Here is a 178,244-nt window from a genome sequence, read left to right on the forward strand (position 1 = left end):
TAATTTCAAACTTAAGAAATAGATAATTAATCCATTCAACAAGTGAATTATTGTATTAATTCTAAAAAAATTTTGCGGATGATCAGGCCAATCTCCGACATTGAGTAAAAAACTCAACATGGCAACTGGTCGACCTAGAGGTCCTGAAGTTTCATTAGTGATATACTGAAATTCTGTTTGAAAATCATGTACCTGTTGCAAATTTCCTAATGGACGAAAGTCATCAAAATAAAAGGCTCCTGTAAACCCTTGACTATAAATCCAATACACCACCCCAGTTAAAACTAAAAAAATACTCAATATTAATTTATTATTTTGTAAGGCTTGCATATAGCAGATTCCTCAGAAGTGAATGCTGTCCAGTATATAATGCCAAAAAGTTACTGCAATTAAAAAAGAGTGCCGAAGCACTCTTTTTTTATGTTAATCAATAATTAGCTAACTGTACCGCCAACTGGGCAACCTACAGGCGCATATTTACTAGCAGCATTTGTAGTACAAGTCCAAGTACCAGAAGCTGTACGGTTCCACTGAACTTTGTTACCATCTAACGTAGAAGAAGCGCCACCATTTTGAGCATCAAATTGACCTTCAATAGCACCCGCTGTTGTTAATGCAGTTCCAGCATTTGTTGGTGCAGCTGTTTTAACAGCTACGTTCGCTGGAATTAATAATTTTTGAATGTTAGAACCAGTCCAGCCAATTTGACATGCGCCAGTCGCTGTTTGACCATTATTCAAACAGTCTTCATAAGCAGTTTTCAATGCACCCAATTCAGCTACGGCACGAGTTACTTGAGATTTAGCAATGTAGCTTTGATATGCAGGAATCGCAATCGCAGCCAAAATACCAATGATCGCAACAACGATCATCAATTCAATTAAAGTAAAACCCTTTTGAGCGTTCATCAACATTCTCCGAAAATCATGGAAGTTATTTTGTTTGTATAATTTACTTATACAATTTGTTCGTCCATTAATCATAGCACAGACTATGCCAACTTTTTAATAGCCTTGATTTTAAAAGATTTAATTTTTTGTTCTATTTTTAATCTTTAGAATTTGGCATTTTTATAGCACTTACAAAGCAAAAAGTGACATTTTTTGTCAATTAATACTTTATTTTTATATTTTTGATTAAATTTTAATCAAAAATATAAAAAATTATAACAAAATAGGTTCATCTGCTAATTCATTCAAATTTGTAACAGTAGATTGCTGAGCATAAAAATATTGCAAAATTTTCCCGATCTGCTCCACTCCAATTTGTATAGCTTTCAAATATTGCTCCTGTTGAATTAGCTCAATCATTTGATTACAAATCTGATCCCACACTTCTTGAGAAGCGGCTTGCTGTAAACCACGATCAAAAAGCAATTCAACCCGTCGCTCACATAAATTCAAGTATAAGAGCACACCACTATTCAATGCAGTATCCCAAACACCTAGCTCAGCAAATAGCTGACATGCTCGATTATAAGTCGTATACCGATAGGCCAAATGACTAGGCAACCTAGCTTCGATCACCACCTGAATCTCTCCGCTATGCCCTAGCTCTGCCTGCTGTACAGCATGGGTAATTTGCTCACGATCCTGCGTAGAAAAATACTCAGAACGCATTGAGACATAAAAAAGATGTTTCAACCAACGTCTAAGGCTTCTCGAGGCAGGCAAAGATCTCGCCGAGGTTACAATATGGGCTGTTCGCTTGAGTTGTATTACCATGAACCTGATGCTCCTCCACCGCCAAAACCACCGCCACCACCTCGGTAGCGTCCACCGCCTTGTGAGCCTGCACCACCAGTTGCCATAGACAATCCAAATTGAAAAATAAGCTGTGCCAGAGAAGTAATGAGTAGAAAAAACACAATTATTCCAGCTGCCAAGCTCATTAAAATCCCCACGCTCGCAACCCAACCTGCAATAATAGTTGCAACCGCAGCTAGCACTGCACTAATCCCATCACCAACAATCAATGATGCAACCACACCTACGATAAGAATCACCACAACATAAGACAGCATTTTTGCATAGGATTGCTGTTTAAGCAGTGCTTCTGCATGCTGTTGCTTTAACTGGTTAGCAGCTTGCTTCGCAAGTTCTGGGTCTTGATTCAGGATTTGAATAATGGCATCTAAACCGGCCTGAATACCTTTTGCATATTGTTGCTGTTTAAATAGTGGGGTTATTTGCTCACGGATAATTCGACTGAGCACAACATCGGGTAGAACACCTTCCAAGCCATAACCTGTCAGAATTTGTATACGATGATCGTTGATCGCAACCACCATCAACAAACCGTTGTCTTGCTGACTTCGCCCCAATTTCCACTGTTCAGCAACACGCATGGCATAATCAAAGATATCCTGCTGCCCCGTTGTTGGAACAATCAAAATGCCAATCTGCGCTTTCTGCTGCTGATATACCGTCAAAATCTTTTGGGTTAAGGCTTGCTGCTCAGTAGCTGTCAATACGTGAGCCTGATCAATTACAGGCTGATCCAGTACAGGTAAGGTAATCGTACTTGCTTCGGATATAGCAGAATCATCGGCCCAAAGGAGCTGGCTACTCCAACATATAAGCATCCATAAACACAATATTCGGCTGATCTGCAACATCGCGGCCACCTTCTCAATCAGAATGAAACTGTTGGTGCTTTGTCTACCCCTGTTTCAGCACTAAAGTTAGGGCGAGTTTTCATGCCGATCACTTTTGCTGTTAATGATTGTGGAAACTGACGTACATAGGTATTGTAATCCTGCACAGTTGAAATATAGCGTTTACGCGCGACTGCTATGCGATTTTCAGTTCCTTCGAGTTGCGCCTGCAAATCCAAAAATTGCTGATTGGCTTTTAAATCAGGATAGTTTTCTGAGACTGCAATTAAACGTGAGAGTGCTAAACCAAGTTGAGCTTGCGCCTGTTGGAATTTTTGAAAAGCGGCTGGGTCTTGTAAGGTTTGCGCATCGATTTTTAAACTTGCCACACTGGCGCGTGCTTGTGTGACTTGGACCAAAACATCTTTTTCATGTTTGGCATAGCCTTTCACCACATTGACCAGATTTGGCACAAGATCGGCACGGCGCTGATACTGATTTTCAACTTCTGACCATGCTGCATTGACCGCCTCATCTTTGGCCTGCAAGCTGTTATAGCCACAGCCTGAAACCAGTAGCGTGGTGGCGAGCAAGATCGTCAATGCCATTCGTTTGATTAAGCTCATATGTCATATCCGTATTATTGTTATTTAATATTTTCAATTTATTGTATGTGATTATTTTATCAACAGCCACTTTTTTATAGACACAAAAAACCCCAATCGAAATTGGGGTTTTGATGATATTCAGATTTGATGCTAATTAAACATCAAGATAATCTAGAATACCTTCTGCTGCCTGACGACCTTCCCAAATCGCGGTCACAACAAGGTCAGAACCACGCACCATGTCACCACCTGCAAAGATTTTCGGGTTTGAAGTCTGGAATTTGAATTCCTGCTGTTCAGCAGCAACCACACGACCTGAACCATCCATCGCAATGCTGACATCATCAAACCAGTCAGCTGGGCTTGGGCGGAAACCAAATGCCAACAGGACTGCATCTGCAGGTAGAATTTCTTCTGAACCTGGCACTGGTTCTGGGCTACGACGACCACGGCTATCAGGTTCACCCAATTGCGTTGTCACAACTTTAATGCCCGTTACTTTTCCATTTTCACCGACAACTTCAATTGGTTGACGGTTAAACAGGAAGTTTACGCCTTCTTCGCGCGCATTGTTCACTTCACGACGCGAACCTGGCATGTTCGCTTCATCACGACGGTATGCACAAGTAACTTCAGCTGCGCCTTGACGAATCGAAGTACGGTTACAGTCCATCGCGGTGTCACCACCACCCAGTACGATCACCTTCTTGCCTTCCATACTGATGTATTCAGCCGCATCTTTTTCCCAACCTTGACAACGATTCACATTGGCAATTAGGAAATCAAGTGCGTCATGCACACCTTCAAGGTCTTCACCAGGGAAACCACCTTTCATATAGGTGTAGGTTCCCATGCCCATGAAGATAGCATCGTACTCTTCAAGTAATTGAGCAATCGTGACATCTTTACCAATTTCGGTATTTAAACGGAAATCAATACCCATGCCGTGGAAAATTTCACGGCGACGTTTCATGACGTCTTTTTCCATTTTGAATTCTGGAATACCAAAAGTCAGCAAACCACCAATTTCAGGGCGCTTGTCAAATACAACAGGTTTTACACCATTGCGCACTAAAATGTCCGCACAGCCTAAACCTGCTGGTCCTGCACCAATAATGGCAACTTTTTTGTCAGTCCATTTCACGCTTGACATATCTGGACGCCAGCCCAAAGCAAAGGCGGTGTCATTGATATATTTTTCAGCATTACCAATGGTTACTGCACCAAAACCGTCATTGAGGGTACATGCCCCTTCACATAAACGATCCTGTGGACAAACACGACCACAAACCTCTGGCAAGGTATTGGTTTGGTGACACAATTCCGCCGCTTGAAAAATACGACCTTCAGAAATCAGCTTTAACCAGTTCGGAATATAGTTATGCACTGGGCATTTCCATTCACAGTACGGGTTCCCACAACCTAAACAACGGTGTGTTTGGTTTTGGGCAATTTCCGCAGTAAATGGCTTATAAATTTCCACAAACTCTGCTTTGCGGACAGTAATATCTTTTTTCTCTGGATCTTGGCGTGCTACATCCAGAAATTGAAAGTCATTATTTAGGCGCTCTGCCATTGTTCTCTCCGTGGGCAAGTGTGAATAACCTACTTGGTTAATCACACCGACCTATCAATCTTGAGTAGTGGAATTATTGAGGATCAGCTTTCATTTTTTTCAACAAAGTCTGGAAGTTGGCAGCTTTTGGTTTCACTAACCAGAACTTACGACTGTAGAAATCAAACTCATTGCGGATCTTATACGCCCAAGCACTACCTGTTTCAGCAATATGCTCATCCAGAATACGAAGCAAGAACTCTTGATGATCTTCCATCGATTCGGTTGAAATACGAGTCAAGTCAATCAACTCGTGGTTATAGTAGTCTACAAAGTCATTGTCAAGGTCAAGTACATAAGCAAAACCACCTGTCATACCTGCACCGAAGTTATGACCCACTTTACCCAGTACGGTTACGATACCACCTGTCATATATTCACAGCAGTGGTCGCCTGCACCTTCAATTACCGCAAACGCACCTGAGTTACGTACTGCGAAACGTTCACCTGCAGTACCTGCTGCAAACAATTTACCGCCCGTTGCACCATACAAACAAGTGTTACCAATGATTGCGGTATTTTGGGTCTGGAATGGTGAACCTTTTGGTGGGAAGATCGACACACGGCCGCCTGCCATACCTTTACCAACATAGTCGTTAGCATCACCTTCAAGTTTGATATGTAAGCCGCCTGCGTTCCAAACACCGAGAGACTGACCTGCTGTACCTGTCAAGTTCAAGATGACAGGATGTGCTTCCATACTTAAATCACCATAACGACGTGCGATTTCGCCAGATAAACGTGCACCAATCGAACGGTCACAGTTGCTGACTGTATAAGAGAACTCGCCGCCTAGACCAGACTCAATCGCAGGAAGCGTTTCAGTGATCATCTTCTCAGCCAATACACCTTTATCGAAAGGTTCATTACCCTGAACTTGGCAATACTGTGCTTTACCTTCAGCCGATGGATGTGAAGTCAACAATGCACTTAAATCAAGGTGTGCATGTTTATCTGTTTCACCTGGCAACACTTCAAGCAAGTCAACACGACCAATCAAGTCTTTCAGTGAAGCAACGCCAAGTGCTGCCAACCATTCACGCGTTTCTTCAGCAATAAATTTGAAGAAGTTGATGAGCATTTCTGGTTCGCCAATATAGTGCTCTTGACGTAAATGATCTTGTTGAGTTGCGACACCAGTTGCACAGTTGTTCAAGTGACAAATACGTAGATATTTACAACCTAAAGCGATCATTGGTGTTGAACCGAAACCGAAGCTCTCAGCACCCAAAATTGCTGCCTTGATAACATCAAGACCAGTTTTTAAACCACCATCAGTTTGTACGCGTACTTTGCCACGCAAGTCGTTTACACGAAGTGCTTGATGCGCTTCAGACAGACCCAATTCCCATGGAGAACCCGCATGGTGAATTGAAGACAATGGTGATGCTGCTGTACCACCGTCATAACCTGAAATGGTAATGAAATCAGCATAAGCTTTCGCAACACCTGCGGCAATCGTACCCACGCCCGGTTCAGATACCAGTTTCACTGATACCATCGCTTTTGGATTGACCTGTTTTAAGTCAAAGATGAGCTGTGACAAATCTTCAATTGAGTAAATGTCATGATGCGGTGGCGGAGAAATCAAGGTCACGCCTGGTACAGAGTAACGTAAACGCGCAATCAGACTGTTGACTTTACCACCTGGTAACTGACCACCTTCACCTGGTTTTGCACCTTGCGCCACTTTAATTTGCAACACTTCTGCTGAAGTTAAATATGCAGGTGTTACACCAAAACGACCAGACGCGATCTGTTTGATTTTCGAGTTACGAATCGTGCCGTAACGTGCAGGATCTTCACCGCCTTCACCCGAGTTCGAACGACCACCGATGGTGTTCATGGCAATCGCAATCGCTTCATGCGCTTCAGGAGACAATGCACCCAAAGACATCCCCGCTGAGTCGAAGCGTGGAAGAATTTCTTCAACCGATTCAACTTGGTCCAGTGTAATCGAGTTCGTGGTTTTTAACTTGAATAAGTCACGGATCGTTGTGACTGGGCGGTTATTTACCAGTTCTGCATATTCTTTAAAGTCTTCGTATTTACCTGAACGTACAGACTTATGTAAGGCATTGATCACGTCTGGGTTAAACGCGTGATATTCCTTACCAAATACGAATTTCAACATACCGCCTTGGTCAATTGGCTTGCGGTTTTTCCACGCCGAATCAGCCAGTTTTTTCTGGTCATTTTCAAGATCAACAAATGTTGCACCCTGAATACGGCTTGGTACACCTGTAAAGCACTGATCCACAACTTCTCGAGATAAACCAACTGCTTCAAACAATTGACCACCACGATAAGATGCAACGGTTGAAATCCCCATTTTAGAGAGAACTTTCAATAAGCCTTTTTCAATGCCTTTACGGAAGTTGGCTTGTGCGTGAATTGGGTCACCGAGCAACTCGCCTTTTGCAACCAAGTCATTGATCACATCATATGCCAAATATGGATAGATCGCTGTTGCACCGAAGCCCAAGATCACCGCAAACTGATGCGGGTCACGTGCAACTGCAGTTTCCAAAATCAAGTTCGCATCGGTACGCAAACCTGTTTTGCTTAAGTAATGATGAATCGCACCTGTTGCTAACACAGCATTGGCTGGTAAATAACCTTCACGGATTTTCTTATCCGAAATCACCAATAAAGTTTTACCGTTACGAACAGCCTGTGCCGCTTCTTCACAAATACGTGTAATCGCAGCTTGCAAACCTTCAGATTCAGGATAGTTCAGGTCGATATCAGCAATCTCGTAACCTTTACGACCTAAAGTACGCAACTGATGCATTTTTGAATTTGTAAGCACTGGGCTTGAGATGATCAAACGATCAGCATGTTCAGGGCTTTGTTCAAATACGTTTTGCTCACGTCCCATACAAGTTTCAAGCGACATCACAATCGATTCACGTAATGGGTCGATTGGCGGGTTAGTCACCTGAGCAAACTGCTGACGGAAGAAATCGGATACATGGCGCACTTGACGTGACAATACTGCCATTGGGGTATCATCCCCCATTGAACCGACAGCTTCCTGACCACTTTCTGCAATCGGACGCAATAACTGATCACGTTCTTCAAAAGTGACCATAAACATTTTTTGCGCCGCTTTCAGCTGGTCACCTGTTAAGCCTTTATTACTTAAATGCTCTTCAAGCTCTGGACTACCTTGTAAACGCACCGCATTTTCACGTAACCACTGACGGTATGGACGCATTTTTTTCAGGTGGTTGTTTACATCACTGGTTTCAAGCAATTTACCTGTAACAGTGTCGATCACCAAGATTTGACCAGGTCCTACACGACCTTTTGAAATCACATCTTCAGGTTCGTAGTCCCAAACCCCAATTTCTGATGCAAGAGTCATGTAACCATTTTTGGTAATCACCCAACGTGCTGGGCGTAGACCGTTACGGTCAAGCATACAAATCGCATGGCGACCATCCTGAATTACAAGACCTGCTGGGCCATCCCATGCTTCCATATGTTTTGAGTTAAACTCATAGAATGCACGTAAGTCTGCATCTAAAGTTTCAACGTTTTGCCATGCTGGTGGTACAAGCATACGCAATGCACGGAACAAGTCCATACCACCGCCAACCAGAATCTCAAGCATATTATCGAGGCTTGAAGAATCTGAGCCTGTCAAGTTCACTAGCGGATTAAGCTCTGTTAAACCTGGCAATAACGGGTTTTCAAATTTTGGAGTACGCGCCAAAGCCCAGTTACGGTTTGCAGTAATGGTATTAATTTCACCATTATGAGCTAAATAACGGAATGGTTGAGCCAATTGCCAACGCGGTAATGTGTTGGTTGAGAAGCGTTGATGGAATACGACAATATGAGATTCTAAACGCTCATCGGCAAGGTCTGTATAGAAGTCAGCAATTGCTGCTGGCATCATTAAACCTTTATAACTAATGACATTTGAACTTAATGTTGTTACATAAAATGAAGCATCATTATATAATTTTTCTTCTGCACGACGGCGTGCCATGAACAGTTTGCGGTTGAATTCAACTTCGCTCACACCCATTGGGCAGTTTACAATCACTTGTTCAAATACAGGCAAAGATTGTAATGCAATCTCACCAAGTACTTCGGTATTGGTTGGCACAACACGCCAAGCCAGTACTCGTAAGCCTTCATCATCCAGCTCTTTGGTGAGCACATTTTTTGAATGTTGCGCTAAAGCAGGGTCAATATTTAGAAAAACAGTACCTACAGCAAAAATTTCGCTTAAAGTTACATCACTGAGTTTCTTGGCTTCTTCGCGGAAAAAGGCTTTGGGCATGGCTAATAATAAGCCACATCCATCTCCGGTTTTACCATCGGCGGCAATCCCACCACGGTGCGTCATGCAACTTAAACTATGAATTGCAGTTTTCACAAGGTGATGACTGGCATCTCCCTGCATATGGGCAATAAGCCCAAATCCACAGTTATCCTTAAACTCATCAGGTTGATATAAACCTTGAGCGGGAGCTACAGTATTTGGCGATGGCATGTGCATAGCGTACCCTTCTTTTCAACATTGCTCGAATGAGCATTACATATTTCAAATTCCCTTGGCGGCTTAGGCCTCAGACCTCGCAGCAAGCGCGCAGACAGCTCTCAAGAATAGCCTTTTTTAGACTAATCTTGCATTACTTTTGTGACAAAAATATGCTTTTTCTGCGTGACACTTTGGTCGTGTCTGGACTGGAAGCTATTACGCCCACATTGAATCTCTTTGCTCCAAAATAAGGACAATTAACTCAACTCATGCACCATTTAAGCAAAAAATATGCCAAACAATACAATTAACATATAAAGTTCTTATATTTCATATAAATAAACTTAAAAAACATCACAAATCAGCTTTAACATTCTTAAAATTACGCACCATTTTTGTGCATTATTTGTATCTTGATTATTTTTTGCCTTATTTTAGAACTTTTTTCACACAGTTAGTTTTTTTTAAGTTGCACCAAAATATAGCATTTTGAATTTTTAACGTGGTACTGAAGCCTCTAAACCTGCTGACTGGGTCACACTCACCACATTCCCATCCCGATCATGACGGGTAATTGTCGTTTGCAAAGCATGGGAAACAGGCGCAACAACAGATGCCGACTTGGCTTTAGGCACAATCGCAGGTGGAGGTATCACTGCTGGCTCTAACTGGATGGAATAGAGCTTCTGATTTGACAGCTCTTCTGCTCCCATATCATTTACCCAGTCAGTATAATCTTTAAATTGCACTATTTTTGGGTGAATCGATTTAGGTAAACCTAAATTTAACGACTGTAACTGCTGCTCAGCATCAGCCTCTCCAGTATAGACACCATAAAGCAAAACATAGCGCTCGGGTTGATGCTCAGCAGCCAAACGCAAATAAGTAAATTTATTACGATCTGGTCGTTTGTCTAGAAAATCTAGAATGATTTCCTCTTTACTAGTTACAAAAAGTTCCAGACTATAATTGTTTAGATTTTCCTGAAGAAAATGTGTACCACGAAATTCAGCACTATGCTGACCAGAAGCAACTACACGTGTCGTTTGTTGCAATGGACGCACTTCATTGACCATCACGCCCAAATTTGGAATTGCAGATAATTTTTCAGCCTGAAACTGCGGCTGAACATCTTCTTCAACAGGTGTAGTAGAAGCTTGTTTTAATGGCTGTATATTGATTAAAAATAAACAAGCACCAGCAACCACCAAGCAGACTCCCCCACCGATCAATAAAATTCGACGTATTATGGTTGTATCTGCAGGGTGCTGTTCTAACATGCTTATGCCTTTTCCTGATTTGCCAAAATTGCCTGCTGCATTAACTCGACATCAAAGTCTTTAGTAATGATTGCCTGCCCCAATTGACGCATTAATACTAAACGCAACTGTCCATTCAAAACTTTTTTATCATGTGACATAAATGATAAAAATTCATCGAGTGGAATTGCAGGGCATTTTATCGGTAACTTGGCACGCTGAATAATATTTTTTGTGCGCGTAACATCTGCTTCAGAAAGCCAGCCTAAACGCCACGATAAATCCGCAGCCATGACCATCCCCGTTGCAACGGCCTCGCCATGCAACCAAACACCATAACCCAGATAAGATTCAATCGCATGACCAAATGTATGACCCAGATTAAGTAATGCACGCTCACCTTGCTCTTTTTCATCATTGGCAACAATACGTGCTTTATGGGTACAAGAGCGATAAACCGCTTCAGCAAGTAAAGTTTCATCTCCTTCAACAAGTGCATCAATATGCTGTTCAAGCCATATCAAAAATTCAACATCACCCAAAAGTGCATATTTAATCACTTCTGCCAAACCCGCAGATAATTCGCGTGGTGGTAATGTTTTGAGCTGCGCCATATCAGCAAGGACAACTTGTGGCTGCTTAAATGCCCCAATCATGTTCTTACCTAATGGATGATTAATCCCTGTTTTTCCACCAACACTTGAGTCCACCTGAGAAAGTAAGGTAGTTGGCACTTGTATAAAATACACACCACGTTGGAAACTGGCGGCTGCAAAACCCGCCATATCACCAATGACACCACCACCCAATGCAAGTACAGTACAATCGCGGTTAAAACCAGATGACAATAACGCATCAAAAATCAGATTAAGATGCTCAATATTTTTATACTGCTCGCCGTCTGGCAAAATACAATGTGCAACCGTTTTACCTAAATTGTGTAATGCTTGCTCATAATGCTGCAAATATAGAGGCGCAACCGTATCATTTGAGACAATCATGACTTGCTTACCCAAAACATAAGGTGCTAGTAACTGCTCAGGGTCAAGTTGACTACCAATATAGATCGGGTAACGACGATCACCCAATTCGACATATAACGTTTGCATATTAAAACCAGAAAATATTTAAATTGAATAATTTACAGCAATATCCTTCAGGATTTTTTGCGCCAGTTCCCGAGCGCCTCCCTGATGAGTATCAATCACATAGTGTGCAATTTCCCGATACAAAGGATCGCGCAAAGTCAGTAAATCTTGCAGGCGTTTTTCGGGGTTTTCGACTTGTAACAAAGGACGGTTTTTATCACGGTAGGTTCGTTGCAACTGTACTTCTACAGGTGCAAATAAATAAACCACAATGCCTCGTTGATGCAAGGCATTGCGATTTGGCAATTGAGTAACAACTCCACCGCCTGTTGCGAGCACCAAATTAGAACGTCTGGTCAATTCATCAATGACCAACTGTTCTCGCTGACGAAAACCCAGTTCACCTTCTTTTTCAAAAATCCAAGGAATCGAAGCACCTGTTTTTCGCTCAATTTCGTGATCACTATCGACAAACTCACGACCTAACAGTTCTGCAAGATGTCGACCAACAGTCGTCTTTCCAGCCCCCATGGGCCCTACCAAGTAAATATTTGGCAGGGTATTGAATGCTTTGTTTGGCAAGGAGCCACCTTCTCAATTACAGCAATAATTTTATATTAATGATTTCTAGAAACAGTGTCATCTACAATTCGTGGTGTAATAAAAATCAGTAACTCATTCTTGCTATCACTCGTGGTCTTCGTCTTAAATATATTACCTATCCAAGGCAAGTCACCCAAGAACGGAACTTTATTGACATCATTTTGATGAGTATCTTCATAAATACCACCAAGCACTACAGTTTCACCATTATTCACCAAGACATTGGTTTGCAAAGCATTGGTATCAATTACATAACCCGCACTTGTTAATGACCCTACTGTATCCTTGGTAATCTTCAACTTCATTTGAACATTACCATCTGGGGTAATACTTGGGGTGACATTTAACTCAAGATTAGCATCCTGAAAAGTTGTGGTGGTTCCAGAGTTGGAGCTGGTTGTTGAATATGGAATTTTCGTACCAGACTTAATAATCGCTTCCTGCTTATCACCTGTCATGACTTTTGGTGTTGAAATCACTTCACCCTGACCATCCGCCTGTAATGCAGAAAGCTCTAAAGTCAGTAAGCTATCAGCAGTATTAATTAAACCAAAAGCAATACTTGCAGGACTAGAACCTGTACTTGAACTAGATGCGCCCAAGTCTACGTTTAAGTTATTCGTAATTTTATCATTGGTACCTGCATATTTATTATTGTGCAGCGTATAAAGATTACTTGTATTACTGGCGACAGTAGTACTACCGTCGGAGAAGAAGCCCCATTTTACCCCAATTGACTTAGAGAAAGTTGTTGTTGCACGGACAATACGTGCTTCGATCATGACTTGCTTCACTGGTATGTCTATTTGTTTCACAAGACCTCTAAGTTGTTCAATCTTCTCAGCAGTATCATTAATAATCACAGTATTTGTGCGAGAATCTGTCACAATTGAACCACGACTGCTTAATAAAGAACGCATACCTGCACTTATAGTTTGGATATTTTCAGCTTTCACATAATTCAACTGCATGGTTTCAGTCTGTAATGGCTCAAGTTTAACAGACTGAGCATATGCCTTAGCGGCATCTTCTTCTGATTTAAGTAGCTCTGGAACAGGAGCAACCCAAATCACATTACCATTTCTACGTTTATCTAAGTTCTTGGATTTCATAATAATGTCGAGAGCCTGATCCCAAGGAACATCCTTAAGGCGTAAAGTAATATTACCCTGAACACTATCCGAAGCCACAATATTCACGCCAGTAAAATCAGCCAGTAACTGTAAAACTCGGCGCACTTCAATATCTTGGAAATCCAAAGAAATCTTTTTGCCAGTGTATGTATGACCTAGGTGAGGCTGGGCATTTACTGTTGTCGTTTCTTTTTTAGCGACACTAATAATTAAACGGTTATCGGTTTGATATGCCATATAATCAAAGCTACCATTTGCCTGAATATTAATGACCCCATTGCGCCCTTCATTAAAAGCATCTACAGAGGATACTGGCGTTGAAAAATCATTCACATTTAAGCGACGAGCCAATCCTGTCGGAATTTTATTACCAAGAAAACGCACAACAATTTTACTGCCTTGTTGTTTCACATCGACAGGCGTATTTGGATTCGACAAATCAATCACAACTTGCCCTTCACCTTTATTGCCTCGATGAAAGTCAACATTACTCACACCTTGAGAAGGTGGAATGATGGCTGGAGCAATATTTTCTAATTGTGGTGTAGAAGCATTATTAATTTTTAAAATAAAAGTATTACCTTCTACACGCGTGGTAAATGCACCTGCTTTTTTGAGATTAACAGTCAGGCGAGCACGCTGCGCATCTGCTACCAAATCTACAGAACTTGCCTCAGTCGTTGAAACAGGAATTGAACTTTGCTTGAGCGTTTGTGTTACTTTATCAAAGTCCAGAATCAAACGTGATGGCTGATCAACCTGATAAGCTTGTGGTTGTGGTGGCAAGCCATTAAACATGACACGAATTTCAGTACCCTGTCCAGGAATTTGCAAAGGCACAACATTCGTAATTGCAACAGCAGCATTTGCAATCTGAACCATTGCCATTGCTACAGTACCTAAAGCAAATTGATGAATAAATGGCTTCATTCGTTGCGTATCCCCAAATTTTTTTACAGATTTTTTCATATTATTATTCCCCAAATTATGCTGCAGGTCCGATGAGTACAAGACTACGTGGTCGTTCAATATAACCATCTCGACCATCTGAAACAATCTCAATCAAGTCAATCTGAGTTGGCGTAATTTTAGTAATACGCCCTTGATTGAGCCCCATGTAGCTTCCAACATGCACTTGTTCAACCTGTTTATCTGGAGTTTGAATCAACCCCAAAATTTGCCCATTCGCATTACGCATACTACCTTTAAACGTAATTGACTCTAATGCAAAACTTTCCAAAGGTTGTGGTTGACGTGAGAAATCTGGATAAACTCGCTTGCCCGCCATAATTTTCAACTCAGTATACAAAGACTGAGGTAAGAATGGGCTGCGTAAGTTTTGTGCTGCATACTCAAACTGTGGCACAGGTTCAAAAACTGGTGCAGGTTTAATCGGTGCTGGCGGTTCACTCCGAATTTTCGCCATTTCCTCATTGACAACATCAATACGAGAACTACAACCCACCACCAGAAAAACTGGCAACAAAGCAATAATAAAATACTTATTCATTATTTTGTCGCTCCTGCTTTAGCTGCTTTAGGTTCAGAAGCAGATGTCTGCTCTTCTACACCAAGATAACGATAGGTTTTAGCATGCAATGTATAATTGACAACTGGAATATCTGATTTTTTATTGTCATCCTGCCCCGCAACAATTGAAAAGTCATGTAGGGTCACAATACGCGGTAACGCAGCAATTGCACTGGCAAATTGACCGAATAAATGATAATCACCCGTTGCCTGAATTGAGATTGGTTGTTCCATAAAGAACTGTTGCTTGACTTCAGGTTCAAGAGAGATATTTTTAAATTTCAATCCTGCAGTGACACCAGTCACGTTAATATCTTCAACTAACCCGGGAATTTCAGATTCTTTAGGTAATTGCTGTAGTTGCTGATTAAAATCAGCCTGCATTTTTACCAGCTGTTTCTGATAAAGCTGCAAGTTACGTAATTTTGAATCTTTTTCTCTGTATTCATTCAGCAAATTCGCTTCTTGAGCCTGAGCTGTCGTAATAGCATCGATTTTAGAGCTGATCAGTACAAAGTATCCAACAATACAAACAATAAGGAAAATAAAAATCCAGCAGGTAATTTTAACTGAAACAGGCCATCCACCATAATTAGAGGCATCCAGAGAGTTAAACTGCTTTACAAAACGATCCAGTGTCATTTTGTTTTTTGCTGGCTTGACTGCATTTCCTGTTGATTCATCTAATTGTTCTTGACTCATTTCGCAGCCCCTTTCGTTGTTTGAGGTTCTGAAGCTATTTGATCTTCTGCTGCTTGTGCAATCTGACCCAAATCAGCAGTCACAACAAAGTTGCCATATCCAGCTTCAACGCGTGGCACGACTGAACTTTGTGTTGGGTTCGATTTATTGTCTGTCGCTGCATCAAATGACTTCATAAACACATTTCGAAACCATGCTGACCCACCTAGGTTTCGCATAAAATCAGCCACAACATTTGGGCTTTCAGCTTTACCTTCAATAGTAAAATGATCACCAACCCGTTCAAATTTGGTCAGATACATATTACTAGGCACTGTGCGTACTAACTGGTCAATTAAACGGACTGTTATTGGGCGCTGTGCTTGTAAATTCTGAATCAGTTTCATGCGCTCAACAATGGCTTGCGTTTGCTTTTGTAAACCGTCGAGTGATTTTAATTTTTGATCAAGCTGTTGATTACTTGAAGTAATCAGCTGGTTTGAACTTTCTTGATCACTTTGCTTTTGATCAAAATATACCCATGTTGCAAAAACTAAAAAGCCACCCAAGATCGCAACAAGAATGGAAATGAAAATAAAAGTTTTTTTGCGCTGTTCCCGTAGCTCATCACGCCAAGGTAGTAAGTTTATTTTTGACATTAATCAAAACTCCTTAACGCTAAGCCACAAGCAACCAGAAGAGAGGAAGCATCATCTTCAATTTTTTTAATATTAATTTTCGGAGAAAAACCCATTTGTAAAAATGGATTCGCTACAGTGACTCGATAACCCAAATGTTGTTGTAATATTTTTGCCAGACCAGGTAGATTTGCTGTACCACCTGCCAACAAAATATGATCAACATCATTAAACTGTGAAGATGAGAAAAATAACTGTAAAGAGCGTTGTGCCTGTTGAGAAATGCTGTCCATAAAAGGTAATAACACTTCGGCTTCAAAATCATCAGGTAAGTTACGTTCTTTTTTTGCCCGTCCTGCTTCTGCATAAGACAAGCCATAACGACTTTGAATTTCTTTGGTAAGTTGCTTGCCTCCAAACACATGTTCACGAGTATAAACATTTTTACCGTCATGAATGACAGACAAGGTGGTCATGGAGTGACCAATATCCAAAATAGCAATAACACGTGTACCAAGCGGTAAAGTATCGGCAAACATTCCCAATGCACGTTCCATTGCATAACTTTCAACATCTGCAACTTTTGCGGTTAAGCCTGCATAAATCAGGGCTTCATTGCGAGCTTCCACGTTTTCTGTACGCGTTGCGACAAGAAGTACATTGATACGATTTGCTTTGGACACAGGTTCTGGTAAAACTTCAAAATCCAAACTCACATCATCAAGTGGAAACGGGATGTACTGTTCAGCATCCATTCGAATTTGAATTTCTCGCTCATCATCACTCATATCCTCATCCATTTCGATGATTTTATGAATAACGCTTGAAGTAGGAATTGCAAAAGCGGCATTAACGGTCGATGGATTTGCTGCTTCGATCGCCTTCTCTAAAGCTTCGGCAACGGCTTCTGGATTAATAATATTTTTTTCAACAACGGCTCCTTCTGGTAAAGGTACAAGCGCGTAGCTTTCTACACAATAACGCCCATGCTTAACAGAAAGCTCCAGCATTTTTACAGAAGTCGAACTAATATCAACCCCTATTAACCCCTTTTTAGGTTTACGATATAACCTTAGCACGATGTTTATTCCTGTTATTTTTTATTTAGGATAGCATAATACCTTGTCGTGTAATGCATTTCGTCGCCATAATGACGCATATAATACCCTGAACAAGGTTCTTCTCGGCTATACTGGGCTTCAGCTATACTCAAGCTCCGATCGCCCATTTTCCATATTAAATATTACTTGTTATGAAAAATCTATCTTGTTCAGGTCGAATTCATCCAATTTTTCTGTTTTTACTGATCATTATTCTTCTTATTCCAATGGGCTTTTATGGCATGTATTTATACATTGCCCCTTCCTTACCCGAAATGAGCAGTCTAAAAAAAGCACCTCTTTTAAAACCTATTCAAATTTACACAGCAGACAATCAGCTGATTGCAGAATATGGTGGAAAATTATCTGTACCTGTTGAGTATAAGCAGATTCCCCCCCATTTTATTCAGGCTTTTCTGGCAGCAGAAGATTCTTCATTTTTTGAACATAGTGGCATTAGCTTTAAAGGCTTGGGGCGAGCGGTCAGTGAAAGCTTAACGGGTTCAGATACACAAACAGGTGGTTCGACCATTACCATGCAGGTGGCGAAAAATTATTATCTTTCACCTGAACGTACTTTAAAGCGTAAACTCACCGAGATTTTTCTGGCACGCAAGATTGAACAGAATCTAACTAAACCAGAAATTTTGACACTTTATGTCAATAAGATCTTTTTAGGGAAAAATGCTTACGGGATCGCTGCCGCAGCTAAAATTTACTATAACAAAAATATTAATCAGCTCAGCACTGCTCAAATGGCAATGATTGCAGGTCTGCCTAAAGCGCCTTCTAAATATAATCCAGTGGCCAATCCTGAGCGCGCACTTGAACGTCGTAACTGGATTTTAGGGCGTATGCGCCAACTCGGTTATATCAATCAGGCAGAGTATCAAAAATCAATTGAAGAACCTTTAAACTTGAATATGCCAGATCGCGGTGTGCTAACCCGCTTTCCATATATTGGCGAGATGGTTCGCGCCGAAATTGTCGCAAAATTCGGGGAAAAAGCCGTTGATTCTGGCTTTAAAATTTACACCACGATTGATAGCAAACGTCAGGCATATGCAGAACAGTCGGTACAAGAAGGCTTAGAAGCCTATGATCGCCGTCATGGCTGGCGCGGTGCTGAAGCACATGGCGTATCCTTAGCAAAATTCTTTACTTACGCTAACAATTACCCAGCCAAAGTCATTAAAGTCGACAGCAACAGTTTTGAAGCCGAATTAAAAGATGGTTCCATCGTAACAGTGCCTTGGTCAGGGATGTCATGGGCGCGTCCTTATCGCAATGCCAACAGTGTGGGTGCAGCACCAACCCATGCATCTCAAATTGTTAAACCCGATGATATTGTACGCTTACGTCCAAATGACAATAAAACAGTCTGGTCTTTGGTTCAAATTCCAAAAGCTCAAGGGCAATTAATTGCATTAAACCCGAATAATGGTGCCATCGAAGCTGTTGTAGGTGGTTATAGCTATGCCCAGTCAACATTTAACCGTGCAATCCAAGGTTGGCGTCAGCCAGGTTCAACTATTAAGCCATTTATTTATGCACTGGCATTAGAGCGGGGGATGACACCTTATACGATGGTAGATGATAGTCCAATTACGATTGGCAAATGGTCGCCGAAGAACTCTGATGGCCGCTATTTGGGCATGATTCCTTTACGTCGTGCTTTATATCTTTCTCGTAATACCGTCTCTGTTCGCTTATTACAAAGTGTTGGCGTGGATCGAGCTCGTCAGTTGTTAATGGATTTTGGATTACAGGAAAATCAAATTCCAAATAACTTTACCATTGCTCTGGGAACACCACAGGTTTTACCTATACAAATGGCAACAGGTTATGCCACTTTTGCCAATGGTGGTTTTCGGGTTGAGCCTTATTTTATTGAGCATATTGAAGATGCTTATGGCAAAACCATTTACAAAGCCAACCCAGAATATGCATGTATTTCCTGCATTAATGGCAATAATAACGATGATACAGCTGCCTCTGAACAAGCAGCCACGCCTGACGATGAAGCTTTTAAACAACAGCCTCAGGTACAAATCAAACAAACAGATGCCAGCAACAGTGAATTCCGCCAAGCACAGCGTATTATCAAATCCAGTTCAGCTTATGATATGGCCAATATTTTGCGCGATGTAATTCAGCATGGTACAGGGCGAGCAGCATTAAAAATTGGACGTGATGATTTGGGTGGTAAAACAGGAACCACAAATGATGCCAAAGATGCATGGTTTGCAGGCTTTAATAGCAAACTGGTAGCGATTGCATGGGTTGGGTTTGATCAGCCGACCACATTGGGACGCCTAGAATACGGTGGTGTTGCAGCGTTACCTGTCTGGATTAACTTCATGAGTCGCTCACTCGAAGGGACACCGCCTGCATGGGTCACTTTGGATAAAAATGCCAAAGCACCGATTTCTCATGGACAGCTTTCAGTTGAACGAACTGGTCGTAATGAAAACCGCATTGCACCACCCTTGGCTCGACCAATGTATCATCCTGCACCTGTGACCAAACCAGTCAGCAAAAAGCAGGATGTTGAAGATTTTTCAGATCTACCAGGTGAAGAAATCCTGATTCCATCAGAAAAATCACCACCCAAAATGAATAATGCACAACCTACTGCGGCAGCAAAAAAATCTAGCCCAGATTCCTTAGAACAACTGATTAATAAAGTGGACTAAGGAAAGAAAGCCGTCAAATGACGGCTTTCTTTTTAAAGAGGTAAAGTTGAAAACATGCAGTGACCTGCAAGCTATCTCGTTGCTCTAAAGCTTGGCGCTTTTCAAGTTTAGCTTTGTAGGCATATGGCGTCATTGCCAATAAATTAATGATGTCTTGCTGTTGTAAGTTGAGCTCAGCTTCAACTACAGGCGCGTCAATCAGTTCAAATTTTTCACTGAGCTGTGCCACAAATTTTTCAGGCTCATGCAAATTCACCTGTTCAAATAATGCAACTCGCAAATCATATAAATGCCGAGGTGCAGGCGTGACCACTAGACACAAGCCATCCTCTTTTAAGACACGTAAAATTTCCTGCTGTGGAATAGGGCTAAATAGGCTACTACACAAATCAATCGACTGATCTAAAACAGGTAAAACTGCACCTGTCCCGACGACCCAAGTCACGTCTTGATTAAGTTTGGCTGCACGCTGCACAGCGCTTTTGGCAATATCAACACCAACACATTGTTCCACATGGGCTTGCATGGCACTGGTGTAATAGCCTTCACCACAGCCAATATCCAGTAGTGTTTTCGGCTGATAACGCTGCAATACATGCTCAACAGCTTGACGTAAGGGTGCATAAAATCCTGCCGATAAAAAAGCTCGGCGTGCATCAACCGCTTCAGGCGTATCTCCTGGCTGTTTACTATGCTTATGCTGCACCACATGCAAATTGACATAGCCTTGTTTTGCCAAGTCAAAACTATGCCCCTGTGGACAGCGCCAAGTTCGTGCATCTAGCGTTAATGAATCTCGGCAGACAGGACACATCAGCAATTGCATGGTTTTCACTCCGATTTTCTGCAAAATAAAAAAGCTGACCGAAGCCAGCTTTTTTGCTATGGATTAGGGATTAACGCAATTTTAACGTCATTAAGCCTAAAACCACTAGAATAATCGTAATGATCCAGAAACGAATTACCACCTGAGTTTCTTTCCAGCCCTGCTTTTCATAGTGATGATGCAACGGTGCCATCAAGAAGACACGTTTGTTGCGCATCCGCAGAGAACCAATTTGCAGGAATACCGAAATGGCTTCCATGACAAAAACACCGCCCATAATCGCAAATACAATTTCCTGACGAACCATCACGGCAATTGTACCGAGCATTGCACCGAGTGCCAGCGCGCCCACATCGCCCATAAATACTTGAGCAGGATGCGCGTTGTACCAAAGGAAAGCCAGACCTGATCCAACCATGGCAGAACAGATCACAATCAGTTCAGATGAATATTTGATATAAGGAATATGCAAATAATTGGCAAAACGGGTATCCCCTGACAAATAGGCAAATACTCCCAGCCCAGCAGCAACCAATACCACAGGCATGATCGCCAGACCATCCAGACCATCAGTCAGGTTAACCGCATTGGATGCCCCATTAATCACCAAATAAGTAAAGGCAATAAAGGCAAGTCCAAGAGGAATCACTGAGAATGGAATGCTGAGATTTTTGAAAAATGGAATTAGCAAGTCCAGCATATTGTGTGTATACAATGGGTTATGCTGATTAATCGCGATCACATACAACGCAATCCCCGCACCTAAAGACGCGACCGATGTCCAGAAGAACTTCTTGCGTGCAGGCAAACCTGCATTGTCTTTATAACGGATTTTAATCCAGTCATCTGCCCAACCGACAGCCCCAAAAATCACCATGACACCAAGTACAATCCAGACATAAGGGTTGGACAAATCTGCCCAGAGCAAGGTACTAATCCCAATCGACATCAGAATTAAAACCCCACCCATGGTCGGTGTACCCATTTTCTTGGCATGGTTTTCAGGAGCAAACGAGCTGACTGCCTGACCATATTTTAAGGCGCGTAATTTTCGGATCATGACAGGACCCAAAAATAGCCCGATCAGCAAGGAAGTCAATACGCTGAGCAAAGCCCGTAGTGTCAAATAACGAACAACTTTGAAGGAACTGTCGAATCCTGCCAAATGTTCAAATAACCATAACAGCATTTAAAGCTTCTCCATCAAATCAGCCATCAACGTCTCCATATGGGTATAACGAGAACCTTTAAACAGGAAACTCATGGTCTGAGGTTGATGTTTTTCTACAAGATTAATTAAAAATTTCAGCGCTTGTGCCTGCGTTTCAAATGCATGGCAATGCTCTGCTGCTGCGCCTGCTACTGTTGCATTGGCGAATTCACCCACAGCAAGCACATAATCTAATGGCAACTGAGCCAAATCATGACCTAAGGCAAAGTGTTCATCACGACTACTGTCGCCCAGCTCACCGATATCCCCCATCACCATGACTTTAATACCCTGTTGCTGGGTCAAGACCTCAGCCGCAGCACGCATCGACGTTGGATTTGCATTATAAGTATCATCAATCAACACATATTGCTGATGTGAAATAAAATTCAAGCGGCCTTTCGCACCTTTTGCCTGCTGCAATCCCTGTACCACATCATCAAGAGAAATCCCGATTGCCAGTGCAAAAGCACATGCTGCCAGAGCATTCTGCACATTGTGTAATCCCGCAAAAGGCAATGCGATCTGTGCCGAACCTTGTGGCGTATGCAATACAAAACTGGCAGATTGTGGGTGCAATTGAATTTGCTCAGCAAAAACATCACCGCCTTCACCAAAACTTAAACGTTTTGCCGTTTGGACAGCCGCGTTAATTTGTGTAGTAAAGTCATCTGCTGCTGGAACAATTGATGTACCTTCAAGAGCAATATGGCGATAAATTTCTGATTTGGTTTGGCAGATTTTTTCACGCCCACCAAACTCACCCAAATGCGCAGTACCAATATTTAAAATGCCTGCTACCTGTGGCTGAACCAAGTTTGAGGTATAGTCAATCTCACCCACATGGCTCGCGCCCAGTTCCATTACGGCATACTGATGCTCAGGACGTAGCTCCAGTAACATCATCGGTACGCCCAAGTCATTATTGAGGTTACCACGAGTAATGAGAGTCGGAGCCAAGCGAGATAAAATACTGCCCAGCATTTCTTTGGTGGTGGTTTTACCACTGCTGCCTGTTAACGCCAGTACTTTCAGGTCTGGAAATTGTTGCCGGCGAAATTGCCCTAGATGCCCCAAAGCCAAGCGGGTATCAGCAACCACCAATTGGGCAATATCGAGCTGCTCAATCGGGTGTTCTACAATAACAACCTGACAGCCTTGCGCTGCAACATTTTGAACAAAATCGTGGGCATCAAAACGCTCACCTTTGAGTGCCAAAAAGGCATCACCCGCTTCGGCATGTCGTGAATCGGTCAAAATCCGCTTAATCACTTGCTCTGGCTGTTGATCTTGATACCAATAACCTTGTGTCGCCTGTTGAAGTTCAGCCGCTGTCCAAGGCATCAAGGGAACAGTGCTGGTGGTCGATGTATGCATGTGCGTTAATTTTCCAAAGCTGAATACGCGGTAAGCATTCCGTGCTGATGATCGATAGCCGCTTTTACTTCTACCACATCATCAAACCAATGACGAACGCCATCGATTTCCTGATAATTTTCATGTCCTTTACCTGCGATGACCACAATATCACCTGCCTGTGCCTGCTGCACAACAAATTTAATCGCTTCGCGGCGGTCATGAATTTCATGCACCTCATGCTGAGCAAAATTGATGCCTTGCTTCATATCGGCAAAAATTTGTTCAGGATTTTCGGTGCGTGGATTGTCTGTAGTCAACAGCACAGGATTGGCATGTTCCAATGCAGCTTGAACCATGAGTGGGCGCTTGCCACGATCACGGTCGCCGCCACAGCCAAACACTGCCCATAAGCGATGCTCAACATGACGTTGCAAGCTGGTCAAAACCTGAATCAGAGCATCTGGGGTATGCGCATAATCTACAACAAACAAGCGCTGCTGATCGCGCAAGACCTGCATACGACCTGGTGCGCCTTGCAATTGTGGGACAGTCGCGACCAATGCCGATAAATCAAACCCCGCCGCATAGGCTGCAATCAAACTTGCCAATAAGTTTTCAACATTGAACTGTCCAAGTAATGGACTGTTCACTGCAAACTGCCCGATCGGACTATGTAAAGTAAAACGCGCACCTTGCAAGCTAAAGCTCAAATCTGAGACATAAAAATCAGCAGCTTGCTGGATTGCATAGGTGAAAATTTTTGGTTGTGCTGGATTATGACGTGCAGCATTCAGCATCACGTCAGCATAAGCATCATCCAGATTAATCACAGCATATTTTAATGAGGTAAATGCAAATAACTGGGATTTTGCTTCAGCATACGCTTCTAGCGTTTTATGATAATCCAGATGATCACGACTTAAATTACTATATACCGCAATTTCAATCTCACAGCCATTTAAACGACCTTGCTCTAAACCATGTGAACTGGCTTCGAGCGAAGCAAAGCTTGCACCTTGCTCAGCGTAGCTATGCAATAAATCCTGTAAATAAAGCGCATCCACAGTGGTGTGAGTGGATGGCTCCAAGTTAGGTAAAATACCGTTACCTGTAGTTCCCATGACCGCACAGCGTTGATGTTGTGAGCTAATCAATTCAGCAATCAAACGTGAAATGGTGGTTTTACCATTGGTACCCGTGACCGCCAAAATATGCAAGGGTGCTGTTGCTGCTGTCGCTTGCAAATAGGCTTTTTGCCATATTCCCATGCGCTGACGCACATCTGGGCAAACCAGACAGTTCTCAAGTGGCAATGGCTGCTCGGCGATAATTCCAATCGCACCGTGCTGCAATGCTGCCTGAGCAAAGTGCAAGGTTTTTTCAGGCTGAGAGTAACTGGTCAGCGCAATAAAAATCTGCCCTGCTTCAACATGACGGCTGTCTAAACAAAACCCTTGAAAGGGCTGAGTCATCCAAGTTTGAATAGACTCAACAGGATAAATCTGCTGCAAAGTAATCGACATGAACTCACCAATTATTGAATTTTAGGGGCTTGTAAGGGTCTATCCAGTGGCACATCCAGTAAGCGCAAAAACTCTTGCATAATGCGTGAAAATACAGGTGCAGATACCGTACCACCATAATAAGTACCTTGTGGGTTTTCCACCACAACAACCATGGCAATACGTGGATTACTCACAGGGGCAAGCCCTGCAAACAAGGCACGGTATTCATTTTTTGAATAACCACGTCGGTCAGCATTGAGTTTATGTGCCGTTCCCGTTTTTCCTGCTACGCGATAACCTGGAACTTGTGCCTGTGTGGCTGTACCACCTGGCTGGGTGACCTGTTCCATCATCAGCACGACCTTATCGGCGATTTTTGGATCAAGCACTTGTTTACCTTGAACTGGTTTATTCAGTTTATACAAGGTTAAGGGTACTTCCACGCCGTGGTTGGCTAGCATGGCATAGCCTTGCACCAACTGTAATACCGTAGCATTCAGACCATAACCATACGCCATCGTACCAATTTCAGACATGTTCCAATATTTAGATGGCAAGATCAGTCCCGGACTTTCTCCTGGAAAATGTACTGCGGAACGTTGCCCAAAACCCACACGTTTAAAGAAGGTTGGAATGGTTGGCGTTGGTAAAGACAGTGCAATGGTTGCTGCACCGACGTTGGAAGATTTAATAATCACCCCTGCCAAAGTCAATGCACCATAGTTATGGGTGTCATGAATAATATGATTACCAATCCGCATGGAACCTGGCGAGGTATTAATAATCGTATTTTCTGTATATTTACCACTTTCCAATGCCGCAGAAATGGTAAATGGCTTCATGGTTGAACCCGGTTCAAACATGTCGACTGCACCACGGTTACGCATCGCATCTTTATTATTTAAACTGGTTTTATCATTTGGGTTGTACGATGGCCAACTGCTCATCGCCAAAATTTCACCCGTTTTGACATCGACCGCAATTGCAGTTGCTGAACGTGCATTATTGGCAATTCCCGCAGCAGTCAATTCACGGTACATGATGTATTGCAAGCGCGAGTCGATACTTAAGGTAAAGTTTTCTCCTGCCTGTACCGGTTTCACCACTTCTGGGTCTTTGACACGGTTACCGTACTTATCCCGAATGTTGATCTGCAAGCCGTTGACACCCGTCAATTTTTTATTCAGCTTCATTTCCAGACCTTCCACCCCTTTACCATCATTATTGGTCAAGCCAATAATTTGGGCATTTGGCTGAGGTTGCGGGTAAAAACGCTTGTAGGATTTTTCGGTATACACGCCCTGAAAATTATGTTCCAGAATAAAGTCTGCCTGTGGCGGCGGTACTTCAGTTTTTAACACCAAGTAACGTGAATGAGGATGTGCCTGCATTTGCTTCTTCAGCCAGTCAGCATCCACGCCCACAATATTTGCCAGTTCATCGAGATCGAAGTCTTTATCAGGCAGTTTTTGTTTTGGTTTGCGACGCTCGCCAGGTTTAAGCGGGGCAGTCATCTCATCATAGAGTTTTTTGTTTTCAAAATAATCACGTGGATCCATCACCACTTTCATGATCGGGGTGCTAATCGCTAACGGCACACCATTACGGTCACTAATAATGCCGCGCATCGGCCTAATGGTTTCATCACGTAAAATCAGCGCATTGGCTTTATTTTGCAGGAAGTCCTTATTAATAATTTGCACATAAAATGCACGAAATACCAATATTAAAAAACACAGTAAAACAATGCCCCAGAGCAAATAAAAGCGCCATTGATCAAAGGTAATTTCGCTCTTTTCAGTCACTGAAAGCTTGGTTTTACGTTTTAAATTCATTCGTTTTTCAGTCATTGAACTGACCTTACTTTTTTTGCGCGGTTGAAGGAAGAGAAATCACCACGGTATCCGAAGGTGGTGGTGAGTACATACGAAGCTGGGTCACGGCACGTGTCCCGATCTGGGCAGTTGCCCCAAAAGTTTGCTGTTCGATCAGCAATCGTCCCCATTCGGCATTTAAATCATCTTCTGCACGTAGCAAACTACTCAATTGACGATAATCATACCGATATTCGTATACTTCAAATACCACCATAACCGCACTGATAAAAATCAGGCAGACCAAAACCAAATAGGTCAGCCCTTTTTTCAATACAACTCGATCCTTGGCTGGTTTTTCTTCAACAACCTCTATATTCATGGTGTGCCTTTATTTGTCTAGTCGTTCAGCCACACGTAACCATGCACTACGTGAGCGTGGGTTACTTTTTACTTCTTGTTCACTGGCGCGAATGCGTGAGATTTTTTTCAGACGACGCGTATCAACTCGCTGTTGCGGCAAGCCCCAGCCATGATCTTCTGCCAGAGTAGACTCTTTTTGAATAAATTGCTTGATCAGACGGTCTTCTAACGAATGGAAACTGATCACCGCCAAACGCCCATGTACTGACAGCAAATCAACCGCTTGTGGTAGAAACTGTTCAATATCATCGAGTTCTTTATTAATCGCAATACGAATGGCTTGGAAAGTACGCGTAGCAGCATGCTTGTTTTTTTCCCATTTTGGATGGGCAACTTTGACAATCTCAGCAAGCTGTGCCGTTGTACGAATTTCCCCGGCCTGTTTAATGGCGCGGGCAATTCGGCGGCTATAACGCTCTTCGCCATATTTAAAAATAATATTGGCTAAGGCTTCTTCTTCAATTTGCATTAACCATTCACTGGCGGTCTGTCCCTTTGAATTGTCCATGCGCATGTCCAATGGGCCATCGTGCATAAAGCTAAAACCGCGCTCGGCTTGGTCAAGCTGAGGGGATGAAACACCTAAGTCTGCCATGATGCCATCGACTTCATGCAGACCCAATGCGTTCAGTTCTTGCTGAATATCGGCGAAACTGGCATGAATAATTTTAAAACGAGGGTCTTGTTGTTCTAGTTCAGCAGCCACAGCCAAAGCTTGCGGGTCTTTGTCGAAGGCATATACACGACTATTGGCATCGAGTTTTGATAATAATAAGCGGCTGTGTCCACCACGCCCAAAAGTTGCATCGACATAAATTCCTGTATGACGATCTGCTAACAACGCATCTATAGTTTCATGGAGTAATACAGAAATATGTGACATACGAACGGAAATCGAGAATTAAAAATGTAATTGCACATTATCTCCATGTTTCATGCAAGTTCCAAACGGCTTTTTGTACGGAAATATTATTTTGCGATAGTTATTTCCGTTTTTTGTTAAAAAAATCAGCAAATCAATGCGTCGCCCGAGCGACCTGAGGCAAATTGTTTAAGGTTTGGCATAAATCTGGTCAAAAACACCGCCATTGGCAAAATGGATTTTTTGCGCTTTTGCCCAGCCACCAAAGACTTGATCAATGGTGAATAATTTGATTTTCGGGAATTTATACGCGTATTTTTGTGCAACCTGGGCATTGCGCGGGCGGAAATTATATTTGGCTGCCAGTGCCTGCCCTTGTGGGGAATATAAAAAGTTTAAATAGCCTTTTGCCAATAAACGATTGCCGTCTTTATCAACTGTTTTATCGACAATTGCGACAGAAGGTTCAGCTAAAATTGAAACCGAAGGATAGATAATCTGATACTCACCTTTTCCTAAGGTATTCTGTGCCAGCAAAGCTTCATTTTCCCAAGTCAATAACACATCACCAATACCGCGCTCAGCAAATGTCGTCAGTGAACCACGCGCCCCAGAGTCAAGCACTTTAACATTGTGATACAGCTTAGAGACCAGTTCGCGAGCTTTGGCATCATTGCCACCCGGCTGCTTAAGTGCATAGCCCCATGCCGCCAAATAAATCCAGCGCGGCGCACCGCCAGTTTTGGGATTTGGCGTAATAATTTCCACACCAGGCTTGGTCAAATCTTTCCAATCATGAATCTGTTTTGGGTTGCCCTTATGCACCAAAAACACCACGGTTGACGTGTATGGCGCTGAATGCTGTGGAAATTGTTGCTGCCAGTCTTTACGGATATAGCCTGCGTTGGCAATTTCATCGATATCATTGGCAAGTGCCAACGTCACCACATCGGCTGGCAATCCCGAAGCAACTGCGCGAGCCTGCTTACCTGAACCCCCATGCGACTGTTTAAACTCAACTTTCTCCCCTGTGTGTTTTAGCCAATACTGGCCAAAAACTTGATTATATTCCTGATAGAACTCTCGGGTTGGGTCATAAGACACATTGAGGAAGGTTTTATCTGCATAAACCCATGAACTTGTTGCCATGAGCAGTGTCACTACACCTGCTTTAATCAGTTTGCGCATTTTTTATTCTCAAAATATTTTTAGATCACTATACTTATTATTAATAAATTTGAAATATCAAACATTTATAATGTTTTATTCTAAGCTTTCAGGTTTTCCTTCTATACTACTAGCATGTAACTATTGACTATTCATTCTGATGACCTAGATCGCTTTCATCATGGTTACCCCCTTTTTTATTTATCTCTCTTTGAGCAAAATTGAAATCTATTTCAATGAGGCACAAGAAAATAAAACGGGCTTACAAAAGAAGTCTATTTCTTTGTTAAAACAGCCATTATGTAGGATTCTAAGTATATCGTCATAAACCAGATGGGTATTTTGTAAAATAAATACGCTTTCTTTTATGTGAATGTACGTTATAGTAGCAACTAATAAAATAGTGGTAGCGTTATTTAAATACGCTGGGAATAACAAAAAAGCCGCTTTAATTTTTTGGAGTTTTATTTTATGGCATATTTTCATGGTGTAGTTTTAGGCTTGTGTCTAAGTTTAGGCGCAACAAGCAGCTATGCAAATGTCATTGAAAATAAAGACAAAGCAACAAGCAAAACCACTATTACACTGGGTAAAAATGCTCACCATGTTTCATTGATTGAAAAAGAACTCAGTAAGCAAAAACAAAATACCAAAGCCATTGATTCAGATCTGGATAGCATCAAAATCTTAAATGCCATTCATGTACAGCCAAGCCAAAGCTTCTTTGCTTACCAACATGAACGTTTTTCTCGAATTCTCCAAGCATTATTTCAAACGCGCGACTCTTAATTCTTAAGACTTCCCCGTCAAAATCAGCCTTGTGTTACGTTGCTTTTTCACGTTATACGGGGCTTTTTTCGTTATAATAGCCCACATTAGATTTTAAAATTGAATCCATTATGAAAGTCCGTACCCGTATTGCGCCCTCTCCTACAGGCTTCCCTCATGTAGGTACAGCTTATATTGCTTTATTTAACTTATGCTTCGCTAGACAACATGGCGGCGAGTTTATTTTACGTATTGAAGATACTGATCAACTGCGTTCAACACCTGAATCAGAAAAAATGATTTTGGATTCACTACGCTGGTTAGGTATCGAATGGTCAGAAGGTCCAGATGTCGGTGGTCCACACGCACCTTACCGTCAGTCTGAGCGTATGCATATCTATAAACAATATGCCTTAGAGTTAGTAGAAAAAGGACATGCTTTTTACTGTTTTGCCAGCGCAGAAGAATTAGATCAAATGCGTGCAGAACAACAAGCACGTGGTGAATCGCCAAAATACGATGGTCGTGGTTTAAAACTTTCACAAGAAGAAGTTCAACGCCGTCTTGCAGCAGGCGAACCGCATGTAATTCGTATGAAAGTTCCTGAAGAAGGGATTTGTAAAGTCAATGACTTACTGCGCGGTGAAGTGGATATTCCTTGGGCACAGGTTGACATGCAAATCTTGCTGAAAACCGATGGTCTGCCAACTTATCACTTGGCTAACGTGGTCGATGACCATCTCATGCAAATCACCCATGTATTCCGTGGTGAAGAATGGCTACCTTCTGCACCTAAACATCAGTTGCTTTACCAATACTTCGGTTGGGACATGCCACAGCTTTGTCACATGCCATTGTTGCGTAACCCAGACAAATCGAAATTATCGAAACGTAAGAACCCGACTTCAATCAACTACTATCGTGACATCGGTGTGTTGCCTGAAGCACTATTGAACTACTTGGGTCGTATGGGCTGGTCAATGCCTGATGAACGTGAAGTGTTCACCTTACAAGACATGATGGACAATTTTGACATTCACCGTGTGTCTTTGGGTGGTCCAGTGTTTGATGTAGACAAACTGAACTGGCTCAATGGTCAGTGGATTAAAGGTTTAAGCCCTGTACAACTGCTAGAGCGTATTTTGACTTGGCAAAATAACAGCAAAAAACTTGAAGAGATTGCAGCCGCGATTCAGCCGCGTATCAACTTGTTGTCAGAAGCCGTGAACTGGGCAGGTTTTTACTTCAACCACATGCCAAACATTACCGCAGAGATGTTTGAAAGCAAAAAACTGAGCCAAGAACAAGTGCGTCAAAGCTTACAGTTTGCAATCTGGCGTTTAGAAAAAACCTTCACATGGAACAATGACACCGTAAGCCAAATCCTGATGGACTTGGCAAACCAGATGGGCATTAAACTGCGTGACTTTATGCCAGCGTTCTTTATTGCGATTGCAGGTTCAACCAGCTCAACCCCTGTGATGCAAGCTATGGTCACCATTGGCCCTGACCTGACCTATGCACGCTTACGTCGTGCGCTTGAAATTGTCGGTGGCCCGAGCAAAAAAGAAGTTAAAGTTTGGGAAAAACTCAACGAAAGCATTCAATTGCCGAAAAATGAAGCAACTGAAACAGGCGAGTAATCTTTTTGCTTGACGTGTGAGTGGAATGCCCCTAATATTGCGCTCACACAGACTGGGGTCATAGCTCAGTTGGTAGAGCGCTACAATGGCATTGTAGAGGTCAGCGGTTCGATCCCGCTTGGCTCCACCAAACCTCATATGTGTTGCCTCGATAAGTCCCTATCGTCTAGAGGCCTAGGACATCGCCCTTTCACGGCGGTAACCGGGGTTCGAATCCCCGTAGGGACGCCACTTAATATCAGAATACTCTAGAAGTCCCTATCGTCTAGAGGCCTAGGACATCGCCCTTTCACGGCGGTAACCGGGGTTCGAATCCCCGTAGGGACGCCAAATTCTAAAAAACCACTGACATGATCAGTGGTTTTTTTTCGACTAAACTTTTTGCTTTGCCATGAAGTTCGCTAAAATAACCATAAATTCATTTGGGAGTGTCCATGCAATATCGTTGCCCACAATGCCAAAGTGCTAAAATTATGCCTGTTGCCCAAGGTAGCAATGCCGTCCGCCCAGAAATTCCAAAAAGTTTAGTTATTTTGGTCTTTTCGATTTTTCTACTACTCCTGCTTGTGATTGCCTGTATTGTGATGTCGGTTTTTGCCCATGGTGCAAGCCCAATCCTACAGATCGCTACAGGCGTGGTATTTTTGGTGACCGTGGGTTCAGGTCTGCAGTTTTGGCGCCAACTTCCAAACTTTAAATTATCAATGCAAGGGTTTCTCCAGTCACAAAAAGCATGGAAATGCCGTGACTGTAACCATGAGTGGCAATTGTAATTATCATGCCAAAACATTAATGCTGGTGTGAATGTTCATGAGTCAGGCATGGATTTTCTTCAATCTGTAAAGTCGCCTGCCGAATCCCATGGCGATGTACCAGCATTTCTGTTGCTTCATGATATAAGCGATTTCGCTCCGCCTGTGGCGCAAATAAATGTACCGCGAGATGAATATTCTTGGAGCTGATTGCCCAGACTTTCAGTTGATGAATACTTTCCACGCCATCAAGAGATAACAGATCTTGCCGCAACGCCTCAATATCAATTTCATCAGGCACACCTTCTAGCAAAATATTAATGCTTTGTTTGAGCAAGAGCCATGTACGTGGCAGCACCCACATCCCGATGAAGACCGCAACCAAGGTATCTACCCATACCCATTGTGTCAGATAAATCAGCACTGCCCCAAAAATTACTCCAACCGAACCCAGTGCATCACTCAACACTTCCAGATATGCACCTCTGACATTCAGGCTATCTTCAACACCTGACATTAAGATTTTCATGGCAATCAGGTTAATAATTAAACCCAGTATTGCCACGACTAACATACCCAGACTTTGGATTTCAGGCGGATGGCTAAAACGCACATAGGCTTCATATAAAATATAGACAGCAACTACAAACAGCATCAGTGTATTGAACAACGCTGCCAAAATTTCAAACCGTTGATACCCAAACGTGCGTTTATCATCGGCAGGTAGTTTGCCAATTTTAATGGCGATGAGTGCAACTGCCAGTGCCGCAGCATCGGTAAACATATGTGCTGCATCAGATAAGAGCGCCAAACTCTGAGTCAGAAAACCTGCCACAACCTCAACAATTAAAAAGCTACTGGTTAGCCCCAGTGCCAGCCAAAGTTTTTTGGAATTATTTTCACTGACTGCGGCATGATGATGCTCATGCCCATGATGGTGTCCACTCATACAGGGACTCCTGTTTTTATGGTTATAAAAACCACGTTAGACAAATTTTCAGCATTTGTCCAACGTGATTATTTTAAAATGACTAACTGGATTTTTCATTCAGCCAGCGATAAATCACAGGCAACAACAGCAAAGTCAGTGCTGTTGACGACAAAATCCCGCCAATCACCACAGTCGCTAAAGGTCGCTGCACTTCTGCACCCGTACCTGTAGCGAGTGCCATTGGAATAAAGCCCAAAGATGCAACACAGGCGGTCATTAAGACAGGTCTTAAACGCAAAACTGCCCCTTGCCAAGTGGCGCAATGCACATCATAGTTTTCACGCAATTCTTTGATAAAGCTCAGCATCACCAAACCATTGAGCACGGCGACACCTGAAAGTGCAATAAAGCCCACCCCTGCCGACATCGACAAGGGAATATCACGCAGCCACAGCGCAACTACACCACCCGACAAGGCAAACGGTACACTACTAAACACCAGCAAACTGTCTTTGACATTGGAAAACACCGCCATCAGCAAGGCAAAAATCATCAGCAAAGCCAAAGGAATAACGATTTGCATACGGGCTTTTGCCGAAGCCAGATTTTCAAATTGACCACCAAAACCAAGCCAGTAACCTGTTGGTAGTTGATGTTGCTGTAAAGTTTGCTGCATTTCCGCCACAAATGAACCCAAGTCACGCTCCCGCACATTGGCAGTCACTACGACACGGCGCTTGCCCTGCTCGCGGCTGACCTGACTCAAGCCCAAGACCTGCTCGACTTTGGCAATATCTTGCAGTTGAATCAGCCCACCGGTGGGCAATTGAATCGGCAAGTGAGCCAGTTGCTGTGCGCTACGCGATTCCTCAGGCAAACGCACCACAAAATCAAAACGTCGATCCCCCTGTAAAATCTGCCCGACATTTTGCCCACCCACACTGCTGGCAACTAAGTCCTGAACCGATTTGATTGACAAGCCATATTGCGCTGCCAACGCGGCATCTATCGCGACGTTAAGCACAGGCAACCCTGAAGTTTGCTCAACCTTGACTTCACTTGCCCCTGAAATACCTCGCAGTTTTTGGGCAATTTTTTCGGCTTCCTGCTTGAGCACGGTCATATCATCGCCAAAGATTTTCACCCCAACATCACTACGAATGCCTGAGATCAACTCATTAAAACGCAGTTCAATCGGTTGGGAAAACTCGCTGTTATTGCCTGCCAGTGTTGCAACAAATTTCAACATCCGCTCACGTAGTTGATCGGCCGTTTCTTGTGGATTGGGCCATTGTTCACGTGGTTTAAGTAAAATCACACCATCGGAAATATTGGGTGGCATGACATCAGTGGCAACTTCGGCTGTACCTGTCCGTGCAAAAATTGCTTTAATTTCAGGAAAATTTTGCAATAGTTGCTGCTCGGCTTGCTCTTGCATTTTCAGTGATTGCTCAATGCCTGTACTTGGCGCACGCATCAACTGCACCGCAAAATCACCCTCGCTCAAGGTCGGTGCAAATTCACTGCCGACTCGGGTGGCTAATACCCCTGTCAGTAATAACAGACTTAAAGCAGCGGTTAGCACCACAACACGATATTGATACGCACGGTCTAGGACATTTGCATAGCTTTGTTGCAGGGTCAGCATCCAGCGGCTTGGTTTTTCCTGTACTTTGCCTGTCACACATAACGCCACTGCCGCAGGCACAAAGGTCACCGACAAAATCATTGCCCCAACCAAGGCAATCACCACGGTAAACGCCATCGGGTGGAACATTTTGGCTTCCACACCCGACAAAGCAAAAATCGGCAAATACACCACCATAATAATGGCTTGCCCAAAAATCAGTGGACGACGGGCCTGCTTAGCCGCCAAAAACACCTCGCGAAAACGCTCGCTACGGGTTAACAATCTGCCTGTGCGGTGCGGTGCTTCTGCCAGACGCCGAATGCAGTTTTCTACAATCACCACCGCACCATCAATAATGATGCCAAAATCCAGCGCACCCAGACTCATCAGGTTGGCACTGATATTTTGTTTTGCCATGCCCGTCAGGGTAAACAGCATTGCCAGTGGAATAATACAGGCGGTAATCAGCGCAGCCCTGAAATTTCCCAAGAATATAAACAGAATCACGATAACCAGCACCGCACCTTCAATCAGGTTTTTCGCCACGGTTTTTATGGCTTTATCCACCAGTGACGTTCGGTCATACACCGTTTCAATCACCACACCTTTCGGCAGGCTTTTTTGAATCTCCTGCATTTTGGCATGCACCGCTTGGGCAACCGTGCGACTATTTTCACCCATCATCATCATGGCGATGCCGAGCACAGTTTCCTGACCATTGTAAGTTGCGCCACCTGTACGCAAGTCATGCCCAATCGAAACATGTGCTACATCTACCACGCGGATCGGCAAGCCATTTTTATTGGCGATACTGATATTTTCAATATCCTGCACCGATTTCAACACACCTGGGACACGCACAGTCAGCTGTTGTCCATTGTCCTCAATAAAACCTGCACCACGGTTTTCATTGTTATCTCGTAATGCAGTGTGCAAATCACTCAGCGGAATTTGTAGTTGTTGCAGGCGCTTTAAATCGGGGGCAACCACATAGGTTTTGTTATAGCCACCAATACTGTTGATTTCGGCGACACCTTGTACCCTCTGCAACTGCGGACGCACAATCCAGTCCTGAATCTCGCGCAAATCCATTGCGGTATAGGCTTGCCCATCTGGCTTTTTGGCATTCGGCTCAGCTTTGATCACCCACTGGTAAATCTCACCCAATCCCGTTGAAATAGGTGAAAGCTGTGGTTCAATGCCTTCGGGCAACTCGGCTTTAGCCTGCTGGAGTTGCTGGCTAATCAGTTGCCGCGCCCAGTAAATATCGGTGCCATCTTCAAAAATAATCGTGACTTGAGACAAACCATAGCGGGAAATCGAGCGGGTCTGCTGCAAATGCACCATGCCTGCCATCGCGGTTTCAATCGGATAGGTAATCCGCTGCTCGACTTCGAGTGCAGTAAATCCATTGGCTTGCGAGTTAATTTGTACCTGCACATTGGTAATGTCAGGCACAGCATCAATCGACAATTTTTGATAGCTATACACTCCAACGCCAATCCATGCACAAGTAAACAACATCACCCACAGGGCATTTTGAATGGCAAACTGAATGATTCGGTCAAACCAGCCTTCAGGCTGTGGCAGTTTAGTGTCCATGCTCAGCCTCGCCTTTTTCCATTTCCGACTTCAGTACAAAACTGCCTGCGGAAACATAACGCTGCTCGGCCTTTAACCCAGACAGGATTTCAACCCATTGACCATCACTCGAATATGCCCCCAACTGCACTTCAGCAGGCTGAAAATGGGTTTTGTCCTGTTCGGATTGAGCAAGGAATACCACATTTTTACCTTCAAGCTGTTGCACGGCAGTTTTTGCCACGCGCAATACTTGTTTCGGCTGTTTAGCATCAAACAAAACATTGACCATCAGATTTGGACGCAGTTCATTTGATGCTTCTAATACTTTGGCACGAACTTTTAAACGCCCTGAGGATTTATCCGCCTCAGTGCTTAAACTCTGAATCTGGGCTTGAAAAATCTTGCCTGTTTGTAAGGACTTAAACTGGATTTTTTGCTCAGGTTGCAGGTTTTGCGCTGAACTTGGCAACACAAATTCGAGCCATAATTGCCCCAGTTGATCAATGGTAAACAGTTGATCACTGAGCTGCACATTTTCCCCGACCACCAAGTCTTTGTTGCTAATCACACCTAAGATGGGTGCATACAACACATAGCGCCCGTGGCTATTGGCATTTACTCCATATGCACTCAAACGAGAACGTGCCGCCTGCACCGTAATTTGCGCTTGGCGGTAGGCACTATAAGCGCGCTGATAGTCTTGCTTGGCAGAAATCCCCTGCTGCCACAGTTGGCGTTCACGCTGATAATCCTGCTCGGCAAGCTGTAAATTCTGCTGTGCCATGCTCAGATTGGCTTGCTGATCGACCACATCGGGCACAAATAAGGTAGCTAAAGCCTGCCCACGTTTGACCTGCTGACCTAGTTCGACATTGACCTGTTCCACACGCCCGGCAAAACTTGGTGAGACATGCGCCTGCTGATCGGTATTGACTAACAAGGTGGCAGGATAACTAATACTTTGCTTGACCTCGCCATAGCTGACTTGGGCCAGTTGAATCCCTTGCTGCTGAATTTGTGCCGAACTAAACTCCACACCTTCTGACTCAGAAGCATGCCCTGTTTCTTTTTGTTCACTGTGCTCGGTTCCACCCTCAGTCTGAGCTGATTTTTGCTTGCTGAACAGCAATCCCACCGCCAACACTACAGTCAACAGCACGATTGCCACCACCCATAACCATTGGGATTTTTGCCTTGAATTTGACATTATTGTGCTCCTGCAAGATTCGCGGAAAAACGCTGTTGAATTTGGCTGATGGCATCTTCTGCACCCACCACGCTCGGCTCGATACCCAATGCCAAACTCTCGGCATCCAGTGCTTTTTGCCAGACATTTTTTAAGAGCTGTGTCTGTTGCAAACGCTGCTGCTGCAATTGCAGATTTGCCTGCTGCACATCGCTCATGGCGTATTTTCCTGCCTGAAACCCTTGCAAGGTTTTTTGTAAAATCACCTCTGACAATGGAATTTGTTGATCTTTGACCAAGCTGAGTTGCTGATTGATATTGCGTAGCTCCAACAGTGCCGTTTCAAGTAAGCGTTCGGTATTTTGCTGATAACGCTGCTGGCTATGATTGAGATAATCTACTTTGCTCTGCGCCATCTGCTGGGCATACTGTTGCCGATTAAAAATGGTCAGTGGAATCTCCACACCAACCCGTAACTGTTGTTCGGTATTGTTTTGATTTGCGGTTTGGCTACGCACCATGCCCACGACTAGCGTTGGATTCGGGCGTGCCTGTGCACGCAAATGCTGAATCTGAGCCTGTTGTTGCTGGCTTTGTAACTGCAAGCTACGCGCAAATAGATTGTTCTGCTGATGCTGTTGGATCGCAGCTTCTGCACTACTGAGTGGGTCTTCAAGCTGAAGATCAAGTGCATCACTGTTGGCTTCACCCCACCAGTGTGCCAGCTGGCGCTTGGCGATTTGAATAGCCTGTTGAGCTTGCTGATCGCGTTGTTGATTTTCAATATGCGCCATCAAGCCGCGATCTAAATCTAACTGGGAAATACTCCCCGCCCGATAACGCAGGCGGGTGGCATTGAGTAATGCCTGACTGCTTCGTAGCTGTGCCCGTGTCAGTTGCTGTTCTTGCTGCAGGACTGCCAACTGCACCCAGCGATATTTGAGTGCCAGTTGTAACTGTGCCCGATAAAGCTGCTGATCAAGCTGAACTTTGCTCAGCTCAAGTTTTGCCAAGTGCTGTGCCGCACGGCGCTCACCAAACAGATCCAGTTTTTGCGACAGATTGACTTCCAGTTCGCGATCCTGACTAGAAGCAAAACTGGTTTGCTGAACCGAAAGGCTTGGATTTCCCCACAAACGACTCTGTTGTTGCTGTGCATTGGCAATGCTTTCGCGTGCCTGCCACAGCCCTTGCTGTGCCTGATATTGCTCAACTTTTTTAAAAGTTTGCTGAAAACTTAGCGAATGATCTGCGGCATACACCATAGAAGTTGCCATACTGCATGCACCAAACAGCATGCTGCAACGCCATGCCTGTGCATGGAAGAAAGAAAAAGACATCGTTTTGCCCCGTAAAAAGAAATATTACGGTGGGCGATTTTTCGGCTACCCCACCAATAGCGGGGCAAAAACAGGCGGTGGATTGGCAGCGAACAAATCAGGGGACTGGTATAAATTATTCCAGTCATAATGCCGCAACATCGGCATAGAAGCATGATGTGGTGCAAGGGTATGTGCCTGCACGGCTGCCATTACAGGTGAAAAAGACGGTAAATGATCACTATGATCCTGAACATCGGGTGGATCATCTGCTGTGTTCAATACACTCGGATGCTGTGCTAGATGCTCAGATGTCAGTTGATGATGTCCAAAATGCGCTGAACTCGATTTTTGTATCGCTGGTCGGTTTTCATGGGTGCAAAATGCCGCTGCCACATTCCAAACACTTTGGAACGTGAACAAAGTTAGCAAGATGGTGATAAAAACACTGCAACGTTTCAACGCAGAAGCTCTCGAACAATTCCGAGCGAATATAACAGTTTTATGACATGTTATAGAATCACGTTTTAAGGTTTATATGAAAATGACAATACTTCGATCAAGTACAAACCGCTAAACGAATTCAATACATCAAGATAGAATCATTAAACCCATGCCATACATAACAGCGCGTAACGGCCTGCGAGCTATAGAATTATTGTTGAAAAATTAAATTTAAAAATGAAAACAGCGACCTATTATTATAATTATAGGAATTAAACGTAAAATTATGCTTTCCGAAAGACAGCTCCAATTCATCATTAAAACCATCTTTAAAACTACCTATAAAATCTAAAATATAACAAATAGTTAACTATGATTGGATAATAAACTCTTTTTCACTTTATTTTGTCTAAGCCACATTCTCACAATTTGCATGCTCGCTTTATGCAGTGGAACGGTATTAAAAATATCTCGCAGCATTTGGATATCTGCCATACCGCCTTGTAACCACCCCATTTTTTTCGCTTTATATGGGCTCATGACATCAGGCCAACGTACAACTTTAATTCGGGAACGATCTGCAAGCCATAAGTGGTTTAACCAGACCTCTAACCCAAAACGGGGAAGCGTTCCGATTTCATCCAGATATTGCATCACCTGATCACGCCTGAAGATACGCTCTCCTGAAATATAGTCCAATCCAATCACTTGCCACGGCAATGGGCTATTACCACGCAAACTCAAAGACACATCAGCCAAACCAGAGCAGACTGGTTCAGCCAATGCCGTAATGTCCGATGCGGTTAGTCCAACCAAGTCAGCATCCAGCAAAAGCACATGACTTCCCGATGCAGCTGAAATCCCCGCCGCAACCGCATTACTTTTTCCACTGTTACGCTCTAGACTAATGACCTTGACGCCAGATCGCTGTGCAACCTCAACCGTATTGTCTGTCGATCGATCATCCACAACAATAATTTCATCGACAAGCGCATGTCCACAGACTGCATCCAGTACTTTTCCAATACGAGGTGCTTCATTGTAGGCAGGAATAATACAACTTAATTTCATGAAGTTCTCTTCAGCCAAAAAATGCTGACAAAAACAATAATAACCAGCATCATCAAAGAGATCATTCCAATCCAGTGATCAACCCGATTAACAAAATTTCCACAGCTATAACCGATTGCAACAAAAAAAAGACTTTTAGGAATCGTAGATACGGCGCTATAAAAAACGAACGGAAGAAAACGCATTCTTGCAATTCCCGCCCCCAACAAAACTGCTATGCCAGCGGAATGTGTGAGCTTGCCAATAACAATAAGTTTTCCGCCCTCTACATCAAATTTACTGACCAATCCATCTAGTCTGGCTGGGTTCAATCCCAAACGCTGCATCCATTTCGGAGGTACACTTCCCTTTTTCACCATGCCACGACCGACCAGATAAAAACAGATATCACCAATCAGATCGGCCATGATCACGACCACAATCACAGTCAGCAGACTAAAATAATTTAGACGGGCCAGATAGGCTGCAATCACGGTAACAATTGGCCCTTCAATCACGGCTAAAGGCGTTAACAGCAACAAACCATGTGCTTTGATTAAAGTTTCCGTCATTGAGAGATCAAACAAGGATTAATGCTCCATCTCTTTATGTTCTTGCACATTGACAGAAGCCGAGCTACTCATTGCATTCCCGTGCCAAACAAAACTGCGACCCGCCCAACACCATAGCCATAACAATGGCAATAGCATGTCACGAATGATCATTGCCCATACATCTCTGGCACTATGTGGCCAACGCAGCAGCTTCGCCACCATCCACTCAGCGCCATACCACAAAATAAAGACAGCAGGAGGAAATATCCAAGGGATAATCTGTAAATATGCCAGATAAATCAGACTCGCCATGACTGGTACAGATCCTAAAAGTATTTCAGGAATAAATAGCCAGAAAAAACCAAGTCGACGAATACGCGCCCAACGTAACTGACGATCCCAGACCGCACGTAATGTTCGCTCACCAATTGGCTGAGCAAAAGGGCGTGGTGTTAAATGAACTTTCAAGCCCGCATCTCTAACCAGTTTCGTCGATGCAACATCTTCGGCTAATTCATGCCCTAATGCAGATAGTCCACCACGCTGATCAAGAACATCTCTGCGCCAAAACAAGGTTTTGCCTTGTGCAAATCCAAGGCCGATTGCATCGGATAAAAACTGCCATCGTGCCTGATGTGTATTCAACAATGCGGCTTCAACTGCACCCCACAAATTCATTGGTCGAATACCAATGGCTGGCGAACTCACGAGCCCTGTATCTTGCTCATCAAAACTCAAAATTAATGAACGCAGATAGTCTGGTGGAAGCAACAGATTACTGTCCGCCATCGCAATCCATTGAGCAGATGTACTTTGCCATGCCTTCTCAATGTTATTGAGTTTAGGGTTTTTAGTAATCAGATCATTTCCGATCAGAAGTTTGGCTGATCTTTCAGGGTGGCAGGCCATTAACCGATTGACATACGGAATTACTGGATCTTGTGCGGAAGCAACACAAAAAAGAATGTCATAATCTGGATAATCCTGTTTAAAGCAGGATAAGAGTAATTCTTCTGCAAAATTATCTAGACCACAAAGTGGTCGAATCAGTGTAATGTGTGGTGTTTTTTTAAGAATAGAAGAATGTATCGGAGAATTTAGTCGCCGAAAAGCAACAAAAAGAGAGCCAAGCTGCACAATCAATAATGTGCAGCTTGCTATCCCAGCAATAATTGCTAACAGTGCCATTTATCCACTGATTTTTTTGTATTTGGTACGCTTTTGTACCGCATCTTCGCCTAAACGTGCCAAGCGGTATGCTTCATACTCAGCATAGTTGCCTTCGTAGAATTCAGGTTGTTCATTTTCAAATGACAAAATGTGCGTTGCAATACGGTCAAGGAACCAACGGTCATGCGATACCACCATCACTGTACCTGGGAATACCAAAATGGCATCTTCAAGCGCACGTAAAGTTTCGATATCCAAGTCGTTCGATGGCTCATCCAGTAAGATCACGTTTGCGCCCATTTGCAGGATTTTCGCCAGTTGCAAACGGTTACGCTCACCACCTGACAATTCGCCTACACGTTTTTGCTGATCTTGACCTTTAAAGTTAAAGCGACCGATATAAGCACGTGATGCAATTTCATAATCGCCAATTCTTAAGATATCCAAACCGCCAGAAACTTCTTCCCAAACAGTTTTGTTGTTATCTAAGGTGTCACGAATCTGACCCACATACGCCACTTTAACCGACTCACCCAACGTTACCGTACCTGTATCTGGCTGTTGTTCACCAGTCATCATACGGAACAGTGTGGTTTTACCCGCACCGTTTGGCCCCACGATACCCACAATCGCCGTTGGTGGTACGGTGAAAGATAGGTTTTCATACAGTAAGCGACCATCAAACGATTTGCTGATACCTTCTACTTCTACAACCTTGTTGCCTAGGCGTGGACCAGGTGGAATATAGATTTCAGAGGTTTCGTTACGTTGTTGGAATTCACGTGAGTTAAGCTCTTCAAAACGCTCCATACGCGCTTTGTTTTTCTTTTGTTGACCTTTGGCATTTGAACGAACCCATTCAAGTTCTTTTTTCAATGCTTTAGCAAAAGACTCTTCTTGCTTATTCTCTTGTTCTAGACGCGCATTCTTTTGCTCTAACCAAGAAGAATAGTTACCTTGGTAAGGAATACCCATACCGCGGTCAAGCTCCAAAATCCACTCGGCAACGTTATCCAAGAAATAACGGTCATGCGTAATCGCCACAATAGTGCCCGCAAAGTCTTTCAAGAAACGCTCTAACCAAGACACAGACTCTGCATCCAAATGGTTCGTCGGTTCGTCTAGAAGCAACATGTCTGGCTTAGATAAAAGCAAACGACACAACGCAACACGACGACGCTCACCACCTGACAGTAAAGTCACGTCAGAATCCCAAGCTGGAAGGTTCAACGCAGCTGCGGCTTGATCCATTTGATTGCTGAGGTTATGTGCATCCCATGAATGGATAATCGCTTCTAATTTTTCTTGTTCTTTCGCTAACTTATCAAAGTCTGCATCTTCAGACGCATATTCAGCAAACACTTCGTCCAAACGCGCCAAAGCATCTAATGGTTCACGTAAACCATCTTCTACGTTGCCACGAACGTCTTTATTTGGATCGAGCGGTGGTTCTTGCTCTAAATAACCGATTTTGATACCTGGTTGCGCACGTGCTTCACCAGAAAAATCTTTGTCTACGCCCGCCATAATACGAAGCAAGGTCGATTTACCTGCACCGTTTAAACCAAGTACACCAATTTTTGCACCTGGGAAAAATGACAAAGAGATGTCTTTTAAGATTTCGCGCTTAGGCGGAATCATCTTAGACACTCGGTTCATCGTATAAATATATTGGGCCACTTAGGACTCCTCAATTGAAAAAGCAAAACATCGCAAACCGCGACAAAAATTGCTCGCATTATACGATGAATCAGTCAAAAACATAAGACTATCGCCTAGATCATGTCAGCAGTTTGTGACAATTCATTGTCAAAGACGGTACTATATATTTTTCATACAACCAGATACTGCATAAATTCAGATAAGTAATGCACAAAAGCATATACATACTGTAGTTAAAACATTTTAAACTCAACGAATATAAATACATAGGACAAGAAAACGACATGAGCCATAAAGACGAAACTCTTGCCATTCATGCAGGTTATAGCCCAGAAGCCACTACCAAAGCGGTTGCTGTTCCGATTTACCAAACGACATCCTATTCTTTTGACAACACCCAGCATGGCGCCGATTTATTTGATCTAAAAGTTCAGGGCAATATCTATACCCGCATAATGAACCCGACCACAGCCGTGTTGGAGCAGCGTATCGCAGCGTTAGAAGGTGGAATTGGGGCACTGGCGCTGGCATCGGGTATGGCAGCCATTACTTATGCGATTCAGACGATTGCTGAGGCGGGCGACAATATTGCATCGGTTTCGACTTTATATGGTGGCACCTATAACCTGTTCGCTCATACCCTACCTAAGCAAGGGATCGAAGTTCGTTTCTTTGATTATCAACAGCCTGATCAACTTGCTTCGCTCATTGATGAAAAAACCAAACTGGTGTTTGTCGAATCGATTGGCAACCCTTTGGGAAATATTATTGATCTGGAAAAAATCGCCGAAATTGCCCATGCACATGGCATTCCTGTCGTTGTCGATAACACTGTTGCCACGCCAGTATTGCAAAAATCTTTTGAATTTGGGGCAGATATTATTGTCCACTCACTGACAAAATATATTGGCGGACATGGCAACAGTATTGGCGGAATTATTGTCGACAGTGGTAAATTTCCGTGGGGACAATACCCTGAACGCTTTAAATCGTTAAACACCCCTGATCCAAGCTATCATGGCGTGAACTACGTCGAAGCCTTGGGCGAAGCAGCGTATATTGCCCGAGCGCGCGTTGTACCTCTACGTAATACAGGTGCAGCGATTAGCCCGTTCAATGCCTTTTTGATTTTACAAGGTCTGGAAACACTCTCCCTACGTATGGAGCGCCATACCGAAAATGCTCAGCGTATTGCCGAATACCTCCAGCAACACCCAAAAGTCAAATGGGTCAACTATGCAGGTCTGCCTGAGCATCCACAGTATGCGCTGGCACAAAAATATGTACAGGGTAAACCTTCTGCCATTTTATCTTTTGGGGTACAAGATGGCTTGGCAGGTGGTACGCGTTTTATTGATGCCTTACAACTGTTTACTCGTCTGGTGAATATTGGCGATGCCAAAAGTTTAGCCTGTCACCCAGCCACCACAACACATCGCCAGCTTAACCCCGATGAGCTAAAAGCGGCGGGGGTCAGTGTAGATATGGTACGGTTATCCATCGGAATTGAGCATATTGATGATTTGATTGCTGACCTTGAGCAAGCACTCAATGCTGTTTAAAAAATAGATTGTTTTGCCTATTTTTTAATGCCCTTGATCGAGTAAAAATATGCCGCCAATACAATTTATATTTTAATCATTAAATTGTTACAATAAATAGAGCAATTGCTCTATTTATTGTTTATAAATTCATACACTTACCCCTAGCTTTTCCTTCAATATTGGTTGTATGATTTTTTAGAGTTCTGTTTCTTTTAGACAGAGAAGCAACATTCCAGAAAATAATTAAATACCCATTTTTTAAAATCAAATCGAGGCAGGCTAAACACGTGGATAAAAAACTTGAAAAAATATTCCAAGGGAAAGTGCACGGCAAAATCGCATTAGTAACAGGAGCTTCAAGTGGCATTGGTATGACGGTCGCTAAAAAACTGGCTAGCGCAGGTGCACACGTACTCTTGGTCGCTCGTACTGAAGAAAAACTTTTAGAAGTCAAAACTGAAATTGAACAAAATGGTGGTCAAGCATCGGTGTACCCATGTGACCTGAATAACATGGAAGCAATTGATGCAGTCGCCAAACAAATTTTAACCGATGTCGACCATATTGATATTTTGATTAACAATGCAGGACGCTCCATTCGCCGTGCTGTACACGAATCAATAGATCGTTTTCATGATTTTGAACGCACCATGCAGCTTAACTACTTTGGTGCTGTACGTTTGGTATTAAATATCTTGCCCCACATGATTAAACGCAAACATGGGCAAATCATTAATATCAGTTCAATTGGTGTTCTTGCGAATGCCACACGTTTTTCAGCTTATGTTGCGTCAAAAGCTGCACTTGATGCTTTTAGCCGCTGTTTGTCTGCTGAAGTACACTCTCACAAGATTTCCATTACAACGGTGTATATGCCATTAGTACGCACCCCAATGATTGCACCCACCAAGATTTACAAATATGTACCGACCCTGTCACCTGAACAGGCAGCAGACCTAGTCGCGTATGCGATTGTGAAAAAACCGAAGAAAATTGCCACACACTTGGGTTATCTGTCTTCACTGACGTATGCGATTGCGCCTGAAATTAACGATAAAATCATGTCCATCGGCTTTAACCTATTCCCAAGTTCTAGCGCTTCTGTTGGTGAGCAGCAAAAACTAAACTGGGTACAACGCACTTATGCACGATTATTTCCAGGTGAACACTGGTAAACCGCTCTTTTACCAAGCCTGATCAATACAGGCTTGGTTTCAATTTTATGGTCAGTTCTACTGCTCTTCAACCAACATATACACCAAATCCAACTCAGGGCAAGCATAGCCCATCGCTGTCAATGCTGCGCTGATTTGCCCCCGATGATGTGTGCCATGATTAAACACATATACCAAGGTTGCTGCATACGGTAATGACTTTGGCTGCCCTGTCGATGTTTGATAATTTAAATTTCCTGCCAAATACTGTGGATCAAGTTCATTTAAAAATGTGATCCAATTCAATGTCTTTTCTTGTAATTTTTGAATTAAAACATGCCGATCATCCTCAACAATGGTATTGAGCTGCAGCGTTGGTGAATATCCTTTTGCAAAACGTGGAAACCACAATTCATGTTCACCCAGCAAAAGATGATTTAATGTTCCAAAAATACTTTGAAAAAATAAGCCACTGTCCCGATAAAAATCAGCATCCGTCACATCAGCTAAAGACTGGCTTAATTTTGTCGTTGCCCAAATATTATAACGCGCCAATAACTGCAAACTTTCTAAATTGATCATTGTTATTCCCTTATTTTTCCAATCTTTTTTAATTATAAGCCATAAAAAAAACCTCCCCGAAGGGAGGTTTCATCAGTTCAAATTATTTTGAACCTTTAATGCCTGCTTGTAGCAACAACGCACCTAAACCACCAATTTTTTGCTCTTGTGGTTTATGGTTTTGAGGTTTTTGACCACCTTGACGTTGTGAGCGTTCACCTTGAGGACGTGATTGTGGGCGTTTCGGTTTACGATCCGCCTGCTCCGCAGCGTTTTCACGACGTGGTTGACGTTGTGCTTTGGCTGGTGCTTGTGATCCTTCAGGACGCATACTCAAGTTCACACGATGGCGTTCTACATCGACCTGAATTACACGAACTTTAACGATTTGACCTGGTTTCACCACTTTATGCGGGTCAGAAACAAATTCATTAGCCAATTCAGAAATATGTACTAAACCATCATGATGCACACCGATATCTACAAACGCGCCAAAATTAGTCACGTTTGTCACAACGCCTTCAAGCTCCATGCCTTCTGTCAACTGCGCAACATCGGTAATATCTTCACGGAACTTGACTATGCGGAATTCTGGACGTGGATCACGACCTGGTTTTTCAAGTTCAGCCAAGACATCTTTAATCGTTGGTAAACCAAATTTATCATCAACAAACTGGTCAGCATCGACTTGACGAATAATTTCAGTATTGCCAATGATATCTTTCACTGTTGTTGCTTTCGCAGCCACAATTTTCTCAACCAAGCCATAACTTTCAGGGTGAACTGCAGAAGCATCTAACGGCTCAGAACCATCCTGAATACGTAAGAAACCCGCTGCCTGTTCAAAAGTACGCTCGCCCAAACGTGGTACTTTTTTCAATGCATGACGTGTATCAAAACGACCATTTTCTTTACGATATTCAACGATTTGTTGAGCGATTGCTTTGTTTAAACCGGCGATATAACCCAAAATTGCTGCTGATGCTGTATTCACATCTACACCAACCGCGTTCACACAGTCTTCAACCACAGCATCCAGAGTTTTTGCCAAACCAGTCTGGTTGACATCGTGCTGGTACTGACCCACACCAATCGATTTTGGATCGATTTTCACAAGTTCAGCGAGTGGATCTTGTAGACGGCGGGCAATTGACACTGCACCACGAATCGAAACATCAAGTTCAGGCAATTCTTGTGATGCAAGCTCACTTGCCGAATAGACGGATGCACCTGCTTCACTGACAGTAATACGGGTCAATTGAAGGTCAGTATTTTGCGCCATCATTTCAGCAACGACAGCTTCGGTTTCACGACTTGCTGTACCGTTACCAATTGCAATCAGTTCAACCTGATATTCACGGCAAAGACGCGCCAACTCAGCAATTGAACCTGCTTTATCTTCTTTTGGTGCAAATGGGTAAATTGTGCTGTGTGCAACCACATCGCCTGACTGGTTTACAACAGCCAATTTCACGCCTGTACGGATGCCAGGGTCAACACCCAAAGTACAACGTGCCCCCGCTGGTGCAGACAACAACAAATGGCGTAAGTTTTCAGCAAAGACATTCATCGCCTCAGCTTCAGCCGTCAAACGCTTTTCTGTCAGTAAAGAATGTTCGATTTGCGGACGAATTTTACCCAGCCAGAATAATTTCGCAGTTTGCTTTAAGAAATCTTGGCGCGCTTGTGGCTGGATTTGATCCAGATTGTATTCGGTTTCGATGCGTGCCAATGCTACATCATCTTCACCATCGACTTTTAAGCCCAAGACATTTTCCTGGCGACCACGTAACATGGCCAGCAAACGATGCGATGGAACTTTGTTGAGGTTTTCTGAAAATTCGAAGTAGTCGCGGAACTTTTTGCCAACTTCTTTTTTCTCATCAGAAGCCACTGCGCTTTTTAAAATGGCAGTTTTTGCAAATAACGCCTTCAATTCTGTGGTCAGCGCAATATTTTGTGCCCAGTCATCAATAATGATGTGCTGAATCGCATCGAGTTGGCTGTCGACATCTGGGTAATCGGCATGTTCAAAACCTGCGACTGCAGCCGTTGGCTCAATCTGTTCAGTCAAGATTTTCTCTGCCGCATCACCTAAACCTGCCTCTCTCGCTTTAAACGATTTGCTGGTACGTTTTGGGCGGTATGGTGCATAAATTTCTTCAAGCGCATTTTTGGTGTCTGCGGCATTGACGCGTGCCAACAAATCATCATTGAGCTTGTTTTGTTCTTGTAATGATTGAATTACTTTTTCACGACGCTCGTAGAGATCACGCAAATAACTCAAGCGCGTATCGAGCTGACGTAGTTGTGTATCGTCTAAGCCTTGGGTGACTTCTTTACGGTAGCGGGCAATAAACGGAACACTTGCACCTTCATCAATTAAGCGAATCGCAGCTTCTACTTGGTTCGGACGTACGGCAAGCTCGCTTGCCAACTGCTGAACGAGGTCAGTCATCGTGTTTGATCCCATAAGGAATAAGAACTATAAAAGCAGTGATTATAAAGACCATGCTCGTAAAATCTACAGAAATTATGCCGAAAAACTAAAATTATCATCATCATTCAGTTGTTTCTTGGTTTTTCCGTTCTTAATATGACTTAGATTTGAGGAAAAGAGCCGAATAAAATCAATTGAATAAAATTTAGGTAAAATAACTTAGGCGACTGTATATATTTGTTAATTTGAGCAAATTAATACATAGCCATAAGCATTATGAAAGCATTATACTCAAAGCATCGACTATTATATAAATGATAATCAAGGGAGCACTTCATGAGTTTAGTGGTACCTGCTGACAATAAAGATGTCGCACTTCACGACACTGATCGCGTTGAACGAATTTTGGTCGTAGATGATGACGTCCGTCTTCGTACTTTATTACAACGTTTTTTAGAAGATAAAGGCTTTGTCGTGAAAACTGCTCACGATGCCACTCAAATGGATCGCCTGTTACAACGTGAGTTGTTTTCGTTAATTGTTCTCGATTTCATGCTGCCTGTAGAAGATGGTTTAAGCATCTGCCGTCGTTTACGCCAGTCCAATATTGATACACCAATCATTATGCTGACTGCACGTGGTAGCGATTCTGACCGTATCTCTGGTCTAGATGCAGGTGCAGATGACTATTTACCAAAGCCATTTAACCCAAATGAATTGCTTGCACGTATCCGCGCTATTTTACGTCGCCAAGTGCGTGAAGTGCCTGGTGCACCAAGCCAGCATATGGAAGTGGTGAGTTTTGGCCCTTGGTCACTCGACTTGTCGACTCGCACCTTGACCCGTGAAGGTCAAGTGGTCACCTTAACCACAGGCGAGTTTGCTGTCCTTAAAGCACTGGTACAGCATCCGCGTGAACCGTTGACCCGTGACAAGCTCATGAACCTTGCTCGTGGTCGTGAATGGGGTGCTATGGAACGTTCAATTGATGTTCAAGTTTCCCGCTTGCGCCGTTTGGTTGAAGATAATCCGGCACGTGCCCGTTATATTCAAACCGTTTGGGGGGTAGGTTATGTATTTGTTCCAGATGGTGCTGAATAAGGGCGGTCTTACGTGACAGCTGAACCAAATAACCCGAAGAATAATATTGTTCTCGATTCTTCGGGTTACTATGCAAAACCACGAAGCCAATTTGAACGCTTTGTAGACAAATTAAAACCGCGTTCAGCTGCACTGCGCACCACAGTTCTTGTGACTTTTGTGGTGTGTTTTAGCCTGTTTATGTCGTTATGGTTCATTTGGCGCACCTTATACTTGCCTGAACTCCAACAACACGCAGGTTATCTGGCAATTGAATCGGAAATTATCCATAATCCCAATTTTAAAATTATAAATAACGGCAAAGAAATCTCTGTCGATACGTGGCTCAATCAACGTTTAGGTGTTGAGTTCATGACTGATGATAGCAAGCGCCCAGCGATTGTCGATAAACCGATCGCTGACTTTTTTACCGACAGCATTAAACAAAGTCTGGCAAGTGCGATTAATGCAGATCCCGAAGACGTTACGGTCTTTTTTAAATTCAAACCCACACCAAGTATTTGGGTACAAACCCCAAGCATGCATGGTGGATGGATTCGTGAACCTTTAAAAAATTATGCGAACTATAGTTTAGAGCTGATTTTAGCGTGGTTTCTTGGTGTACCCATTTTATCTGCCATTATTATTTTAACTTTGGTACGTCAGCTCAACCGCCCACTGAAACGTCTGCAAAATGCAGCCAACAGTTATAGTAAAACAGGTAAAGCCCCATTTTTAGCCACCAATCACGGCCCTTTAGAGATTCGGGAAGTTAACCAAGCGTTTAATCATATGATCTACACGCTTGAGCAAATCGAGAAAGACCGTCAGATTATGCTAGCAGGCATTTCGCATGACTTACGCACTCCCCTGACTCGTATTCGTCTGACTGCCGAAATGCTCCCTGATGAATTTTTGCGTGATGGATTGATTTATGACGTTGAAGATATGGATGCGATTTTAAATCAGTTCATTTCCTATATGCGAGATGGGTCAGATGAAGAACTTTCTGATACCGATATCAACACCTTGCTACAAGAGTTAGTCGTACAGTTTAAACCTCTGGATATTCGCTTTACACCAGAACCACTGCCCATCATTTTGGCGCGAAGCTTATCACTCAAACGTCTGATCGGGAATTTAATCAATAACTCCAAACGCTATGGTGCAGAACCGATTGAGCTTTCAGCCAGTGTTGATGCCGACAAAATCAAGATTTGCGTAGCAGATCATGGTGAAGGTATTCCCGCCGATCAGATCGAGGAATTGATGCAACCTTTTGTACGGGGTGATAGTGCCCGTACCATTCAGGGTAGCGGTCTAGGTCTGGCAATTGTGAAACGCATTGTTGATATTCATCAGGGTGAACTGATTTTGCGGAATCGTGTTGAAGGTGGGTTTGAAGCGATTATTTTGTTGCCTGTTGCTAAAGCTGAAAAATTATAAAAGATCAACCCCTCTTTTGAACATCTGGGAAAAAGCATTGCAAACCCGAAATAAAACGATCATTTATTCACCATCTTTTATTTAGACAAAGGTTTGATTTATTTTTAATAAAACAACTAATTTCAATGACTTAAAATTCATTTATTTACTTGATATTCATATTTATTTTAAAAATTAGACCTTAGCCTAACAAGCATGAAAATTACCTGACCAGAGGGTAGAATCCCCTCTGCATAACTTAAAAATCCATTTTTTTTGAGAGTAGAACATGTCATTAGATCGTATTCGCTTAGCTTCATTACATGACAAAGTCATTTCAGCCGAGCAAGCAGCAGAACTAATTCAGGATGGTATGACAGTAGGGATGAGCGGTTTTACTCGTGCTGGTGAAGCTAAAGCAGTACCTTTGGCTTTAGTGAAGCGCGCAAAAACAAATCCATTAAAAATTAGCCTGGTAACTGGGGCAAGTTTAGGAAACGACCTAGACAAACAGTTGACTGAAGCGGGTGTTCTAGCTCGTCGTATGCCATTCCAAGTAGACAATACGTTACGTAAAGCCATTAACAATGGTCAAGTCATGTTTATTGATCAGCATTTGTCTGAAACTGTTGAACAAATGCGCGGCAACCAAATTAAACGCCCTGAAATCGCAATCATTGAAGCTGTTGCCATTACTGAAACAGGCAGCATCATTCCAACAACTTCTGTCGGTAACTCTGCAAGCTTTGTAGAATATGCTGATAAGGTAATTGTTGAAATCAATACTTCTGTAAGTACTGATTTTGAAGGCGTACATGATATTTACATTCCAACACCACGCCCAAACCGCGAACCAATTCCTTTAACTTATTCTGAACAACGTATTGGTACAACTGGTATTGACGTTGACCCTGCAAAAATTGCAGCGATTGTCTTCAATGACACACCAGACTCTCCATCTAACGTAACCGACCCAGATGAAGAAACTCAGGCGATTGCAAACCACCTGATTGATTTCTTCGAAAAAGAAGTTGCTGAAGGTCGCTTGCCACATAATCTAGCACCATTACAAGCTGGGATTGGTTCAATTGCCAACGCAGTATTGACAGGTTTTAAACACTCAAGCTTTGAAAACTTGGTGATGTATTCTGAAGTATTACAAGACTGTACTTTTGAATTGATCGATGCTGGCAAAATGACCTTTGCTTCAGGTTGTTCAATGACCTTGTCTGAAAAATGCGGTAACCGCGTATTTGGCAACTTGGCGCATTACAAAGACAAATTCGTACTCCGTCCACAAGAAATTTCAAACATTCCTGAAATCGTGCGTCGTTTAGGCATTATCGGTATCAATACTGCCCTTGAATTCGATATTTACGGTAACGTGAACTCAACACATGTTTGCGGTACTCACATGATGAACGGTATTGGTGGTTCAGGTGACTTCGCTCGTAATGCCAACATTGCAATCTTTGTGACCAAATCAATTGCAAAAGGCGGTGCGATCTCTTCTGTAGTACCAATGGCATCTCACGTTGACCATGCTAACCATGACGTTGATATTCTAGTGACTGAACAAGGTCTTGCCGATCTTCGTGGTCTAGCTCCACGTGAACGTGCGCGTGCCATCATCGACAACTGTGCACACCCAGACTATAAAGCTGCTTTGAATGACTACTTTGATCGTGCTTGTGAAAAAGGTGGTCAAACTCCTCACGTTCTTGAAGAAGCACTTTCTTGGCACGTTAACTTCAAAACAACAGGTAAAATGCTGGCTGAGTAATTAAGCCCAGTATTGAATTTTCATGTTGATCGCCATGAAAATTCAACCATAAAAAAGCACGCCTGAACGCGTGCTTTTTTTCTATTTGGATATTTGATTCTGGAAGATCAACCTAGAATTTTAAGCTGTATTCCACACCAACAATGTCCTGATCCATACTCAAATTCGCCTGTCCCCCACCAAATGCTGGCGAAATTGAACCATGTACTGTTTTTTCCAGTGCACGAGTATAAGCAAGGCTCACATCTTGCTTAGGATCAATACTCCATGTTGCCCCCACACTCACATGTTGCTGTACCACACCTGGTGCCAAAATATTCAGAAAAGCTTGATTTTCTCGTACTGGCTGATCGTTATAGCTATATCCAGCGCGTAAAGCCAGTTTTGGCAATGCCTGATAAGTTGCCGAAATCTTATAAACATTAATATCTTTCCAGCCAAAACCTGGCCCGTTGGCTGTTCCAAAAGTATTCCCCGCCATCACCTGTGCAACATCGAGCTGATTACCCACCGATTTAACATCAGAGTAGTTAATGCGCTGATAATCGGCAGCAACCGATAGGGTTGGCGTCAACTGATAGTTCAGCCCAACACCATAATTTTCTGGCACATCAAAACTGCCATTGCCAGCAAATAGACCTTCATACTTTTTAAAACGACTGGCATGAATTTTTGAAGCATAGGTTGCACCTACAGTCAATCGATCATTAACTTTGGCTGACCAGCCAATACGTGCCCCAACACCTGTTGAATCATCATTACCACGGTCACTCATGGCATTTTTATCTTGGGAAAAACCACCGAAGACGTCGCCACCGATCCCTTTCGCCTGAAAACGTTGATACAAAATATTGGCTGCCAGTGCAATCGACTGATTATCGGCATATTTCCAAGAAATCGCTGGAGAAATAAATACCTGACTTAAACTCACCCCTGCACTACCCGTATTATTAAAAGAAGCATACGGGTTCTTTTTATAATTGGTGTCCATACCCCCATTACCATAGACAGCGATACCCGCAGTCAACTGATCATTAATAGGCTGACTGTAACCAAAACTCGGAATGACAAAATACTTGCGGCTGTTCCCATCATAATGACCATCTGCACCTGCACCATTCCCCACAATATCTGCCTTACGATCTGGCATAAACAAGGTCGCACTGGCATCGACACGTTGTCCTATCCAGCTAAGACCGGCCGGGTTGCTGGCAATGGTCAAACTGTCCTGAAAGTTAGCAATCGATGTACCAGAATTACCTTGTGACGTCATACTATAAGCATTCATGAAATAACCATTGGTTGCAAATGCATTGGTTACAAAGAAGGGAAGCGCTGCTACAAGCACAAGGAGTTGAGGCTTCAATTTCATGATGGGAGCATATAGAGTTGTTAAGACCAACATATTGTATTCATTTTAAATATCTGTTTTTATAATAAAAACTAAAATGCTTTCCATTATTTTTCATATAGAAAGTCGCGAACCTCTAGTCATAATCTAGGCTTCACATCTGATTAAATTAAAAATAAAACATTAAAAATCAATATATTTAAAAAACTAACAATACAAAAAAAGCAAAAGCCCCAATCCTGATTGAGGCTTTGATTTTCCAGCAAGGATACAAGATTAAATTTTCAACAGTATTTTAGAATTCGTATTCCATTTGCAAACGCAAGGTCGTGTTTGGTGTCGCATCGTTTGTTCCAGCCAGCAATGCAGTATTCCAGCTGATCGCTTGTTTAGTTCCTGTTTTAATTTTGCCAAACAATGCAGGACCAATCTTAAATTCTTGTTTCGAAGAAGAGCGCCAGTTATCCCACTGACCCACGTTACCAAAAGCCTGTACACCCCAGTCCAGTTTTTCAGTATTACCCAAACGCTTTACCTGCATCTGATAATGTAACTCAGTGTCAAAAACTTCACTGGCATGTACATGTCTCTGGAACAATACATTAAAGTTGAACTGATATTGGTTCCATAATGTCTGAAACATCGGACCATAAGTCAGTTCATAACCTTCTGCGCGATCTTGTGGACGCTCTACCTCAAGTAAAAAGCCAACATCGACTGGATACTTGCCCGTCTCAGTCAACTGAAAGCGGTTTTCCCACTCCCAAGCATCAAAATTGGTCGACTCACCGGCTGGTTTGGCATACTTGGCATACATTTCAGTAAACCACCATGGCGTTGGCGTAAAACCATAACCGATAGAATAAGCAGATTCCGAACTACCATCACGATTACGCTGTACACCTGTTTTAAAATCAATTTCGTGTTCGCCGTACTCAACCGTCGGGGTTCGCACATAGTCACTGGGGTCCGCATAAGCTGCTGTTGTTAAAAATAGGCTCAATAGTGCTCCTGCCTGAAAGACACCCTTGTTCAATAACATCTTTATTTCCTTTTCCCTTGAGATGACTACAGCCAGCTGTTTACGCTGCAGCAACAAATGCCTTCAGTTTTTAGTAGCAAACCAAATTATGGCGATTGAACTTAAATAAATACGATCTGCATCTGGGTTGACGTTGCCTGATAGCCCACGACACCATGTAGCAGCATGCCTAGCACAGAATTAGCACATTAGTTACAGCAAACAGGCGGTGTGACTTGATTTTGCCCAGACCAGCATAAATCAGCCAGCGTAAGCAGTTTTCCAGACCACTTCTAGATGCAGCAATAATCCCGATAAACAAGGTCGCTTCTAACGTCGCCCTGAAAATGATTAATTCTGTTGCAAATATGGCCAACCCTTTAATTAATTGGCAACAACCGCACCAGTGGCCGTTTCAGGATTAAATTCGCCAAAAAATTCATAGCGACCTGGTTTTAACGGGCCAATGTAAATGACCGCATTGGTTCCAGCTGGAATGCGTTTTTCACGGCTCAAGGAATGGCTTTCAAACTCTTCAGGCGTGGCATCCTGATTACTTACATTCAATTTAACCCGCTGATTCGCTGCAACTTTAATTTCTGCAGGTTCAAAACGGTGATTTTTAATCACCAAAGACTGCTCTGCATCAGCAGCATGTACTTGCACCATACTTGCTGCTGAAACAAGGACACCCAGAATCATTTGTTTTACAGAAAATTTCGTACGCATTGGCGATACCTTGAACAATTGGATATGAAACATACCAGGATGGTCGCAATAATAAATGATAATTAATACGAATCGCAAGTGAGAATTCTTCACCATTTTCGATATGGGCTAGCGAGTCTGAAATAAAAGAGGTATTAAGCAGTACTGATGAGTTATTGAATAAAATTTATCTTTGCGATTTAAATAATTAATTTTTAAAAAATTAAGCAGCAAAAATATAAGACTCACAGATTTTATTGTTATACATCCAGCGCCATAAGATAAATATCTTATGGCTTTTAAATCATTGCCAAATAAAAAACCCCAAACTTTAAGTTTGGGGTTTTTCGAATATGGTGGCGGGACCCAGGATCGAACTGGGGACACACGGATTTTCAATCCGTTGCTCTACCGACTGAGCTATCGCGCCAATGTGGGCGTATTAAACACTTTAATGCATCAAGCGTCAAGGGTTTAATTTAAAAAAAATGATATTTGCATATTTTTCCAGCACTATTTGAGTGTGCTTGGAATAAGAGGTAGTTTACCCAAATGCATCAGACAACGATGAATGGCTCCGCAACCTGGAATAAAATGCTCAACCTGCTTGTCCTGTTCCATCCGACAAACTTCAGCAACCAGTCGCTCGGCAACTCCGCGTCCACGGTTGGCAGGATGTACCACGATATACTGCAAGGTACGTTCGTCCCCACTCCCCGTACACCAAATTGCACCAATAATACGGCTATTAAATTCTGCAGTATAAAGTAAGGTATACTGAGCAAGATTGTGTTCAAGTTGATCAATTGCATCTTGCCCGTCGCTAAATTCAGGGCTGGTATCGTATAAACGCTCAAGTTGATTGCGTATATCTTCATCGGCAATCGAAGTATAGGCATGTACGGTAATAGGCATTGATTAACCCTCCTGAGCAAATTAATATGCTGTGTTCAGTATCACAGCTATTTTTATCGCAAAATTTGACGTTTTTGAGGAATGTGTCTATGACGCAACGTATCAGTGAAGTGGTCAGAAATACCAACGAAACCAAAATTCGAGTTCGGGTTAACCTCGATGGTACGGGTCAGGGCACATTAAATACTGGAATTCCCTTTTTAGACCATATGATTGATCAAATCAAGCGGCATGGTCTATTTGACATCGACATCCATTGCGATGGCGATCTGGAAATTGATGATCACCATACGGTTGAAGATTGTGGCATTACGCTCGGTCAGGCATTTGCTCAGGCACTTGGCAGCAAAAAAGGCATTCGCCGTTATGGACATTTCTATGCGCCGCTAGATGAATCCTTGTCACGAGTTGTGGTCGATATTTCGGGTCGTCCAGGATTGTTTATGGACATTCCATTTACCCGTGCGCGTATTGGCACCTTCGATGTCGATTTATTCTCGGAATTTTTCCAAGGTTTTGTCAATCACGCATTGATGACCCTGCACATTGACAATCTGAAAGGCAAAAACAGCCACCACCAGATTGAGAGCGTATTTAAAGCCTTTGCACGTGCATTACGTATGGCATGTGAAGTTGATCCGCGCGCTGCTGACAGCATTGCCTCAACCAAAGGGAGCCTGTAATGACCCGTATTGCTTTACTTGATTATGGCATGGGCAACCTGCACTCGGCGGCAAAAGCACTCGAGCATGTCGGGGCAACAGTTGATGTCACCAACGATCCAAAGCTGATTGCAAAAGCCGATAAAATCGTGTTTCCAGGTGTTGGGGCAATGCGTGACTGTATTCAAGGTATACGCGAAGCAGGCATTGATGAAGTGATTCGCAACGCAGCATTTAACAAACCTGTCTTGGCAATTTGTGTCGGCATGCAGGCTTTATTGGAAAGTTCTGAAGAAAATGGTGGCAGTGAAGCACTCGGTATTTTTGAAGGTGTAGTCAAACACTTTCCACATTTTGAAGGCTTAAAAGTACCACACATGGGCTGGAATCAAGTTCATCAGCTTGACCCAAGCCACCCAATGTGGAACAACATCGAACAAGATGCACGCTTCTACTTTGTACACAGTTACTATGTTGAACCCAAAGATCAAGCCGTGGTTGCTGCAACTTGTGATTATGGTATTGAATTCTGTACCGCGATTTTAAAAGACAATCTGTTTGCTACACAGTTCCACCCTGAAAAGAGCCATACAGCAGGTCTGCAATTACTGAAAAACTTTGTGGAATGGGATATTTAACCCTTTCATCAAGCAGATCAATCGACCTATAGTGTATAGGTCGATTTTTTTGTCATCCTACATGTCTATAGACAAAACTACACTGAGCCAACTTCCTGCTTTTCAGGGTTTAGATGCCCAGCAGATTATTGATGTTCATCAACCTGAACATTTTGAGCTGTTTGAGCAACAGACCCAGCATGTTCAAGCTGTTGGTTTTGATACAGAAAGCAAACCCACTTTTCAAAAAGGTGAAACTCAAACTGGGCCACATCTGATCCAGATCGCCACTGAACATTACGCATTTTTATTTTCATACCATCAGTTCCAGCATCCTGCCCTGCAACAGCTTCTTGCCAACCCTGATATTTTAAAAGTAGGTTTCGGCCTGAAAAATGATCGCAAACTGCTACACAAACATCAGTTACAGCTTGAGGGAATGTTTGATCTGTCACACCAGTTCAAATCCTTTGGGTATCGCAATCAGGTCGGGATTCAAACTGCGGTTGCACTGTTATTGCAGCAATATCTCCCAAAGTCGAAGCGCGTTAGATTATCCAACTGGAGCCAGCAGCCACTTTCGGCCATGCAACGTGCTTATGCTGTCAATGATGCCTATGCCAGCCTGAAAATCTATCTAGCGTTACAGCAAGAAAAGCTAAAATCCAAGTGATTAAAGATTAATGATTTAAAAATAGTTTGCTAAGATAAATCCCATTATTCTCTGATTGTAATTTTAATAAGGTGCATAGCATGCTCATCATCCCAGCAATTGACCTTAAAGATGGTAAATGTGTCCGCTTGAAACAAGGACGCATGGAAGACGATACCGTTTTCTCTGACGATCCAGTAGCAACCGCAACACATTGGGTCAATGAAGGTGCACGTCGTTTACACTTAGTCGACTTAAATGGTGCTTTTGCAGGTACACCGATTCATAAAGGCGTGGTTGAAGCGATTGCCAAAGCACATCCAGATTTACCAATCCAGATCGGTGGCGGGATTCGTTCTTTTGAAACCATCGAACATTATTTAGAAGCTGGGGTTTCTTTTGTGATTATTGGCACAAAAGCAGCGAAAGAGCCTGAATTTGTTGAAGAAGCCTGCAAGAAATTTGCTGGACATATCATTGTCGGTATCGATGCCAAAGAAGGCTATGTGGCAACCGATGGCTGGGCAAATGTGCTTGACCTTAAAGCAACTGATTTGGCAAAACGCTTTGCAGATGCGGGTGTATCTAGCATTGTTTATACTGACATTGCGCGTGATGGCATGATGCAAGGTGTCAATGTTGAACAAACTGTGGCTTTGGCAGACTACTGTGGTTTACCGATTATCGCCTCTGGTGGTGTAACTGACCTTGAAGATGTGCGTGCATTAAAAGGCAAAACAGGGATTTTAGGTGCAATTACAGGTCGTGCGATTTATGAAGGCACACTGAACCTGCGCGATGCCCAAATCCTGCTCGATGAAGATAAAATCTAATTCTTCACAAGCCCATAAAAAAGAGCTCATCAGAGCTCTTTTTTAGTCTGCATACATGGGTTGCTCATCATTCAGTGCAATCACGCCACGTATCACCCGATAGACAATCCAGATCCATGAAACGGTTGCGACCAGCCCCCAAAAGATAAACGCTGTCAGTAATGTACCAATAAAAACATTGGGTTGATCAAAACTAAAGAACAAATAGCCAAATGGCAGCACACCGACGACATTCCAAACCAGATACCACCAGACTGTGCGGATTTGCCAGGTAAAATGACTGGCATAAATCGTCCCCTGCATTGCATCACGCTTCACATAATTTACAATCAGCGCCACAACTGCCAAAACTCCAGCAGAGAACATCGCAAAGCCATATAACACATACAACAGCAAAGTCAGATTTCTTTTTGGCTGCAACTCAGCTTCAACGTACATTCCTTTCTCCCCGATCTAGTGCATGAACTTCGGCAACAGTGCAATCAATGCACATAACAGCATGATATTCAGCACAATCGTAGCAAAATAAATTTGACGGAAAGGTTGCTTTTGGGTTTTATGACGTAACTTTTGTTGTGCAAACCACGCCGCAGGCCATCCTCCGAGCAATGAAAGTAAGTGTAAGGTTTGCTCAGGCACACGGCGTTGGTTTTGCTGTGCGGCACTTTTATCTTGAGTATATTGCCAGTAGCACAAGGCATTGATCAGCAAGCTATACAGCAGCAACCAGCTTGGTAAAGCCCGAAGTCCGATCGCCACCAGCAAAAACAGAACATATACTCCGATAACTATCGCAATCGGGTGAAGTGATGAATGTGGTTTAGACACCAACTGACTGGTTTGACGGGTATTTTTTGTCTGACTTGCCTTGAGATAAACCACCTGCTTGGCACGAAAACGCCCACGCTCATCTACAATGACCACGTAATCAAGAGCGCAGCCAACGATCGGTCGAGGGCCACGCTGGGCAAAATCTTTAATATGCAAAAAGACTCGTGCTTTGCTTAAATCATCAGGTTGAATAAATCCGTAACCCTGATCATCGAACCATTCCACTAAGCGCCCTTGATCACGCATTTTTTATTTTTCTCCAGACACGAGACTTAAGCGCTGCTGTAGCATGGCACGCATTTCATTTGGGTTCTTGCAATGCACATCTTCACCGCCACGCCCCTGCTCGGCATTGAGACGTGCCACATTTAAACGTAGGAACCAGAAACGGCAGGCTGCCATGGCCAAATACACATTTAAGCAGGCTTGTTCATCGGCAGTCAGTGCACGAATCTGTTGATACGCATCTAAATAGGCTTGTAATTTATCCGCGTCCAACTCCACATTTGGGAACTGGCTACAAAAATCATTAATGGTAATCGCAACGTCAAACAGCAATTCATCAAAATTCAGTTCAAAGAAATCCAAGATTCCTTTTAATTCATCGCCTTCAAATAAGGTGTTGTCACGGAACAAGTCTGAATGTACCCAGCCTTTTGGACGTTGCGGATACTGTGCCTGATATTCGGCAAATACCGCATAGACATGTTCCATCAGTGCGGCATCTTCTGCGGACATATTGTTTTTTAGGCTTTGCCCAATCGCTGTCCAGTAGACATGATCACGGCTATGACTGCGCGTCAGTGGAAAATCTTGTAGTGCAACATGCAGCTTCGCCTGTGCTGTAGCAATTTCAGCGACTTGTGCCGTGGTTGTCGTTTCAGGATGTTCACCCCAAACCCGTGGTGCAACTTGTGCAGGTTTACCCACAATATAATGAATCGCACGATCATGATGAATCAGCGGTGCAGCGACAGGAACACCGTGTGCAGCCAACTGTTGCAGGACAGGAACCAGTTCCCCTGCACTTTGTTCTGTTTCATTTTCAAAGACGGTCAAAACAAACTGTTTCTGATCTTGGGTGACAATAAAATAGTTGGTGTTTTGAATACCCCCTTGAATCGGAATGAGTTCAACCACCTCCAATCCATAGGCCTCAGAAAACTGCTGAACTTCATCTAAACTCAAAGGAGTGTAAACCGACATAGAAAACCTGCGTGAAACAAAATAAGTTTGGTAGAATGTGCGCATAGTTTACCAAGATGTCACCCATCCTCGGGAACTTTCTTTCCATAGACCGATACATTTGGATGTCACAATGCTTGCAAAACGTATTATTCCGTGCCTTGACGTTGATAATGGCCGCGTAGTGAAAGGCGTACAATTTTTAGATATTCGTGATGCAGGTGATCCTGTTGAAGTTGCACGCCGTTATAACGAACAAGGTGCCGATGAAATCACCTTTCTCGACATTACTGCAACCCATCATGGACGTGACACCACGTATCGTACTGTAGAACGCATGGCAGAAAGTGTTTTTGTTCCTCTAACTGTTGGTGGTGGCGTACGTAAAGTTGAAGATATCCGCCTCCTCCTGAATGCAGGTGCAGATAAAGTCAGCATTAACTCTGCTGCGGTATTTAACCCTGAATTTGTTCAGGAAGCCTCACAGCGTTTTGGCGCACAATGTATTGTGGTTGCGATTGATGCCAAGAAAACGGGCGAGAATAAATGGGAAATTTTCACCCATGGTGGCCGTAAACCAACAGGGATTGATGCCATTGAATGGGCGGTTAAAATGGCAGACTATGGTGCAGGTGAATTACTGATTACCAGTATGGATGCCGATGGGACCAAGGCAGGTTATGACCTTGCTTTAATGCGTGCGATTAATGACCGCGTGACGATTCCAACCATTGCTTCTGGTGGTGTCGGCACCTTACAGCATTTGGCTGACGGGATTCTAAAAGGTGGCGCAGACGCAGTTTTGGCTGCCAGTATTTTCCACTTTGGTCAGCATACTATTCCAGAAGCCAAACAATTCTTGGCAGCACAAGGCATTGAAATGCGTTTGTAAGCTAATAATTTTTATTAAAGATTTTAAAAAGATGACTCTATGTCATCTTTTTATTTGACCAAAAATAAAAAAATGAATTTTATATTGATAAAATGTATATTTTTTGTAAAATAAAAATTCAAAATTAATAACAAGTTAAACTAACTAAAGGTTAACAATGAAAAAATTTACATTATCAGTCATCGCACTCTCTTGTTTTTCTGCTAGCGTTTCTAGCCATGCCGTGACTCTGGCTGAATCTGCTTACGTTTCAGCTAAATTTGGCGTAAGTTCAGTTTCTAACTACGATAATAAATCTTCTTTTACTTATAAGACCCTTGCAACCTCTAAAAGTGAAACCAGCTCTGTCAAATTAAGTGATGATAGCAAAACAGTTTTCACTGGCAACATTGCTTATGGTGTTAATTTTGCTCCCGCATATAACGTACCAGTACGTTTAGAAGTAGAATATGCCTATCACGATAAAGCTGCACTTCACTCGTCTGCGTCTGGTTCACCTGTTCTATCTGTAGGCAGCTTGAATATTGATAACATTAACTATAAGCATGACCTGACCTTACAAAGCTATATGCTCAACGGTTATTATGACTTTACAAACCATTCGCGTTTTACACCATACCTTTCAGCAGGTGTTGGTTTAGCACATACTAAATTAAAGACAGGTGCTGTGCTTACTAGTAGCACAGCAATTATTGAAGATGGTATCGGTTCAAACACAAAATCACATATCGCATTGGGCGTGGGAGCTGGGTTTGCGTATGAAATCAGCCCTAAACTTCATTTAGATCTAGGTTACCGCTATCTCAATGGTGGTAATGTTACCAACAGACTTCACTATATTAACAAAAGCACTTCTGACACTGTCGAAGTAGAAAATAAAGTAAAAATCGATGCTCATGACGTGACTCTAGGTCTACGTTACGCATTCTAAGATTTTAAAATTCAATAAAGAGGGCTTATGCCCTCTTTATTTTTTTCATATCAATCAATTGTTCATTTTTTGGCTTGACCTTTTACCCAAATCCAGTAAAATTCTCGCCACGTTGCCGACATAGCTCAGTTGGTAGAGCAACTGACTTGTAATCAGTAGGTCCACAGTTCGAATCCGTGTGTCGGCACCATCAAATTCTAAAATCCCCAAGTTTTTACTTGGGGCTTTTTTTATGCAATTAAAATCAGTTGTTAAATTGTGATTTGGCTGGAAGCATTTAAAATCCCACCTAATGGATCAAATCCAATCACGGCGATACTGCCTCAAAGATTTATGTTGGCACTTTGCATTATTTTTGCTTGAGAGCTAAATTTTATTGTGATTCAAATGAGAGTTGTAAAAGCTTTCCTTTTGCTCTTGGCTAGATCATCTTTTATTGCCATGGTATTTTCTGCACTATTTTTTTAATCGTTCACACGTATCCAGTAAAATGATGACTAAATAGCGTCATCATCACCCAGAATTAAGCCAAGGTTGCAGTAACCTGTACATAATCAATACGTTGTTCTTGAAATAATTGCTGGCACAATTTGGCTGTCATTTGAATTTTTAAAGCATTCAGATCATGCTGAAAACCATGTAACTGAAGTTCCTGTTGCACGTACTGAGCAAAACCACCCAATACAGGTTCAGACAAAATCTGTATTTGAATGTGCTCAAAGCCATGCTGTGTTAACACTTGTTCAAGTTCCGTTTGGTACATTAGATGTTGGAGTTGCACATCGGCAAGTTTTAACAGGTACTGATCACGCTGTTTACTCAGAAAACTGGCTTTTGACCAGTTGTCATTGAATAACAAATAATGAAAACCAATTCGCCCTTTGGGTTGTAAAAGTGCTGGAATCTGCGCAATGAATTTTTTTAAATCATAATGATACAGCGCATCCAGACAAACTATTGCATCAAATTTCTGCTCAAAACATTCAGCATTTAAATTCATAAAAGAGCGCTGATGCGCAGCATGCACACAGGCCAAAGCTTGTTGCTGAATTTTTTCAATACAGGCGGTTTGTATTTCCACCGCTTCAATATGCTGCACAGCATAATGCTGCGCCCAGTATTGCAGGCTTGCACCATGCCCACAACCTAAATCGAGCAGGCGATCTTGTGCTGTAAGTTGAATACTCTGTGCGAGATGCTCGGCAAGCTGTTCACATGCCTGCACATAAGTTTGGGCTTGTGCAGACCACAAGCCCAGATTACTCCACGCCAGCGTGGCAGAATCCCCCAACATTTGCGTATTAATCGCATATTTATGCTGGGGAAGTTTCTGGCGTAGACGTTGCAGAAATTGCAAATTAGTAACCCAATTCTGGGGCAACTTCTGGTTTTGGTTTTAATCCTACAAATGGAATTGGCGCACCTAGATTCTTGGCAATCTGCATCGCAGAAGTTACTGCAGACTCCAAGATTGGCAAGCCATCACATGACCATGAACCACAGAAGTAGACTTTACGATCTGACGCTTTTTGGCGGCGCTGTAATTCCTGACTAAGCTCTACAGTTTGAGAATTTACCACTGCGCGAGTAAGTTTCACTGTAGAAATGACTTTTTTCGGGTCGATCGGTGTCACAGGACGCCATGTCTGGAACACAGGGTTTTTACCCACCAAAGTCGGTTCAATCGCGTTCATCCAAACCGTAAATTGCTGACGGGTAAAATGTCGATCCATCATGTAGCTGAGTACTGCCCAGTCTTTACGACGTGGTGGCATCACAGTTGCATCAGTATGAATCACTAAATCGCCTTCTTCAAAACGGAACTGTTTTAAAAGCTGTAAATCTTCAGCAAACTGTTCTGGATTGAGGAAATCTTCAATTTTATTGGTTGGAGTTGCTACAATCACGCGGTCAAATAATTGCTGTGTACCTGCCTGATTTTCAACAAAGACTTTATCATCTTTGAACTCAACTTTCGTTACCGCAGCGCCGTTATGAATGGTAATGCCTTCAATCAGCTTAGCCACAAAAGCTGGCGTACCACCTTGCAAACGCAACAATTCAACACCACTGGTCAACTGGCTTAAAAACACCAGTAATGGTTTTGCTGGCCATTCGCCAATAGTTTTCGGGTTACAGGTACAAATGGTATACAGCACTGGCATCACTGCGCCATGCCAGAACACTTCTTCAATATCGTTTTTATTAATAAATTCAGTCAGGGTAATATTCTGATTTTTCGATTTAAAGAAACGGTGAATTGCAGTTTTAAGCTGGAGCATGCCTTTGACCAAACGCACACCGTATTGTTGTAAGCCTTTACGGTTATTGATGATCGGGAAATTCCCAATCGGTGCACGTGAAGTGGTCAGCCACGTTTCGGTTTTATCTTCAAACAACCAGCTACATGCCATATAGGTACGCACTGGAAAGGTTTTAATACCTAAGTAAGTTGCAAGACTTAAGGTATTTTTCCATAAATACGGATTCATGACACGCAGTGGCGCATCAATAATCCCACCATCAAACTCGACCGTATGACTGTCCATGCCTCGTCCGGGCAACGATTCAAATACGGTAATATTATGTCCTGCATCTTTGAGAATTCTTGCAGTAGCAAGCCCAGCCATGCCACTACCAATGACTGCAATATCCAATGTTTTATCCGTTTTTTAGCCCATTTTTTTCATTATGTGCGATGTTGCCAGCAAATACCTTGTTAAAAAATACCATAATTGGTTTTTTTACATTCTTTTACAGTCATTTTTTGCAAGAAATTTTGCCGTAAAAATTTTCAAATAATAAAGCAAAAATCAATGGCTTTTCGGGTTAAACCAGTTGACCCATGAGCTAGTCTGGCGCAATTCCACAGGCACAGCAGGAATCAGTTCACGACGTAAAATATCCTGCTGCCCGACCTGCTTGGCCAGACGGTATTTTTGACTGTGAATACATTCCCGATCCGTAAATTCGCAGCGATCTAACCTCGTTCCGCCACACGGTCCATTGGCTAAACCTTTAGGACAGGTTTCGGGGCAAATATACAGGGTTTCAGCCAAACGGCATTGCCCACAACTTTCACACCCCACGGCGGCATGTTTACTGACATATTCAACAGCCAAAATACTCTTGGCAGCCAATCCTTGTTGCCAAAACCCTAGTTGAAACACAAAACGCCCGATTTTTTGCGCCAGTGCACTGTCAAATAACCAGTCATGGGTAACTTGTAAAACCTGATATTTCAGGACTGAAGGTTGCTGCTGCGGATAGGCAGTCGATAAATCGGGCTGCATTTCATCACCACGCACAATCTTGCACAGATGATTCCACTCCATCAAACATTGCTCCAGTGTCCATGTCTGATACTGAGCTAACGCCTGTTCCAGCAAAGCCTGTTGCTCTGGGTTTTGACAGCCTGACACATGAATGCCTGCCAGCCCCCAGTGTCGGTAAATCCAGATTTGCAGTGCGGCACGTGCATAAACCCGTTGCTCTGCCCATGCGGCATTTTGTTGCTGCTCGGCTTTCAAGTGTTGCAATAAATGCGGGCTAATTTCAATGCCTGCCACCTGTTGCTTGACCATGAATTTGGCACGGCGATAGGTCAATGGCATCACACATGCCAACACAGGGCAAGGCTGGATACTTGCATCTACAAACTGTTTAAATTTCAAAATTTTATTTAGATCATAACCCAACTGGGTAATCACAAAATCTGTGCCTGCACGCTGCTTTTTTTCAAATTTGAGATACTGGGCTTGTTCTTCACTTTCAGTATATTTAAATGGGTTGAACGCTACACCACAAGACATATCAGGTGCATGCGCTTTCACCCACATTAACGCGCTGACTGACTCTAGATAACGTGTGCGTTGTCGTGGATCTTGCTTGCCAAAGTTGTGCTGTTTGAGCTTATCGCCTGTGAGTAATAGCAGATCACGCATATTTTGCTGTTTTGCTTGTTCGACAAACTGCTGTAAATCTTTAACATCACGCGTTTTACCCGAGAAGTGCAGCAGCTTGGCTTGATCAGTCCTGACACTCTGAGCCAAAGTGATAGGTGATGGATCATCATCGGCATGCACGCGATCCGCAAATGCCATGACACAGGGTAAGCCTGCCAAAGTCGATATCGGCGGTAATTCTGTACGCTTAGACACGATCTGTTCAAGAACCAGACAAAACTGTTGCTGTTGTAAATAATGCGAAAGTGCCGACATATGCGCAGAGAGAAAAATCTAAAGATCTAGTTTAACAAAGACCTCTAGACAAGAAAAATGCCAAACAGATTATATTGAAACTGATACAACCCGTTAACGAAAATCAATGCGAAATTCGCAGCCCAACCTGTCAGGAACTGAGCAAAATTACGCAACAATCCAATTAATTAAAAACAATTTTTTAATGCATATCATGTGCCATGATTGTTGCCTTCTTGGATTGAAAACAAAGTACATTACGAGCTAAACACGAATTGTTCGGATGGTAAAACTGTGCCACTTCGCGAATCCGCCCTACAATTGTAGTCTTTTGTAAAAATCTTATGCTGTTCCTTTCTGTATTTTTCTAAAGCTTTTGAATTTATAACCATTTCCATCATTTTTAACTATATCTGTTCCCCTATTTACCCCAATTGACAAGAAAATAATTTACTGTAATCTAATTAATAGACGACTGGTCTATTTTAAAATAGGTAACCCGATGACCCTCAGCAAAAAAGCAGAACAAACTCGACAGCATATTTTAGATACAGGCTTTGAGCTGGTGCTGCACAAAGGCTTTGTCGGTGTCGGTTTGCAGGAAATTTTAAAAACCAGTGGTGTTCCCAAAGGTTCGTTCTATCACTACTTTGCCTCTAAAGAAGTGTTCGGTTGTGAACTGCTGCAACACTATATCAGCAACTATGGGCAACGTTTGTCTAGCCTCTGGAGCCAGCCTGAAGTGTCAGCGCGCACACAGTTACTGAGCTATTTTCAGGCATGGATTCAAGACCCAGAACAATCCGACACAGGATGGGCTGAAAGCTGTCTGATTGTCAAACTTGCGGCTGAAGTGGCTGATTTATCGGAAGATATGCGCCAAATCATGCACCAAGGCGTGCAAGCTCTCTTAGCTCGTCTCAGTGAATTACTACAACGCGGTGTTAATGAAGGTTCGATGCAATTGTGCAGCAACCCTGCTGCCACTGCACAAGTACTGTACCAGATGTGGCTCGGTGCTGCCCTGCTCAGCAAACTCAGTCAAAACAAAGACCCAATGCACGATGCACTACGGGCAACAGAATTTATGCTTGGTCAAGCGAGCGCTTAAGGTATTTTGGAGAATATGATGAAAATTTTAATGGTACTGACTTCACATGACCGCTTAGGCAACACAGGTCATAAAACTGGTTTTTGGCTAGAGGAATTTACTGCGCCGTATTATGTGTTTAAAGATGCGGGAGCAGAAATCACATTAGCCTCACCTCAAGGTGGACAACCGCCACTTGATCCTAAAAGTAACGAACCTGATTTCCAGACGGATTCAACCCGTCGTTTTGAGCAAGATGCTGAAGCTCAGGCACTATTGGCAAACACCCATGCCCTTGCTGAGGTTGATGTCACTGGCTTTGATGCGGTGATGTATCCAGGGGGTCACGGCCCACTTTGGGATCTGACTGAAAATGCCGCTTCAATTGCGCTACTTGAATATTTTGACCGTGCAGGTAAACCAATGGGCTTGGTCTGCCATGCCCCTGCAGTACTCAAATATGTCAAAACCGCAGCAGGTGAATCTTTCGTCGCAGGTAAAAAGGTTACAGGCTTTTCCAACAGTGAAGAAGCTGCGGTTGGGCTGACTGACGTTGTGCCATTTTTAATTGAAGATGAATTTACAGCGCAAGGCGCACACTATCAAAAAGGTGCAGACTGGCAGTCTTTCATTATCACCGAAGGGCATTTGGTGACAGGGCAAAACCCTGCCAGCTCGGAAGCTGTTGCAGAACAGCTACTCGCTTTGCTGAACCCAGCGGCTTAAGCGCTTCAGATGGATATTACAACCTTACAGCAACGCTTGGCAGCCATGCGCCAAGCGCATGCTCAAGCTGCGCCTGCCAGTCTGGAACTACGCCATGACCGTTTGGAACGTGCCAAAAAATTACTGATTGAAAATCGTGAAGCACTGATTGCTGCGATTTCGTCAGATTTTGGGCATCGCAGTGCTTACCAAAGTTTGGTGTCAGACATTTTGGCTTCTGTTGCTGCGTTGAGTTATGCCCAAGAACAACTGGCTGAATGGACGAAACCTGAGATTGTCGCTGCACCGTATGCTGAGATGCGTACCGAGATCCATCAGCAACCGCTCGGTGTGGTAGGGATTATCAGTCCATGGAATTTCCCGCTAAATCTTGCCTTTAGTCCATTGGCAGGTGTATTTGCCGCAGGCAACCGCGCCTTAATCAAACCCTCTGAACTGATGCCAAAAACCTCTGCCCTGTTGGCAGAATTGGTTCCGCAATATTTCGATGCGCTGGAACTGGGTGTGGTCACAGGTGATGCTGAGATGGGTGCAGCATTTAGTGCCCTACCTTTTGATCATTTGGTGTTTACAGGGAGTAGCCAAGTTGGACGGCATGTAATGCGTGCTGCCGCAGAAAATCTTGTGCCTGTGACGTTGGAACTTGGCGGTAAGTCCCCTGTAGTAATTGCACCTGATGCCAAGCTTGAACAGGCGGTGCAACGCATTTTGACGGTGAAAACCTTCAATGCAGGGCAAATCTGTATTTCACCTGATTATGTGTTGTTGCCTGAACAGCAACAGCACGATTTTGTAGCGATTGCGCAGCAATTTATGGCAGAGAGCTTTAATCATTTCCAAGACAATCCTGATTACACTGCGATTATTAACCCGCGGCATTATCAGCGTTTATTGCATGTGTTAGAGGATGCCCAAGCCAAAGGCGCAACCTTAATTCCGCTGACTGCACATACGCAAGAAACAACACACGATGATACCACCCGTAAAATTGTGCCGACCTTGGTGTTGAATGTCAGCGATGACATGCTGGTGATGCAGGAAGAAATTTTTGGCCCAATCTTGCCAATCAAGACCTATCAGTACGAACAGCAAGCCATTGACTATATCAATGATCATCCGCGCCCACTGGCTGCCTATTACTTCGCGGAAGATGCCGCAGCACAGCAGCATTTTGCTGAGCGAACTACCTCGGGTGCGTTGGTGGTGAATGACGTAATGACCCATGTGGTGATTGAAACCTTGCCGTTTGGCGGTGTTGGTGCATCTGGCATTGGTGCATACCACGGCGTTCACGGTTTCAGACGCTTTAGTCATGCAAAACCGATTGTGGTGCAAAGCCCACAAGGCGAATCCAATTTACGTTTACGTGCCCCTTACGCCGCAGCGTATCAGCAATTACAAAATATGCTGAAACCAACTCAGGAGTAATATTCATGCAAGGTTTAATTCACGATCGCTTTGGCGAACCTGAAGACGTGCTACATCTGGCTGAGCAGCCTGTACCTGAGTTGCAGCCTGATCAGGTACGGATTCGTACCCTTCTCGCGCCGATTCATCACCATGATTTGTGGATGGTACGTGGACGCTATGGTTATAAGCCGAGCTTCCCTGCAATTGGTGGTAGTGAAGCTGTCGGAATTATTGATGCTGTGGGTGCAGAGGTTCAGCATTTGCAGGTGGGTCAACGGGTTGCGGTGGCTTCTGTACATGGTACGTGGGTAGAATATTTTATTGCCCCAAACCGTATGGTAATTCCACTGCCCGATGCAATTCCCGATGAAGTTGCAGCCCAGTTAATCGCTATGCCGCTCAGTGCCCTGATGTTACTGGAATTTTTACAGGTCAATGCAGGTGACTGGATCATTCAAAATACCGCCAATGGTACAGTCGGCAAAACGCTTGCGATGCTGGCACAGTCGCGTGGCGTGCATAGCATTAATCTTGTACGTCGTGATGAAGCTGTAGCTGAGTTACGGGCTTTGGGCATTCAGCATGTAGTTTCCACAGCACAAAGTGGCTGGCAACAGCAAGTCGAGCAGATTGTGGCGGGTGCGCCGATTCGTGCTACGGTGGATTCGATTGGCGGACAAGCCAGCGCAGATTTACTCAGTTTGCTCGGGGAAAATGGCACGCTAGTATCTTTTGGTACTCAGCTTGGCGAGCCAATGCAAATTGCTTCGGGTGATCTGATTTTTAAGCAAGCCACCGTGAAAGGTTTTTGGGGCAGTAAAGTCAGCCAAAACATGAGTGTGGCGGATAAAAAACGCCTGATTAGCGAACTCATCCAACGTCTTATTAGCCAAGAATTGAAACTGCCTGTTGAAGCGATTTTTCCTTTTGCCGAAATTGGGCAAGCAGTCAAACGCAGTCTAAGTGCTGGTAAAAAAGGGAAAGTCTTACTGCGTCCTTAATATTCAAAAATTCATTTATCCAAAATTTACTTAGATTAAATTGGATTCATGGAAGTGCCATTCGCAACTGTTCGAGGCAACCATACTTTGAAAAGATCGTGTTTTTGCGATTTATCAATAAAGTGTAGAAATTTGCCGAGTTTTGCGAATGGCAAATGTTTTTGGTTCTTTTGGCAAAACAAAAGAACGGATGAGCTTCAAGCATCTGATTTAAAAAATAAGATGCCATTTTGAAATATTTAAACTATCAGATTTTTAAAAACTATTTGAATCAATTTGTTAGATTCAAGCAGCAGAAATTCTTGTTCATTTAACCCTTATCCTGAACCAGACTATGCAAATACGCCACTGCCGCAGTACGGTTTTCCACTGCCAGTTTGGCAAAGACATGTTCCAGATGCTTATTCACAGTGCGTGGGCTGAGCGCCAAAATTTCCGCAATATCCTTATTGGTTTTTCCCAAAATCAGCCAGTGCATGACCTCTGCTTCGCGCTGGGTCAGTTGTGGGCAAAATTTCAAAATATCAGCCACACTTAAATTGGCTGTTGCCAGTTTAATCTGTACCAGATAGTTTTGATTGCTGCGCTCGGCTTGCCACGGCGTCAGCAACAAAAGCTGTAAATTCTGGGTAGGTGTCGCATAAGTACAGCTCATCAAGCGTTTCGGGTCTTTATCCTGCTTTAGTTCGCTAAACCAGTGCTTGAGTCCCTGCGCAAAGCCTGCTTGATCAGGCAAACATTCCTGTAAAATCAGCTCGGCTTTTTGGGTTTGCCACAGCATTTTCCCTTCCGCATCCAGTGCCAGAATTGCGGTTTCTGTGGCATCAATTACCTGTTTTTGCTGTTGCAACAACTTGGCATGGGTCAGATGTGTACGGACTCGCGCCAATACTTCTTCAATATTTAACGGCTTGGTGACATAGTCCACGCCCCCGACCTGAAAACCACGCACAATATGCTCGGTTTCCGAAAGCCCTGTCATAAAAATTACGGGAATGAGCTGAGTAATCGGACTGGCTTTAAGTTGCAGACAACTTTCAAAACCGTCCATATGCGGCATGTTGCCATCGAGTAAAATCATGTCGGGCTGACAGCGATGGGCAATTTCAATCGCACTTAAACCATCGGTGGTGACCAACACCCGATAGCCTGCCTGATCAAGACTTTCATGTAAAAGCCCCAAGTTTTCGGGCACATCATCCACAATTAAAATCACCGCATCATGATTATTCATCAATGCTAAAGTCCTGAAGCTGCTGTTTGGCCATTTTCAGGTCAAATTTTTGCACAGATTGTGCCAACTGCAACCATAATTTTTGCTGTTCGGGAAAATCCTGCTGATACTGCTGTAGTGCCTGCTGCACCCCGCGAATATAGCCCTGACCCAGCACCTCCTGTAAATGGTCTAAGGCTTGCGGCAAACTCTGTACCGAAGTCGCTGTTTGTATTTCAGCAGCTTTCACCGTGTCTAATGTTGTTGGAGGCTGAGTCGATTCTGTCTGATGTGGTAAATTGGACTGCTGGGCTTGCTGCTCGGCATTTAGCCACGTTAAATCCAGTTTGTCGCCAATTTTGCTGAGCAGTAAATTCAGATCAATTGGTTTCAAAAGAAAATCTTCTGTAAGTACAGCATCTTGCGGGTTAACGGCGCGTTCATTGGCATCGGCGGAAATAATCACGATCGGTACATTGGTAATGTAGTTTTGGCGCAGCAAACGTGCAGTTTCCCAGCCGCCCATCAACGGCATGGTCAAATCCATGAGAATCAGGTCGGGCTGAAACATCGGCACTTGGCGTAGGCAGTCAATCCCCGATTCGGCTTCTTGCAACTCAAAACCCAGTGGACGCAAAAAGTTGGCGACCAGACCACGATCCACCGCTTCATTGTCCACCACCAAAATCCGTTTGCGCTCACCGACATAACCGACGATCTGATTACTCTGCAGGTTTCGAATTGGATGCACCAAATCTTTGGAGGGCAAATACAGTTTGATATGAAAGCTCGTGCCCCGATTCAGTTCACTACTCACCGTGAGCTGCCCGCCGAGCAAATCCACCAGTAATTTAACAATCGGTAGCCCTAGACCTGTCCCTAAAAAACCACCCTGCACCACATTGCGTCCGCGCTCAAACGGGTTAAAAATCCGCTGTAAATCTTCTTCGGCAATGCCGCAGCCTGTGTCCTGAACCGTAAAATACGCGGTCTGAAAACGGTAATCGACTTGCAAACGGATTTGACCTTTACGGGTAAATTTCAGTGCATTGCCCAAGACATTGATCAGTACCTGTTCCAGACGGTTTTTGTCGCTGCGTACATATTGCGGTAAATGCTCGCTGATTTCACAGACAAATTTGAGATGCTTTTGCTCAATCTGTGGCTGAAACATTTGCACAATTTGCTGAATAAAATCAGGAAAGTGGATATCCACCATATTTAGGGAAATCTTGCCTGTTTCAATACGTGCCAGATCCAGCAAACCATCAATCAATGACGTCAGATGCTGCCCGCTACGGCTGATGACCCCAAGTGCCTTTTCCCCTTGTTCCGAGAAATGTTCCTGCTTTTGCAGCAACTGGCTATAACCCAAAATACTGTTGAGCGGTGTACGCAGTTCATGGCTAATCCCAATCACATAACGGCTTTTGGCTTCATTGGCTTTTTCCGCCTGAATCCGCGCATCCTGCAAATGCTGTGAGGTCACTTCATGCGCGGCAATTTCTTCCAGTAACAGGCTATTTTGCTGCTCACTTTCCTGCTCGGCATTACAACGGCTTTCATCATTCAACACCAGCCACCATGCCGCCACACTGATCAATAGAAACAAGATGCAGTAAATTTTCACAAATAGCGCAAACAGTTGTTGCTGCCCGACTGCATGGATGGCATCTAAACTGCTTTTTTCCTGCAAATACACCAAGCTCAGACACACCGCGAGTGCCAGTGCCAAACTCAGCATCACCAGTAAATACAGGCTCAGGCGCGTATTGAGACGTTGCGCCCATGTGCTTGGCAAATAGCGGGTCAGCAAGGTTTTCCATTGCTCTGACCAACGTGCATGTGGTTTACAACGGTCATGGCAACGGGCTTCCAGTGAACAGCACAAGGAACAAATTTCTGCACTGTAGGCAGGGCAACTCGCCATATCCGCCACTTCATACTCGCGCTGACACACCACACAAGTCGCTACTGAAGTCATGGCTAAGGGTTCAGGCTGGCGGGCAAGGTAATATTTACCTTTAGTCAGATAGGCAATCATCGGCACGCTCAGCATCGCAGTACCCAGTGCAATAAAACTGGCCAAGCCTTTTGCCAGTTCCCCAAAAAATCCCAAATAACTCAGCATCGACAGCAAAGATGCCAGCAGTAATGCACCAACTCCAACAGGGTTAATGTCATACAGATAGGCACGGCGGAACTCGATGCCTTTCGGGCTTAAACCCAAGGGTTTACAGATGATTAGGTCTGCGACCACCGCGCCCATCCACGCCAACGCAATATTGCTGTACAGCCCCAAAATCTGCTCAACCGCATGGCTGATGCCCATTTCCATCAACATGATCGCAATCAGGATATTGAAAATCAGCCAGACAATCCGCCCAGGGTGGCTATGGGTTAAACGCGCAAAGAAATTCGACCATGCCAGTGAGCCTGCATAGGCATTGGTCATGTTGATCTTGATTTGTGCCATACACACCAGTAGCACCGTCAGCCAGAGCGCAACGTCTGCCGAGGAAATGCCTTGCTGAAAAGCGAACCAGTACAGATAGGTCGGATTGCTCAGTTCAGTGTGCGGCACAGCATAGCGATAGGCCAACACCATCAACAACATGCCCATCAGGATTTTGACAAAACCAAAAATAATCCATGAGGGGCCACCCAAAAATACCGCCAGCAACCATGAGCGCGGATGCTGCTCACGCGGCGGTAAAAAGCGTAAATAGTCCGCCTGCTCGCCAATCTGAATCACAAACACAAACAACAAAGTACAGGCAGCGCCAAAATACGTCAGATTAAATGCGGTCGAATGCGAGGTAACGCCAACAAACTGCATGCTTTGCTCAAGCAGTTGCGGCTGTTTCCACCATACAAAGACCCACGGCAACAGCAGCAAGATCAGCCAGATCGGTTGGGTAATCGCTTGAACTTTATTGATAAAACCCACACCTTTCACCACCAAAGGCAAAATGATCAGCACTGAAATCAGATAGCCGACACTCTGCGGAATATGCAGTGCCAGCTCCAATGCCATTGCCATAATCGCCGCTTCAAACGCCAGTAAAATAAAAGTAAAACTGGCATAAATCACCGAAGTAATGGTCGAACCGATATAGCCAAAACCTGCACCACGCGTGAGTAAATCCACATCCACATTGTACTTGGCGGCATAGTAACTGATCGGCCAACTGGTCAGAAAAATCAGGCTACACACCACAATGGCTGCCATCAACGCATTGCTAAAACCATATTGCCACAGCATGGTTGCGCCAATCGCTTCCATCGCCAGAAAGCTCACCGTCGACATGGCGGTATTGGTCACCATCCACGGCGACCATTTTCGCACCGAGCGCGGTGCGTAGCGCAAGGCAAAATCTTCAATACTCTCATCAGCCACCCAAATGTTGTACTCACGGCGTGTTGGAATTACCCGTTGTGGTGCAGAAGGTGGTGTGGATGATTTTGGCATGCAGCAAATTCCAACAAAATGTGGACAATAAATCTCTCATTGCACTTTGCCAAAATTTGCCGATTTTGACCATGCTTTTATCCTGCGTACAGATACGCAATATAACGTATTTTCGATTTTGTCCCTGCACGCCACACTGAATGCATCTCAAGAATTCACCATCAGCATCGGGGAGGATGGCAATTATGAGCGTATCTCAACATTCAGATATCGACAGCCTGCAAGGCAGCAGTAACCATCAAAAAGCGGTCAACGAAACTCTAGAAGACTATACCTTACGTTATGCACCACACAGTTTTCGGCGCTGGAGCCCAAAAGTGGTGGCGATTACCGCACTGGGCGGCATTGCCTACCTTGCGGATTTCTCGATTGGCGCAAGTATTGGCATGTCCTACGGCACCACCAACGCAGTATTTTCGATTTTATTTGCCGCAATCATCATTTTCCTGACAGGGATTCCACTCGCCTACTACGCCGCACGTTATAACATCGACCTTGATCTGATTACGCGTGGTGCAGGTTTTGGCTACTTTGGTTCGGTGCTGACCAGTATTATTTTTGCCAGTTTTACCTTCATTTTCTTTGCCCTTGAAGGTTCGATCATGGCGCAGGGCTTGCTGCTCGGTCTGGGTGTTCCGCTGTGGGCAGGTTATCTGATCTCGACCTTTATGGTGATTCCACTGGTGATTTATGGCATGAAAGCCTTGAGTAAATTACAAGTCTGGACTACGCCTGTGTGGCTAATTTTGATGGTTGGCCCTGTCGCCTACCTCATCAACAAAGAGCCGAATCTGGTCGGTCAGTTTGCTCAATTTACGGGTCATGACGGCTTTGCACCGATGGATATGGCAGCGATTATGCTCGGTGCAGGCGTGTGTTTATCACTGATCATGCAAATTGGTGAACAAATTGACTACCTGCGCTTTATGCCAGCCAAAACCAAAGCCAACAGCAAACAATGGTGGGCGGCGGTGATTTCCGCAGGGCCAGGTTGGGTGATTTTGGGTGCGATCAAACAAGTCATCGGTGCATTTTTAGGATTTTATTTACTCACCAAAGTTCCAGGGGTCAACACAACTGAACCTGTACAACAGTTCAATGCTGCTTTCCATGACATGCTTCCGGGTTGGTTAGCGCTGGCTTTGGCGGTGATTTTGGTGGTGATTTCGCAAATCAAGATTAACGTGACCAATGCATACTCAGGCTCTTTGGCGTGGACCAGCGCTTACACTCGTATCAGCAAACATTATCCGGGTCGTATCATCTTTGTCTTGGTGAATCTGGCGATTGCGCTGGCGCTGATGGAAGGCAACATGTTTGCAGTCTTGGGCAAAATCTTGGGCTTCTATTCCAACTTTGCCATCGCTTGGGTGGTGGTGGTTGCAACCGATATTGCCATCAACAAATATGTGTTAAAGCTTTCACCAAAAGAACCTGAATACCGCCGTGACATGCTGTACAACATCAACCCAGTCGGTATGGTGGCTTTCCTTGCCGCAGCAGGTCTATCCATTGCAGCGTTCTTTGGAATGTTCGGCAGTTCCCTTGCAGCCTACTCGCCTCTGATTGCGCTCGTGGTTGCCTTTGTACTGACTCCAGTCATGGGCTTGGTCACTGGTGGAAAATACTATATCAAACAAGATCATGACGGGATTAAAGAGCCACGTTATGATGCAGAAGGCACACCTGTGGCAACCGTATATAGCTGTGTGGTCTGTGATGAAGCTTATGAACGCCCAGATGTGCTGTTCTCACACAAACATAGCGGCACCATCTGCTCACTATGTAAAACTCTAGACAAATAATAATAAAGCATTCCAAGAATACATTTTACCCCCAGCGATGTCCCCAAACATCGCTGTTTTTTTATGTGGCATCAAACAGTTGCAATAGCTCATCTTCACTAAATGCCGCATTGATCTGGCTGTTTTTCGACAAAATCGACTGTGCCAGTTGTGCCTTGTTTTTTTGCATTAGCAAGATTTTTTCTTCAATACTCTGATTCATAATCAGTTTATACACAAACACGGGTTTGTCCTGCCCGATGCGCCATGCACGATCCGACGCCTGTTCTTCTGCGGCAGGGTTCCACCACGGATCATAATGGATCACAGTATCGGCAGCGGTCAGGTTCAAGCCCACTCCGCCTGCTTTGAGACTGATCAGGAAAATCGGCACTTCACCTGACTGAAAACGCTGAATGACTTCATCACGTTTTTGCGTCTGCCCTGTCAGTTTGGCAAACTCGATACCCTGTTTTTGCAAGGCATCACCAATCAGGCTGAGCATGCTGGTAAACTGCGAGAAAATCAGGATCTTGCGCCCTTCCTGCAACATATCAGGCAAGGTCTCCATGAGATAATCCAGTTTGGCAGAATGAATCTTATGACTGTTCATGCCTTCCAGATTCAGTAAACGCGGATGACAACATACCTGACGCAATTTCAGCAAGGCATCCAGAATCTGGATATGGCTGCGTTTTAGCCCACGCTCTGCCAGTAACCGCCGCACATTGCTCTGCATTGCAGTACGCAGCGCCTCATAGAGCTTAAGCTGCGCATCATTCATGTCGATATTGACTTCAATGGTGGTTTTCTTCGGCAGCTCTTTCGCGACTTCAGTTTTTAAACGGCGCAAAATAAATGGGCGGGTGCGTAAAATCAGCCGTTCCTGTAAATCAACACGCTGTTGACGCTCAATCGGGTAACGATACTTGCGATTAAAGTAATCTTGCGTCCCTAAAAATCCGGGCATTAGAAAATGAAACAATGACCACAGCTCACCCAAATGGTTTTCCAGCGGTGTACCTGTTAGGCACAACCGATACTGCGATTGCAGTTGCCGTGCCGCTTGTGAGACTTTGGCATTCGGATTTTTAATGTAATGTGCTTCATCGAGCACCACAGTATGAAATTTTTGATTTTTTAACAGATGAATATCACGTGCCAACAGTGGATACGTGCTAATGATCACATCATATTCGGGCAAATGCTGGAAATGCACATGACGGTTATGCCCATGCAACACCAATACTTTGAGTTGTGGTGTGAATTTTTGTGCCTCTTTAAACCAGTTCGAGGTCAGCGAAGTCGGGCAAATAATCAGCACAGGGGTTTTGTTTAATTTTCCTGCTTGCTGCTGCAATAAAATATGTGCCAGCGTTTGCGCAGTTTTACCCAAACCCATATCATCTGCCAGAATCCCGCCATGGCGAGTTTCGGTCAAGAACTGAAGCCAGCCCAAACCTTGCTGTTGATAACTGCGTAGTTCTCCACAGAAACCTTCGGGCGTAGCCAGCGCTTGCTGTTCACCTTGCTGCAAGCGTTGCACAAACTGTTTTAAACGATCTGCATGATACAAATTCAGATTCAAATCATTCGCTTGTGACAATAACGCCACATCATAAACATCGAGCTGAAAATCATCTTCCTGATTAAACAACTGGTTTAAATGAATCAGAATCGGCTTGATGTCTTTCAAATAAATCAGCAAGCTCGGTGCATGACTAATCGGCAGCACAAAATAATGATCTTCATCAAACTCATGCAAACGTTGTATATCGAGTAATTTGGGGTGTAACTGAATCAGGCGTGCCAGCAATTCGGCCAAGTTGTGTTTATGACCGCGCTGATCCTGAATGGTCATGCCAATGTTAAACCATTCATAGCGCTCATCGGCTTGGGTCAGCGCAACATCGACATGCTGTGCCAATTGCAGATTAAATAAACTCTGTGCGCTATGTTCGACTTTCCAATCCAGAGCTTCAATCAAATTGACAGGCAACAGCGCTGAGATCAATTCATGCGCATCAATACAGAGCAAATTCGCCATATCGACATACGGCAATTTGAGCTGAGGCAACTGTTCCAGCCATGCGATATTCGGCAGGAGATCCCAGAGCTTGCGCAACAGGCGCTGTTCCTGTTTTAAATCGCGCATTTGCCGAACAGGCTTCTGCTGATACTGCCCTACAAAACTATTTTCTGCATAATTTGCAGGAACGCGCCCTGCAGGATAATCAAAAAATACGCTGGCACATGCCAAATCGTTTTTCGAGAAAATCTGATCCAGATGAGCTTGATCACCAAAGCGCAGCACGGCTGTTGGATTACCCTGCATTTCAGGTAAATTCTGCTCGAATGGGTACGCAGATACTGTTTGATCGACTAGATAACGCTGTAAAGTCTGCTCCATCTGCCCCAACAAATGGCTAGGAATGATCGGCATATTCAGCAAATCATCAATAATGTCATAACGATAAGCGGCTTCTACTCGACCAATGCTATTTTGGCGCAGATCAATATAGGTTAAAGGCTGTGTCGCCAAAATCCAGATATGTGGCACATGCTTTAATTCATTCTTGCTACCCAGTGCATAAATATCGGCAATCAACTGCTCAGATTGCCCATCGGGCTGGGTTTCCCAAGTAAAATCCAATTGATACAGTGTATCTGACCAACGCAAGGGAGCATGTTTATAGTCTTCAGCATACAGCCAGCCATACTGTGTGGCCTGTTGTAACAGATTGGCTGGCAGACCTTTAAAATTTAAAGTATGGGAAGGTAACTGATTATTTTTTTGGGTATTTTGTGCAGTATATATCTCTTGAAACAACACACGTTCCTGCATGGTCGTATCAACATGAGCATTCAGGATATTGGCATAATTGGTATATTGTTTGGCTTCGCGAATTTCACCTTGTTTATTACGGCGCACCTTGTAGAGCTGCAGGCTCATTAAACCCGTTTGTGGTTGACGCTCAACAATATAAATAAAATAGTTTTCTTCCAGAACCGACGTCATCTCTGGATGCACTTGCAAATGGTTCAGGGTTGACTCAAAACGCTGTGACCATGCCGAACTGGCACTTTCAATCTGAGGAGGTGCAATCAAATGATGCTGTACGGCGTACTGAACAAGCGCTGCCCCATGTTTACAGTGATCACCCACAGGGCAACTACAACGGCTTTGTAAGACCTGCTGTCGAGCAGCATCGAGAGTGACGCGAGTATGATAGGCAAACTGCCCCTTTACCTGTGCCTGAATCAGCCAACGGTTGGCCGACTGGGGTTGAACCGAAAGTTGTTCAGCATCTATCTCATTGATATAACCGCGACTACGCTCAATGGTCGCGCTATCAAAAGTTGAAAGTAGTTGAACAATCTTCATATTTCCCAAACATCATGACACTAAAAGAAAACGCAGGAAGCTATAGTAACGATATTGGCTTTAAAAGTGCATGCTTTTTTTGGCGAATAAAAAAATCTCTTACCGATTTGGGTAAGAGATTTTGATTTTTGACTTGGCTATACAGTAACTTAAAACGGTAAATCATCATCTAAGTCAGTCGGTGCTGGTGCCGCAGCTGGTTTTGGCTTAGCTGCTTGGTTGTTATTAAAACCACCTTGGGCATTGTTATTGCCTGCGCCATAGTTGTTGAAACCGCCGCCTTGGCTACCACCTTGCTGATTAAAGCCAGTATTTTGACCATAACCACCACTGTAGTTGTTATTACTATTAGCACCGCCTTGCTGATTATTATTGTTAAAACGCGGTTGACCATAACCTGAGTTATCGCCTGCGCCTTGTTCTGACTGACCACGGGTTGAATCCAGCATTTGCATCTGATCACCACGGATTTCAGTGCTGTAGCGCTCCTGACCGTTTTGATCTGTCCATTGGCGAGTACGCAGTGAGCCTTCAATATAGACTTTTGAACCTTTACGTAAATATTGCTGAGCAATTTCACCTAAACGGTTATGCAATACAATACGATGCCATTCGGTTTGCTCTTTTCGCTCACCTGTACTTTTGTCTACCCAAGAATCACTCGTTGCAATTGAGAACTGAGTTAACGACCCACCATTTGGAAAAGTCTTGGTTTCAGGATCTCGACCCAATGTACCGACCAAAATAACTTTATTGACACCACGCATTCGCTACTATCTTCCTATATGTTTCTACGTTTTACTTTATAAGAGTTATCTTCAAATGACTAGCTCTTTCCCCAACAAGTGCGTTAAATGTTGTCGCGCAGTTTCATCTAGCTGCTTCTTATCCAGTTTTACATAGGCGACCTGCTCATCCAGCATGACCACCACTTCTTCAATACCATGAATTGCCAACAACTGGCTAGTCCATTCATCTGTTTGTTTACCCTCAGGCAAACGTAAAATGACTGAAGATAAATAACGTGGTTGCTGCAAACCAAAACTCACCAATGCCCAGATCATGGCAATCGCGGCAAGAATGCTCCAACCTGTTGAGGTATTATGTAACATTAATAATTGGCCGCCAAGTGTACCACCAAAAAATGCTCCCAAGAACTGGGCACTGGCATTTACTCCCATGGCGGTGGCTTTGGACTGAATCGGTGCAGCTTTAGACAACCAAGACGGTAACAATGCTTCCATGACATTAAATGCCACAAAGAAAATCCCTAAACCCAGTAGCAAGCTATATTTGGACTGATAACCAAAAACCAGTACCAGTAAACCCACAACGACACCAACAATTGCACCTAAAAAGATGCTACGCATTTTGCGGTATTTCTCAGCAAGAATAATACTTGGGAAAGCACAAATCACACCGATCAGCAATAATGGCAAATACACCAAACCATGTTTTGCCAAAGGAATTTCAGCATACTGGATCAGTTGCGATGGCACATAAATAAACATCGCAGTGAGCAACAAATGTAGCGAAAAAATCGAAAAATGCAGGCGGTTCAGGTCAGGCATTTTCAATACATGCTTAAGCTGCTTCAGATAACCATGCTGAAAATTACGATGATGACGTGTGGTTTTAGGCACCAATAGCAGCATAACTATGGCAGCAAGTCCCATAATGGTGGTCACCCAAAACAGCCCTGAAATTCCCACCAAGTGCGTCAGCCACGGCCCAAGACTAAAGGCCACCACAAATGATAGCCCAATACTCATACCCATAGCCGCCATGGCTTTGGTACGGTTTTCTTCACGGGTAACATCGGCAAGCAATGCCATCACCACTGCGGAAACCGCACCTGCCCCTGCAATCGCACGTCCTAAAATCACACCATAAATGGTATGTGACATCGCCGCAACTGCGCCACCCAAAGCAAACAATAACAAGCCGATGACCACCAAAGGTTTACGACTAAAACGATCTGCCCACAAGCTAAACGGAATTTGTAAAATCGCTTGAGATAGCCCGTAAACACCTACGGCAAACCCAAGCAATGCAGGCGTTGCATATTGATATGTCTGCCCAGCCACTGCAAACACAGGAATAATCATGAACAATCCCAACATGCGTAATGCAAAAATACTGCTTAAGGCAAAAGTGGAACGGCGTTCTAAAGCATTCATCATATCAATCTGTAATCTCTTGGGGAAAACAAGCAAAGCATTAAAAATAAAAATGGGGTACAACAGCATTGTACCCCATCATTTTATACATTTTCCTGAAATTTGCCTTAATCAATCAGCTGGCGTTTACTATATTGAATTGAGGCAATCACCGCCCAAACAATAAATGCTACACCAATCAGTCCTGTGACCACTTCAGGCACATGCACCCCTGTACCACTGGCCAACATAATCACGGCCAAAGCACCAATCGCATAATGCGCACCATGTTCCAAATAAACATAGGCTTCTAAAGTGCCTTTTTCGACCAGATAAATCGTCATGGAACGCACAAACATTGCACCAATTGCCAACCCGAGCATAATGATGATGACATCAGAAGTAATCGCAAATGCCCCGATCACCCCATCAAAACTAAAAGATGCATCCAGCACTTCCAGATACAAGAAGCCACCTAAACCTGCTTTGATCACGCCATTGGCAGCATTGCCTGAACTGCTGGCTTCTTCATCGACTTCAGGCTCACCCCCTAGTAAATGCCCAAGCACCTGCACACCGATATAAACCACAATGCCCCAAACCCCCGATAAAGTCACAGCTAAACGCTCGCTCTCGCTTACATTGTGTGCCATCACCAATAAGGCAATCAGCGTTAAAAATACTGACATGGCAGGGACATTGGCTAAGTTTGTCAGGCGTTTTTCAAGCCATTTGAACCAGTGCGTATCTTTTTCTGCATCAAGGAAGAAATTGAAAAACACCAGTGCCAAGAATGCACCACCAAATGCTGCAATTTCCGCATGATGTTCAATCAAACGCATCGAGTAATTTTTCGGATCATTGAGCGCCATACTGACCACATCCATCATGTTCATGTTAGCCGTCACTGCGACAATCACAATCGGGAACACCAGACGCATACCGAACACCGCAATAATCATCCCGAGTGTAAGGAAAATCATTTTCCAGAAATGATCCCAACTCCGCAGTACCGATGCATTGACCACGGCGTTATCGAAAGATAAAGACACTTCCATAATCGCCAAAATGGCAGTTACCGAAAGCGCCTGTAGCATGGTCGAAACCCCAGCTTCAGGGCCATGCGTGAAGCCCCAGTACGCTGCAATTCCCAAACAGATGATGCTGAAAATAAATGAGAAACGAAAATGTTTCATGAACTGACCTGACCTGACCTATAAAAAATAAAAAGTACATGCTGTTTGCGCACGTATCAGAAAATATTAATCAATATTATACGCGCTTCTGTTTTTTTACCTATTTAAAAAAAACACGCTATATTGCAGTTTTCGCATCATCGTGGAGTGACCATGCGTTTTTCAGAGCAGCTCTGGCAGAACAACCTTGCCTTATACCAAAAAATTGTCCAGCATCCATTTAACCAAGAGTTGGCGCAGGGCACGCTCAAATCGGAAGCTTTTCAACATTATATTATTCAGGACTCACATTACTTACTGGCATATGGGCGCATTCTTGCGGTCGCAGCAGCCAAAGCCTTTGACGCCGATGACATCATGCAGTTTTCGGAAGGCGCAAAAATTGCGATTATTGTGGAGCGTAGTTTACATGCTGGCTTTATGCAGCAGTTTGGGATTAGCCCTGAACAGTTTGCCAATACACCATTGAGTTTGGCTTGCCACCATTACACCTCTTTTTTACTGGCAACAGCATGGTCAGAAAGCTATCCTGTGGTACTGGCCGCCTTACTGCCTTGTTTCTGGATTTATGCCGAAGTGGGATTGGCAATTGTTGAAAACTCGGCTGCCAACAACCCCTATCAGGCATGGATTGACACTTATGCAGGCGAAGAGTTCCATGCTGCGGTACGTAATGTGATTGCCACGATTGATAAAGTTGCTGCGCGCTGTGATGCCGACACACTTGCCAAAATGCAGCAGGTCTACCGTCGTGGTGCTGAGCTCGAATGGCTATTTTGGGACAGTGCCTATCATCAACAACACTGGCCTGGACTCGATCCTGTCTAATCGTATAGCGCCATATTCTGGCGCTTTTTTAAGCTGTCATATATCTGTAATTGCATATATATGGATATTCATATATAAAGATGCTTATCTGCCATATACTGAAGTTTTTGATATGTCGACCAGCATCAAGATTTACCACAACCCTGCTTGTGGAACATCGCGTAACACGCTCGCCCTGATTAAAAATACAGGCATAGAACCTGAAATCATTGAATATCTTAAAAATCCACCAAGCAAAGAACAGCTAATTCAACTGATTCACGATGCAGGCTTAAGCGTGCGTGAAGCCTTGCGTCAAAATGTCGAACCGTACATAACTTTGCAACTTGAACAGAGTCACTGGTCAGATGATGCCTTGCTGTATTTCATGTTGCAGTACCCAATTTTAATTAACCGCCCCTTTGTTGTAACTGAAAAAGGTACACGCCTGTGCCGCCCGTCTGAAGTGGTACTGGAGATTTTACCTTTACCGCAGCTTGGTGCTTTTTATAAAGAAGATGGCGAACAGATTATTGATGAACATGGGCAATGTGTCTCAGGTTAAAAATATGGATCAAGTACAATTTTTTAAATGCCTTGCCGATGAAACCCGCCTCAATCTGGTGTTATTGGTCACACAACACCAAGAGTTATGTGTCTGTGACCTGACTGAAAAATTACAACTCAGCCAGCCAAAAATTTCACGGCATCTGGCGCTGCTACGTAATCAGGGAATTTTACAAGACCGCCGTAAGGGGCAATGGGTGTATTACCGTCTGCATGAGCAATTGCCTACATGGTGTCGTGAGATTTTAGCGTTGTTGCAGCAAAACAATGCCTTCCCCGCAGCCACTTCAACCGCAGTGCATTGCTGTGATTAATTTCTTACATGATGTTTGCTATGACTCAATCTCGTTTATCATTTCTTGATCGCAATCTGACTCTGTGGATTTTTCTAGCTATGGGGCTAGGGATTGCCATTTCACAGTTTTTCCCACAAGCCTCTACCGCCCTCAATCATTTAAGTGTCGGTTCAGTCAATCTGCCAATTGCAGTTGGCTTAATTTTAATGATGTATCCACCACTGGCAAAAGTAGACTATGCTGCCCTGCCTGAAATTTTTAAGGACAAGAAAACCCTTGCCCTGTCTTTAATTCAGAACTGGCTGATCGCCCCGATTCTAATGTTTGCTTTGGCCGTGATTTTTCTGCATGACTCGCCGAGCTATATGACAGGGCTGATTCTGATTGGGTTGGCACGCTGTATTGCCATGGTACTGGTCTGGAATGGTTTGGCCTGTGGCGACAACCAATATGTTGCAGCACTGGTCGCATTTAACAGTCTGTTTCAAATCCTGTTTTTTAGTACTTATGCGTGGTTCTTTCTCAGCTTTTTACCGCCGTATTTTGGTCTAAAAGGGCAAGTGATTGATGTCAGCTTTCTCGACATTAGCCAAGCGGTGCTGACTTATTTGGGCATTCCATTTTTCGCAGGTTTTCTAACCCGTAGCATTCTGGTCAAAGCTAAAGGTTTAAGCTGGTATCAAAACCAGTTTCTACCGAAAATCAGCCCGATTAGTCTAGTGGCATTGCTGTTGACTATTGTTGCCATGTTTAGCCTCAAAGGTGGAGAAGTGCTGAGCTTGCCAAGCGATGTACTGCGGATTGCCATTCCGTTAACCATTTATTTTATCGTGATGTTTTTCCTTAGTTTTGCCATGAGTAAATGGCTCGGCAACAACTATGCACGCAGCACGGCAATTTCATTTACCGCGGCAGGCAATAACTTTGAACTAGCACTTGCAGTGGCAGTGGCAACTTTTGGTCTTGCATCACCTGTCGCTTTTACCACGGTGATTGGCCCACTGGTGGAAGTACCTGTCCTGATCTCGCTGGTCAGTGTCAGCTTTTGGATTCGTAAAAAATTCTTTGGACATGAATTGAGCTAGATTCAATCCAAGGCAGTCGCATAGAGGCCACAGCGACTGCCTTGCCCCTTCTTGTTCTGATCCATCTGTTGTTCATGCCTGCAAGGATTTTTGAAACTGGTAGGCTGGATAATACATGCGTTTTATAAACATATTAATAAACGCAGTTTGCAATATAAAATAATGATTTTATAGCATTTTTTTAAACTACACCTATGCTGAACACAGTATTGTTCTGCTGTATACTGCTCCGATTTTTATGGGCTGACATTAGCATTACCGACTGCCAAGCGAATGGCTGAACCGTATGCAATGGCTCAGTCTTGACATCACTTTTTGCAGATTGCTGCTGGCATTTTTATAGAATGATCAGGGCAGCCGACATGACATGCAATAGATTTTATGGGACGCTGTTTAGCGTGATCCTGCTGCATGAACAGGTTGCAATAAACTTTATTGTCGGCGCAGGGATTGTATTTCAGGACATTTCAATCATGAACTTTTTTCTCGGCGAGGCAGCACATGAATTCACAACTTTTTGCCGCAGGCTGCATGTTGCTCTCAATGGCATCTTATCAGGTCAGCGCTAGTTTTGCCAAACAACTATTTGAACATCTCAGTCCATTAAGTGTGACCTTATTTCGGCTGTGTTTTGCCTCGATAATTGTGATTGTGGTGTTTCGTTCATGGCGTATTTTGCCGAAATTCAAAACACTCAAATGGCGTGATCTGTTGTGCTATAGCATCTCATTGGGGCTCATGAACCTGTTATTTTATAGCTCACTCAGCCATCTACCTTTGGGTCTTGCAGTAGGTTTAGAGTTTATTGGCCCTTTGGGTTTGGCACTGTGTTCCATTCAGAGTCGTCGTGACTTGATTTGGGTATTTTGCTCGATCTTAGGCATTATTCTGATTATTCCGTGGGGTGGGCACAGTGCGGACTTTTCATATCTAGGCATGTGCCTTGCGATTGGTGCGGGACTGTTTTGGGCAGCGTATATTTATTTTGGACACAAAGTGGTTCGGCAAAATATCGGCATCCATATGCTCAGTATTGCCATTAGTTTTTCAGCAATCATGTTATTGCCTATTGAACTGTGGCAACACCCCGATGAACTGTTCGCTGTGCAGTATTGGTGGCTTGGTTTAGTGATTGCAATTTTAGCGACAGCAATCCCTTATGCCCTTGATTTGGTGGCACTAAAACATTTGGCACGACTGCGTTATAGTATTTTGACCAGTTTATCGCCTGTTGTCGCAGCATTAACAGGTTATGTTTTACTGTCCGAACAACTCAGCCTTTTTCAATGGATTGCGTTATTGTTGATTGTTACGGCATCGATTGGGATTGCGGTGACAGGTCGTCAACACAGCGAGCTTTAAGCCCACAAATACCAACCATACAGTAAAATACCTGCCGCAATTGTCCATGCCAGTGTTGCCAGACTTAAACAGCTCAGCACTGACATTTGGGTGGCAAGTAGATACACCATGATCAAATACACGGCATACGGAATCAGCGACCATAAACCAAATAAAGCCGTACGGCGCAGCGCATCTGCCCCCTGTTGCTGAAAAACAATCACATGCGCAATCAGAGCAAAGGTCGGAAATAATGGCACCAGACCTGCAATATAAAACGCCTTGCTTTTCGACAGTATTGAAATAAGCAACACGACCAGTGCACCCAAGGTACATTTAAATACTAACGCCCACATCGTCCTTTCACCGCTTAATGTTCTTCGCATGCATTTTACAAAGAATTGAGTGATTGCCCATGTTTTATTGCAATCCGTGCTTGCTTTTGCAGCAACAATCAACCAGCATATAAATAATAATCATTATCAATTATTATTTGAGATGAGCTTATGCCACAAGATACCCAAGGTACAGAAGCGCTACGAGCCATGGTGACTCTGAGACAGTGCTGGTTTGATCATGAAGAAGTCTATCTGCATCAAGGCTACTTGCATTGCGGTTCTGCTGTGACTGATCTAATTTATTTTACCAGTCGCCCTATTCAGGATTTCATGCTGAGTTTTATTGGAAAATATAACTGTCATCCTGCCAATGGTTTTGATTTTCTTGATTTAAATGACTTTTCAGGTAGCTATGAACATTTCTTGTCTGTGCTTGAAAAACAGGTGATTCATTATGCCTTTCAGCAACATGGGCGGCGTACGCTACGTTTTGAGCAAATCGACTCGATTTTTGAGCGCGAATTACCCCCTGCATGCGCTTAATCACATTTTCCTCCATGGCACAGGTTCTCCTGTGCTTTTTTTATAAATGAAGTCTCTATTTAGGCAAAATGCAGCACCAATAAAGCCAGCAGCGCAGGTACAGCCTGAATATAAATAATCTTTTTGCTCGCCGTTAAACCACCATAAACCCCTGCCACAAAAACACAGCCTAAAAAGAACGTGGCAATCGCGCGGGAAAAATCGGGGTTACTCACCAGCAACGACCAAAACAATCCCGCAGCAAGAAAACCATTATATAGCCCCTGATTTTGTGCCAGAACCTTGGTGAGCTGTGCTTTTTCCAGACTATGACCAAAGGCTTTTAAACCTTGAGGCTTGTCCCATAAAAACATTTCCAAAACCAAAATATACACATGCAATACGCCAATCAGCGCAATCAATATTTTTGCAATCAACATTTTATTTTCCTTCTTCATTTACCCGACATGATCTGTCGCCTAAAATCGTTTTGTTACAGCTTGAACAATTTTAAATCGTTATCATATAGCAGTTTCTACTTGCTTATTACCGAGAGATCTTATGAGTCACAGTCATATCCGTATTCGAGGCGCACGTACCCATAACCTGAAAAATGTGTCCCTTGATATTCCACGCGATAAATTTGTGGTCATTACAGGGCTTTCGGGATCAGGTAAATCGTCACTGGCATTTGACACCTTATACGCTGAAGGACAACGCCGTTATGTCGAATCGCTGTCAGCCTACGCGCGCCAGTTCTTATCGCAAATGGAAAAGCCCGAAGTCGATTCCATTGAAGGCTTAAGTCCTGCAATTGCCATTGAGCAGAAATCGACTAGTCACAACCCACGTTCAACTGTGGGAACCATTACTGAAATTTACGACTATTTACGCCTACTCTATGCTCGTGTCGGAACACCGTACTGCCCTGAACATGACCTACCGATGGTGGCACAAACCGTGTCGGAAATGGTCGATGCGGTAAAAGCTTTAGAAGAAGGCACAGCGCTGATGCTACTTGCACCAGTAGTGCGAGAGCGCAAAGGTGAATACAGTACCCTGTTTGAACAACTGCAAAGTCAGGGCTTTGTGCGTGCCCGTGTCGACGGTGAAGTCATTGACATCGACAGCCCGCCTGAGCTGGATAAAAAGAAAAAACACACCATTGAAGTGGTGATCGACCGCTTTAAAGTGCGTGATGATCTGGGCAACCGTCTGGCAGAATCCTTTGAAACCGCACTACGTTTAGGTGGTGATCTGGCAATTTTGACCTGGATGAAAGGCGAACAGCCTGACCGCGTGTTTTCAGCGCGCCACTCCTGCCCTAAGTGTGACCGTGCCGTGGCAGAACTTGAACCACGCATGTTCTCCTTCAACAATCCATTTGGCGCTTGCCCAGTGTGTGATGGTTTGGGAACACGTAGTCATTTTAGTGCCGAAAAACTGATTCCCAATCCGCACCTGTCGATTTATCAAGGGGCAATCCGCGGTTGGGATCGTCAACGCCCTTATTATTACAGCATGCTAGAAAAAGTTGCTGCACATTATGGCTTTGACTTGAATTGCCCGTGGCAAGATCTCGATAAAGATACCCAAAAGAAATTCCTGAATGGTACAGGCAAAGAGAAAATCGACCTGAGTTATATCGACGAACGTGGGCGAAAACACAGTCGTGTCATGGCATTTGAGGGCATACTGCCACATCTGGAACGCCGCTACCGCGAAACTGAAAGCAACTATATTCGCGATGACTTGGCACAGTACTTATCCAATGCAGCCTGTGATGCCTGCGGCGGTTCACGCCTGAACGAAATTTCACGCCACGTCAAAGTCAAAGACCACAGTATTGAACAAATCACGAGCATGTCGATTGGAGATGCGGCAGATTATTATCAACACTTAAGCCTTGAAGGGGCAAAAGGCGAAATTGCCGATAAAATCTTTAAAGAAATTCGTGAGCGTCTACAATTTTTAGTCAGTGTCGGACTGAATTACCTCAGCCTGTCGCGTTCGGCTGAAACCCTGTCTGGGGGTGAAGCACAGCGTATCCGTCTGGCATCGCAAATCGGTGCAGGTTTGATGGGCGTGATGTACGTGCTGGATGAACCTTCGATTGGTCTGCATCAACGTGACAATGACCGCCTGCTGCAAACCCTGATTCGCCTGCGTGACTTGGGCAACACAGTACTGGTGGTTGAACATGACGAAGATGCGATTCGTGCCGCCGACCATATTATTGATATTGGCCCTGGCGCTGGAGTACATGGCGGGGAAATTATTGCCGAAGGTACGGCTAAGCAACTGGCAAAAAATAAAAACTCGCTGACTGGGCAATACTTGGCAGGCAAACTAAAAATTGCGGTGCCTGAACAGCGTGTTACCCCACCGAATCCTGAAAATACCATTCAGCTTTGCGGCGCATCTGGACACAACCTGAGAAATGTCACATTAAATCTGCCATTGGGTGTCATGACCTGTATCACAGGCGTTTCGGGTTCAGGCAAATCAACCTTAATTAACCGCACATTACTGCCGCTTGCGGCAACCGAACTCAACGGCGCAACCACATTGACGGCGGAAAAATACCAGTCAATTGATGGCTTGCAGCATCTGGATAAAGTGGTCGATATCGACCAAAGCCCGATTGGACGTACCCCACGCTCAAACCCTGCAACCTATACAGGCGTATTTACCCCGATTCGCGAGCTATTTGCCCAAACCCCAGAAGCCAAAGCCCGTGGTTATAGTGCTGGACGCTTCTCCTTCAACGTCAAAGGCGGACGCTGTGAAGCCTGTGAAGGCGATGGCATGATTAAAGTCGCGATGCACTTTTTACCTGACATGTATGTGCCTTGCGATGCCTGCAATGGCAAGCGCTACAATCGTGAAACACTGGAAGTCGGTTATAAAGGCAAGAACATTTCCGATGTACTCAACATGACAGTTGAAGATGCAGCAGAATTTTTTAATGCTATTCCTGTGATTCATCGTCGGTTAGATACCCTGATGCAGGTTGGCTTGGGCTATATCCGTTTGGGTCAGGCGGCAACCACTCTGTCTGGCGGTGAAGCACAGCGGGTGAAACTGGCCCGCGAACTGGCAAAACGCGATACGGGCAAAACCCTATATATTCTGGATGAGCCGACCACAGGTCTGCATTTTCATGACATTGCCAAGCTGCTCGATATCCTGCACGAGCTACGCAACAAAGGAAATACCATTGTGGTGATTGAACACAATCTGGATGTGATTAAAACCGCTGACTGGATTGTGGATTTAGGGCCTGAAGGAGGTTCTGGCGGTGGTGAAATCGTTGCCGAAGGTACACCCGAACAAGTGGCAGACGTTGCAATTTCCCATACAGGGCGGTTTTTAAAACCCTTGTTAGCATAATTTTGCCTAAATAAAGAAGGAACAGTTGACGTCTTTCATCAGTCTATTTTATGCCCCTTACGCTGGGAGAAAACTAAAATGGGGGAAACAATGAATCGCGTCTATTACTGTTCCTTCCTTTTTTTATTAAGCATTTCTCATCATACAATCACATTGATTGCCTAAATCATTCACAGCATCGTCTCGACAACCTCAAGGTTTTTACCTAGAAAATTGCTGATTCAATATCGTATGCAGTAAATAAACAACATCTATTTACTTAAATAGTGAAGTGTATTTATTTACAATTTTAAATTGATAGTTTGTATAAATTATAGTTAGCAATTTAATTTAAATTACCAATCCTTTACTGGTTATTTAAAACAAGTTATATAATTAAAAAATATCGTTTATTTAAAATTTAATAACCTTAAAATTTGTTAATAACAGTCGTTTTTTATTTTAATTTATCCCCTAAAAAGTAATTTTTTTGTGATTTATTTCATTTAGATGAAGAAAACTACAATTTTTAAACATTGTAATGCAGTCAAATTGATTGACTTAATATTTTGTAACAATAGAATAGTAGATATGTCTATTAGAAAGTTGAGAAATTAACATGAAAAAAATCGGTTTAGCTGCTGCGGTTCTATTTGCCATGACTACTGGTGCGCATGCATATCAATTTGAAGTAAAAGGTCAGTCTGAATACGTAGATACTACTGCCAATGATAAGAACTACACTGGTGACCTGCAAGGCACTTACTACTTTAAAAATGTAGATGCTTCTAAAGGTCCTTTAGCTGAAGCTGCATTTTTGAACAAAGCATCAAATGTATCAGTTGGTTACAGCTACGAGCAATATAACCAAAAAAATAGCATCAATTACCATGTTGGTACTTATGGTGTAAAAGGTGAAGGATACTTCAGTACTCCTTATACTGCTTCAATTCCATTATATGCAAATGCATCTTATAATCATACTGATGTAGATGGTAAAAATGCCATTTCTCGTGATGACAAAGGTGACCGTTATGCCTTAGAAGTCGGTGCAATGCCAACGAACAACTTCTTGCTTGCTGTAGGTTACACACGCACCAACCCATTGGCGCTTGATACCTTTGATATCATGAACTATGGTATTGCGAAATCTGTTGGCGAATCTACTTTTAGCAGTAATAAAGATTACGCTACAGCACGTGTAAAATATGTTGGCGCAATTGATGGTACAAACATGTCAATCGGTTTTGAAGGTAAAGCTATCTTCAACCACGAAGCTGCTTATGGTTTAAAAACTGACTTATACTTAACTCCAGCACTTAGCGTTGGTGTTTCATTTGCGGATACCTCTAGATTTAACTATTACCCTGGCTTCAGTTATGACCATGTTTGGGGTGCTGACGTAAATTACTTCGTGACTCCAGCAATTTCAGTTGGTGCAACTTATGTAAAAGCAAATGCTAAAAATGGCAACAACTTAGATACTGACACTGTTGGTTTAAATGCAAGTGTACGTTTCTAATTTAGATATTTAATCTAAAACTAAAAGGGTTCATCTGAGCCCTTTTTTGTTGCCTATACGTCCAATGCAATATTACGTTTACGCTGTCTTAAAAACTGTATTTTTTCACAACTTAAAAAAATCTTTTACACTTGTCATGTAAATCTTGAAATGAGTTCCCTATTAAATTGCTTAACATAGCAAGCAAAACAAAATTTTGAATAGGTCAACCTATGCGATTACATAATCTTGGGGTGATTATTGGATGTTGCATCACACTGATCGCCTGCTCCCAAACCAGCCCTATTTTTAAAGGCCAAGATCACTGGATTGGAACTTGGCAAAGTCCACATAGTGAACTCAAGATTCAGCGTGATGGTCAATTGCAATATCATGAAAGCCAATATCAACAGCAACGTACAGCACATAGCCAATCTGAAAGTACTGAACAATCTGAAATGACGGCACCAATTACTGTACTCAATGCTCAATACATTCAAGCCGGTACTCCTGAATTTGGTAATCGGTTTAAAATCGATAAAGCACCCTATTTGCTAAAAGGGCATTGGCATGCTGTTATTGATGGTAAAGACTTTATCAAAAAATAAACTATAACTCGCGCAAAAATGGTACAGCTTGGTTACTGACATTCCATGTAGGGGCTGCTAGCATCTAGCTATCCTTTGCTGCCCTTACTTCCACATGGAACTCATCAATTTCATTTTACATATCGATCAACATCTTCTTGAATTTATAAAACAATACGGTGTCTGGATTTATGCCATCTTGTTTTTGATTATTTTTGTCGAAACAGGTCTGGTGGTTATGCCTTTTCTACCAGGTGACAGCATGTTATTTGCAGCAGGTGCTCTAGCCGCCTCTACAGGGCAAATGAACCCATGGCTGTTAATCGGCTTGCTGTTTATCGCTGCCGTGCTGGGTGATACCTTAAACTATCACATCGGGCGCTATATTGGTCCGCGTATATTTGAAATGGAATCACGCTTTATTAAAAAAGATCACTTACTTAAAACTCATGTATTTTTTGAAAAATACGGCGGAAAAACTATTATTATTGCGCGCTTTATGCCGTTTATTCGCACCTTCGCACCTTTTGTTGCTGGTGCAGGTCGTATGAACTACAAACACTTTTTAGCTTTTAATGCGATTGGCGGATTGGCTTGGGTGGGTTCATTTATTACGCTCGGTTATTTTTTTGGAACACATCCTTTTGTCAAAGATAACTTTAGCCACCTGATGCTCGGTATTATTGTATTTAGCTTACTTCCTGCCATTATTGAGTTTGTGCGGGCAAAAATTCGCACCAACAGAGCCAGCTAAACTAAAAAAATAAAAAAAGGTCGAAGCATCGACCTTTTTTTATTCTCATGATCTTTTCACTGTCAAGATTCGGCAATTTTTAAAATGCGCAGCTTGTACAATGGCATCCTGCTGTCCCATTAATTGGGCGATTTCACTACGTTTAGTATTAGATGACTGTCCCAAATTGACCGAAAAGGTCGGGCCAAAACCCCAGCCGCTTCGTCCCCAGCCACCACCAACACCGACCCCGACACCCGTGCGTTTTTCTGGCTCTACGCCTTGTTCAAGATAGTGCTGAATACGGTCATATTCACTTTGTAATTGTGTGCAGTTCAGTGCCTGATACTGGGTAGGCGACACGTAACTGGGTTTGACTGTTGTGGCGCAACCTGTCAATACCATACCAATCACTAGACTTGCTGCTATCGCCCATTTGTTCATATCTCACCTCAGGAAAGTTGTTCTATTTCTGCAAACAAAGCCGAATATGCCTGACTGAGTTTGTGTTCGGGTGCAAGGTAAATCAAAGGTTTATTCTTGTGATGTGATTCTTTCATCAGGATCGAAGGCGGCAACATGTTATTCAAGACAGGTAAACCCTGATCTTTAAGTTGCTGTACCACTTCTCGCGGCAATTTTGCCTGAGCCTGAAACTGATTCACCACAATCCCTTCAATTTCCAGTCGTTGGTTATGATCATCTTGCGTTTCTAAGATATTTTCAATAAGTGTTTGTAAGGCACGTTGTGAAAATACGTCACAATCAAAGGGAATCAGCACACGGTCAGCAGCAATCAACGCCGACAGGGTAAAGAAATTAAAGGCCGGTGGCGTATCAATATAAATACGGTCATATTTTCCAGACAGCTCGGCAATGGCATCGCGCAGTTTATAAATCTTATGTTTGCTTTCCAGACTGTGTTCCAGTGCGCCAAGGCTTGGACTAGCCACCAAAATATCCAGATGGTTAAAAGGTGACTGATGGGTATAGCTTTCCAGACCTTGTGACCGTGATTTGAGCAGCACCCCCAGAGTATTACCGATCAGGCTTTTATTGGAGCTTCCCAAAACTTCCTGATAAAAATTTTCAATATTCGGTTCCAATGCCTGCTGGCGACCATTAAATGTGGCGGCATCTCCAAGCAGATACTGGCTGGCATTGGACTGCGGATCAAGGTCAATCACCAGTGTTTTTAAACCATGATGGGCACTCAGACTGGCAAGATTCACTGCAATGCTAGATTTCCCAACTCCACCTTTCTGATTGAAAATGACACGTGTCAGCATAGTTTTGTCCTAATTATTTTAATGGTCTGATGCCCTAGTCTATCCTAGAGCTTTTTGCCCGTGATGAAAGCTGTCCAACAATTATGAAAATACGGGTTTGATCTTCACCAACAGTAAAATTGCAAACAAGGCAATCCAAGCAATCACGATACCTGCACGGCGCTGTACCAGCAAAATCCCTTCTTTACAACGAAATGCCTTGATTAATGAAGAAAAAATAACAACAAATAGCGCGGCTTTAGCATAAAACCAAGGTTGCACCTGAAAATGTTTCATCCATAACAATGCCCCTCCCGTCAACAACATCAGCGTAAAAGTTGAATGTTGCAATGCAATCACCAAACGCGGTGTTTTGGCGGCAAGCTGCTCATCCTGCATACGAAATAGGTGTCTGCTGCTCAGCGCGAGCATCAACAGTAACAATACAACGCCTACACCATGCAGGATTTTTAATAAGAGCAACGTATTCATGCAGTATCCTTAAGCTTTAGGTGCATGGGCACATTCTGGGCTGGCAGGTGCTTGACCTTCCCATTCACTTGGCAGATAGGCATGAATGGCTAAAGCATGGATTGCACTAGGCACCAGTAATTCTGCGGCAAGTGTATAAATTTTTTGATGACGCTGAACCAGACGCAAGCCTGCAAATGCCTCACTGACAATCACCACCTTAAAATGTGATTCTTTTCCAGGATAATACCCTCCATGTCCTGCTGATTCATTAATCACTTCTAAATGGCTAGGCTGTAGCTGTTGTAACCGCTCAATTAATTGTTGCTCTAAACTCATGAGAAACTGTCCTGTTACATAAAAAGATCATGTCTTGAGTATAGCAATTTTTGATAAATTCACAGGGTTTTCTAGTTGATGAAAGCATTTAGATTGCGATCAGCATTTAAAATCTTTCAGATTTTGCTTTTATTTTATGCAATTAATTCAATAAACCTAGAAAATGAGTTGATTCTAAATCTACTTAATGTAATATATGCCTCACGCGGGAATAGCTCAGTTGGTAGAGCATAACCTTGCCAAGGTTGGGGTCGCGAGTTCGAGTCTCGTTTCCCGCTCCAAATTCAAAAGGCACTTATCAAAAGATAAGTGCCTTTTTCTTTGCGTAATTTACTCTCAGGAGAAAACTCCATAAAGATGGAGTACATCTCTCACAACATCATCCCCAAATCAAAATAAGACTGCTGTTCGGGTTTCAGCCTCTCTATCATTTTTTAAAGTTTTTGCTTTTCATATTTTCGCGACACATTTCCCCAATCCTTTTCATATTTTCATATAGATCTTCAACTTAAATTTTTGGTTTAAAAAACATAAAACTATGATCTTTCTATCTCTGGCTTCAAGCTGATTCAAAATCAAATACCAGCCATTAAAAAAGCCTGAGTTGATCACAACTCAGGCTTGGCTTCAAATATGACAATTTATAGATAATTCACCACATGTGGTACGATGTCATGCAAGGTACGCCCGTTGCAGGTTTCGCCTAATGCAGACATTTTCCATGTGCCATCATGACGGTAGACCTTGGCAATAATCAATGCCGTATAGTTGCCTTTGGCTGACAGATTATAGTGTGCAATTTGCTGATTGCTGTTTTGATCGACAAAACGCATTTTCCACTTTTTCAAAAGTCTGACCACGAAAACTACTGATGGTAAAGACAATCGAAGTGACGTTCGATGGAACTTGACTTAAGTCAACATAAACCACTTCATCATCGCCATCGCCATCGCCTGCACCTGTCAGATTATCACCCGAATGCACAATGCTGCCATCACGGCTACGCAACTGCCCAAAATAGACATTGTCGACTTGGCGTTTGTTGGCATCAAAGGTGATTGCCGATACGTCCAAATCAATGCTGTTATTGCCACCACCAAACATGCCAAATAAACCACCACTTTTGGCAACGTCCCAGCCTGCGCCTAAAAAGATTTTTGACAGGCTTGAACCATCTTGTTTTGCGAGTGAAATTTTCTGACCTTTAACTAAGCTAATGCTCATGTTTTTTCCTATTTTATGATCGTTGGCCTAAATTGAGTACTGACGCCAACCAAGCAATGTAACTGTTGCGATTTCGCGAACAAATAATGACTTTACCATAGCCTTGAAACTTTAAGACCATGCCTTCGCCACTGGTGACACTATTTAACAAATTGCCCAACATGCCGCGATTACGCGAGCTTGGCATACCAATGTTATAGCTTAATGATGAATCCCATGCGACCACATGACCATTATCAATAATGGTCTCACCGTTTTGCGGATTGACCTCAACTTCCATCAGCGTACCGCAACCTGAAATACACAGTTGCCCCTGCCCTGAGGTTTCCATTACTACAAAACCACCATTGTCACCAAACAGACTGCCACCCAAATTGGTCTGGACTTTGGCTTTGACATTGACCTGTTCAGTCGATGCCACAAATGCGCCATCGGACAGCACATATTGCTGCTGGCCAATATTTAAAATCTGCATGTCGCCATCAAGGTTGGGGGAGAGTAAACACTCGCCAGCCCCAAAAGAGGCTTTGATTTCTTGCTGGAACAGCGATTCACCTGTAGTGAATTTACGCATCACTGACTGGAACAAACCTCCACGCAGGTTACCGCCAAGCTCCAGATTCGATTCCATCATGACCATGGCATCGGATTCACAATAAATTTTTTCACCCTGACGCAGTGATACATGTAAAAAAGGTTCAGGTGTTCCAACCAAATTAAATTCAGCCATGTTGTGATCCTCTTAATTTAAAATCTGTTTTGTTTTGGCCTGTTCAAGCCACTGTGGGAATTCTTGTAGCATCAGATCATACAACTCACTTTCTGAGAGGCTGTGTAAATGGTCGATGGCAAAAAAATTACAGTTATCAAGCACACGACCATTTAAGTTATCGAGCTGCTCTAAAATTCCATAACCACGCCCACCGATCCCGATAAATTGCCAGAAGATCGGCTGGTTAGAGTTCTCACGCAGCAGACGCTTAATCTGCGTCGCACTGCCAATACCACCGTCAGAAATAAAGATGATATAAACAGGCAAGTTATCTGGCTGTTCTTTGAGAAAATACTGCACCACATCCTGCATCACCGCAGGTTCATTGTTAATGCACGCTCCTGCCTGCCATTTCTTATAACCACCCTGTTCGCAGTTAATAAAATCAGGCAGGTTATGCAATGACACATCACTTAAACGCAGTGGCCGCTCGGCAAATGCCCAGCATTCAAAATTGGCATCATCATCAAAGTTGACGGCAAGTGGCATCACCCGATCCAGCACTTGCTGTACATCACCACGGCGATATTGTCCCAGCATGGAACCCGAATAATCCAACACCAATGCCACGCGTGCCCGCACGCCAATAAGCTGATTTTTTTCCAGACTGATCAGGGATTTTTTGGTTAAATCCAGCAAATGCGGAGCATCTGCCTGCACCTTGTCTAAAATAATTTTTTTACGCAAATCTACAGCCGAGATACCCGATACAACTGGCACTACGGGTGTGCTGACCTTAGCACCAAAATGCTCGACCAGCGTGTCCAAGCCACCACTAAAACCCTGCCCTATAGCAGCCAAATGCCATGCATCATTTTTAAAATACACCTCTAGCAGCATCAGGGCTTTTTCCTGCTTAAAGCTGCTGCCCAGCAGGCGGTAACTGGCAACCACTTCAGATTTGCTATTGATCAGCTCGACCACACCACTTTGAATATCGCACATACTGAGTTGTTGATTTTCAAGCGTGGCACAAAACACCAGATGTGCCACCTTGTTGGAGTTGGTTTTAGCAAGATTAATCTGGAATTCATGAATCATTCCATTCACGCTATAGCAGACCTCATTTTTTGGTGAATGAGGTTGGTTATAAAACACCATATAATCGTCATGAATAAGCCGACCCTGCTGATCGAGCATAAAGCAGGAAACATCAAGAGGATGCGGAGTATTGAATTGAACGCGTAACCGAAATTGCTGTTGTTCGAATAAATTTTTCAGCGGGAGCTTTTGCCCTGAAATGAGTTCCATGTGAATAGATTCTTGTCGATTAGCACTTGAAAAACAGCTGATTTGCAAACAATTTTTCAAGTGCTAAAAGATTACTCTTTTAGCACTTTGACAATTTATTTATACAGCGACGCCATAACTGGCAGCCAATGCGCCCAAGCCACCATTGAAACCTTGACCAACGGCTTTGAATTTCCATTCACCGTTATGACGGTACAATTCACCAAAAATCATCGCAGTTTCAGTGCTGCCATCTTCTGACAAGTCAAAACGCGCCACTTCTTCGTTGGCATTGTCTTTGTTCAATACACGGATATATGCTTTGTCGACCTGACCAAAGTTCTGGCTGTTTTGCTGACCTTCGTGAATGTTGACTGCAAAAATCACTTTTGCCACGTCCGCTGGAACTTTGGCTAAATTGACTGATACAGTTTCATCATCACCGTCGCCTTCACCTGTACGATTATCACCGTTGTGAACGACTGAACCACAATCTGACTGTTTTTGGTTAAAGAAAATAAAGTCGGTATCACGACGAACTTTACCATTTTCACTGACTAAAAATGCTACAGCGTCAAGATCAAATGCCTTACCATCGGTCACACGTGGGTTCCAACCTAAGCCAAGATCGACAAGGTTCATACTCGGTGCAGTTTTAGATAAGTTGATGTTGCCGCCTTTAGACAAGTTAATTGCCATGATTTAAATTTCCTTCTGCTGTATCAAATTAAATTAATGTTGTTTTTTACTATAAGAGATTGAAGATAGAACTGCCCAAACAATAAAGGCAATCCCAATAAGACCAGTGACCACTTCAGGTACATGTACACCCGTACCACTGGCGAGCATAATAAATGCGAGCGCACCAATTGCATAATGCGCACCATGCTCTAGAAATATATAGGCATCCAGTGTGCCTTTTTCAACCAAGAAGACGGTCATAGACCGTACAAACATCGCACCGATTGCCAAACCGAGCATAATAATTACCACATCGTTGGTAATTGCAAATGCCCCGATCACGCCATCAAAACTAAACGAAGCATCGAGAACTTCCAGATATAAAAAACCGCCGATGCCGCCTTTTGCTACGGTTGCAACAGTGTCACCTATCGATGTGCCTTGCTGATTATTTTCAGTTTCTTCGTCATCTGCATCGCTACTTTCGAGCAAGTGACCGATCACCTGCACGCCAATATAAACCACAATGCCCCAGATCCCTGACACCATCACAGCTAGTTTGGTTGCTTCTGGTACAAAGTGCGCCATGACCAACAGTGAAATCAGTGCCAAAAATACTGAAATCGCAGGAATACTGGCTAAATTGGCGAGCTTCGACTCTAACCAGTGAAACCAGTGCGAGTCTTTTTCATCATCAAACAAAAAGTTTAAGAATACGAGTAGCAAGAACATGCCACCAAAAGCTGAAATTTCAGGATGATGTGCCAAGAGTTTTTCAGAGTAACTTTTCGGGTCATTCAGTGCCAGTTGGGCAACATCAACAATGCTCATATCTGCCGTAACCCCCACAATTAATAGTGGGAATAACAAACGCATACCAAATACGGCAACAATAATCCCGGCGGTTAAAAACAAGGTACGCCAGAATTGGTTCCATGTTTTGAGTACCGAAGCATTTACTACAGCATTGTCAAACGACAGTGAAACTTCCATCACGGCTAAAATCCCCGTGATCGCAAGGGCTTTGAGCATGGTCATCAGCCCCGCGTCTGCCCCGTGGGTAAAGCCCCAGTAGGCAGACAACGCAAGACAGACGATGCTGAAAATGATCGAAAAACGAAAATGTTTCATCGAACCTGCTCAGTTAGATATTGATGCCATATTGATGGCACATCATGCGCAGACCACCCGCATAACCCTGCCCTACTGCGCGGAATTTCCATTCACCGTTGTGGCGATACAATTCACCAAACACCATCGCAGTTTCAGTCGAATAGTCTTCATTTAAATCAAAACGTACGATTTCATGTTGTGAAGCATTATTTACGATGCGGATAAAGGCATTTTGCACCTGACCAAAGTTTTGGTGACGCGCTTCAGCATCATGAATGGTTACGGTAAAAATGATTTTTTGTACATCGGCAGGTAAACGCGTCAAATCAATTTTCAGGCTTTCATCATCGCCATCGCCTGCACCTGTACGGTTGTCGCCCGTATGTTCAACTGAACCTTCTGGTGAACGCGGCTGGTTATAAAAAATAAAATCGTGTTCACCACGAACTTTGTCGTTCGCGCCCAATAAAAATGCAGATGCATCCAAGTCAAAATCGACGCCATCAGTTGCACGCGCATCCCAGCCTAAACCCACTAAAACTTGGGTTAATGACGGATCAGTCTTGCTAAGTGAAAGATTGCCGCCTTTATTTAATGTAATTGCCATTTTATTGTTTCCTCTTATTTCAACTATTTACGCCCGACTGTCCATCTAAAACCAAAACTATAATGTTCATCGAGCTTTTGTTGGTCATCAAAATATTGCACTTGGCGGTTGGCCTGAATTTGCCCACCCACATTTTTTAATTCCACAATTGCACAGGTACTGAGGTAACCGCCTTCATTGACAGGCACTTCAATCGGTGGCTGATTGGGAAGCTGCATATTTACAATAGCATCGGTTGCTGCCCAGTTTGCTGCACCTTCGTAAATATATGTATAAATAACAATACGTTTAATCTGATCCCAATGTTCGCCATTGATCCATAGATTTTCACCGTTTAAGGATGAGCCTGTGCGGTCATCGCCTTGCAACTCGGCATAAGGCGATTTTTCATAACTGCCAAAACGATTGCCAAGCGCCTGAACAATATGAATCGCGCCGTTTTGCATCTCGATCATGGCACCCAAGTCCAGATCAACCGACTGCGATGCACTGAGCTTGCGAAAGAAACTCTTGCCACGATCGCCACCTGAACGGTTCCAGTTCAAATTGACCTGAATCTTGCCAAATGAACCATTGTATTTGGTGAGGTTAATCGATGAATTGGGCTTATCTAAACGAATCTTGGACAGGTTAATCGAACTGGGTGGTGGCGTCGGTTGTGCTGTAGGCGTAGTCGAGCTGACAGGCTGACCAAAAATATTTGCATTGTTACTTGTAGTTGGTGGTGCAACGCTCGGACTCGGCTGTGGTTGCGGTGGGGCTGCAGATGGCTCAGCCACTTCCACACCAAAGTTTTCCGCCAAAGGTTTTAAGCCACCGTTAAAGCCCTGATCGACAAAACGGTATTTCCAGCGACCATTGTGGTTATAGACTTCCGCCAAAATCAGCGCCTTTTCGGTTTTGCTCTGAGTATTAATCTCTGATGTTGCAACTACATGACCATCGCTGAGTAAATCGATACTGAGTTGCTGCAAGTCTCGAATATGCGCAGGCTCAGTCAATGTGGCACAAATCGCAATTTTGCCAATCGCGCTATCAAGCTGTGCGGTATTGATTCGTATTCGGGTTAAATGGTCAGGTTGACTCGCCGACTCAAATAACTGAATACTTTGGTTTGGCGTATGGGTTTGCCCATAGAAAATCATGTCGGTATCACCACGGACTTTTTGCGTGGTCTGTGCCAGTAAATACGCGGTAATATCTAAATCTATGGCTTGGGGAACACGCGCTCGAATCACGAGTTCGACTGACGGAGTAGGTAAAACCGTATTTGCACCTGCGATAAGTTGCATCACACACCTTTTGTTATGTTCTCAGTTTGATGTCTAAATAAAATAAGGTCTTTTGCATTTTTAATGCGAAATCTTTATATAAAAACAACACTTTATATAGACTTTAATTATAAATAGCGATTTTATTTATATCACAGATCAGTCTTCCCCCCAACGAATCTTGCATAAAAAAACAAACCCTCAAAGGATTGAAACTTTGAGGGTGTTTGGGGAGATATCTCTTAAATTCATCAAATACAGCGTTCGGGTTGAAATTGCCTTACATGAAACTTGGCTGTGCGATGTTTTTATTCCTTATGATGTTTTATGAAAGCAGTCTGTTTTTTTGGTTTAAGCAACTGCCTACGCTCACGAAGCAAGGCAGTTACAATTTTTATGGTTTAGTCTGACTCTGGCTCAATACGACGCCCGCGTTCTAACACCCAAGTCCGTTCTGGGTCGCGGTTACTGCGGTATTTGTAGGCAATAAATAATCCGATAAACCAAATCGGTGAAGCAAACAATGAAATGCGGGTATCATGATCGAGACATAAAATCGCCACCACAAACACCATAAACGCGATGCCTGCCCAGCTCATAAAAATCCCCGCAGGCATTTTATAGGCCGATTGCTCATGTAAATCAGGACGTTGTTTGCGGTAAGCCAAATATGATAACAAAATCATACCGAAGGCAAACACAGTTAAAATCGAGGTAAATGCGGTCACAATATTAAATGCCGACATGACATTTGGCGTGATAAATAAAATCGTGGTGCCTGCCACCACACAACCCATCGAACACAAAATCGCTTGAACAGGGACTTTACCTTTGGACAATCGGGTAAAGCGCTGTGGTGCATCCTGCTCAACCGCCAAACCATACAGCATACGGCTGGTGGCAAAGATTCCGCTGTTTGCCGAAGACATGGCAGAGGTCAGTACCACAAAGTTCACCACGGCAGCAGCAGCAGTTAGTCCCACCAGTTTAAACAGCGCGACAAAAGGGCTTTGGTTCGGGTCAACATGCTGCCATGACATCACCGAAATAATCACCAGCAAAGCGCCAATGTAAAACAACAGAATACGCCAAGGAATCGAGTTAATGGCTTTTGGCAATGATTTTTCAGGGTTTTTAGTTTCTGCGGCAGTTGTCCCGACCAGTTCGATGCCCAAAAAGGCAAACACTGCCATTTGAAAACCGCTTAGAAAACCCGTAATGCCATGCGGGAGAAACGAGGCTGGATCGGTAATATGCTTAAAGGATGCTTTGACACCATTTGGCGATACAAAACCGATGCTGACCAGACTAATACCCAAAATCAAAAAGGCAATAATCGCCACAATCTTGATCATGGAAAACCAGAACTCGGTTTCACCAAACATTTTTACGGTCAGCAAATTCAGCGTGGTTAAAATGCTAATAGTGGCCAAGGCAGGCAACCACACAGGCAAGTCGGGATACCAGAACTGCATATAACCGCCTATGGCAATAATATCGGCAATCGCGGTCACCACCCAACCCAGCCAGTATGACCAGCCCAGAAAAAAGCCTGCCCATGGCCCTAGATACGCTGTGGCAAAATCCACAAACGATTTATAGCTGGTGTTGGAGAGTAACAATTCTCCCATGGCACGCATGACAAAAAAGAAGAAAAAACCAACGATCATATAGGTCAATAAAACCGATGTTCCCGAAGATGCAATGGTCTGACCTGACCCCATGAACAGTCCCGTACCAATCGCGCCACCAATGGCAATCAACTGGATATGCCGATTGCTTAATGCTCGGTCAAGTTGCGGTTCCTGCTCTATATGATGATGACCCAACAGATCACCATCCCCCATTAATGCGTGAGTCTCTTTATGTTCCCGATTCATCGCCACTCCTAGCCAGCATTGCGCTGTAATTAACTGTCAGTCCTTTTCATTTCTGCTGTGACGGAAGCTTTGGGTGCTAAGCGCCTGTGTCTTCTGTCAGCATCAGCCCTGCACGTAATCCTTTTTGTACGTTCGGGTTGGGAAATAAAATCCATTCTTGTGTGTGCTGCACCCGCGTTTCCTGCTGTTGCTGGGTACACAATAGCTCTCCCTGCTCGAACACGGTAAAATTCGGGGCATCATCACTGAGATACAGCTTGAAGTCGTCATGTTGCTTGAGCAGTGAATACTGCACCTGAAACTGACGCATCGCACTGTGTTTACCACGGGGTGGTAAAGCTTGCCCTGCCACCACACTGCGCAACATGGTGTCAGTTGCTTGGAACTGACTCAGGTCGTTGCAGCCAAAAGGCAAGGCTTTGCCCAGCTCCAGCGTACAGCTAGAGGCTTGGCAGGTTTCTGCGGTCAACTGGCTAAAGGTGCGTCCAAGGCTCTGGTGTCGTACCAGAGCATCTAAATCTGCTGCCTCCAGCGAGCTTAAAAATTCAAGATCGAAAGGTTCACTTTTATACGGCAGCAAACCAAAGGTTGGTAACAGTGATGCACGGATAGCGGTGTGCAAGTCATAGTGCAGACGAATCGCCTGTGGGTCACTGTGCTGCATAAATTGCTGCACCAGTTGCTCCAACCCTTTGGCACGTGCAGTTTCAGCGCTTTCTGTAAACTCACTGACCCCGCCCATAAACATGCGGTTCAGGTCAGCATTCAGATAACGCTGCCCCTGACGCATGGCATCTGGATTACCAAAAATGATCAGCAAGCGGACTTGTAATGCCAATTTCCTAGCAAACAGATCGCTACACAGTTGATTTAACAACTCAATCGGCGCAGTTTCATTGCCATGAATACCAGCCGAAAGCACCACCACTTTGTGATAGCCTTGCACTGGCGTCAGTTCCAGTACCCCTTCTGCCAACCAGTGCCAAGCAAAACCATGCTGCTGCCCCTGCTGTGGCTCAGGGAATTGACCACTGAGCGTCATTGCCAAGAAATCCTGCATCACTGACCACTCCTAAATCTGTTGGAACGGGTAGATCGAACCTAAATTCAGCAATACCGTTAGTTCATCCAGTGCCTGACGGCTTTCAATCAACAACTGTGGATCGACCAGATCCGCCTGGGTTAAACGGTCACGGTAATGACGATCAACCCATTGATTCAGTGCGCCAAATAGCTGCTCATTCATCAGCACTTTGGGATTCACCGCCTGTAATTCCTGCTCATTCAAGGCAACACGCAAACGTAAGCAGGCAGGCCCACCACCGTTTTGCATACTTTCACGTAGGTCAAATACTTTAATGTCATCAATCGGTGTACCCATTTGAATCATGTCATTCAGGTAGCCCCAAACTGCCGCATTTTTGCGAGATTCTTCAGGCACCACAATGCTCATGCCACCATCTGGGCGGGTCAAAATCTGACTGTTAAACAGATAAGTCGCTACGGCATCATCCACTGAAACACGTTGGGTCGGCACTTCAATCGCAATCAGTTCTTGCTCTAGCGTTGCCATTTTGCGGCGGATTTCATCCAGTGCCTGTACCTGATGTAAAAACGCCTGTTGATGGTGAAATAACACTTGCTGGTTGCTGACCGCGATTACGTCATTATGGAAAACGCCCTGATCAATCACGTCAGGATGCTGCTGAACAAAGACTGTGTGTGCAGCATCGAGCTGATGCAAACGCGCAATCGCTTCACTGGCTTCACGGGTCTGACGTGCTGGGTAACGTTTCGGCCCTGCTTCACCATTAAAATGCTGCTGTCCATAAACAAACACCTGCACACTGCGCTCAGCATAGCTGCCACCTAAACGGTTGTGGTTGGCTGCACCTTCATCGCCAAACAGCGCCACTTGAGGTAATGCCGCATGATGCGCGAAATGTTGCTCATCACGGAAAATCGCCTGCAAGACCTGCGAAGTGGTATCCGCTTCAATCGAACGGTGAAACTTATTGTTGAGGTTGGCTGCGGTAAAATGCACCCGACCATCGGCACTGTCGGCAGACGGCGAAACGGTTGCTGCATTGGCTGTCCACATACAGGATGCTGAGCTTAATGATGAAAGCAGTTGCGGTGCGTACTGCATCGCTTGCGCAAGTACGCTGGCATCATCACCACGAAAACCGAGCTTACGCAACATCGGTACATGTGGACGCTCATGCGGCACCAACACACCTTGCTTCAAGCCCAAATCACTCAGGGCTTTCATTTTTTCTAAACCTTGCTTGGCCGCAAGTTTCGGGTTGGACACCAGATTGCGGTGTTTGGTCGAGGCTTCATTGCCAAATGACAAACCTGCATAGTGGTGAGTGGGGCCAACTAAACCATCAAAATTGACTTCATAACCTAACATTTTCTTCTCCAATTTCCGTGGCTTATTGCAACACCAACCCTGGTGTTAATTTTTCAGGCAGGCTCAGGCTGTCAGTTTCCAGCGACGCCATTGGCCATGCGCAGTAATCCGCTGCATAAAAAGCACTTGGACGATGGTTGCCCGATGCACCGACACCGCCAAACGGTGCAGCACTGGATGCACCTGTTAATGGTTTGTTCCAGTTGACAATCCCTGCGCGGGCTTCAATCAACAGCTCGTCAAACAATGCGCGTTGCGTTGCAATCAAACCCACTGCCAAGCCAAAACGGGTTTTGTTCGCCAACTCTACAGCCTGTGCAAAATCGTCATAACGCTGAATACAGGTCAATGGGCCGAAATATTCTTCATCAGGCAGATTGGCAACGCCTGTCACCTCTAAAACACCTGCACTGAGTAAGCTGCTATCCGCTTGCAAACGGGTCATGGCGAGCAATGAAGTTGCCCCCAAATCCAGAAGGGTTTGCTGTGCCTTTAACATGCGCTCAGCCGCAGCCGATGAAATCACCCCACCCATAAATGGTTGTGGTTCAGCATCCCAAGCGCCGATCTGTAGCTTGCCTGCCACCTCAACCAGACGCTGAATGAACGCATCGCCTTGTGCGCCACGTTTCACCAAAATACGACGGGCACAGGTACAGCGTTGTCCCGCAGAAATAAAGGCGGATTGAATGGCGACATTGACCGCAGCATTAACATCTTCAAAATCTTCCACGATCAGCGCGTTGTTGCCACCCATTTCCAGTGCCAAGATTTTCTCAGGCGCGCCTGCCATCTGATGGTTCAACTGGTAGCCTGTGTTGGCACTACCTGTAAACAATAATCCATCAATTTCATGGTGTTGCGAAAGGTCTTCGCCTGTTTCACGACCACCTTGAACCAAGTTCAATACGCCACTCGGTAAGCCTGCCTGTTGCCACAACTTCACGGTTTCTTCGGCAGTCCACGGTGTAAGTTCGCTCGGTTTAAACACGATACTGTTGCCTGCAATCAGTGCAGGAACAATGTGCCCGTTGGGTAAATGCCCCGGGAAGTTATACGGGCCAAATACCGCAAGCACACCATGTGGACGGTGACGTAACGATGCCACACCATCTGCCATAGTCGTGCTGCTCTCACCTGTGCGCTGTTCATAGGCACGCAGTGAAATCGCGACTTTACCGATCATGGCTTGCACTTCAGTCAAAGTTTCCCAGTACGGTTTACTGGTTTCCTGACTAATCACTTCCGCCAACTGGTTTTTGTTTTGTTCTAGCAAACTGGCAAAGCGTTGTACCACTTCAACCCGCGCATCTAGGCTTTGACGCACCCAGTGTTTAAATGCGCTGCGGGCTGCCTGACAAGCGGCATCCACGTCGGCTGAATTTGCTGAATTTGATTTCCAAATCAATCTGTTAGTGACTGGGTTGGTTTTTTCTAGGGACGTACCTCGCCCTTGCAGCCATGTTCCTGCAATATATAAAGCTTGTTCTGACATGTTATTTTTCCAATGGATTAAGTGCCAAAATACGTACGGATTGTCCTTCAATCACTTCAAGCTGTTGTGCCTGCTCGGCGGTTAAATACAGCATTTCATCGTGCAACTGACCTTGAATCAGCAAGGCTCGATAGTCGTAGTACGCATCGTTTGCAACTAAATAATGGGAAGGAGATTTTTTGCTGTCGACGCTGCCAATTTTGACAGACACCAGACGACTATCCTTGACGGCACGCAAGTCATCCAGTTCGGCTTCAATGGTCGGTCCTGCATCAAAAATATCGACATAACCCTGATAACGCAGACCTTCTGCCTCCAGTACGTGGTAAGCAGGCAAGGTTTGTGGATGCACTTTGCCAATCACATTGCGTGCGCTCTCAGGCAGCAAGTCCACATACAGTGGATAACGTGGCATCAGTTCAGCAATAAAGACTTTTTGTCCGATACCACTTAAATAATCCGCAGTAGAGAAGTCCATATTAAAGAAGTGCTTACCGAGTTCATTCCAAAATGGTGAGCGTCCCTGCTCATCGGATACCCCACGCATTTCTGCGAGCAGGCGTTGCTGAAAAAACTGGCGAAATGCTGCAATAAACAAAAAACGGATTTTCGACAAGAATTTGCCATTGTTGCTATGCCGATAATCAGGATCAAGGAACAAGGTACACAGTTCGCTATAGCCAGTATGGTCATTGCTTAAAAACAGGGTTGGCAAAACTTTATAGACATTCAACGCCTTTGACGCATGCACCTGTGTACCGACATGGAAGTTGTACCATGGCTCGGTCAGACCGACCGCGACTTCCAAGGCACTGACCCCGACCACGCGTCCATTGGACTGGTCTTCCAGCACGAACAAATAACCCTGTTCATGTTTGCTGGCTTCACCATTTAAGGTGTTACGGGTACGTTCGATTCGTGCCGACAAAATATCTTTATTGGGAGGCAATGAGGTCAAGCCTGTGCCTGCCTTGGTGGCAAGCTGATAAATGTCGTCTAAATCGCGGTGCTCGGCATGGCGTACGATCATCATGGGGCAATATCCTTATTTTACGAGACGGGCAACAGCACGTTCAAAGCGTTGTAATCCTTCGATAATATCCGCTTCTGGGATAATCAGCGATGGGGTAAAACGTACCACGTCTGTGCCTGCCACCAGTGCCAATAATCCTTCTTCGGCAGCGAGGTTGGTGACTTGTTTAGCTTGACCTGCATATTCATCTTTGAGTACACAGCCGATCAACAGACCTTCGCCACGTACTTGGCTAAAGACTGGATATTTGGCATTAATCGCTTCAATGCCTGCCACAAACTGCTGATGACGCGCTTTCACGCCGTCGAGCACTTCAGGGCTGTTAATAAAATCAAATACAGCATTGGCTACAGCGCAAGCCAATGGATTGCCACCGTAAGTGGTGCCGTGTGAACCTACAGTGAGCACTTTCGCCAAAGCATTGGTGGTCAACATCGCCCCGATTGGGAAACCGCCACCCAAGGCTTTGGCTGTGGTCAAGACATCAGGTACAACATCGGTATTCATATAGGCATACAATGCGCCTGTACGACCGACGCCAGTTTGCACTTCATCAAAAATTAGCAAGGCATTGTGACGATCACACAGTTCACGTAAGCCTTTTAAAAATTCAGCATCGGCAGGCAACACACCGCCTTCACCCTGAATCGGCTCGACAATGACTGCACAGGTTTTGTAATTAATCACCGCAGCCGCCGCAGTCAAATCATTATAAGCAACGTGCTGAATACCTTCTGGTAATGGTGCAAAATCTTGTGAATACTTCGGCTGACCGCCCGCAGTCACGGTAAATAAGGTACGACCATGAAAGGCATTGTTAAACGCCACAATCTGGTTTTTGCCTTCAACACCACTGTCATTGCCATATTTGCGTGCCAGTTTCAGTGCAGCTTCATTGGCTTCCGCGCCTGAGTTGGCAAAAAAGACTTTTTCGGCAAAAGTTGAATCGGTGAGTTGTTTGGCTAAGCGTAAAACAGGCTCGTTAGTGTAACCGTTGCCAATATGCCAGAGCTTTTGAGCTTGTTCAGTTAACGCCTGAATCGCAATAGGATGGGCATGCCCCAATGCATTGACCGCGATTCCCCCAGCAAAATCAATATATTCCTTACCTTGCTGATCCCAGACACGAGAACCTTCGCCACGAACCAAAATAAAATTGGCAGGGGCAAACACAGGCACCATCCATTGGTTGAAGTCATTTCGGGTAATCGTCATTGGCTGATTCATATTAACCTCTAATTTATTGAAAAATAGCCAATTTCATTTTATGCACCAAGCAAGCCACGGCAGCATTGTGTCGCGTTTGTTCTATGCGAAGCTAAACCACTTAGCTCCTGTTCATAGAGGTCTGAAAGCAAGTCTGCCTGCTATCAGATGATGCATAGGGGGAAATTTTCACCCCTATTCAAACTGAGTCCATTTCCAGTTTGCGCCTCTTGGGCACAATCTGCATTCAATTATTTTCCTGGGTAAATCCCGCGTTCTTTACGTGCCATCAAAATGCGTTCACATGCCAAAATATAGGCTGAAGTACGCAAGTTGCAGTGCTTTTCTTGTGCCTTGTTCCAGACATCGGCAACTGCATTACACATGATGGTGTCCAGACGCTGGTTAATTTCGGTTTCGCTCCAGAAGAAGCTCGACATGTCCTGTACCCACTCGAAGTAACTCACCGTGACACCGCCTGCGTTACAAATCACGTCAGGTACTACAATCACTCCACGACGATGCAAAATATCATCCGCTTCTGGGTAGGTTGGACCATTTGCGCCTTCAAGGACTAAACGCGCCTGTAATTTTTCTGCACGTTCTGCGGTAATTTGCCCTTCCAGTGCCGCAGGAATCAGGATTTCTGCCTGAACATCCCAAAATGCCTCTGCTTCAATTTCTGTCGCACCAGCAAAACCTGCCACACCACCATGCTGCTGCACATGTTGTTGCAAGGCATGTGTGTCTAAACCTGTTTCATTGAAAATCGTGCCTGTGTGGTCTTGCACACACACCACTTTTGCGCCTGTTTCAGCAAACAAAATCGCGGCTTCACTGCCGACATTGCCAAAACCTTGTACTGCAACACGGCTGTCTGCAACCGACAAACCAATTTTCTGGGCAATCTGACAACCTGTGACAAACACACCGCGTCCTGTGGCTTTAACACGCCCCAATGAACCGCCCAAATGCACAGGTTTGCCTGTGACCACACCTGTCACTGTATGACCTTGTTCAATCGAATAAGTGTCCATGACCCATGCCATCACCCGTGGATTGGTACCAACATCGGGCGCAGGAATGTCTTTTTGCGGACCAATAATATGACTGATTTCACTGGTATAACGGCGAGTCAAACGTTCAAGCTCGACATCTGACAACTGGCGTGGATCAACCCGAATACCGCCTTTGGCACCGCCAAATGGTAGATTCAGTACTGCAGTTTTGATGGTCATCCATGCTGACAAGGCCATGACTTCATTCAAATCGACATTGGGATGAAAGCGAATCCCACCCTTGCCTGGCCCACGTGACAAGTTATGCTGTACCCGATAGCCTTCAAAATGGCGAATGGAACCGTCATCCATGACCACAGGCACATCCACAATCAGCGCACGTTTTGGATTTTTTAAGGTATCAATATATTGGGTGAGGTCGCCAAGAAATGGCTTGACCCGTTCAATCTGTGCCAGATAGGTCATCCATGCACTATTATTTTGCTGCGCGTAAGAGAGATGAGTCTCTACGGCAAAATCCTGTTTGTTGTGGTTTGCTTCAGCCTTGAGCTGTTCTGAAATCATATTTCCCACGTGTATTTACTCGCTACCGTTGCTTTAAGTTCTACAAAGAGCGCATCAAAATGACTCTCTCTACATCCTGTATATGTATAAACTTGTATATACAAGTTGAAATATAAATCAGTTTTTTTTAAAAAAATAGAGAGGGGAATAAAAATTTTTAAAAAATTTAATAAGACATTATTTTATAATAATATTTTTAATGATCATTTTCATCACACTGTCATTTTGATAGCAAAAATCGTCAGTTTTTTACGCACTAGACGAAAGCATTTTGTAATTTTTAGGCGCATTTTTCAGTGCCTATTCTATCTGACTTGTACAATTTCATGAGTTTTCAAGACAACTTAGTAGCGCATGGTCGGGGTAAATTTGCCTTTCAGATAATAACGGCTACCTGGGTAAATCAGGCGTGCACTCGACACAATATGCTCCCCTGTCCAGGTACGGCGCTTGAGCAATAAGCACGGTTCAGTCTTGCTGATTTCCAGCCATTTGCATTCTTTGGTATTGGCTAAAATCGCTTCCACAATGTGTTCGCCTTGACTAATCGGCACACGTTTCACCAGATAATCATTCGGAGTGATTTGGGTAAAATCCTGCTGAATATAATTGGGAATCAGCGCGGCATTGACCAAACGGTCTTCCAACTGCACAGGAATGTCATTTTCAAAATGAACCAGAATCGAATGATAGAGTTTCTGCCCAATCGCGACCTGCATTTGCAGGCATTGTTCCTTGTTAGCACGAATCTGTTCCAGCAAAATAATCTCAGAACGATGGCGATGGTTACGGCTTTCGATCTCTTTGGCGATGTTGTCGATCTGGAACAATGCCGCTTCACTTTGTCGCTCTGCCACAAATGACCCCACGCCCTGAATACGGGTCAAAAAGCGCTGTTCGGTCAGTTCACGCAAGGCACGGTTGATGGTCATGCGGCTACAGCCAAGTAACTTGACCAGCTCCATTTCTGAAGGAATTTTATAGTTGGCTGGCCAAATTCCATCTTGGATTTTTTTAGTAATCAGTTGCTTGACTTGTTCATACAGCGGCAACGGGCTGTCGTGCAATGGCGATAACTCTGCTTGCTGCTGTGGGTGAGAAACACGGTTAGTCATGATCAACTCGAACAAAATCAATAAACAATAAAATGCGCAGGCACAAGCCAACAAAACGAATTCATTCACCCAAGATTGGGCAAAAGTTTTACTAAAAATTAAGTTTACTCAATACCTTTTTAAGATATTGAAAATAAATGAATAGTGATAGCAGAGTCTTAAAGTTTTAACACATATTTCAGCATTAGCCTTCGGCTCGACCTACTTTTCTTTCGGGATGAGTGACTTCGCCACGCAAGGGCAACCCACTTGCGGAGCGATGCTCCTCACTGCAAAACTCGCTTAACATCATATTCTAATTAAAGATATTGCAAAAACAGTACCTTTAAAATGTTGGTCTGGCTCGAACAGTTGCAGATGACCTATTCATATCTCCAATTTTTGGAAAATATTCGTCAAACTTAAATTAAAATAGCATAAATCCTCAGCAGCATTGCCAATTTTAAATAGCGACTTCTGTGATTATTTCAGTTGCTGCATACCCGAAATGGTCGGCATGACCTCACGCATCAGGCTTAAAAATTGGCGTAACCGTGCAGGATAATAGCGCGCCCACGGATAGACCAGATACACAGGCAACGGTGCTGCTTGCCACTCAGGCAAGATATTCACCAGTGTTCCATCTGTCAGTGCATCAGCCGCCAGCCAACTGGAAATCACCGCCACACCCAAGCTCCGCAATGCCGCATTTTTCAGGACAAATAAGCTGTCGGTACTTAACCGTGGCTGAATCGGTACACTATGAATTTGCTGGGTCATCTGGTTTTTGAGGCGAATTTCATGTCGATAATAAGTACTGAGTTCGATCCAGGGAAAAGACTCCAAGTCCTCAATCTTTTCAATCTCAGGTGAACGTGCCAACAGTTCAGGGCTTGCCACCATAATCCGTGGCACTTCAGCCAGTAAAATGGCCACCGTGTTGGGGTCAGGTTCAAAACCAACATGGATCGCACAGTCGATATGATCGGCTAAAAAATCAGGTGCAGCATCACTGAGCCGCCATTCAATATTCAGTGCAGGATAACGCTTTAAAAAATCCAGAACAGGCAGCAACAATTGCTGTTGACCAAAGGCATGCGGAGCACGTACCCGCAGCAAACCGACAGGCTCATCCGCCACCTGTTTCAGCTCCTCTTCCAGATTCAGCCAGTCATCAATCAGGTTTTTGGCATGCTGATAACAGCGCTCGCCATCATCGGTGAGTTTGGTCGCATGCGTGGTACGGAGCAGCAATTTTGCCCCAAGCAGTTGCTCCAGCGTACTTAAACGCCGACTCACGGTTGCCTGCGAGACTTCAAGCTGACGTGCTGCTCCCGAGAGCGAACCCGTTTCAACAATCCGAATCAGGGTATGCAGTAGTTCCAGCCGATTTATACGTTCAAGAAATTTCATTTTGGTTATGGTTATACGTTTGACGTATAACTATTTTACCATGACCACCGCTACCACAATGCCGCCATTTGCCCCAAAATAGCTCTCTGTTCCTGCCCTGATCAAGAGATTGCCATTATGACTGCTGCTGCCCCCACCCCATCCGTTTCGTCCTTATTGGTGTTTATGCTGGCAACAGGTGCAGGTATTGCTGTAGCGTGCCTGTACTATGCTCAACCCATTTTGCCGTTATTTGCCAGTGACTTGCATATTGCAGTCGGTGATTTGGGGCTGATTCCGATGCTGACGCAAATCGGCTATGCCTTGGGGATTTTCTTCCTGATTCCACTGGGCGATCGTTATGACCGTCGTGTACTGATTCTGGTCAAAAGCCTATTGCTGATTGTGTCTTTGCTGGTACTCAGTTTGAGTCAGGGTCTCTACAGTGTGTTGCTGTTTAGTCTGGTGGTAGGCATTACCGCAACCATGGCACAGGACATCGTGCCTAGTGCTGCAATCCTTGCGCCTGCGGGACAACAGGGTAAATTTGTCGGCACCGTCATGACAGGGCTGTTACTTGGGATTTTACTGTCAAGAACCGTGAGTGGTGTGATTGCCGCCTACTGGGGCTGGCGTGCCATGTATCAACTGGCAGCGATTAGTGTATTTGTTGTGGCGATGGGTTTATGGCGCGTGCTGCCACGCTTTCAGCCGCATGCACAGCTCGGTTACTTTGCCTTGCTCGGTTCAATGCGCCACTTGTGGCAGCGCTACCCTGCTTTGCGTCATGCCGCACTGGCACAAGGTCTGCTTTCAGTGGCATTTAGTGCCTTTTGGTCAACCCTTGCCGTGATGCTGGCAGAGCATTATCACTTGGGCAGTGCAGCAGCAGGTGGTTTTGGGATTGCAGGTGCAGCGGGTGCTTTGGCTGCGCCGATTGCAGGGTCATTGTCTGACCGTTATGGCTCGCATCGGGTAACGCAACTGGGGGCTGTACTGGTAATGCTGTCGTTTGCGGCGATGTGGGTTTTACCAATGCTGTCGATGCATGCGCAACTGCTGTTGATTGCCATCGCTGCAATTGGCTTTGACTTAGGACTACAAGCCAGTTTGGTGGCACATCAAACCCTTGTGTATAGCCTAGAACCGACTGCACGCGGGCGTTTAAATGCCATGTTATTTACAGGCGTGTTTACGGGCATGGCGTCGGGTTCATGGCTGGGCAGCAAAGCCTATGCCATGGCAGGCTGGCAAGCGGTAGTGACCCTTGCGGCGATTATGGGGCTGATCAGTCTATGGATTCGCTGGGTTGAAGGTCGCCGTTTACAACAAATCAAACGCCTCTCCACTCAATCTTGATAATGCAAATGCCCTTTAGCCAGACAGAGTTGTGGGGCATTCAATTGCTGCAATTCTTCTACATGATGAGTGATGTACAGCATCGGAATCGCCAGTTCCTGCTGAATGGTATTTAAAAAACTCAGTAACTGCTGACGAAGTTGTAGATCTAAACCAGTGGTCGGTTCATCCAGTAACAATAAATCGGGCGATGACAGCAACGCCCGCGCAATGGCTACCCGCTGTGCTTCACCGCCTGAAAGCTGATGTGCCTTGCGCTTCAATAACGGCAGCAAACCCAGTAATTCCACAATATAACTACTGGCAAATTTCGATGCTTGCGATGGCTTCCAGCGCTGGGCATAGCCAATATTTTGCAAGACATTTAAATGCGGAAACAGGCAGGCTTGCTGAAAAATAAAGGCAATATTACGCCGATGCACAGGCACATTCAGTCCTTGCTGACTGTCAAATAAAGTCTGTTGATTGAGCTGAATTCTACCTTGCTGCGGTTGCAGCAATCCTGCAAGGCATTTGAAAAAACTGGATTTTCCTGAACCCGATGCCCCGACAATCCCCAACACAGGGGCTTGGCTGGCAAGGTCAACCTGCAAGGCAAAATCGGCTTGGCGATATTCAAACTGACAGTTCAGCATTTACATTCGCCCCAAACGTCGCTGATATTTTTGTAAAATCACATGATTGGCAATCAGTGCTGCAAATGCCAGTGCGACTGATAACATCACCAGACGTAGCGCCATCTGTTCACCATCGGGCTGTTGTAGCAGTGAATAAATCGCGATCGGCACGGTGCGGGTTTCATCGGGAATATTGCCGACAAAAGTAATGGTGGCACCAAACTCGCCCAGACTGCGGCTGAAACACAAAATGCTGCCAATGATTATGCCAGGAATTGCCATCGGTAAACTGACACTGTAAAACACCTGCCATGGGTTGGCGCCCAGACTCGCGGCAACATGCTCAAGACGCTGGTCGATCAGCTGAAATGACAGCTTGATCGGCTGTACCATCAGCGGAAAAGCCACCACCATGGAGGCTAGAACTGCCCCTTTCCAGTTAAATGCCAATTGAATCCCGAACTGCTGCAAGGTATGCCCGATCCAGCCCTGATTGCCAAACAGTACCAGCAAACCATAACCCAGCACCACAGGCGGCAGTACCATCGGCAATTGCAAACAGGCTTCGAGTAAAAATTTCAGCCGAAACTGCAAGCGCACCAGACTCCATGCCACAGCAATCGCAAAGGGCAAACATAGTAAGGTCGCCCAAAGCGCAACTTTGGCGGAGAGTGCCAAGGCACTCAGTTCTTCAGGCGATAACATGCAGTCATCCTATTAGCGGTTTATGCTAAAACCATAATGCTTAAAAATAGCCAAGGCTTGTACACTGTGGCTCATAAAACGATAAAACTGCTGTGCTTCAGGATTTTGCTCACCAACTTTGGTCAGTGCCACAGGATAAATCACCGCATCATGCGAGTTATCAGGCATTACCCCGATAATCTTGACTTTGTGGCTGACCAAGGCATCGGTTTTATACACAATTCCGACATCACATTCGCCGCGCTCCACAAAGGTCAGCGCAGCGCGTACATCATCTGTCCCGACAATCCGACCTTGCAGGCTGTTGAGCCAGTTGAGCTTGATCAGGCTTTGTTTGGCATATTTCCCGACAGGTACGGATTCCATTTGCCCTGTACATAACTTACCGCTAAAGGCTTGGGCAAAGGCAAAATGACTATTGGTCTGAACCTTTATATTCAGGTTTTTCGGGCTGATCAACACCACTTGATTGCGTAGCAATGGCTTGATGTATTTAGGCCTAACCTCCTGTTTTTGCAGCAAATAGCTCATCCAGTCCTGATCAGCAGAAAAGAAAATATCGCTCGGTGCACCCGCCACGATTTGCTTGGCAAGTGTTGAGGATGCCGCATACACAGGCACGACTTTAGTGCTCGGATGCTGCTGCTGATACAGTTTGGCAATCTCGGTCACCGCATTGGTCAGGCTGGCGGCAGCATAGACTTTCACCTCACCCGCATGTACCCACAGCGCAGTGAATGTTCCCGCCATAAAAAGACTGAGTTGAGAAATCAAGCGCATGTCTATCACCCTAATCCAGATAAATGCCGTTGAGTAATGTGCCTGCACTCAGCGACATATCAGCAGGAACTCGCAGCAAAAAATTACTCTCGAATAAGTTGCTGAGCATGTGCGACTGCTGTTTTTTCAGGGCTGTGACCTGTAATTGGCCTTGCTCGACCTGCGCCGACATTCTTAAAAAACGCTCGCGGCGATCAGACTTGAGCTCATGTTGCAATACTGCACTGACCCACGCGGGACTCACTGTTTGCCCGACTAAACCACGTAGCAAACTTATGACATAGACTTGCAATGCCACATACACTGCCGCAGGGTTGCCCGGTAATCCAAGCAAATAACAAGTGTGTTCAGCCGATTGAGCACAGGCAAAAAACATCGGTTTACCCGGCTTTTGTTTAATTTTCCAAAATACCTGCTGAAACCCCAAGTTCAGTGCTACAGGTCGCACAAAATCATAATCACCGACCGATACACCACCTGTGGTAATGATCAGATCAAAACTGGATTGCAAAGCTTGTAATAGCTCGGTCAGCGCAGTTTCCTGATCGGCAACCAAGAAAAATTCTGCTGCTAAACCGTGTTGCTGACACCATGCTTTAAGCATCGGGGTATTGGCATCGAAAATTTTGCCTTGCTGTAATTCATCAACATGGCTGGCAACTTCATCACCTGTGACCACCACCGCAATTTTGGCTTGGCGATAGACCAAAACCTGCTGCACACCCGTCATACACAGTGCCGCAATTGCACCAACACCCAGACGTTGTCCCTGAGTGGCAAGTACCTGACCGGCCTGTACTTCTTCGCCTGCATCGCGGATATCGGCATGTTCAGCCAAATCTTCAGTCAGTTGTATCTGTTGTTCCACGTGGAGCTGCACAATTTCCTGACGTGCCACCGTGGTGGTGCCTTCGGGGATCTTGCCCCCCGTAAAAATCCGTACCGCTTGCCCTGCTTCAAGCTGTAGTTCGCTGACTTGCCCTGCGCGAACTTCACCGATGACCTGAAAGCATTGCCCTGCATCAATCGGATGCTGCGGTGCAGCCAGTGCATAACCATCCACCGCGCTTTGCGAAAAAATCGGTAACGCTACAGGCGCATGTACATCCTGTGCCAAGACCCGTTGCAAGGCCTGTTCGACAGGCACAATCTCATGCTCAAGTGGCTGAATGGTTTCTGCAATCAGGGCCAAAGCCTGATCAATCGAAATCAGCCCATGTTCTGCGCCACAGCCACTCATTGATAACCTCCCGCATGCGGAATATTTTTTTGTACATCAAATAGATGTACCAATGCAGGTAAAATCGCGGTCAACGACTCGCTCGCGCCGCCACGACTGCCCGGCAGGGTAATCACCAGACTGTTGTCTATATAGCCTGCCACACCACGTGACAGGGCGGCATACGGAGTGCGTTTTTGCCCAAAGCTACGCGCGGCTTCCATCAAGCCCGGAATTTCACGTTGCAATAATGGCTGCAAGGTTTCAATGGTCAAATCTTTCGGGCCTAAGCCTGTGCCGCCGACTGTAACAATCAGTGGATAATGGTTTTTTTGTTGTTCGATGAGTGCCAGCAATGCCTCAGGATCATCGGCAATGACCTGATAGGCAATCTCGCTAAAATTGGCCTCTTCCAGCATCTGCATGACACTCTGCCCCGCTGTATCTGGCTTTTTGCCTGCGGCAACCGTGTCAGACAGTACAATCACCGAAGCGTTTAAGCTGTGTTTGAGCTGACGCACAAAATGCGATTTTCCGCCTTTTTTCTTGAGCAACCGACACTGATCCATCTGCAAATCTTCTGGCTCACAGTGCGGTTTCAGCATGTCATATAAGGTCAGTGCCGCAAGACTGGCTGCGGTCAGGGCTTCCATTTCCACTCCTGTTGGGCCAATGGTTTCCACGGTTGCCACAATAGTCACCGCCGCTTCATGCAGTTCAAATTCGACATCGGCACGGTAAATCGGCAGTGGATGGCACAGTGGAATCAGCTCATCGGTGCGCTTGGCGGCTAAAATTCCTGCAATGCGTGCGGTTTTCAGTGCATCGCCTTTTTCAGTATTGCCCTGCCGCAAGAGTTCAATACAATGCGGCGGCGCAGACAGCACCGCTTGGGCTTCTGCAATCCGGTAACTCTCGGCTTTCATGGCAACGTTTTTCATGACAATGTTTCTCAAATAGGAATAATTGGGTTAATGCTGGGAATGGGCGTGGTTATGTGTATGCGTATGATCTGAATGCCCATGCTCCTCGGCACTATAGTCTTTACGAATACAGCAGCCTGTTACGAACTGACTTGTGCCATCGCTATAAAATTCTTCTTTCCAGACAGGCACTTCATGCTTGACCCGCTCTACAGCTTCTTCACAGGCAGCAAACGCTTCACGGCGATGCTCGGCATAAGCCAGCGCAATAATCGCCGTACCACCAATACCGAGTTTGCCAACCCGATGTACCACGCGCACATACTGCACCGTATATTTGGCTTGTACTTCCTGCTCAATTTGCCGAATCATTTTTTCCGCTAAAGGCGCATAAGCGCTATAACACAGCGCATCAACCGCACGCCCTGCATGATGGTTGCGGACCACGCCAATAAAACTGCCAATCCCACCACACGCAGGAAAGTCTGCAATCGGGGCAAAACAGTCGAGACTTAAATCCTGATTCTGAATTCGGGCAAAATCCATATTTATCCTCCCGCCACAGGTGACAACAACACCAAGGTACAGCCTGTATCTAAGGCATCCTGGCGCGAAACAAGGCTATCGCCAATCGCACAGGCACATTGCTGAATTGCGGTTTGTGCCTGCGGATGCTGCTGACCGAGTTGTTCAAGCACTGCTGCAATATGCACAGGCGCATGAAACTCAAGCTGAAGCTCGCTCGGCAGCCAGCGCGTCACTGCACCAAAACCTTCAATCTGTACGGAAATTTTTTGCATGTTAGCCTCCAAGCATATGCATACTGATTTTTCGGGGGGCATGCGCTTGAGCATGAATGGCATGAAACCCAGCGGCTTTGTGCCAAATATACGATCCGATGCGTTGCTGTAACTGCTCACGCGCCACATCGGAATGATCTGCCAACGCCTCAATCTCAGACTTGAGCGCAATGCCTTGTGGCGCAAACAGACAGTTAAATAATTCGCCCTGAGCAGTCAGGCGGATACGGTCACACTGCCCACAAAAGGCGTGGCTAATGGTGGAAATAATCCCCACATCATAGCTTTGGTCTAAACGGTAAATGCGTGCAGGTGAATGATCCTGCGGTAAAGCCTCAATCTGATAATGCGCTGCAAGCTGTTGCAAAATCTGCTGCTCGGTTACCACTTGCTGACGTTGCCACTGCGCATCGCCATCCAATGGCATATATTCAATAAAACGTAACGGTAGTTGTTGCTGTTTGGCCCAAGCCACCAACGGCAGGATTTGTGAATCGTTGATGCCCTGCATCAGCACGGTGTTGATCTTGATGGATAGCTCTGCCTGCTGTGCCGCAGTAATGCCCGCCAAGACAGGCGCAAGCTCGCGCTTTGTGAGTTGCTGAAAAAGCTGTGGATCGAGACTGTCCAGACTGATATTCAGATCGTCCAGACCCGCCTGTTTGAGCGCTCGTGCATATTTGGGTAGATAGTGCCCATTACTGGTCATGGCAATACGTTTTAAGCCCAGTGCGCGCAGGGATTGTAACTGTTCTATAAAGTGCACCACGCCCTGACGCATCAGAGGCTCGCCGCCTGTAATACGCAGACTGTCGATGCCACGCTCGACCATAAACTGGCAAAAAGCATACAGGTCTTCAAAACTGAGTAAGCTGTGTTTATCCATCCATTCGGGATGTTCAGGCATGCAATACAGACACTTGAAATTACAGCGATCCGTCACTGAAATTCTCAGTTTACGTTTTTGGCGACCAAACTGGTCAATCCACGAACTGGTGGCAGGCTGCATCATGCACGGATCACTCCTAGCGTTTAAAAAAGGAAGATGGACAAATCGGGCAAAGCCCAACGCATCTTTTATGATCTGTATTGATGCAAGAAATATTCCAACATTGCACTAAATCAACACATTCAACTGTTTGTATTGTTGTAATTCGTCGAATGAATTAATACTGTGAAAAATCAGTGCATGTTTGCGGAACTTCACCGCCTGCGCCTGCATCAATTTAAAGCATCTTTTCAGGCTCAATTCGCCTTGCTCAATCTGGGCGCTCAAAGTTGGCAAACTGCTGCGTTTCAACAGACAAAACGGATACAGTGCCGCACCATTGATTTCCACATACGCCACCTCGGCTTCAGGGTGCTGCTGCAAACTTTGATGCAGTTTTCTGAGTACCGCTTTGGGCAGATAGGTCACATCGCAGGGCACAAACAGTACATAGTCTGCCGATACATGTCGCCATGCACTTTTCAGCCCCATGAGTGGCCCTAAAAAGCCCGATTCATCATCCTGAAAGCTGTGAATACTCGGCACTACATGCTGATAAATGCGATGGTCGCGGTTGCTGTTAATCCATTGCTGTTGTACCTTGCCGCGAAAATTCTGCGAGATTTTTAACAGTTGAATCTGCTTGTCAAAACACTGCAACAGCTTGTTTAAACCCTGCATGCGGCGGGCTTGTCCGCCTGCTAAAATCACCAGATCGGTCACGGGATAATGGGCATCAGTCATGGGCAAGCTCCTGTTGACAGGATTTAATTAAGCCTCGAATTTCAGGCAGACACGAACCACAATTGCCGCCTGCTTTTAAGCACGCAGTCACCTGTTTCTCATGGGTAATATTCTGGGTTTTAATCGTTTCAAGAATGCGGTTTTTACCGACTTTAAAACAACTACACACCAACGGCCCATCGCTGTTGCCAGCATTCATCGGTGCTGCGGCCAGCAAGGCCTTACGGTGCGTGGCGCTCAAACGCTCACGTTTAAACAGGCTGGCAATCCATGCCCGATCGGGCAAAAAGGCTTTGTCGGCAATGTACAAACACGCCACCAGACGGTTGTCTTTGAGCACCACGATATGACACAAATTCTGGCTCTGGTCTTTGAGATCCAGCCATTCCAGACTGTCATCATTAAAAGCCAGTAATGCCTTGATGTTACTGGTAATGTCATTAAAACTTTGGCGTCCTGCCAGTTCATACTGTGCCGCATACGGCGTAGTGACCTTGTTCCACCAGCTCACCGACTGAATCGACTCGCGCACCTGTGTGTGATATTCCTCACGAATAAAACACACGCCCTGCCAGCGACTATGAAATGGCTGCACCATCACAGGGGTATGTTTAAATTCAGGTTCACCCGAAATCGCATCGACTACAGGGTTGACTACCTTGCCAATCCGCGCATCGGAGGCGAACTGTTCTGTCCAGTGAATCGGTGCAAAAATCTGCCCACGGCGTACGCCTTGCGAGAACTGCGCCCGCAGCACGCACTTGCCCCAGCTTGAAAACACTTCCACCAGCCCCTGCTCGGCAATCCCGTATTTCAAAGCATCTTGCGGGTGAATTTCACAAAAGGCTTCGGCACGGTGACTCGCCAATGCAGGTGCCAAACCTGTGCGGGTCATGGTATGCCACTGGTCGCGAATCCGCCCTGTATTTAGAATCAGTGGATAATCACTGCTCGTTGGGTGGACAGGGGCAATAGGTGCGGTTGCAACAAATCTCGCTTTACCCGATGCAAAGCTAAACTGTCCCTGTTCAAACAGACGTTCACGCGCTTGAGGCTGTTGCCACACGGGCCATTGAATTGGTTGTAGTTGCTGATAATCTTCAGCGCTGAGTTCACTCAGTCCAGCCAAGTTAAAGTAGCGGAAGGTGCTGCACTGCTCACGTCCTATCAAGTCACTGTTTTGGTAAGCCGAAAGTTGAGCATGTTCAAGGAAAATCTCATGTGAAGACTGAAAATCGAAGCCTGAAAAGCCCATTTTCTGTGCCACTTGTGCCACTGCCCACCAGTCAGCTTTGGCTTGCGCAGGCGCAGGTAAAAATGCCCGCTGGCGTGAAATACGGCGCTCCGAGTTGGTGACTGTGCCATCTTTTTCACCCCAACCCAAAGCAGGCAATAAAATGTCGGCATATTGGGTCGTGTCAGTGTCTTGGCAAATATCCGACACCACCACAAATTCGCATTTTTCCAGGGCGCGTTTGACCTGATCGGCATTTGGCAGACTGACCACAGGGTTGGTCGCCATAATCCACAAGGCTTTGATCTTGCCCTGCTCCACTGCCTCAAACAAATCCACGGCTTTTAAGCCTGCCTTGGTGGCAATTTTCGGGCTTTGCCAGAACTGTTGTACCAGTTGCTGATGCTCAGGTGCATCCAGATCCAGATGTGCCGCCAGCATATTCGCTAGCCCGCCGACTTCACGTCCGCCCATGGCATTCGGCTGCCCTGTCATGGAAAATGGCGCTGCGCCTGTGCGCCCGATTTTCCCTGTCAGCAAATGACAGTTAATAATCGCATTGGCTTTGTTGACCCCTTGCGAGGACTGGTTCACGCCCATGGAGAACAGGCTCATGACCTGTGCAGTCTGTGCAAATTTTTCAAAAAATAGCTGTAACTTGTCCAGTTGGATGCCTGTACGCTGTGCCAGTTCGGCTAAACCTAACTCGCCCTGACTGGCTGCTAAAGCCACCTCCAGATTATCAGTATAGCGTTCGACAAAACTGTGGTCGGTATAACCATGTTGATGCAGATACTGCAATAAACCATTGAACAGGCTGACATCTTGCCCCGGTAAAATCGGCAGGTGTAAATCCGCCTGCTCACAGGTCGCGGTAAAGCGCGGGTCGATCACCACCACAAACAGATCACGCTCAGCTTTGGCTTGCATGATGCGCTGATACAACACCGGATGACACCATGCGGTGTTGGAACCGACCAGCACCACCATTTTGGTCTGCTCAAAATCAACATAGCTGGCAGGAACAAGGTCTTCGCCAAAACTGCGTTTGTGTGCTGCTACAGCAGAGGACATGCACAGGCGCGAGTTGGTGTCGATATTGGCAGTGCCCAAGTAGCCTTTGACGAATTTGTTGACCACATAATAATCTTCCGTCAAGAGTTGCCCTGAGACATAAAAGGCAACGCTGTCTGCACCATACTGCTCAATACTCTCTTGAAACCGCTCGGCAATCTGACTCAGGGCAGCATCCCAACTGCTACGGCGGCGTGCAGCGTGACGTCCCTGCATCGGCTCAAGCACACGGGTTTGCAAACCCAGTGTATCGGCCAAATGACTACCTTTAATACACAGGCGCCCAAAATTGGATGGATGCTGGGCATCTCCACGCACCGCCACCTGTTGCCCGTGTGCAGTCTGAGTCACATCGACCTGCACCCCGCAGCCCACACCACAATACGGGCAGGTGCTAAAAGTGGTCTGGGTGTCGCCGTGCTGAGGCTGTTCTACCATTGCAATGCTGTTCATACCGTATTCCACGCTGCCAAATCCAACTTCTATTAACCTGCTTGTTTTAATGCAAAATCTTTACCAAACAGCAGTTTATTCCTGAACGGATGAATCGGTGTCTGATCTGCAATCAGCTCGGCATACCACATGCCATCTTCAGTGTCGCCAAACAGCACTGCACCCACGACCTTGTTGTCCTGAATGATGATGCGTTTGTAAATCTGGCGTTTGTCATCGTGCAGCAGGATTTCTTCAAAAGCATCTTCAGGCGCAAAATTGCCTGCCGAGAACACATCACAACCACTGACTTTCAACTGGGTCGGCACAGGTTGCGCAGCAAAGGTCAGACTGCCATGTTCTGCCAGATGTGAAGCACAGATAAAGGCTTGTCCCCACAGCGGCTCCACCAGACCAAAGGTCTGCCCGCGGTGCTCAATACATTCCCCGACCGCATAAATGCTCGGGTCGAAAGTCTGCATGGTGTCATTCACCAGCACGCCACGGTTGCAGCGCAAGCCTGCCTGCTGTGCCAAGGCAATATTCGGGCGAATGCCCACGGCAAATACCACCAGATCGGCAGGAATAATCGTGCCGTCTTGCAGTTCCACTTGGGTAACTTGCCCCGCATCATTACCCACCAAACGCTGGGTAAAGGCTGAGGTGATCACCCGAATGCCTTTGGCTTCAATGCTGGCTTTGAGCATGGCACTGGCACAGGCATCTAACTGGCGATCCATAATATGCGTGGTTAAATGCAGCACGGTCACGTTCATGCCACGGCGTTTTAAGCCATAGGCCGCTTCAAGCCCCAGCAGACCACCGCCAATCACCACGGCATCGCGTTGGCTTTGGCTGCATTCAATCATCTGGTTAACATCGTAAATGTCGCGGAAAGTTAAGACACCTTCTAAATCTTTACCTTCCACAGGTGGAATAAACGGCTTCGAGCCTGTCGCCAAAATCAGGCGGTCATAAGCGACCATTTCACCTTTTTGTGTGGTAACGGTTTTATGGCTGCGGTCAATCTTGATAGCAGAATCATCGGCAATAAAACGGATATTTTTTTCGGCGTACCATGCAGGCGTATGCAGCATGATGTCTTCGATTTTTTTCTCGCCCGACAACACAGGTGAGAGCATGATGCGGTTATAGTTACCCCAAGGTTCTTCCCCGATCACGGTAATCTCGTAACGATCAGGTGCCATATCCAGCAAATCTTCCAGACAGCGCATGCCTGCCAGACCATTACCCACCAGCACCAAAGCCTGTTTCTCTTGTTGTTGTCCGTTACTGGTCAGATAGGTTTTCATCGGCTGGCTACACACCCAGACCCGACCGTCTTCCACCTTGCTTGGATAGACCAGCAAATGCTGTTCGCTGTCTTCAAGACAACGCCCTGTTGCCAGACTAAAATGCTGTTTATAAATCGGGGATGCCACCACACGCTCCCCCTGAATATCCCCCAAAATCCCGCGTGGCATAACATTGGCCTGACTAAACGGATCGCGCGCACTCAAGGCATATACTCGTGCTTCGTCACCGACACGAAATAACGCAATGGGCTGACTGGCAACCAGTGCCCCGATGCCTGTATTGGGGGTAATGTCGTCAAGGGCACAGATTTCAATCCAGTCCATCTCTTGCATTTGCTGATTGGTCATCGCTGTTCTCCTTAAACCTGTGCTTCAACCATCGCGATACGATCCTGATCGCGTTCTGCGGCTTTCAATGGGCGAATCTGCCCACGCTCTGGGGTAAACTGAATGTGCGGGTCGCGTTGTTCATCGGCATTGATGAAGGTTTTGAAACGTTTACGCACACTTGGATCTTCTACTGCTGTGCGCCATTCGTCCTGATAAGTCCCAATCACATGCGCCATGCGTTGTTCCAGTTCTGCTGCCAAGCAGAGTGAATCGTCCACAATCACCGCTTTCAAATAATCCAGACCGCCTTCAAGGTTGTCACGCCATACGCTGGTGCGTTGCAAACGGTCTGCGGTCTGGATGTAGAACATGAAGAAACGATCGATATAACGCACTAAAGTTTCGGTATCGAGATCGGCTGCCAGCAATTCGGCATGGCGAGGTTTCATGCCGCCATTGCCACAGACATACAGGTTCCAGCCTTTTTCAGTGGCAATCACGCCCACATCTTTGCCTTGTGCTTCGGCACATTCACGGGTACAGCCTGACACTGCCATTTTCAGTTTGTGTGGCGAGCGCAAACCCTTGTAGCGGTTTTCCAGTTGAATCGCCAAACCGACCGAATCATCTACGCCATAACGGCACCATGTACTGCCAACACAGGATTTCACCGTGCGTAAAGACTTGCCATAAGCATGCCCAGACTCAAAACCTGCGGCGATGAGTTCTTCCCAGATCAACGGCAATTCATGCAACTGTGCCCCAAACATATCCACGCGCTGACCGCCCGTGATTTTGGTATACAGGTTGTATTTTTTGGCAATCTGACCGACAGCAATCAAGCCGTCTGGCGTCACTTCCCCACCTGCCATCCGCGGCACAACCGAGTAAGAACCATCTTTCTGGATGTTGCCCAAGTAATAGTCGTTGCTGTCTTGCAAGCCTGCATGACTTGGCTTTAGCACAAAGTCATTCCAGCAAGATGCTAAAATATTGGCCGTGGTTGGTTTACAAATGTCGCAGCCCAGACCTTGCCCGAACTGCTGAATCAGCTCATCAAAGCTTTTGATTTCATGTACACGCACCAAGTGATACAACTCTTGGCGCGAGTAAGCAAAATGCTCGCAAAGATGGTTGTTGACCGTGACGCCTTGGCGTTGCAATTCGGCTTTGAGTACCTGTGTGACCAGTGGCGCACAGCCACCACATGCCGTTGCAGCTTTGGTACATTTTTTCAGTGCGCCAAGCGAAGTTGCACCATCACCAATGGCTTGGCACAGATCGGCTTTTGAGACGTTGTTACATGAACAAATGGTGGCGGTGTCTGGCAATAAATCTACCCCGCTGCCACCTGCTTTGACTGCCCCTTGACTAAAGCCTGGCATGATCAGGCTTTCAGGCTGCTCAGGTAGTGGCAAACCGTTGAGCATCATTTGCAGCAGTTCGCTGTACTCGGTGGCATCACCAACCAGCACCGCACCCAAAACCTTGCTTTTGGCTTGGTCAACCACCAGTTTTTTATAGATCAGTGCATCTTCATCGGCATAGAAATAGCTGACTGCATTTGGGGTCATGGCATGGGCATCACCCACCGATGCCACATCGACACCCATCAGTTTGAGCTTGGTGCTCATGTCTGCACCCGCAAAGATCGGGGTGTCTTGTTGTTGCAGATGCTTGGCGGCAATACGTGCCATGTCATAGCCGGGTGCAACCAGACCAAAGACTTTGTTATTCCACAGCGCACATTCACCAATTGCGTAAATGTGTTCGTCCGAAGTTTGGCAATAGTCGTTAATCACGATGCCGCCGCGCTCACCAACAGCCAAGTCGCTGCTGCGCGCCAGTTCATCGCGTGGGCGAATCCCTGCAGAGAACAACACGATGTCGGTTTCAAGCTGTGAACCATCGGCAAATTTCATCACATGGAAAGCATGTTCACCGTCTTCAATCGCTTGAGTGGTTTTTTGCGTATGCACCTGTACGCCCAGATTTTCGATTTTACGGCGCAGCACTTTGCCACCCAAATCATCGATTTGTACCGCCATCAAACGTGGGGCAAACTCCACCACATGAGTTTGCAGGTTCAGGTCACGCAGCGCTTTGGCTGCTTCCAGACCCAACAGACCACCACCAATCACCACGCCCGATTTGGCATTCAGGCTTGCAGCGCGAATGGCATCCAGGTCTTCAATGGTGCGGTACACAAAGCAGTTTTCGCGCTGGTTGCCCGGAATCGGTGGAACAAAGGCGTATGAACCTGTAGCTAAAACCAGTTTGTCATAAGCAATGACCTGTCCTGTTGCCGTGGTCACAGTCTGGTGATGACGATCAATGGCAATGGCTTTGGTATTCAAGTGTAAATCTATGCCATAGGCATCGGCAAAGTCTGCGCGGGCAAGAGATAAATCTTTGGCACTGCGTCCAGAAAAGTATTCGGTCAAATGTACGCGGTCGTAAGCTAAACGCGGTTCTTCGGCAATAATGGTGATTTCGAGGTCATCATTGTTATGTTCCAGCACACTTTCAATAAATTTGTGCCCAACCATTCCATGACCAATCATAACGAGTTTCATCATCGGCGTCCTTTAAAGTGATTTTGTCGGGTTGGATTAAACAGCTTCGTTACGTTCAAGCAGAGCTTGTTCAAACAGTTGTTTTTCGCGGGCTTTATGTTCAGGCGAGAAGCGGATGAACAACACCACACAACCAATCACCACCACCATGATGCCGAGACTAAACAGGCAAGTTTGCAGGTCTGGCATGCTCTTGAAGATAAAGCCTGCGGCAACAGCGCCGACGTTACCGCCTGCACCAATAATCCCTGCCACACCTCCTAAAGCTTTACGATCAATGAATGGCACAAGCGCATAAGTTGCTCCACAGGCCATGTGAGTGAATAAACCAAATAAAGTCATGCTCAGGATCGCCATCACAGGTGCATTCATTTGCGAGAACAGCATCAGGAACAGACCTTCACCCAAGATCATGAAAAACAGGATTTCGGTACGACCATCCAGACCCCGTTTTAGTGCCACTCTGTCTGAAATAATGCCGCCAAATGCACGGGCAAATAACGCCAGCAAACCAAAAATCCCTGCTGCCATGCCTGCTTCTTTTAAGCCAAAATTGAATTTTTGCACGTAGTACATGGTCACTACGTTATGCATGAAGATTTCAATACCAAAACATGCCGCGTAGCTGACAAATAGAATCCAGACGCGGTAGTTGCGAGACGCTTCCTGAATGATTGCCCAACCACCTTTTTTGGCATTTCCGACTTCAACACCTTGTTCACGTAGCGCTTTAAAATCGCCCATCGGACAGTCTTGAGTAAATTTCCAGTACAAAGCACCGACGATCAGCATCATTACCCCTGGAATCAGTAAGGCAATACGCCAGCCCATGCTTTGCTCAACGCCATACATCACAATTGCAGACAACAACAGTGGCATTAAGGCTTGGGTTGCGCCGCCACCTGCATTGCCCCAGCCTGCTGCGGCAGCATTGGCTGTTCCAACCACGTTCGGTGCAAACATAATGCTGGTGTGGTACTGGGTAATCACAAAACTTGCGCCAATCGCGCCAATCAGCAAACGGAAGAATAAAAACGATTCATAGCTGTTCGCGGTAGCTACCCCAAATACAGGTAAGCTGCCGAGAATGAGCAAGGTGGTGTAGGTTTTACGTGGGCCATATTTGTCGCACAGTGGGCCAACAATCAGGCGAACCAGAATGGTAATCGCCACTGCGGCAATATTAATGTTGGCAATCTGGTCTTTGGTGAGATGGAATTCGCCAGAAATCACGGGCATGAGGGGCGCGCAGGCAAACCAAGCAAAGAAACACACGAAAAATGCCAGCCAGCTCATGTGAAAAGCGCGCATGGCAGGTAGAGAAAAATTGAATAAACTGATTTTAGTGGCGGCTTTCGCCTCGAAATTTGTCGACATGACCAATCCTCGCGTACTGATACGTTAATTACGTCTCCACCGAATGCACCCCATGCAGTCAGCAGAATTCATCAGAACGGACATCGTTGGCCGTTATATTGGGTATAAAGGCGATCATCTTTGATCTATGCCCTAGATCTTAGCAAATCTCATGCCAACTCTTTAAACAGCTTATTTTTGAATAGATAAAGATCAATTTATGTTTTTATGATGGACTGCTTGTATGTGCTTTTTTTGCACACTTTATGCACTGCACCACAAAAACGCACTAAATCTAGGCGTAAGTGGTGAGGTTGCACAGCAGCATCGCACTGGCTCGCATTCTATTTATTATTTTGTTTTATTGGAGTTTTTCGTTATATCTTGCACTTTTAGGTAATCAAGGCTCGAAATTTTAGCGTTGTATTCGATGCCAAACGCATGGCAAGATCAAGCCGTATGGCACCGATTTTGCTTGGACATGATCAAATTGCCCACTACCCCGTCAAGCCAACCTTTGAGCTAGCCACTATGTCGACATCCAAACTCAAAATCGCCTTGATCGACGATGATGAATTTCGTGCAAGCTATTTGCAGCACTGCCTGACTGAACATGATTTTGAGGTAGTGGCATGCCTGCTGATTAAAGACATTCAGCCGCAAGATTTACAAGCATTGTATGCCGATGTGATTTTGCTCGACATGGATCACCCGCAGCGCGATATTATTGAAGCTTTTGTCAATCACTGTAATTTGCCGACAGTACTGTTTACCAAAAACAATAACCGTGACACGATTAAGCATGCCATTCAGGCAGGAGTTACGGCCTATATTGTCGATGGAGTCGACCCTGCACGTCTCGACACGGTGCTGGAAATTGCCATTGAACAATATAAAAAACATCAGCAACTTGAAAGTGACCTGAAAGAAACCAAGCTGCGTCTGGCTGATCGTAAAGACATTGAAAAAGCCAAAAACATGATGATGCAACTGCAACAGCTCACTGAAGAAGAAGCCTTTCGCCTGCTGCGTAAAAATGCCATGAATGCCCGAATTTCCATGGGTGATCTGGCCCGCCAACTGATTCAGGCGCAGCAACTGCTCAACCAGACTTTTAAGGATTAACGGCATGAAGATCGAAAAAACTCATCTGCACATCGGCTACATTCCTTTACTGGATGCGGTTGCCATACTTTGGGCCAAACACAAAGGTTTTTTTGAGCAGGTTGGACTCGAGGTCACACTGGTCAGGGAAGCTTCGTGGGCAAGTCTGCGTGACCGACTGGCATTTGGCATTTTAGATGCCGCGCACTGCCTATCAGCCATGTTGCCTGCGGCACAGGCAGGCACGGATCAGGTCGGAATTCCTTTTAAAACCTCGCTGGTTCTCAGTCAAAATGCAACATTCATCAGCCTGAGCCAGAAGCTGTGCTATGAACTGGGCATCAATGCTCAGGACTCTGCCAGCCAGACTGCCCATAAACTGGCCACGATTTTACCCGAACGTCAGATTCGTCTGGCGCAAGTGTTTGGGCACTCACTGCATCATTATTGTTTACGCGAATGGCTGGCGCTTGCCGACAGCCATCTCGCCAAGGAAATTAAATTACTAACCCTGCCACCGCCCTACATGGTCGAAGCAATCTCCACGGGTCTGATTGACGGTTTTTGTGTGGGTGAACCGTGGAATACCCAAGGTGAAATCTTGGGTAAAAGCCAGATTGTTGCATCTGGACTGGATATTGTGCCTGACGTTGCCGACAAGGTTCTGGCAGTGACCGAAGAATGGGCAAAACGCCACCCTGAAGCCTTGCTGGCGTTGGGTACAGCGTTACGGTTGGCGCAGCAAGACATTCAGCAACTGCAAAATTTTGCCGAGCTGTGGCAAATGCTGATTCATTATGAAATCATACAGTTCCCTTGCTCACCCGATACCCACGTCAAGCGTTATCATGCCATTGTGCATATTATTCAGAACTATGTGACCCATTCGGCAGCACCCAAACTCTCAGATTTTGTCTGGCTCACCAATCAGATGAACCAGTGGGATCAGTTGGGATTAAGTGAAGCCCAAATTCAGCGCATTAGTCAGGCATGTATCATTTAGGCTCAAGTCGATTGCTGTGCAGTGTCATGAATACACCCGCGCAGCAACGCTCGGCAGGCTTTTTTGTTGCTGTTCACGGCGGCGCTCACTCGGTTTGAGTAAACCATGTTTAAGTAGGCGTGCCCGAACAATATTACGGCTGATGCCCAATAACTTCGCGGTATGCATCTGATTTTTATGACAATAAGCATAGGCAGCTTGGGTAATCTCGGCTTCGAGCTGCTCATCCAGATTGTCCAGTCCCTGTTCAAACCAGTGCAATAAAACTTGCTGCAAGGTGGATGTGGTTGGCAAATGGCTGACCAATCCCGATGCTTGTGGGCAACCACTCAGTTGCAAATCTTCAGGTTGAATCAATGCCTGCCGACACACCAACAACGCCCGATGAATGGCATTTTCCAGTTCGCGAATATTGCCAGGCCATGCATACGTCAGTAACGCTGTCTGTGCTGCCTGACTCAACTGCGCAGTTGCATAGTTAAGTTGCTGACAATAGTCCTGAATAAAATGCTGTGCCAAAGGCAAAATATCGCCCTGACGCTGGCGTAGCGGCTTCAGCCGTACACTGGCAACATTCAGCCGATAGTACAAATCTTCACGGAACTTACCCGCAGCTACAGCCTGTTGCAGATCAACATTGGTGGCGGCAATTACGCGCAAACTCACCTGTCTGGTTTGCCGTGAACCCAAACGCACCACCTGATTTTCTTGCAGCACGCGCAGTAACTTGACCTGTATGGCTAAAGACAAATCACCAATTTCGTCCAGAAAAATCGTGCCGCCATGCGCTGCTTCGAACCAGCCTGCCCGCGCTTCATGTGCGCCTGTAAATGCGCCTTTTTCATGTCCAAACAGCTCGCTTTCCGCCAGACTTTCCGAAAATGCCCCACAATTCACCGCAATAAAAGCCTGATCACGGCGCTCACTCAGCTCATGAATCTGCCGTGCAATCAACTCCTTACCTGTGCCTGTTTCGCCCATAATCAGCACAGTCGCCTGACTCGGTGCAATCGCCTGAACATAATCCAGCAATTGTTGTGACTGCGGATCTTCAAACACCATCGCACTTGCTCGCACAGAATGCAGCAATTCACGGGAATGAGGATGTTTGACAACAGACATGGTAACTCCAAACAGGCACTGGACAATCAAAGCCTTACTTTAAGTGAGGCAGATAAATCACATCCAATCATAATTTTTTGAATCTTTATTCTTTTTACAGATAACGTATCTGTTGCATTAGCAACACGGTCACAGTAACTGTTGTCTAAGCAACACTATTTCTTAATTCAAGAAAACACAAACCGTTGAAAATTAATTTATTTTTATTTGGCATGCTCTTTGTAATACCCAGTACTTTTACTATTGACCCAACCAAGTCAGTGCATTGCTTAAAAAAGCAACTTGCCTGCTCGCCCTAAGCCCTTTATGGTAAGCAATCACACGGATGCCCTGCTTGGCTGTATGGAATTAAATCATGTCGATCAACCTGCCCGATTTTTCTACGCTACTTAACCCTGAAATACAACAACAAACCCAACACCTTGCCGATGCTTTTGCGGAAACGGCGGTACAACGTGACCGTGACGGCGGCTCACCGTTGGTACAGCGCCAACTGATTCGTGAAAGTGGCTTGCTGGCACTGTCGATTCCGAAAAATTTGGGCGGATTAGATGGTAACTGGTTCGATGTCATGAACAGCGTGCGGATTTTGGCACAGGTGGATAACTCACTAGCACATGTCTTTGGTTTTCATCATTTATTGTTGGCAACGGTGCGACTATTTGCCCGCGCTGAACAATGGCAAAACTGGTTTCAACAGACTGCAAGCCAACAACTGTTTTGGGGCAATACCCTAAACCCGCTAGATCAACGTACCGTGGTGCATCAGCAGGATGGGATCTATTTATTTTCAGGGCAAAAAAGCTTCTGCTCAGGTGCCATTGATTCCGACATGCTGGTGGCATCAGGGATTGATCAAGGCTCAGGGAAACTGTTGCTTGCTGCGATTCCAACGGCACGCGAAGGCATTGAACTGCATCATGACTGGGACAATATGGGGCAACGCCAAACCGACAGTGGCAGTGCCACTTTTCGCCATGTACGCGTTGAGCAACATGAGCTACTACTCGAACCTGGCCCACTCAGTACACCATTTGCTTGCCTGCGCCCTTTGATTGCCCAACTGACTTTTGTCAATATGTTTTTGGGCGTTGCCGAAGGAGCTTTTGCCGAAGCCAAACAATACACCCAAGCGCAAAGCCGAGCATGGTTTTTGTCTGGGGTGGAACGCGCTGACCAAGACCCGTATATCTTGCGACATTATGGCGAGTTCTGGTTACAACTGGAGTCGGTGCGTGCGTTAAACCAGCAGGCGATTTTACAGTTACAGCACGCATGGCAGATTGGTGAAGCTCTGACCGCTGAGCAACGTGGACAAGTGGCGATTGCGGTTGCTACCGCGAAAGTAGCAGCGAGCCGCGTCAGTCTGGATATTAGCAATCGTATGTTTGAAGTGACAGGCGCACGCGCCACTCAGGCGGCGCTACGTCTCGACCGTTTCTGGCGTAATGTGCGCACGCAAACGCTACATGACCCTGTGGATTATAAAATCAAGGAACTGGGAGAATGGGCGCTCAATGCCGAGTTTCCTCAGCCAAGTTTTTATAGTTAAGCTGAGTGAGATCACGATATTCTCAAAAATTGGAGAAATGAAAATATCATCTACAACGGTTTGAGCCAGAACAATATTTTTAAGATGCTATTTTTAGATTTTTAGCAAAAGATGATCTTGAGCGAGTTTTGCAATGCGCTGCGCAAGTGGGTTGCCCTTGTGCAGCGATGCCCCTCAGGTCAAACCTGAACCCAATTAAAATATAGTTCAATCGAAGCACAAGACATCGCAGATGAATTCTAAAACAGAAGTCAAAATGTTAAGGCTCATCTTCCTGATTTATTTTTAAATGCTTCAGTCGGTTTTTACCAAATCGGCATTTTTTTAATTCCCGTGACTAAAAACAGGATCAGCCAAATGACTGATCCTGTCACAGCGTTTATTGCTGTTTACTGCCCCCACCAATCTGCCAGACATAGATAGGTTCTGTGCCATTGACAGCATAATCCCCGATAATACGTTGTTTAAAAATCAGTGGGTTATGTGATGCTGCGGTGCGGGCATTGCGCCAGAAGCGATCCAGACTTTTTTGGCTACTGGTGGCTGAGGCACCCAGTGCGTTAAACAGATCACTGGTCAGTTGCAGTACCAGTGGTGCAATTGCAACCTGCGCTTGTGCTGACTCCAGTTCAGCGGCAATATTTGCCTGTTGCTCCAAAGCCTCACGTTGATCGGCATGGGCAAAGTGCGCTTCATAAGCACGCTGTGCAGCTTCTGCGGCACGAATGGCAGTAGCTTCTGCGGCATAGGCTTGTGCCGATGCCAGCCCAATCACTTGCAATACTTGCGCGTCCTGATCGACCCGATCAGCATTGCCATGACTAAAGACACGGGTACGTGCCTTCACCTGACGGCTAAACTCGGCAACTGCGGCATGGGCGGTGCCTGCCAAGACACTGAGCAAGACCAGTTGATAGAACGCAGTTTGGTACTTAAAGCGGCTATCAAAATCAATAATGTTTTCTGGATCAACCTCGACCTCATGCAAAGTCGCCGTACCGCTGCCTGTAGTACGCTGGCCAAAACCATCCCAGTCATCTTCAATTGTGACATTCGGATGTGAGGTGCGCACCGCCGCAATCACGTTCTGCTTGGTGGCATCAATCTGGGCAAACAGGTCGAACCAGTCCGCAAAAATACTGCCCGTGGTGTAGTATTTTTTGCCACTGACTGTCCAGCGTCCAGCATCATCTTGGTATAAACGGGTAATCACTTCACCAATTTTGACATCGCCCACTTCTGTCCATGCATTGCCGACCAATTCACCTGCCACAAAACGTTCAAACCAGTGGGCTTGGCTATGATCGCGGTGCGCATTGAGGCGATCTTCGACAAAGGCAAAATGCCCGCGCAAGGCCTGTGGTACATTGGAGTCAGCGCTTGCCAGTTCGATCAGGAGTTGGAACAATTGGGGGACTGAGGCGCCTGCACCGCCATACTCTACAGGCACACGTACCGCGCCAAAGCCTGCCTGTTTTAACCATTGAATCGGTTCATACGGCAGTTCTCGTTGTTGCTCGCGTTGCAAGGCGGTCTCGGCAATTTTCTGAAAAATTGGGCGAAAGCGCTGTGCCAATACCTCATAATCGGTACCAAGCGATAAATCTTGTTGTAATGCAGTTAAACTGGTCATGTGATCATTCTCATTTTATCGGTTTAACATGACTCTTGCAGATGTTGTGCCAACTTTAATCAATTGATTTTGTTTGAATTTTATTTTTAGTTACTGTTGATTGGACAGCGCTATGTTGAATTACTGTTGCCAGAGCAACACTTGGGCAATCAGCGCCAGATTGCCAAATTGGGAGAAATGATGGTCAAAAACTTGCGTCATCTTGACTTTAACCTGCTTAAGGCCATGGATATTTTACTGGAAGAACGTAGCGTGACCCGCGCCGCAGAACGCCTGTTTATTACCCAACCTGCCATGAGCAGTATTTTGGCACGCTTACGTGACAGTTTTGATGATCCATTATTTGTCCGTTCGCAGCGCGGCATTGTACCTACACCGCGCGCTTTGGAGCTGATCTGCCCGATCAAACAGATTTTGGGGCAGATTGATTTGCTGCTGCAACCGCTAGAGTTTAACCCTGCCACAGCTGAATTTACGGTACGTATAGCCGCCACGGACTATGCCCATCAGGTCATTTTAGTGCCATTTTTGGCAGCACTCAAACAACGAGCGCCGCATGTCCAAATCGCTTTGCTACCTTCAACCGACAAAGAAGCGCAGCGCCTGGAACAGGGTGAAATTGATTTGGCGCTGTCTACTTTTGAGCATAGCTGTGGCAATGAGTTGCATTATCTGCATCTGTTTGATGAATGTTATGTCAGCGTGATGCGTTTGGGACATCCCGCGTTGCAACAGCACCTAACCTTAGATCATTTTTGTGAGTTGGATCATGCCTTAGTCTCCTTTCAAGGCAGTTTCTCAGGGATTACCGATCAACAATTGCAACAACTGGGTCGACAACGCCGCGTCACGCTGTCAGCATCGAGTTTTTTATTGCTGCCTGAGATTTTGCAAAATAGCGATCTAGTTGCGACTGTACCGAAACGTCTGGTGTGTAAACGCAAAGATTTAGCGATTGTGCCACCGCCACTGGAGATTCCAAGTTTTAGTAAAATTGCGCTGTGGCATGAACGTACCGAACATGACCCACGCCACCGCTGGTTACGTCAACTGATGTTAGAAATCTGCCAGAATGAAGAACATTTTGCACAAAATTGTGCGCTCTACACTCCGCTGGTCACAGCATGAAAAAAGTCAGCACAAGGCTTAATATCCATCAGTTAAGGAATTTAATAATCAAAGCTTTAAATTTTATAAATTCACAATAGCGTCTTATCTTTTTAAATCAGTTTTCTGGAGCTCATCACTACTTTTATTTCGGCAAAAGTAGGCAAAACCACTTGTCATCCACAAAACTCGTCCACCATCAGCAAATAATCGAATTTTTCGCAGAAACAAGCATTTTTTAATGTAGTCCTGCCTCAAACAGTTGCAGATGACATTTCCACGAGTCAGATATCCTCATAAGTTTAAAAATTGCCAGTCAACGGTTTAGCTGACTGGCATTAATACAAGGCTGACTTTTTCCGTGAGTATCACTTTACGATTAATAACGCTCTAACCAGTGTGCATACGGTGCAGGCAACACCCACGTCGGTTTTTCCAGTTGCAACGCTTTGGCAGCTTGCAACGGATAGTGCGGATTTGCCAAGAACGCACGCCCGATCATCACCAAATCCATTTGCTGCTGTTCCACTAAACGGTTGGCCAGTTCAGGTTTGTCTAGCCCCCACGAAGCAGCCACAGGCAAGTTGGCTTCACGGCGTACACGCTCAGAAACTGGGGCTAAAAATGCAGATTCTGCCCATGGCACTCGGGCTTGAGGGATATTAAAATTAACACTGACATTGAGTAAATCCAGCCCATCAGTACGCAACTGTTTGACCAGTTCAATTGACTCGCTCAAGGTTTCTTCGTCATTACCATCGTACTCAATCACGCCAAAGCGCGCGGTCAATGCTAAGTGCTCTGGCCAAACTTCACGTACCGCTGCAAAGGTTTCACGCAAAAAGCGGCTTCGCCCTGCAAAGTCACCGCCATACTGGTCTTGGCGCAGGTTGCTATGCTTGGAGAAAAAGCTTTGCGCCAAATAACCATGCGCAAAATGTAGTTCTAACCATTCAAAACCTGCCTGCTTTGCACGGCGCGCAGCAGCAGCAAAATCTGCCTGAACCCGTTGAATATCGGCAAGACTCATTTCCTGTGGTACACGTGGCAAGTTTTCACCATAGGCAATCGCCGATGCCCCAATTGGCTGCCAACCGCGTGGGTCATCAGCAGCAATATGGTCATCGCCTTCCCACGGGCGGTTAGCGCTGGCTTTACGTCCTGCATGCGCAATCTGAATACCTGGCACGGCCCCTGCGGCTTTAATCGCCTGAGCAATCTGTGCCAATCCATCAATGTGCTCATCGCTCCATAAACCCAGACAGGCTGGAGTAATTCGTCCCTCAGGAGACACGCCTGTCGCTTCAACAATCACCAGACCTGCACCACCACGCGCCATACTGGTGTAATGTGCCAGATGCCAGTCAGTGACCTTGCCCTCGACTGCACTGTACTGACACATCGGAGGGACTGCAATACGGTTACGTAGCGTCACATCTTTAAGTTGGAAGGGAGTAAATAATGCCGTCATGCTAACCTCTAAATCGCGATAAAATCGCCTAAATTTCAAATCTAAATCATGTATTTGTGTGAAAAATTCAAGAATTTCCTCATATCTGGCAAAGTCACCAATCTATGAGAGGCATTAGCCATTTTTTGCCTGACGGGCAGCAGCTACCAAGCCCTCTAGCCAGTCCTGATGCCCATTGATCATCGGATTCGGTTTGGCTTGAGCCAGTTGTTTTGCAGGCTGCCCCAGTTGAGTTTCTTGGGTCAAGATACGCACCCGACCAGCGTCTAAGTCTTCAACGAGCCATGCGTGATGCACATCCAGACGCTCGGCTGTACCGACCTCACCTGCCCAGCCATGCCATGCAATTCGTGCAGGCTCGCCTGCTTGCGGTGCAACCAGTTCAAGGACTTGGGCATCGACAGGAAAGCCAAAGGTTTTAAAGAAAAAGACCATGTCGACTTGTAGTTGCTTTGCACCTTCAGGCAGTTTAACATCGGAAGAATTGGCGTAGTAGCTTGGCCACTCATAAGCATTCACCAGATACGGCCATACCTCTGCGGCGCTTAGCCCTTTGACAATCACTTCATTGGAGCAGAAATTATCGGTTTCACCAGGAAGATAGCCTGCTGGCCAAACAATCGAATTCATCATGTGCCGTTTCTCGTATGTTTGTTCACAATCAGCGCTGTGCTATGGATCTAGTGACCATCATACAAGTGCTTTTATTATAAAAATAATCTTAAATTTCTATCTAATACATAGATAAAATTAATATCTAAAATCAGGCATAAAAAAAGCGCATCCGAAAATGCGCTGTCAGTTGCTCAACTCGTCTGAGACTTTTTTCATTCCCCCGTTAACTTTCTCCCTCTGGGAGAAACACAAAGAGGGTATAAACAGTAATGAAAAAAGCCTATTGATTACCCACCTCTCCAAATTTAAGCGACTTCTTTTGCCTGTTGTTGTTTTTGTTCCAATTCTCGCACTAACGGTAAAACCCGCTGCCCGAAATATTCAACTTCTTCAATAAAGTGCAGGAAGCCCGCCAAAATCAGATCTACTCCTGCCGCTTTATACGCCACAATACGCTCTGCGATTTGTTCAGGCGTACCGATCAGATTGGTTTTAAAGCCATCGTTATATTGCACCAGATCTTCAAAGCTAGACTTTGCCCAGTTACCCTCACCTTCAGGGCTGGCTGCACCTGCCTGACGGGTGGCATCAGCAAAGGCATTCACTGCTTCAGGGTTGGCATTGGCAATAATCTCTTGCAACACTGCTTGCGCTTCTTCTTCGGTATCCCGCGCGATAATAAAGGCGTTTAGACCGACTTTGACCTGATGCTGATTCTGCTTGGCTTTCGCTCGCAAATCTTCGATCTGTTCACGAATTCCTTCAACCGTGTTGCCATTGGCAAAATACCAGTCCGAGACGCGTGATGCCATATCCCGTGCTGCACGTGATGTTCCACCTTGGAAAATTTCAGGGTGTGGCTGCTGCACAGGTTTTGGCTTTAAAGTGTAGTCTTTAAACTGATAATACTTGCCATCAAATGAAAAATTGTCAGTGGTCCAAATACCTTTCAGACTGCGAATAAACTCTTCTGAACGTGCATAACGCTGGTCATGATCAGGCCATTCTTCTCCAATCGCGTCGAACTCACCTTTAAACCAACCACTCACCACATTAATCGCAATTCGCCCTTGAGTTAAATAATCAATGGTCGCCAGTTGCTTGGCTGCCAGTGCAGGTTTCCACGGCCCTGGTAAAATCGCAGCAATCACCTTGAGCTTTTCTGTTGCTGCCAAAATTGCGTGGCTAAACGAAACAGACTCATGTTGATTTTCCGCGCCATAACCCGCAGTAAAACGGATTTGTGACAGTGCATAGCTAAAGCCATTTTTTTCTGCGGTTTGTGCCAGTTTCTTGTTGTAATCAATGTTCCATTCGGTACGTTGTTCAATATTACTCACCACCAGACCACCGCTAACATTGGGTACCCAGTAAGCAAACTGAAGTTGTTGTTGTGATTGCGCCATATTTTTATTCTCCTAGGGAAACTAATGTGGTTTATGCAACATCGGCCTGAATTGAGGTCTTGCCTGTTTTATGTTGTAAACGGGATTCTGCGGCTTGCAAGTCAGGCACAGCGGCCGAAGGCAAGACTTCTTCTTGTTCAATTTGTCGGTTAATGCCCAAGTTTTGGTTGGCTTGAACTGTTTTAGCTTTCACCACTTCCGCACGCTGACCTTTGGCAGGTGCCCACTCTAAAATCGGTAAGGCACGTGCAACCGCCAAGATAATGCGATCACGCAAGGCTGCGCTTTGAATGGTGTATTCAGGGGTAAAATCACGGTCAGTGGCATAAACACCAATTGGCAAAGTCTGCGCCTGAAAGAAACTGAACAGTGGGCGTAACTGATGCTCAAGCACCAAGGCATGGCGGTCGCTGCCACCTGAAGCGGCCAACAAAACTGGCACGTCGACCAAAGCAGTTTGTTCAACAAAATCAAAGAAATGTTTAAATAATCCAGTAAATGAAGCACGGTACACAGGCGTGCCCACAATTAAGGCATCTGCAGCTTCAACTGCTGCCAAATCATCTTGTACGCGCTGTGGCAATTGATGACGATAAATCGCACCACCCAATAATGACCCGATTTCGCTGAACTTGATAAAATGCACATTGATTGGGGTTGCCTGACCGAGTTCATGAATAATTTCCTGAACCAGTGCTTCGGTTTTAGAGGGGTTATTTAAGCCGCCTGAAACAGCGACAATATTTAAGGGTTTGACTGCATTTGAAGTGGTGGACATGGACATAAACCTGAATTGAAATATAAATCTATTGAGGTTTATTTATCCACATTTGTGTGTGCAGCGTAAAATAATAAAAACGGGCAAATTTATCGTTTTTTAAGATATGTTAAAAAACGATATCCTTTGCATTTACAACGCAATACAGCAATTCTGTTTCAGCTGTTATTCATATTCAGCTCAGCTATTTTTGATAATCAATTCGGGGAACTACGCGAACTGTAGCAGCATGTCCATTTAAACGATAAAGCCATATCGACAAAACTCACAGCACCGATCACAACAAGAACATCGGTTTGTAAATCGACTACCCATTACCGATATTTTCACTCAAAAAAGCATCATTCTGCATAAACCCAATATGGTTATCGGCTGATACTCGAGTCAAGCAAAAAGCCTCATCGATATGGTTTTTATCTGAACAATTCCTTGATTACTGCCAACCATAGCGGCGGAAATAGAAACGTTTCATCAGTTGTATCAGTACCATGTAAGCAATCAAGATGCAGGGTAAAAATACAAAATACAGGGGTGGCAATGCCTGTAATTTAAAATACGAAGCCAAACCTCCCATCGGCAAATAAATCCCGATTGCCATAATCATCAATGACATCATCATCAATGGCATTGCCGCGCGACTTTGCAAGAATGGAATTTTTGGGGTGCGAATCATGTGCACAATTAAGGTCTGGGTTAATAGCCCAACCACGAACCAGCCAGACTGAAACAGTGTCTGATGTGCAATATTATTGGCCCCAAAGACATACCACATGAGGATGAAAGTTACGATATCGAAAATCGAGCTGATTGGGCCAAAAAACAGCATAAAACGTCCAATTTCAGCAGGTTGCCAGGTTTGCGGTTTGAGTACAAGTTCATCATCCACATGGTCAAACGGAATGGCGATTTGCGAAATATCATATAAAAGGTTCTGGATCAGCAATTGTATTGGCAGCATCGGCAAAAACGGAAGAAATGCACTGGCAATCAAGACTGAAAAAACATTGCCAAAATTTGAACTTGCAGTCATTTTGATATATTTCAACATGTTTGAGAAAGTACGGCGACCTTCTAAAACTCCCTGTTCCAGAACCATCAAGCTCTTTTCAAGCAGAATAATATCTGCAGCTTCTTTGGCAATATCGACGGCTGTATCAACAGAAATACCGATATCTGCACTACGTAAGGCAGGGGCATCATTAATGCCATCACCCATGAAGCCAATCACATGCCCGTTATGTTTTAAGATCCGTACAATGCGTTCTTTGTGAGCAGGTGTCAGTTTGGCAAAAACATTATATTGCTCAACCACCTGAGCCAAAGCGGCATCATCCATTTGCTCGATATCACTGCCGAGAATGATCACATTGACGTGTAATCCCACATCTTTACAAACTTTGGCGGTGACCAGATCGTTGTCACCTGTCAAAATCTTAACCGAAATACCGTGCTCGGACAGTGCCTGAAGCGCAGGCGCTGTGGATTCTTTTGGCGGATCAAGAAATGCGACATACCCCACAAGAATCAAATCATTTTCATCGGCAATGCCATATTCATGATGGCTCAAACCTGCCTTGGTTGCGACTGCCACAACGCGTAGACCTTCAGCATTGAACTCTGCGCTGACATCGTGGATATGCTGAAGCGACTTTTCATCAAGGCTGATAATTTCATCGTCATGCATGACATAACGACATACTGCCAGAACTTCTTCTACAGCTCCTTTGGTAATCATGGTGTGCTGCTGTGATGCATCTTCAACCACAACTGACATTCGACGGCGGTTAAAGTCAAACGGGATTTCATCGACTTTTTTGAATGTCTGTAAATCAAAAACTATTAAATGACTTTCACCATGTTCTAGCACGGCAACATCGAGTAAGTTTTTTAGCCCAGTTTGAAAATAACTATTTAGACAGGCAAGCTCCAGGACTTTTTTGGATGGATTACCCCAAATATCCACATGCTTTGCTAAAATGATTTTATCCTGCGTCAATGTACCGGTTTTATCCGTACACAGCACATCCATGGCACCAAAGTTTTGCACCGCATCCAAACGCTTTACAATCACTTTTTTACGCGACAGAAACACCGCACCCTTTGCCAGTGTTGATGTGACAATCATCGGCAGCATTTCGGGTGTGAGTCCGACAGCAACTGAAAGCGCAAATAATAAGGCCTCCGTCCAATCCCCTTTGGTAAAACCATTAATAAATAAAACAATCGGTACCATCACGGCCATAAAACGAATCAGCAACCAACTGACTTTGTTCACCCCCAACTGAAATGATGTCGTGACCTGCTCACTAGCCGTAACGCGTTTTGCCAATGCGCCAAAATAAGTTTGACCACCCGTATTCAGTACCACTGCAGTTGCTGAACCTGACACCACATTGGTTCCCATAAACAAAATGTTTTCTAGATCCAGCGGGTTAATTGCATCTTGATCTTTTTGAATGGCATATTTTTCAACAGGCAAAGATTCTCCTGTCATCGCAGCCTGCGCAACAAATAAATCTTTAGCCACCAGAACCCGACAATCCGCAGGAATCATATCACCCGCAGAAAGTAAAATAATATCGCCAGGTACTAGGCTTTGAATGGCAACTTCTTGGCTGGTCTGCACATTTAACGTGGCTGGATTAATCTGTTGTTGTGAGCCTGAAGATTGACGAATCACCGTTGCGGTATTGGTGACCATGGCTTTTAATGCTTCAGCAGCCTGATTGGATTTTTGCTCTTGCCAAAAACGTAAAATGGTTGCAATCAGAACCATGGTTCCAATTACCAGCGTACCCTGCATGTCATGGGTAAAAAAGGAAACCAATGCCAGTAATGTCAGTAATAAGCTGAATGGATTACGGTAGCAAAACCATAAATGCACCCACCAGCTTAAAGGCTTTTCTTGCTGAATTTCATTTAAACCATATTGTTGTTGACGTTGTTCGACCTGATTTTGATCTAGGCCTGCAAGACTGGTATTGAGTTCTTGGTAGAGCTGCTCAGGTGTATGTCGTGCCGACTGAACAAGCGTTTTGGTAAGCTCTGGTGGAAATGATTGTGTTTTGTTTGCACGAGTCACATGTTCCAGACTAATAACGCGCTGAAAATGTCGCCCAAAGTGACGTACTTTTAAAAAACTCAGAAACAGTTGTTTGAGAAAAAATGTGCGCATGGCGAGCTCCAAAATATGAATTTTGAGTAAAATTCATGGAGAAAAATCAGTTCATACACGATGAAAAGCACAAAGCTTTGTATCGTGCGTTAACAAATCAAAAACTGATCTTGCGCTGGGGAATAGGAACCATTACTTTGCCTAAAAAATGAAAAATCAACATCACATGAGACACATCATGTAATGATCTTCTAAATAGGTTATTCAGATCATATAGATACATATCTACAATCCTCTTATATGAGAAACCCAATAAGCAGGCGCAATAAATCTTTAACTTGTGTTATCCGAAATGCATTGTGAAATAGAAGTAATGCAGTTTCATGAAAAAACACAATTAATCAACTATCAATCAATGTAGATGAGGCATATTGACGACCTCTCGCAGAACAACGAGAGATCAGAACGAAATGTTATGAAGTCCCGTGTGCTGACAGTTGTTCGGATAAATCTTCCAAGCAACTACTCAAGCTTATACCCACTGAAGGACTCCACCATAAAAAATTTGTGGCGAATCTATGAAGATGTATGCCCTATGTCAACTTGAAAAACGAGTTACACATTTGACATAACACATGCGTAAATAACGCCTAAAGCACAAAATAAAAGACCCCAACATCCTGTTGAGGTCTTTCGTATTTGATTACTAGGTATAACTCCTGTCGTACCTCACGTCCTGATGCTTGAACTTATCGTTTTTGTTTTATGTTCTGGAACTTCCTGTTCCTGATGACTTCATCATAGCAAATTCCACATGACTGCCTACTGGCAAATCGCCTGAATCATTGTCAGCAAATGCTTACATGAAGCAGATAGCGTATTTACCGACAAAGCAGCCGCCTGTTGGGGCGAATGCCTGTCAATTTCTTTACTGACTGAGATGACTCGATTTAACCCTTAGCTCCACGGATGGCGTGGCAACTCTACACCATTTAAATAATAATTGCCGACCAGATGCAACTTCCAGCGTACAGGATCATGCAAGGTATGAGTTCGTGCATTGCGCCAGTGACGGTCAAGATTCAGCTCAGACAAAGTCGAGCGTGTCCCCGATAACTCAAACAATTTATTGGTTGCCAATAGTGCAACTTCTGTTGTGAGGACTTTCGCTTCAGCCACCAGCAAGGTCGCTTCGGCAACATGCGCTTCAGTCGTATCGGTAATCGCGACATCAATCGCATCGCCTGCCAAGTCCAGCACTGCTTCAGCGGCACGCAACTTGATTTTCAAATCACCGATATTGGCAATGGTGTAGGGATCATCTGTGGCCTTTTCCAGACCTGAATCAATCCACGGGCGGCTGTACTGACGCACATACTGAATGGTTTCTTCAATCGCACCACGTGCAATACCTGCATCCACCGCAGCCTGTATAAACTGTGAAATTGCACCCGCAGGCGTTGGGCGTTCAAATGCCTGATGCACAGGAATCACGTATTCTTCACGAGCAAATACATGGTTTAAACGCACCGTACCACTGGCCGTGGTGCGTTGTCCGAAGCCCGACCAGTCATTGATGATTTCGACCCCTGTGGTGTCACGCGGCACAATCGCTGCATAACTACGCCCTTGCTCATCCACCGCGACAATCGGAATCCAGTGCGCGAGCAATGCACCTGTAGCAAAGAACTTTTCACCATTAATTTCATAACCTTGTGCGGTTTTATGAATTTTTGTGGTCAGGTCAGCAACTGTTTTACTGCCCTTTTCCGAAAAGGCATTACCGAGACGAATCCCTTTTAAAATCAGTTCAAAGAAGAACTTTTTTTGTTCTGGAGTAGCATCTAAACGTAAATGCTCGACAAATGCCCAATGGTTCTGTGCAATTTGCCCTAAAGATGAATCGACACTGGAAATAATTTTGACCACTTCTGCAAGGGTACGGTATTTGACCTCAGCACCACCAAAAGCTTTGGGAATATTGATGGCCCATAAGCCACTTTGCGAATATTTCTGAATTTCCTGCAAAGGCAAACGGCGCTCCTGATCGCGTAGCGAGGCTTCTTTAGCAAATTCCTGAGCCAGTTCATGCGCAATCGCAATCGCTTCAGCATCGGAACGAATCACATGCGCATCTTGCTGATGCTCAAAAAACTTGAGTGGAATGGCGGTTTGCGATGCAAAGCCCGTTTGGTTCAAGGTGGTCATGCTGTTGTACTCTTTTTATCATTGGATGCCCTTAAATTAGCATTGTTTTCTCTGGGATTTTATAGATAAAAATGCTTTGCTTATTCAAAATAACTACATGATTTTTCAACAATAAAAAAGGCTGTACCATACAGCCCATTTTATGATTTTTAGGTCTAGAATACTCTCAGCCTACCACGTATTTTCCCACATAGCCTGTCGAGTTTTACTTTCTAAAATAATCCGATCAGTGCGCGTTAAATCACCTTATGGATTTTTAAATACTGATTGCCGATTAACTGGCTTCAGCAATCGGATTTTTTTCACCGAAACGATAACCCGCTCCACGATGATTTTCGGGTAAATACGGCCCTTGCCCAAACAGTTTTTCGCGCAGTGTACCTTGTGCATATTCGGTCTGGTACACGCCACGTTTTTGCAGCTCAGGCACAATAAATTCCACCACATCACTAAAGGTCTGATGCGCCAAAATATAGGCCAAGTTAAAGCCATCGACATCGGTTTCTGCCACCCATTCCTGCAAGGCATCCGCCACGGTTTCGGCTGAACCCACCAGCACAGGGCCATTGCCACCGACACTGTTCCAGTTGGCAATTTCCTCAATCGTCCAGACACGGTTCGGGTCAGCATTGACATAAGAATCCAGTAAGGACTGAATCGCATTAGTTTGAATATATTCGACTTTGTCCGTCGGTTGATACTGCGAAAAATCCACGCCTGACCAGCCCGAGAGTAAGGTCAGTGCGCCATCATAACTGCCGTAAGACTGGTATTCTTTAAACTTCTGCTGGGCTTTGGCATCGCTGCTGTCAGTGACAATCGAAAGCAAGGTATAGATTTTAACCGAATACGGGTCGCGCCCTTGCTCGACCAGTTTGGCACGAATTCCCTGCACCACTTTTTTAGCCGCCGTTTTAGACGGCGGTGCGATAAACACACATTCGGCATTCTGACTGGCAAACTGTTGCCCGCGACTGGATGCCCCAGCCTGATACAACACAGGCGTACGCTGCGGTGACGGCTCACAAATATGAATCCCTGGCACGCTAAAATATTTACCCTGATGCTGAATCGGATGCACCTTACGATAATCGGCAAAAATGCCACGTTGCTTGTCGCGTAGTACTGCATCCTGTTCCCATGAACCTTCCCACAATTTATACAGCACTTCTAGATATTCATCGGCAATATCATAACGGTCATCATGATTTTCCTGTGTTTTTAGCCCCAGATTTTTCGAGCCACTTTCCAAGTAAGAAGTCACGATATTCCAGCCGACACGCCCTTTGGTCAGGTGATCCAGCGTACTTAAACGACGCGCAAACGGATAAGGATGCTCAAATGAAATCGACGTGGTCACCCCAAAACCCAAATGCTGAGTCACGGCAGCCATCGCAGGGACAATCTGTAACGGATCATTGACAGGCACTTGCACTGCACCTGTCAGTGCATGCTCGGCGCTGTGATGATAAACATCATAAATCCCTAACACATCTGCAATAAAAAGCCCGTCAAAATAGCCACGCTCTAAGATTTTTGCCAGATCAGTCCAGTATTCCAGATCTTTATATTCAGTCGAGCGGTCTTGCGGATGTCGCCATAAACCGGGAGACTGATGGACAATACAGTTCATTTCAAAGGCATTAAAGCTGATTCGTTTCGGCATGATGGGCAACTCAATTTTTTATCTTTAGAGCTATCTTAAAATAAAAAAAATCGTGAATTTATAACAATAACTTGGCTGCTTAGCAGATTTGCTGTTAATGAAATAATCTGCTGTGGTTATCTATTTTTTCGTCATAAAATTCAGGATCTCCAACTTTCGTTAAGACGTGGTGTGCTAAATCATTTTTTAAGTACAAAATGAAAAACCCCGACATCCTGTCGGGGTTTTCCGTATTTGATTGCTAGGTATGACTCCTGTCGTACCTCACGTCCTGATGCTTGAACTTATCGTTTTTGTTTTATGTTCTGGAACTTCCTGTTCCTGATGAGTTCATCATAGCAAATTCAGGATTACTGCCTACTGGCAAATCGCCTGAATCATTGTCAGCAAATGCTTACATGAAGCAGATAACCTATTGAACAAATAAAAAACAGCCCTTCAGACTGCTCTATTTCAAATATCACTTCGCTTAACTGGCTTTGGGCAACTGATCCTGACTGACATCTCCAATTCGCCACTGATACGGCGGTAAAGTCCCATTGACACTAAAATCACCCACAATTCGGTCTTTAAACACCCGCGGATTATGTGAAGATAAGGTACGCACATTGCGCCAGAAACGATCCAGCGCATAGCGTTGATCTGAGGCCGATGCGCCCAAGGCGTCAAACAGTAGCGTCGACGCATTTAAAATCAGTTGGGTAATCACGGTTTGCGACTGAGCCGTTTCGAGTTCAGCCAGTGCATTTTGCTGTTCTTCATATTCGGCATTTCCCTGCAATGCCGCCAGATAGGTACGCTGTAAACTCTGCGCCACTTTTTCAACGATTGCCCCTGCACTATAGGCTGCCCCACGCACCTGCCCAACCACTTGTAAAATTTGTGGATCATCCCGCACAAACTGGCTGTTGGCATGGGTATAGTTTCGGCTACGCTGTTCAACTGCATGCGATAGTTCATAACTGGCAGCACGCCCAAGCCCTGTAATAATCGCCAGCTGCACCAGTTGATAATAAGCCGCCGAATATTTAAAACGCGTGCCATCTACCAAAATTTCACTCGGATCAATCAGCACATCATTAAAAATTGCCGTGCCGCTGGCAGTCAACTTTTGACCAAAACCATTCCAGTCATCCAGCACCGCAACCCCTTCAGAATGGCGTGGCACCAGCACCGAAGCTGACTCTCCGGTTAAGTCCTGAATCCCGACTTCAATCCAGTCAGCATATAAACTGCCCGTGGTGTAATACTTTTGTCCTTTCAGGCGCAGCCGACCTTGCGGATCACGGTAAATATGGGTCTGGAACTGATCACGACTTTCTTTACCGCCTTCCGACCATGCACTGCCTATGGTTTCGCCTGCGGCTATGCGTTTTAGCCAGCGTGCTTTAAATGCAGGATCTTGAGAGATCAGAACATCTTCAGTAAAACCAAAGTGTACCCGTAGCACTTGCGGCAAGTTCGAGTCAGCTTGGGCAAGTTCAACCAGTAAGGCAAATAATTCGGGAATGCTGGCATCAAAGCCACCAAACGCTTTCGGTAAACGTAACCGGGTAAAGCCACTATCTTTAAGCCACTGCAACTGCTCATATGGCAAGATACGCTGCTGCTCACGCTGTAATGTGCCTGCCTGAATTTTGGCAAATACAGGGCGAAAATGCTGAGCCAGTTCGTCATAACGGCTGGAAGGGCCTTGCCCCCATGCGGCATAAATTTGGGATTCAGAAAAGGCTTGGGCATGCTGAATTGTTAGATTAGTCATGGCATTACTCAAAAAATCGATATGCCTTTACCTTAAAATAAATTGCAGACAGCCATCAGACGTTGTTTTGCTATGATTAGCACAATTTTAGATAATTGTTGCCAAGTTATTGAAACGTGATAACTGTCATTTACGGCTAAGCTGGTCACTTCATTAATTAAAAGCAAAAAATTAAAGCAAAAAAATACCCTGCATCGGCAAGGTATTTTTTATCTATTTTAATGGACCTCTTTCATAATTTTTTACGCCCTATTTATTCTTCTCCCTGAGCAAAATTGAAATATATTTCAATGCAGCGCAAGAGAAAGAAAAGAGATTTATGAAAGAAATCTAATGCTTAAAATGGAACACGTTTATATTGGCGGTATTCTGGTTTCCAGAAATTCTTCTCAATATTTTCAATCAGCAATTCATCGCTAATCACAGGTGCAACGCCTGCATCCATCGCCGCTTTTGCCACTTTAAATGCAATCACATGCGAAACTTTCTGAATCTCATCAATCTCAGGCAGCAGGTCTGCATTTGGATCTTGCAACATTGGCGAACAGTCTGCCAAAGCGTTACTTGACGCCATCAACATGCTATCCGTGACGCGGGTTGCCGCTGCTGCAATCACACCCAAACCAATACCAGGGAAAATATACGAGTTATTACATTGGCAAATGTTATACAACTTGCCTTGGTAATTTACAGGCGCAAACGGACTACCTGTTGCGATCAAAGCTTTCCCGTCTGTCCAGTTCAAGATATCGGCAGGTACAGCTTCAACACGTGAAGTTGGATTCGACAATGGCAACACGATTGGACGTTCACAGTTTGCGGCCAAGGTACGGATAATTTCTTCAGTAAATAATCCCGGTTGACCCGATACCCCAATCAATACCGTTGGTTTGGCATGTTTCACCACGTCAAGAAGCGAAATCATTTCATCGGCTTGTGCCCAACTTGCAACCGTTTCAGGTTTTTGCGCTAGTTTGCGCTGGAAATCCAGTAAGTTCGGCTGGTTCTCCGTGATTAAACCGAAACGATCCACCATGAACACGCGTTGACGTGCTTCAGCATCACTCAAGCCTTCCGCCACCATTTGCGCTACGATCTGCTCGGCAATACCACAACCTGCTGAACCTGCGCCCAAGAAGGTAATTTTTTGATCTTTTAACTGCTTGCCTGCCGCACGGCTCGCTGCAATTAGACTGCCCACCGATACCGCAGCCGTTCCCTGAATATCATCATTGAAACAGCAAATTTCATCGCGGTATTTGTTCAGTAAAGGCATGGCATTTTTCTGAGCAAAGTCTTCAAACTGAATCAAGGCTTTTGGCCAGCGGCGGCGAATACCGCGAATCACTTCATCAACAAAACTATAGTACTCATCACCGCTGATACGCGGTTGACGCCAACCCATATAAATCGGATCATTCAACAACTGTTGGTTGTTGGTTCCGACATCAATGGTAATCGGTAGCGTATAGGCTGGGCTGATCCCGCCACACGCTGTATAAAGGGAGAGTTTTCCGATTGGAATGCCCATCCCGCCAATCCCTTGGTCACCAAGTCCCAAAATACGTTCGCCATCCGTGATCACAATCACTTTGACATTTTTGCGATTCACGTTTTGCAAAATATCATCAATGTGTTCACGGTCAGGATAAGAGATAAAAACGCCACGATGACGACGGTAAATATCAGAGAACTGTTGGCAGGCTTCGCCGACGGTCGGTGTATAAATAATCGGCATCATTTCCGCCAAATGATCTTCAAGCAGGCGGAAAAATAGGGTTTCGTTAGTGTCTTGGATATTCCGTAAATAAATGTGCTTATTGATGGCATCGTGAAATGCAGAGTACTGTTGATATGAGCGTTGGCTTTGTTCTTCAATAGTTTCAATCACATGGGGAATTAAACCATGCAGGTTAAAACGAGTCCGTTCGTCTTCGCTAAATGCAGAACCTTTGTTCAATAAAGGCAATTCTAATAAGGTATTTCCAGCATAAGGGATATAAAGTGGATGCTTTTTTTGCGTAGCAGAGGTCATGTTTAGTCTCATCTTTTTGACTAAAACCACACGATTGTGAAGTTTAGCTTTTCAAAATACTCGACTAGCTTAAGCCTTTTTTGATAAAAAATGGTATTTAGCAAATTTATAATGGTATGAGACTTATTTCCTAATTGAATTATTCTGACTAATGCAGTTGGTCTTTGAGGATTTTGCTTATTTCTTGCAAAAAACGCAGGGAATTCTGCAAGAAATAAATCGACTTGTTTTCGGTTACTAGGTTTAGGCTTTCTTTTTGGCAAAACGCGCAAACTTGCGATTAAAGTTCGCCACGCGCCCTTCATTACTCGCCTGACGCACTTCACCAGTATAAAACGGATGCGAAGCACTGGAAATATCCAGCGTTACATAGGGATAAACCTGCCCTTGATATTCTCTGGTTTGGCTTGGTTTTAAGGTTGAGCCAATTAAAAAATAACTGTCTGCATTGGTATCATGAAATAAAACTTGTTGATAATCAGGGTGAATGGCTTTTCTCATACAGCACTCCAAAATAATAATGTTATAACATAACAATATTCTAACCGATTTTTTTAACTCCCGTCAAAAAATCCGCACAATAGCGCACAAAATCAGGCGAAATAGTCTTTCCCTAGAACGTACAAAATTTGCTATATTTACCCTTTTTCTGCGACATTTTTTCTATCCATTATGAATACGGCAATCCAAGCAGCTCTTGATCATGCAGTTCAGTCCCTTCAACAACAGGGTGTTCTTCCATCTGACTGGAAAAATAACAGCATCCTAACCCGAACCAAAGATCGAAGCCACGGCGATTTTGCCTCAAATGTTGCCATGACAGCTGCCAAAGCCGCAGGGTTAAAACCACGCGACCTTGCAGAACAAATCTTGGCAAATTTGCCTGAAGTTGCTGACATCAGCAAAGCTGAAATCGCAGGTCCAGGATTCATTAACTTCTTTTTAAATGCCGATCAGCGTTTTGCCATCCTTGACCAGATTCAACAACAACAAAATGTGTTTGGTCGTACCCAAAGCAATGTTGGACAACGCATTCAGGTGGAATTTGTGTCTGCCAACCCAACCTCTAGCCTGCATGTTGGACATGGTCGTGGCGCCGCTTACGGGATGACCGTGGCGAACTTGCTTGAAGCAACTGGCGCTGTGGTTGACCGCGAATACTATGTCAACGATGCGGGTCGTCAAATGGACATTTTGGCAACCTCAACTTACCTGCGTTACTTGGAACTACAAGGGCAAACTCTGGTTTTCCCAAAAAATGCCTATCAAGGCGATTATGTCAAAGAAATCGCGCAAAGCATTATTGATCAGGACGGCGCAGCACATGTTCGCCCAGTCGCTGACGTGTATAAAGACGTGCCTGAAGATGTGCAATATGCAGATGAGCTTGATGCTGACGGCAATAAAGTGGTTGTTTCAGGTGATAAAGAAAAACACATCGATGGTTTGATTGCCAACTCACAACAATTACTCGGCGCAGGCTATCGCGTGTTCCATCAAGCCGCACTAAAAGCCATTTTAGATGACATCAAAGATGACCTTGGCGAATTTGGTGTGACTTTCAATCAGTGGTTTAGTGAAGCCAGCCTGACTGAAAAAATCGATGAAGCACTTGCAACGCTCGACCAACGTGGCTTCTTATATGAACAAGATGGCAACATCTGGTTTAAATCAACCGAATTCGGCGATGAAAAAGACCGTGTCGTGAAACGTCGTAACGGTCAAACCACTTATTTTGCATCAGATATTGCTTACCACCTCAACAAACTACAGCGTGGTTATACCCACATTGTGGATATCTGGGGTTCAGACCACCACGGCTATATTGCCCGCGTAAAAGCTGCGATTGATGCCATGGGCTATGATTCAAGCAAACTGACTGTCCTTCTGGTTCAGTTCGTCAGCTTGTGGCGTGGCGGTGAAATGGTACAGATGTCATCGCGTTCAGGTCAGTTCGTGACTTTACGTGAACTGCGTGAAGAAGTCGGTAATGATGCTGCACGTTTCTATTATGTGATGCGTAAGAGCGAGCAACACATCGACTTTGACCTTGACCTTGCCGTATCACAAAGCAAAGACAACGCCGTGTATTACATTCAATATGCGCATGCACGTATCTGCCGTATGCTCGAAAAAGCCAAAGATACAGGCCTCGCTTTCGATGCAGTTCAAGCCCGTCAATTTGCTGAACAATTGAGCCTTGAAGCTGAAACTGAAATTCTGGCAAAACTTGCAGCTTACCCAGATATTATTAACCGTGCAGCCAATGCTTACGAACCGCATCAGGTCGGTAACTACCTGAAAGAACTTGCAGCGCTATTCCACGGCTGGTACAACGAACATAAAGTGCTTAGTGACGATGCAGCGTTAACCCAAGCGCGTCTGTTACTTTCAGTCAATGTACAACAAGTATTACGTAACGGTTTAGAGTTGCTCGGTGTATCTGCACCAGCATCCATGTAAGTTAAGAGGATTGCTACGTGTGGGGTAAAACACAACGCGGCGTTTCCGAACGCCCAAAACAGTCACAACAGTCATTGATTCCAAAATGGTTTGGTACATTAATCCTGATTTTAATGGTACTCAGCGCTGCGGTGGCTTTGATGCTGTGGAAGCCGTGGGCACCCGTACATCCACGTAGCGACACCAATGCTGGACAGCCACAGGGCGAAACCAATAAAGACTACCGTTTTTATGACCAGTTGCCAAAACAACAGGTCACGCCTATTCCAGATCAGGCCGTGCCTGCCAATCAACACCAAGAAGCTGGGGTAATTGTTGAAGCACCTGCACAGCCAACGGCTGAAATCAGCAATGCATCTGAACCGAAGACCGTCGCGCAAACCAGCTATATTTTGCAGGTTAAAAGCTACACCGACCCTGATAGTGCCGATGCTAAACGTTCAGAAATCTTAATGAACAAATTGCCCGCCGATGTCATTATTGGTGCGGAAAAAGGCAAAACATGGTATCGGGTCATTTCAGGGCCTTTCACCTCTCAAAATGAAGCTATCGCTGCACAGCAAACTTTGCAAAACAGCGGTATCGACTCGATCATCGTGAAGCATTAAGCCAATCAAATATAAAAAAAGCGATCAGTTGATCGCTTTTTTTATTGAGAAATTTCGAAATTTTGGGGCTAAAAAGAACACCAGATTGCCCAGTAAAATACAAATCACACCCAGTATCGCAGTTAAACTCCAGTGATAATTTTCCCAAAAGGTCGAAATGGTGAGTGCAACCAAAGGAAAAAGTAAGGTACTGTAAGCCGCCTGCCCCGCCCCAATTCGCCCAACCAGCATAAAATAAGCACTAAAGCCAATCACTGAACCAAAAATTGCCAGATAACCCACTGCCAAACTAAATTGTAAGTTCCATGCTGGTATAAATTGCATGCCTTGTGAGGCAGCAAACAAACCCATCCACAAGGTGCCATAACTCATGGCATAGGCGTTACTGCTTAGCACATCTAAGCCACGTTTTTGATGGCGGGTACTGATCATATTGCCCAATGAAAAGCCATATGTTCCAAGCATGCATAAACCGATTCCAAGCAAGGTATTGCCCTGAAAATGGGTGCTGCTTAAGTCTTGCCAGAACAATAAAAACATGCCAAGAAAGCCTAAAGCCACCGCAGGGAAAAACTGTGCTGCAATTTTTTGTCCGAAAAAAATACGGCTATTAATAGCATTGAACAGTACAGCCATCGAGAAAATGACGGACTCCAGACCACTGTTAATATAAGAAATGGCATGATAAAAGCACAAAAAGTTCAGTCCGAAGACGCATAAGCCTTGTAACGCACAAAACAAATGATCACGCAGTGCAAAACGGCGCAAATGCCCTGTCAACAATAGCCCGATCAATAAACAACTTGCCGCAATCAAAAACCGCCAAAATACAGCAACCACAGGATCAACCACATTGGCTTGAGCGGTAATGGCAATCCATGTTGTTCCCCAGATCAGCACAACCAGTCCATACAGAAATAGATTCACGATGACTCTCCTCAATTCTGTTGTCAGTTTGCTTGTATTGCGCTGAGCTTGCTTGCACAAAGCAGGGGAAAAATTGCATAAACTTGCGCTTTTTTTTCTAAAAATTTGCTAACCCTTTTGAAAAAATCGCTAGACTATATTTCCAATGGTTTTGTCACATGACTCTGCATATGGCTTATCAGACCTTAGAACAACTGCAACGACACAAAGCCCAATTACTTGAACACGTACAACTTGGTTCAGGTATGCAACTGGCTGCCTGGTATAATCGGCATGATCGTGTCAGTGTCTGTAGCGATCACCATACCTTGAGCCTATATACTTGCGGGGGCTATGAAAGTTATCAAAAAACAGCTCAGGGCTGGCGTAATGGTGGCGGTCCCGATCATTTCTGTCTGATGCCTCAGCAACAATATTCTGAATGGGATATTCGCGGGGAATTGAGTTTTGTGCATTTATATTACACCGATCAGCATTTGCGTGATCTTGCAGCACATGTCTGGGACAAGGAACCGAACCTGATTCAGCTGCATGAAAAAACCTTTGCAACTGATCCTCAGATTACTTTGCTGTATCGGCATTTTTTATTGGGCTGCAACTGGCAACAATCAGAAAATTTGCTCCAGCTCTCCACCACAGCCACTTTATTACTGAACCATTTATTAAAACATTACAGCAATATTGTTTGGCAGATGCCCCAGTTGAAGAGTGGTTTAGCGCCTGCAACACTACGCTGGGTACTTGAATGGATTGAAGAAAATTTACATTTGCCACTAACGATTGCAGATTTGGCAGCACAGACCAATTTAAGTGAATACCATTTTGCCCACATGTTTCGGCACTCTATGCAACAGGCGCCGCACCAATACATTTTGCAGCGCCGTTTGCAAAAAGCCTATCATTTGATTTCACAGCAACATATGAGCCTGACCGACATTGCACTGGAATGCGGTTTTAGTTCAGCCAGCCACTTTAGTCACCGTTTCAAGCAGCAGTTTGGTTTTGCACCATCTAAGCTGAGAAGCGAGCATACTTCATGATATTTTGATCTACTAAAACTGAGACCATCATTTTTTTATCGGTCGGTTTTATTGCTCTGCATGAGAACAAAACAAAGCAAGTGAACACCATAATCAAGAAGCTTGCACAAGTTACCTATCAGCCTTGAAGCTTATAACATTCATCGAGTGCCAACGCATAATATTCCAGACCTTCACGTGCAGCATGAAATGCTTTTTGTTGTAATTCAGGTTTACCTTCACATAAGCGCTTGATAAGTTCCATTGCTTCATACGGATGAATATCGTCATAATGCGCATGGGCACGTAACCATGCCAGCGAGCGTTTATCAATCTTCACATCGGGATGGTTCTGGTAATTATGAATGCCTTTATAAACATGTGAAGACCAGTCACCTGTTGCCCATTCAATTGCTAAATTGGTTGCAGCCAAACATTCGGCAAGACTACCACGATAGTTAATGCTCCACAGATAATGATTCACAGCATTCATGGCAGGTGGTGGGGTAACATGATCAAGCTGATCAACTGTAAGACCAAAGCCACTTGCCCAGTCCCGATACCAAGTTAAATGTCGCTCTTCAACCTTAATATTCTGAATGAGCCAGTCTCGGGTCGGCACTACACCTGCTTCATTAAACTGAGTTGCCTTAGCCAAAGCCAGCGCCATATAGGACGGAAACTGTGCAACCAAAGGATAAAAATTTAATAAAGCTGCACGAAAGCATTCTAGGCTGAGTGTGCCATTTGCCATACCAATAAATACAGGATGCTGGCTGACACGCTCCTTTGCAGGAATCAGTTCATCCCAGAACTTCTGCGCCCACATATTATGAGGCGTGATTTCCAGGGTGAATTCATTTTTTAGAACAGTCATCATTCACTTCCTCTTGGATTTATTTCATCTAAGCTTTTATTTTTTAATACAACATGTGCTTTGAATAATCAATTAAATTTATTGACTTATTGAATATAGAAATATAAGCCAATCTAAAAAATAAATTAGACGACTGAAACTACTTATACTCAAGTATTAGACTTCTTTCACAGAGGTTTACAGTCTCTTTATTGATATCTATGCGAAATATTTAAATATCTTTCAACCAAACATAAGAGAAATATAATCAAAGAATGAAAGAAGCCGATTTAGATATTTATAGCAGAATTTTTTGACAACTTAATTAACAGCTAAAACCTAAAACTTAGATTCAAAATATACCTTATACCATAGCATCAGACATAATCTTAAAAAAATCATTATCATTTTAAAATCAAAAAGGATTTAAAATATAGTTAAGAATTTTTTATATACATAATTAAAATAACGTTATAATTTTAGTCCTAATGGAAATATTATATACCCAATAGAAAATAAGCAAAAAATAGATATAGACCTCTTCAATCATGGTTTACACTCTCTTTATTGTTCTCAAATAACAAAATTGGAATATATTTCAATGATGTGTAAGAGAAATAAAATTGGCTGATGAAAGACGTCTCCTAAATAGTGAGATTGGGCGATGAAATTACAAAGCTCTAGCATTCTTAGTAAAGAACAAGTAGATTTACTCAAAAAAACTCGTTTAAATTTTCTTTTGTTTCCTAAAAGATTCGAAAGAATATACACAGAATGCTACCGTCATGAAGCAGTCTATGAATTTCGTTATCGTGGCATTATTATTATTATTTTATATCTTTACCTTTCTTTGGGTATTTATCAAGTTTTACCAGAAGATCAAATTACTCCCTGGATTTCGCTCTACGGATGGGTCGGGGTCATTATTCTTGTTGCATGGTTAATGTCTTTTGTTAAACCATTCAATCCCTGGTTCGATTATTATGTGTGTATTGGCTCTACTTTATCAGTTGCAATTAGTTTCATATTAGTCAATGGCTTGGAAGAAGTACAAAATACCGTTCTTTTCCATACAGCCATGATGTATGCCGTCATTATTATTTACGGCTTTGTGGGTTTACGTTTTTATACGGCATTCATTGCTGGCTGGTTAGGTGGTTTAATTGGCTTAATTGTGAGTAATCATATGAATGCCACCATCGACTGGACTCTACTCAACCGCACCTATACATTTAGCAGTTTTCTGGGCATGTCTTTAGCCTATTTTATTGATCGGCAGCACCGTGAGCATTTTCTAAAAAACTGTATTATTGAACACAATCACCTTGAATTGGTACAACAAGCCCAGCAACTCTCCAAACTATCGCAAATGGATGCATTAACGGGCTTGGCAAATCGTCGCTATCTCGATGAAATTTTACAAAATGAATGGGAACGTGCAATTCGCTATACGAAACCTATCACCGCCATGATGATCGATATTGATTATTTTAAATTTTATAACGATGCACTCGGTCATGTGCAGGGCGACGATTGCTTAAAACGGATTGCGTTTATGCTCAATTCATCCACGTCTAACCAACAGGATGTCTTGGTTGCACGCTATGGCGGCGAAGAATTTTTATTAATTTTTCCACAAACCAATGAACAACAGGCCAAGCAATGGGCTGAGCAGCTCCTCAAACATATGCATCAACTCGCACTGCCACACCCCTCGAGCCCAATTTCATCCTATGTCACGCTCAGTATTGGTGTCGCTACAATCATTCCTTCTTATGCAGAAAGTATTTCTGAATTTATTACATCTGCAGATCACGCACTTTACTTGGCAAAGCATCGCGGACGCGATCAATATCAGATTGCCGAGTATGAAGTCCCACCTCTCGCCATCGCCAAATAAATCGATCAGCTTACTATTCCGCAAGTTGCGATAATTGTTTTTCAGACAGTACCAAAATCCCATGCTGACGCAATAAAGCTGTCGTTACGCCAACGCCATCGACTCGTATACCAAAAAATGAGCCATCATAAACTTGTTGGCTACCACAAGATGGGCTATTTTCTTTTAATACAACATGTGTCGCCTGATATTTCTGGGCAATTGCAAGTGCAGAATAAGCCCCCTGAATATACTGTTCAGTGACATCACGTCCCGATTGATCAATCACTTGTGCCGTACCAGCCAAAACTGCGTAGCCATCTCCACCCACCATTTCCGCAGGTAAACGTGGCGTGGGTAAGCCCGCAAGTAACTCTGGGCAAATGGCAATCGCTTTATGTTCATGAATCAGCTGTTGAACTTTCAAATGCAGACAGTCTGTTCCATCATATCTGACAGGTCTCCCTGCCAAACATGCACTGACTAAGATCATGACTCAACAAACCCACAAATAAAATATAAGCATAACGCCTTTTTACACAGAACCCTAGTTGCTATTGATAGTGCCCATCGATTTCCTGTGCTCGCTGAAATGCATCGCGTTGCTGGATCCGTGCCAAAAATGCCCGAATGTTAGGAATATCGAGTGGAATACGCTTAGACATTGCCTGTAAAGGAAAACTCATTTGAATATCAGCAAAGGAAAAATCTCCAGCAAAATAATCATGCTCTGCCAAATATGCTTCAATATATGCGACATGATCTTGCAACCGAGGCTGTAAAAAACCTGCCTTGACGCCATTGCAGACTTTTTTGGCAATTGGACGAATCAAAAATGGCATATGAGCTGGCATATTGCCCATCACCAACTGAAACACCAAAAGTGGCATCAGTGAACCTTCCGCATAGTGCATCCAGTACAAATACTGATAAGCATGTTCCTGATCTTCAGGACGGGGCTTGAACTGGTATTCAGGGTCATAGCGCTGCTGTAAAATTTCCAGAATCACTGCAGATTCTGCAAATACATGTTGATCATCCTGCAAGATAGGCGATTTGCCAAGTGGGTGGATGAGCTTGAGCTCATCGGGTGCAGACAAGTTGGGTTGGCGCTTGTAAAAGTGAATCTGGTAATCTGTCAGTTGTAACTCTTCCAAAGCCCATAAAATACGAAAGGCTCGCGAATACTGTAAATAATGCAGAATCATCATTAAAAGTGACCTCCAGAATATTGCTTCTACTCATCCTAACAGATCAATTTATGATCACCAGAGCTTTTTTATAACTTAGCATTTCCATGAAATAGAATTACAACTTAAATGCTTATGACACTCCTGTTACAATAAAAATTATCACCTTTCGATAAATTCATGAATTTTTATAAGGTTTTTCCTGTATGGAATCTAAAAGCCCGCCCAAATATCAGGCACTACAACCTCAATACCGTTTATTAGTTCTTTTGGTGTCGATTGGTTTTTTCATGCAGGCTCTCGATACCACCATCGTTAATACAGCTTTACCCGCCATGGCACAGCACTTACAGGAAAATCCTCTGCATATGCATGGTGTGATTGTCGCTTATGTGCTTTCAGTTGCGAGCTGTATTCCTCTTAGTGGCTGGCTCGCAGACCGTTTCGGGCTACGTCATGTTTATTTAAGTGCGATTATTATTTTTACCATTGGCTCTCTGGGTTGTGGTTTATCTAACACTTTAGAACAATTGATCTTTTTCCGTGTGCTGCAAGGTATTGGTGGTGCATTACTCTTACCTGTTGGGCGGCTGTCTTTATTAAAAATTATTCCACGCGAGCAATTTCTATCTGCAATTAACCTCATGAGCCTTGCAGGACTCATTGGACCACTGATTGGGCCAACTCTCGGTGGCTGGCTGGTAGAAGTCGCGAGCTGGCACTGGATTTTCCTGATCAATATTCCGATGGGGTTACTTGGCGTTCTCGTCACATTCAAAGCGCTGCCCAATATCGTCGAACCAAATGTGAAACACTTTGACAGTTCAGGCGTGTTAATGTTGATTGTCGCGATGGTTGGATTAACTTTAGGGATTGATTCATTCTCGATCAAAAGCAGCGGGTCATCGCACTCAATCGGGTATGCCTTGCTCAGTGCGGGAATTATTGCCAGCCTTTTATATGCTCATCATGCACATAACCATCAGAATGCTTTATTTCGCAGTGATTTATTTCGACATCAGTTTTATGCGATTGGGATTTTAGGCAATTTCTTTGCACGTTTCGCAGGCAATGCCATTCCCTTTGTTTTGCCATTACTCATGCAAGTGGTCTTTAAATTTGAACCATTTGAAACAGGCCTGATGATGATTCCGCTCGTCCTCGGCTCACTGTTTTCCAAACCGATTGTGCGCCCACTGATTCAGAAGTTTGGCTATCGCAATGTTTTATTGTTCAATACCACTGCGGTAGGTCTATGTGTCATGAGTTTTACCCTCACCACAGCCACCACACCAGAATGGTTACGTGCACTGCATTTCTTTATTTTTGGCACACTCAACTCGATTCAATTTGTGTCGATGAACACCTATACCCTCAAAGATTTGCCATCGCAGCATGCCAGTAGTGGCAACAGTTTCCTGTCTATGATCATGATGCTATCGATGAGTATCGGCGTCGCATTTACAGGAACGCTGATTCACTTTTATCAGGGTACAACTTTTCATCTACCGATTGCTCAGGCTTTTGACTATACCCTGCTCACGCTAGGCGCACTCAATGTCGTGACCATGCTGATTTTCTGGCAGATTCCAAAACAAAATCAGTCACAAGTTTAAATAGGCTTTCTGGTGCAGTTTTCTTAAAATAGATGCTCAATCCTAGATATCTGCTTGATCATGAAAGCTGCCCGCAAAAGCCATTTGCACCTTGTCCGAACTTTAACTGCTACTCTTGTGGTCTTACTCTTATGTTTGATCAGCTTGGTTCTACTCCAGAACCAGCCAGCAGAAGCGCAAGACCACCCCGTGCAAGGCTTCGACGTCTCTCATCATCAAGGCAAGATCGACTGGAAAAAGATTTCCCCTCACAAATACCAGTTTGTGTATTTAAAGGCCACCGAGGGGGGTGACTACCAAGATCCAAGTTTTCAGCGGAATTGGCTAAAAGCACGCGAACAGGGCTTAAATGTCGGAGCATATCATTATTATCGTTTATGTCGAGAAGCCAAAATTCAGGCGGCCAATTTTATCGCCACGGTGCCCAACAAAGCCGATGCTTTAGCACCTGTCATTGATTTGGAATACGATGCCAATTGCCTTCAAAACTCAACCCAAGAACAACTACTTAAACAAATTCAAGTCATGGAGCAACTGCTGCATCAGCATTATGGCAAACCCCCTATTATTTATACCTCAAAAACCTTTTACCATATTGTACTCATGGGGCACATGCCACATAACGCACTTTGGATTCGTGACTATGATGAGGCGTATCCCAAACTCAAAGACCAACATGGCTGGATGTTCTGGCAATATACGCAAAAAGGGCATATCGAGGGCATTCAACAGCCTGTTGATTTAAACGCTTATGCAGGTTCAATGGCCCAATGGCAAAGTTACTTACGTTATTTAGGGGTAATTCATCATTAAACTGCGGAAAATCATTCACATCGACATGGATGCCTTTTATGCCTCAGTCGAGTTACGTGAACGTCCCGATTTAATCGATGTACCTGTAGTGGTCGCAGCTCATCATCCACGTGCCGTCCTTACCACAGCTTCCTACCCTGCACGTTGTTTTGGTTTACGCTCAGCCATGTCAATGGCACAAGCCCGAAAACTCTGTCCGCATGTGGTGGTGCTAGAACCTCGTTTTGAGCTGTACCGACAAATTTCTACACAGATTCAGCAGATTTTTCAGCAATATACCGATCTAATCGAACCCATATCTTTAGATGAAGCTTATCTAGATGTCACTGAAAATAAACTGGGTTTAGCATCAGCAACCGAAATCGCACAAGCGATTCAACAACAGATTTGGCAACAGATGCAGCTCACGGCTTCGGCAGGAGTTGCTCCCAATAAATTTTTAGCCAAGATTGCTTCGGACTGGTATAAACCTAATGGGTTATGTGTCATTAAACCTCAGCAAGTTCAACAATTTATTTATGACTTACCTTTAAAGAAAATTCCAGGAGTCGGAAAAGTGACTCAAGCTAAACTGGAGCAGCTACAACTTTATACTTTAGGTGATTTACAAAAAATTGAACTCCATGTTTTACAAAAACATTTTGGCAAATATGGGCAACAGTTACATTTGTATGCGCAAGGTATTGATGAGCGACCTGTCGTAGCCAGTCGGGTACGTCAGCAAATTTCTAAAGAAATTACTTTTGATCAAGATCTGTATTTATCTGCCTGTCATGATGCATGGCAAGTCTTGGCTGAGAAAGTCTGGGCAAGTCTAGAAAAACGTCAACTGAGTGCTTTTGGTGTCAGCATTAAACTCAAACAGCCAGATTTTCAAATTGTCCAGCACAGTAAACGCTTTCAAAGCCCCTTGGAAAACCTTGCCCAGTTACAGCAAGCCATTCTGCTTTTACTCTCCGAGCTTCAGCTCTCTCCCCAACTACGTTTTCGGTTGATCGGCATTGGCGTATATCAACTGATTGCGATAGAACAAAAATTTCAGCTGTCATTCTGGTCAGAGATGGATTGACGTTAAAATCTAGGTCTTTAGTAAAAAATTATGGTCTAGAGACTCGCATAGCATGCATTTTTCGATTAAGCTATGCTCGCTTACATTTATCCATGAAGCTATTGCATGGTTAAAACTAATCCATGGTTTTAACTAGCCGTCCCTGTAATACATCGGATTAATCATCTTGCGCATTGCGGGGCGCTCCGACTGTTCGGCATAGACTTTCTTTGAATGACCCCAACCTCTTCTCTCAATATCACACAAAAAAAACGTGCACGCAAAGCTGCTCTCAGTAGTTTTATGGGTGCTGTTGTCGACTGGTATGATTTTTACTTTATGGCATTGTTGCCGCATTAGTTTTTAAACAACAGTTTTTCCCGAATATTGACCCGATAATGGGCACGCTGTCGACTTTTGCCACCTTTGGTGTAGGCTTCTTATTTCGCCCATTGGGCGGTATTCTGTTTGGACATTTTGGAGACAAACTGGGTCGTAAAAAGATGCTGTTCCTCACCGTTTTTCTAATGGGAGGAGCAACGGTACTGATCGGTTTTTTACCCACATATAGCCAGATTGGCTGGTGGGCACCTGTACTGCTAGTCACTTTACGTGCCATTCAAGGTTTTGCTGTAGGCGGTGAATGGGGTGGTGCGGCACTCACGGCTGTAGAAAATGCACCGACAACCCAAAAAGCCTTTTACAATAGCGGCGTTCAGGTCGGTTATGGCGTGGGCTTAATGCTGGCATCTGGCTGCGTATCGCTGATTATTTTATCCATTGGTGAAGATGGTTTTAGAGACTGGGGCTAGCGAATTCCATTTCTCGCTAGCATTATCCTTGTTGCTTTTGCGGTATGGATACGCTCCGATCAGGATGAATCTTTAGAATTTAAACAGCACCAAAAACAAGCGCCCCAAACTCAAGAAAAGCAATCACGTTTCCCGATTATTCAAGAGATTCAGCATAATCCTAAAGGCTTTTTTTATATTATTGCTCTACGCTTGGCTGAATTGCTGTCGATGTATCTAGTCACCACATTTGCACTGAATTACTCCACTGAAAAATTGCACATGCCTTCACAGCTATTCTTGAATATCTCTTTAATAGTCGGTGCAATTAGCTGTTTCAGCATCCCATTTTTTGCCATGATTGCTGACCGCTTTGGTCGTCGTCGCATGTGCATTATGGGTGGATTAATTGGTGCAGTAACCTCATTTCCATTCTTTTTAGCCTTACAAAGTGGCTCAATTGGTGGCTGATTGTGCTGTCTATTTTACTTGCCAGCATTGTCGGTGGTGGCTTTACACCGTTTATTGCCACAGGACTCATCTTTCTCGCACATGGGCACTGGATCTTGGTAGCAATTTACTTAACTGCTGGCTGTTTATTAACTGCAATTGTTGCAGCCCGCATGAAGGGTCAAGTATCATCAAAAATTATTCATCCTCCCCGTGTAGATTAAGGTTATGGCTGTTGAACGTTTACATGTAAGCTCACGTTTTTGTGAAGTCGCAATTTCAGGTAATTTAGTCCATCTTGCAGGGCAACTTGCAGATGATACGACTCAAGATATTCGCTCACAAACTCAGCAAACCCTTGCCAATATTGATCGTTTTCTTGCAGATGCAGGAACAGATAAAACCCATATTTTATCTGTAATTATTTTCCTAAAAGATATTGAACAGGACTATGCTGCAATGAATGAAGTATGGGATGCATGGGTTGTTTCAGGTCATGCTCCTGCACGTACCTGTGTAGAATCAAAACTGTATGCGCCTGATGTTTTGGTTGAAATGACTGTAACTGCAGTCAAACCATAAGATCGCAAAATGGCATTTGCCTTATGCAAATGCCATGCTTTTTTCCTGAATATTCAAGTCTCGTGATAATTTTTTCAAATCAGGCACACCCGCGTAACGGATCACTCGATACCCTGCCATTTCCAATAGGGCATCTTCATACCGATCTTCACGATGCTGAGTAAACACTGAACCACATAATGAGATAATGGCTATAGCCTGAAACTGCGAATTTAAAATCACAAAATCAGCAGTCATATTATTAAATTTTTCCCGTGTATGTGAGTATTTACTGGTCAGCAAAGAACGATAAGACACATTCGATAAAATAATATGCTGTGGTAAAAGTTGTGTAAGCCTTTGATAAATAATTTGTTCATTATAATTAAGCAAGGCACGCTGTTTTAAGGCACTATCAGAATGTTGATCTATGCGTTTTCGATAACGAAGCCCGAAAACAAGTAAAATCAGCAGACTTAAGATACTAAGAGAAATAAGTTCGATCATTACACCTTTTCCTTATAATTATCTGATTCATGTATCAGTTGCAATCCCTATGCAAGTCTTTTATTCATCCTCAAATGATCAATGGCATTGGACAATACAATACCGTTGACAATCCATAAATTTTATAATGAAAAATATGAGTAGATTCGTCAACCTTATGAACACCTACCTAAACCTTATGAACACCTACCTAATCTATAACACATCCTGAATTCTTTTACTTTGGCTTTATAATATTGTCTTTTTATCAAGATAACGTACTGTTTGAACATAGAAAGTAAAATGGCGAGCAAGCTAGAATGTAGAATTCAATTGCAAGTTGATCGACTTAGCTTTTGATAAAATAAAGATTCAGAACAAAACAAGAGATACTTTCAAAGGGAAATTTAAAATTAGATAAAAGCAAAGCTTTAGGTACTACTTATTTTATTTATCATTATTAAACTGACTTATGGATTTTAAAATAACCCATAATCCACGCATAAAAAAGCACCCCCAACGGTTAAGTTGAGGGTGCCTGGAATAATGAGCTGGCGATGACTTACTCTCACATGGGTAACCCCACACTACCATCAGCGCTAAGAGGTTTCACTTCTGAGTTCGGGAAGGGATCAGGTGGTTCACTCTTGCTATGGTCGCCAGCACAACTGTTATGGACATTTTCGGGTTTTATGCTCAGATCACGTTGATCTTGTTGCTACCGTACTGTGTACCAAATGAGTTATTAACAAATTGGTTTGTTGAGTCTTACTTTAAGCAGTTCATTTTAGCGTTTTGCTTAACTTAATCAAGCTGTTTTGCTGTTTTATGAATCGATTGAGCTTTATATACAACTGCTTGGGTGTTGTATAGTCAAGCCTCACGAGCAATTAGTATTGGTCAGCTTCACATATCACTATGCTTCCACACCCAACCTATCAACGTCCTAGTCTCGAACGGCTCTTTAGAGGAATAAATTCCTAGGGAAATCTTATCTTGAGGTAGGCTTCCCGCTTAGATGCTTTCAGCGGTTATCCCTTCCGAACATAGCTACCCGGCGATGCGACTGGCGTCACAACCGGTACACCAGAGGTTCGTCCACTCTGGTCCTCTCGTACTAGGAGCAGATCCTCTCAAATTTCCAGCGCCCACGGTAGATAGGGACCGAACTGTCTCACGACGTTCTAAACCCAGCTCGCGTACCTCTTTAAATGGCGAACAGCCATACCCTTGGGACCTGCTTCAGCCCCAGGATGAGATGAGCCGACATCGAGGTGCCAAACACCGCCGTCGATATGAACTCTTGGGCGGTATCAGCCTGTTATCCCCAGAGTACCTTTTATCCGTTGAGCGATGGCCCTTCCATACAGAACCACCGGATCACTAAGACCTACTTTCGTACCTGCTCGACTTGTGGGTCTCGCAGTTAAGCGCGCTTTTGCCTTTATACTCTACGCGTGATTTCCGACCACGCTGAGCGCACCTTCGTACTCCTCCGTTACTCTTTAGGAGGAGACCGCCCCAGTCAAACTACCCACCAGACATGGTCCTCGCTCCAGATTATGGAGCAGAGTTAGAACCTCAATATTACCAGGGTGGTATTTCAAGGATGGCTCCATTGGAACTGGCGTCCCAACTTCAAAGCCTCCCACCTATCCTACACAAGTAAGATCAAAGTTCAATGTCAAGCTGCAGTAAAGGTTCACGGGGTCTTTCCGTCTAGCCGCGGGTACACCGCATCTTCACGGCGAATTCGATTTCACTGAGCCTCTGCTGGAGACAGCGCCGCCATCATTATGCCATTCGTGCAGGTCGGAACTTACCCGACAAGGAATTTCGCTACCTTAGGACCGTTATAGTTACGGCCGCCGTTTACTGGGGCTTCGATCAAGAGCTTCGCTTACGCTAACCCCATCAATTAACCTTCCAGCACCGGGCAGGCATCACACCCTATACGTCCACTTTCGTGTTTGCAGAGTGCTATGTTTTTAATAAACAGTTGCAGCGGCCTGGTTTCTGTGGCTGCCAACAGCTCATCCCGCAAGGAGAATCACCGTCAGCAGCGTACCTTCTCCCGAAGTTACGGTACCATTTTGCCTAGTTCCTTCAGCAGAGTTCTCTCAAGCGCTTTGGTCTACTCGACCTGACCACCTGTGTCGGTTTAGGGTACGATTCCTGTGTAACTGAAGCTTAGAGACTTTTCTTGGAAGCATGGTATCAGCCACTTCACTGTACAAGTACAGCTTGCTATCAACTCTCAGCATAGAGCACCCCGGATTTGCCTAAGATGCATGCCTACTGTCTTCCACCTGGACAACCAACGCCAGGCTGACCTAACCTTCTCCGTCCTCTCATCGCATTACACAGAAGTATTGGAATATTAACCAATTTCCCATCGACTACGCCTTTCGGCCTCGCCTTAGGGGTCGACTCACCCAGCCCCGATTAACGTTGGACTGGAACCCTTGGTCTTTCAGCGAACGGGTTTTTCACCCGTTTTGTCGTTACTCACGTCAGCATTCGCACTTCTGATACCTCCAGCAGACTTCTCAATCCACCTTCATCGGCTTACAGAACGCTCCCCTACCACTTACGCATAAGCGTAAATCCGCAGCTTCGGCACATAGTTTTAGCCCCGTTACATCTTCCGCGCAGGCCGACTCGACTAGTGAGCTATTACGCTTTCTTTAAAGGGTGGCTGCTTCTAAGCCAACCTCCTAGCTGTCTATGCCTTCCCACATCGTTTCCCACTTAACTATGATTTTGGGGCCTTAGCTGGCGGTCTGGATTGTTTTCCTCTTGACTACGGACGTTAGCACCCGCAGTCTGTCTCCCGGATAGTACTCATAGGTATTCGGAGTTTGCATCGGTTTGGTAAGTCGGGATGACCCCCTAGCCGAAACAGTGCTCTACCCCCTATGGTATTCGTCCGAGGCGCTACCTAAATAGCTTTCGGGGAGAACCAGCTATCACCGAGTTTGATTAGCCTTTCACCCCTATCCACAAGTCATCCCCCGGCTTTTCAACGACGGTGGGTTCGGTCCTCCAGTTAGTGTTACCCAACCTTCAACCTGCTCATGGATAGATCACCCGGTTTCGGGTCTATACCCAGCGACTAAAACGCCCTATTAAGACTCGATTTCTCTACGGCTCCCCTATTCGGTTAACCTCGCCACTGAATATAAGTCGCTGACCCATTATACAAAAGGTACGCAGTCACACCACGAAGGTGCTCCCACTGCTTGTATGCATGCGGTTTCAGGATCTATTTCACTCCCCTCACAGGGGTTCTTTTCGCCTTTCCCTCACGGTACTAGTTCACTATCGGTCAGTCAGGAGTATTTAGCCTTGGAGGATGGTCCCCCCATATTCAGACAAGGTTTCACGTGCCTCGCCTTACTCGTCATCATTATATGTGCCCTTTCGTGTACGGGACTATCACCCTCTACGGTTGCACTTCCCAGAGCATTCCGCTAAAACACATATAACTTAATGGGCTGATCCCCGTTCGCTCGCCGCTACTGAGGGAATCTCAATTGATTTCTTTTCCTAAGGGTACTGAGATGTTTCACTTCCCCTCGTTCGCCTTGCAACACTATGTATTCATGTTGCAATACCTACCTTATGGTAAGTGGGTTTCCCCATTCAGACATCTCCGGATCACAGGATATTTGCCGCCTCCCCGAAGCTTTTCGCAGGCTATCACGTCTTTCATCGCCTCTGACTGCCAAGGCATCCACCACATGCACTTAATTACTTGACTATACAACCCCAAACAGTCGTTATTACCTACAAGTAGTAATAAGACATGATCAATGATTTCTCATCAATCTCTTACAGTTTGAAGTACTGTGAACTTAATCACTGTACAGCTTCAATCTAATTCATATACCAAAACGCTTGATTCAGTTAATTTGCTAGTTCTCATTTCAATTCTTAATTAAACCGTAACACTTACGCATTACTGTCAATCTTGAATTAAATGAGTTGAACAATTTATTTCAGACTCAATTTTACCAATCTGTTAATGAGTTAATGTGTCCTCGTCGGATCACACTAATACCGTGATACTTAAATCACAGAAGTTAATAAAATTAAAACCCTTAGGTTTTTCTCTTACTAAATTCTGTAATCTTTAGCTCGAATTCTAATCTTCAGAATTCGTGGTGGAGACTAACGGAGTCGAACCGTTGACCTCCTGCGTGCAAAGCAGGCGCTCTACCAACTAAGCTAAGTCCCCAGCTTATCATTTCGATTTGTATATCTAAGTTTCTGTAACCTTGATCTCTCAATCTCAGTTGTAGACTTGGTGGGTCTGACAAGACTTGAACTTGTGACCCCACGCTTATCAAGCGTGTGCTCTAACCAACTGAGCTACAGACCCATTCGATATACCAGAAGAACAACTTGTTGTGGATTCTTACCAATCAATCCGTCTTTTCGTTAAGGAGGTGATCCAGCCGCAGGTTCCCCTACGGCTACCTTGTTACGACTTCACCCCAGTCATCGGCCACACCGTGGTAACCGCCCTCATTGCTGTTAGGCTAGCTACTTCTGGTGCAACAAACTCCCATGGTGTGACGGGCGGTGTGTACAAGGCCCGGGAACGTATTCACCGCGGCATTCTGATCCGCGATTACTAGCGATTCCGACTTCATGGAGTCGAGTTGCAGACTCCAATCCGGACTACGATCGGCTTTTTGAGATTAGCATCCTATCGCTAGGTAGCAACCCTTTGTACCGACCATTGTAGCACGTGTGTAGCCCTGGCCGTAAGGGCCATGATGACTTGACGTCGTCCCCGCCTTCCTCCAGTTTGTCACTGGCAGTATCCTTAAAGTTCCCGACATTACTCGCTGGCAAATAAGGAAAAGGGTTGCGCTCGTTGCGGGACTTAACCCAACATCTCACGACACGAGCTGACGACAGCCATGCAGCACCTGTATCTAAGTTCCCGAAGGCACCAATCCATCTCTGGAAAGTTCTTAGTATGTCAAGGCCAGGTAAGGTTCTTCGCGTTGCATCGAATTAAACCACATGCTCCACCGCTTGTGCGGGCCCCCGTCAATTCATTTGAGTTTTAGTCTTGCGACCGTACTCCCCAGGCGGTCTACTTATCGCGTTAGCTGCGCCACTAAGGTCTCAAAGACCCCAACGGCTAGTAGACATCGTTTACGGCATGGACTACCAGGGTATCTAATCCTGTTTGCTCCCCATGCTTTCGTACCTCAGCGTCAGTATTAGGCCAGATGGCTGCCTTCGCCATCGGTATTCCTCCAGATCTCTACGCATTTCACCGCTACACCTGGAATTCTACCATCCTCTCCCATACTCTAGCTAACCAGTATCGAATGCAATTCCCAAGTTAAGCTCGGGGATTTCACATTTGACTTAATTAGCCGCCTACGCACGCTTTACGCCCAGTAAATCCGATTAACGCTTGCACCCTCTGTATTACCGCGGCTGCTGGCACAGAGTTAGCCGGTGCTTATTCTGCGAGTAACGTCCACTTACTTTGGGTATTAACCAAAGAAGCCTCCTCCTCGCTTAAAGTGCTTTACAACCAAAAGGCCTTCTTCACACACGCGGCATGGCTGGATCAGGGTTCCCCCCATTGTCCAATATTCCCCACTGCTGCCTCCCGTAGGAGTCTGGGCCGTGTCTCAGTCCCAGTGTGGCGGATCATCCTCTCAGACCCGCTACAGATCGTCGCCTTGGTAGGCCTTTACCCCACCAACTAGCTAATCCGACTTAGGCTCATCTATTAGCGCAAGGTCTAATGATCCCCTGCTTTCTCCCGTAGGACGTATGCGGTATTAGCGTTCCTTTCGAAACGTTGTCCCCCACTAATAGGCAGATTCCTAAGCATTACTCACCCGTCCGCCGCTAAATCCAGGAGCAAGCTCCCTTCATCCGCTCGACTTGCATGTGTTAAGCCTGCCGCCAGCGTTCAATCTGAGCCATGATCAAACTCTTCAGTTTAAAATCATTGCACTTTACTAAAAGTGCTAAATCTGGCTCATTAATCTTACTGACTAAAAATTCGCTCAAATAAACTTCGAGAAATTTCTACCAATTCAATCAATGAAATATATATTCGACTGATCAACCAGTAAAAATCCACACAAGTTGTTCTTCCAATTCTCTTAATGATCTTCT

The 178,244-nt window shown here is 44.6% G+C and carries 144 protein-coding genes, 8 tRNA genes, 3 rRNA genes and 2 pseudogenes (1 of these 157 running past the window's edge); 49 read left to right on the plus strand and 108 right to left on the minus strand.

Going from position 1 to position 178,244, the window contains the following annotated elements:
- From F975_RS14195 to F975_RS14265, 15 genes are all read right to left on the minus strand, one after another.
- A protein-coding gene (locus tag F975_RS14195; RefSeq protein ID WP_004754526.1) for a hypothetical protein crosses the window boundary here: on the minus strand, nucleotides 1-330 show its beginning. Its footprint begins 1,575 nt before the window's first position; 330 of the gene's 1,905 nt are visible here — the first part of the coding sequence; the start codon lies at nucleotides 328-330; its stop codon lies off the left edge, out of view.
- Between the two features lie 104 nt (nucleotides 331-434).
- Complete coding sequence (locus F975_RS14200) at nucleotides 435-908, minus strand: pilin (protein ID WP_004754528.1); 474 nt, start codon at nucleotides 906-908, stop codon at nucleotides 435-437.
- 255 nt (nucleotides 909-1,163) lie between these two features.
- A complete protein-coding gene (locus tag F975_RS14205; RefSeq protein ID WP_004754530.1) occupies nucleotides 1,164-1,724 on the minus strand; it encodes a TPM domain-containing protein in 561 nt (186 codons plus the stop codon).
- Nucleotides 1,718-2,617, minus strand: coding sequence for a TPM domain-containing protein (locus F975_RS14210; RefSeq protein WP_004754532.1), 900 nt, complete (start codon nucleotides 2,615-2,617; stop codon nucleotides 1,718-1,720). Before F975_RS14210 ends, F975_RS14205 begins: the two co-directional genes overlap by 7 nt.
- A gap of 17 nt (nucleotides 2,618-2,634) precedes the next feature.
- Nucleotides 2,635-3,222 carry a LemA family protein gene (locus F975_RS14215; protein ID WP_004754534.1) on the minus strand — a complete coding sequence of 196 codons (588 nt, stop codon included), beginning with the start codon at nucleotides 3,220-3,222 and terminating at the stop codon, nucleotides 2,635-2,637.
- Between the two features lie 136 nt (nucleotides 3,223-3,358).
- Nucleotides 3,359-4,780 (minus strand): FAD-dependent oxidoreductase, encoded by a 1,422-nt coding sequence (locus F975_RS14220; protein ID WP_004754537.1) that lies wholly within the window; start codon nucleotides 4,778-4,780, stop codon nucleotides 3,359-3,361.
- A 73-nt stretch (nucleotides 4,781-4,853) separates the two neighbouring features.
- The gene (gene gltB / locus F975_RS14225; RefSeq protein ID WP_171063192.1) at nucleotides 4,854-9,329 is read right to left on the minus strand and encodes a glutamate synthase large subunit; all 4,476 of its coding nucleotides are present in this window, start codon (nucleotides 9,327-9,329) and stop codon (nucleotides 4,854-4,856) included.
- 485 nt (nucleotides 9,330-9,814) lie between these two features.
- Nucleotides 9,815-10,597 carry a hypothetical protein gene (locus F975_RS14230; protein ID WP_004754542.1) on the minus strand — a complete coding sequence of 261 codons (783 nt, stop codon included), beginning with the start codon at nucleotides 10,595-10,597 and terminating at the stop codon, nucleotides 9,815-9,817.
- A 2-nt stretch (nucleotides 10,598-10,599) separates the two neighbouring features.
- Entirely contained in the window at nucleotides 10,600-11,685 is a 1,086-nt protein-coding gene (gene aroB, locus F975_RS14235; protein ID WP_004754544.1) for a 3-dehydroquinate synthase, read from the minus strand.
- A gap of 18 nt (nucleotides 11,686-11,703) precedes the next feature.
- Nucleotides 11,704-12,246, minus strand: a complete 543-nt coding sequence (gene aroK / locus F975_RS16060) for a shikimate kinase AroK (protein ID WP_004754546.1) — start codon at nucleotides 12,244-12,246, stop codon at nucleotides 11,704-11,706.
- Nucleotides 12,247-12,281: 35 nt separating this feature from the next.
- Nucleotides 12,282-14,369: a type IV pilus secretin PilQ gene (locus F975_RS14245; protein WP_004754548.1), complete on the minus strand. Its 2,088-nt coding sequence runs from the start codon at nucleotides 14,367-14,369 to the stop codon at nucleotides 12,282-12,284.
- Nucleotides 14,370-14,385: 16 nt separating this feature from the next.
- Nucleotides 14,386-14,910, minus strand: a complete 525-nt coding sequence (locus F975_RS14250; RefSeq protein WP_004754550.1) for a pilus assembly protein PilP — start codon at nucleotides 14,908-14,910, stop codon at nucleotides 14,386-14,388.
- Nucleotides 14,910-15,632 (minus strand): type IV pilus inner membrane component PilO, encoded by a 723-nt coding sequence (locus tag F975_RS14255; protein ID WP_004754553.1) that lies wholly within the window; start codon nucleotides 15,630-15,632, stop codon nucleotides 14,910-14,912. The genes F975_RS14250 and F975_RS14255 overlap by 1 nt, the downstream gene beginning before the upstream one ends.
- Nucleotides 15,629-16,270 carry a PilN domain-containing protein gene (locus F975_RS14260; protein ID WP_004754554.1) on the minus strand — a complete coding sequence of 214 codons (642 nt, stop codon included), beginning with the start codon at nucleotides 16,268-16,270 and terminating at the stop codon, nucleotides 15,629-15,631. The genes F975_RS14255 and F975_RS14260 overlap by 4 nt, the downstream gene beginning before the upstream one ends.
- Nucleotides 16,270-17,328, minus strand: coding sequence for a pilus assembly protein PilM (locus F975_RS14265; RefSeq protein ID WP_004754556.1), 1,059 nt, complete (start codon nucleotides 17,326-17,328; stop codon nucleotides 16,270-16,272). Before F975_RS14265 ends, F975_RS14260 begins: the two co-directional genes overlap by 1 nt.
- A 173-nt stretch (nucleotides 17,329-17,501) precedes the next feature.
- Here F975_RS14265 and F975_RS14270 point away from each other — a divergent pair, with 173 nt between their 5' ends.
- On the plus strand, nucleotides 17,502-20,045 hold the full coding sequence (locus tag F975_RS14270) for a penicillin-binding protein 1A (RefSeq protein ID WP_004754558.1): 2,544 nt from the start codon (nucleotides 17,502-17,504) through the stop codon (nucleotides 20,043-20,045).
- Between the two features lie 13 nt (nucleotides 20,046-20,058).
- On the opposite strand, the gene F975_RS14275 is transcribed toward F975_RS14270, so the two are convergent.
- The 8 genes from F975_RS14275 to F975_RS14310 all read right to left on the minus strand — a co-directional run bounded on the left by F975_RS14275 (nucleotide 20,059) and on the right by F975_RS14310 (nucleotide 29,232).
- Complete coding sequence (locus F975_RS14275) at nucleotides 20,059-20,871, minus strand: methyltransferase (protein ID WP_004754560.1); 813 nt, start codon at nucleotides 20,869-20,871, stop codon at nucleotides 20,059-20,061.
- A 70-nt stretch (nucleotides 20,872-20,941) separates the two neighbouring features.
- Complete coding sequence (gene mraY, locus F975_RS14280; protein ID WP_004754562.1) at nucleotides 20,942-22,060, minus strand: phospho-N-acetylmuramoyl-pentapeptide-transferase; 1,119 nt, start codon at nucleotides 22,058-22,060, stop codon at nucleotides 20,942-20,944.
- Nucleotides 22,061-23,458: a UDP-N-acetylmuramoyl-tripeptide--D-alanyl-D-alanine ligase gene (locus F975_RS14285; protein ID WP_004754563.1), complete on the minus strand. Its 1,398-nt coding sequence runs from the start codon at nucleotides 23,456-23,458 to the stop codon at nucleotides 22,061-22,063. It abuts the gene before it with no gap.
- Nucleotides 23,459-23,463: 5 nt separating this feature from the next.
- Entirely contained in the window at nucleotides 23,464-24,963 is a 1,500-nt protein-coding gene (locus F975_RS14290; protein ID WP_004754564.1) for a UDP-N-acetylmuramoyl-L-alanyl-D-glutamate--2,6-diaminopimelate ligase, read from the minus strand.
- Between the two features lie 11 nt (nucleotides 24,964-24,974).
- Entirely contained in the window at nucleotides 24,975-26,795 is a 1,821-nt protein-coding gene (gene ftsI, locus F975_RS14295) for a penicillin-binding protein PBP3 (protein WP_004754566.1), read from the minus strand.
- A gap of 10 nt (nucleotides 26,796-26,805) precedes the next feature.
- Complete coding sequence (gene ftsL, locus F975_RS14300; protein ID WP_004754568.1) at nucleotides 26,806-27,141, minus strand: cell division protein FtsL; 336 nt, start codon at nucleotides 27,139-27,141, stop codon at nucleotides 26,806-26,808.
- Between the two features lie 9 nt (nucleotides 27,142-27,150).
- Entirely contained in the window at nucleotides 27,151-28,065 is a 915-nt protein-coding gene (rsmH, locus tag F975_RS14305; protein WP_004754570.1) for a 16S rRNA (cytosine(1402)-N(4))-methyltransferase RsmH, read from the minus strand.
- A gap of 168 nt (nucleotides 28,066-28,233) precedes the next feature.
- Complete coding sequence (locus F975_RS14310) at nucleotides 28,234-29,232, minus strand: sulfate ABC transporter substrate-binding protein (protein ID WP_004754571.1); 999 nt, start codon at nucleotides 29,230-29,232, stop codon at nucleotides 28,234-28,236.
- Nucleotides 29,233-29,682: 450 nt separating this feature from the next.
- On the opposite strand from F975_RS14310, the gene F975_RS14315 reads away from it, so the two are divergent.
- From F975_RS14315 to F975_RS14340, 6 genes are all read left to right on the plus strand, one after another.
- Nucleotides 29,683-30,000, plus strand: coding sequence for a hypothetical protein (locus F975_RS14315; protein WP_004754574.1), 318 nt, complete (start codon nucleotides 29,683-29,685; stop codon nucleotides 29,998-30,000).
- A 110-nt stretch (nucleotides 30,001-30,110) separates the two neighbouring features.
- Nucleotides 30,111-31,622, plus strand: coding sequence for a glutamate--tRNA ligase (gene gltX / locus F975_RS14320; RefSeq protein ID WP_004754575.1), 1,512 nt, complete (start codon nucleotides 30,111-30,113; stop codon nucleotides 31,620-31,622).
- A 54-nt stretch (nucleotides 31,623-31,676) separates the two neighbouring features.
- Nucleotides 31,677-31,752 (plus strand) — tRNA-Ala (locus F975_RS14325).
- 25 nt (nucleotides 31,753-31,777) lie between these two features.
- A tRNA-Glu gene (locus tag F975_RS14330) sits at nucleotides 31,778-31,853 on the plus strand.
- A gap of 23 nt (nucleotides 31,854-31,876) precedes the next feature.
- Nucleotides 31,877-31,952 (plus strand) — tRNA-Glu (locus F975_RS14335).
- 104 nt (nucleotides 31,953-32,056) lie between these two features.
- Nucleotides 32,057-32,395: a zinc-ribbon domain-containing protein gene (locus F975_RS14340; RefSeq protein ID WP_004754577.1), complete on the plus strand. Its 339-nt coding sequence runs from the start codon at nucleotides 32,057-32,059 to the stop codon at nucleotides 32,393-32,395.
- A gap of 16 nt (nucleotides 32,396-32,411) precedes the next feature.
- Here F975_RS14340 and F975_RS14345 read toward each other — a convergent pair whose 3' ends face one another.
- The 9 genes from F975_RS14345 to ettA all read right to left on the minus strand — a co-directional run bounded on the left by F975_RS14345 (nucleotide 32,412) and on the right by ettA (nucleotide 43,922).
- Entirely contained in the window at nucleotides 32,412-33,323 is a 912-nt protein-coding gene (locus F975_RS14345) for a cation diffusion facilitator family transporter (RefSeq protein WP_004754579.1), read from the minus strand.
- Nucleotides 33,324-33,405: 82 nt separating this feature from the next.
- Nucleotides 33,406-36,537 (minus strand): efflux RND transporter permease subunit, encoded by a 3,132-nt coding sequence (locus F975_RS14350; RefSeq protein WP_004754581.1) that lies wholly within the window; start codon nucleotides 36,535-36,537, stop codon nucleotides 33,406-33,408.
- Nucleotides 36,527-37,726, minus strand: a complete 1,200-nt coding sequence (locus F975_RS14355; protein WP_004754582.1) for an efflux RND transporter periplasmic adaptor subunit — start codon at nucleotides 37,724-37,726, stop codon at nucleotides 36,527-36,529. The genes F975_RS14350 and F975_RS14355 overlap by 11 nt, the downstream gene beginning before the upstream one ends.
- Nucleotides 37,726-39,045, minus strand: coding sequence for a TolC family protein (locus F975_RS14360; protein WP_228127424.1), 1,320 nt, complete (start codon nucleotides 39,043-39,045; stop codon nucleotides 37,726-37,728). The genes F975_RS14355 and F975_RS14360 overlap by 1 nt, the downstream gene beginning before the upstream one ends.
- 45 nt (nucleotides 39,046-39,090) lie before the next feature.
- Nucleotides 39,091-39,420: a hypothetical protein gene (locus F975_RS14365; protein ID WP_051064846.1), complete on the minus strand. Its 330-nt coding sequence runs from the start codon at nucleotides 39,418-39,420 to the stop codon at nucleotides 39,091-39,093.
- A gap of 414 nt (nucleotides 39,421-39,834) precedes the next feature.
- Entirely contained in the window at nucleotides 39,835-40,539 is a 705-nt protein-coding gene (locus F975_RS14370; RefSeq protein WP_004754586.1) for a glycosyltransferase family 2 protein, read from the minus strand.
- A complete protein-coding gene (locus F975_RS14375) occupies nucleotides 40,536-41,090 on the minus strand; it encodes a DedA family protein (RefSeq protein WP_228127425.1) in 555 nt (184 codons plus the stop codon). The genes F975_RS14370 and F975_RS14375 overlap by 4 nt, the downstream gene beginning before the upstream one ends.
- A gap of 18 nt (nucleotides 41,091-41,108) precedes the next feature.
- Nucleotides 41,109-42,260 (minus strand): ceramide glucosyltransferase, encoded by a 1,152-nt coding sequence (locus F975_RS14380; RefSeq protein WP_004754590.1) that lies wholly within the window; start codon nucleotides 42,258-42,260, stop codon nucleotides 41,109-41,111.
- Nucleotides 42,261-43,922 carry an energy-dependent translational throttle protein EttA gene (ettA, locus tag F975_RS14385; protein WP_004754592.1) on the minus strand — a complete coding sequence of 554 codons (1,662 nt, stop codon included), beginning with the start codon at nucleotides 43,920-43,922 and terminating at the stop codon, nucleotides 42,261-42,263. It lies immediately after the preceding gene.
- Between the two features lie 266 nt (nucleotides 43,923-44,188).
- Here ettA and F975_RS14390 point away from each other — a divergent pair, with 266 nt between their 5' ends.
- The gene (locus F975_RS14390; RefSeq protein WP_004754594.1) at nucleotides 44,189-45,466 is read left to right on the plus strand and encodes an O-acetylhomoserine aminocarboxypropyltransferase/cysteine synthase family protein; all 1,278 of its coding nucleotides are present in this window, start codon (nucleotides 44,189-44,191) and stop codon (nucleotides 45,464-45,466) included.
- A 269-nt stretch (nucleotides 45,467-45,735) separates the two neighbouring features.
- Nucleotides 45,736-46,623 (plus strand): SDR family NAD(P)-dependent oxidoreductase, encoded by an 888-nt coding sequence (locus tag F975_RS14395; RefSeq protein ID WP_004754596.1) that lies wholly within the window; start codon nucleotides 45,736-45,738, stop codon nucleotides 46,621-46,623.
- Between the two features lie 57 nt (nucleotides 46,624-46,680).
- On the opposite strand, the gene F975_RS14400 is transcribed toward F975_RS14395, so the two are convergent.
- Both F975_RS14400 and F975_RS14405 read right to left on the minus strand, forming a co-directional pair.
- Nucleotides 46,681-47,181 carry a DinB family protein gene (locus F975_RS14400; protein WP_034426372.1) on the minus strand — a complete coding sequence of 167 codons (501 nt, stop codon included), beginning with the start codon at nucleotides 47,179-47,181 and terminating at the stop codon, nucleotides 46,681-46,683.
- Nucleotides 47,182-47,266: 85 nt separating this feature from the next.
- Nucleotides 47,267-49,621, minus strand: coding sequence for a Tex family protein (locus F975_RS14405; protein WP_004754600.1), 2,355 nt, complete (start codon nucleotides 49,619-49,621; stop codon nucleotides 47,267-47,269).
- A 318-nt stretch (nucleotides 49,622-49,939) separates the two neighbouring features.
- Between F975_RS14405 and ompR the strand changes: the two genes are divergently transcribed.
- From ompR to scpC, 3 genes are all read left to right on the plus strand, one after another.
- Entirely contained in the window at nucleotides 49,940-50,704 is a 765-nt protein-coding gene (gene ompR, locus F975_RS14410; protein ID WP_004754602.1) for an osmolarity response regulator transcription factor OmpR, read from the plus strand.
- A 12-nt stretch (nucleotides 50,705-50,716) separates the two neighbouring features.
- Nucleotides 50,717-52,129 carry an ATP-binding protein gene (locus tag F975_RS14415; RefSeq protein WP_004754604.1) on the plus strand — a complete coding sequence of 471 codons (1,413 nt, stop codon included), beginning with the start codon at nucleotides 50,717-50,719 and terminating at the stop codon, nucleotides 52,127-52,129.
- A 268-nt stretch (nucleotides 52,130-52,397) separates the two neighbouring features.
- Nucleotides 52,398-53,891, plus strand: coding sequence for a succinyl-CoA:acetate CoA-transferase ScpC (scpC, locus tag F975_RS14420; protein WP_004754606.1), 1,494 nt, complete (start codon nucleotides 52,398-52,400; stop codon nucleotides 53,889-53,891).
- Between the two features lie 112 nt (nucleotides 53,892-54,003).
- On the opposite strand, the gene F975_RS14425 is transcribed toward scpC, so the two are convergent.
- The 5 genes from F975_RS14425 to F975_RS14445 all read right to left on the minus strand — a co-directional run bounded on the left by F975_RS14425 (nucleotide 54,004) and on the right by F975_RS14445 (nucleotide 57,886).
- Nucleotides 54,004-55,263 (minus strand): OmpP1/FadL family transporter, encoded by a 1,260-nt coding sequence (locus F975_RS14425; protein ID WP_034426376.1) that lies wholly within the window; start codon nucleotides 55,261-55,263, stop codon nucleotides 54,004-54,006.
- Nucleotides 55,264-55,537: 274 nt separating this feature from the next.
- Entirely contained in the window at nucleotides 55,538-56,284 is a 747-nt protein-coding gene (locus F975_RS14430) for a hypothetical protein (protein WP_004754610.1), read from the minus strand.
- Between the two features lie 363 nt (nucleotides 56,285-56,647).
- Complete coding sequence (locus tag F975_RS14435) at nucleotides 56,648-56,992, minus strand: cupredoxin domain-containing protein (RefSeq protein ID WP_004754612.1); 345 nt, start codon at nucleotides 56,990-56,992, stop codon at nucleotides 56,648-56,650.
- Between the two features lie 333 nt (nucleotides 56,993-57,325).
- Nucleotides 57,326-57,401 (minus strand) — tRNA-Phe (locus F975_RS14440).
- Nucleotides 57,402-57,484: 83 nt separating this feature from the next.
- A complete protein-coding gene (locus F975_RS14445; RefSeq protein WP_004754614.1) occupies nucleotides 57,485-57,886 on the minus strand; it encodes an acetyl-CoA sensor PanZ family protein in 402 nt (133 codons plus the stop codon).
- Nucleotides 57,887-57,975: 89 nt separating this feature from the next.
- Here F975_RS14445 and hisB point away from each other — a divergent pair, with 89 nt between their 5' ends.
- The 4 genes from hisB (at nucleotide 57,976) to hisA (ending at nucleotide 60,650) form a co-directional block, all read left to right on the plus strand.
- Nucleotides 57,976-58,569 (plus strand): imidazoleglycerol-phosphate dehydratase HisB, encoded by a 594-nt coding sequence (gene hisB / locus F975_RS14450; protein WP_004754617.1) that lies wholly within the window; start codon nucleotides 57,976-57,978, stop codon nucleotides 58,567-58,569.
- Nucleotides 58,569-59,186, plus strand: coding sequence for an imidazole glycerol phosphate synthase subunit HisH (gene hisH / locus F975_RS14455; RefSeq protein ID WP_004754620.1), 618 nt, complete (start codon nucleotides 58,569-58,571; stop codon nucleotides 59,184-59,186). Before hisB ends, hisH begins: the two co-directional genes overlap by 1 nt.
- A 61-nt stretch (nucleotides 59,187-59,247) precedes the next feature.
- Nucleotides 59,248-59,838 carry a 3'-5' exonuclease gene (locus F975_RS14460; RefSeq protein WP_004754621.1) on the plus strand — a complete coding sequence of 197 codons (591 nt, stop codon included), beginning with the start codon at nucleotides 59,248-59,250 and terminating at the stop codon, nucleotides 59,836-59,838.
- A gap of 80 nt (nucleotides 59,839-59,918) precedes the next feature.
- On the plus strand, nucleotides 59,919-60,650 hold the full coding sequence (gene hisA, locus F975_RS14465; protein WP_004754623.1) for a 1-(5-phosphoribosyl)-5-[(5-phosphoribosylamino)methylideneamino]imidazole-4-carboxamide isomerase: 732 nt from the start codon (nucleotides 59,919-59,921) through the stop codon (nucleotides 60,648-60,650).
- A 42-nt stretch (nucleotides 60,651-60,692) separates the two neighbouring features.
- Here hisA and F975_RS14470 read toward each other — a convergent pair whose 3' ends face one another.
- Genes F975_RS14470 through F975_RS14480 form a run of 3 tightly spaced genes read right to left on the minus strand, consistent with a single transcriptional unit; the run spans nucleotide 60,693 to nucleotide 62,687 of the window.
- The gene (locus tag F975_RS14470; RefSeq protein WP_004754625.1) at nucleotides 60,693-61,088 is read right to left on the minus strand and encodes a DUF4870 family protein; all 396 of its coding nucleotides are present in this window, start codon (nucleotides 61,086-61,088) and stop codon (nucleotides 60,693-60,695) included.
- A gap of 15 nt (nucleotides 61,089-61,103) precedes the next feature.
- Nucleotides 61,104-61,727 (minus strand): DUF1294 domain-containing protein, encoded by a 624-nt coding sequence (locus tag F975_RS14475; protein WP_004754627.1) that lies wholly within the window; start codon nucleotides 61,725-61,727, stop codon nucleotides 61,104-61,106.
- A 3-nt stretch (nucleotides 61,728-61,730) separates the two neighbouring features.
- Nucleotides 61,731-62,687, minus strand: coding sequence for a homoserine kinase (locus F975_RS14480; RefSeq protein WP_004754629.1), 957 nt, complete (start codon nucleotides 62,685-62,687; stop codon nucleotides 61,731-61,733).
- Between the two features lie 112 nt (nucleotides 62,688-62,799).
- Between F975_RS14480 and hisF the strand changes: the two genes are divergently transcribed.
- From hisF to F975_RS14495, 3 genes are all read left to right on the plus strand, one after another.
- Nucleotides 62,800-63,558 carry an imidazole glycerol phosphate synthase subunit HisF gene (gene hisF, locus F975_RS14485; protein ID WP_004754632.1) on the plus strand — a complete coding sequence of 253 codons (759 nt, stop codon included), beginning with the start codon at nucleotides 62,800-62,802 and terminating at the stop codon, nucleotides 63,556-63,558.
- Between the two features lie 157 nt (nucleotides 63,559-63,715).
- The gene (locus tag F975_RS14490) at nucleotides 63,716-64,489 is read left to right on the plus strand and encodes an outer membrane protein (RefSeq protein WP_004754635.1); all 774 of its coding nucleotides are present in this window, start codon (nucleotides 63,716-63,718) and stop codon (nucleotides 64,487-64,489) included.
- Between the two features lie 114 nt (nucleotides 64,490-64,603).
- A tRNA-Thr gene (locus F975_RS14495) sits at nucleotides 64,604-64,679 on the plus strand.
- 333 nt (nucleotides 64,680-65,012) lie between these two features.
- Here F975_RS14495 and F975_RS14500 read toward each other — a convergent pair.
- The 3 genes from F975_RS14500 to F975_RS14510 form a co-directional block, all read right to left on the minus strand.
- Complete coding sequence (locus tag F975_RS14500; RefSeq protein WP_004754637.1) at nucleotides 65,013-65,783, minus strand: SAM-dependent methyltransferase; 771 nt, start codon at nucleotides 65,781-65,783, stop codon at nucleotides 65,013-65,015.
- 64 nt (nucleotides 65,784-65,847) lie between these two features.
- On the minus strand, nucleotides 65,848-67,146 hold the full coding sequence (locus F975_RS14505; protein WP_004754638.1) for an FAD-dependent oxidoreductase: 1,299 nt from the start codon (nucleotides 67,144-67,146) through the stop codon (nucleotides 65,848-65,850).
- A 156-nt stretch (nucleotides 67,147-67,302) separates the two neighbouring features.
- On the minus strand, nucleotides 67,303-68,709 hold the full coding sequence (locus F975_RS14510; protein WP_004754641.1) for a methylenetetrahydrofolate reductase C-terminal domain-containing protein: 1,407 nt from the start codon (nucleotides 68,707-68,709) through the stop codon (nucleotides 67,303-67,305).
- 481 nt (nucleotides 68,710-69,190) lie between these two features.
- On the opposite strand from F975_RS14510, the gene F975_RS14515 reads away from it, so the two are divergent.
- Genes F975_RS14515 through F975_RS14530 form a run of 4 tightly spaced genes read left to right on the plus strand, consistent with a single transcriptional unit; the run spans nucleotide 69,191 to nucleotide 72,915 of the window.
- Complete coding sequence (locus F975_RS14515) at nucleotides 69,191-69,799, plus strand: TetR/AcrR family transcriptional regulator (RefSeq protein WP_004754644.1); 609 nt, start codon at nucleotides 69,191-69,193, stop codon at nucleotides 69,797-69,799.
- Nucleotides 69,800-69,817: 18 nt separating this feature from the next.
- Complete coding sequence (locus F975_RS14520; RefSeq protein ID WP_004754646.1) at nucleotides 69,818-70,504, plus strand: type 1 glutamine amidotransferase domain-containing protein; 687 nt, start codon at nucleotides 69,818-69,820, stop codon at nucleotides 70,502-70,504.
- Nucleotides 70,505-70,513: 9 nt separating this feature from the next.
- Nucleotides 70,514-71,932, plus strand: a complete 1,419-nt coding sequence (locus tag F975_RS14525; RefSeq protein ID WP_004754648.1) for a coniferyl aldehyde dehydrogenase — start codon at nucleotides 70,514-70,516, stop codon at nucleotides 71,930-71,932.
- A gap of 5 nt (nucleotides 71,933-71,937) precedes the next feature.
- The gene (locus tag F975_RS14530; RefSeq protein ID WP_004754650.1) at nucleotides 71,938-72,915 is read left to right on the plus strand and encodes a zinc-binding dehydrogenase; all 978 of its coding nucleotides are present in this window, start codon (nucleotides 71,938-71,940) and stop codon (nucleotides 72,913-72,915) included.
- A 310-nt stretch (nucleotides 72,916-73,225) separates the two neighbouring features.
- Here the strand turns inward: F975_RS14530 and F975_RS14535 are convergent, their stop codons facing one another.
- Together F975_RS14535 and F975_RS14540 are read right to left on the minus strand one after the other, a co-directional pair.
- Nucleotides 73,226-74,149 (minus strand): response regulator transcription factor, encoded by a 924-nt coding sequence (locus tag F975_RS14535; protein WP_004754652.1) that lies wholly within the window; start codon nucleotides 74,147-74,149, stop codon nucleotides 73,226-73,228.
- Nucleotides 74,142-77,609: a hybrid sensor histidine kinase/response regulator gene (locus F975_RS14540; RefSeq protein WP_155757299.1), complete on the minus strand. Its 3,468-nt coding sequence runs from the start codon at nucleotides 77,607-77,609 to the stop codon at nucleotides 74,142-74,144. Before F975_RS14540 ends, F975_RS14535 begins: the two co-directional genes overlap by 8 nt.
- Before the next feature lie 176 nt (nucleotides 77,610-77,785).
- Between F975_RS14540 and F975_RS14545 the strand changes: the two genes are divergently transcribed.
- Complete coding sequence (locus F975_RS14545) at nucleotides 77,786-79,405, plus strand: purine-cytosine permease family protein (RefSeq protein ID WP_004754656.1); 1,620 nt, start codon at nucleotides 77,786-77,788, stop codon at nucleotides 79,403-79,405.
- A gap of 61 nt (nucleotides 79,406-79,466) precedes the next feature.
- Here the strand turns inward: F975_RS14545 and F975_RS14550 are convergent, their stop codons facing one another.
- The 4 genes from F975_RS14550 to F975_RS14565 form a co-directional block, all read right to left on the minus strand.
- Complete coding sequence (locus F975_RS14550; protein ID WP_004754659.1) at nucleotides 79,467-82,769, minus strand: DEAD/DEAH box helicase; 3,303 nt, start codon at nucleotides 82,767-82,769, stop codon at nucleotides 79,467-79,469.
- A gap of 149 nt (nucleotides 82,770-82,918) precedes the next feature.
- Nucleotides 82,919-83,536, minus strand: coding sequence for a single-stranded DNA-binding protein (ssb, locus tag F975_RS14555; RefSeq protein WP_004754660.1), 618 nt, complete (start codon nucleotides 83,534-83,536; stop codon nucleotides 82,919-82,921).
- Between the two features lie 51 nt (nucleotides 83,537-83,587).
- Nucleotides 83,588-84,952: an MFS transporter gene (locus F975_RS14560; RefSeq protein WP_034426378.1), complete on the minus strand. Its 1,365-nt coding sequence runs from the start codon at nucleotides 84,950-84,952 to the stop codon at nucleotides 83,588-83,590.
- 104 nt (nucleotides 84,953-85,056) lie between these two features.
- Nucleotides 85,057-86,124, minus strand: coding sequence for a DUF475 domain-containing protein (locus tag F975_RS14565; RefSeq protein WP_004754664.1), 1,068 nt, complete (start codon nucleotides 86,122-86,124; stop codon nucleotides 85,057-85,059).
- A 153-nt stretch (nucleotides 86,125-86,277) separates the two neighbouring features.
- Between F975_RS14565 and tenA the strand changes: the two genes are divergently transcribed.
- From tenA to F975_RS14590, 5 genes are all read left to right on the plus strand, one after another.
- Nucleotides 86,278-86,952, plus strand: a complete 675-nt coding sequence (gene tenA / locus F975_RS14570) for a thiaminase II (protein ID WP_004754666.1) — start codon at nucleotides 86,278-86,280, stop codon at nucleotides 86,950-86,952.
- A 112-nt stretch (nucleotides 86,953-87,064) separates the two neighbouring features.
- Entirely contained in the window at nucleotides 87,065-87,496 is a 432-nt protein-coding gene (arsC, locus tag F975_RS14575; protein WP_004754668.1) for an arsenate reductase (glutaredoxin), read from the plus strand.
- Nucleotides 87,497-87,500: 4 nt separating this feature from the next.
- A complete protein-coding gene (locus F975_RS14580) occupies nucleotides 87,501-87,812 on the plus strand; it encodes a metalloregulator ArsR/SmtB family transcription factor (protein WP_004754671.1) in 312 nt (103 codons plus the stop codon).
- A 20-nt stretch (nucleotides 87,813-87,832) separates the two neighbouring features.
- Nucleotides 87,833-88,879 (plus strand): ACR3 family arsenite efflux transporter, encoded by a 1,047-nt coding sequence (gene arsB, locus F975_RS14585; protein WP_034426103.1) that lies wholly within the window; start codon nucleotides 87,833-87,835, stop codon nucleotides 88,877-88,879.
- 501 nt (nucleotides 88,880-89,380) lie between these two features.
- The gene (locus F975_RS14590) at nucleotides 89,381-90,241 is read left to right on the plus strand and encodes an EamA family transporter (RefSeq protein ID WP_004754675.1); all 861 of its coding nucleotides are present in this window, start codon (nucleotides 89,381-89,383) and stop codon (nucleotides 90,239-90,241) included.
- Here the strand turns inward: F975_RS14590 and F975_RS14595 are convergent.
- The gene (locus tag F975_RS14595; protein ID WP_004754677.1) at nucleotides 90,238-90,576 is read right to left on the minus strand and encodes a GlpM family protein; all 339 of its coding nucleotides are present in this window, start codon (nucleotides 90,574-90,576) and stop codon (nucleotides 90,238-90,240) included. The genes F975_RS14590 and F975_RS14595 overlap by 4 nt on opposite strands.
- Nucleotides 90,577-90,726: 150 nt before the next feature.
- Here F975_RS14595 and F975_RS14600 point away from each other — a divergent pair, with 150 nt between their 5' ends.
- The gene (locus tag F975_RS14600) at nucleotides 90,727-91,101 is read left to right on the plus strand and encodes a hypothetical protein (RefSeq protein ID WP_004754678.1); all 375 of its coding nucleotides are present in this window, start codon (nucleotides 90,727-90,729) and stop codon (nucleotides 91,099-91,101) included.
- 59 nt (nucleotides 91,102-91,160) lie between these two features.
- Here the strand turns inward: F975_RS14600 and F975_RS14605 are convergent, their stop codons facing one another.
- Complete coding sequence (locus F975_RS14605; RefSeq protein WP_034426380.1) at nucleotides 91,161-91,517, minus strand: DUF1304 domain-containing protein; 357 nt, start codon at nucleotides 91,515-91,517, stop codon at nucleotides 91,161-91,163.
- Between the two features lie 124 nt (nucleotides 91,518-91,641).
- On the opposite strand from F975_RS14605, the gene uvrA reads away from it, so the two are divergent.
- The 4 genes from uvrA (at nucleotide 91,642) to F975_RS14625 (ending at nucleotide 97,294) form a co-directional block, all read left to right on the plus strand.
- Nucleotides 91,642-94,473 (plus strand): excinuclease ABC subunit UvrA, encoded by a 2,832-nt coding sequence (gene uvrA / locus F975_RS14610; RefSeq protein WP_004754682.1) that lies wholly within the window; start codon nucleotides 91,642-91,644, stop codon nucleotides 94,471-94,473.
- Between the two features lie 598 nt (nucleotides 94,474-95,071).
- The gene (gene omp33-36, locus F975_RS14615; RefSeq protein ID WP_004754683.1) at nucleotides 95,072-95,974 is read left to right on the plus strand and encodes a porin Omp33-36; all 903 of its coding nucleotides are present in this window, start codon (nucleotides 95,072-95,074) and stop codon (nucleotides 95,972-95,974) included.
- Between the two features lie 212 nt (nucleotides 95,975-96,186).
- A complete protein-coding gene (locus F975_RS14620) occupies nucleotides 96,187-96,561 on the plus strand; it encodes a hypothetical protein (protein ID WP_004754685.1) in 375 nt (124 codons plus the stop codon).
- A gap of 94 nt (nucleotides 96,562-96,655) precedes the next feature.
- Nucleotides 96,656-97,294 (plus strand): DedA family protein, encoded by a 639-nt coding sequence (locus F975_RS14625; protein WP_004754687.1) that lies wholly within the window; start codon nucleotides 96,656-96,658, stop codon nucleotides 97,292-97,294.
- Nucleotides 97,295-97,339: 45 nt separating this feature from the next.
- On the opposite strand, the gene F975_RS14630 is transcribed toward F975_RS14625, so the two are convergent.
- From F975_RS14630 to F975_RS14645, 4 genes are all read right to left on the minus strand, one after another.
- On the minus strand, nucleotides 97,340-97,717 hold the full coding sequence (locus F975_RS14630) for a hypothetical protein (RefSeq protein WP_004754689.1): 378 nt from the start codon (nucleotides 97,715-97,717) through the stop codon (nucleotides 97,340-97,342).
- A gap of 8 nt (nucleotides 97,718-97,725) precedes the next feature.
- The gene (locus F975_RS14635) at nucleotides 97,726-98,562 is read right to left on the minus strand and encodes a ParA family protein (protein WP_004754690.1); all 837 of its coding nucleotides are present in this window, start codon (nucleotides 98,560-98,562) and stop codon (nucleotides 97,726-97,728) included.
- 81 nt (nucleotides 98,563-98,643) lie between these two features.
- Nucleotides 98,644-99,033 carry a SirB2 family protein gene (locus tag F975_RS14640; RefSeq protein ID WP_004754692.1) on the minus strand — a complete coding sequence of 130 codons (390 nt, stop codon included), beginning with the start codon at nucleotides 99,031-99,033 and terminating at the stop codon, nucleotides 98,644-98,646.
- Between the two features lie 9 nt (nucleotides 99,034-99,042).
- Nucleotides 99,043-99,351, minus strand: coding sequence for a BolA family protein (locus F975_RS14645; protein WP_004754694.1), 309 nt, complete (start codon nucleotides 99,349-99,351; stop codon nucleotides 99,043-99,045).
- 205 nt (nucleotides 99,352-99,556) lie between these two features.
- Here F975_RS14645 and F975_RS14650 point away from each other — a divergent pair.
- Nucleotides 99,557-99,632, plus strand: a tRNA-Gly gene (locus F975_RS14650).
- Nucleotides 99,633-99,992: 360 nt separating this feature from the next.
- Here the strand turns inward: F975_RS14650 and F975_RS14655 are convergent.
- The 16 genes and pseudogenes from F975_RS14655 to F975_RS14730 all read right to left on the minus strand — a co-directional run bounded on the left by F975_RS14655 (nucleotide 99,993) and on the right by F975_RS14730 (nucleotide 118,369).
- Nucleotides 99,993-100,575: pseudogene (locus F975_RS14655) on the minus strand (TerD family protein).
- 13 nt (nucleotides 100,576-100,588) lie between these two features.
- Nucleotides 100,589-101,305: a TIGR00266 family protein gene (locus tag F975_RS14660; RefSeq protein WP_004754700.1), complete on the minus strand. Its 717-nt coding sequence runs from the start codon at nucleotides 101,303-101,305 to the stop codon at nucleotides 100,589-100,591.
- Between the two features lie 12 nt (nucleotides 101,306-101,317).
- The gene (locus tag F975_RS14665) at nucleotides 101,318-102,598 is read right to left on the minus strand and encodes a VWA domain-containing protein (RefSeq protein ID WP_004754702.1); all 1,281 of its coding nucleotides are present in this window, start codon (nucleotides 102,596-102,598) and stop codon (nucleotides 101,318-101,320) included.
- Nucleotides 102,599-102,697: 99 nt separating this feature from the next.
- Nucleotides 102,698-103,276, minus strand: a complete 579-nt coding sequence (locus tag F975_RS14670) for a TerD family protein (protein WP_004754704.1) — start codon at nucleotides 103,274-103,276, stop codon at nucleotides 102,698-102,700.
- Between the two features lie 33 nt (nucleotides 103,277-103,309).
- On the minus strand, nucleotides 103,310-104,389 hold the full coding sequence (locus F975_RS14675) for a DUF475 domain-containing protein (protein WP_004754706.1): 1,080 nt from the start codon (nucleotides 104,387-104,389) through the stop codon (nucleotides 103,310-103,312).
- Between the two features lie 13 nt (nucleotides 104,390-104,402).
- Nucleotides 104,403-104,978: a TerD family protein gene (locus tag F975_RS14680; protein WP_004754709.1), complete on the minus strand. Its 576-nt coding sequence runs from the start codon at nucleotides 104,976-104,978 to the stop codon at nucleotides 104,403-104,405.
- 23 nt (nucleotides 104,979-105,001) lie between these two features.
- Nucleotides 105,002-106,270 (minus strand): TerD family protein, encoded by a 1,269-nt coding sequence (locus F975_RS14685; protein WP_004754710.1) that lies wholly within the window; start codon nucleotides 106,268-106,270, stop codon nucleotides 105,002-105,004.
- Between the two features lie 380 nt (nucleotides 106,271-106,650).
- Nucleotides 106,651-108,129, minus strand: a complete 1,479-nt coding sequence (locus F975_RS14690) for an amino acid permease (RefSeq protein WP_004754712.1) — start codon at nucleotides 108,127-108,129, stop codon at nucleotides 106,651-106,653.
- Nucleotides 108,130-108,205: 76 nt separating this feature from the next.
- Nucleotides 108,206-109,189, minus strand: coding sequence for a succinylglutamate desuccinylase (astE, locus tag F975_RS14695; protein ID WP_004754714.1), 984 nt, complete (start codon nucleotides 109,187-109,189; stop codon nucleotides 108,206-108,208).
- 12 nt (nucleotides 109,190-109,201) lie between these two features.
- Nucleotides 109,202-110,545 (minus strand): N-succinylarginine dihydrolase, encoded by a 1,344-nt coding sequence (astB, locus tag F975_RS14700; protein ID WP_004754716.1) that lies wholly within the window; start codon nucleotides 110,543-110,545, stop codon nucleotides 109,202-109,204.
- Between the two features lie 22 nt (nucleotides 110,546-110,567).
- Complete coding sequence (gene astD / locus F975_RS14705) at nucleotides 110,568-112,040, minus strand: succinylglutamate-semialdehyde dehydrogenase (protein ID WP_004754717.1); 1,473 nt, start codon at nucleotides 112,038-112,040, stop codon at nucleotides 110,568-110,570.
- Nucleotide 112,041: 1 nt separating this feature from the next.
- A complete protein-coding gene (gene astA / locus F975_RS14710) occupies nucleotides 112,042-113,073 on the minus strand; it encodes an arginine N-succinyltransferase (protein ID WP_004754719.1) in 1,032 nt (343 codons plus the stop codon).
- A 12-nt stretch (nucleotides 113,074-113,085) separates the two neighbouring features.
- Nucleotides 113,086-114,300, minus strand: a complete 1,215-nt coding sequence (locus tag F975_RS14715) for an aspartate aminotransferase family protein (RefSeq protein WP_004754721.1) — start codon at nucleotides 114,298-114,300, stop codon at nucleotides 113,086-113,088.
- Nucleotides 114,301-114,530: 230 nt separating this feature from the next.
- Nucleotides 114,531-115,763, minus strand: a complete 1,233-nt coding sequence (locus F975_RS14720; RefSeq protein ID WP_416201886.1) for a Glu/Leu/Phe/Val family dehydrogenase — start codon at nucleotides 115,761-115,763, stop codon at nucleotides 114,531-114,533.
- Nucleotides 115,764-116,206: 443 nt separating this feature from the next.
- On the minus strand, nucleotides 116,207-116,977 hold the full coding sequence (gene hutC, locus F975_RS14725) for a histidine utilization transcriptional repressor HutC (RefSeq protein WP_004754725.1): 771 nt from the start codon (nucleotides 116,975-116,977) through the stop codon (nucleotides 116,207-116,209).
- A 462-nt stretch (nucleotides 116,978-117,439) separates the two neighbouring features.
- Nucleotides 117,440-118,369: a LysR family transcriptional regulator gene (locus F975_RS14730; RefSeq protein WP_004754727.1), complete on the minus strand. Its 930-nt coding sequence runs from the start codon at nucleotides 118,367-118,369 to the stop codon at nucleotides 117,440-117,442.
- A gap of 117 nt (nucleotides 118,370-118,486) precedes the next feature.
- On the opposite strand from F975_RS14730, the gene F975_RS14735 reads away from it, so the two are divergent.
- Nucleotides 118,487-119,707: an MFS transporter gene (locus tag F975_RS14735; RefSeq protein WP_004754729.1), complete on the plus strand. Its 1,221-nt coding sequence runs from the start codon at nucleotides 118,487-118,489 to the stop codon at nucleotides 119,705-119,707.
- On the opposite strand, the gene F975_RS14740 is transcribed toward F975_RS14735, so the two are convergent.
- The 13 genes from F975_RS14740 to F975_RS14800 form a co-directional block, all read right to left on the minus strand.
- Nucleotides 119,698-120,342, minus strand: coding sequence for an ATP-binding cassette domain-containing protein (locus F975_RS14740; RefSeq protein ID WP_004754731.1), 645 nt, complete (start codon nucleotides 120,340-120,342; stop codon nucleotides 119,698-119,700). The genes F975_RS14735 and F975_RS14740 overlap by 10 nt on opposite strands.
- Complete coding sequence (gene modB / locus F975_RS14745) at nucleotides 120,343-121,029, minus strand: molybdate ABC transporter permease subunit (RefSeq protein WP_004754733.1); 687 nt, start codon at nucleotides 121,027-121,029, stop codon at nucleotides 120,343-120,345.
- 12 nt (nucleotides 121,030-121,041) lie between these two features.
- Nucleotides 121,042-121,809 (minus strand): molybdate ABC transporter substrate-binding protein, encoded by a 768-nt coding sequence (gene modA / locus F975_RS14750; RefSeq protein ID WP_004754735.1) that lies wholly within the window; start codon nucleotides 121,807-121,809, stop codon nucleotides 121,042-121,044.
- A gap of 10 nt (nucleotides 121,810-121,819) precedes the next feature.
- On the minus strand, nucleotides 121,820-123,049 hold the full coding sequence (locus F975_RS14755) for a molybdopterin molybdotransferase MoeA (protein WP_004754737.1): 1,230 nt from the start codon (nucleotides 123,047-123,049) through the stop codon (nucleotides 121,820-121,822).
- The gene (moaCB, locus tag F975_RS14760) at nucleotides 123,046-123,969 is read right to left on the minus strand and encodes a bifunctional molybdenum cofactor biosynthesis protein MoaC/MoaB (RefSeq protein ID WP_004754739.1); all 924 of its coding nucleotides are present in this window, start codon (nucleotides 123,967-123,969) and stop codon (nucleotides 123,046-123,048) included. The genes F975_RS14755 and moaCB overlap by 4 nt, the downstream gene beginning before the upstream one ends.
- A 30-nt stretch (nucleotides 123,970-123,999) precedes the next feature.
- Nucleotides 124,000-124,497 carry a molybdenum cofactor biosynthesis protein MoaE gene (locus F975_RS14765; RefSeq protein WP_004754741.1) on the minus strand — a complete coding sequence of 166 codons (498 nt, stop codon included), beginning with the start codon at nucleotides 124,495-124,497 and terminating at the stop codon, nucleotides 124,000-124,002.
- 2 nt (nucleotides 124,498-124,499) lie between these two features.
- Nucleotides 124,500-124,751, minus strand: coding sequence for a MoaD/ThiS family protein (locus F975_RS14770; protein ID WP_004754743.1), 252 nt, complete (start codon nucleotides 124,749-124,751; stop codon nucleotides 124,500-124,502).
- A 1-nt stretch (nucleotide 124,752) separates the two neighbouring features.
- Complete coding sequence (gene moaA / locus F975_RS14775) at nucleotides 124,753-125,763, minus strand: GTP 3',8-cyclase MoaA (RefSeq protein WP_004754745.1); 1,011 nt, start codon at nucleotides 125,761-125,763, stop codon at nucleotides 124,753-124,755.
- 105 nt (nucleotides 125,764-125,868) lie between these two features.
- The gene (locus tag F975_RS14780) at nucleotides 125,869-126,483 is read right to left on the minus strand and encodes an NTP transferase domain-containing protein (RefSeq protein WP_004754747.1); all 615 of its coding nucleotides are present in this window, start codon (nucleotides 126,481-126,483) and stop codon (nucleotides 125,869-125,871) included.
- Nucleotides 126,476-129,244, minus strand: a complete 2,769-nt coding sequence (locus F975_RS14785) for a nitrate reductase (RefSeq protein WP_004754750.1) — start codon at nucleotides 129,242-129,244, stop codon at nucleotides 126,476-126,478. Before F975_RS14785 ends, F975_RS14780 begins: the two co-directional genes overlap by 8 nt.
- Before the next feature lie 32 nt (nucleotides 129,245-129,276).
- Entirely contained in the window at nucleotides 129,277-130,887 is a 1,611-nt protein-coding gene (gene nirD / locus F975_RS14790) for a nitrite reductase small subunit NirD (RefSeq protein ID WP_004754752.1), read from the minus strand.
- 11 nt (nucleotides 130,888-130,898) lie between these two features.
- The gene (gene nirB, locus F975_RS14795; RefSeq protein ID WP_004754753.1) at nucleotides 130,899-133,445 is read right to left on the minus strand and encodes a nitrite reductase large subunit NirB; all 2,547 of its coding nucleotides are present in this window, start codon (nucleotides 133,443-133,445) and stop codon (nucleotides 130,899-130,901) included.
- Between the two features lie 36 nt (nucleotides 133,446-133,481).
- On the minus strand, nucleotides 133,482-134,822 hold the full coding sequence (locus F975_RS14800) for an MFS transporter (RefSeq protein ID WP_004754755.1): 1,341 nt from the start codon (nucleotides 134,820-134,822) through the stop codon (nucleotides 133,482-133,484).
- A gap of 510 nt (nucleotides 134,823-135,332) precedes the next feature.
- On the opposite strand from F975_RS14800, the gene F975_RS14805 reads away from it, so the two are divergent.
- Both F975_RS14805 and F975_RS14810 read left to right on the plus strand, forming a co-directional pair.
- On the plus strand, nucleotides 135,333-135,926 hold the full coding sequence (locus F975_RS14805) for an ANTAR domain-containing response regulator (protein ID WP_034426382.1): 594 nt from the start codon (nucleotides 135,333-135,335) through the stop codon (nucleotides 135,924-135,926).
- Nucleotides 135,927-135,930: 4 nt separating this feature from the next.
- Nucleotides 135,931-136,908 carry an ABC transporter substrate-binding protein gene (locus tag F975_RS14810; protein WP_004754760.1) on the plus strand — a complete coding sequence of 326 codons (978 nt, stop codon included), beginning with the start codon at nucleotides 135,931-135,933 and terminating at the stop codon, nucleotides 136,906-136,908.
- 24 nt (nucleotides 136,909-136,932) lie between these two features.
- On the opposite strand, the gene F975_RS14815 is transcribed toward F975_RS14810, so the two are convergent.
- Nucleotides 136,933-138,030: a sigma-54 interaction domain-containing protein gene (locus F975_RS14815; RefSeq protein WP_004754769.1), complete on the minus strand. Its 1,098-nt coding sequence runs from the start codon at nucleotides 138,028-138,030 to the stop codon at nucleotides 136,933-136,935.
- 355 nt (nucleotides 138,031-138,385) lie between these two features.
- Here F975_RS14815 and F975_RS14820 point away from each other — a divergent pair, with 355 nt between their 5' ends.
- A complete protein-coding gene (locus tag F975_RS14820; RefSeq protein WP_004754770.1) occupies nucleotides 138,386-139,582 on the plus strand; it encodes an acyl-CoA dehydrogenase family protein in 1,197 nt (398 codons plus the stop codon).
- 379 nt (nucleotides 139,583-139,961) lie between these two features.
- Here F975_RS14820 and F975_RS14825 read toward each other — a convergent pair whose 3' ends face one another.
- Entirely contained in the window at nucleotides 139,962-141,215 is a 1,254-nt protein-coding gene (locus F975_RS14825; protein ID WP_004754772.1) for an acyl-CoA dehydrogenase family protein, read from the minus strand.
- Between the two features lie 96 nt (nucleotides 141,216-141,311).
- Between F975_RS14825 and F975_RS14830 the strand changes: the two genes are divergently transcribed.
- Nucleotides 141,312-142,343, plus strand: coding sequence for a LysR family transcriptional regulator (locus tag F975_RS14830; RefSeq protein WP_228127426.1), 1,032 nt, complete (start codon nucleotides 141,312-141,314; stop codon nucleotides 142,341-142,343).
- A gap of 358 nt (nucleotides 142,344-142,701) precedes the next feature.
- Here F975_RS14830 and F975_RS14835 read toward each other — a convergent pair whose 3' ends face one another.
- The 10 genes from F975_RS14835 to F975_RS14880 form a co-directional block, all read right to left on the minus strand.
- Complete coding sequence (locus F975_RS14835) at nucleotides 142,702-143,793, minus strand: NADH:flavin oxidoreductase/NADH oxidase (RefSeq protein ID WP_004754775.1); 1,092 nt, start codon at nucleotides 143,791-143,793, stop codon at nucleotides 142,702-142,704.
- 114 nt (nucleotides 143,794-143,907) lie between these two features.
- A complete protein-coding gene (locus F975_RS14840) occupies nucleotides 143,908-144,426 on the minus strand; it encodes an SRPBCC family protein (protein WP_004754777.1) in 519 nt (172 codons plus the stop codon).
- A 287-nt stretch (nucleotides 144,427-144,713) separates the two neighbouring features.
- Nucleotides 144,714-145,814: a dimethylsulfone monooxygenase SfnG gene (gene sfnG, locus F975_RS14845; protein ID WP_004754778.1), complete on the minus strand. Its 1,101-nt coding sequence runs from the start codon at nucleotides 145,812-145,814 to the stop codon at nucleotides 144,714-144,716.
- A 31-nt stretch (nucleotides 145,815-145,845) separates the two neighbouring features.
- Nucleotides 145,846-146,592 carry an FMN reductase gene (gene msuE, locus F975_RS14850; protein WP_004754779.1) on the minus strand — a complete coding sequence of 249 codons (747 nt, stop codon included), beginning with the start codon at nucleotides 146,590-146,592 and terminating at the stop codon, nucleotides 145,846-145,848.
- Between the two features lie 433 nt (nucleotides 146,593-147,025).
- Entirely contained in the window at nucleotides 147,026-149,767 is a 2,742-nt protein-coding gene (mgtA, locus tag F975_RS14855) for a magnesium-translocating P-type ATPase (protein WP_004754781.1), read from the minus strand.
- 897 nt (nucleotides 149,768-150,664) lie between these two features.
- A complete protein-coding gene (locus tag F975_RS14860; protein ID WP_004754787.1) occupies nucleotides 150,665-151,915 on the minus strand; it encodes an SfnB family sulfur acquisition oxidoreductase in 1,251 nt (416 codons plus the stop codon).
- Nucleotides 151,916-152,189: 274 nt separating this feature from the next.
- Nucleotides 152,190-153,581, minus strand: a complete 1,392-nt coding sequence (locus F975_RS14865) for an LLM class flavin-dependent oxidoreductase (protein WP_004754789.1) — start codon at nucleotides 153,579-153,581, stop codon at nucleotides 152,190-152,192.
- A 469-nt stretch (nucleotides 153,582-154,050) separates the two neighbouring features.
- Nucleotides 154,051-155,343: an acyl-CoA dehydrogenase family protein gene (locus tag F975_RS14870; protein WP_004754791.1), complete on the minus strand. Its 1,293-nt coding sequence runs from the start codon at nucleotides 155,341-155,343 to the stop codon at nucleotides 154,051-154,053.
- Nucleotides 155,344-155,680: 337 nt separating this feature from the next.
- Nucleotides 155,681-157,378 (minus strand): NAD-dependent malic enzyme, encoded by a 1,698-nt coding sequence (locus tag F975_RS14875; protein ID WP_004754793.1) that lies wholly within the window; start codon nucleotides 157,376-157,378, stop codon nucleotides 155,681-155,683.
- A 243-nt stretch (nucleotides 157,379-157,621) separates the two neighbouring features.
- Nucleotides 157,622-157,879, minus strand: a complete 258-nt coding sequence (locus F975_RS14880) for a type B 50S ribosomal protein L31 (protein WP_004754795.1) — start codon at nucleotides 157,877-157,879, stop codon at nucleotides 157,622-157,624.
- Nucleotides 157,880-158,050: 171 nt separating this feature from the next.
- On the opposite strand from F975_RS14880, the gene argS reads away from it, so the two are divergent.
- Together argS and F975_RS14890 are read left to right on the plus strand one after the other, a co-directional pair.
- Nucleotides 158,051-159,841, plus strand: a complete 1,791-nt coding sequence (gene argS / locus F975_RS14885) for an arginine--tRNA ligase (RefSeq protein ID WP_004754797.1) — start codon at nucleotides 158,051-158,053, stop codon at nucleotides 159,839-159,841.
- A gap of 17 nt (nucleotides 159,842-159,858) precedes the next feature.
- Complete coding sequence (locus F975_RS14890) at nucleotides 159,859-160,449, plus strand: SPOR domain-containing protein (RefSeq protein WP_004754799.1); 591 nt, start codon at nucleotides 159,859-159,861, stop codon at nucleotides 160,447-160,449.
- Between the two features lie 24 nt (nucleotides 160,450-160,473).
- Here F975_RS14890 and F975_RS14895 read toward each other — a convergent pair whose 3' ends face one another.
- Nucleotides 160,474-161,376, minus strand: a complete 903-nt coding sequence (locus F975_RS14895) for a DMT family transporter (protein ID WP_004754801.1) — start codon at nucleotides 161,374-161,376, stop codon at nucleotides 160,474-160,476.
- Between the two features lie 170 nt (nucleotides 161,377-161,546).
- On the opposite strand from F975_RS14895, the gene F975_RS14900 reads away from it, so the two are divergent.
- Nucleotides 161,547-162,416, plus strand: a complete 870-nt coding sequence (locus F975_RS14900) for an AraC family transcriptional regulator (protein WP_034426384.1) — start codon at nucleotides 161,547-161,549, stop codon at nucleotides 162,414-162,416.
- Between the two features lie 118 nt (nucleotides 162,417-162,534).
- On the opposite strand, the gene F975_RS14905 is transcribed toward F975_RS14900, so the two are convergent.
- On the minus strand, nucleotides 162,535-163,275 hold the full coding sequence (locus F975_RS14905) for an iron-containing redox enzyme family protein (protein WP_004754805.1): 741 nt from the start codon (nucleotides 163,273-163,275) through the stop codon (nucleotides 162,535-162,537).
- Nucleotides 163,276-163,915: 640 nt separating this feature from the next.
- On the opposite strand from F975_RS14905, the gene F975_RS14910 reads away from it, so the two are divergent.
- Nucleotides 163,916-165,151, plus strand: a complete 1,236-nt coding sequence (locus tag F975_RS14910; RefSeq protein ID WP_004754807.1) for a GGDEF domain-containing protein — start codon at nucleotides 163,916-163,918, stop codon at nucleotides 165,149-165,151.
- A 13-nt stretch (nucleotides 165,152-165,164) separates the two neighbouring features.
- On the opposite strand, the gene F975_RS14915 is transcribed toward F975_RS14910, so the two are convergent.
- A complete protein-coding gene (locus tag F975_RS14915; RefSeq protein WP_004754809.1) occupies nucleotides 165,165-165,623 on the minus strand; it encodes a 2-thiouracil desulfurase family protein in 459 nt (152 codons plus the stop codon).
- 61 nt (nucleotides 165,624-165,684) lie between these two features.
- Entirely contained in the window at nucleotides 165,685-166,341 is a 657-nt protein-coding gene (locus F975_RS14920) for a glutathione S-transferase (RefSeq protein ID WP_004754811.1), read from the minus strand.
- Nucleotides 166,342-166,526: 185 nt separating this feature from the next.
- Between F975_RS14920 and mdtD the strand changes: the two genes are divergently transcribed.
- From mdtD to F975_RS14945, 5 genes and pseudogenes are all read left to right on the plus strand, one after another.
- On the plus strand, nucleotides 166,527-167,936 hold the full coding sequence (mdtD, locus tag F975_RS14925; protein ID WP_004754813.1) for a multidrug transporter subunit MdtD: 1,410 nt from the start codon (nucleotides 166,527-166,529) through the stop codon (nucleotides 167,934-167,936).
- A 60-nt stretch (nucleotides 167,937-167,996) separates the two neighbouring features.
- A complete protein-coding gene (locus tag F975_RS14930) occupies nucleotides 167,997-168,749 on the plus strand; it encodes a glycoside hydrolase family 25 protein (protein ID WP_004754814.1) in 753 nt (250 codons plus the stop codon).
- 1 nt (nucleotide 168,750) lies between these two features.
- Entirely contained in the window at nucleotides 168,751-169,818 is a 1,068-nt protein-coding gene (gene dinB, locus F975_RS14935; protein ID WP_034426114.1) for a DNA polymerase IV, read from the plus strand.
- A 213-nt stretch (nucleotides 169,819-170,031) separates the two neighbouring features.
- Nucleotides 170,032-171,262, plus strand: a pseudogene (shiA, locus tag F975_RS14940) (shikimate transporter).
- 4 nt (nucleotides 171,263-171,266) lie between these two features.
- The gene (locus F975_RS14945) at nucleotides 171,267-171,620 is read left to right on the plus strand and encodes a RidA family protein (protein WP_004754822.1); all 354 of its coding nucleotides are present in this window, start codon (nucleotides 171,267-171,269) and stop codon (nucleotides 171,618-171,620) included.
- Between the two features lie 21 nt (nucleotides 171,621-171,641).
- Here F975_RS14945 and F975_RS14950 read toward each other — a convergent pair whose 3' ends face one another.
- The 6 genes from F975_RS14950 to F975_RS14975 form a co-directional block, all read right to left on the minus strand.
- Nucleotides 171,642-172,106, minus strand: a complete 465-nt coding sequence (locus F975_RS14950; protein ID WP_004754824.1) for a DUF2726 domain-containing protein — start codon at nucleotides 172,104-172,106, stop codon at nucleotides 171,642-171,644.
- Nucleotides 172,107-172,634: 528 nt separating this feature from the next.
- A 5S ribosomal RNA gene (gene rrf, locus F975_RS14955) occupies nucleotides 172,635-172,749 on the minus strand.
- A 205-nt stretch (nucleotides 172,750-172,954) separates the two neighbouring features.
- Nucleotides 172,955-175,848 (minus strand): 23S ribosomal RNA (locus F975_RS14960).
- A gap of 401 nt (nucleotides 175,849-176,249) precedes the next feature.
- Nucleotides 176,250-176,325, minus strand: a tRNA-Ala gene (locus F975_RS14965).
- Nucleotides 176,326-176,392: 67 nt separating this feature from the next.
- Nucleotides 176,393-176,469 (minus strand) — tRNA-Ile (locus F975_RS14970).
- Nucleotides 176,470-176,529: 60 nt separating this feature from the next.
- Nucleotides 176,530-178,067 (minus strand): 16S ribosomal RNA (locus F975_RS14975).
- Together the 16S, 23S and 5S rRNA genes with 2 tRNA genes alongside form the textbook arrangement of a ribosomal RNA operon.
- Nucleotides 178,068-178,244 lie beyond the last annotated feature (177 nt).

This window comes from Acinetobacter brisouisimilis (genome assembly GCF_000368265.1).
GTDB lineage: Bacteria > Pseudomonadota > Gammaproteobacteria > Pseudomonadales > Moraxellaceae > Acinetobacter.

Excerpts from the sequence above, each read along its gene's own strand:
- F975_RS14780 (WP_004754747.1), bottom strand. The coding sequence starts at position 126,483 with ATGACTGATGCCCATTATCCCGTGACCGATCTGGTGATTTTAGCAGGC.
- F975_RS14740 (WP_004754731.1), bottom strand. The coding sequence starts at position 120,342 with ATGCTGAACTGTCAGTTTGAATATCGCCAAGCCGATTTTGCCTTGCAG.
- hisF (WP_004754632.1), top strand. The coding sequence starts at position 62,800 with ATGCTTGCAAAACGTATTATTCCGTGCCTTGACGTTGATAATGGCCGC.
- F975_RS14870 (WP_004754791.1), bottom strand. The coding sequence starts at position 155,343 with ATGACTAATCTAACAATTCAGCATGCCCAAGCCTTTTCTGAATCCCAA.
- F975_RS14840 (WP_004754777.1), bottom strand. The coding sequence starts at position 144,426 with ATGATGAATTCGATTGTTTGGCCAGCAGGCTATCTTCCTGGTGAAACC.
- F975_RS14660 (WP_004754700.1), bottom strand. The coding sequence starts at position 101,305 with ATGGCTGAATTTAATTTGGTTGGAACACCTGAACCTTTTTTACATGTA.
- mdtD (WP_004754813.1), top strand. The coding sequence starts at position 166,527 with ATGGAATCTAAAAGCCCGCCCAAATATCAGGCACTACAACCTCAATAC.
- F975_RS14255 (WP_004754553.1), bottom strand. The coding sequence starts at position 15,632 with ATGAGTCAAGAACAATTAGATGAATCAACAGGAAATGCAGTCAAGCCA.
- F975_RS14205 (WP_004754530.1), bottom strand. The coding sequence starts at position 1,724 with ATGGTAATACAACTCAAGCGAACAGCCCATATTGTAACCTCGGCGAGA.
- F975_RS14345 (WP_004754579.1), bottom strand. The coding sequence starts at position 33,323 with ATGAGTGGACACCATCATGGGCATGAGCATCATCATGCCGCAGTCAGT.
- omp33-36 (WP_004754683.1), top strand. The coding sequence starts at position 95,072 with ATGAAAAAAATCGGTTTAGCTGCTGCGGTTCTATTTGCCATGACTACT.
- moaCB (WP_004754739.1), bottom strand. The coding sequence starts at position 123,969 with ATGAAAAACGTTGCCATGAAAGCCGAGAGTTACCGGATTGCAGAAGCC.
- nirD (WP_004754752.1), bottom strand. The coding sequence starts at position 130,887 with ATGACCAATCAGCAAATGCAAGAGATGGACTGGATTGAAATCTGTGCC.
- tenA (WP_004754666.1), top strand. The coding sequence starts at position 86,278 with ATGCGTTTTTCAGAGCAGCTCTGGCAGAACAACCTTGCCTTATACCAA.
- astA (WP_004754719.1), bottom strand. The coding sequence starts at position 113,073 with ATGATGATCGTACGCCATGCCGAGCACCGCGATTTAGACGACATTTAT.
- F975_RS14480 (WP_004754629.1), bottom strand. The coding sequence starts at position 62,687 with ATGTCGGTTTACACTCCTTTGAGTTTAGATGAAGTTCAGCAGTTTTCT.
- F975_RS14875 (WP_004754793.1), bottom strand. The coding sequence starts at position 157,378 with ATGACCTCTGCTACGCAAAAAAAGCATCCACTTTATATCCCTTATGCT.
- F975_RS14765 (WP_004754741.1), bottom strand. The coding sequence starts at position 124,497 with ATGGATTTTGCCCGAATTCAGAATCAGGATTTAAGTCTCGACTGTTTT.
- F975_RS14595 (WP_004754677.1), bottom strand. The coding sequence starts at position 90,576 with ATGTGGGCGTTAGTATTTAAATGTACCTTGGGTGCACTGGTCGTGTTG.
- F975_RS14805 (WP_034426382.1), top strand. The coding sequence starts at position 135,333 with ATGTCGACATCCAAACTCAAAATCGCCTTGATCGACGATGATGAATTT.
- F975_RS14470 (WP_004754625.1), bottom strand. The coding sequence starts at position 61,088 with ATGTACGTTGAAGCTGAGTTGCAGCCAAAAAGAAATCTGACTTTGCTG.
- F975_RS14930 (WP_004754814.1), top strand. The coding sequence starts at position 167,997 with ATGAAAGCTGCCCGCAAAAGCCATTTGCACCTTGTCCGAACTTTAACT.
- F975_RS14210 (WP_004754532.1), bottom strand. The coding sequence starts at position 2,617 with ATGTTGCAGATCAGCCGAATATTGTGTTTATGGATGCTTATATGTTGG.
- F975_RS14560 (WP_034426378.1), bottom strand. The coding sequence starts at position 84,952 with ATGATGAATGCTTTAGAACGCCGTTCCACTTTTGCCTTAAGCAGTATT.
- F975_RS14360 (WP_228127424.1), bottom strand. The coding sequence starts at position 39,045 with ATGTCTTTTTCTTTCTTCCATGCACAGGCATGGCGTTGCAGCATGCTG.
- F975_RS14375 (WP_228127425.1), bottom strand. The coding sequence starts at position 41,090 with ATGACGGAAACTTTAATCAAAGCACATGGTTTGTTGCTGTTAACGCCT.
- scpC (WP_004754606.1), top strand. The coding sequence starts at position 52,398 with ATGTCATTAGATCGTATTCGCTTAGCTTCATTACATGACAAAGTCATT.
- F975_RS14820 (WP_004754770.1), top strand. The coding sequence starts at position 138,386 with ATGTCGATCAACCTGCCCGATTTTTCTACGCTACTTAACCCTGAAATA.
- F975_RS14350 (WP_004754581.1), bottom strand. The coding sequence starts at position 36,537 with ATGGACACTAAACTGCCACAGCCTGAAGGCTGGTTTGACCGAATCATT.
- F975_RS14715 (WP_004754721.1), bottom strand. The coding sequence starts at position 114,300 with ATGAATCAGCCAATGACGATTACCCGAAATGACTTCAACCAATGGATG.
- ssb (WP_004754660.1), bottom strand. The coding sequence starts at position 83,536 with ATGCGTGGTGTCAATAAAGTTATTTTGGTCGGTACATTGGGTCGAGAT.
- F975_RS14825 (WP_004754772.1), bottom strand. The coding sequence starts at position 141,215 with ATGACCAGTTTAACTGCATTACAACAAGATTTATCGCTTGGTACCGAT.
- F975_RS14355 (WP_004754582.1), bottom strand. The coding sequence starts at position 37,726 with ATGTCAAATTCAAGGCAAAAATCCCAATGGTTATGGGTGGTGGCAATC.
- F975_RS14510 (WP_004754641.1), bottom strand. The coding sequence starts at position 68,709 with ATGTCGGCACTTTCGCATTATTTACAACAGCAACAGTTTTGTCTGGTT.
- F975_RS14800 (WP_004754755.1), bottom strand. The coding sequence starts at position 134,822 with ATGTCGACAAATTTCGAGGCGAAAGCCGCCACTAAAATCAGTTTATTC.
- gltB (WP_171063192.1), bottom strand. The coding sequence starts at position 9,329 with ATGCCATCGCCAAATACTGTAGCTCCCGCTCAAGGTTTATATCAACCT.
- F975_RS14290 (WP_004754564.1), bottom strand. The coding sequence starts at position 24,963 with ATGTCGATTACTTTGCAGCAGATTTATCCTGTTGAGTCTATTCAAACT.
- gltX (WP_004754575.1), top strand. The coding sequence starts at position 30,111 with ATGAAAGTCCGTACCCGTATTGCGCCCTCTCCTACAGGCTTCCCTCAT.
- F975_RS14515 (WP_004754644.1), top strand. The coding sequence starts at position 69,191 with ATGACCCTCAGCAAAAAAGCAGAACAAACTCGACAGCATATTTTAGAT.
- F975_RS14590 (WP_004754675.1), top strand. The coding sequence starts at position 89,381 with ATGAATTCACAACTTTTTGCCGCAGGCTGCATGTTGCTCTCAATGGCA.
- F975_RS14640 (WP_004754692.1), bottom strand. The coding sequence starts at position 99,033 with ATGAATACGTTGCTCTTATTAAAAATCCTGCATGGTGTAGGCGTTGTA.
- nirB (WP_004754753.1), bottom strand. The coding sequence starts at position 133,445 with ATGAAACTCGTTATGATTGGTCATGGAATGGTTGGGCACAAATTTATT.
- rsmH (WP_004754570.1), bottom strand. The coding sequence starts at position 28,065 with ATGTCACATATTTCTGTATTACTCCATGAAACTATAGATGCGTTGTTA.
- F975_RS14685 (WP_004754710.1), bottom strand. The coding sequence starts at position 106,270 with ATGCAACTTATCGCAGGTGCAAATACGGTTTTACCTACTCCGTCAGTC.
- F975_RS14270 (WP_004754558.1), top strand. The coding sequence starts at position 17,502 with ATGAAAAATCTATCTTGTTCAGGTCGAATTCATCCAATTTTTCTGTTT.
- msuE (WP_004754779.1), bottom strand. The coding sequence starts at position 146,592 with ATGTCCACCACTTCAAATGCAGTCAAACCCTTAAATATTGTCGCTGTT.
- F975_RS14245 (WP_004754548.1), bottom strand. The coding sequence starts at position 14,369 with ATGAAAAAATCTGTAAAAAAATTTGGGGATACGCAACGAATGAAGCCA.
- F975_RS14945 (WP_004754822.1), top strand. The coding sequence starts at position 171,267 with ATGGCTGTTGAACGTTTACATGTAAGCTCACGTTTTTGTGAAGTCGCA.
- aroB (WP_004754544.1), bottom strand. The coding sequence starts at position 11,685 with ATGCAAACGTTATATGTCGAATTGGGTGATCGTCGTTACCCGATCTAT.
- astB (WP_004754716.1), bottom strand. The coding sequence starts at position 110,545 with ATGTTAGGTTATGAAGTCAATTTTGATGGTTTAGTTGGCCCCACTCAC.
- F975_RS14625 (WP_004754687.1), top strand. The coding sequence starts at position 96,656 with ATGGAACTCATCAATTTCATTTTACATATCGATCAACATCTTCTTGAA.
- F975_RS14545 (WP_004754656.1), top strand. The coding sequence starts at position 77,786 with ATGAGCGTATCTCAACATTCAGATATCGACAGCCTGCAAGGCAGCAGT.
- F975_RS14770 (WP_004754743.1), bottom strand. The coding sequence starts at position 124,751 with ATGCAAAAAATTTCCGTACAGATTGAAGGTTTTGGTGCAGTGACGCGC.
- F975_RS14340 (WP_004754577.1), top strand. The coding sequence starts at position 32,057 with ATGCAATATCGTTGCCCACAATGCCAAAGTGCTAAAATTATGCCTGTT.
- astE (WP_004754714.1), bottom strand. The coding sequence starts at position 109,189 with ATGCAGGATTTCTTGGCAATGACGCTCAGTGGTCAATTCCCTGAGCCA.
- F975_RS14950 (WP_004754824.1), bottom strand. The coding sequence starts at position 172,106 with ATGATCGAACTTATTTCTCTTAGTATCTTAAGTCTGCTGATTTTACTT.
- F975_RS14435 (WP_004754612.1), bottom strand. The coding sequence starts at position 56,992 with ATGCGTACGAAATTTTCTGTAAAACAAATGATTCTGGGTGTCCTTGTT.
- F975_RS14735 (WP_004754729.1), top strand. The coding sequence starts at position 118,487 with ATGACTGCTGCTGCCCCCACCCCATCCGTTTCGTCCTTATTGGTGTTT.
- modA (WP_004754735.1), bottom strand. The coding sequence starts at position 121,809 with ATGCGCTTGATTTCTCAACTCAGTCTTTTTATGGCGGGAACATTCACT.
- F975_RS14680 (WP_004754709.1), bottom strand. The coding sequence starts at position 104,978 with ATGGCAATTACATTAAATAAAGGCGGCAATCTTTCACTTAGCAAGACT.
- astD (WP_004754717.1), bottom strand. The coding sequence starts at position 112,040 with ATGTCAGAACAAGCTTTATATATTGCAGGAACATGGCTGCAAGGGCGA.
- F975_RS14230 (WP_004754542.1), bottom strand. The coding sequence starts at position 10,597 with ATGTTAGAACAGCACCCTGCAGATACAACCATAATACGTCGAATTTTA.
- F975_RS14665 (WP_004754702.1), bottom strand. The coding sequence starts at position 102,598 with ATGGAACTCATTTCAGGGCAAAAGCTCCCGCTGAAAAATTTATTCGAA.
- F975_RS14250 (WP_004754550.1), bottom strand. The coding sequence starts at position 14,910 with ATGAATAAGTATTTTATTATTGCTTTGTTGCCAGTTTTTCTGGTGGTG.
- F975_RS14530 (WP_004754650.1), top strand. The coding sequence starts at position 71,938 with ATGCAAGGTTTAATTCACGATCGCTTTGGCGAACCTGAAGACGTGCTA.
- F975_RS14630 (WP_004754689.1), bottom strand. The coding sequence starts at position 97,717 with ATGAACAAATGGGCGATAGCAGCAAGTCTAGTGATTGGTATGGTATTG.
- F975_RS14580 (WP_004754671.1), top strand. The coding sequence starts at position 87,501 with ATGGATCAAGTACAATTTTTTAAATGCCTTGCCGATGAAACCCGCCTC.
- F975_RS14490 (WP_004754635.1), top strand. The coding sequence starts at position 63,716 with ATGAAAAAATTTACATTATCAGTCATCGCACTCTCTTGTTTTTCTGCT.
- F975_RS14260 (WP_004754554.1), bottom strand. The coding sequence starts at position 16,270 with ATGTCAAAAATAAACTTACTACCTTGGCGTGATGAGCTACGGGAACAG.
- F975_RS14785 (WP_004754750.1), bottom strand. The coding sequence starts at position 129,244 with ATGAACAGCATTGCAATGGTAGAACAGCCTCAGCACGGCGACACCCAG.
- moaA (WP_004754745.1), bottom strand. The coding sequence starts at position 125,763 with ATGATGCAGCCTGCCACCAGTTCGTGGATTGACCAGTTTGGTCGCCAA.
- ompR (WP_004754602.1), top strand. The coding sequence starts at position 49,940 with ATGAGTTTAGTGGTACCTGCTGACAATAAAGATGTCGCACTTCACGAC.
- F975_RS14535 (WP_004754652.1), bottom strand. The coding sequence starts at position 74,149 with ATGAATAATCATGATGCGGTGATTTTAATTGTGGATGATGTGCCCGAA.
- arsB (WP_034426103.1), top strand. The coding sequence starts at position 87,833 with ATGACTCAATCTCGTTTATCATTTCTTGATCGCAATCTGACTCTGTGG.
- F975_RS14900 (WP_034426384.1), top strand. The coding sequence starts at position 161,547 with ATGGCTTATCAGACCTTAGAACAACTGCAACGACACAAAGCCCAATTA.
- F975_RS14635 (WP_004754690.1), bottom strand. The coding sequence starts at position 98,562 with ATGCTGACACGTGTCATTTTCAATCAGAAAGGTGGAGTTGGGAAATCT.
- F975_RS14620 (WP_004754685.1), top strand. The coding sequence starts at position 96,187 with ATGCGATTACATAATCTTGGGGTGATTATTGGATGTTGCATCACACTG.
- F975_RS14215 (WP_004754534.1), bottom strand. The coding sequence starts at position 3,222 with ATGAGCTTAATCAAACGAATGGCATTGACGATCTTGCTCGCCACCACG.
- F975_RS14865 (WP_004754789.1), bottom strand. The coding sequence starts at position 153,581 with ATGCCGAAACGAATCAGCTTTAATGCCTTTGAAATGAACTGTATTGTC.
- F975_RS14860 (WP_004754787.1), bottom strand. The coding sequence starts at position 151,915 with ATGACCACCTTGAACCAAACGGGCTTTGCATCGCAAACCGCCATTCCA.
- F975_RS14390 (WP_004754594.1), top strand. The coding sequence starts at position 44,189 with ATGAGCCATAAAGACGAAACTCTTGCCATTCATGCAGGTTATAGCCCA.
- hutC (WP_004754725.1), bottom strand. The coding sequence starts at position 116,977 with ATGACTAACCGTGTTTCTCACCCACAGCAGCAAGCAGAGTTATCGCCA.
- F975_RS14285 (WP_004754563.1), bottom strand. The coding sequence starts at position 23,458 with ATGCATACATCGACCACCAGCACTGTTCCCTTGATGCCTTGGACAGCG.
- mgtA (WP_004754781.1), bottom strand. The coding sequence starts at position 149,767 with ATGCGCACATTTTTTCTCAAACAACTGTTTCTGAGTTTTTTAAAAGTA.
- F975_RS14670 (WP_004754704.1), bottom strand. The coding sequence starts at position 103,276 with ATGGCAATTAACTTGTCTAAAGGCGGCAACATCAACTTATCTAAAACT.
- F975_RS14520 (WP_004754646.1), top strand. The coding sequence starts at position 69,818 with ATGAAAATTTTAATGGTACTGACTTCACATGACCGCTTAGGCAACACA.
- ftsL (WP_004754568.1), bottom strand. The coding sequence starts at position 27,141 with ATGAATATAGAGGTTGTTGAAGAAAAACCAGCCAAGGATCGAGTTGTA.
- F975_RS14220 (WP_004754537.1), bottom strand. The coding sequence starts at position 4,780 with ATGGCAGAGCGCCTAAATAATGACTTTCAATTTCTGGATGTAGCACGC.
- hisA (WP_004754623.1), top strand. The coding sequence starts at position 59,919 with ATGCTCATCATCCCAGCAATTGACCTTAAAGATGGTAAATGTGTCCGC.
- F975_RS14910 (WP_004754807.1), top strand. The coding sequence starts at position 163,916 with ATGAAATTACAAAGCTCTAGCATTCTTAGTAAAGAACAAGTAGATTTA.
- F975_RS14835 (WP_004754775.1), bottom strand. The coding sequence starts at position 143,793 with ATGACGGCATTATTTACTCCCTTCCAACTTAAAGATGTGACGCTACGT.
- F975_RS14525 (WP_004754648.1), top strand. The coding sequence starts at position 70,514 with ATGGATATTACAACCTTACAGCAACGCTTGGCAGCCATGCGCCAAGCG.
- F975_RS14315 (WP_004754574.1), top strand. The coding sequence starts at position 29,683 with ATGGCATATTTTCATGGTGTAGTTTTAGGCTTGTGTCTAAGTTTAGGC.
- F975_RS14380 (WP_004754590.1), bottom strand. The coding sequence starts at position 42,260 with ATGGCACTGTTAGCAATTATTGCTGGGATAGCAAGCTGCACATTATTG.
- F975_RS14430 (WP_004754610.1), bottom strand. The coding sequence starts at position 56,284 with ATGTTATTGAACAAGGGTGTCTTTCAGGCAGGAGCACTATTGAGCCTA.
- F975_RS14755 (WP_004754737.1), bottom strand. The coding sequence starts at position 123,049 with ATGAGTGGCTGTGGCGCAGAACATGGGCTGATTTCGATTGATCAGGCT.
- F975_RS14915 (WP_004754809.1), bottom strand. The coding sequence starts at position 165,623 with ATGATCTTAGTCAGTGCATGTTTGGCAGGGAGACCTGTCAGATATGAT.
- F975_RS14275 (WP_004754560.1), bottom strand. The coding sequence starts at position 20,871 with ATGCAATTGCTGATGTGTCCTGTCTGCCGAGATTCATTAACGCTAGAT.
- F975_RS14645 (WP_004754694.1), bottom strand. The coding sequence starts at position 99,351 with ATGAGTTTAGAGCAACAATTAATTGAGCGGTTACAACAGCTACAGCCT.
- arsC (WP_004754668.1), top strand. The coding sequence starts at position 87,065 with ATGTCGACCAGCATCAAGATTTACCACAACCCTGCTTGTGGAACATCG.
- F975_RS14460 (WP_004754621.1), top strand. The coding sequence starts at position 59,248 with ATGTCTATAGACAAAACTACACTGAGCCAACTTCCTGCTTTTCAGGGT.
- sfnG (WP_004754778.1), bottom strand. The coding sequence starts at position 145,814 with ATGGCGCAATCACAACAACAACTTCAGTTTGCTTACTGGGTACCCAAT.
- modB (WP_004754733.1), bottom strand. The coding sequence starts at position 121,029 with ATGTTATCGCCTGAAGAACTGAGTGCCTTGGCACTCTCCGCCAAAGTT.
- uvrA (WP_004754682.1), top strand. The coding sequence starts at position 91,642 with ATGAGTCACAGTCATATCCGTATTCGAGGCGCACGTACCCATAACCTG.
- F975_RS14500 (WP_004754637.1), bottom strand. The coding sequence starts at position 65,783 with ATGTTGGGGGATTCTGCCACGCTGGCGTGGAGTAATCTGGGCTTGTGG.
- hisB (WP_004754617.1), top strand. The coding sequence starts at position 57,976 with ATGACGCAACGTATCAGTGAAGTGGTCAGAAATACCAACGAAACCAAA.
- mraY (WP_004754562.1), bottom strand. The coding sequence starts at position 22,060 with ATGCTGTTATGGTTATTTGAACATTTGGCAGGATTCGACAGTTCCTTC.
- F975_RS14200 (WP_004754528.1), bottom strand. The coding sequence starts at position 908 with ATGAACGCTCAAAAGGGTTTTACTTTAATTGAATTGATGATCGTTGTT.
- ftsI (WP_004754566.1), bottom strand. The coding sequence starts at position 26,795 with ATGACTGAAAAACGAATGAATTTAAAACGTAAAACCAAGCTTTCAGTG.
- F975_RS14475 (WP_004754627.1), bottom strand. The coding sequence starts at position 61,727 with ATGCGTGATCAAGGGCGCTTAGTGGAATGGTTCGATGATCAGGGTTAC.
- F975_RS14730 (WP_004754727.1), bottom strand. The coding sequence starts at position 118,369 with ATGAAATTTCTTGAACGTATAAATCGGCTGGAACTACTGCATACCCTG.
- F975_RS14880 (WP_004754795.1), bottom strand. The coding sequence starts at position 157,879 with ATGAGAAAAGCCATTCACCCTGATTATCAACAAGTTTTATTTCATGAT.
- F975_RS14810 (WP_004754760.1), top strand. The coding sequence starts at position 135,931 with ATGAAGATCGAAAAAACTCATCTGCACATCGGCTACATTCCTTTACTG.
- F975_RS14600 (WP_004754678.1), top strand. The coding sequence starts at position 90,727 with ATGCCACAAGATACCCAAGGTACAGAAGCGCTACGAGCCATGGTGACT.
- F975_RS14565 (WP_004754664.1), bottom strand. The coding sequence starts at position 86,124 with ATGAAACATTTTCGTTTCTCATTTATTTTCAGCATCATCTGTTTGGGA.
- F975_RS14445 (WP_004754614.1), bottom strand. The coding sequence starts at position 57,886 with ATGCCTATTACCGTACATGCCTATACTTCGATTGCCGATGAAGATATA.
- hisH (WP_004754620.1), top strand. The coding sequence starts at position 58,569 with ATGACCCGTATTGCTTTACTTGATTATGGCATGGGCAACCTGCACTCG.
- F975_RS14370 (WP_004754586.1), bottom strand. The coding sequence starts at position 40,539 with ATGAAATTAAGTTGTATTATTCCTGCCTACAATGAAGCACCTCGTATT.
- F975_RS14720 (WP_416201886.1), bottom strand. The coding sequence starts at position 115,763 with ATGACCTATCTGGCACAGATTGAACGGGTCAAGCCATTTCTTGGCGAC.
- F975_RS14310 (WP_004754571.1), bottom strand. The coding sequence starts at position 29,232 with ATGCGCAAACTGATTAAAGCAGGTGTAGTGACACTGCTCATGGCAACA.
- F975_RS14675 (WP_004754706.1), bottom strand. The coding sequence starts at position 104,389 with ATGAAACATTTTCGTTTTTCGATCATTTTCAGCATCGTCTGTCTTGCG.
- argS (WP_004754797.1), top strand. The coding sequence starts at position 158,051 with ATGAATACGGCAATCCAAGCAGCTCTTGATCATGCAGTTCAGTCCCTT.
- F975_RS14405 (WP_004754600.1), bottom strand. The coding sequence starts at position 49,621 with ATGACTGACCTCGTTCAGCAGTTGGCAAGCGAGCTTGCCGTACGTCCG.
- F975_RS14425 (WP_034426376.1), bottom strand. The coding sequence starts at position 55,263 with ATGAAATTGAAGCCTCAACTCCTTGTGCTTGTAGCAGCGCTTCCCTTC.
- F975_RS14905 (WP_004754805.1), bottom strand. The coding sequence starts at position 163,275 with ATGATGACTGTTCTAAAAAATGAATTCACCCTGGAAATCACGCCTCAT.
- F975_RS14920 (WP_004754811.1), bottom strand. The coding sequence starts at position 166,341 with ATGATGATTCTGCATTATTTACAGTATTCGCGAGCCTTTCGTATTTTA.
- F975_RS14815 (WP_004754769.1), bottom strand. The coding sequence starts at position 138,030 with ATGTCTGTTGTCAAACATCCTCATTCCCGTGAATTGCTGCATTCTGTG.
- F975_RS14550 (WP_004754659.1), bottom strand. The coding sequence starts at position 82,769 with ATGAAGATTGTTCAACTACTTTCAACTTTTGATAGCGCGACCATTGAG.
- F975_RS14690 (WP_004754712.1), bottom strand. The coding sequence starts at position 108,129 with ATGAATCGGGAACATAAAGAGACTCACGCATTAATGGGGGATGGTGAT.